Here is a 230,686-nt window from a genome sequence, read left to right on the forward strand (position 1 = left end):
AATAAAAGATCTCCTCCAATAAAAGCCCCGTCTGCTTCTCTATAAAATGACAAATGGCTCTGTGCATGACCTGGTGTTTCCAGCACAAGCCATTCTTCATGTCCAGGTATCATGTCTCCTTCCACTAGTTCTACTTCCAGTTTCCCATCTGAAATCCACTTTAAAGGTTTACGCAGCTCCTTTAACATATAAAAATATTTCTCAGGTACTCCTGACTCAAGGTACATTTCACGGAAAAAAATTTCGTATGCTTCAAAGAAGGCTTCGTCACGTTCAAGCCACGGTTTTAATTTAGGATGCCCAGCTACGGTAGCGTTCGGAAACTTTTCCATAAGGCCCATATGGTCCGGGTGATGGTGTGTAAGTACAATTTGCTGAATATCTTCAGGTTTATAATTCAATCTTTTAAGCTCTTCTTGTAAGGTTACCCAAGCTTGTTCAGTTTTCACTCCAGCATCTATTAATGTAAGTATATCACCCTCTAATAAATATACGTGCACATCTCCTACAGCATAAGGGGTAGGAATCGTTATTTGATAAACCGTATCTCTCAAGGTTTTCATATTAATGCCTCCAATAGTGAATGATCATTCATTTTTATTCTCTTATTGTAGCATGACTCCGTAAAATATCCTATGGCTTACGTTTTATTCCCTATCTCACCCATTCCTTTTTTTCAATTATTCAACATAAATTTATAATCTTTAATTTCAAACAAACTCTTTTCTTTCACAAAAATTCCTCTATTTCGACTTTTTTAAAAATACTTTTAATGGATTGTTCATTTGATTATACTTAAGTGCGCGTTATTTAAATTAAGTGAATTGTATGTAGAAAGGTGATCATGATGGAACATCCAGAGAAAAAAGGGATCGTAATGCGTATACTCGATTGGGTTGAGCGCATTGGGAATAAACTTCCCCACCCTATCACATTATTTGCTGTTTTTGCTGTTTTAGTTGTTTTAGCCTCATGGTTAATTTCCCGTTTAGGTGTTGAAGTGGAAGACCCTGCAACTGGAGATACGGTGCAAGTCGTTAACCTGCTTTCAGGAGATGGTATTCAATATCTTTTCGAGAGTATGGTTGAAAACTTTGTTGGATTTGCTCCCTTAGGAACAGTCCTTGTCACTATGCTCGGTATTGGGGTTGCTGAAAGATCAGGACTCATTAGCGCAATGCTTAGAGGTCTGGTAACTTCCGTGCCCCGTTCATTAATGACAGCAGCTCTTGTTTTCGCTGGAATTATGTCTAGTATGGCGTCTGATGCTGGTTATGTTGTTCTTACTCCATTGGGAGCAGTTTTATTTGCGGGATTAGGACGTCATCCTTTAGCTGGACTTGCGGCCTCCTTCGCTGGTGTATCTGCTGGTTATAGTGCCAACTTATTTTTAACATCGTTAGATCCTTTACTTACAGATCTGACAAAAGTGGCAGCAGAAACAATAGATCCAGCCTATGCAGATGGTATATTATTAACGATGAATTTATATTTTATGATTGCTTCTGTCTTTGTGCTTACGATTGTTGGAACCCTGGTAACTGATAAAATTGTTGAACCCCGTCTTGGGACTTATAAAGGAAAATATCAAGAAGAAGTTGATTATTTGACCTCGACTGAGAAAAAAGGATTGTGGGGCTCTTTAATTGCATTACTCGTTACACTAGCCCTTCTATCCTTGCTAGTTCTTCCAAGTGGTGCCCCACTGCGCGATTCAGATAATTTTATTGAATCTCCATTTTTTCAAACACTTGTTCCAATCTTATTGATCCTATTTTTCGTCCCCGGTCTCGTTTTTGGTAAAATTACGAAATCTATTAAAAATGACAAAGATGTAGCTAATCAATTATCAGATACTATGAATACTATGGGCATGTATATTGTGTTAGCTTTTACTGCAGGACAATTCGTAGCCTACTTTAATCACACAAATTTAGGTAAAGTACTAGCTGTAAGCGGCGCTGAATTTCTAGATTCTATAGGTTTTACTGGAATCGGTCTGATATTGGCATTTATTTTGGTCGCTGGGCTAATTAATCTATTTATTGGTAGTTCCTCAGCGAAATGGGCCATCATGGCACCAGTATTTGTTCCACTAATGATGCAACTTGGCTATTCACCAGAACTAACAACACTTGCTTACAGAATAGCTGATTCAACTACAAATATTATTTCACCACTTATGCCATACTTTGCTATAGTCATTGCATTTGCGCAAAAGTATGACAAAAAGGTCGGTATTGGTACCTTGATTTCTACCATGCTTCCTTACTCAATCGCTTTTTCAATTGTTTGGACAATCATGCTTCTCATTTGGATGCTAACAGGTTTACCTATAGGACCAGATGCAGGATTCTTCTATGAACCAAGTAATTAATATAAAAAAACCGCCATTTGGCGGTTTTTTTATGATTTAAATAAATAATGGATCGTTTCAGTTAACAATTCCGGTAATTTTTCAAAGCTATAGGTTAGCTCTAACCTCTCTGTCCACTGGTGCGGGTCTTTTCCTAATGGCCCGATATTAATAATAGGCATGGTAATGGACTCCATTAAGTTAGATGGCAAATTAAAGCCTTTACCTTGAATTGGCATTTGCTGAACTAACTCCTCAATTGACGAGGCGGTGGAAACTGGTCCGATAAAGCTTAGATCAGACAACCCCGGGAAATACTCTTGGGTTTGAATCATCACTCCAAAGTTTTTTCGAGCATAGTCCATGGCGTATTGTGATGCGCGTTGGATTAACGGGTCGTGATGGGATGAAACTGATGGATAATATGGCGGACTATAGAACAATACAATCATAGGTGTTATATCTTTACATAAGGCTGCAAGATCTTTAACTAGAGTCGTAGAAAAATCACGATCACCTTGGTTCCGCTTTTTAATTAATAAATTTTGCCTTCTTTCAACTTCTGCTTCACCGAACCTGCTCACCGCCTCTTTATAAAGCTGTTCGTAAGTAAAAACATGGATGGTGGGGTCAAAAATTGATTTCTGATCACCTTGCAAGTAAAAAGAAGCCTGTTTATAGTAATGATCAATAACCTTCTTTTTAGCTCGTTCAGCGGCATTCATTAATTTCTCATTAAGTTCATTAATGGACTGTTTCATATAAAGTACATTATACATTGTCACAGCAGCTTGAGGTGTTTGAACGGAATACTCTTCTTTTAAATCCCTTTGCATCAAACTAATGGGAGGTGGTGTTCTATCTCCATCCACTTCTTCAATAAAAGCTTCATTAAGTTCTAACTCTTTAGCTAAATAACTAATCATTAAATTGGCATTCAATCCCCCAAACGGCTCTCCAGCATGTGTCTCTTTTCCATAACACAGAAAACCCGGTAGAGCTTTTCCAATCGACCCTGTGTAAACATAATAAGAAGAATCACCAGGATACTTGCTAAACATCGGTTCCCCGTTGACAGCTGTTTTATAGTGTAAATTTTCTTGCCTTTTTAGTTTATCCAATACAGGAAGAGCTGCAAGCATACCCTCTGAGTTCGCTTCTTCATCCGGTACCGCAATTAGTAGTAGATTACCTTCAAATTCACCGTTCATCGCTTTTTCAAGTATCGATAAGTGTACGGTCAGTCCTGCTTTCATATCCATGGTTCCTCGTCCAAAAAGCCAGTCGCCAGATTCTAAATCCCGTGCTGCTTCAGGTGGCAAGATATGTTTATTTTTATGTAATTCCTCTGTTAATTCTTTCGGATAAAAGGCCAAATTTTCCCACGAACCATAGTCTTGCACAGAGACGACATCAGCGTGTGCGATTAGTACAATCGTTTCTTTTGCTTCATCTTTTTTAACAAGGGCAGAAAGAAATTGGCGACCATCGTCTAAAGGATGTAACTTTAAGTGATCCGGATGATTTTGATAATATTCTTGATCGTTTAAAATATAATATAAATATTCAAAGATAGCGATTTCAGCTTTTGTACCTGTAATACTCGGATAGTCCACTAAGGAACAAAGCAGATCAGTTAATTGTTTTTTTGTTTGCCACTTACCCATTAAACTCACTTCCTTTAATTGACTTTTTGGTAGGAATAATCCACAATCATGCTGGATAAAAACTTGCAAATGAGGTGAATATTTGTGAAAAAAACGCTGATTTATGCTCATAGAGGAGCAAGTAAAATTGCCCCAGAAAACACATTGCCTGCTTACCAATTAGCAAGTGAATCAGGAGCCGATGGGCTTGAGATTGATGTTCAGCTCACAAAAGATCGAGTACCTGTTATTATTCATGACGAAAGTGTCCACCGAACAACAAACGGGACTGGGTTTGTTCAAGACTATACTTTAGAGCAAATGAAAAAACTAGATGCAGGAAGCTGGTTTTCCACTAATTTTTCTGATTGTTCTATATTAACATTGGATGAGTTTTTATGCTGGTTTCAACCCCTCTCAATGGTTTTAAATGTCGAATTAAAAACAAATGTGATTGAATATAAAGACATTGAATTAATCGTATATAATGCTTTAAAGCATCATCAAATGTTAGACCGTACTGTACTATCTAGCTTTAATCTCAATAGCATTACAAAAATTCATGATATTGATCCTAATGTGCAAACAGCATTTTTAACTTCCACAAAACGATACAATTTAGAAAAATTTGCTAAGCATCATGGAGCATCCTCTCTCCACGTAAAGTATCGGTTACTCGATAAAAGATTAGTCAAACAATGTCATAGTATTAGCATGCCCATTCGAGTATATACAGTCAATCGACCTCTCTATATGCAGAAGTGTTTTAAATTAAGGTGTGATGGAATCTTTACAGACGTCCCTCATGAGGCTGTGGAGTATCGTCAGAAATTCCAGAATAGAGGTGATTAACGAATTCATAATTGTTTTGTTAGTTTATTTTTATTCACCAAATTACACTTGAAGTCACTTTCGTTTAAGTATAAATCAACTTACTTATAATGGAAGAATTTATTTGTTTTGCAAACGAAATCATCACGCAAGCTGTTACCTCGATGTCAGTTAAAGTTGAAACGATTAGGAAATATCCAGAACAACTAAAGTTTGGTTCACGGATTGGCTGTTGGCTTAATTATCTCAGGAAATCAGCCGAAGAAACCCTTTAATATTTATTAGCACACGCTTTTCAAATAATACTTATGGATGAATTCGATTATCCATTAGAAGCCCCTAAATAATATATACACGGTTGGTAGCTGTCGAAATAATTCTCGACAGCTTTTTTATTGTATCCCATGAATCATTATTGCTATAAGGACATCTTCACATTGACGGATCATTTAAAATTGACCTTCCAATCGCTTAATAGAATTTAAGTGTATCCAAGTAGCTCAGGTGGTATGATAGTTACAAAGGAGGATACATATATGGAACTGTTTTTTCTCGGTACGGGCTCCGGCGTACCTTCAAAAGACCGCAACGTTTCTTCCCTTGTTCTTCGTCTTCTAGAAGAACGCGGAACTACGTGGATTTTTGATTGCGGTGAAGCAACACAACATCAAATCTTAAATACTAATATACGACCTAGAAGGATTGAAAAAATTTTCATCACTCATTTACATGGAGACCATATATATGGATTACCTGGATTACTGAGCAGCCGGTCCTTCCAAGGTGGCGAAACCGCTGTTACCATTTACGGTCCAATTGGATTGAAATCATATATTGATATAAGTCTTCAAGTAAGCGGGACCAAATTAAAATATCCCTTGCATATTAAGGAAATATTTGAAGAAGGAACTTTGTTTGAAGACGATGCTTGTATTGTTGAGGTCATAAAACTACAGCACGGATTAGAAAGTTATGGCTATCTCATTAAAGAAAAGGATAAACTTGGCGAACTTTTGCCGGAACGATTAAAAGAATTAGGTATCACGCCAGGTCCTATCTATCAACAAATAAAACAACAGGAAGAAACACAATTAAATGACGGACAAGTTATCTTTCGGAAGAACGTTATAGGACCAGCTAAAAAAGGTAGAAAGGTTGCCATTCTCGGTGATACACGCTACATCCCTTCTTTGAAAGAAAAGCTTATAGGTACCGATGTACTTGTACATGAAGCAACTTTTGCAGGTGATGAGGAAGAAATGGCATATGACTATTATCATTCCACTGTCAAACAAGCTGCGACTTTAGCTAAGTATTCAGAAGTTGGGGAACTCATTTTAACCCATTTATCCTCTCGCTATCACGGAGATGCCATTAAGCAATTAGAAGCAGAAGCAAAAGCTATTTTTGAAAATACTACGCTTGCCTTTGATTTTTACCAGCATAAAGTTATGCAAAAATAGGAGGATTTATCCATGAACCAACTCGTAAAATTACAAAAAGAATGGTTCAACGAAGGTCACACAAAAAATTTTCAGTTCCGAAAAGAACAACTCTATAAAATGAAGACAATGCTCGAAACGTTTGAATCCCCTGTTTTAAAGTCATTGAAGTTTGATTTATCAAAGTCTGAATATGAAGCTTACACCTCAGAAATTGCTTTTTTAAAAAGTGAAATCAACATTCAATTAAAAAATCTTAAAAGTTGGATGTCTAAAACGAAAGTTAAGTCACCTCTCACCCATACTGGTTCAAAAAATTATATCTTAAAAGAGCCTTACGGAACCACACTCATTATCGCTCCGTGGAACTATCCTATTCAGCTTGCTTTAGCTCCAATGATTGGCGCAATAGCTAGTGGAAATACTGTCATTATCAAGCCTTCTGAATTAACTCCTACTGTATCATGGGTTATAAAAAGAATGATTGAACAATACTTTCCTACTCACTACATTGCGGTGGTGGAAGGCGATAAAAAAATTACTCAAGAGTTGCTTAATCAACCGCTTGACTACGTATTTTTTACAGGAAGCGTGAATGTAGGGAAAAAAATAATGGAACAAGCCAGCCAGCGCTTGATTCCTGTAACACTTGAACTTGGTGGTAAAAGTCCAGCGATTGTTCACAAAGATGCATCTATTAACTTGGCTGCAAAACGAATTGTATGGGGTAAATTTACAAATGCTGGGCAAACATGCATTGCTCCGGACTATTTATATATACATCATGAAATAAAAGCCGAACTTTTAAAGGCAATCAAAAAATACATTTATAAATTTTATGGAGAAAAATCTTTATTAAACGATAAATATGTAAAAATTATAAACCAGCAACACTTTGATCGGGTTTCAAGTTATTTGGAGGAAGGAAATATTTTAATAGGAGGCCGTGTTGATTCAAGAAACCATCGTATTGAACCCTCCGTTATTGACCAAGTAACTTGGAATGATTCGGTTATGCAAGATGAAATTTTTGGACCTGTACTCCCAATTCTAACGTATGACCAACTGGATGAAGTTATCGATCAAGTGGAGCAAAGACCTAAACCGCTTGCTCTCTATTATTTTGGGGAAAACGAGTTGGACCAGAAAAAGGTAACAGAAAGCCTTTCATTTGGCGGCGGTTGTATTAATGACACACTCTATCATATCCTCAATTCCCATCTCCCTTTTGGAGGAGTTGGGGAAAGCGGAATGGGCAGTTATCATGGGGAAGCAAGTTTTAATACATTCACTCATGAGAAAAGTATTACGAAACAAACGACAAAATTTGATCAAGCCTTTCGTTATCCTGGTTCAGAACTAGGATTAAAAGTCATAAAGAAATTGTTAGGCTAAAACAAAAGCACCCTCTCTTATAGGGAAGTAGTTCCATTTTGGTGAAGAAACATACCAAATAGCATACGAATTCGCAGACCAAATCGCATATGATTTGGTCTCTTTTCCCCCTTTATATATCAATGGTTATAGGATAATAACACTTGAATTATCATACAAAATCGCAACCCAAAAAGCATAATGACCATAGCTACAAAGCAGGATTGTTGAAGACTCAATTCCGAACTGGGCCACCCCGTCCCTGACTCGTATTTACCTTCAGAACTAAACTAAGGTTCTCCTGAAACAATATCAACATAGATCTCTCCTCTTCTGGATCCCAAAACTCGTTGTTATGTTTCTCTGTTCCATCTTCTTGAGTAACTTTATTTAAATATCCGTCAACTTTCCTATTAAATCTTGTTTTGAGTAAAACTTTGTTTCACCTTTATGTTCGTCTATCAGTCATGCTCCCATCACTGAAAAGATTTGCAAATTCTAGGACCGACCAAAACATCTGACACTACTACAATAAATTTTTCAAACAAAAGAGCTCCTCATTAAAGGTTTCATTCAAGGCTAGGTATAATTTTATCCATTAACTATTAGAAAATAGATTTAAACTTCTCTATAATTAATAATAGTATTAAAAGGAGTGTTAAAGTCATGAACCGGGAAGACTTAGAAGAACAAATTATTAAAAAATATCAGCAAGACGAGCAAATGATGGTACTTATTTTTGCCCAGTGGTGTATTAACAATGACTTAGACCCTGTCCAATTATATAAAAAAGCTTACCCTAATCAATCTGAAAATAATTCATTGCAACAAGCTCTAGAGCTAACCGTTTCTAAACAAGAATCTGATAACATTGCAAACAACACATTACTAGAAGTTTTATCATTATTCGGTAACGACGATCTTGCATTTATTGTTAGCGAATATATGAATGAATAATAGTTCAATAAACCGCTTACATCAAGTGTCGTTTAATTCTGTCATTTGACTATCCTAAAAATTCTGATAACATAATTAAAATATAAGGGACGGTCATAATGAACCGTACACAAAAAATTAAAGACTAACAGGATGGTGAAAGTGTGACTTTACAAAAACAACCAAAAAATCATACCACTCCACTCAAACGAGATGTCAACTTACTTGGCAACATGCTTGGAGAGATCCTCGTCCATCATGGCGGGCAAGAACTACTTGATAAAGTTGAAACTATTCGAGAATTAACAAAAGAACTGAGAAAAAGTAGAGAAACAGATACTTATGAACAATTAAAAAATGAAATTCAAAACCTTAAGCAGCCTCTGCGTGCTCAAGTCATTCGGGCCTTCTCCATTTATTTCCACCTTGTAAATATTGCTGAACAAAATCATCGCATTAGACGCCGTCGCGAATATCAAATACGTGAAGATCACGGAGTTCAGCCCTATTCAATTGAAAGTGCTGTAATGAACTTAAAAGAGAACAATATGGATAAAGAAGTTATTCAAAATGTGCTGGATGAATTATCTTTGGAATTGATTATTACTGCCCACCCTACTGAAGCTACAAAACGGACAGTACTTGAAATTCAAAAAAGAATTGCTAATATTCTTATCAAACTCGATCACCAACAATTAACGAAAAGTGAAAGAGAAAATATTGAAGAGAGTTTATTTAACGAAGTAACTGTTCTTTGGCAGACAGACGAGCTTCGTCATCGTAAGCCAACAGTTATGGATGAAGTACGAAATGGTTTATATTATTTTGATCAAACATTATTTGATGTATTACCAGATATTCATCAAGAACTTGAAAATCGATTGGAAGAAGTCTATCCAAACGAAGATTGGACCGTTCCTAACTTCTTACACTTCGGTTCTTGGATTGGTGGCGATCGGGACGGAAACCCAAATGTAACCCCAGAAATCACATGGTCTACACTTAAAAAACAACGTGATTTAGTTTTAAAAAAGTATGACGTGGTACTAGTAGAGTTAATGAAACGTTTTAGCCACTCTACAACACGCGTCAATATCAACGACTCCTTCCAAAAGTCTGTTGAAAAAGAAGAAGCCATGATACCCGAAAGTAAGAGATGGCGAGTAGAAGCAGAGATTTATCGTCGGAAATTTGCAATTATCCTGGAGCGTTTACGTCAAGTCGGTCAATCTGAAAGAGGTTACACTTCAGCGGATGAGCTATTAGCAGATTTAGATCAAATTCAGACTAGTGTTCAGCACCACCACCCTACTAAGCATGAATTAAAAATGTTGAAAAAACTCATTCGTCAAGTTAGGCTTTTCGGATTTCATTTAGCGACGCTTGATATTCGTAATCATAGTGGTGAGCACGAAACAGCAATAAGCGAACTCTTACAAAAAGTTGATATAACTGAAAATTATGCTGACCTACCTGAAGAAGAGAAAGTTCAATTACTTGAAAGTGTATTGAAAGATCCACGTCCAATTTCTCTTTTAAATGAGGACTACTCAGAAGCAACTCAGGAGATGCTTAAAGTATTCCAATTAATCAGGGAAGCTCATCGTGAATTTGGAAAGAGGTCAATTCAAGTTTATTTAATCAGTATGACCGAATCATCTAGTGATCTGCTTGAAGTTCTAGTTCTTGCAAAAGAAGCTGGCATTTACAGGCTACACGCAGATGGAAAGGTAGAAAGTAATCTAGATGTCGCACCTTTACTTGAAACCGTTGACGATTTAAAAGCTGGTCCAGAAATTTTAAGAACTCTATTTAATATGGATGTTTACAAAAAACACTTAGATCATCGTAAAAATCATCAAGAAATTATGCTAGGATATTCAGATGGCAGTAAAGATGGTGGAACATTAACCGCAAACTGGCGCCTATACAAAGCTCAACAAGAGATTCATGAAATGGCTAAAGAATATAACATCGGTCTGAAATTTTTCCATGGGCGCGGAGGCTCGTTAGGTCGAGGTGGCGGTCCGCTCAATCGAAGCATTGCTTCACAGCCAGTAGAAACGTTAGGTGATGGCGTGAAAATCACCGAACAAGGTGAAGTGTTATCCTCACGTTATCTGCTAACTGACATCGCTTATCGTAGTTTAGAACAAGGTGTATCCACCCTACTTGAAGGAGCTGCTCATGTATCTGAAGAAACGGAGCAAGCAAACAGTTGGGAAGAACACTGGGAACAGATTATGGAGGATGTAGCCAATACCTCTCTTAAGAAATACCAATCACTGGTATTCTCTGACAAAGATTTCCTAACGTATTTTAATGAAGTTACACCTCTTCAGGAAATTAGTGAACTTAATATTGGTTCAAGACCTATGAAACGTAAAGATAGTATGAAATTTGAAAACTTGCGGGCTATCCCATGGGTATTTGCATGGACACAAAACCGCCAGCTTATTCCTGCCTGGTATGCATCCGGAACTGGGTTAGCTGATTATGCTGCAGAAAGTGAAGGAAACCTTAAAGACCTGCAAAATATGTATGAAAACTGGCCTTTCTTCCGTTCTACAGTAGATAACTTACAAATGGCCTTAACAAAAGCAGATATTTATACAGCTAAAGAGTACACTGAACTAGCAAATGACAAGGCAATGGGTGAACGCATTTTCCAAAATATTGTTGATGAATACGAGAAGACAAAAGACATTTTACTCAAAATAACTGGTGACAGTGAACTACTCGACCATCAACCAACTATTCAAGAATCTGTCCGACTTCGTAATCCTTACGTCGATCCTTTAAACTTCCTTCAGGTGGAATTAATTAAGGAACTTCGCGCAAATGAGGATGCCAATGATGAATTGCTAACTGAAGTATTACTTACCATCAGTGGAATCGCTGCTGGGCTTCGAAATACGGGTTGACCCAAAAACTCAGGCTTAAAGCCTGAGTTTTTCTGTTAATAAACTGATCTGTGGGATTTTTTAGTCTCTATAATGAATGTGGTGATTATGCTTGATCTATCAGTTGCTCAGGAGAAACTCCATTCTCTCTTTTGACCCCAAAAGTTGCGACACAAAAAGGAAAAGAAGAGGTGTGAATAATACAATTAAAGTATTAAAACGCAACTCTTACGGGATTAAGAGCTATGAACGCTTAAAGAATAAGATTTTATGGCAACAAGAAATGAAGAAATTAGGTTTTGAATCATTTTTGTTTTGGATAGATAAATATTTGAGAAAACCACCTAACAAGTAGCCTGAACACACGTAAAATCCTTACGAGAACAGTGGCCAAAGTGAGACCCCGCAGAACGACAGTTCGAGGATGCTCTCGGGTCACCAAATTTATTCAGATTGCGATGGAATAAGAAATAAACTATGCGAAAGCAGCTAACTCAAAAGGGTGATGGAGATCATTCTCCACCACCACATTTGACAGCGAACCAATTTTTTAATCGTTACATATTTATTTCCGAGAGACTAACACTAGATATGAATATACTTTACAGGAGGAATAAATATATGGATCAACAGTCTCAAGCCAATGGAACTCAAGCTTCTGAAAACATCCCACCTACAATAAGCCATGGCGGTCATGAGGTTTTTGATGCCCATGAAGTGATATCTTCAATGATCGGTTTGCTGGATCAATACCAACTGTATGACTCGCACATTCAAGATCCTGAACTAAAATCAATGATAACCAGTCAATCTATGTTTTTAACCGAATTATATAATATTATGGTTGAGACAGTTCAAACAGGAGAGAAACCTTCACAATCCACTCATGTTTATAAAATGGCTCAAAATAATGATGTTATATACGGTTTGAAACCAAGTCAACCGAGTAAACCAATCCAGTCTGTTAATGATCTTTCCGATCAGCATCTATCTTCTTATATGTTAGGCCAAGTTAAAAGCTTAGCTTCCCTAATGTCAATGTCAGCACTAGAAATAACAAACCCTGTATTACGAAGAGTAATTGCTGATAGTGTTCCTAACTTAATTGAAATGAGCTACGAAGTTTTTCTATATCAAAACAAACATGGTTACTACCAAGTACCTCAGCTCGCACCTCAAGACTTAACACAACTGACTCACAGTTTTGCCCCTGCTTCACAGCAAAGCCTAAACTAGTGAATTTGGGACAGCCACTTGTGCTGTCCCAAATTTTACATAACCCTATTTTCACTTGAAGTAACTTAATGTGTAAAACTACCTTTTCCTTTCTATAGACTGTGTTAAATGTTGTTGTTGATCATTACCCAAGTTGAGAAGCGATGTTTATTCGACAACCGGAACGAACAGTTATCTATCATACATATTAGAACAGAATCATGGTACTAAGGTAAGAAACTTCCTTATTATTAGAATAAATTACGTTAATGTTTAGCCTATCGTTCTAATACATAAAATAGCAGCAGTATAAAACAAAGTTCAACTAACTCTTTTCTCTCTGCTTTTGTGCACACTTGCAGTTTATTACATTCACTGAGATTGTTATGCTCGTTTTGATGAGTTATAAACTTCTCTTTTTCATTGATTTCTATATTTATTCCTTGATCCTTCACCTTTTCGGTCTTCAAGCTATCTGTTTCATGCGCTCCTAAAATTTCGTCTTCTTCTATAAACAGGATCTCTTTACCCGTAAGATCTCCTGTCGTCTTGTATTCCATTTCCGACCAAACGGATGAAATATCATGGACTACCCGATCCCAAGTATAATATTGCTCTGCTAATCCCCTTCCATACCTCCCCATTTCTTCACTAATTTGAGGATTAGAAAGGAGATAGGATAGATGTTTAACAAACTCCTCAGTATCTTCGGGGTTTTCCACTAAAATTCCATTCTTATAGGGTTCAATTACCTCTTTATTTCCTCCACGGTCTGTTGTAATTATCGGTAGAGCAGCAGCCATGGCTTCGTAATGAACACGTGCAAGAGGTTCTTGCCACTGAGAAGTGCAAACGAAGATATCTGAAGCAACAAACCACTCCTGAATTTTATCTGGAGATACAAATCCTGTTTGAATCACTGGGATAGGAAGACGTTCAGCAAGAGCACGAACATAAGCAATATAATCGGTTATAGAATCATTACTAAACCATTTACTTCCCATAATGACTAAAGCAACGTCCTTATGTTTCTCTGCTAACTTAGGAATCGCACGAACAAGTACATCGATCCCTTTATTGGGTGAAAGTCTTCCGGCATACAATATAATTTTCTTTGATTGGAGGTTATACTCCTCTCGCTTTGTATCTCTCATAGTTTTTGCAGCATCAGAGTAAGAAGGAACAAAACGATCCAAATCAACACCTGAATAGATTGTTTTAAGCTTTGGAGCAGCTTCAGGAAACAGGTCTTTTATCGTTTTTGCAATATAGTTGCTGATGGTAATAATTTTATCAAGCTTTTCCACCGCACTAGCGCCTTCTGCATGATCTATTTTTTCCGGCTTAAACATATCATTGTGCATACTCAAAATAATCCTTGAGTCTTGTGCTAGTTCACGAACAGCATTTACTAAACGCGGACGATTAAAAATATGAATCAAGTCGTATTCTTCAGCTGTTGATTTTAAAAATTGAACTACATTTTCGCGGTAAATTTCTAGCAATCCCCCCTCTACTCGAACATAACGCACATTATTAATTATTTCATCTTCTGGGAGTGACTCGTCACTTCTCCCTAATACAGTAATCTGATGATTCTGTGTCAATGCGGGAAGAGCACCGTCAATATACGTTTGAATTGCTCCTCCCCGTATAGCAGGAACAGGTAATTTTTCTGTACAAATGATTAGAACTTTCATTTCGGTAATTAACCTCCTTTCCTGTCTTTTGAGAGTTCTTCTAAAACTGGCCACTTTTGTTTCTCAAGCTCAATAATTAATTGCAAATCTTGTGCTAAAGATTCATTCATAAAAGTTGTTGGGGAGTATACTATGTCTTTCATATTTTTATAAAACAGATTCGGCAGTGATAAATCTATTAACAATAATTCATACTCGTCGTCAGTTATAGGATTGGCCTGGTCATAAGCTTGAATCATTTCCCTTATCCAATTTATATCCCACTGTTCAAGAGAATGCATACGGTCAATGATCAATTTTCTCAAATCACGGATCGTAATATCATAAGAAACACCATCCAAGTCAATGACATACATACCTTCATCCCCCATTTGGGCATTAGACCACCCATAATCCTGGTGAACAAATCCAGCTTCTTGCGTTCCTTTGGAAACAATCTCTTTATAATTTGAATCTCCTAATCTCTTAATAGCCTGCTGTGCTTGTTCCTGAAAATTATCAATATAAGATAAAATCGTTGAGCTTGCTGGCATATCACTGTAAACATTCGCAATATCCCGAAACCAACCTAGTTTCTTTTCTACACGCTCGTAAGTTCTTGGCCACCGATGAAGTCGAGAAATATTTTCAGCTTCGGCTGGAGGGACGTATCCTTTAGACAGCTTGTGAAATTCTCCTAAAGCATAACAAAGCTTTTTGGTGCCTTCTAGATCTTCAGAAACTGGCCTCAATGATTCTATCCACTCTGCAATGAACCAAAGTTTCCCTCCCATTTCCACATAGTTTTTCCCTTGTTTGGTTTTGAAAATTGTTGGAACTCTAGCTTTTTTTTCTTTAACTAAATACTCTTGTGCACCTAGGCTAAATTTGCTATGTGTGGGCCGACGATGTAATAACTTTAAACTGAAAGGACCATCACTCGTATCTATCTTCCAAATAGCCCCACCTTTCTTATCTTTTGTTGCCATAACAGTCATATGATGAACTTGAAAATCGTAGAATTGCACGACTTCTTTTGCCATCTCCACAATATAAACTGGAACATAGAGAGAGTCGACGTCGTTTTCATGAGCCCAAGGTTTTATCGTTTGATCTGTCATTATTTCACCTCCGTATTATAACCATTCTATTCAATTATTGGCCGAAGGTATGGTCTCCTTAATCAACTAATATTAAATAACTCAATTATATTTTAGAGACTACATATTATACGACTCGCTATTATTTTCAGCCATTTCGCCGTTACTGATCCTAAGGATATTAATATAGTAACCATAGAATAACTCGTAAATAAAAGAAGGGAAATTTTTCATGAATATTTTATTCATCGGGATGGGGTATGTCGGAACAACAATGGGAGTTGTGCTAGCTAAATCTGGTCACAACGTTACTGGCTTAGATATTGATCAAGATAAAATAGCAACATTAAATAAGGGTGAATTATATTTTCATGAACCAAACTTGCAAAAAATGCTATTGAACAGCCATCAAAACAAAAACCTATATTTCACCTCTGAACCCAAGGAAGCAATTGAAAATAATGATATTGTCTTTATTACAGTGGGCACACCCTCACTAGAAAACGGAAAAGCAGATTTAACTTATGTGAAAAGTGCGGCTAAAATGATTGGGAAATATATAAATTCACCAAAAACAATTGTAGTAAAGAGCACCGTTCCTATTGGTACTACAGAACAGATCAAGCAATGGATTAACCAAGAGAGCCAATCGCGTTTCGATATAAATATGGTTATGAATCCTGAATTTTTAAGAGAAGGGACTGCGGTGCAGGACGCCCTCCATCCTGACCGTATTGTTATAGGTAGTGAAGATCGTAAGTCGCTAGAGATTTTAGATAGAGTTTATCAAAGCTGGAGTTGTCCTATTTTAAAAACTACTCCGAAAGCAGCAGAAATGATTAAATATGCTTCAAATGCCTTCCTGGCGACAAAAATTTCTTTTATAAATGAGGTTGCAAAACTTTGTGATACGCTCGACATTAATGTTCAAGATGTTTCGAAGGGAATGGGATTAGACAATCGGATTGGTCCTGCTTTCTTACAGGCTGGTTTAGGGTATGGAGGATCATGCTTTCCTAAGGATGTAAAAGAACTATTAAGGACAGCTAATTCGTATCGAGCTTCACTTCATATTTTAAAAGAGGTAGAAATGATTAACCATATACAATACCAGTACTTTTTAGAAAAAGTGAAAAATAATTTTGTTTCTTTGAAAGGAAAAAAAGTAACTATTTTCGGTCTGTCTTTCAAACCCCATACAGACGATACGCGGGACTCTGTCTCTTTTTCTATCATGAATGAATTAGTGAAAGAAAAAGCGGACATCGTCGTACATGATCCCGTAGTTTCTTTATCTACCAATTGGTTAGATAAGGGGATTAAGCAATACTCGGATCCTTATGATGCAGTTAAGTCCACCGACATTATTCTTATTTGCACAAATTGGCCTGTTTATCAAGAATTGGATTGGAGAAGGATTCGTAAAATCGTTAGTGATTGCTATATATTTGATGGCCGAAATATGTTAGAAGCTAGCGAAATGAAAAAACTAAATTTTCACTATGAAGGCATTGGTTATTCTTGATATCTGTAGAGAAAGGAGAAGAATTATGAAAGGTTTAATTTTGACAGCTGGCAAAGGAACTCGATTACGACCGTTATCTTATACGAAGCCGAAGCCACTATTGCCTGTTGCCAACGAATCCGTAATTAGTTACGGAATTGAACAATTATACGATTTAGGAATACGTGAAATTGGATTAGTTATTCAAAAAGGGCAAAAGAAATTATTTAATAAACATCTACAAAATTATGCAAAGAACAATATTCAGTTTCACTATATATATCAACACAAACCTAAAGGGGTTGCCCATGCGGTTAAACAAGCAAAGACATTTATCGGTTCAGATTCTTTTGTTTTATTATTAGGGGATAACTTAATTGAAGAACGTTTCGACTTACTGAAGGATGCATTTAATAAAAAGAAAATACATGGGACTGTCATGGTTAGTGAAGTAACTAATCCTGAAGATTATGGAATAGCCGAAATTAAGAATAATACAATCATTAACGTTGAAGAAAAGCCGGCTAACCCTAAATCTAATTTAGCTATCATTGGAGCTTATCTATTTACTTCAAAAATATTCAAAGCTATCGATTCAATTTCGCCGTCAAAAAGAGGTGAGTATGAAATTACAGATGCAATTCAGTGGATGATTGACCATGGTTATACACTTAATTATGTCCAAACTTTTAAACCGACTTTTGATGTGGGAACGATCGACCGATGGTTAGAAGCAAACCGATGGATCCTCCAAAAAAAACCTCAACACTGGGACAATAACAACCTTCAAGACTCTATTATCATTCCACCTGTAAACATTGGAAGTCAATGTCACATTAAAAATTCAATTATCGGCCCTAATGTATCTATCGAATCAAACACAACTATAGAAAAATGCATAATCAAAAACAGTATTATTTTAAAAGGATCTTGCTTAGAAAATATTCTTTACGAGATTACCGACAGCGTATTTGGAGAGAAAACTAAACTCATCGGAAGAGATCTTAATGATAATACGATTCATGGAGTATTTAGTGATGATTCTTCCTTAATATTCAATAATAATAATAACTCCTCTTCCAAAAACAAGGAGTAAACAATCTTAACGAATGGAGAACGTGAAATGATCTTAATCACAGGAGCTGCAGGTTTTATAGGGGCACATGTAGCTAAACGTTTACTTCAGGAGGGGCATTCAGTTATCGGAATAGACAACTTGAATAATTATTACGATGTTCAGTTAAAAAGAGACCGTTTAACTTGGCTGAAACATAATAATTTCATATTTAAAAAGTCAGATCGACAAAATCAAAGATCAATAAATTCAATTTTTGAAAAACATCAGCCTTCGATAGTTATTGATCTTGCTGCCCAAGCCGGAGTTCGTTATAGTTTAGAAAACCCACACGCTTATATCAATTCAAATATTTCAGGGTTCATTAATATGCTGGAAGCTTGCCGACATTATAAGGTACATCATCTTATTTATGCGTCATCCAGTTCGGTTTATGGGGCAAATACTACTATGCCCTTCTCTGTACATGATAATGTCGATCACCCCGTAAGCATATATGCAGCTACTAAAAAATCAAATGAACTTATGGCCCATACGTATAGTCATCTTTATGGTTTGCCTACAACAGGCCTTCGTTTTTTCACTGTATACGGACCCTGGGGACGCCCGGATATGGCATTATTCTCTTTCACAAAAGCAATTTTAGAAGGAAAACCAATTAAGATATTTAATTACGGGAATATGCAAAGAGACTTCACTTATATTGATGATATCGTTGAAGGAGTTGTTCGACTCATTGATAACAAACCTTCTCCGAATCTAGAATGGAACGGAGCTTCACCTGATCCTGCATCAAGTTATGCTCCTTACAAGATTTACAATTTGGGTAACAGTAAGCCTGTAAAACTATTAGATTTTGTTTCCGCGATTGAAAACAAACTTGGTAAAAAGGCAATAAAAGAGTTTATGCCTTTACAAAATGGTGATATTATTTCCACATATGCAGATGTAAAGGATTTAATGACAGATGTAGGATACAAACCAGATACTTCCATTGAAGAAGGAATTGACAAATTTATTGACTGGTATAAAGACTATTACTGATTACGGCCCTAAGAATGTACCACTTCTGCCATGTTTTTTACCAATGGTTGCCACAAGATTCACCACTCGTTGCCAATACGTTTACCAGTCGGTTAACGTCAAGAGATTTTGAAAGACAAAAAAAGCCTAATACCTCAGTACCTTAGTGAGAAATTAGACTTTGATGTTCAACAAACGCGCCTTAATTGTTGAACATCACTTTCTATTGCATAGTATATTTGAACTGTATAGCACTTAAGTTTGTATTGGACTTGTAATAAATTCGTGTTTCATACTGGATTAACTAACTATTATATTCTAAATATTCTTTTTAATTCCCGTGAAATCTTTACGTTTGCTTTATATCGAATTTGCCTTACACGCTCTTGGGTTACATTAATTTCTTTTGCGATTTCTCTCAGTATCTCTATTTCAGAATCAACTCCATATATCTTATCTAGAACAAGCTTCTCCCTTTTTGAAAGAACATATTGCATAGTCTTGTACACTTTTATAAACCTCATATATTCCTCAGAGTTACAATCCTTAAGTAAATCATAAAATGGAGAACGATTAGAATGGCTATTTTGGGGAGCCTCTTTACCAAATCCTATCATATTCATATAATAAGCAGCATTATTTTTTGTAATCATGGACAAGTCAACCATTTTTATACACACCTTCTTTAAACTAATTTATTGTTTATATTTCGTTAGCTTAGCATAAAAATAAAAATTTATATGTGACAGTGTTAGTGATAATTAAAATAAACTAAACAAAATGAACGGAGAATAAAACAAAACAGACACCATACCCTCAACTCCTGCTCAAAGTTTCTAGCAGTCCGATCTTCCTATTCATTTGGACTGCTTCTTTCAGGTAATCTTAGAAAGGTTATAGAGAGAAATTTTCAAAAAAACTGAATGGATTTATATTAAAATCAGGAAATTTATTATTCAATAATGTGATCTTGTTAAAATAAGTGTTAAACCTTGATAAAACAAAAAATCGGCAGTCCAGTTTATATGCTAATTCGACAAGATTATTATTTATTGTTTAGTGCTCTTAACACGTTAGCTTTTTGCTCCGAGCACTTTTTGAACTTTTTTCTTTTTATATCTTGAGTGCTTCTTTATAACGTTGATAATAAGCTTTCACGTTGTTTAATAGCAGCAACTCAGTATAAAGATAGCTTTTCATATTAAAATCATTAAAGTCAATATTAGTCAATTCTTGGATTTGTTTAATCCGATAATTGAGGGTATTAGGGTGTATAAACAACTGATTAGCTGTTTGTTTTCCTTTCCCATTGTTTGCTAAATAAACTTCGAGTGTGCGAAGTAAGTTCGTTTGTTTTCCCGTATCATTGTGAATTAATCCCAGTAAGTCTTCACTATAATAATCCTCTGATCTATTTTTTTCATAAAGAGTTGCCAAATAACGATAGATTCCAAGTTTAGCGAACTCCCGAGGCATCGACTCCGGTCTAGGAGTAATAAAGTTGGCTGTCTCAATAACTTCTAATGCTTCAAGAAAGCTTTTTCTTAGAGCATATAACATTGTATACTCTTTTCCTACTCCTATTAAAAAGTTATAAAATTTCTCCTCACCTGTTTCACGCTTTACATTTTCAATCAATTCTCTTGCCAGATCTAGTGAGGAAAACTCCTTATTTGGATCACTGGAAAGCATCAATATCATTTGAAATTCAGTTTTTAAATAATGTATTTGCTTTACACTAGGAGAATTTTGAATAACTTTTTCTAAATAATCCAGCATATATTTATGCTTTGGTGTTGTTACTGAAAAAACAACCACAGAAAACCTCTCAGGCAAGACAAGATTAGCTAATGAAGCGTCATGACGAATTTGACTTTCACTACCGTATTCATGATGTAGCATTTTCCATAATAAGTCCTCCCTTCTCCCTTCTTTTGCATTTATCCGAGCATACACGTCATAAATCAGTTTTCCTAAATGTGGTGTAATCTCTTCTAAAAATGTTAATTCTTCTGCTTTTAGGAGTCTATTAGATTCTTGAACCCATATATATCCCATTGTATGTCCAAGATGTTTAGCAGAAATCACAACCCGTTGATGAAAACCCAGTTCTTCAATTGGATGAATGCGAATAGGATCGGGACGTTTTTCAAGTCGTTGTACAATGCCTTCTTTTTTCAAACGTTCAATAATAAAAACAGGACATTTCTTGGATAAAATCGTCTTTTGTTGAGTTTGGTCGAACTCATCAAAAGAGGAACTATAGGAAATTAATTCAAAGTTTTTATTTTCGATTATTACAGGCTTTCTTAACTTCGAACTGATCAGCTCTGTGGCTTTATGAATATCCTCTACTTGAAGGATTAACTCTTTTACTTCCATATAAATCATTACCTTTCCAAGTAGTCTTTTCTTACTATATCATTTGACTAGTTATTCACTATTATAGCGAGTTATCATAGAAAGAAAAAGTAAAAGATTATTAGACCACACATAAACAAACAAAAAAGCTCTCCCAAAATGGGAGAGCTCTTAAAAAACTTATAAGTTTACTAGAATTTTTCGGAGATCGTTTTCGCTTGCATATGCAGAGCAAGATAATCTGGACCTCCAGCTTTAGAATCTGTACCAGACATTTTGAATCCACCAAAAGGCTGATAGCCAACAATGGCTCCTGTACAATTACGGTTGAAATATAGGTTACCTACATGGAAGTCTCTCTTCGCTTGTTCAAGGTGATCGCGGTTATCAGAGATAACAGCTCCTGTTAAACCATATTCTGTGTTATTAGCGATTTCAATGGCCTCATCAAAGTCTTTAGCTTTTGTAAAGCATACAACGGGTCCGAATATTTCCTCTCTTTGCATGCGAGAGTCAGGAGCAAGGTCTGCAAAAACAGTTGGGTCAATAAAATATCCTTTTGAATTATCACCTTTTCCACCAGTAATGAGACGTCCTTCTTCTTTACCAATTTCAATATAACTCATTACTTTATCATAAGCGTTTTGGTCCACGACCGGCCCCATATAAACATTCTCCTCTGAAGCATTACCAACAGTCAATTTTTCAGTGCGTTCTTTCACCATTTCTAGTAACTCATCGTATACATCTTCGTGAACAACAGCACGCGAACCAGAAGAACATTTTTGACCAGAAAAGCCGAATGCAGACACTACTATGGCTTCAGCTGCGGTCTCCAAATTTGCTTTGTTGTCAACCACCACAGTATCTTTACCACCCATTTCAGCAATCACTTGTTTCAAATGCTGCTGTCCAGCTTGAATCTCAGCTGCTTTCTTAAGAATACGAGTACCAATATCACGAGATCCCGTGAAAGAGATTAATGCCGTTTTTGGATGTTCAACTAAATAATCTCCCACTTCTCGGCCGCTTCCTGGCACGAAGTTCAATACTCCTTTAGGAAGCCCAGCTTCTTCAAGTACCTCAACAAATTTAGCCGCAATTACTGGACTGTTACTTGCAGGCTTTAACACGACTGTGCTTCCAGTTACGAGCGGAGCTACAGCAGTTCCTGCCATAATAGCAAATGCCAAGTTCCAAGGCGGAATAACAACAGCAACACCAGTAGCTGTATAAATGTAACGGTTTTGTTCACCCGGACGACTTTCAATTGGTTTACCATCTTTTAACTCAAGCATTTGACGTCCATAATATTCAAGGAAATCAATAGCTTCTGCTGTATCTGCATCAGCTTCTTTCCACGGCTTACCTACTTCATACACTAGATAAGCAGAAAATTCATGCTTACGACGACGAATTATTCCTGCCGCACGGAAGAGTAGCTCAGCACGTGCTCTTTCATCCCATTTTCTCCAATCTTCAAAAGCTGTTGATGCCGCTTGGACTGCCTTCTCTGCCACCTCTTGGTTTGCTTTTGAAACAGTACCTACGACTTGCTTTGTATTGGCAGGGTTTGTCGAAACAATTTCTTGATCTGTGCGAATCCTTTGTCCATCAACTAGCAAATCATGCTTTTGACCCAGTTCTTCTTTCACTGTTTTAAGTGCTTCTTCAAAAGCTAACTTATTTTCCTCGATTGTAAAGTCTGTGAACGGTTCATGTTTATAAGCTGTTACCATAGTTCCATTCTCCTCTCTATTAGTCAAAAGTTATTTCTTAAAGATTCCTTTGATAGCAAAAGCAATATTTGCTGGTCTTTCTGCTAACCGTCTCATAAAATACCCATACCAATCTTCACCATACGGTAAATATACTCGGACAGTATAGCCTTCATTTATGAGTTTCTGCTGAGTTTGATTTCTCATTCCGTACAGCATTTGAAACTCGAATTGATCTTTTGAAATATTGTGCTTTTTCGCCAAGTTTTTTGTAAACTCAATTATAGCGTCGTCATGACTACCAATTGCCGTATAATGACCATTTAAAACATTTTTCTCAATAAGTCGCTTTAAATTCTCATCAACCATAGGTTTATCAACAAAGGCTACTTTTCCTGATTCCTTATAAGCTCCTTTAACAAGTCTTAAATAAGGATCATAAGCATGTAAATCATCAATATCTTCATCAGAACGATAAAGATAGGATTGAATAACCGTCCCTAAGTTACTATACCTGTTTTTCAAAGTTTTATAAATTTCTAGAGTTGTTCCACTTCTTGAGGAATCCTCCATGTCGATTGTTACTGTGATCCCATATTGCTTTGCTTCTTCTAAAATGAGTTCCATATTATCCAATACTACATTTTGGCTAATATCTAATCCTAAGGAAGTTAATTTCAATGATATTTCTGAATTTAATTGATGATGAGCAATGGCTTGAATACTTTCAATACACTCCTGTGTACGCTCCCGTGCTTCTTTTTCAGAATTCACAAATTCCCCTAAATGATCAACGGTAACTTGCAATCCCTCATAGTTCAACTGCTTAATTAACGGAATTGCTTGGGAGAATGTCTCCCCTCCTACAATCTTGTCAGCCCCAAATCTAGAACCAAATCGCTTTGCTAAGCGATCTAACATTCTGTTGTTGGAAAGGTATAAGAAGAAGTTCTTACTAATGACTTCCAAGATCACCACACCCTTTCATCTACATTTATTAAACCATGTGGATTTTAAATTCATAGAATTTTATCTATTAAGAAAATTATAACTATTTTCGCCCGATTATGACAAGGTGATTGGATCACAAACATTACTCCTTCATTTTGTGCGAATAACACAATAGCGATCACTCTAATTCCTAACAAAGAAAAAACCATGGATTTTGGAAACTCCATAGTTAGCATTTTACCTTATTAAAGATGGATTTGTTTTGTGAAATCGTTGACTTTCACATTTCTTCTACCTAATTGATAATCAAACAAGGAAAACAGATAGTTTGATAGCACTTCCTCGTCAAACAAGGAATTTATACAACAATTAAAATTTCTTCATGTTGAACTGTGCATTTAATTGCCCCTGAATCATTTGATCGCGAACAGTTTTTTTCTTATTTTCATTAAGCAGTTCCTTTTTAATTTCGTAAGTTTGTATTCCTTCCTCTCTTTTATTTGCAATTTCCATGAGCAATTCGACATCTGAAAACGAATATTTTCTTGTACCTCGTTCTGTTCGTTCTGGAAAGATTAATCCACGAGATTCATAGTATCGAATCATTCGTGCAGATAGACCTGTTAATTCATTCACAACTCCAATCGTGATGACTTTCTTATCTCTATAAGAAGACATGATTTACTCCTTTTGCCGACCATTTAATTGATATCTTTATAGGAATCCCCTTAGGTATGATGAACTTGTTTCACCATCGCTTTTAGTTCGCTTACTGTTAACGAGCAGCTTTGCCGCTCTTTATCATCTAAAATTCCAGCGTCTATAAGTTGGTTTATATAATGGTGTTTAATCTCTTCAACTGCATTTCGTAACTGATTTGGCTCTGACACTTCCATTAACCAATTATTATCTTCTTCCAACTTAGTTCCTTTGAATGGTTCCATTTATGAAATTCCTCCTCATAATTAAACTCGATGCTAATACCAGGATTTTTACAAAAATGGAAATAACGATAGTGTTTCAAACGTTCCAAGCAATAATAACCAGCAGGGCTAAGTCTAGGTCCCACCTAGGGACTTTAAACAATACTTATTCCTCTCCTTTTTCTTTTGTTAGTATCAGCATAGAGTATTTCAATGACAATGTCAGTTATAATGTCAGAAAACCTAACACAGTTTTTTGATAACTCTGAAAATATGTAAGGAATCATAACATGTCTTACCTTTCAAAATTTTTTACCCGATAGCATACTTTTACTCTTATTGATGATTACGTTCATTTCAATAATGATAAGGAGTGAAGAGGAACGATGAGACTGCTGTGGAATACGGATGAGTTAGAGACACCGCACAGATCGAGAAGGTTTGACCAGTACGTCATTCGTCCGCGGGAAAGCGAATCGCCCCTAAGCCCCTTTATCTGTTTCTAACAACGGAACTATGATTCTATTCTTATGATATTTCTCAACACAAAAAAGCAGTTCAATTCATGTGCGAATTGAACTGCTACTCTTAATAACCCTACTTACAAATTAATGAACAGTGTTTAAACTGAGTCACACTTCTTGATAACCATTTAGAATTCTATTTAACTTTCCTGTTTCAGGATCAATAACTAGCCCGTGGACAGGTAAATCTCTCGGCATAAGTGGATGATTATGAATCACATCCGCACTTTGTTTCACACTGTCTTCTACACAGTCAAAGCCTTTTAGAAACTTTTCAAAGTCAACTCCAGAATACCTTAGGGTTTCTAACTTCTCTTCTGACACACCTCGGTTTTTCACCTTTTCGATAAGGTTTTCAGCTTTTAAGCTAGCCATACCACAGTCATAGTGACCGATCACACAAACTTCCTCTGCTTCTAGTTCATACACAGCTAAAAGAACACTTCTCATAATACTTCCAAACGGGTGAGAAACCACTGCACCAGCGGTTTTTATAATCTTAACGTCACCATTTCCAACATTTAAAGCTTTTGGAAGCAATTCTACTAAACGAGTATCCATGCAAGAAATAATAACTAGCTTTTTATTAGGTAACTTACCTTTTTGGTATTTCACATACTCTTTGTTCTCTACGAACTCTTCATTAAAAGCTAAAATTTCATCTACTACTTTCATACAGCATCCACCTTTACCTATTTATTAAATCTCAATTGTTATTTAGTTTACAGTTTTTATACCTAATTGAAAAGTAGAAAACAAAATATTCTACTTCTGGTTGGCTTCCAATCTCTCTATGCCTTTTAGTGGCAAGCAGATAAACTTAAAATCAGGACTTTATTCGTAGGTTAAATCAATCCTTTTCCTTCGTTTCTGCCTTGCCATAATGGGAATAAAAACATATACCACTTCAAATACAATCAGTACAACAGTCCTACTCCCAGCTTGAGTATGTATACATTAAAGAAGGAGGTGCCCGCTATGAGTAAACTACGTTCAATCCTTTATAAGACAGCTCTTTAAAACATTATTCCTTCAGAACTTAAAAAAACCCTCGAACATCGATTAATGCATTGTCGAAGGTAGATATATTAGTGTTCATATTTGAATAACAACAAATCTTCTACTTCTTATAATCATCCAAGAAATCTTTCTGGAAACTTGTCGTGACATTGTGATCAGTGGAATCTTTCAAGGTTCGAAAAGTGTTTTTTCCATACTTCTCTGTCAATGTCTCTATGACCTTGTATAATTTTTCCTTGCTCGCATACTGTTCATAATTGAAAAGGTCTAGTTGCTGTGTGACCTCAGACTTCTCAGCTAAGTCTTGTGCAGTCACACCTAATAACCTCACGGGAGTTTGATTCCAATGTTTATCGAAAAGCTCGACAGCCATTTGAAATAATTCATCGCTTGTACCAATAAAATCCTGTAATTGCTTACTTCTAGTTACGGTTCTCCTATCATGATAACGAATTGTCAATTGAACGTTTTTTGCTAATACACTTTTGTTTTTCATTCTAGCTTCCACTTTGTTCACTAAACGGCGAAACACTTGGCGAATTTCTAGATCATCCGTTGTGTCTTGAGCCAGCGTAGTTGATGTTCCAATTCTCTTAAATTCGTGAACAGCATCAGGATCAACAACACGATCATCAATTCCATTTGCACGGTTTATAAGTCGCTCTCCGTTTATTCCTAATAAATTTTTTAATTCAAATACGGGGTGGCTAGCTAGATCTCCAATCGTTTTAATATTAATTTTTCGTAATTTCTCAGCTGTCTTCTTGCCTACTCCGTACATTTCTTCTATAGGTAATATCCACAATTGTTGAGGTAAATACCTTTTCCTTAATATTGTTATGCCCATAGGTTTTTTCATATCGGAAGCCATTTTAGCTAAAAATTTATTTGGCGCAATGCCTATGCTACAGGGTAAATCTAATTCTTTCTGAATTCGATTTTGAATCTTTTCGGCAATTTCAGGTGGTGAACCTTGTTCATGGCACCCGGTAATATCCATATATCCTTCATCAATCGAAACAGGTTGAACAACATCAGTTACGTTTGCAAGGATTTTGAACATTTCTTTGGAAGCTGTTCGATAACGTTCAAAAGTTGGCTGCATCACAATTAAATCTGGACACAGTCGCTTTGCTTCCCCAACGAGCATGGTGGTCTTCACACCATACCTTCTAGCTTCATAGCTACTTGTAACGACGATTCCCCTACGTTCTTCAGGGTTTCCGGCAATGGCTAATGGCTTCCCTTTTAGTGAAGGATCAAATGCCATTTCCACAGAAGCGTAAAAACTGTTCATATCCACATGAAAAATGACCCTGCCATTTTTCGGGTACCATTTTGACATGTAATCCTTCCTTTTCGAACGGTTGTTCTTATATTGTAACATAATTTGTCGCGATCAAAATTACAAAAAATATTAAAAACAGTCATGTTTTATCACATGACTGTTTCGAAACTACTGTTCTCCTGCTTCTATGATAATAGCTGATACCAATTCTGCTATCTTTTCTAATTCAGCAACAGGTATTTTCTCATTTGTCGTATGAATTTCTTCATAACCAACAGCTAAGTTTACAGTGGGGATATCAAATCCTGCAATAATGTTAGCATCACTTCCTCCACCACTGGTCAACAGCTCGCTTTCTCGTCCGATTTTATTTGCCGCCGCTCGAGCTACTTCTACAACTTGATCTCCAGCTTCATGTTTAAAACCAGGATACATAATTTCAATCTTCAGCTCAACTTCCCCGCCCATTTCTTCAGCAGTTTCAGTAAACGCTTGTTTCATTTTTTCCACTTGGGCTTCCATTTTTTCAGGAACTAACGAACGAGCTTCAGCTAAAATTTCTACGTGATCGCATACGATATTTGTTTGTTGGCCACCCTCAAAACGACCAATATTTGCTGTTGTTTCTTCATCAATCCGCCCTAGAGGCATTTTTGCTACGGCTTTTGAAGCAAGCGTGATGGCAGAGACTCCTTTTTCAGGTGCTACACCAGCATGAGCTGTTTGGCCTTTCACAACGGCATTGACTTTAGCTTGCGTTGGAGCTGCAATAATAATGTTCCCAACTTTTCCATTACTATCAATTGCATAACCATATTTTGCCTGTAAGTGTTTGCTGTCAAGTGCTTTTGCGCCCACAAGTCCACTTTCTTCACCAACTGTAATGATGAATTGCAAATCACCATGTTCAACATTTTGTTCTTGAAGACTGCGGATCGCTTCCAAAATCGCCGCTAAACCTGCTTTATCATCTGCCCCAAGAATTGTAGAACCGTCTGTTACTATATAGCCGTCTTTCACAGAAGGATTGACCCCAATTCCTGGTACTACGGTATCCATGTGGGAAGTAAAATAAATCGTATCAGCATCACTCTTTGTACCTTTTAAATTACAAATTAAATTCCCTGCTCCATGACCAGTCTTAGACTTTGCATCGTCTTCAATGACTTCAACCCCCAAATCCTTAAATTTCTTTGTTAATACCTTTGCAATCTTTGCTTCATCTTTAGTTTCTGAATCAATTTTAACCAATTCTATAAACTCTTTTAATAAACGTTCTTTGTTAATTCTCACCATCTATAGGTTCCCCCTTCTATGTAACCGTGTCCACTTAGTACGTTAGCGGAACACATTAGGCGTGTCAATTATAGCGGGATATTTCCATGCTTTTTATACGGACGGTCTTCGTGTTTGTTTTTCAACATATCTAAAGCATTAATTAGGGTCAATCGCGTTTCGCGAGGATCGATCACGTCATCAACCATACCTAACCCTGCAGCCACATAAGGATTTGCGAATTTTTCTCGATATTCATTAATTTTTTCTTGCTTTTTTTCTTCAGGATTTTCACTTTCTCGAATATCTTTGGCAAAAATGATATTCGCAGCCCCTTCAGGACCCATAACCGCAATCTCTGCATTCGGCCAAGCATATACAAGGTCTGCCCCTATAGATTTACTGTTTAAAGCAACATAAGCTCCTCCATAAGCTTTTCTCGTAATAACCGTTAGCTTGGGAACAGTTGCTTCAGAATAAGCGTACAAAATCTTAGCTCCATGACGAATAATTCCCCCGTGCTCCTGTTTTATACCAGGGAAGAAGCCCGTAACATCTTCAAACGTAATGATTGGAATATTGAATGAATCACAGAAACGAATAAAACGAGCAGCTTTATCACTTGAATCAATATCAAGTCCCCCAGCCATATATTTAGGCTGATTGCAAACTAAGCCCACCGACTGACCTTTTAAACGGGCGAAACCCACGACGATATTTTTGGCAAAATCTTTATGAATCTCAAAAAAAGAATTAGTATCTACCACTTCGTCAATAATGATTCGTACATCATAAGGACGAATCGGGTCAAACGGAATCTTATCGATTATGTCCGGACAATAGTCATCATCCTCTCCTGCAGCTAATCGTGGAGGTTTCTCCTTACTATTGGGAGGCAAATAGCTGATGAGATCGCGGACTGCGTCGAGAGCCGTCGCCTCATCTTCAGTTTTAATATGGGCATTACCACTTAGTGTATTATGTACATGAGCACCACCTAAGTCTTCAGCAGAAATATTTTCACCAGTCACAGTTTCAATAACTTTAGGTCCAGTAATAAACATTTGTGATGTTTTCTCAACCATAATCACAAAGTCTGTGATAGCTGGGGAGTATACAGCCCCACCAGCACAGGGACCTAGGATCACACTAATTTGTGGAATAACTCCTGAATAGATGGAATTTCGATAAAACACTTGACCGTAGCCATCTAGCGAGGAAACACCTTCTTGTATGCGAGCTCCACCTGAATCATTCAGTCCAATAAAAGGTGTTCCATTTTTAACAGCTAAATCCATGGCTGCTGCAATTTTCTTTGCATGCATTTCTCCAAGGGCTCCGCCAAATACAGTAAAATCTTGAGCAAATAAATAAATTGGACGTCCTTGAATTTTTCCAAACCCTGTGACTACACCTTCTCCTGGTGCGTCTTTTCCATTCATCCCGAAATCATCATGACGGTGTTCGACAAAAGGGTTCAGTTCAATAAAACTATCTTTATCAACTAAATAGTCAATTCGTTCCCTAGCTGTCCATTTACCTTTTTCGTGTTGTTTTTCGATGCGTTCGTCTCCGCCACCTAATTGTACTTGTCTACGTTTATCATAAAGTTCAGAAATTTTATCATAAATATCCATGTTGTTTTCAGTCCTCCTGTTTCGGTTGACATAACTCATACATAACGCCCCCGCCTGCTTTTGGATGTAAGAAAGCAATTTGGCTGTTATGGGCTCCCTCTTTCGGTTCATCATGAATAAGCTTAACGCCTTCTTCTTTATACTGCTGTAATCGCTTGTCGATATTATCAACCTCTAAGGCAATATGATGTATACCTTCACCTTTATTATTAATAAACTTACGAATAGGGGAACGATCATCAGTCGGTTCTAACAGTTCGATTTTTGTCTCGCCAATTGGCAAAAATGCAACACGGACTTGTTCCGACACAACTTCCTCCACTGCTTCAATTTGCAACCCTAATGTATTCTGATAAAAAGGAAGAGCCAATTCTAGGCTTTCCACTGCAATGCCGATATGGGAGATTTTTTTAGGTGGCTGTCTCGTTTCATGATTCATCATTTGCTTGATGAAAAGAGCTATTGAGTCAGTATGTGAGCCGCTTGTAAAAATTTTTGTTACTCCTTTTTCTTCTAAGTAAGTGATATCTTCTGCAGGGATAACCCCTCCAGCAATCACAGGGATATCTGAAGCAGCTTCATTCGCAAGCGCTTCTACCACTTTAGGAAAAAGAGATCTATGCGCTCCTGAAAGAGAAGATAAACCAACTACATCCACATCCTCTTGCACCGCGGCCCTTGCAATTTGTATAGGGGATTGCCGTAATCCTGTATAAATAACCTCCATTCCATGATCACGTAGCGCCTGAGCAATTATTAAAGCACCACGGTCATGTCCATCTAAGCCTGGTTTCGCTATAAGTACACGTATAGGTTTCATGTCATCTTCATCCTCCTACATTCCCGAATATTCACCAAATTCATTTCTTAGTACGTTGGCAATTTCACCAACAGTTGCGTAAGCTTTCACCGCTTCTACAATATATGGCATTACATTTTCATTTGACATGGCTGCTTGTTTCAAACCTTGCAGGCATTTATCTACATTCTTTTGATTACGTGCACTACGGATCTGCTGAGTTCGTTCAATTTGTCCCGCTTCTAATTGTTCATCCACTCTTAATAAATCCGGATTTATCTCTTCTTCAAGTTTATACTCATTTAAACCAACTATTATCTCTTCTTTTGATTCCATACGTTTCTGGGCATCATAAGCAGCCTGATGAATTTCTCGCTGCATATACCCTTCTTCCACAGCTTGCACAGCTCCCCCCATTTTTTCAATTCGATTCAAATAATCATTCACTTGTTCCTCAATTTTATCTGTTAACGCTTCCACATAATACGATCCACCAAGAGGGTCAACTGTATCAGCTACCCCACTCTCCTGAGCAATTATTTGCTGGGTCCTTAGTGCAATGCGGGCAGAATCTTCCGTAGGCAACGCGAGAGCTTCATCTTTAGAATTTGTGTGAAGACTTTGCGTTCCTCCCATCACAGCTGCCAAGGCCTGCATCGTCACTCTCACAATATTATTATCCGGCTGTTGAGCTGTGAGTGTGCTACCGCCTGTTTGAGTATGAAAACGCATTTTCCAACTTCTTTGGTCTTTGGCTTTGAAGTGATCTTTCATAATTTTAGCCCAAATTCTACGGGCTGCACGGTATTTAGCAGCTTCTTCAAAAAATTGATTGTGCGCATTAAAAAAGAAGGCAAGTCTCGGTGCAAACTTATCAACTTCAAGCCCAGCTTCAATTGCTGCTTCTACGTAAGCTACACCATTTGCTATGGTAAAGGCCACTTCTTGCACCGCCGTTGAGCCCGCTTCGCGAATATGATAACCTGATATGCTAATCGTATTGAATTTAGGAAGATTTTTTTGACAATACGCAAAAATATCTGTAATTAGTCGCATCGATGGTTTTGGAGGATAAATATATGTACCTCTTGCAATATATTCTTTTAAGATGTCGTTTTGAATAGTTCCTGTTAGCTGACCAGGCTCCACCCCTTGCTTTTCGCCAACTGCAATATACATAGCAAGCAAAATGGATGCTGGTGCATTGATCGTCATCGATGTGCTTACTTCATGAAGCGGAATTTGGTCAAATAGTAATTCCATATCTTTTAATGAATCAATAGCTACGCCTACTTTTCCAACCTCTCCTTCAGCCATAGGATCATCTGAATCATAGCCAATTTGTGTAGGTAAATCGAAAGCTACAGATAGACCTGTTTGTCCCTGTTTTAATAAGTAGCGAAAACGCTCATTCGTTTCACTAGCTGATCCAAACCCTGCATATTGTCGCATCGTCCAATATCGACTACGATACATTGTAGGCTGGATTCCCCGAGTATAGGGAAACTGGCCAGGATACCCTAGCCCTTCTTCATAAGTTTGTGAATTATGATTAGGAGTATATAAATTTTCAACCTCAATATCAGAGCTAGTATGAAACTTCTCCTTACGTTCAGGAAATTTTTGAACCACTTTCTCTACATCACTTTCCCATTTTTCCTTACGTGATTGATTTTTATATGAATCACTCATACTGTCTCCCCCTAGATAAAACATTCTCCTTTTAGCATACCAGAAATAAAGCGCTTACGTTTCTAAAAATTAATTTAATTCTTAATAATAGTTTAATCCATTTTCCTCCCTTGTCCAAATCATATATTTCATTTAGAATGTGACTAGGAATATATGAAGGAGGTTACAACACCTTGGCTATTCAAAATCAACCAACTAAAAGGAAAAAGTCGAAGCGTGAGAAACGTACGAAGTTCATTGTTTATTTAATGATTATTTCCATGTTTCTATCAACCCTTCTCGCTGGGGCCAGTTTCTTTTTATAAAATATTAATTAGTTTCAGAATAAAGGCGGGCTTCTAAGCTCGCTTTTTTATTTTGTGTCTTCTGGTTCGCTCGCTGAAAGAGATTAGATATCAGATTCCCATCAGATCAACAATACCACCCCTGATCATTTATATCTTAATATTACTGTAAGTTAAGATAGCCTCAAAAAAACCGAACGCTAGTAGCGTTCGGTTTTACATTATTTAAGGTATTTTTCCCACTTAGTTCTTTCCCACTCTTCATAAATCTGTTCATAGTTAGGGGAGTTTTTCGTAATAATTATTTCTGAATCCTCCTCTACTAATGTGTAAAGCTTCTCTACTTCTGAATTACTCATACGAATGCACCCAGCTGAAACTGCTTTCCCGATAGATGAGGGGTTGTTTGTTCCATGAACACCGTAAGTTCGCCCATCGGTCTCTTTGGCATCAAATCCGATCCATCGACTTCCTAATGGGTTCTTAGGGTCTCCTCCTGGGATGTCCTTTTTACGGTAGTAAGGTTCAATAGCCTTTACTTTTACATCAAATAGTCCTTCAGGAGTTAATTCTTCGGATTTTCCTGTAGCTACATCTGCTTTAAAAATTTGTTCACCATGCTTATAAAGCACTAGTTCATGGGATGATTTATCAACAACCATTAACGTGTCTCCCGTTAAAACGGGAGACATAACTAAACTCATTAACAAAATAACAGGACTTAATAGAGGCATATAATTCACCCTTTTTCAAAGTATCCCTCTATACTTGTTTCCTATACATCACTCTTCTTAAAGGATCGTTTAAAGATTAAATATTGCTCTATTTCATTTAATAAATGGAACAAACTTGCTCTAATCTCAAATTCTTCGCGTGTTGTAGGGAGGTCAATCTTTCTGAATTCATCCCGTATCTCTTTTAAGTTTTGCAAGTGAATCACAGCCGTGTTTCCAGGATGGATACTTTCTGATAACTCATCAAAGAAACCCGCTACTTTTCTAGCATGTTTATTTGTGCCGGAAATTCTAGTCACAAGGGGGAGCATTCGTTCTAGTAGCTCGAACTGTTTCGTTCTCATATGAAAATAATGATAATATCGATTATGGGTACGAAGTAGATGATTTTCTACGTCACGAAATGATAAGGATTTGGCTTCTTCCAACAAAGAAGCTGTCTCAGTGACTTCTTTCCCTATCCATCCTTCATTCCCATCTCGCAGGAAACTAGCCAATTCTTTAAGTATAATTGAAAAATTGCCTTCAATTTTATTTTGATACTTTTCTAACGTCCCTTCTAGGCTAGGCATGTAAAGATTAAGTAACAAGGCCGTGCCGATCCCAACAGTGATCAATATTATTTCATTCCAAATGATATTCAAATCAATGGATCCTGACATATATAGATGAAGAATAATAACTGAGCTTGTGACAATACCAGGAGTAATCTTCAACCACACGGTCGTTGGGATGAAAACAAATAACATAAATCCAATAGCTAATGGATTATAGCCAACTAGTTCAAAGAATAAAAAAGAAAAACCAATAGCAATTACACATGCAGAAAATCGATGCCAAGCGGATAAAATCGATCGTTTTCGTGTAATCTGAATACATAAAATAGTTAAAATCCCAGCAGATGCGAAGTTTTCTAACTCTAATAAAGTAGCAATCCATATTGCAAGTGGAGTTCCAACTGCTGTTTTTATTGTACGATAACCAATTTTCAAAAGATAATCACCTCATTTAGACACTTCTTTTCACGTAAAAGAGGACCTTTGTCTATAACAAAGATCCTCTTTCTTTATAATTCCTACAGTTCTTCACAGTATTCTTCAAAACCATGCTGTAATTTCTCTATCACTTCCATCGGTTCAAAACCTTCGATGTCATGACGTTCTACCATAGTTTTAATTTTCCCGTCTTTTAGGAGTGCAAATGACGGAGAGGAAGGTGGATAGCCTTCAAAAAATTCACGGGCACGTTCAGTAGCTTCTCGGTCTTGACCAGCAAAAACAGTAACTAACTGATCAGGTCGTTTATCATAATGAATAGCGTGTGAAGCTGCCGGGCGTGCAATACCACCAGCACAACCACACACTGAATTAATCATCACTAGTGTTGTTCCTTGTTGGTTGAATGCTTCGTCCACTTGCTCAGGACTCGTTAATTCTGTATATCCAGCTTGTCTAATCTCATCTCGTGCCTGAGTAACTACGTCATTCATAATATTAAAATCCATATACATGGCCCCTTTTCTTTAAGTACTATCCACAGTTTACCAAGATTTCATGGTCCTTTCAATTCAGAAAAATAACCTCTAAAAAAACGAAGCTTTAATCTATGCGAAAAACCCCCAGTAAAAAGAGGTTTCCTAGTTAATAAACGGATGTATGTTCTTTAGTCATTTTTTCTAAAATTTCCTTCAGTCGTGCAAGGAAGTTTCCAACAACAAGCCCATCTAACACACGATGATCTAGAGATATACATAGATTCACCATATCACGAGGACCAAACATCCCATCTTGAAATACAGGTTTTTTTACAATGGATTCAACTTGTAGGATCGCTGCTTGAGGATGGTTTATGACTCCCATCGATTGCACTGATCCAAATGATCCTGTGTTATTGACAGTAAAAGTTCCGCCTTCCATGTCTTTAGATGTCAACTTTCCTTGACGTGCTTTGTTCGCTACATCATTTATGTCGCGAGCAATGCCTTTAATGCTTTTTTCATCTGCATTCTTAATAACAGGAACAAAAAGCTCATCATCTTTAGCCACAGCGATATTTAAATTAATCGCTTTCCGTTGGATGATCTTATCTCCTGCCCATGTGCTATTTAGTTGAGGATACTCTTTAAGAGCTTGAGCTACGGCTTTAACAAAAAAGGAAAAATAAGTTAAGTTATATCCTTCTTTTTCTTTAAACTGGTTCTTTAGCGAATTACGTAGTTCTACTAAGTTAGTCACATCAACTTCTACCATCATCCAAGCATGCGGTATTTCAGTTGTTGATTTCACCATATTTTGGGCGATTGCTTTTCTTACTCCAGTAACAGGAATCTCCACATCTCCCTCAGCTGTTTCCACGTTCTGCGAAACTTGAGAGTGACCAGAAGAACTTAGTTGTTCTTGTGCTCGAGCAGGTTTACTTTCAGTAGGCTTTGGTATTTCACCGGATTCAATAATTTTTTCTATATCTTTTCTAGTGATACGTCCACCTTTACCAGAACCTTCTACCTGCGTTAAGTCAATATCGTGTTCTTGAGCCATCGTCATAACTGCTGGAGAAAAACGTTTTTTCTCACTGTCCGAACGTTTAACGGAATTCCTCTCAGAAAAATCAGTAGGAATAGTTTCTTGCTGTGAAGAAGAGGCTTCTTTCTCCACAGTATCAGTTGTTTCTTCCGTTTCTGTTGAACCCTGACCTTCTACTTCGATGTAGCACATTAATTCTCCTACAGCAATTGTATCATCTTCCTGAGCAACAAGTTCTTTGATTGTCCCCGTAAAAGAAGACGGTACTTCTGCATTCACTTTATCAGTCATCACTTCAGCGATGGGGTCATATTTGTTAACAGTATCTCCAGGTTGAATGAGCCAAGAACTAATCGTTCCTTCGGTTACACTCTCCCCAAGCTGAGGCATATTAATTTTCTCTAATCCCACAGGAATTCCTCCTATACATTAAAATTCCGCTAAATCACGCATAGATTTTTCGACTTTATCAGGATTCATCATGAAATATTTCTCCATGGTCGGTGCGTATGGCATAGATGGAATATCCGGTCCAGCTAAGCGTTTAACCGGGGCATCAAGCTCAAATAAGCAGTTTTCACTAATAATCGCAGAGACTTCTGAAATAATTCCACCCTCTTTATTGTCTTCAGTTACAAGTAGAACTTTGCCTGTTTTCGATGCAGCTTCAATTATAGCTTCTTGATCTAGCGGGTAAACCGTTCGAAGATCTAGAATGTGGGCCTCGATGCCTTCCTCTGATAATTTCTCTGCAGCCTGCAAGGCAAAATGGACACATAATCCATAAGTAATAACAGTAATATCGGATCCTTCTCTTTTAACATCTGCTTTCCCAATAGGAAGTGTATAATCTTCGTCTGGTACTTCTCCCTTAATAAGCCGGTATGCTCGTTTATGTTCAAAAAATAAAACAGGATCATTGTCACGTATTGACGCTTTTAACAGCCCTTTCACATCGTAAGGAGTCGAAGGCATAACAATTTTCAAGCCTGGTTGGTTAGCAAAAATCGCTTCTATCGATTGAGAATGATAAAGAGCACCATGCACGCCTCCGCCATAAGGAGCTCGAATCGTCATGGGTACAGACCAGTCATTATTCGATCGATATCGAATTTTAGCTGCTTCAGAAATAATTTGGTTAACCGCTGGCATAATAAAGTCAGCAAATTGCATTTCAGCGACAGGACGCATTCCGTACATGGCAGCCCCGATCCCAACCCCAGCTATTGCGGACTCTGCCAATGGCGTATCTAAAACTCGGTCTTCACCAAATTGTTCATATAGCCCATCTGTAGCCCGGAAAACTCCGCCACGTTTTCCAACATCTTCCCCAAGAACAAATACTTTTTCATCACGTTGCATTTCTTCTTTCATCGCTTCTGTGACCGCTTGTATATAAGATATGATCGCCATTATTCTACTCCCTCCCTACTCTTCATAGACATAGCGCAATGAAGATTCAGCTTCAGCGTACACCGCATCTTCAGCATACTCTGTTGCTTCATTGACTAATTTGTCCAACTCTTCATTTAACTCTTTTTCTTTTTCCTCTGTTAAAATATTCTGTTCTCTCAAATAATTAGCAAAAGTAATAATGGAATCTTTCTTCTTCGCCTCATCAACCTCATCGCGCTCTCTGTAGGAACGATCATCATCATCACTAGAGTGCGGAGTAAGTCGATAGGATATAGCTTCAATTAATGAGGGCCCCTCACCTTTTCGGCCACGCTCAACTGCTTCTTTAACCACTTCATACACAGCTAGAGGATCATTTCCGTCAACCGTATAGCCTGGCATGCCATAACCTATCGCACGATCTGAGACTTTTTCACAGGCCAGTTGTTTAGATGCTGGTACCGATATCGCATATTTATTATTTTCGACCATGAAAACTACAGGCAAATTATGAACACCAGCAAAGTTCGCACCTTCGTGAAAATCTCCTTGGTTGGATGAACCTTCTCCAAAAGTAACAAATGAGACAAGATCCTTTTTCTCCATCTTGCCTGCAAGCGCAATTCCAACAGCGTGTGGAACTTGTGTGGTTACTGGAGAAGAACCCGTTACTATACGGTTTTTCTTTTGCCCAAAGTGTCCTGGCATTTGACGTCCCCCAGAGTTTGGGTCCTCTGCTTTAGCGAAACATGATAGCATTATATCTTTTGCTGTCATTCCAAACGAAAGAACCACTCCCATATCACGATAGTAAGGCAAAGCATAATCCTTATCACGATCGAGTGCATAAGAAGCACCGACTTGGGACGCCTCTTGTCCCTGGCAGGAGATCACAAATGGGATTTTTCCCGCTCGATTTAATAACCACATACGCTCATCAATTTTTCTCGCAAGCAACATTGTACGAAACATGTCTAAAACTTCTCCATCACTTAAGCCTAATGATGAATGGCGGTTTTCAGCCACAGAAATCCCTCCTTTTTTTCCTTACCCATGTATTTGGTTACCATCTACTGCCATTGCTGCTTCACCAATTGCTTCAGCAAGGGTTGGATGTGGATGAATACTTTCAGCAATTTCCCACGGTGTCGCATCTAAAACTTTAGCCAGGCCAGCTTCAGAAATCATATCAGTCACGTGGGGACCTATCATGTGTATTCCTAGTAAATCGTTAGTCTTTTTATCTGCAATTATTTTAACAAAACCATCCGTCTCTCCATACACGAGCGCCTTCCCAATTGCTTGAAAAGGAAATTTACCAACTTTTAAATCATATCCACCTTCTTTAGCTTGCTTCTCAGTCAAACCAATGCTTGCGACTTCCGGATTAGAGTAAATACAACTTGGGACCTGGTCATAATTTATAGAATGAGGATTTTGATTATCCATATGTTCAACGGCGGTAATACCCTCATGTGAAGCTACATGAGCAAGTTGCATTCCACCAATCACATCACCGATAGCATAAATATGAGACTCTTTCGTTTGATAAAATGGATTCGTTTGGATCACACCATTATTCACTTCAATGTCCGTATTCTCAAGTCCGATGTTGCTTACATTAGCAGAGCGCCCTACGGAAACCAACATACAGTCTGCTTCATAGGTAATGGTTTCTCCGTTTACTTCCGCCTTAATGGAAACTTGTCCTTCTTTCTGAAGGGATTCAGCCACAACTTTTGCACTGGCAACAACCTGAATTCCTTTTTTCTTCATCTGTTTGAGCATTTCTTTTGAGGTGTCCTCATCTTCTGTTGGTAAAATGCTTGGTAAATATTCTAACACAGTCACGTTCACTCCAAAATCAGCCAGCATGGAAGCCCACTCAATCCCAATTACTCCCCCACCAACGATAATAATTGACTCAGGAAGCTCTTGCATTTGCAAAGCTTCATCAGAGGTCATTACGTATTTCCCGTCAATTTCTAGACCAGGAAGTGATTTTGGATTTGAACCTGTTGCGATTAATACATTTTTAGGAACAAGCATTGCATTTTCTTGCCCATTATTTAGTTCTACTGAAATAGTACCAGCTGTAGGAGAGAAAATCGAGGGCCCCAATATACGGCCAAACCCTTCGAATACATCAATTTCTCCCTTTTTCATTAAATTTTGTACGCCATTATGTAACGTGTCTACAATAGACTGCTTTCGCTCTTGTACTTTCACAAAATTTAAAGTAGGAATGGATGTATCTACACCAAAATCACTAGCTTCTTTCGTTTGTCGAAAGACTTCCGCACTTCTTAACAGAGCTTTCGAGGGGATGCATCCACGATGTAAGCATGTCCCTCCCATTTCACTTTTTTCAACAATGGCAACTTTCAATCCGAGTTTCGAAGCACGGATTGCGGCTACATATCCACCAGTGCCTCCGCCTAATACGACTAAATCATATTCATCTGCCATAGTTCAAGACTCCTTTCTATTCAGCAAAGTTTGGGTAATGCTTAGGTAACTCTTCTTTATTCAGTACACGTAAAGTTCCTTCATTGAGTGCCTCTAATTCATTCTCTCCAGGATAAACGAGGACGTCTGCAATCCAACTTATACGTTTTGAAATTTCAGCGATAAAGTTCTTCCCATAGGCTAATCCACCTGTTAAAACTATCGCATTCACTTTTCCTTCGAGTACAGCACTCATACTACCAATTTCTTTTGCTATTTGATAGGCCATTGCTTCATAGATTAGCTTAGCTTTTTTATCCCCATGTTCAATCATTCTTTCAACTTCTAGCGCATCATTGGTATCCAAGTAAGCCATAAGTCCGCCCTGCCCAACAAGTTTTTTCATCATTTCTGCGCGGTAATATTGACCGGAAAAGCATAATGAGACTAAATCTCCAGCCGGAACGGTTCCTGCTCTCTCCGGTGAAAATGGTCCATCTCCATGTAAACCATTATTGACGTCTATTACACTACCGCCAGCGTGAGCACCTACCGTAATTCCGCCTCCCATATGAGTGACGATTAAACGTGACTCATTATAGCGTTGGCCTAAATCGTATGCTGCTCGTCTAGCGACCGCTTTTTGATTCAATGCATGAAAAATACTTTTTCGAGGGATTTCCGGTACGCCAGACATTCTTGCCAAGTCCTGAAGTTCATCTACTACTACTGGATCTACAATATATGCACTGATGTTTAATCCCTTAGCAATTTCATTGGCAATTATCCCTCCAAGATTTGATGCATGCTCCCCATTATAACCATTCCTTAAATCTTCTAGCATAGCACCATTAACTTCATACGTCCCTCCTTCGATCGGACGAAGTAACCCTCCCCGACCACAGACAGCACTTAACTTGCTAATGTTTATACCCTCACGGTCCAATTCTTCTAAAATTACATTCTTACGAAAATCATACTGATCAATAATTTGATGGAACTCGCTTAGTTCTTCCACTGAGTGACGAAATGTCTTTTCAAAGACAACTCGATCATTTTCAAAAACACCAATCTTCGTTGAAGTTGAACCTGGATTAATAACTAATATTCGATGTATCTTCAAAATCACTGTCCCCCGATATCCTATCGTCTGCTTAAAATATGATGGCCATTTTGTAAAAATTGACTACGCGATTTACGCATACGTTCGATGCGTTCTTCGGCCATACGATCTGCTGCTTTATATGTGGGAATATTATCCCGACGCGAAATATTAAACACTTCGGTGACATTATCATAAATTGTCTCGACCCGTTTCATCGCACGTTCTTCATTATAACCATTCAGCTCATCAGCAACATTAATAACTCCACCTGCGTTTATCACATAGTCAGGAGTATAAACCACACCTTTTTCATGCAAAATGTCACCGTGCTTCGTTTCTTTTAACTGGTTATTGGCAGCCCCAGCAATGACCTTTGCTTTTAATTGGGGGATTGTTTCATCATTTATGGTTGCACCTAGTGCACAAGGTGCATAAATATCGCAATCAACACTATAAATTTCTTCTGTACCAACAGCTTTTGCACCAAATTCATCGACAGCTTGTTGAACCGCTTCTTCATTAATATCCGTAACGATTAAATGAGCTCCTTCTTCATGTAAATGACGACATAAGGTAAATGCCACATTACCAACACCTTGAACAGCTACCGTTTTTCCTTCTAAAGAATCATCACCAAAACCCTCTTTTGCTGCAGCCTTCATACCACGGTAAACACCGTAAGCTGTAATTGGAGAGGGATCGCCAGAAGAACCAAAGGCAGGCGAAATCCCTGTAACATAATCAGTCTCTTCATGGATCAGGTCCATATCTTGAACCGTTGTTCCAACATCTTCTGCCGTAATATATCGACCGTTTAATCCTTGAATAAATCTACCAAATGCTCGGAACATGGCTTCGTTTTTATCTTCTCGTGGGTTCCCTATAATAACCGTTTTCCCACCACCAAGATTCAATCCTGCCGCAGCATTTTTATAAGTCATCCCCTTGGCTAAACGCAAAGCATCTTCAATAGCTTCTTCTTCAGATCCATAGGTCCACATGCGCGTTCCGCCAAGAGCAGGTCCTAGCGTTGTATCATGAATTGCGATTATTGCTTTTAATCCAGATGCTTCATCGTGACACAACACGAGTTGTTCATAGTCATACGTACTCATATACTTAAAAATCTCCATCAAAATTCCTCCTAGTTTTTACTGTAAGGCTAACGCTAAAGAATATAATTTACTTTCTGCTGAATCAGATCTTGAAGTCAGAATGATAGGCGCTTTGGCGCCACTAACTACAGCCGCCACCTTACCTTCTGCAAAATACATAAATGATTTATAAAGTGTATTTGCTACTTCAATCGTAGGTACCATAAGGATATCCGCAACACCCGCTACTTCTGATTTAATTCCTTTTAACTCTGCCGATTCTTTGCTTACTGCATTATCAAAAGCCAACGGTCCATCTATAATACAATGATTTATTTGTCCTCTTCGGTTCATTTGAGTCAAAGAGGCAGCGTCAATAGTGGCTGGCATTGCCGAATTTACAACTTCAACAGCAGCAATTGGTGCAACCTTTGGATTAACCCATCCGCTTTGTGTTGCAACTTCTACTGCATTTTGAATAATTTGAGCTTTTTCATCGAGGGTTGGCGCAATGTTCATAGCCGAATCAGTTAAAAAAACAAGTCGTTCTTGATTCGGTATTTCAAAAAGGGCTACATGTGATAGTACCCTGCCCGTTCGCAATCCATATTCCTTATTAAGTACTTCTTTCACTAATGATTTTGTGTCAATATGGCCTTTCATCAGGACGTGAGCTTTACCTTCTCGAACTTTCTTCACCGCTTCCTTAGCAGCATAATCATTTGAACAATTAAAAATCTCAACTTCTGATAGATCTAACTCAACATCAGAAGCCATCTGTTTAATAGTAGTTTCATTCCCCGTTAACAGAAACGTTGCTAATTTTAATTCTACAGCCTTTTTTATAGCTCGCAAAACTTCATAATCAGCTGCTTGAGCAACAGCTACTTTCTTTTCCGACCGCCCTAAGCGACAAATAAGTTCATCAAGCGTTTTCATCGGTTAACTCCTTCCATCTATTTCACATTTATAAAAATCATTGCATCCGGTCTTTATCCAGTTGATATTTCTCCAATTTGTAATATAGATTGCGGATGGAAATTCCCAAGGCTTTCGCTGTTCTCGTTTTGTTAAAGTTATGGGAACGAAACGAATCTGCTAGTAAACTTTTTTCATATTCATCAACCGCTTCCTGCAAAGATCCTTCAAACCAAATTTCTTCCCCTTGGAAGTAAGCTGAATGAGATTCTTTTCTTACTAATGAAGGAATATGGTCTTTTAAAATGATTTCTTCATGATAATCCATAAAAATCATTGCACGTCCAATAATATTTTCAAGTTCACGCACGTTACCAGGCCAATCATACTTTTCTAGCTTACGAATGGCGTCATCATCAAGCGTAGTAACATTTCTTCCATAATCTTCATTCAATTTCTGGACGAGATGTTCCGTTAAAGGAATAAGGTCCTCTTTTCTCTCTCGGAGCGGCGGAATATAGATCGGCAAGCGATTCAAACGATAATACAAGTCTTCTCGAAATGTTTTTCTCATAATCGCTTTTTCTAAATTTACATTTGTAGCCGCAATAACTCGAATATCAACAAGGATCGGCTTGGTTCCACCTATTCGAACAAGTTCTTTTTCTTGAAGGACACGTAAGAGTTTAGCTTGCATCGGTAAAGTAAGTTCACCAATTTCATCTAAAAAAATACTTCCATGATTCGCTTCCTCAAAGAATCCTCTTTTCCCTCCTTGTTTTTCCCCATAAAAACCTCCCTCTTCATAACCAAACAATTCATTTTCTAGTTGAGATTCAGCGATCGCTGCACAATTTACTCGAATAAACTTATTATGCCTACGATTACTTTCATTATGGATCGCATGAGCAAATAATTCTTTCCCGGTTCCAGACTCTCCTCTTAAAAGGACCGTGGCCGGAGTTTTGGCTCCAACCTTCGCCTGTTCTAATGCAATCGTTAACTCTTGTGAATCACCCGTAATATCGTCAAAAGTATACTTTGCTTCTAAACTTCGAATAATTTGTCTTGCCCTTTTTAACTCGCTGGTTAAGGATTGAATTTCGGTTACATCATGCAAAACACCGACACTACCTTTGAGTTTACCGTCTACAATAACTGGAGCCACATTAACAAGTACATCTTTTTTTGAAGGTCCTACCTTCATTCGTACTCCGCGTACTGGGCGTCTCGTACTTAAAACTTTCATGTGCATGCTTTCGCCTTCAGAAATATCAACAGTAGCAGGTTGTCCTATAATCTCACTTTGTTCAAGCCCTGTAATTCGTGTATATGCTGGGTTAATCATTAAACCGTTTCCATTTTCATCAACAACAGAAATAGCTTCATCGGATGATTGAATGATTGCCTCAAGCATAGTTTTTACTTCTTTTAGATCGGTGATTTCCTCAGCCAAAGCTACAACTTCAGTAATATCTTTGAATACCGCATAGGCTCCGATCGTCTCTTGGTCAGCTCCTATAAGCGGAATTCTTGTAGTAATTACTTTCTTTCCGTTCTCAATGATAAGTTCTTGATTAATTTCTTTTTTTCTAGTATTTAATAATTGAGGTAATCCGGAAGCTGGAATCACTTCACGTACATGCTTCCCAATTACTGAGGAACGCTGCTTAGCTAAGATCTTTTCTCCACTTTTGTTCAAAAAGGAAACATGCTCATCGTTATTAATTACGATCATGCCATCATGTATACTATCTAATATTAAATTTTGATTATTCGTTTGTTGTTTTAACTCTTTTAGCAATGACTCTTTTTCTTCCAAAAGCTCAGACGTGATGTAAGCAACTGATCCGGGTATTACAACAGTGTTCGCTGGTCGTTCTGTACGAATCTGTTCAAAAACTTCATCAGAGCCTGTAGCCTCTACGACTATATCAATTTGATTATGTATAAATGCCCGCCAATCACTTCCTATAGGAATTCCTAAGGAAGCAGCATTCTTAAAGCCTACCGCATCAGGATCAATGTCAGTTACAGCCACAACTGTTAGTCGTTCAGTTTCATTCAATAGCTGCATCAATGCCGTACCGCCTTTTCCAGCCCCAACAATCAAAACACGTTTCATAGTTATCACACCCTGCAATATTTTGCGTACTTTTATCGTACATTAATATGCACACTTTAGCAATACTCTACTCTATTTTCAGTTTCTTCTCGTTTTGATATACTGATGTAGGAGCGATATTAAAAGGGAGTACAGATCATGAGACTGTTTGCATTACTACTACTTGTAACACCTGGCGTTATTGCTGTTATCGGGATTAAATTGATAAGAGATGCATTATTTAACGTTTTCCACCCTGTTTTTCTACATGTTGCCATCCAAGGATTATTCGGTGTTCTATGCGTAATCGGAGGGATTGCTTTCATAGGAGGGTTTATTTTACATCGTGATCGGAAAAGAAATTTAACAAAAGGAAGATTCCAGAGAAAGTAGAGTGGATTCGCTCTACTTTTTTCAACGAAAATCCTTAAAAAGGAGTGTTGCTCAATGTCAACTAGCCCATTCGAGTTTTACCGAACTCAGTATCCTTTTGATTTATTAACTGATGAAGAATATAAGGACATTTTCGGAAAAGCTATTATAAAAGAGTATAGTGCTAACGAATTTGTCATTCATGAGGATCAAAGTGATGAAACCATAAATATTCACTTTCTCATTTCTGGTCTAGCTAATAATATTATGCATCGTTCAAATGGACGTCAGTTATCCGTCCGCTTTTATTATCCTGGAGATTTAGTGGGTATAATGATTTTATTAACTAGTGGAGAAATGAGGTTTTCTGTTCAAGCTTTAGAACCTGTAAAAACACTTTGCTTTGATCGAGAAGCATTTCTAAAAATTATGTCTAATAATACTAAATTCTCCAAAGTTGTCATGGATGGAATTAGCCATCTAATGAAGAGTTTATATGATGAGGTAAAATACAAAAGTTCTACAACGGACGAGCAAGATGACCGTGAATTATACAAAAAGCGTGCCGGATCCTATATGGAACAACCAACTTTCATCCACCCTCAGGATTCTATAGAAAAAGCAGCTCGAATGTTAGAACAGCAAAAAATAGAAGCGTTACTTGTGAGTGAAGATCGTCAAACGCTTCTAGGAATGATCGGTTATGGTGATCTGTTAAAGGCATATTTCGAAAATAACCATAGAGACCCTGTTTATCAACATATGTCAGAGGAGTCTTACTCCATAAGTGATCAAGAATTTATCTATGATGCACTAAGCTATTTAAAGCACCATCCTACCGAAATTATTCCCGTACATCATAAAGATAAAATTGTTGGCATTTTAAGACAATCATCCTTTTTCACAATTAGAAATTCAGTATATTTTGACCTTACTTATCGAATATCTAATGCGACTCAAGTTAAGGAGATCAAAGAATTATCTCCGGTCTACAATTCGCGATTCCAAAAATTCGTTACAAGTTTAATTGAAGACCAAATGCTTGCTTATGATATTTCTGAGTTAATTACAAACTACAATGACCGTATCCATAAACAAATTGTACAGATTGCCGAAGATGACATGATAGCTAACGGGTATGGAGCACCTCCCATTAATTATTGTTTTCTTGTTATGGGAAGCGAAGGACGAAAAGAGCAAGCTTTCTCAACAGATCAGGATAACGGGATGGTTTTAGCGGATTACGAAAACTCAAAAAACAAACAGCAAATTGATCAATATTTTCAACTGTTCGCTAGTAAAATAAACGATATGCTCGATCAATGCGGATTTCCTTACTGCTCAGGTGGCATTATGGCCAGAGAAGACAAATGGCGTCAGCAAAGCAGCGAATGGCACAGTAGTATAGGCAGATGGATAGAAAATATAGATGCTGAAGAGATTCGTGATTTTACGATATTTATGGACTTCCGTCCTATTTTTGGTGATTTTTCCCTAGCTTACGACTTAAAAAAGTACGTTACTCAGCGCGTTCAGCGTTCCCTTAGTCTTCACCAGCTTCTTATGAAAGACACATTAAGATTTCGGGTTCCGGTTCAACCCTTCGGTCGTATTTCAGGGGTAGGTAAACGAAGAACACTTAATCTCAAAAAATCGGCGATCATGCAAATTGTTAATGCCATCCGCATTTACAGTATGAAGTACGGAATAGAAAACATTAATACTATCAGCCGATTGGATGCACTTGCTGAACAGGAACGCTTTCACCCAAGAGATGCAGAAAATGCTAAGCTTGCTCTTCATAAGCTCATGTTATTTCGTCTTAAAGAAAACCTTCAACAACTACAAAATGGTGACCCTTTAACTAATGAGCTTCGATTAGTTCAACTTAATAAAGTAGAGCGTAGATCACTACGAGATGCACTTAATGTTGCTAAACGTCTGCAACAAGTGTTGGAGCTAAGTTATAATCGAAATCGGGTGATGTAATGCTTCCTATAGATTTGCAAATTTTAAAATATGTCTTTTTTGAGAAGCCCATTTACCACTTTAAGATTCGTCCCTTTTTAACAACCGAGGCCCATCAATCGTTAGAGAGGATGCTAAAAGAACGTGAAGAAAATGATATATCAAACCAAAAACTACTTGAACTTGACTATACAATCTTTGACCTGGAAACAACAGGCTTCATCCCTGAGATTGGGCATGAGATAATTTCAATTGGCGCCACCCGTATACAAGGGTTAAAAGCTTGCCATAGTGAAACATTCCACCGAATCATTGGTCCAATTCGACCCGTAGGAAAGTCTACGCTAAAGTTAACAGGTCTGTCCCACTCTCAACTAAAGGATGCACCACCTTTTATAGAGGGATTTCAGGATTTTCTTAACTTTTGTGAAGGCTCCGTATTAGTAGCACATCCTGCCAAATTTGATATGCGTTTTTTACAGACCATGTTGAAACGATGGAAGTTGCCAACGTTCTCACCACCTGTGATTGACTCACAACAAATGGCTAAATGGTTATTTCCAGAAGTTAAGCACCAGCTAGACCCTCTGCTCAAACGGTTTAACATCGACAAGCGAGAACGACATCATGCTTTAAATGATGCGATTATGACAGCCGAATTGTTTAGTCATCTATTAGAAGAAACAATTTATAAGCAAATAACAACGTTCGGAGAGTTAAAAAGGGAACTCGCTCCATATAACAACCCAAAAAAAGCGAGAAGTCATTAATTGACTCCTCGCTTTTTATTGAGCTATGTTAAAGCACTCCGCTGATATTAAAATCTAAAATTGGAATACCCATACTTATCCTCCAACCAGTTGCCCCGATAACAAAGATAGCATTGATATTTTGATAAGAAAATATAAACTTCATCGGTTAATATTACATTTTAAAAAAATTCATGATATAACGATTGAACCGCTTTTTTAAGTTGACTTGATTTAATACCAAACATCATGGAAACTTCAGAAGAGCCTTGGTTAATCATATCAATATTTACATTTGCATCTCTAAAAGCTGTCGTCGCTTTATTTGCAACTCCGATTGCTTCATTCATTCCTTCCCCGACGAGCATGATCATTGCCATATCTCTTTCAATAGAGATCGTATCAACGTCTAACTCTTTGGTAATACGCTCAATAACAACCTCTTCTTTTTCAGGAGGTAGATGATGATCTCTAACAATTACTGACATATCATCTATACCTGAAGGAGCGTGCTCGAAAGAAATACCCTCTTCCTCAAGAATTTGTAATAATTTGCGCCCAAAACCGATTTCACGGTTCATTAAATATTTACTAACATATAAATTCAAAAATCCAGAATCACTTGCAATACCCGCAACAAGACCTTCACGTTCCGGTAGATCTGCTACGATCATCGTTCCATCCCCACTTGGGTTATTTGTATTTTTTATACAAACAGGAATCCTCTCTTTAAAGGCAGGAATCAAAGCTTCATCATGGAATACTGAGAATCCAGCATATGATAATTCGCGCATTTCCCTGTAAGTTAAAGTTTTTAATTCTTTAGGGTTATCAACGATCATTGGATTTACACAAAATACAGAATCCACATCGGTAAAGTTCTCATATAAATCAACTTTCATACCTGCAGCTACAATTGAACCGGTAATATCCGAGCCGCCTCGTGAGAAAGTAACCAAGTCTCCTTCTAAGGTAAATCCAAAGAATCCAGGAATGACAAGCACTCCATCACGTTTTCTCAATTCATATAAATGATCGAAGCTTTCATCCAGCACTAAGGCTCCCCCAGGCTGATCACTAACAAATATCCCGGCTTCTTTCGGGTTTACATAAGATGATTCTAGTTCCTTCGATTGCAACAAAGCACTTAAGATTAAGGCTGTTCCATCTTCACCGCAAGATTTGATGGCATCCATGCCACGATCAATATCTGTTTTTATAAGCTGACAAGAGTCATCTATTCTTTTTTGGATCTGATCTAAAATGACTTCATCTAACTCTAATTCTTTAATGATTGAGGCAAACCGATTAATAACTTGGTCGTAAATAACCTGATTTTGAACATTTACCTGAATAGACTCTCCAAGAGCGATTAATAAGTCGGTTGTCTTGCTGTCTTTTGAGTGACGCTTTCCTGGTGCTGAAACAACAATAACCTTTCTTTCTGCATCTGATTTGATAATTTCTGTTACTTTTTTTAATTGATTGGCATCGGCTACAGAACTGCCACCGAATTTAACAACTTTCATAAGTACAACTCCCTGTTATAATAAACTAAAATATTTAATAATTAAGAATTGTATCATAAACATGCAAGAAGTTGAAATATAAATAATGAATATCCAATTAATGGTTAATTTGTGTCCTACCTTTATATTTTATAATTTTCTAAAGTTGACTCATCAATTCTAGCCTAAAGTTTTTAATGTGACATAGCCTTCATAAAAAAACCACTTATTTATTGGGTGGTTGATCAGTACGCCCAATAAATAAGTGGTTTTAATTTGTTGGCTTATGACATTGTTATTAATGCTAATGAATATCTAAAAAGTCTATTAAGACGCTTTGTGTTCAAGTCGTAAACGATCGGCAACCATTGCAATAAATTCTGAGTTTGTCGGTTTTGCTTTTGTAGAGGAGATGGTATAACCAAATAACGATGAAATCGCATCAATATTCCCGCGATTCCATGCTACTTCAATTGCATGTCGAATCGCTCGTTCAACTCGCGAAGCTGTAGTATTGAATTTCACGGCAATATCCGGATAAAGGACTTTTGTAATAGAACCTAGTAAGTCAATATCTGTATAAACCATTGTAATCGCTTCTCTTAAGTATAAGTAACCTTTAATGTGGGCTGGAACTCCAACTTCGTGAATGATATGAGTAATACTTGTATCCAAGTCCGGCTTTTTCGATTTCGTATAACTACTCCCCATTGCCCGATTAATCGGATCACCTACGTGTTTGATTTGTCTTATATGATCACTTAGGTGATCCAAATCAAATGGCTTCATAATAAAGTAAGCAGCACCAAATTCAACAGCTTTCTTTGTAACTTCTTCTTGTCCAAATGCTGTTAACATAATAACTTCAGGAGATTTCTCCCTCCCATTTAGCTCTTGCAAGACAGCAAGTCCATCAACATGTGGCATAATAATATCAAGAATAAGTACATCCGGGTTCTTCTCATTTAGCATTTCCAAACAGTCTTTACCATTGTATGCAGTACCCATCACTTCAATATCCTTAGTATCTGAAAAATAATCTTCCAAAAGTCTAACTAGCTCACGGTTATCATCAGCCAAACACACTTGAATTTTATCCATATACCGTTCCTCCTTACAGAATTAATCCTGATCTTCCTACAAACTGTATTCGACATCAGGAAGACTAACCCTCTTTATTATAGCAAATTAATTAATTAAAAATAAGGTAATCTTAAAAATACTTTGATTTACTCTTATCTTCTTTATAATTCGATAAAATTCTACAAGAATGCGTTTTGAGATGTCGAAATACACAAAACAAAAAGTAAAGAGAGCTCTCTTGAAAGAGCTCTCTTTACTTTAACTTGCTTTTTCTTGCTTTTTCTCATATATTTCAACCCCTGCTTCCTCAAGCATCCATTCAATGTGCACACCGTATCCGGAAGTCGGATCATTTACAAATACATGGGTTACAGCTCCAATGATTTTATCACCTTGAATAATCGGACTTCCACTCATTCCTTGTACAATTCCTCCTGTTTTATCTAACAATTCAGGGTCTGTTATTTTTACAATCATTCCTTTAGTTACAGGAGAATCTTTTGGCATATTGCGAATAATTTCAACATCAAAAGACTGCAATTGATCCCCTTCCAACACCGTTAATATCTGGGCTGGGCCTTCTTTTATTTCTTCTGCATAAGCAATGGGTAAGCCATCAGCATACTTTTCATTTTTAATCGGTTTTTCGAGTTCACCGAACACACCAAAAGAACTATTCTTCGTAATGGTTCCCATCCGGTCATCTGTAAGAGAAAATTCAGCTCTTTTTTCTCCTGGTACTCCTTGATTTCCTTTTTCAATAGAAGTTACCCTGGAATTAACAATCGTACCCTCATGTATCTCTATAGGTTTTTTTGTATCCATGTCTGCGATTACATGCCCTAAAGCACCATACTTTTTGGATTTTGGATCATAGAATGTCATAGTTCCAATACCAGCAGCAGAATCACGAACATACAAACCAATTTGAAATTGATTTTCTTTTTCATTTATTTTAGGTTTAATTGATGTTTTAAAAGTTTCGTCTCCTCGTTTAACATCAAAATTCACTTTTTTATTATTTTCACCAGACTTATTCACTATCGTTGATAATTCTTCCATATGGTTGAGTTCTTTCCCGTTTCCTTTGAGAAGAATATCACCTACTTGAATGTCTGCATTCTCTCCCGGTGATGTCTGTTTTTCTTTATTTTCACTAACAAGGTGGTGACCAACGACTAATACACCTTTCGTCTGTAATTCAACACCTACAGATTGTCCTCCTGGGACTAGACGAATGTCCTTCATACGTTTCATATCCGTCTTTTTTACAGGTATACCTGCATATTCATGAAAAATGGAGTTGGAATCCATTTTATCCATAGAAAAGGCCGGTACAGAGTTTTTACCCTCACTTGAATTAACAGGTTGAGATGTACTAACTCGAAGTTCTGTTGGAATAGATATATACTCTTGAAGTGGGTTTAATAAAGGAATAACTAGCATCATCAACAGGAGCAGGGAGCCACAAATATACTTTGCTCTTTCTTTTTTATACAAGGTCTCACACTCCTTTTCACTCCTGAACCAATCAATTGGCTTACTTATAATGTGGGCTTGAATCGACTTTTTTAAACGAGCATAATAACAGAAAATAAAGGATGGATTCCCTTACCTTGAAACATTCTCCATAAAAAAAACGCATGTAGACAACATGCGTTTTTTATTCACTATTTTCGTTTGTGTTTTTCAGCTAATGCTAATAATTCTTTAGAATGCTCTAACGTTGTTTCTGTTAGTTCAGCACCTGTGATCATTCTTGATATTTCATCTGCTTGATCTTCATAAGATAATTCCTTAACCAAAGTGGCTGTACGATCGTTTTTCACTTCTTTTTCTATACGGATATGCGTATCAGCCATAGCAGCTACCTGCGGGAGATGGGAAATGCAAAGGACTTGTGAACCTACGGAGATACCAAAAATCTTCTCAGCAATGGCCTGAGCGACTCTCCCGCTGACACCGGTATCTACTTCATCAAAAATAACACTCGTCACTCCTTGATGCTTAGAAAAAATTCTTTTAAGAGCAAGCATAATACGAGATAACTCTCCACCAGAAGCCGTTTTGTTTATTTCCTTTAAAGGTTCACCTGGATTTGTAGTAATTAAAAACGTGACAAGGTCCATTCCATTCTTGTTTAAAAGAATATGTTGCCCATCTAATTCAGGATCCGTGGCATTTCCTTCTTTAAAAGAAAATCCAACTTTAAAGGATGATTTCTCTAAATACAAATCCTTTAATTCGTCATAAATGGACTTCTCGAGCTGAATTGCGGCTTGTTTTCGAATATCCTGTAAGTGTTTTGCTTCAAGAACTGTATCCTCACCTGTTTCATGGATTTGCTTTTCCAACCGAGATAAATGCGAATCTTTATTTTTTATTTCATCAATTTCTTCTTCGATTTTCGATGCATACTCCATCATTTTTTCAACAGATTGCCCATACTTCTTTTTTAAACGATTGAGTTCATTTAACCGGTATTCAATTTGATCAAGGCGAGCGGGATCAAAATCAAGTTCAGCCATTTGTGAGCTTAGTTGAAAGCTGAGCTCCTCAATTATGTAATATGAATTTGACATTTCTTCTGACAGTTTTGAGGTTTGCTCGTCATAATCGGAAGCTCCCTCAAGTGAAGACATAGCATGACTCAGCCAATCTAACCCTTTCTGCTCACCATATAAAGCATAATAAGCATCGTGAACGCCCTGAAAGAGTTTTTCATAATTCATAAGCTTTTTTCGCTCTTCTGTTAACTCTTCGTCCTCTAAAGGAGATAATTCAGCCTCTTGTAATTCGCGGAGCTGAAATTCAAGCAAATCTAAACGCTGAGCCATTTCCTGCTCATTTTCACTAAGTTCCTTATAACGTTTCTTTAAAGAGGTAAATTGTCGGTATAATTTCGTATACTCTTCGATCGGACCTGTAAGTTCTTTACTTGCATACAAGTCAAGAAATTCTATATGTCGATCTGCATCCATTAAGGATTGTGTTTCATGTTGGCTATGGATGTCAATTAATGAACGACCAAATTCCCTTAAAATAGCTAATGTAACCAATTTCCCATTTACACGACATATACTCTTGCCTTGATTCGTAATCGTCCGTTGGAGAACAACCATACCATCTTCGCCTATATCGACTCCAAACTGTTCTCCCTTGCGATAAACAGGATGACTTGCTTCAATGGTAAATAAGCCTTCAATTTCTGCTTTGTTTGTACCATGTCTTACAAATTCCACTGAGCCACGAGAACCCGATAACAGCTGAATAGCATCAATAATAATCGATTTACCAGCTCCTGTCTCTCCTGTTAACACTGTTAAACCTTCTTTGAAGGTAATCGAAATTTGGTCAATGATCGCAAAGTCTTTTATTGAGAGTTCTGTTAGCATGAAGCTGTCACCTCATTTATAGCATATTTAAAAGTTGGTCACTGATGTATTCTGTTTGTTCCTGACTTCTGCAAATAATGAGGCATGTATCATCCCCACAAATCGTTCCCATAATCTCATCCCATTCCAAGTTATCGATAAGTGCCCCAACTGCATTGGCATTGCCTGGAAGTGTTTTGAGGATAATAAAATGTCCCGCTCGATCAATACTTGTAAAAGCATCCATCATTAAACGCTTTAATTTCTCAAGAGGGTTAAAACGTTGGTCTGCAGGTAAACTATACTTATATCGTCCGTCCATCATAGGTACTTTAACAAGATGCAATTCTTTTATATCTCTTGAAACGGTCGCTTGGGTAACGTTATATCCCATACCTTTTAAACGATCCACTAATTCATCTTGTGTTTCAATATCATCATTGGTAATTAATTCGCGAATTTTAATATGTCGTTGTCCTTTGTTCATGCTCACCCTCCAAATCTTCCTCACACTTGAAGAAAGGAGCTAATTTTAACTAGCTCCTTTGTTTGTCGCTATGTTAATTTTTTATGCTTATCATGCGCTTCTTTAACAATAGTATTTATTTCGACATTTGTATTATCGTTCCCTGCTTGTTCACCAGGATAATGGAGGTGGGCTAGAAATTCTATATTTCCATCTCCGCCAGTAATTGGTGAATAAGTTAATCCATTTATTGAAAATCCATGACTCTTCGCAAATGTTAAAATATTATCGAGGACATGCTTGTGGATTTTGGGATCCTTAACAATACCTTTCTTCCCTACTTGGTCTCTTCCTGCTTCAAATTGCGGTTTGATTAAAGCCACGACATCACTTTCTTTTTTCAATAATGTAGCCAATACAGGTAAGATGATCCGCAAAGAGATAAAAGACACATCAATTGATGCGAATTCCGGCTGGCCATGCTTTAAATCCTCAGGTTTCATATATCTAAAATTTGTCCGTTCCATGACAATAACCTGATCATGGTTTCTTAGCTTCCAGTCTAATTGGTTATAGCCAACATCAACTGCATAACTTAAAGTGACTCCGTTTTGCAAACCACAATCAGTAAACCCACCTGTTGATGAGCCAATATCAATCATAACTTTTTCCTTTAAATCTAGAGAAAATTCATGAAGTGCTTTCTCAAGCTTAAGCCCCCCACGGCTTACATAAGGAATAGCCTTTCCCTTAATAGTTAATTCTATTGATTCATCAACTTTCTGGCCAGGCTTATCCAAACGTGCCTGTTCTTGAAAAACCAATCCTGCCATAATTGTTCGTTTCGCTTTTTCTCTAGTTTCGATTAGTCCTCTTTCAACTAACAGGATGTCTAATCTTATCTTTTTACCCATACCACTAAGCCCTTCGCTGTTTCGTTATTGTCATAGCTTTTACTTGGTTAATCAAATTCTCTTCTGTTAGTCCAATTTCTTCCCAAAGTTTATCAACACTACCGTGTTCAATAAAACGATCAGGTACACCAAGGCGCTTAATCCAAGACGTATAATTATGTTCTTCTTTAAATTCAAGAACACTTGAACCAAACCCACCCTTTAGAACAGCTTCCTCTACCGTAATAATTGGTAATTTTTCCTTCATGATTGTATGAAGCATAGACTCATCCATAGGTTTAATGAATCGAGCATTAACTACCCGTAAGGATGTTCCCTCTTTCCGTAAGCGTTCAGCTGTGCTTAAAGCAAGAGAAATCGTTGTACCGAATGTTAAAATCACAGCATCATTACCTTCTTCTAGTACTTCCCAGCTGCCTATAGGAATAGGTTTTAGTGTCTCTTCCATGGAAGCTCCGGTCCCATTACCACGTGGGTAGCGAAGTGCTATTGGACCATCGTTATAGTGAACAGCTGTATGGACCATATGCTGGCCTTCATTTTCATCTTTAGGCATCATTAATACAATATTCGGCACAGACCGTAAGAAAGCCACATCAAACACGCCCTGATGTGTCTCTCCATCAGCCCCCACTAATCCAGCACGATCTATACCAAACATGACATTTAAATTTTGCCTTGCAACATCATGAATAACTTGGTCATATCCGCGTTGTAAAAATGTTGAATAAATGGCTAAAAATGGTTTCATCCCTTGTGTTGCCAGTCCTGCTGACAAAGTCGTTGCATGTTGTTCGGCGATGCCTACATCAAATAGACGATCAGGGAACTCAGCTTGAAATTTTTCAAGCTTAGATCCAAGTACCATCGCAGGAGTTACAGCTACAATTCTCTTGTCTTTACGAGCTTCTTCTCGCAAAGTTTCACTAATCACTTCACTCCATGCTGGTGGTGCATCTGCTGATTTAATCTTCTCACCAGATTCAATTTTATAAGGTCCAACACCATGCCATTTATCCTTTTGGTCAGATTCTGCCGGTTGATACCCTTTACCTTTCTGTGTGATCATATGGATGATCACTGGACCCTCTGTCTTTTTTGCATAATTAAGATTTTCAAGTAAGTCATTATAATCATGTCCATCAACTGGGCCGTAATACGTAAAACCGAGTTCTTCAAAGAACATCCCTGGAACCACAAAATACTTCATGCTATCTTTTAAGCGTTCAGCTGCTTGCGCCAGTTTCCCACCTACAGCAGGAATTCGTTTCAATAGCCACTCCAGGTCATCCTTCGCTCGGTTGTATTTACCGGCGCTCCTCATTCGACCAAGAGCACCATGAAGTGCACCAACGTTTTTGGCAATCGACATTTCATTATCATTTAAAATAACGGTTATATTCTTTTTCTCATCCCCGATATGATTGAGTGCTTCTAGAGCCATTCCTCCTGTTAAAGCACCATCGCCAATAATAGGTAAAATAGAATGAGTTTCCTCGTTTAAATCACGCGCAATCGCCATCCCCATTGCCGCTGATAAAGATGTTGAACTATGACCAGTTTCCCACACATCATGCTCACTTTCATTACGCTTTGGAAAACCACATAACCCCTGATATGTTCTAAGCGTGTCAAACTTTTCAGCTCTGCCCGTTAGGATTTTATGAATATACGATTGGTGACCTACATCAAATAGAAATCGATCTTTGGGGCTCTCATAAACTTTGTGCAACGCCAACGTTAATTCTACTACGCCTAAATTTGCACCTAAATGACCTCCAGTTGAGGACAAATTTTCAATGAGAAATTTTCGTACATCCATTGATAAGTCTTTTAATTGGTCAATTGATAACTCCTTCAAAAACGAAGGATCTTTAATCTTATATAGATCCATAAATGGACCCCCTTATGTTTATCGTGATTTTCGAGTGGATTTTGTTGAAGGCGAAAGAATATTTATTCTTAAATTCGACTCAATCCACGCGATCACTCGAGCTGCAATAAAGATAATTTTTGTTGAAGAGTGAATGGCTAAAAACTTGCCGACTGCTTTGCCACCAACAGTTAATGCCGCCACAATACTTGTTAGTAACACAGACAGTATAATTTGGACAGTTGAACCATCTGAGTGTCCAAGTACATTTGCAATCTGAATGACAACTATAGCGGAAGCAGTACCACTAACTATACCTGATATGTCCCCTATTACGTCGTTACAAAAACTTGCAAATCGGTCAGCATTTCTAACAATCAAGATTGCTTCCTTAGCTCCGGATATTTTTTCTGCAGCCATTGCATGGAACGGAGGCTCTGATGCCGCCGTCGCTGCTATTCCTAGCATATCAAAAACTACACCAGTAAATACAATCACAAATACTATACATAACCCTACTCCCCAGATCACACCGCTCATGACTGAAGAAGAGATAACTGAAAAAATAGCCGCTAACACAAAAGTGATAACGGCGATACTCACACTAAATTTTAATGATTTTTTTAATTTATTTTCCATAGTAACCTCAATATTAAAATAATATGACTTATGTAAAAAGGAATGGTCGAAAACAAGGTGAAAATTACGGCTTAGGTCTAGTAGGTTTTCCCATTCGAACACCGAGTGTCACCACTCTGGCGGTTCCCCTTTAAGTTCGAATCAGCTTCGTTTCCGAATGCTGGACTAGATTACCACTTAGTCCGTACTATAATTCCTCATTTACGTCCATTTGAGAACAGCCTAGGGGATTTCCCCGACAGCCTTTAACCGTTCCTTAGCCTCTTTTGCAGTTCTGATTTCATATAGCAACCAACTCCACACATCAGTGGCCATCTAACGTTGTGGACGGTCCATGATATAATCCCCTCAAAACCACTCAAGGCAGGCTACGCTACTTATATAGACGGAATCCATATAAAATAGGTTCATACCCCATTTCATAAGGTATCTTGATTAGATTTCCCTTACAAAGATGGGCCTCCGCGGAAGCAGGGTCAACGCCCACATGCCTTTGTGGATCGCCCTGCGACCTTAACTCCCAGCACCGACCCAAGGCTGGGCGCCTCAAGCCGGCACAAGGAACTTCATCGATGTGCCCTTTGGCGGATTTTTAGGCCCGCCTTCAGGAACGGAGGACCGACTAGAATACTGCACCATTCCTTTTGTATACATAATAACATATTCGTCTGACATCCTCAATCATTAAACGCTTGCCTACATATCAACAATCGCGGTTGCTTAAATAGTCGATTAATTCAGACAAAACCGTGTGCTGTATCCCTGTTTTTTCAAGGGATTTTTGTGCCACATCTACATAGTGCTTTTTCTGGTTTATAGCGCCTTCTAAACCTAATAACTGGGGGTATGTACTTTTTTTATTGTCTTCGTCGCTGCCAATCGGTTTACCGATGGCATCTGAATCACCAATCACATCTAGTATGTCGTCTTGTATTTGAAAGATTAATCCAAGAGCTGATGCCATCTCAGTCACCGCTTGCATCGACTCCTCGCTTACTTTTCCTAAATAAGCACCAGATAAAATTGCAAACTTCAATAATTGACCCGTTTTACTATTATGAATGGCCTCAAGCTTCCTAAGAGTAATCCATTCATTTTCACTTAACATATCACGCATTTGACCGTCTACCATCCCACTTGGACCACTAGCTTTTGATAACTCATTTACTAAGAATACCTTTTCCTCGTTAGAAAGGGTATCCGCCTCAGTTATCACTTGGAAACTTAATGTAAGGAGGGCATCCCCAGCCAAGATTGCTGTCGCATCATCAAACTGCTTATGATTTGTTGGTTGCCCTCTTCTTAGATCATCATTATCCATTGCGGGAAGGTCGTCATGAATAAGAGAGTAAGTATGAATCATTTCTAAAGCACAAGCAACCGGAATCCCTTTTTTCGGATCGATTTCAAATGCTTCTAATGTAGCAATAACGAGAATCGGTCGTAAACGTTTTCCGCCTGCGTTAATAGAATATAACATCGATTCACGTAATCTTCCCGGAGTAGTATATGATAAAATATAGTTGTTTAAGTGGTCATTAATTATTCCTTTATATCTCTCTACATATTCGTTTAATGACTCCACTACTCTTCCTCCTGAACATCAAACGGTTCAAATTCTCCATGTTCATTTAAAATTTGCTGCATTTGCTTCTCAACATTCCCTAATTTTTCATTGCAGATTTTAGAAAGCTTCATTCCATCCTGATAGTATTCAATGGCTTTTTCTAAGGGCACTTCACCAGTTTCTAGTTTTTCAACTAGTTGCTCTAACTCCTTCATTGCTTCTTCAAAGGTTAAATCTTTGTTTTCTTCACTCATCTTTCTCCTCCTCAATCTCAGCAATTCGACAGTATAACGAACCATTATGAAGCTTCACCATTATAGGGTCCTCTATTTTTACTTGTTTCACATCTTTCAATACTTTCCCACTATTTGTATAAGGTATAGCATAACCCCTTTTCATCGTGTCCAACGGGTTTAATAATGAAAGTTTCTCGATTTTAAGTCGAAACCGCTCTTGGTGATTAAAAAATTTATGCTCGAACTGAGTTTGAAGCTGTTTAGTGACATCACGTAGATGTTTTTGATTTCTCTCTATTTCTGTTGAAGGATGCGTTTGATCCAGTCGATTTTGTAAAAAACTCAACCGATCTTCTCCTTGTTTCTTTATATCTGCTAACTTTCTGGATAGTTGTTCCATTAAGCGATCTAGATCCTGTTCCTTTTGCTTCATCAATTGCTCAGGATATTTAAACGCATACGACTTCTGCAATCGGTTAAGATGCTTCCCTGATTCGGATTGTTTACTATCCATAGCTCGCTGCAATCTACTTTTTAACGTGAGGATGCTCTCTTTGATTTCAACAAGCGAAGGAACAGCAATTTCTGCTGCTCCAGTTGGAGTGGCTGCCCTTAGGTCGGCGGTGAAATCACTAATCGTTGTATCCGTTTCGTGACCGACAGCAGAAATAATTGGAATTTCAGATTGAGATATTGCCCTTGCTACTAATTCCTCATTAAATCCCCACAAATCTTCTAGGGACCCTCCACCTCTACCAACTATCAAGACATCACAATCCATGTTTTCATTTACATACTGGATCGCTTTTGAAACAGATGCGGCTGTGGATTTTCCTTGTACGAGCACTGGTATAATCGTTACTTTAACTATCGGATATCTGCGATTAATCGTCGTCAGAATATCGCGAACTGCTGCACCTGTTGGGGAGGTAATGATTCCAATATGATTGGGATAACTAGGAATAGGACGCTTTCTGTCTGTAGAAAACAGACCTTCTTTTTCAAGTTTTCCTTTTAACTGCTCAAAAGCTAAGTAAAGAGAACCAATACCATCAGGCTGCATTTCCTGAATGTACAATTGATAACTGCCCATCGGTTCATAAATATTTATCTCCCCACGCACAAGGACGTTCATACCATTTTCTGGTCTGAATTTAAGCAATCGATTGTTCCCTGCAAACATTACAGCTTGTATACGGGAGTGTTCATCTTTTAGTGATAAATACATGTGTCCACGGCTGTGATGTTTGAAATTTGATATTTCACCACGTAACCAAACTTCTTTTAGATGTGGATCGTGTGAAAGTTTCCTTTTTATATATTTTGTTAAAGCTGTAACTGTTAAATAGCGATCATTCACAAGGAAGTCTCCTTACTTTTGGTGAATCCACTTTGCTGCTTTAATGGTATTATGAAGCAACATTGTTATCGTCATTGGGCCTACACCCTTAGGAACTGGCGTAATGTGGGAGGCTTTCTGTGAAGCGGAATCAAAATCCACATCGCCTGTAAGCTTTCCGTCGACTCGATTTACACCTACATCAATTACAACCGTACCTTCAGTTATATCTTCTCCTGATATCATACCAGCCTTACCAGCAGCTACAATTAATATATCAGCTTTCTTCGTGTAATCTTTTAAATCCTTAGTTCTGGAATGACAATACGTAACCGTAGCGTGCTCGTTTAATAATAATTGGCCAACCGGCTTACCTACTAAGTTACTACGCCCTATAATCACGACATGCTTGCCTTCAATCGAAATATTCGCCCGTTTAAGCATAACTACTATTCCGAAAGGGGTGCATGGATAGAATGTCTCCTGCCCAGTCATTAAACGTCCTATGTTAATAGGATGGAAGCCATCCACATCTTTCGAAGGATCAATGGATTCAATTACTTTTTGTTCCATTATTTGTTCTGGCAATGGAAGTTGAACTAGTATTCCGTGAACTGACTCATCTTCATTTAACCTAGTAATTATATCAAGTAGCTTAGTCTGTGAAGTATCCTCTGGTAATTCCATGAGTTCTGAACTCATACCTATGTTTTCCGAAGCACGTTGTTTGCCTCTTACATAAGACAGGGAAGCTGGGTCTTCCCCAACAATAACAACGACAAGTTTCGGATAAATACCAGCTTCACTTAAAGTTGCCACTTCCTCTTTCATTTCTTGTCTTATTTGTTCAGCTAATTGCTTTCCATAAATTACTTCTGCTGCCATGACAATCGTCCCCTTCCTGCCTATACCATCTTAGATAAAACACCGTTTATAAACTTACCTGATTGATCTTCACCGAAAATTTTAGCTAATTCTACCGCTTCATTTATGGCGACTTGAGAAGGTACTTCCTCATTAAATTTTATTTCATAAGCTGCCATACGAAGAAGTGTTTTCTCCACTCTAGCTAGACGAGCAAAAGTCCAATGTTCTAGATTTTCCTCAATCCAATGGTCAATTTCAGATTTATATTCTACTACACCTTCAACCAATTGATTTAAAAAAACATCGTTTCCGCTCTCTTCAACAACATGTTGAATAGCTTCTTCCATATTGATATCGTTCGAATCCATCTGAAAAAGGGCTTGAAATGCTTTTTCTCTTGCCAAACGTCGTTTCATCTATATTCTGCTCCTTTAATGTCATATCCGTTAGAATCATAACATTTTAACCTTAGTAATGCCATTAACCAATAATAAAAGACCAGCTTAGGACACTCCCTACTGGCCTTTACTATTTCATCCTTCTTCTGCTTCAATTTCCTCTTTTGATTCCGTTTGCACACCGACTATATGAACATTAATCTCTTTAATCTCAAGGGCAGTCATGTTTTTTAATGCCTGACGTGTATTATCTTGAATCTTTTGCGCTGTTTCTGGTATTGATATACCATAATCCATAACGACATAGGCATCTATTAAGATCCCGTCTTTATCTAATTCAACTTTAACGCCTTTGCCATGACTTTTCTTCCCTAATCGTTCAACTACACCTGTTGCGAAATTGCCTCGCATAGATGCTACACCAGTTACTTCTGATACAGCAATTCCTGCAATTACTTCAATAACTTCTGGAGCAATCTCAACATTACCTAGCGTTGACCCTTCTGTTACGTTCAACAACTGTCTTTCATCCATTCGACCACTCCTTTTTGATTAATCATCCATTATTTTATAATTTTCAAGGAATTTCGTATTAAAATCGCCATTAACAAATACCTCATGTTCCATTACCCTTTGGTGAAAAGGTATCGTAGTTTTCACACCTTCCACAACAAACTCATCTAAAGCTCTTTTCATCTTCTGTATAGCTTCATTTCGATCGCTTCCATAAGTTATTAATTTTGCGACCATTGAATCATAATATGGAGGGATGCTATACCCAGGATAAGCCGCTGAGTCAACACGTACACCTAGCCCACCAGGTGCAAGATACATATCAATTTTCCCAGCAGAAGGCATGAAATTCTTATAAGGATCTTCAGCATTTATACGACATTCTATCGCCCAGCCCTCAAATTTCACATCATGTTGAGAAAAAGATAATTTTTCATTATTGGCTACGTTTAATTGCTCTTTAACAAGGTCAATGCCCGTCACCATTTCCGTCACGGGATGTTCTACCTGAATTCTGGTATTCATCTCCATAAAATAGAACATTTCCTCGTTTTTATCAAAAATGAACTCTACGGTACCTGCACCAGAATAATCTACAGCTAGCGCAGCTTTTACTGCGGCATCTCCCATCTGTTTACGAATTTCAGGGCTGACTGCAGGTGAAGGTGTTTCTTCTATCAACTTTTGCAACCTGCGTTGAATTGTACAATCACGTTCACCAAGGTGAACAGCATTTCCGTGATTATCAGCTAACACTTGGATCTCAACATGACGGAAATCTTCAATATATTTTTCAATATAAACGCCTGGATTACCAAAAGCTGTCTCCGCTTCTTGTTGTGTAACATTAATCCCTTTAACAAGTTCCTCTTCACTACGAGCCACGCGTATTCCCTTGCCTCCACCACCCGCAGTTGCTTTTATAATCACAGGATAACCGATTTCATTGGCAATACGTTTTCCTTCTTCTGCATCTTGAATAATCCCTGAAGATCCAGGTACAACAGGTACACCAGCTTCTCTCATAGTCTCTCGAGCCACATCTTTCGTTCCCATCTTTTGAATAGCATAGGAAGAAGGCCCAATAAATATGATATTACACTCTTCACACATCTCCGCAAACTCTGCATTTTCAGATAAAAACCCATAACCGGGATGTATGGCATCTGTTTGAGTTAAGGTAGCCAAACTCATAATATTTGTATAGTTTAAGTAACTGTCCTTACTCAAAGTCGGTCCTACACAATAAGCTTCATCGGCAATTTGAACGTGCAAAGCTTCTTTATCTGCTTCTGAGTAAACCGCTACAGTTTCTATCCCCATCTCTTTACATGCACGAATAATCCGAACCGCTATTTCACCTCGGTTCGCAATTAGAACTTTTTTTATCATAACTTCACCCCCGAACTATGACGTTTTAACTCTAAATAACGGTTGTCCATACTCGATGAGTTCCCCGTCTTCGGCGAGGATTTCAACAACCTCACCAGTAGCCTCAGCTTCAATTTCATTAAATAACTTCATAGCTTCTACAATACAGACGATAGAATCTTCCTTTACTTTATCTCCAACTTTTACATAAGCATCTTGATCAGGAGATGGTGACTTGTAAAAAGTACCAACCATCGGTGAAGTTATTTCTTTATCGAATTCTGTTTTAGAGACAGGTTCCTCTTTAGCGTCTTCAACGTTTCCTGCATCTTGTTTTGGTTGAGATGTTTGCTCTTTTACAGCCTCAGCTTTTGGAGTTGAAACTTCTTCAGGTGTTGGGACTTCTGTTACAACTTGCCCCCCACTCTTTTTCATAGAAACCTTTGTTCCGTTTGCTTCATAAGAAAATTCATCAATTTGTGAATGGTCGATTAATTTAATTAATTCTCGTATTTCTTGAACCTTTAGCATGTTGGGCACCCCTTTATGTAAGATACATTAATAAATGGTACTAATCACTCCTTTTAACATTCTACGACATAATACCACTACCCTGCAACTGTCCACCTATAAAAGCTATTGTTCTAATTTAAAAACCTTGATTAGTAATTAACAGGTTCACTTGCGAGGTGAAGATATTGAATCGCAAGCTAAAATCCTATACTAGTATTAAGCCCTTCTGTTGTTCACCCTTCTCTCATGCCGTTGGATTGGCTAGGAATTTGCGAGACTCTCTCGGAAAACAGGATAGAGAGGCCCCATTCAACAATTAAAACGCTTGGATTAAAAACAATCCAAGCGTTTTGTATGCAAATTATACCATTGTTTGATTTGCTACTTACAATAGTTTTTAATGTTTTCTTCCACATTATCGGAACTACTTGTAATATTCAATGTTTTAATGTTAAGTCGTTGGTTGGAATTTAACTTCCACTTGTTTTTGACCAAACTCATCGAACACCATTTGCATAATCTCTCTTGTTTCTGACTTAGTTAGCTCTTCTGCTTTAACAGTGACTTGTATCACATCATCTTCCGCCCTTACTAAGACATCTTCATAAGGAACACTTGCACGAATCGTATTTTCCAAAATTGACTCTTTCGAAGCAGTTTCCTGAAGAGTCTCCATTTCTTCCATGGCATCATTTTTTTCATCAGCTGAATAATCACTCGAAGCTACAATTTCAGATAATTGTTCAGTTTTTTGGTCGCGTTCACTTTGCTTATCTAGACGAATTGATGCAAAAAGTTCTTCAGTGGAAAATCCTGAGGTGACAGTATCTTCTGTGCTAGTTTCCCCATCCACGTCAATATTTTCGCCTTCCCCCCATTCGTTATCCTGGATAAACGCCATCTCTCCATTATCAGGTGAAGTCATATAGTACACACTCAATACAATTAATAAGCTTAGCATTGTCAAAAGCCAAACGGTTTGTTTTTTTACCAAGGTAATACCTCCTTATGATTTAGGTAATACTGACACTCTATGACTAGGCACATCTAATACTCGAGATACGGCTTCCACTACCCACTCTTTTACCGTTATTTGTTCCACACCCTTCGCAGTTACAAAAACCCCACTCACAGATGGTTTGTTGGTTTTCGTTAGAAGAGGCACCTCTTGATCTCCCTGCCGCACAAGTACTAACTGCTGTTCCTTCGAATAGTCCTCAATTTCTCTTTCCCCTCCATTCTTATCCGTTTCTTTGGTTGTTTGTTTTCCAATAATTAAGTTTTTGTCATACACTTTTTCCTCCGTAGCAGCTAGATTGATCATCAATTCAACTTCACTCACTCCTTGTATGTTGTTAAGGAGCGGCGTTAATTGTTCTTCAAACGCAGCCTCAAGATCAACTACAGATAGCACTTCTTCCTCAACCCCCTCGCTTGAGGATTGAGCCTCGCTAGGTTCAGGAGGCGCCACATTTGTTTTAGGAGTTTGAAACCAATTACTCAACATTATGAACATAACCCCAATTAAGCCTACAATGATAAAATATTTGGGTTTGTTCAATTTATGTCCTTCCTTAGATGACAATGGGTTTACGAGCTTGTTCCACCATTTACTCATGGTCTTCCTCCCAGCGAATCTCAATTTGTTCCTTTTCTAACTCTAAGTGTTGGGCGACCAATTCTTGAATACCTTCCTGTTCCCGATTATTTACATTTTCACTTTGGCTCGAATCTGCAGATGAAATGATCACTTCCTCCACTGCCTGCTCTTCCTCATTTGTAGTAACAAATAACACTAGTTTGTCCAACGACTCTAAAGAGTAAGGCTTAGCGACAAATTCTAAGTCAACTTGGTTTATAGTTAGTTGATGACTGGTCTCTAAGGGAGCTTTAAGTTGTTCAACAACAGCACCTTGTACTTGTTGTAATGTATATGCGTCTTGTCCAATAATTATTTCGTTTTTCTTTTCTTCAATTTCTTTAGTTAGTTGATCAGTTTCCATGCTTAAATCCATTTGATTTTCTACAGAATTCAATATGCGATGAGGATCTATCTTTAGAAACTGTAAGAGCGGATCAATAATTACAAGAATAAGAAGAATCGCCAATACTAGGCGCGCATATTTTTTCATTAATCCTGAAGGTAATAAAGCGTCAGCCACCATAGCCAAAAGTAAAAATAGAACGATTTCTGTAATCCATTGTATAAATATTTGCATAGGACCACCCTTACCGAACCATCATTGTAATATTACTAGCAGCTACCATAATAACAATAACTAAAAAGAACATCATCGATACCATTAATAGTGCTGCAAATATATACATCATATGCCGACTTACTATCGCCATCGCTTCGACTACTGGCCCATCTCCGATTGGCTGAAGAAGAGCCGCAGCTAATTTATAAATGATTGCAATGGCAAAAATTTTTAATGCTGGGAACAGAGCAATACCTAAGAGAATCACTACTCCTGCAAGACCTAATGTATTTTTCAGGATAAGTGATGCTCCTAAGATGGTGTCTGTCGCATCTGTAAATAAACGTCCAACTACGGGCACGAAATTCCCCGTAACAAACCGGGCCGTTTTCATCGTAACCCCATCTTGTACTGCCGTCACCGTACCTTGTACAGAAATCACTCCTAGGAAGAGTGTTAAATATACCCCCATGATAGCTAAACCAGTTTTACGAAGTAATTCGGCTAATTGATCTACCTTGAAACTTTCATTCAGAGATCCAACAATGAGTAAAAGAGCGGAAGAAGCGAATAAAGGAATCAAAATGTATTTAACAAGTAGACCGCTCGATTGGACTAAAGCAACGATGATAGGGTGAAAGAAAGAGATCGACATTAGATGACTAAATGAGGCCATAATTCCAAGAAGTAGCGGGAGAAGACCAATCATAAAGCTGCTCATTTGATTAATAGCTCCAAGCGTGTATTCGATGACTTGTCCAAAACTTTCTAAAGCTAGTCCAATTAACACTAAATAGATCACCATATAAGCAATGCGGCTAACTACAGTATTTTCAAAAGACGATTGCATAGCTTGAAGCAAAGTACTAAATAATGTTAAAAATAGTAAACTCCCTAGTAATCGACCATTTGATAACAGCTCGTGAAACAGAAAAGTCATAATTCCCGAAAGCCATCCTGATGGTGTTGTCTCTTGTTCACTCCATTCACTAAAATCACCAAGTGAAACCGAAGGCAAATATTCTCCATATTGATCATGTAACTGTTGATAGTTTTGCTCCAATTCTTCTGTTGAAACGTGCTCCATTAATGATCCAACCTCATCATTAGTTGTAGAAGCAGAACTAACAATTGGGACAAGGAAACTTCCTACTAATAGGCAACAGAAGACAATTATAAGTTTCATCACATACCTCTATCCTTAACCTGTCGCTCCAGGTATAAAATCCAAGATCGTTTCAATTAAGGCTGTAATTATAGGTATGGCTAACATTAAGATAAATAGTTTGCCAGCAAGCTCCACTTTGGAAGCTAATGCATTTAACCCTGCATCTCGAATAAGTTGAGCTCCAAACTCTGTAATATAAGCTATACCTATGATTTTTAAAATGGTTTTAAAATACACAGACTCAACCTGCGCTTGTTGAGCCATATATTGAAGGAGCGAAAAAATATATCGAATATGATCTAACACGGCTAGAAAAATTAATATCACGGTAAAAAGCAGGAGCAAGTAGGCTATTGATGAATGTTGTTCTTTCAATAAAATTATTAAAAAGGTAGCAACCAATCCAAGAGAAACAATTTGTATAATGTCCATAATGGTTATCCTTGGTATAAAAATACAGATTTGATTTGTTGAAATAAATCAGCGAGTCGCTGTAAAACGATGAACAAGACTATAATAAAACCTGTTAGAGTAACAACTTGAGCAATTTCTTCTTTCCCCATTTGTTTCAAAATACTATGAAACATCGCTACAATAATACCGATCCCAGCAATTTGAAATAGGATGGATGCGTCTTGAAACAAAAACGTCCCCTCCCCCTTATCATATAAGTAGTAAAACCACTAGTAGACCACTCAACACTCCAGCGCCTCTAGCTACGCGCTGATGTTTACTAGAAACTTCAATTGCCTCATTAAGTTGCAAATCTAGGTGATGAGAGGTTAATTTAATTTGTTTTTGCTGCTGTGTAAGGTCGTGCTGTCCTAATGTACTTCCAAATTGAATCAATATATCTAAATCGCTTTTATTCATAGCATTCCAAAACCATTGTTTTCTTAATTCTGCTGTCCATAAGGAACTGAAATCAGTACAAGCTGCCTTTTCCTTAACGAGATTAGAAAAGAAGTAGCAAATAGGAGGAGGCAGCACATTCGATAACTTTTCGCATACTTCCCATAGTGACGACTGACTATAGACCATCTCTGCCTCAATCATTTGTAAAGCACTTTTCCATTGTCTAATTTGACTTGGCCGCTTTTTAAATTTTGCAGCGATATCAAACCCGATCCATGTGGTAGCGAGTAGTACTATTAGGGCTCCGAACCACTCCATGGTCTCCCTCCCCATTTAAACGAACCAATTCATTTCCTTGTCCATCCAATATTTCTATAACCGCGTTTGCACGTACTGAAAGTCTTTCAAGAATGATGAAACGATCAAACGCTTCACTTTCTATCAGTTCCTGAACAGCATTACGTTTGGAAATCGTTTCACGGTTTGTCCCATGAACACTACAAATAACTTTCACACCCGTATGAACAGCTTCTTTTACAGCTAGTGCATCATCCAAATCCCCTATTTCATCAACAACCATCACCTCTGGAGACATGGATCGAATCATCATCATCATTCCTACAGCCTTAGGACAAGCATCCATTACATCCGTCCGTTCTCCTACATCTAATTGAGGTATACCTTCGTGACATGCGGCGATCTCAGACCTTTCATCGACAACAGCCACTTTCGATGCAGACGTAAACGTCGTTCCAGATCCAATCCACTTAGCAAAGTTACGTAAAATTGTTGTCTTTCCTGAATGAGGAGGACCAATAATGAGTGTATTCAACCATTCATCCTTCCTATATAAATAGGAAAGGGCTCGTTTTCCACTTTCTATCGTTGAACGAGCAATCCTTATGTTCATAAACGTTATATTCTTCAATGTTTCTATAACATTTTGATGGACATTTGCCTTACCAGCCAATCCAACACGATGACCTCCTTCTATTGTAATAAAACCTTCTTTCATTTCTTCTTTAAACTTATAAACCGAAAATTGACTAACTTGATTAAGTACAAATGATAGATCTAACTGACTTAGTTTTGTGTTCGAAATATAAGTAACGCCCCTCGTATCTAGTATCTCTAAACGTTTGTTTACACGAAGTCGGATTTCCTGAATGATATCCCAATTAATTTTCTGTTTTAGTGTGGGATGGTAAGGTACTGGAAATAGACGAATAATCTCCTCCATTCAACCAAAACTCCTTTAGATGCTTTACCCTATATGTATGTCTTGTCCGTAGAGTTATGACTGTTGCTAATAGAGAAAAAAGAGCAACCCTAGATGTAAGTAGTTCCGATACTGTGGAGAACTCTAAAATAACAAGTGAAATAACAAACAAAAACGCTTGGATTTTTAATGCCCAAGCGTTTTTGTTTATATTTTCTTGTTAAACTAAAGCCCCAGATTGTGTAATAAAAGAATAGCGGTTCCATTGCTTTTCATCGAAGAATCGCGGATGGTAGGCATACTCACCAGGTAAGTTCCTACACTTCAAATAAACACGCTATTACACCCGATTTTTAACAACTTATCTAGCTATTGTCATTATGTTATTTGAATTATCAGTAAAAAATAAGAGACCAAATCATATACGATTTGGTCTGCTAATCAGTATGCTATTTTGCATGTTTCTCCACCGAAACGGAACTACTTACACTAGATGAGGTACTCTTTTTAAAAATAATCTATGCGCGAGAAACGTATTTCCCGTCAGAAGTACTAATTAAAAGTAATTCTCCTTCATTGATGAAAAACGGAACTTGAACATTTAAGCCAGTTTCAAGAGTAGCTGACTTCGTTCCACCACTGGCCGTATCTCCCTTTATACCTGGTTCAGTTTCAGTCACTTTTAATTCTACGTTCTTCGGAAGCTCAACTCCGATGGTTTCAGCCTGGTAGGATTGAATTTGAACTTCCATGTTTTCCTTCAAGTATTTCAGTTGATCAGATATTTGATCTGTAGGTATTTCCACTTGTTCATACGTTTCTGTGTCCATGAACGCGTGCATATCTCCAGAAGTATATAAATATTGCATTTTCCGATTTTCAATATGTGCTTTTTCTACCTTCTCTCCTGCACGGAAAGTCTTTTCTTGAATATTTCCACTACGCAAGTTACGCAGCTTTGAACGCACAAAAGCTGCCCCTTTACCTGGTTTAACATGTTGAAAATCCATCACCTGCCAAATGCTACCTTCTACTTCTATTGTTAGTCCTGTTTTAAAATCATTTACTGAAATCAAAATATTCCCTCCTATTATAACGTTAGTAGTTCTTTCGTTGAATGGCTTAATCTCTCGTTACCACTCGCTGTAATGACAGTGTCATCCTCAATACGACAACCGCCTACCTTTGGAACATAGATACCTGGCTCTACAGTAACAACCATACCAGCTTCTAAAACTAGATCAGATCGAAAGGATAGCCCTGGTCCCTCATGGACATCTAAACCAATACCATGACCCGTCGAGTGTCCGAAATATTTACCGTAACCTTGTTCTTTAATATGATCACGAGTTAAAGCATCTGCCTCTTTCCCTGTTATACCAGCTTTTAAACCTTCCATTCCTATTAGCTGTGCTTGCAACACTGTGTCATAGATTTCTTTTAATTCATCACTAATTTCTCCTACAGCAATTGTTCTTGTGATGTCTGAACAGTAACCTTTATAGAGAGCTCCAAAGTCTAGAGTTACTAATTCACCAGATTGAATTTCTTTATCTGAAGCCACACCATGTGGTAAAGCAGAACGGTAACCTGATGCTACAATAATATCAAAACTAGATGATGTAGCTCCCTGTTTTCTCATGAAAAATTCCAGCTCATTCGAAACATCTATTTCTTTAACTCCAGGCTTTATGTAGCTTAATATATGTTGAAAAGCATCATCAGCTATTTTCGTAGCATCCTTTAATATAGTAAGCTCCTCTTCCGTCTTAATCAAGCGCAGTTTTTCTACAAGTCCTGAAGTAGGCACTAGCTCTGCATTAAAATGTTGGCGATATAAATCGTATTCCCCGTATGTAAGATGGTCTTTTTCAAACCCTATTTGACTTAAGCCTAACTTATTCACCTGTGAGGCTACTTCTTCATGCAACGGTGATTTATGTTCGATGATCTGAAATCCGTCTGCCTGCTCCGCAGCTTGTTCTGTATATCGAAAATCAGTAATAAACAGGGCATCATCCTCTGTAATGAGTAAAGCACCCGAAGACCCTGTAAAATTAGCAATATACCGACGGTTTTTATCACTCATAATAAGTAGTCCATCTAGTTCTTTATCTATAATAGCTTGACGCAAAGTTGATAGTTTCGTCATCTTACGCTCCCCCTTCACTTTCTATCTTTTGGATTAATCCTAAGGTTGCTATTCGATACCCGTCAATTCCAAAACCCACAACTTGCCCCATACATACTGGCGCCAACATGGAATAGTGACGAAACTCCTCCCTTTTGTGTACATTGGAGATGTGAACCTCCACTACAGGTGGAGTGATCGCAGCAATCGCATCTCGAAGGGCAACACTAGTATGAGTATAGGCTGCTGGGTTAAAAATAACCCCTGCAATATTCCCTTCCGCTTGTTGCAGACGATCAATAAGTTCCCCTTCATGATTTGACTGAAAATGCTCTAGTTCATAATTATGGCTTAAGACCACTTCCTGAACCATACTTTCAACATCAGCCAATGTAGCACTGCCATATGTCTCCGGCTCCCTGTTACCTAAATTATTTAAATTAGGTCCATTAAGTAAAAGCAAACGTTTCACAGATTATCAACCACCTTACTGGAATCAAAATGAATAGTCTATTTCATTTTATCATACTATGAGCATATCATCACTTAGCTCGCTGATTGTATTCATGAGACTCGAAGGAAATAGAGTATCCTATAAAAACCCCGTACAAGATAAATAAGCAAAAATTCGTCACCAGTGAATTACTTGATAATTCATTCCAGTGAGGAACTGCTCCAAAAATTGGATTCAATAAAAAAAATAACACACCGAACAAAGCCACCCCAAGTCCAAATCCTGGCCAAATACCATTCCATTGTTTCAAAAGGATATAATAAACTAGTGATACAAAAATCGATAAAAGACCAACGATAAGAACCGCTAGTGCTTCTCCTAAAAAGGAACCAGTCCAACTTGTTTGCCAAAAAGATCTAAAAATGAAGGAAGCAGCGGATACTTCAGAGAAATGAAAATAGTAGGAAATAGCTCCTAGCGCGCTCCATAATATCCCTGCAACAAAGCCCACTGTTAATGATTTTGCAAGTACGCTTTGTGGTGGTTCTTTTTTACTTTGATCCTTAACTTCATCTGCCATTATAATCACCTCAGCTTTATTTTTTCCAAACTTTACACTTTTCATCCACTCAGATCTTTTAAAAAGGTAGTGAAATTTTTATTTTTGCTGTAAAATAAAAGGAAGAGCAAATAGTTGATTAGTAAGTATACTTACACATTCCCGAGTATTATAGAATGGACTTAAAATAATTATGTAGATTCCTTGGCCCTATGAAGGGTTCTTCTAAGGAAGATAAATGAGTGTTGAATAATTCTAGTTAATTAGGAAATAATTAATAAGAACCAATTGTGGAATTCCACCAGATTATATTAAGTTACATCTTTTCTTTTATCTAGACCTTAACCTAGTGAAAAAAAGTTCTAATAAAATGATAAGAGTGGTTAAGAAAGTGGTATACACATAATAGGAAGGTCAACTTTAAAGTGAATTCATTTGAAGGAGGAAACAATCATGTCTAGAAAATGGATAACTCCAATCATCTACACACTAATCACCCTTGCTATTTTCTATGTTGGAGTTCAAATGTTCACGAACACTTCCAGCTTCCTTTCATCTATCATTATGATGATTGGGTTTGCCGCCTTAATCTATGGAGCAATCTACTTTTTCTTTCTTCGGCATCGCACCAGTGCACCTACAAACGGAAAAGAAATGAAGAAGTACAAACAAGCCGTCAAACAATCCAAACAAAAATACAAACCAACAAACACAGTCAAAGCAGTTAAAACAAAAGATTCTACTTCTTCTAAAAATCCATCTCCATTTAATTCGAAGAAAAACAAGCGAAAAAATTCTCCTAACTTACGAGTCATTCAAGGAAATAAAAACAGCAAAAAAGATCGAGCATCCTTTTAAAAGAATGCTCGACCTTTTTTTTATTTTGACCATCTTTTTAGGAACTGAAGAGCTCGCTGCCTTCCTATATCTAACAGAAACTCTTTCTGTTTTTTACTCAAATAAAAATCCGTAGTTTCTACATCTTTTACAGGAATGAAAATAATATCTCTACTCTTCGTTGTTGAGACATATCGAGCATCGTGAGCTTGTTTCATTGTCTGAAATAACGCTTGAAACATCTGGATAGCATTTTTAATGTTCCTTTCCGGTAACTGATCAGGTGGATCACTTAACTGCATTCCTACAATAGGTCTCGTTCGTCTACCATCATCATTTTCGAAAAGCCAAATAGGAAAATTACTTAATACACCACCATCCACAAGTAAGGACTTTCCATTTTTCCCATAAAGTTTAACAGGTCTAAAAAAATAAGGTAAGCTGGCACTTATACGTGCCGCTTTAGCGACAGAAAATGTTCGAGGGTCTATACCATAAGTCTCTTTTAAGTCATCAGGTATAACTACCATTTTCCCTAATGTGAGATCTGAACAAACCACTTTCAAACTACCCTCTGGTAGCTGGGCAAATGTACGAATACCTTTTTTGCTAAGCCATTTGTCCAGTATCTTTTCTAAATGATTACCTTTATACAAACCCATCCGATAATAAAGGAATAACCATTTTGAAAAAGGAAATACTTTGTCACTGACAGGTTCATCTATTAATGTTTCAAAAGATAGTTCATCAAGGATCACCTTTAACTCTTTAGAGGTATATCCAGCAGCGACTAGACATGCAACCATTGCTCCTGCCGAGGTACCAGCTACCCTTTGAAATTGATACTGGTTCTCCTCAAGAACTTCCAAGGCACCAATGAATGCTAATGCCTTTACTCCTCCGCCAGAGAAAACGCCATCAATCTTCACGCACATCCCCCCATGTTATATATATAAGAGAGATTATTACAGATAAGAACTTCCCATAATAAAAAAACGTACATTCGTAATTTGAAAGGGGGGAGATTTATACAGATGCAGCTAAGCATTTTAAGCTATCCGTGAAGAATGGAGGAAATGTATACCGATAATGCCCCAAGCGGTTACGGAGCATTTCCTGTGACCCCTTCTTATTACGTCCTCATTCTCATGGAAGGGGGGATCTCCTATGGGATACGCGGGGTAGGTGAGAACCCGAAGGCGGCCAGCCTGAGGAGGATCAGCACACGCCCACGGAAAGCGCCCACCGCTCCTTTCTCCATACCATTATCTCGGAATCGAGTCTTCAACAATTAGTTGTGCGATTTTAATTGCAATTAGCCTTACAATTTAGCCTGCAACTTCATATAAAAAAGTAGTTCAATTAAGGGCACAAATTGCAATTTTGCACTCCAAAACCGAACTACTTATCATTATGCGATTTGGTCTTTATTTTTGATGTTATTAACGAAACTTACTTATTAATATCTTTACGTCTTTTTATTATTCGTTATTTTGTTCTTCATTTTTTTGTTGAACAACTCTAAGTTCGTTTACACGGCTAGCGTTTTCTTCAAAATATTGGACGAGATCACCGATACGATCAATTGAATTCCAGCTTAGGTGATGTTCGATTCCTTCCACATCTTCATAAATTTTGTCAGCATCTACCCCAATAAGTTCGAGAAATTGTTCAAGCAATTCGTGTCGATATACAAGACGTTTTCCTACTTTCTTCCCTTTTGGTGTTAAAATAAGTCCACGGTACTTTTCATAATTCAAATATTGATCACGATCCAATTTTTGAACCATTTTTGTCACGGAAGATGGGTGTACTTGCAAGTTCTCCGCTATATCAGAGACGCGTGCATAGCCTTTATCTTCTATTAATATGTAGATTTGCTCGATATAGTCTTCCATACTTGGCGTTGGCATGTTAAACCCCCAATATAGCTTATGTTCAGTAGGTCGTTTCATAAAAATGATACACTAGTTTCTCTTTGAAAACAAGGAAGTTTCTCCAAGAGTAAAGGCGCTTGAATAATACAAGCGCCTTCGTTCAATCTTTATAGTCCACACTTTAACTGGGCATTACAATTGGTGCATGTATTACATCCACCTATATCTTCAACCGTACCCTGTCTACAGACTGGGCACGTGTCTCCTACTTCGGATCCAATCGTTACATTTGTTTTATCTAATTCGTGAACTGTGTCCATGAGTACAACATGAGGTTTCTTATCGTCCTCAAATTCTAGCTCAGTTTGTTCTCCATCAAATGCATTTTCTTCTGCTTTTAGAGTGAGTACTTGACTGTCTCGGCTGCCATCAACATAAACGGTTCCACCTTTAGCTCCACCGTTGTAAAGTCTTTGATACACTTTCTCTACTTGTTCTACAGAATAACCTTTCGGCGCGTTAACAGTTTTCGAGATCGAACTATCGACCCATCGCTGGATCACACATTGGGTATCTGCGTGAGCTTCTGGTGACATGGTCATAGCAGTGATAAACCATTCCGGAAGATGATCTGGATCTTGTTCAGGATGCTTGTCCAAGTATTCCTGAACAATATCAGCTTTCACTTCAATGAACTTACCTAATCGTCCACTTCTGTAATAAGAAAAAGAGAAATAAGGTTCTAGACCAGTACTGACCCCTACCATAGTCCCTGTACTACCAGTTGGTGCTACGGTTAGTAAGTGAGAGTTACGGATACCGTTTTTAAGTACCCCTTGCCTCACGTCCTCAGGCATACCTTTCATATATCCAGTATTTACAAAATTTTCTCTCAACTGCATCGTCTCTTCGTCAGTTTGTCCTATAAGGAAAGGAAAACTCCCTTTCTCTTCAGCCAATGCAACTGACTCACGATAGGCAGTAGTGGCAATCACTTCAAAGATTTCATCAACGAGTTGATTCCCTTCATCTGATCCATATTCTGTCTCACAATAGATGAGTAAATCATGCAACCCCATGACTCCTAAACCAACTCGTCGTTCTCCTAAAGCTTGCTTTTTATTTTCTTCAAGAAAATAAGGAGTAGCATCTATCACATTATCTTGCATGCGCACTCCTGTTGCTACAGTATTTCTCAATTTTTCAAAATCCACTTTTTTAGCTTCTTTATCTGCAACTGCTGCCAGGTTAACTGCTGCGAGATTACAAACACTATAAGGTGCTAAAGGCTGCTCACCACATGGGTTCGTTGCTACAACCTTTTGTCCGTAGGCACTTGCATTTGTCTCATCGTTAGCGTTGTCGATAAAGAATATACCAGGTTCAGCTGAGTACGTCGCACAAATACTAATGAGTTTCCACAATTCAGTTGCTTGAACGGTTCGGTAAGTTTTGACAGCGAAACCTTTCGCTTCCCATTCACGAACATCCCCACTAGATTGCCACTCATCATTATAAGTTGCCATTTCCTCTTTTGTGTATGATTCTACATCTGGAAATCTTAAGTTATAATCCTGATCATTTTCTACAGCATCCATAAAGTCTTTTGTAAGACAAACTGAAATGTTAGCCCCCGTAAGAAACTCAGGATTATTTACTGTATACGTTCCGCCTGTGCTCAGCTTCTCTTCAGCTTCCTGTATGCTCTTTTCTGTAAAACCTCCAAGACCCGGCATTGATTTATAATTTACGACACTTTGATATAACTCTTTTTCGATTTCTGATAATGGCTTGAATTTTAATTTTTCTTTCGCCAATTCCTTAATATGTTCATCTTCTGTATTTTCAATAAGGAAGCGCAGAATCCGCGGGTTTTGCATTTTCGAAATGATAAACTCTACAATGTCTGGATGCCAGTCGGCTAACATAATCATTTGTGCACCACGTCTTGACCCACCTTGCTCAACTAAATGAGTCAACTTAGCAATATCGTCTAACCAGGATACAGAGCCTGATGATTTTCCATTCACTCCTCGAGCAAGGGTATTACGAGGTCTTAACGTAGATCCGTTGGTACCTACACCGCCACCACGTGACATAATCTCCATAACCTGTTTTCGGTGGTCTGAGATTCCTTCCCTAGAATCTTGGATATATGGCATTACATAACAGTTAAAATAAGTAACATCTGTATTTGAACCAGCACCATAAAGCACTCTACCTGCAGGGATGAAGTTTAGGTTCGAGAGTTCCTTATAAAATTGATCGAAGCTTTCTTGTTTCTTCTTTTCATCTGCCTCTACTTCAGCTAACCCTGTAGCATTCCTTAATGCGATTTGCTCATAATAAACTTCCAGAGGCTTATCTATGGTGTCTAAATTTCTTGTAATTAATCCAGTTTCGCGTTCTTCTTCACTATCTAGCACGTTAACGAATTCAGGTTCAACCTTTACCACGGCTTTGTGTTTTTGCCAGTCGAGTGATTGAATAAATCCAAATCCTCGTGCTGGAAATTTGGGATCATCTTTGACGGTTAAGACGACAAAGTCTCCTTCTGCTAAGGTGAATTTCTCTGTATCTTTAAATGCATACCTATCTAACATCACTAGGCGTGATACGCCGGTGTGAGTCACATACATGTTTGGTGTTATTTCATGGACTTGATTAAATTTGCGTATATCCTCATTCAACCGTTCCACATTAATTTTTGCATTAGCATCACTGCTCGTGGGTGCCATTTGCATGCAAAATCTCTCCCTTCTTCCATGCTTCCTTGGGGGCATGTCTTAAAACTCCATATTGAATTAATATATAAGTAACATACCACATTCGAGAAAAATTAATCAATATATTGTACTCGATATTTTAAATCCCTCCATATATTGTGTTTTTGAACAACCTTGTAGAACTTTGTCAATTAACGAATCGTCCAAAATATAAAGTGAAACGGAGATATTTAAAGAAATTGAGGTTGTCTGTTAGTTGAACTACTTTTTTTATAACTTGCAAATTTTATCGAAAACATAAAACCCACAATTTCGGAGATTACCACACTATTTGAAATCCGACAATTTTTTATTTCTATCGCCAAGGTAAAAAAACTTTGAAATAAGATAGATTCCCTCATATAATAGATAGGGGAAGAGGGGGTATATAGAATGGAACTTTGGATTTTAATAGGAGCAATTGTCTTCTTAGTCGGCTTTGGTATCTTCCGATTTATGAAGGCTAGAAAAGTATTAACAACACTATCTGAAGATGAATTTAGGCAAGGATATAGAAAAGCTCAACTTATAGATGTACGCGAGCCAAAGGAGTTTGACGGTGGCCATATTCTAGGATCTCGTAATATTCCGCTTTCACAAATGAAAAATCGTTTAGTTGAGATTCGAAAAGACAAGCCTGTTTATCTTTATTGCCAAAGTGGAACGCGCTCCTCGAGAGCTGCACTTATGCTTAATAAAAAAGGATATTCTGACTTAAATCAACTTCAAGGCGGCTTTAAAAAATGGACAGGGAAAATTAAAACGAAGAAGTAAAAAGACGCTGCATTGAAGCAGCGTCTTTTTATTAATCTTCCCTGATATACCGTAAGATCGGTTTTCTGGCGGCAGTCGTTTCATCCATACGACTAACAATCGTTGTATGTGGAGCCTCTTGTACCTTTTCAGGATCAGCCTTAGCTTCATCTGCTATTTGCAACATAGCATCTACGAATGCGTCAAGCGTTTCCTTCGACTCCGTTTCTGTTGGCTCAGCCATAATGGCCTCTTCTACATTAATTGGGAAGTAGATAGTAGGTGGATGGTATCCGAAGTCAAGTAACCGTTTGGCTATATCTAAAGTACGTACCCCCAGCTTTTTCTGACGCTTGCCTGAAAGTATAAACTCATGTTTACAATGACGATCAAATGGAAGTTCATACTCCTTTTGTAACCGACGCATCATATAGTTTGCATTTAGTACGGCATATTCACTAACTTTCTTTAAACCTTCTGCTCCCATCGTACGAATATACGTATAAGCACGAACGTTAATACCAAAGTTTCCGTAATAAGGTTTTACACGCCCGATAGACTTTGGACGGTCGTACTCGAACACAAACATATCTTCTCGCTTCGTTAAAATAGGCTTCGGCAAGTAGGGTTCAAACTCCGCCGTTACTCCAACAGGTCCTGAACCTGGTCCTCCTCCTCCATGTGGACCAGTAAAGGTTTTATGAAGATTTAAGTGAACAACGTCAAAGCCCATATCACCAGGACGAGCATAACCTAAAATTGCATTTAAATTCGCCCCATCATAGTAAAGCTTACCACCCGCTTCGTGAATAATTGATGCCATTTCTTCAATATTTTCCTCAAAAAGTCCTAATGTATTTGGATTTGTCAACATAAGAGCAGCTGTTTGATCATCTACTACACGTTTCAAATCCTCTAAATCAACAAGACCTCTCTCATTCGATTTCACCGTAACAGCTTCAAATCCCGCTACTGTTGCTGAAGCGGGATTAGTACCATGAGCAGAGTCCGGTACGATTACTTTTGTACGATTATAGTCCCCACTTCCTTCGTGATAGGCACGGATCATCATAAGGCCAGTCCATTCCCCATGAGCCCCCGCTGCTGGTTGAAGTGTCACTGTATCCATACCAGTGATTTCAGTAAGTGTTTCTTGTAAATCATACATTAAACTAAGAGCACCCTGAACAGTTTCTGTTGGTTGCAATGGGTGAATATGACTGAATCCTGTTAGACGAGCAACATCCTCATTCATTTTCGGATTGTATTTCATCGTACAAGAACCTAAAGGATAAAAACCCGAATCTACCCCATGATTTCTTGTAGATAATGCTGTATAATGGCGCATTATTTGGAGTTCGCTTACTTCAGGGAGCTCTGCTGGAGTCTTTCTTACAAGGGTTTCTCCTAAAAGCCCATCAACATCTTCCTCAGGTACGTCCAATTCCGGTAAACTGAATCCAGTACGACTCTCTTGGCTATGTTCAAAAATCAATGGAAAGTCTTGATCAGCCACACATATCCCCCACTTCCTTTACGAAATGATCAATTTCATCTTTCGTCCGTATTTCTGTTACAGCAATAAGCATATGTTCCCTAAGGTCCTCAAAGTCTTTGCTTAAATCATATCCTCCGATAACTCCTTTACCAAGAAGTTTCCTATTAACATCACTCACACTTTGGTTAAGTTTGACTACTAGTTCGTTAAAAAAAGCACCTTGAAAAGCAACTTCGAAACCAGCTAATTTTAATTGTTTTTTCATATAATTAGTTTTTTGGATATTCATCCAAGACATTTTCTTAAGACCTTGCTTTCCGAGTGAAGACATGGCTACAGAAGATGCCAATGCATTTAATGCCTGGTTCGAGCAAATATTGGACGTTGCCTTGTCACGGCGTATATGTTGCTCTCTTGCTTGTAAAGTTAAAACAAAACCCCGCCGACCTTCTTCGTCTTTCGTCTGCCCTACTAGTCTTCCAGGTACTTTTCTCATCAATTTTTTAGTTGTTGCAAAATAACCACAATGCGGTCCACCGTATTGTGCTGGAATCCCAAATACTTGAGCATCGCCGACAACAATATCAGCTTCAAATTCTCCCGGAGGAGTTAAATAACCTAGAGCTAATGGATTGCTAGAAGCAATAAGCATAGCCTTTTTCCCCTTATCCACGATTTTTCGCACCTTATCGAGCGGCTCGATTTGCCCAAAGAAATTCGGGTACTGCACAACAACACTTGCTGTATTCTCATCCATCTCTTTTTCTAATTGTTTGAGATCTGTCATTCCATCCATATGATCAATCTCAACTACTTCAAGACCTGGACCTTTAGCATATGAGTAAATAACGGCTAGCGATTCTGGATGAATCGCCTTCGAAACCAGAACTTTCTTTTTCTTCGTATGACCAGCTGATACATTTACCGCTTCAGCAAGTGCAGTACTGCCATCATACATTGAAGAGTTTGCTACATGCATACCGGTTAATTCACAAATCATCGTTTGAAATTCAAAAATTGCTTGCAACTCTCCTTGAGATATTTCCGGTTGGTAAGGTGTGTAAGCGGTGTAAAATTCTGAACGAGAAATTACGTGATCAACGATAGAAGGGATATAGTGATCATAAACCCCCGCACCTAAAAAGCTTGTATGTGATTTTGCATTTACATTTCTGTTAGATAGCTCTGTCAATTCTTTTGTTAATGCATATTCATTTTTGGGTGGCTTAATATTTAAGTCATCTTTAAACCGAACGTTTACAGGAATATCTGCAAATAATTCCTCTGTCGACTGTACCCCAATAGTTGAGAGCATATCTTTTTTGTCCTGTTCCGTCATAGGTAAGTATCGGAATTCCATAAGTTTTCTTCCTCCAATCGATTATCGCTTGTAGAACGGTGTGGCTACAACTTTCGCTTTTAAGGTACGTTTACGAACTTGAACATGTACTTCTGTACCTTTTTCTGTATACTCTGTCTTGATTAGAGCCAGCCCTACATTTTTTCCTAATGTTGGAGACTGTGTACCAGTTGTAATTACTCCAATAACTTCAGATTCGTTTAACACTTCATAACCTGTTCGAGGAATCCCATTATCTATCATTTCAACTCCTACGAGTTTTCGTTTCAAGCCTTCTTCCTTCTGAAGTTGCAAAGCCTTTTTCCCAATAAAATCAGCACCCTTTTTCAACTGAACTGCAAAGCCTAACCCAGCTTCAAGCGGTGAAATATCAGGACTTAACTCTTGCCCATAGAGTGCTAACTTTGCTTCAAAACGCAGCGTATCTCTTGCCCCAAGACCAATCGGCTGTACACCGTAGCTTTCTCCATTAGAAAGTATTGCTTGCCACAATGCGGGTCCTGAATGGCTTGGCAAATAAATTTCAAATCCATCTTCGCCTGTATACCCTGTACGTGAAACGAGCGCTTCATCTTCTACTCCTTTAAAAGCGACACCTTGAGCAAAGCGAAAAAACTTAATTGAAAATAAATCTGTGTCGGTTAACTGTTGTAATATTTTTTCTGCATAGGGTCCTTGTAAAGCCAATTGTACATATTGATCAGAAACATCCGTAACCGTTACCTGTCCTTCTACATGGTTTTGTAACCATGTTACATCCTTATTTCTATTGGCGGCGTTTACGACGAGTAAATACTTGTTCGCTTCTAGCATATACACGATTAAATCATCTATCGTCCCACCATTTTCGTAACACATAATTGTATACTGTGCTTTACCAGGCTCTAATTTTGAAACATCATTTGTTAACATTCTCTGCAAATAAGTTAGGCTCTCTGTTCCCTCAACAAAAATTTCGGCCATATGGGAAACATCGAATAAACCTGCTTTTGTTCTAGTCACCTCATGTTCATCTTTTATACTAGAGAACTGAACAGGTAAGTCCCAACCTCCAAAGTCAATCGTCTTAGCACCAAGTTTCTTGTATTCGGCATATAGCGGTGTTCGTTTCAAGTTCGCCATGCTTTCACTCCTTAGACCCATTAATTTTTTGCATAAAAAAGAGACTCCACCGTAATTATTCGGGAGTCTCTGTCCGTGCACCAGAAAGTTTCGCGTCGTTAGCGAGCAAAATACGCCTTAATTACGCATGCTTCTTGGGTGGTTTACTATGTATTGTAAACACTCTCCAGAGTTGCGTCCTACAGAGGTCTTCTTTGCCTGAGAGATTCACAAAACTGATTGCTTGCTCCTTCGGCGCTACAATAAGTAGGCTCTCCCCCTGCAGTCATTCGCATTAGTATTTTATTAGATTGACCTGGGCATACTAACCTGTAAAGCTTACGACAAACTCTCTTAATTTCAGCTTCATTATACCATAGAGACTATAAACATACAGAATAGATTTTAAAATTTCTAAAAAAGCTTACGACAACGACAAAAACACAAGGAGGAAAAGGCGTTGATCGATGTTCATTTTGACCAACACTTTCTCAAACAATTATCCGATCAATTAGAGGAATCAGATGATCTTTGTTCATGGGAAGAATACAAACTTGCCTGGAAAGGGTTGAAACTGCAATCGATCCCTCAGTTTGACGGGCTGCTTGCACCAAATCAACTCCCCCACATAGAGTTCTTGGATCATCAAGTAAAGGCTTGTGAAAAAGTGGTACACGAAATGAGCGGACGTGCAATCCTAGCCGATGAGGTAGGCCTTGGAAAGACTTTGGAAGCCGGACTCATTTTAAAGGAATATATGATTCGGGGAATGGCTAAAAAAGTACTGATTTTAACACCTGCTTCGCTCGTTAACCAATGGACCCAAGAATTAAGTGAGAAATTCTTCATACAAGCTGCCTCACCTAGAAAAAAACATGCTGATTGGAAACACTGGGATGTTACAGTAACTTCTATAGATATGGCTAAAAGAGATAATCACAAAGAGGACATTTTATCAATATCCTACGATTTAATAATAATTGATGAGGCTCACAAGCTCAAAAACCATCAAACGAAAAATTATCAGTTTGTTAAGCAACTAAAAAAGACGTATTGTCTCCTTTTAACAGCTACACCAATCCAGAATCATTTAAGCGATTTATTTAATTTAGTATCTATATTAAAACCAGGTTACCTAGGGGATTTAACGACATTTAAGCAGAAGTACAAAAACACGCAACTAGAAGAAGAAAACACTCAGCAACATATTCATTCATTACTTAGTAAATTAATGATTCGAAATTTACGTAAAGACACTGGACTCGATTCATCTAAGAGACATGTAAAAAACATTAGTCTCTCTTTTAATAATGAAGAGCAACAAGTGTATGACGAATTAGCGGTATTAAAAGAAAGTTACCCTTCTTTCACCTGGCTGACATTAGCTAAAGAATTATGTTCCACTAGGGAAGCCTGCTACATGTCTCTACAGTCGATGAATAAAAAGCAGCCTTCAGAGCTTTTAACCGGGATTATCGAACGCTTAGGTCAACTTCCCCACCATACAAAAGCGAAGAAAATGGCGGAACTTATTGAAAAAACAGATGAAAAGTTCATTGTGTTTACAGAGTATCGGGCAAGTCAATTTTACCTGCAGTGGTATTTACAGCAACAAGGAATTTCTTCAGTACCTTTTAGCGGAAAATTTAACAAAGGGAAACGCGACTGGATGAAACAGCTTTTCAAAACGAAAGCACAAGTATTAATTGCAACGGAAGCTGGAGCTGAAGGAATAAACTTACAATTCTGTAACAACATGATTAATTACGATCTCCCTTGGAATCCGATGAGGCTTGAGCAACGCATTGGAAGAATACACCGATTCGGCCAACAAAAAGACGTAAATATATATAATTTTTCCATTAAAAATACATTGGAAGATCAAATAATGAAGTTACTATACGATAAAATTCAATTATTTCAAAACGCAGTCGGTGATTTAGATGCGATACTAGAAAAAATACCTGGTGGAAACTTTGAGAGTCACGTTCAAACTATATTACAAGAGTCAGATTCCCAAGGTGAGATAGATATTAAAATGAAAAATTTAGTCAGTTATGTAGAGCACTCTGTAAAAGATAGGAGGGAATCGAGTTGAATGCTAATAAATACTATGAATTCACAAAAGAATTCTTTACGATTAATGGATGTACGATTGAAGAGTTAATACCTAATTATATGACGGTTCATTTAACAAAAGAGATGGATGAATCATTAATGAACCGTCCTTTTTATTGGCATTATATGAAAAAAATGAATCGTGAAGGTGAACCGATGAGCCTATCCTTTAAAGATATTAGCCTTGGAGATCAAGAAGAAGGGGTATTCCTACATGCAGGAACACCTAAACTGCAGCAAATTTATCAGGTAGCATTAGAAAAAGGTTTTATGACTAGGTTGTACGAAGCAGTTGAAAGCAAGGATAATAATAACCTTGCACTGCATCCATGGTTATTTGTAAATATAAAACTCACTTTCAGAGGCAAACAGTCCAAGGATCAAATCCTTTCCATAGGATTGAATTTAATAAATGGAGCTTTAATTCACGATGCCATGGACAAAATAATCGATTATTCATTCAATCCTAAAATCTCAGATTATACATTCCCTATGACACCGGTCATTCGCCTAGAAAGTGGATATAATAGAATTGTCCAACATACCGAAGCCTATATATCAAAATTAGACACCGAGTGGGCTTCACACTCCATTGAACAGTTAAATTATGAAAAGCAACTACTTGAAGGATTTTATAACTCTAATGACATTGAAGAAGAACAATACGAAAAAGAATTAGATCAACTTAATGTCCGTTACAAACCAAGAATAACACTGTCCGTTGCTAATGGTGGTTTGATTTATCTTTCAGTCTCTACGAGTCAACAACTGCTTCAATAAAAGTAAAGCTATCTATTTCTTGGTTTTTTCAACATTTTTAAAGCTACAGGAAGAATTCCAAACCAATAAGATGAAGTTTTCTTTGAAGGTCTAGTTTGTCTTTTTTCTTGTTTCTCTTGTTTCGTCATATGCATATGTTTCATCATTTCCTCTGTAAGAAATTGTGCATATTCACTCTTTTTCATATAAGGTCCCTACTTTCAATTAGTCTATTTATATTATGTCCGTGGGGGCCTTACTTTAGACAATTAAGAATTTCATCTGTGATCGCTTGAGAGTCTTTTCCATCCACTTGAATGACATATTTAGCTAATCCATGATAAATAGGAAGTCGTTCTTCAAAACGCAGTTTATTTTTTTTTATATTATCTGACCAAAGTGGGCGGTCTTCATCGTTGATCAGACGATCATGTATAGTATCGAAAGAAGCATTTAAGAAAAAGACATGGTCGGCACTTTTAAGGAGCTGTTGATTTTCCTCTGCCAAAATGATACCGCCACCAGTTGAAACGACCAGGGATCCTTCTAATGATTTCAATAAATTAGTTTCTGATTGACGAAAGTACTTCTCACCATACTTTTCGAAAATACGAGCAATTGACATGCCTTCTTTCCTTTCGATTTCTTCATCCATTTCTATGTAGTCGAACCCGATTTGTTCACTTAGATGCGTTGCGATTGTTGATTTTCCACTACCCATGTACCCGATTAAAAAAACCATAAAAAAAGCCCCCTGAAAAATTTTCTGAAAAAAAGCAGGATTTTCGCCATTAATGTCGAAATAGTACTAAGCAAAGATATTAAAATGAGGTGATAACTAAACGTGAGTCAAATTGCTAATTATGCAAAAGATCTTCTTGTATCCGCGATTCAACAAACTGCTTCTGATATTCACTTCTCCCCGTATATCGAGAATACAGACATTTATTTTCGAATTCACGGACATCGTATTTTCCATTCTTCTCTACCGAATCCAACTTATCAAAAACTGCTTGCCTATTTCAAGTTTACGTCTGGCATGGATATTGGTGAAGTAACAAAACCGCAGAATGGAGCATTAGAACACCGAAGTCAACATTCCTTATTCAACCTAAGACTTTCAACACTTCCTATAATAGGTAGTGAAAGCCTAGCTATTCGAATTTTATCCCCTGATGAACAACTTCAATTAGAAAGACTCTTTCTCTTCCCGCACCAATTGAAAATCATTCAGCGATGGCTCTCCCACAAGAGCGGAATGATTCTATTTACAGGACCCACTGGCTGCGGAAAAACTACAACTCTCTACTCGCTCTTACAGTCACTAATTAAAGAACACTCTTTCCAGGCCATCACTCTTGAAGATCCAATTGAGAAAAACTTAAACAATATTATACAAGTTCAAGTAAATGAACGTGCAGGCATTACGTATGATACCGGATTAAAAGCCGCTCTTCGTCACGATCCTGATTTATTAATGGTTGGAGAAATTCGCGATAAAGAAACGGCGCATTTTGCCTTTCGGGCTGCACTTAGCGGACATTTAGTCATTAGTACTATTCATGCTAAAGATGCATTCGGCACAATTCAACGATTAAAAGAAATGAATATAAAAACAATAGAATTAGAACAAACACTGATCGCCATCGCTGCTCAACAATTAATTACGTTGGACATCAATGCAAACATGCCTCATCGTGCAGCTATTGTTGAGCTTCTTCATCATACTAATCTTCAACAAGCAATTAAAGGTGTTAATCCACAACAAAACTTCTCATTCCCTACGTTCGCTTCGTTAAGGAGGAAAGCCTATGCACTCGGCTATTCGCAAAATTAACACCCGATTATCTAAACGTAGCACGATTCCCCTTTTAAAACAAATCCGATTCCTTAATCGATTATGTAAATTGTTATACAAAGGCTTCCCCCTTCTTGAAGCACTCAAGATGACAAGCTGGGATGCTGAATTTAAAAACACAACCAATGAAATCACACGGCAATTGAACATTGGAAACCCTCTAGATATAGCTTTTCAGGAGGCACACTTTTCCAAACAAGTTGTATCTTACCTCTATTTCTCTAGAATCCATTACGATCTTCCCGAGATGTTCAAGCAATGCGCGGATCTTCTGGAAATGCAACATGAATACACAAAAAAAATCAAAGAAGCTCTGCGATACCCTCTCCTATTATTTGCATTTGTGACCGTAGCGTTCACTGTCATAAAGCAAACTATTCTACCTAGCTTTCAAACCCTTTTTGATAACGGAGGCACTAAACCGTTTAGTTTAGTGATTTTAAATATAGTCGACATAATGATAACAGGCGTAGGCTTCATAATCATTATTGCTCTACTGTTATTTTTACTATTTCATCTCATGAAAAATAGATTATCTATAGAACAAACACTGTTTCTTTATGAAAAACTCCCTATTGTTAAATCATACAAAATGTTTTCCCTGACTTTTCTCTTTTCCACTCATTTAAGTGCGCTTGTCGCAACTGGACTAACTTTGAAAAACTCATTAGAAGTTATAAGCACACAGCCACGTTATCCCCACCTATCTCATTATGGTCTGATCATTTTAAAACATTTAAATAATGGGCAACAGCTAGGTGCCTCCCTGCAGGACTGTCGTCTATTACGACCAGAACTCACCTCTATATTTCATCATACGAATGACTTACGTACTTTAAGTGAAGAATTGCAAGTCTTATCTGAAATGTTGGTTGACCAGTTTAAAGAGAAATTAACAAAGATTATTCAACTCATTCAACCTATTTTCTTTATCGGTGTCGCTTTGGTTGTCATTTTAATCTATGCGTCGATAATGCTGCCACTTTATCAATGGATGAAACAAATTTAAAGGAGATGTAGTTATGAACGAAAAAGGATTTACTCTTATCGAAATGCTAATTGTCTTGTTAATTATCTCCGTTCTTCTTATTATTACCATCCCAAATCTAACAGAGAATACTAACTCTATTCGTGCGAAAGGATGCGAAGCTTTAGCACTTACAGCAGAAGCTCAAGTAGAAGCTTACTACATTGAACATGATAATTTGCCAACTAGTTTAGAAGTTTTGGTTGATGAAAATTATTTAAAACAAACGAAATGTCCAAATGGTGAAGAGCTTGGATACACAGCTGAAACTGGTAAAGTTGAAATTCCGTAGAGATATTAATTTAAGTGGTTTCACGCTAAGCGAAGTAATCCTCGTTCTTGCACTCTTCACTAGTTTGCTGCTTCTATTTCTCCCTTTTCACAACAATCTTTTTCAGGAAATTGAAGCAAATAACTACATGGAACAATTGGAAAACGATCTCCTATTAGCTCAACAACTCACGATTCAAGATCATCCAAATTACTGGATGATGATACGCCCTCAATCAAACGATTATTACTTATACGATTACCGACAGAAAAAAACACTTTTCACACGGACCTTTCCAAGCAGTTGGAAGATTCAATTACAAACCCTTTCAACTCCTGTGCAATTTAATTCTAGTGGAACACTTCAAAACCCAGGGATAATGAGAATAACCACACCTACAAAAGTGTTTAAGATCACATTTTCTTTCGGAAAAAGCAGGGTGAAGATTGATGAACAATAGAGGCTTTACTCTCGTTGAAGTCATTTGTGCTTTTAGTTTAATCATGATCATAGCAACAGCTATCTTGCCTTTACTCACTCAGGTAAGAATGGAGCAGCATGACCTCTCTATAAAAAGACATGCTATTCTAGCTTTGAATAATCATCTCACGGTTTTAAGTCATGACCTGCCGATCCAATTTCCTTACGAAATTCAGGAAGATAATTACTCCTTTTCTTTTGAGGTTCAAACTCAATATATTGAAGGTTGCGTAAACTGGGAGGATTCCCATAATGAAAAAAATAAGTTCTGCTTGTATGCTTCTTCTTAAATCTAATGGTTTCACTCTTGTGGAAACCATCATCAGCTTAACATTAATTTCAATATTATTAACAATTAGCGTCCCTGTCATCAAACTAATTGAGGGACCATCTTATTCAAATGAATTAAGTGTATTTCAGTTTTTAACGTTTGTAGAGGAAGAAATAAATACCTCTACAAACGTTACGTTAATAAACAATGAATTAATTATTACAGATAACCAAAACAGAGAAATTAAAATTTCAAAATATGGAAACGATGTCCGCAGAAGAGTAAATAATACAGGTCACGAATTACTAATCCATAATATCCAAGAGTTGTCATTTAAACTTGATAAACAGATGCTACATTTATCAGTAGTTATAAAAAATGGAGGGAGCTATCATAAAACAATTTTATATGAATTTCCTTAGAGATGATCAAGGTATTATTTTCCCCTGGGCCATTTCTATTGCAAGTCTTATACTGTTAGTCACATTATTTACAGTACAACAATACAAAAATCAATTGTATTCTACCGAGTCCATCAAACATTATTACCAGCTACAAAATATGTTTAACTATGGTCAGGAGCAGTTCCTCGAGTTGTATCAGGGTTCATCGTTTTCACTCGCTGAGAATAATTATACCTTTCATTTGCCCATAGGGAGTGCTGACGTAACATGCGAAGAAGTAGAAGATCATATGTACAAATGTACATGGCACATCACATTAAAATCAGGAACTAATAAAACCATCCAGAAAATTTATGAACTATATAAAACCGATGCGATCGCATCGGTTTTATAGTTCATAGATTCTTTCTATCATGAAACTTGTTTTTCGTGCTCCATCCGATTGTTTGTGATACTTCTTAATTCTTCAACATTATATCCAACGACCAATTTGTCACTATTGGTTATAAAATGGGGCGTTGCAGTAACTTAGGCTTTTCATTAACAGTCAATTCACCAACATTAATATTAACGCTTTAAATTCTTTACTTCGTTTAGCAAATATTTCATCAATACCGTTTATAGTTAATTATAATTTTTTTCAATTCTGCTACATCGGGTGTCTCCCTGCATAAGGGTAGCTCATTAAACTTTACACCCTTGTTAACCATGATTTTGTTCGACGACACGACGCCAACTTAGATAACTGTAAAATGTTAATGCAATGCATCTATTGTAATTCGCTCCTTTATTTAATTAATATAATTTTCGGCTTTTGTATAATACTTGTATAATTTTTGCTTAATTAAACCGTTTTCTCGAAATTTTTCATCACCATTACTACCTTCCATGTTTATTTCTTGGGTACTCTGGAGAGAGTATAAATGATAACAACATGATTTATTTACAATCAGGTATAGGTCGTTTATAATATGAATGATAGTGTAACGATGAAAGATGAAAAAAGGAGGGGAAGAAGCATGGATCGCATGTTTCGAGTGATGGCGTTTTGGACAGGGATTTTTGCTGTTATGTTTTATGCAGGTGATATGATGGAAGCAGCATTTCTATCTCTAGCCCAAACAGCCTTTTTCCTTGCAGTTGGCTACCTCAAACTGTCTGAGCGTATGTATGTATACATATTTTTCTCATACTTGACAGTATTTATGATTGGATTTACGTACTATTCGTCCTTTATTCTTGTACCGTCTTTCGGTCATTAAAAAAAGACCTGTTATCCACAATCGGATAACAGGTCTTTTTTGCTGTGCTAAAACATAATTTTTTGTTACAAAAAATTATGTTTTTCAAGTAATTTGCTTATTTTATTCCGTTAAAGGCCCAGATTGTAGCAGAACTGTCCATTGCTATGATTATTCCATGATACTGCTCGATGATTGAAGAAACTCCTTCCTCAACTAGGGCAAATATCAACATTATCGTTTAACATAGCCTACCCTTTAAAAAATGGGTTTTCATTTTTTTCTTCTTCTATTGTTGTAGGCATACCATGCCCAGGATAGATCCTCATATCATTTCTCAGGCTAAACAATTGATTTGTTATGCTATCCATTAACTCTTTTCGTTTTCCCCCAGGAAGGTCTGTTCTGCCAATTCCTCTTTGAAATAAGGTATCACCTGCCACAGTAAACCGTTGTTTACGAAATACAAAAGATACACTACCAGGAGAATGACCAGGTGTATGGCGTACTTCAAAGGAAAATGGTCCTAATTCCATCTGACCTGCTTCAAAATACTGGTCAGCAGGGCTTGCTGTTATTTCACCCATTTGGAAATGAGCCGATCCATTCAGGGACGAATCCATTAGCCAATTTTTCTCTGCTTCATGTAAATATACGGGCACATTGTATGCGTTTCTAGCTTCTTCTACTGCACCAATGTGATCAAAATGTGCATGTGTTAAAAGAATAGCTATGACTGTTAATTCTTTTTCCTTGATTTTTTGATCTAGTTCCTCGAAATCGCCACCTGGATCAATAATTAATGCTTGTTTACGCTCTGTAATAACATAAGCATTAGTGCCCATTGGTCCAAGGGGAAGCCTTGAAATTTTCAACATATAATACACTCCTCTATCTTTAACTATAAATTCACTCGACAAATGATTCTTTATACTATAGAATAAATGTGGAATGAAATGAGCTACATATAGTATAACATCCAAATATATCGGGTGATAATAAAGAAAAGGAATAATGGAGGGCTAATAATGGTAACAGCTATTCTTCTTTTACTCGTTACAATCTTTTGTGTCATTGCTGTGTTCCGTGAAATTAAAACTAAAAATTTCTTTGCTGTTCTTTTTGCAGGTGTATCTGCATTAATGTTTGGCTGGTTCTCAATCATGACAATTTACACTAACTTATTTGGTTGAGTTAAAGAAACAGAAAGCAAGTTTCTCTAAGGGTAAGTAGTTCCGTTTTCGGTGGAGAAACATACGAAATAGCATACGAATTAACAGACCAAATCGCATATGATTTGGTCTCTTATTTCCCCCTGATAAATCTCAACCCAAATAAATAATGACAATAACTGTTGTCAACGTGCTAATTTGGTATGCTACAGACCAAGGAATATGGCCATCACACAGATCTTAGCCATTAGATAAGTTGTTAAAAATCGGGGGTGATAGCCAGTTTATATGAAGGGCACCTATTAAGGGACCTTGAAAAAACCTCTATGGAAGTAATCTCAGGCCATAAACGGCAGCTAGGAGCTTACCTAGTCTGTATGCCTATCATTAAGACCATTTCTGAATTTATATTACAGATCAAATTTCATGGCACAAGTAGATCATTTCAATGGCAATATTCACACACCACCCCCAACTTTTATAAAAAGGGTTCCGTTCCACTCTTCATAGTCATGGAGGATGGGAAACCTCGAGACTCCTGCGGGAAAGGATAGACTGGTGGCTCGAGGAGGCTTGACGTTTTCCCCGCGGAAAGCAAGTGGTTCCCCAACCCCCATTCCTTTATTAAACAATCGGGGGTTTTATTTTAACAGAAAATATAAAAAGAAACGCTTGGGCATTAACAATCCAAGCGTTTTTGTTTGTTATTTGTACTGTTATTTATGGTGCTAAACATAGTGAGTTTTAGTATGTTATTTCACTTATTATTTTAGATGTTCTCCACGGCATCGGAACTACTTAATCTAAGGACAACTTCTTTTTTAAAATTACTGGCTGAGAATCTCATCCTCAGATTCTAAAAGCTGATGTTCAGCATTAAAAAATATCGATACATAGCTAAGGTAATAAACATCGCACTTAAGGATACAGAAGAAAATATGCTAAGTGAAATAACAAGTGATATTTAATAGCCATGACCGGTTCTACACCTCCAAAGATCAATCCAGTCATCATTCCTGGAAGGCTGCACTAGCCCGATTGTTTTCAGCTGATCAACGTTAGGTATGAGTGCAGCATTCAACGTCTTTTGGACAATTAATTTAGAAGCCGTGCTAGGTTTCGCGCCCAGTGATAGAGCAGCTAATAGCCGACCATTATTTTCTTTAAACTCGCTTTTCATTCTTTCTAATGCTAATCCCATGGCTACCATGCTATTCCCTATTACCATCCCACTCATCGGAATCACTTCAGATGGTGTAAAATTCACCATATCAAATAAAAGCCACATACCCAACACACTAACTTCAATAGTGATCAGACCAATCAGAATATACCAAAAAACATAAGGCAATTCTTTCCCTTTTTGTCTAGCATGGAATGTAGCAACAGTAGGCATCATGCTAATCATTAACGGAATTCCAATACTTGCCTGCAAATCAAACAAGTATGTTAAAAGATACCCAATAGCAAATAATTGTATAGTACCCCGAAGCGAGGACCAAAGAATATTTTTGCTCAATCCTAACTGATATAAATAAGACAGTGAAAGCGGGGTAATAACGAATACTATTAAAAATAATAAGGACTGATTAGAAATTTCCGGCTCCATTAAATCCACTTCCTTTAGTCTTCAAGAAACTCCTCCAACTCTCGTGTAGTTGGTTTTTCTAACATTTGTGGGATACTTCCATCTTCCATCAGTTTATCTCCCATAATATATAACCCTCTATTGCCTAGCCTGCTCGCTTGTTTTAGATTATGAGTCACCATGATCATAGTCAAACTATGTTGCTCTATTAATTTAAAACTTTCTCTATCTCTTCAGCTGTCCGATAATCTAAGGCACTTGTAGGTTAATCAAGGAGTAGTACTTCAGGGGAATTAGCAAGAGTTCTTGCCAGTGATAATCTTTGTTTTTCACCACCTGACAGTTGGTTCACATTTCTATCAATATAAGAATAAGGAAGCTGAACATAGTTTAATAACTCTTCAGCTTGTTGGTCTTCCCACTCACCAAATAAAGAAGGACCATATTTAATATTGTCCATAACCGTCCCAGGGAAAAGGTTGGGCTCTTGTAGCACGAGGCCTATTCGTTTCCTAAGTTCCACAACTGAATGCTCACTCAGTTTTTTATTTTCAAAATAAATAGTACCTTTAGAGGGACTATTTAGACGATTGAATAAAAAAAGCAATGTGCTTTTACCCGCACCTGAAGGACCAAATAAAATGACCTTCTCTTTCTTTTTAATCGTGAAAGATAAGTCGTCTAATGAACCTTGTGAAACATTCTTGAAATGAAACATTACACTTCCTCTCTTTCGTTAACATATTTCGTTATCTGCATCTTTCACTTATCATAACATCCTTATACATAATCCTTTAGAATAGTAGATAACTGTATATTAAGTAAAAAAGTCATTATGAGAAAAACTCATAATGACAAATAACCTTAATTAAAATCATAGAATCTAAACAAATCTCCGTAAATGATGTCATTAGAATATTGCAATTCTCGATCAACAGTTTCTCTTATTGGAGCACAAGCCTCTTTTTCAGGATCAATCTCCTCGCCAGTTTCACGATCATAACAGATTGAATCTGTGTAAATATAATGATCACTTACAAAACTGCCATCACGCATAGCAATAAATCCTTTCCGATCCTCAGAAAACATATCTGACCCAAAGGTTAAATCGTTCTTATCTTCAATACCAAGTAAATTTAGCAAAGTAGGTTTTACATCGATCTGGCCGACAACTTCTTCATGTTTCTCCGCTTCTTGATACCCTGGGATGTGAATCATAAAGGGAACTCTTTGTAATTGCATATGCTCATACCCATCGATTTCGGTACCCATAAATTCACCCATCGCTTTATTATGGAATTCACTTATTCCGTAATGGTCTCCCATAAGAATAATAATTGAATCATCATATATCCCAGATTTTTTTAATTCTTCAAAAAAGACTTCTAAAGCTTCATCTGTATATCTTGCCGTTTGAAAGGAAGCATTCAAAGTTTGAGAACCAGAGTCATATTGATCAATATTTGCCTTTTCTTCTGGTAACTCAAAAGGGAAGTGATGGGTTAACGTAATAAATTTACTGTAAAAAGGCTGATCTTGTTCTTCTAGGTAAGGCATGGATTGTTTGAAAAATTCTTTATCCTCTAGACCCCAACCAAATGAATTCTCTGGTGTTTCTTCATACGAGTCATCTGCATAAAATTCATCGTAACCAATGTTGTCATACATGACATCTCGATTCCAAAAACTTTTATTGTTTGCGTGGAAAACACTCGTTTCATAGTTATTATTATTTAATATCTCAGGTAGTGAATGGTAATCATTTTGAGCATGAGTAAAATAGACAGAACCACGATCCAGTGGGTAAAGCGAATTTTCAACGATAAACTCTGAGTCTGATGTTTTACCTTGAGCTGTTTGATGGTAAAAGTTTTCAAACCAAATCGTGTCGTCTCTTTCTTTTAAATCGTTTAGAAATGGAGTTGTTTCTGTACCATTAATATCAGAATCGAGTAAATAGTTTTGAAAAGATTCAATACTGACAAAGATGACATTTTTGTCTTCAGCTACTCCGAACATACCTGTAGACTGTTTAGAGCCAGTCTCCTGTTTCATGTACCTCTCAATTTCACTAATTTCACTTTCATCTGCTAAAATTCGCTGAGCCTTTGTTTTTGTTTGCATGGTGGCATCATAAATATGATAGTTGTAAATTCCAATATTTTTGACTAAATACTCACGATCAAATGCTCGAACAAAAAGCATGGGACGCTCAATTTCTGCCAAAACAACGTTTCCTGCTAGTAATAAAAAAGCAACAGCAGTCGCTGCAATTTTTGAATGTTTGTTAAAATTTGTTGCCATTTGAGCCGTTCTTCGGCTTAATATCCAAACTATGAATATATCTACAAGAAGTAATACATCCTCCAAATGAATTAACGTCAGAAGACTAGATGTCAAATCTGCTGCATTGTTTCCCTGAAATAAGACTGGAATGGTAATAAAATCTGTAAAGTTACGATAAAAAATTAAATTTAAATAAATAATTGTCGTACCTACAATAATTGTCCAACGTAAAAATCTCATTTGATTTTTAGGTTTTAACCATACACTAATCGCAAATACTAAATAAGCACTTGCAAGTGGATTAACGAATAAAATAAATTCTTGCATCAGATTTTCCATAGTCAAACCAAACATAAACCGGTAGATAAAGTATGTTTTTAAACCAAAAAGAAAAGATGCAATAACAAATAAGGGCACACGCGATTTGTCTAATTGCATTGTGTTTCCTCCTCCACCCTACATAATACAATTACTGGGATGTTTTCTCATATTTTCTCTATATAATAGATTATCAGTTTCCATTAATATGACGAATAGCTTACCATAAAAGTTTCACAAAAAACAGTCCATTCCATAAATTACATAACTCATTTTTATAGACGATTCTTTTCTATTACTTCCCTACAAGTCATTAAAAAAAAGCCAACTGATTGGCTTTTTTATTGATGATACTGTTTGACTAAAGATGCACCACCTATAACTCCCGCATCGTTTCCTAATTCGGCTAATTCAAAGATACACGCTTCCGCTACCCTAGGTAAGGCATACTTCTGAAAAGCTTCTTTTAATGGATTTAAAAGTTGATCCCCCGCTTGCGATACTCCTCCACCTAAAACAATTTTATTTGGATTAATAGCAACACTTAAGTTAGCTAATGAGAGTCCAAGGATGTCAACTACTTCAGCTAAAACTTCTCGTGAAGCAGTATCACCATCAGCAGCTAGCTCAAATACACTTTTAGCCGTAATTTCTTCTAGCTGTACTAAATTTGAGTCATGACCATCTTCTATTTTTTCGTAAGCTTTTCGCACAATTGCTGTTGCAGAAGTTTCAGTTTCTAAGCAGCCTAACCTTCCACAATTACATGGTTTGCCACCAGAAGTCTTCACAGTCATATGACCTATTTCAGCCGCTGTTCCATTTGCACCATTTAATATCTCACCATTTGCTATAATGCCTCCACCTACTCCAGTACCCAATGTTACAGCTATTAGATTGTCAACAGCACGCCCTGCACCTAACCAATTTTCTCCTAATGCAGCTAAATTGGCATCGTTATCAACCCATACAGGTAAGTTAGTAAGTTCGCTTAACTCAATTCCAAAGTCATAATCTTTCCAACCAATGTTGATAGCTTCATTTATGTATCCTGTACTCGTATCAACAAACCCTGGTGCACCTGCGCCAATGCCTAAGATTGAAGATTTTTGTAGATTTAATTCTGATAGAGTATTATTTATAGCTATGTTAATGTCCTTTGTGATATGTGACCCTTTATTACTAATATCAGTTGGAATTTCCCACTTCTTAATAATTTCTCCCTCTGTTGAAATGACCGCTAATTTTATTGTAGTTCCACCAATATCTGTCCCTATACAGTAGTTATGACTCATATTCTAATTCCCCTTTTTTGTTAATCCCTCAAAGTCGCAATCTCTGTACGCAACAGTAAGATAGCCATTTGATAATCCTCTTCTGTCATACATTGGGCATCGAAAAGATCTTGAATTTCTTGTTCCATTAACTCTAACTCCGCTAGTCGATTACCAATGTATATAAAAGTTCCATATTTTCTCAACAATTGTTGAACATCATAAATAGTTTTCATTATTATCACCTTCTTTATTATACCAATCTTCTTTAAGATTGAAAACGTTTAAAATCCTAATATTCACTAAGCTGCTCTCCCCTCAGGATTCATCCTTCCATTCCTGCTTTTTTCTATGACTCCTACCTGTATTAACCGTGATAAATAAAAATACACACGCTATTTTCACTATGAAATAACGTGTGTATTTTGTTTGCACCTCTGAAGTTACCCGTTCATTTTAACGGTCAGGGTCTTTAGGGTGTAGAAATGCAGGCCGTCGATTTTTTAAAGGCATTGGTGACCGAACGAAAATATCTCGGAATGCTCGAAAAGAAAAAGGCATGAATGGCCAAAAGTAAGGGGTTTTAAAGGTTTGCATGTGTGTCAAATAAAGAATCCAAAAAGTAATTCCAACCATGTATCCTATCACCCCAAAACTTGCCGTGATCACTAATAAAAAAAGACGTGTTATACGGTCAGCTAAGCTTACTTCATAACTTGGTGTTGCAAATGTTCCGATAGCAGCAACTGATAAATAAAGAACGACTTCCATGGAAAACAATCCGACATCAACGGCAACTTGACCAATTAAAATAGCCGCAACCAAACCTAGGGCTGTCGCTAAAGACGATGGAGTATGAATCGCTGCCATACGTAACATGTCTATACCAATTTCAGCAATTAAAAATTGCACTATTAATGGAAAAGAACCATTTTCTTCAGGACCTATAAACGAAAGATCCATAGGCAACAAATCTGGTTGTGTAGAAAATAAGTAGTATAAGGGCAATAAAATAATGGATACAAACACAGCTATAAAACGGACCCATCTTAAATATGCTCCAACTAAAGGTTTCTGTCGGTATTCTTCTGCATGCTGCATGTGATGCCAAAAAGTTGCCGGGGTTATCATTACACTAGGTGACCCATCTATAATAATTAAGATATGGCCTTCATATAAATGGGCAGCAGCCGTATCTGGACGTTCCGTATATCGAATAACAGGATAGGGGTTCCAGTATTGTCCACTAATAAATTCCTCAACCGTTTTTTCAGCCATCGGCAGGGCATCTGTATCGATTTCATTTAGTACTCTTTGCAAGTGTGCTACTCGATCATCATCCGCAATTTCCTTCAAATAACATAAGCAAACGTCTGTCTGCGAACGTCGACCAATTTGTATATATTCCATCCTTAGGGAACGATCTCTTACCCGCCTTCTTGTAAGTGCTGCATTAAAGACAATCGTTTCAACGTACCCGTCTCTAGATCCCCTTACTACTCTCTCTAAATCTGGCTCCTCCGGCCCTCGAACAGGGTAGGTACGCGCATCAATCATTATAACTTTATCGATACCCTCAACGAGAAGAGCTGTAGGACCTGCTAATACAAAGTCTCCTACATTATTCAAATCGTCCTCTGTATCTAATTCAACATAAGACAAGTGTGTTTTTAATAATTTGTTAAGAGGATCAATCTCAAGATCCTGAGGCTCAAGTCGTGATAATAGTTTCATTAAATAATGAAGGATCTCATCTTTAACAAATCCATCTACCATAAATAAGGACATTTTTCGATTGGCATACTCTACATTTAGATGAATCAAATCAAAGCTTTCATCTACACCTAAGTACTCCTTTAGGTATTCAACATTTTGTTGATAATTATTAAAAAGTGGCTGTTCTTTTTTCATGACTTATACCCCCACGTTGCTTATGAGGATTAGGCTTTACTAATCGATTAAAAACATACCTTATAATATTTAGGCATGTCCGATCCTTTTAAATCATAGGTCTATAACATAGAGCGATTAAAGGGGTTGCTAGTATTGAAACAAGTTTGGCTATCAATATGTATCGTTTTCATTTTTATATTAACCACATATTTCTATATTTCTTCTCAAGAAGAAACAGTGATTAAATATTTCCCTGAAGATGAAAGCCAGGGATTTGAATCTGCCAAAACGATTCTCTCCTTTAAAACAGGTGAAGGTGATGATGAATATGAAATCGAATGGGAACTTAATTCAAAAAGCAGCCAAACTACTTATTTGAGACAAGATGTTTCTTTACTTTATGTAAACGGAAGGCTTAAAGGAGTTGTGAATAAGTGGAAAGAAGATGCAAAAGAAATTACTAAGCGATCTGTCATACACGGAGAAGAAACTCAGAAATATAACGCGATTTCATTTCATCACGGAGAAATCCATAAAAATGACGATACCATTAAAAGTATACAGGCTACTTCCAATGATACATTGTATATTATCGACTCCCCCCATTCAAACCGAATCGCTTTTCACAGTCCTCAGTCTAAAGAGGAGGAGGATTGGCAAAATAAATTAGATCATTCCATAACCCAACAATTAGATGCCCAGTGGGACCAATTAATAGAACATTATCAGATACCTGAGGATAAATATGAAAAAGTCCCTCTAACAGAATTAGCTTTATTTAATCAAGACAACCCCTTCCCATATACATCAGCAGCGGACTACAGGAAAATTTCAGGGAATTTATGGGAGGGATTGTATAAAAATTACGTGTTAGGAATTAAGGATTCTCAATCAAAGCATCCGATTCAAAGTTATATACCTCTCTTATTATTTGATAAGAATGGTAAGCATCTATTAGTCCTTTATGAAGATGATACAGGAGAAAAACATCAACTTATTCAACACTATTAAGATTTTTGGTTAACTGTTGAAAGTCTTCATTTTCAGGTTGTAAGCGAGAAGCTTCTTCAGCATAAGTTCTTGCTGAATCTAAGTCACCTTCAGTTTGGTAAATTAATGCAAGATTATAATGAGCTTCCGCCATGTTTGGCTGTAGCTCTAACACTCTCTCTAAATCCTTTTTAGCTAGTGATAACTGGTTGACTTGGGTATAAGCATAAGATCGATTAAATCTAAGTTCTGCTTCATACTGACCAGGTTCATTAATGGCTTCTGTGGTAATCTTAATAACCTCTCTGTACTTTTCTTGTTCATTTAATTCCTGGGAAACGTGTAGTTGGGGTAATGCATAATTCTCATCCTCTCCATTGCCAATACCAAGCAATATCATACAAGAAATTGCCACACCATAAACTAAAGCAGCTACTAATTGTCTGTAATTAAATGAGATTTTAGGCAGATAAACAATCATCGAGGCAATAAAGCCACCAACCAATCCTCCTAAGTGAGCTCCATTATCAATTTGAGGCACAAAAATTCCGAATGCTATATTAAATCCTATAATAAGCAGTAAATTATACCCCATTGTTCGAAAGAACAATCGTTTATGTTTTAAACCAAAGAAAAGTAGAGCCCCAAATAAACCGAAAATAGCTCCGGAAGCTCCAGCAGCAATTTGAGGGTTCACCATAAAACTAGCTAGTCCACCGAAAATCCCTGATAAGAAATAAATACAAATAAATCGCAACGAACCATAAATCCTTTCAACTGCCATTCCTAAATAGAACAAAGCTAACATATTCATTAGTAAATGAATAATTCCGATATGAAGGAACATCGAGGTGATAATCCTCCACCATTCTCCTTCAAGAATTGCAGGATTGAATTTTGCGCCAAACTCAATAAGCGTCAAAACAGAAGTACTATCTCCCTGCCACTCCATAAGCCCAAAGAGAATTAGATTTATAGCTAGGAGGATAAAAGTAAAAATTTCTCGCCCATAGGAAAATACTTGTTGATTCTCCTTTTGTTTCTGTTGTTTTAAGGATAATAACCGTTGTTTTAAGTAATTCACCTGGCTTTCATATTCTATATCTTCCAAATGAAGAGGTATATCAAGTTGGTTTATATTCATCGTAGGAAAAAGCTCCGCTGCTTCCTTCTGCTTTTTTTGATCATCTATGTAATTTACGTGAAGCTTATGAATACTTTTGGAGGTTTTAATGTCAAGATTTCGCAATTCATCCACTGGAGAAAACTCAGATATGTATATACAGTAAAGGTGCATTTTTCCACCTCGAAACAATCGACTATTCTGTTTAATTTGGGTTTGTACATATCTAATATCTTTTACTAATTGATTGCTCCAATTTAATTCGTCATGTATTAGTCTGAGCACATGCCATTTTCCTTTATATTCCCTCTCAAGCCATACTTCACTTTTATCTGTATTCATATAAATAATGTCAAACTTATGATTTGTGACTAAATCATAAGTTAATTTCCACAAATAATACTCTTGTTTAATGTACATCAGATGCTCCCCCTCCATAGAATCATACCATGAGAGCTATAAATAGTTCTAAAAGAAAAAGAAAAAACTACAATAAAGTTAAGCAGTTCCGCTATGGTATCTACCCTAGATACGCCCTCGAAAACTTCACTTCTATTTCGTAGTTAGTTGGTTTATTATGTGTCATCGGGTACGCTAGGGAAATTGTACTCATTCTATGATTCAGAATTTCCCGCTAAGATCATAAGCTTCCTTTCCATATCCCAGTCTCACTTACTGCCGTCCCCTTTGATCGTTTGGACTTTGACTTGTATGGCAAACTCACCCCAGATGGACAGCCCTCTATGAATTTCGTATTCTTCTGCAGAAGTTCGCTTACAACTTTCTTCCAATATCAGGTCGCGTTGGACACCCTGCCTTTGGCTAACGCCTTCACCGCTCGGGACTTGAATCCTAAAAGCTTACGCCCATGGCCAGACAACACCACAAAAGCGCTTGGATTTACATACAGTCCAAGCGCTTTTGAAACGAATGATTTATTGAAAATGTTTGAACCTGTTTTTTATGTTTTCTCCACAGTATTGGAACAACTTACATTTAAGGAGGATAGTTTTTTCTTTATTGAAACAACTTTCCAATGAATTTATTTCTTACATAAGGAATTCGCATAGCGGTTCGAACTCCAAATTTTCGTATAAAAGGAACAGAGGATAGAAATGAAATAATCTTAGACCTATAACTATAACCCAGTACAACGATTGGAATGAGTAATAACAAGATTACTTTTACACTTTTCACATGAATCCCCCTTAAACTAAATATATCTTAAGGATAGGTTTCTCAAATTTTCTTTAGATTATTCAGTCCGTCTTCAGTAATTAGGAGATTTACAGGAATATCAAAAGGCTCAGTAGGAATTTCATCAATGATTTGCTCATTTGATAAAATTGATAAACTTTTTCCTTTGAACTCTTTTAGAAACCGATCATAAAATCCCCCACCATATCCTATCCGATACCCATTTCTATCAAATAGTAAGCCGGGGACGATGACAACATCAATAACTTCTTTATTAACAGGTTTAGTTTTATGTGGTGAAGGTTCTTTCAAACCAAAATATACACTCTCTAACTGATCAAAACCAGTCAAAGAATAAAAAATCATTTGTTTTGTTTTAGGATCACACTTCGGCACTACCACGCTTTTGCTTTGTTCCCAAGCTTTTTTAATAATGGTGTACGTGTCCCATTCCTGATTGAAAGAAACGGTAACTGCAATAACATTCGCATATTTCCAGGCATGGGAAAAAAATAAATGATTATGTAGAGCTTGCTCAATTGAACTTTTCTCTTCATTAGAATAAGAACGTAATACCGATTTCCCTTGCTCTCTGAAAAGTTTTTTATTCATTTAACTCCTCCTTTTTTATATAAAAAAAACAGCAGGAGTTGAACTCCCCGCTGTTTATTTAGTCTCGCGATGTAGCGTATGTTTACCTAGACGTGGGCTATATTTTTTAAGCTCAATACGTTCTGGGTTTGTACGCTTATTTTTTGTAGTAATATAATTGCGGTCACTGGTTTCAGTGCAAGCAAGTGTAATGTTTACACGCATGGTTTATCCCTCCAAATCATGATTCAATTCACTGTCTTTATTCACTTAATCAGACTATACTATCTTACCAAAACTTTTAGTGGCTTTCAAGTATGTATTGATATAATGTTAAAATTCCATAGATATCGCTTTAAAAATATGATATAACTGTACGTGGAAAGGTGGAGTAAATCATATGATACCAACATTAATAACATTAATATCCATAGGAATCGTTCTATTTATCGCTTCATTCTTTATGAATGACCGTTTGAAGGATGTAGAGGATCAAGTAGAACAGTTATCTATACAAGTTATGCAAGACACATATCAGATAAAAAAGAAGCTAAATGTTTTAGAGGAAGAGTTATTATCTGAAGATTTAACAGAAGAAATACTAAAACAACCTAGACCTGCACAATCAAATAAACCCCCATTAGTTAAAACGATACAAAGCATGTATCAAGGAGGTTTTTCCGTTGAGCGTATTGCAAAGGAAACGAATTTAAGCGAACATGACGTTCAATCGATGGTTCGTCAATCTAACGTAAAGGGTGTTAGCCGATGAAGCAGCCCATTCGCTTTTTCTCTTTTGGAATGCTTTTGACAACAGTTATTCTTGGGATTTTTTATTGGCTCCAACCAGTTGAACAAGCCGAAAGTGTTCCATCCTTATCTACAGAAGACATGATCGAAGAATTAGAATCTAATAACTATAACGTCTTAACAGACCAGGAAATGCAGGAACGTTTTGTAACAAAACAAGAGAATGAAGAACTCGAATCAGATAAACAGGAAAGCCAGGATGAGCAGTCACCTGAAGATGATCAAGATAATTCCGAAAAGGATACAAACACTTTTACTATTAGCATTGAAGAAGGAGTTAGTTCAACCGATATTAGTCAAACCCTTGAAAATCAAGGTATTATTGACGATGCAGACACCTTCGATTTATATATGAGAGACCGTAACTTGAGTCAATACGTACAAATTGGGAAATTTGAACTAAACGCAGATATGAATCGTGATGAAATTGCTGATTTAATTACAAATTAACACATTTAAAGAAGCCTACATTATTAGTAGTAGTTCAGTTTTGGAGTACAAAAACGCCCTTTAACTGAACTACTTTTATTATGAATGTATTTGGCGTTTACAGTATGTATGAAATGGCAGTATGTTTTTAGCATAAAAAGCCCTTTACTATACAGGTGAATGAATAATATCCTGTATAGTAAAGGATCTCCATTTCATCTATTTTCATTGTATTTGCGATTACTTTCCCTTCCTCAAATAACGGAACCAGGTTATTACATAATCCCACCCAATTCTAAGGTAAAAAAGGGCAACAGTATGAGGTAGAACTAATACCATTACGATTAATCATTCAAATCATAATTCTTCCCTTTAACCAAATAAAGGACATTTTCCCCGATATTTGTAATATGGTCTGCATAACGCTCGATATATCGTGCCGTATAAGCCATTTGCATAATATGCTGAATTTGTTGAGGGTTAATAGCTGTCCTTTCAAGAAGGTCCCTTACTACCTCCCCATACATTTCATCCATAGCATCATCCATTTCACCGAGTCTCTTTGCCAAAGAGATATCTTCATACTCGAAGGCCTTAATAGATAAGTCCACCATATCCATCGCCATAACAGCCATATCACGAAGTTCAGGTCGAATTTCAATTCCATGGCCTTCGCCTAAGTGAAGGGTTGCCTTTGCAATGTTTTTGGTGTGGTCGGCCATCCTCTCAAGATCTGCGGATATTTTAATTGCAGCAATTAACCGACGTAAATCTGTAGCAACAGGCTGTTGCTTTGCAATCAAAAGGATTGCTTCTTCGTTAATTTGCATTTCTTTTTCATCAATCATTATGTCATCTTCCATAATTTGCTTTGCTTCTGCAATATTACCTTGATATAAAACATTAATGGCGCGATCTAACGCCTCCTTCACATCTAAAGACATTTGGTTGATCTGGTCTTTAATTTTCTTTAATTCTTCTTCAAACTGCATGCGTATAGGCATAAAATTCTCCTTTCTTAATCGATTATCCGAATCTTCCAGTTATATAATCTTCTGTTCGTTTGTCACTTGGATTCTGAAAAAGCTTATTCGTATCGTCATATTCAATGAGCTCCCCATTTAAAAAGAAGGCTGTTCTATCTGAAACACGGGCAGCCTGTTGCATATTGTGTGTAACAATAACAATGCTATATTTTTCTTTTAACTCTTGAACAAGTTCCTCAACTTTTAAAGTTGAAATAGGATCTAAAGCCGAAGTAGGTTCATCCATAAGAATGACATCTGGTTCTACCGCTAATGCTCGGGCAATACAAACACGCTGTTGTTGGCCACCTGATAACCCGTAAGCATTTTGATTAAGACGGTCTTTTACCTCATCCCATATCGCTGCATCTTTTAAGCTTTTTTCTACTATCTGATCTAGAATTGCTTTCTTTTTTATTCCGTGAACTCTTGGTCCATACGCAACGTTATCGTATACGGATTTCGGAAACGGATTCGGCTTTTGAAAAACCATACCTACTTTTGTTCTTAAATACTCCTGACTTATTTTATCTTTATAAATATTTTGGTTATTATATTTTATCGTTCCTGAAGTCTTTACGATGGGAACCATCTCCACCATTCGATTTAAGGCTTTTAGATAAGTGGATTTCCCACATCCCGAAGGTCCAATTATAGCTGTCACTTGATTTTCAGGTATATTCATATTCACTTCATATAAGGCTTGAGTAGACCCGTACCAAAGATTTAAATCGTCGATCTCAAAAACATTTCTCTTAGGTTCAGTGCCAGGTTTTTCTATATTATTTGTAACAGTCGGACGAAAATCTAAGTTTGACTTTGTATTTAGTGTCTTTTCTTTTAATTTACTCATATTCTACTCCTCCTCAATCTAATTAAAGACGTTTTTGAAATTTATTTCTGATCAATACAGCAACCGAATTCATTAATAATAAGACCGCTAATAATACTATAATCCCTGCCCCAGCCACATACTGCCATTCTTCTTGTGGACGAGCTGTCCAGTTGTAAATTTGGATTGGCATTACTGTATATTTTGAAAGTAGTGAATCTGGCAAAGTATAAATAGCTGCAGCTGCACCTACAATAATCAGTGGCGCTGTTTCACCAATAGCTCGAGACAGAGCTAAAATGGTACCAGTTAATATGCCTGGTAAAGCCGCAGGTAATATCACTCGGGCAATAGTTTGCCACTTCGTAGCGCCCATTCCTATAGAAGCTTCTTTTATTTCATTCGGTACTGAGCGTAGTGATTCTTGAGAAGCAACTACTATGATAGGCAGAATAAGCAAAGCCATAGTTAACCCACCAGCTAATAACCTATAACCAATTCCAAAAAAGTAAACAAAAAATGTTAAACCTAAAAGACCAAAAACAATCGAAGGTACACCAGCTAAATTTTGAATGTTTATTCGCACAAACTCCGACCATTTGTTTCTTGGGGCATATTCTTCTAAATATATTGACGTGGCAACACCTATGATGACAGATACGACCGCAACTATAACCATGAGCAAAATTGACCCAATTAGCCCAGCCCATATCCCTGCATCTTCAAATGAAGGGGAGGGAAATCCTGTAATAAAATTCAGATTTAAATACCCCAATCCTTGAGTCAATACGCGGTAAAACAGAAGGCCTAAAACGATGAGTCCTGAAGAAGTTGCAATTAAGAATAAACCCATCATTAATCGGTTAAGCCAAACCCTGACTGTCGCTTTCTTTTGTAAATTTCCTACATTATGATTAAACATTAATACTCCTCCCTAAACTTGCGCGAGATGTATTGGGCTAATAAGTTCATTGCTAGCGTAAGAATAAATAGCGTCATTCCTACGGCATATAAACTGTAATATATAGTTGAACCAAAACTTGTATCACCAGTAGCTGCCTGAACAATAAATGCTGTCATCGTTTGCACAGATTCCATTGGATTCATCGTTAAGCTTGGAGTAGCTCCTGCAGCAATCGTAACAATCATCGTTTCCCCAATTGCTCGTGAAACAGCTAAAACTACGGAAGCAATAATTCCTGATAATGCAGCAGGAAGCACCACTTTAAATACAACTTCCAATTTAGTAGACCCCAGTCCATAAGCACCTTCACGTAAGGAGTTAGGCACAGAATTCATAGCGTCCTCTGATAAAGAAGCAATCATCGGAATAATCATAACTCCTACGACAATCCCCGCACTTAACGCGTTAAATATTCCTAGATCTGGTATAAATGATTGCAATATAGGTGTTACAAAAGTCAACGCAAAAAAACCATACACTACTGTTGGTATTCCAGCTAATACCTCTAATATCGGCTTAATAGTTCTCCTCGTACGACTGCCTGCATACTCACTCAAGAATATGGCCGACATTAATCCAATAGGAACGGCAACCACAGCAGCAACGATGGTAATTAAAAGTGTCCCCCCAATTAATGGTGCCACTCCAAAATGATCTGTCCATGGTGACCAGTTTGTTCCTGTATAAAAATCAATTAAAGAAACCGTTGAGAAAAATCCAATTGATTCTCTTAACAAAGTAAATAGAATTCCAGCTGTCGTAAATACACTTACACTTGCACATAGCAATAAAAATATAGGTATTACTTTTTCTACTAGTCTACCAACACTTTTCTTGCTTTTTCTCTCTTCAATCATTTTTTGGACGTCTAACTTTTTTCCCTCAGCTTGTAAAAGTCTGTCCATCTGTAAACTCCTCTCACCCATAAGGGATGGTGAGGCCTAATGACCCCACCATCCTTTTATTGTTTTAATAAAATTATTCTTTTACCCAATTATTCACGTCTTCGATTTGTTTTTGATATTCTTCATCACTAAGAGCAACGTAACCAACTTCTTCTGCTTTAGCTCCCGCATTTTCAAGCGTAAACTTCACAAAATCAAGTACTTGTGGTTTTTCTTGAAGGGACTCAAGGTTAACGTAAGTGAAAAGCGGACGGGATAGCGGAGCATATGAGCCGTCTTGGATTGTCTCTGGACTTGGTTTAACGGCTCCCTCACCATCGTCAATTGCTAACGCCTTTAATGAGTCTTCGTTTGCCTCATAGTAAGCATAACCGAAGAATCCTATAGCATTAGGGTTATCTTTAATGCCTCGTACTAACGTGTTATCGTCCTCAGAAAGAGTTGTATTTTCTCCTTCTCTCATTGGTTCTTCCTCAAGAATAACTTCATTCCAGTAATCAAATGTACCAGAGTCATGTCCAGGACTAAAAATTTCTATTTCCTCATCTGGCCAATCTGGATTTACATCTGACCATGTTTTCACATCTGATGAATCTAGGAAGATTTCTCTTAGCTGATCTGTTGTTAACTCATCAACAAAGTCATTTTGCTGACTAACAACTACAGAGAGTCCATCATAAGCTAACTCAAGTTCTTTTAATTCGATACCATTTTCTTCAGCAATAGCCTGTTCTTCTTCCTTAATAGGTCGAGAAGCATTACTCAAATCAATTTCTCCAACAGTAGATTTCTTGAATCCACCACCAGAACCAGAGCTATTTAATGCTGGTTCAGTTTCAGGGTTTTCTTGTGCATACTGTGCAGTAAGACCTTCCATAATCGGAAACACTGTAGATGAACCATCAATTGCGATTGGTCCGGATACCGAAGAATCTCCCTCGGCATTAGCATCTTCATTATCTGAAGAACCACATGCAGCAAGCGTACCAAGTACTAGAGTAAACGCGAATAATAGTGCCAAATTCTTAAAGCTTTTCATTTGTTTCTCCCCCTATAATTCTGAATTGATTGTTATTGGCTTTGCCAACTCACATTTTATATATTAAAGGGGAAGTTTTAAGTACATATGAAAACAACGTAAAGGTTTTGTAAACAAGCCTGATTTTATGTATAAATTTCATATAACTTGTGGTTCTCTGTCAAATGTGGTGGAGAATGATCTTCATCACCCTTTTGATTTAGCTACTTTCGCATAGTTTGTTGCTTATGCCACCACAACCTGAATACACTTTGCTTTACGCGGGTGACCCGTGAAGGCTCCTCGAACTTGTATATAGTATTTATTCTTTGCGGGTTTTACCCAAACAACAGTGATCCCGTAAGAATTGCGTTTTAATACTTTAATTGTGTTATTCACATCTCTCCTTTGCCTTTTTGTGTAACAACTTTAGGGTCAAATGAGAGAATAGAGCGCATTTTTTTATATTCTCTGAGCTACTGATAGATCAAGCATGACCACAACTTTCATTATAGAGGCTAACTTTTTCACTTTTGTAGCTATCACCTATTCCATTTAACATAGAAAAAAGAGTGATGCGTTTAGCATCACTCCTCTTCTCCACTCGTTAACTCTTTATTTATGCCTTCTTCTTGACGTTCTTCTTTCAAGCCAAAGTATGCATCCATAATTCGACGAGAAATATCCCCGTTAATACTTGTATTTGAATTAACGCCTGTATAAGGCACCATGACTGAGAAAGCTACCTCTGGATTGTCATAAGGTGCATAACCCACCATTGTTAAATTAAGCGTTAAATAACGTTCCCTTTCTCCATTTTCTTTTTCTATCCATTTATATTCCTGTGCAGTCCCAGTCTTAGCAGCTGGTTGGTAGTCTACCCCACTGAAATAACTACTAGCGGTACCACCGGGTTGTGTAACAGCACGTAGCGCGGCTTGTACTCGGTCTATATCGGCTTGATCCATCGTTAGTCGGTTCATCACTTCGGTGTCATACTTTTTATAAATCGACCCTAATCCCTCTTCTTTTTGGTTAGGATTATGAATTTCTTTAACTAATTTAGGACGCACCCGATTTCCTCCATTAGCTATTGTTGAAATATACTGGTTCATTTGCATGGCGGTGTAACTGCTGTACTGACCAATAGCATAATCTAAAATGTTTCCTTGGTCAGTAAAATCCAAATCTCCATAACCCGATGATTCAAAAGGAAAATCGATTCCTGTTTCTACACCTAAACCAAATTGGTTAAAGTGATAAAAAAATCTTTGTAATGTGTCACTTTGTAAACCTAAACTTTGATTTTCCACGTACTCATATCCGCCCATCCACATAGCGATAAAATACATGTACACGTTGGAGGACACTTGAAGAGCTTGATGGTAATTCACATTTCCAATCCCAGGTCGGTAAGAACTTTTATCAGCTGAACTAGGAAACTTTAAGGTTCTATCATGAACTACTGTACTAGGGGTAATAGCCTCTTCCTCTAATCCCGTCAAAACTGTTGCACCTTTCACGGTCGATCCAGGCATATAAGAGTTATATAAGGCTTGATGAGAAGCATCAGACACTTTATCATCACCTGGCTCCCTATCGCGATTGTACTGTTTTCCAGAAATAGCTAATATTTCTCCGTTGTTTGGGTCTGACATAACCACAACCGCGTTTTCCATATGTTGGTTCGCAGTAGGCTCCTGTTCGATTGCCTTGACCAATTCTTCTTCAACGATTTTATCTACTTTTTGTTGCAATTCAATATCTAAAGATAACATGAGATCTTTACCACGAGATCCTTCACGAACAACTTCAGTATCAATGACCGTATTATTCTTATTAGTGGTATACTGTACTTTTTCTTTCGTACCTCTTAACACATCTTCGTATTGTTCTTCTAAACCACTGGTCCCTACCCTATCATTACGGCTATAATCAAGTGACATATAATATTCCTCTGCATCTCTTGGAATTCCTTGTTCACTTGAGCTTATATTACCCATGTAACTTCTGAAAGTGGCTTCATAAGGGTATTCTCTTTCCCAATCGGAAGTTACATTAACACCTGGAAGCACAGACAGGTGTTCTGCTACTGTTGAATACTCAGCCTGAGAAATATTCTTATTTTTCACAACGTGAGGGGCTAATGTATAGGCCTTGTCAAGCTCTTTTTTTATAGCAATAATCTCTTTTGTATGGTTATCAAAACCTTTAATTTCATCATCTGTGATGCTGTCAAGTTGATGCTGATACACCTCTCCATTATCTAATCCTTCTAGATCCTTTTCAGACAAACGCTCTGCGATTTCTTGTTCATTCTTAAGAAAGTAATACTCTTTAAGATCTCGCTCCGTTAACTTGTCTTCAAAATCCATTTCCATGTATTCAGCCATAGCTCTAGCAACTTGCAGACGATCTTCAGGCTGAACTCCTTTAGGAGGCGTATATGTGATGGAATAGAGTGGTTCATTATTAACCATTACACGTCCATAACGATCATACATTTCTCCTCTAGGGACAGGGATATTAGTTGTTGTATTTTCTGTCCGATCAATCTTCTCCTGCGCCGACTCCCCTGTTAAAATTTGCACAACTCCCAGTTGCAAAATTAACCCAGCAAACAATAGAAACACTACAAAAAATATTATATTTAAACGTAAAGGCAGATGTGACTTTTTCTCTTTATGCTTTTTCTTTCCCATGGGTTCCTCTCCCTTATTACGAAAGTTCCAAACTATAGTATATCATCTTTTAGTGATAAGAAGACAGAGGAATGACCATGAAAAAGCTTCAATTTTATGTTGTTTTTAGTTGGATGTTTTTTATAAAAAAGTAAATAAAAAAGTTTCCTCCTCCTACTAGAAGAAGAATATAGGGAATTCCAGTTTCTGGCGAGATAAAAACTATAGCCAACAAAAACACAAGAATGGAGGCGACACGTCCAGCATTCAAAAAGATTTCTCTTACGACAATATACTCGATTCTCATTTCTCCAGCATTCCAAGCTTTTCCGATTACGTCAAAGGTTAAAGACTGGTAGGGAACGTATAATATTGGAAAAAATATACCTGAAATCGCTGCATAAACAAGCAGTAGAGATAAGCTATCATTGATCAATAATAGAAGTACGGAAACATATAGAGCCAACCCTGCATAGAAAATCGCCTTTTTCCTTCTTCTCGGTTTGACCCATCTAGTTACTAAAAAGAAAAAGAGAAGAGAAAATCCAGAGTAAACAAGGTTAAAAACGCCTAGAGTAAACTCATCACGGGTTATTAAATAAATCCATATAGAAATCGCAAATAAAAATGTCCCTTCACGAAAACCCTGGGAAACGTGAGCTTGCAGGATTCGATTCCAATTTTTATTATATTTTCTTTCTAAAATGATTCTTTTAAATGAGAAATTACCTTTAGCTTTTCTTCTAGACAATCCAAAACTTATAAAAACAGCTAATATAAAAAAACTAAACGATATCGCAAATATGACAGTATACCCTGTAAATTCATTTAATCTCGAAATAACATATCCGGCAAATAACGGACCAGTCATTCCCCCAAAAGACTGAAGAACCCCCAAAAACCCATTAAAAAAATCTCTAGTTTCTGGCTCAGTAATTTCAAATGTCAGCACATTGTAAGCTAACCAGTAGAACCCATAACCAACACCTAATAATGATCCGAGCAATATATTGAATTCTGCCGCTTTTTCTCCAATGATTAAAACAGACAAGAAAAACACTGAAAGCACAATTACTCCTGTACGTAATACAATAACCCGATCAATCTTCTTAGCACACTTCCCAGCCAAAATAAAAGTGATTGGTTGCATGATATATATACTTAAATTATAAAGAGCTATGTCAGTATAACTATTAGACTGTTTCCATAAATAAATGTTTACAAAAGTACTCGACAGAAAAATCCCTAACGAGTATAGCCCACCTATAAGTAGTAAGAATATTAAGTCTTTAGATACATCCTCTTCTTTTAACCACGCCTTTAACATTCTAAGCATAATTGTATATCTCCTTTAACCATCTGTCCTTAGTGTAATCAGAACAATTCGAGATATACAAAAAGAAGGATACAGAACTTAATCTGTATCCTTCTCTACATTAATTAATTATTTAGCAGCTTCATAACGCTTAGAAACTTCATCCCAGTTTACTACGTTCCAGAATGCCTTTGCATAATCAGGACGACGGTTTTGGTAATTCAAATAGTAAGCATGTTCCCAAACGTCCAGACCAAGGATTGGAGTTTTCCCTTCCATAATTGGAGAGTCTTGGTTAAGTGTATTAATAACTTCAAGTTGACCATTGTTAACAACTAGCCAAGCCCAACCTGAACCGAAACGTCCAAGAGCTGTTGCTTCAAATTTTTCTTTAAACTTGTCAAATCCACCAAATGTGTCTTCGATCTTAGAAGCTACTTCGCCTGTTGGCTCGCCTCCGCCATTAGGAGAAAGAATTGTCCAGAATAGGGTGTGGTTCGCATGTCCACCACCATTATTACGTACAGCTGTACGAATATCTTCTGGTACAGCTTCTAAATTGTTAGCAAGAAGATCTTCAACTGATTTGTCTTGTAAATCAGCATGTCCTTCAAGAGCGTTATTTAACTTAGTAACATAGGTGTTGTGGTGTTTCGTATGGTGGATGTTCATGGTTTCCTTATCAATAGTAGGTTCCAATGCATCGTAAGCATAAGGTAGTTCTGGTAGTTCAAATTTAGCCATGTTTAACTCCTCCTTTAATAATATGTACATTGTTAGGATTTTTATTATTACCCTATAACTGTACATTACCAAACCATTTTTTTTCTTGCAAATTATATGCATAGTAGGATGAAAAATATTCAGTTCATTTTTGCCATCCGATATTATGCATTCCCTGCATACATAAATTCAAACATAAAAAAAACAAGCATTACTTTGCTTGTTAGAAAATGGTGGCTCGGGACGGAATCGAACCGCCGACACACGGATTTTCAGTCCGTTGCTCTACCGACTGAGCTACCGAGCCATAATTAATTTAATTTTATAAGTTATTTCTTTTTCATGATCTTCCTTCAAAAGATTTTCTGTAATGTCATTTGGACGTTCCATTTCATTCTAAATATGTAATGGAGGAGGAGGGGGGATTTGAACCCCCGCGGGCGGTGAAGCCCCTGTCGGTTTTCAAGACCGATCCCTTCAGCCGAACTTGGGTACTCCTCCGAAATACAAATGGTGGACCCTGCAGGACTCGAACCTGCGACCGATCGGTTATGAGCCGATAGCTCTAACCAGCTGAGCTAAGGGTCCAACATGGGGCGGCTGATGGGGATCGAACCCACGAAATGCCGGAACCACAATCCGGTGCGTTAACCACTTCGCCACAACCGCCATAATTGGAAAGTATTAAATTGTATTATGTAGTTTCATTTTGTTCAAAAAATACTAATTCCGATTATAGAATTTGCATCTGATGAAACTCATTTAATACTTAGTAGTAGCGGCGGAGGGGATCGAACCCCCGACCTCACGGGTATGAACCGTACGCTCTAGCCAGCTGAGCTACACCGCCAAAGTAATAATTAATCGTCGTTTTTCAATGAAGCGACGCAAATAAATATATCATGGTTTGCGAAAACTGTCAACGTTTTTTTATATCGCTTTTTCGACAACAAGATTAATATAGCATGACCTGATTATAGTTTCAATAGTTTTTTATATTTTTCTTAAGAAAAATATGAGTCGCCGTCAATTAATGACAGCGACTCAAGTTACTAAAGACTTTCTTTTTCGCCTAGAACTTCTTCTGCAATATTTACAGCATGGTCTCCAATACGTTCTAAGTTACTAATCATATCCACAAACACAATTCCGGCTTGACCTGTACAAACTCCCTCATTCATACGAATAATGTGTTTTTTACGGTACGTTCTTTCCATACGATCTAATTCATTCTCTTTTTGAACTACGGAAAGAGCTTCTTCACGATCCATGAACTCTAAAGATTTCGTCGCTTGTTTCACTGTCATAAGCGTTAAATCAAACATTTCATTCAGATCATCAATCGCCTGTTCTGTCAGCATAACTTTATTTGAGTTTTTGTAATCAATTAATTCAATAATATTTTCAAAGTGGTCTCCAATTCGCTCGATATCACGTACAGAATCCATCAAGGCTGTATGCTTATGACTATCTTCATCCGATAGTTGAGCTTGAGAAAGATCCACTAAATAGTCAGTGATTTTTCTATCTAAATTATTCAAGGCTTCTTCTATTTGCATCGCTAACTCTGAGTGTTTTGGCTGCTTATTATTTAAATATAAACTTGTTTCTTCTAATCCTTTATAAGCATACTCACCCATACGAATTACTTCTACTTTCGCTTGATCTAATGCCAAGGATGGGGATTGTTCTATAAAAATCGGATCTAAATGCTGTGGCTTATATTCAATTTCCGAATCTTCCCCTGGTACCATCCGCATTACAATCCAAGCTAGTAAAGCTATAAATGGAAATTGAACAATTGTATTTACAATGTTGAAAGAACCATGGGCAAAAGCAATCGTCATCTCTGGATTAAGGTCTAAAGTGACTCGTAACCAGTCCACGAAAGCATTAAATGGCACTAAGAATATTAAGAATACAGCTGCACCGAGTACGTTAAATATAACATGAGCAGCTGCAGCACGTTTAGCACCAACACTTGCCCCAATAGCAGCCAGAACTGCTGTAATAGTAGTACCAATATTATCACCAAAGAGGACAGGTAAAGAAGCCTGTAGATCTACTAAACCTTCACCATATAACTGCTGAAGTATACCTATTGTTGCACTAGAACTTTGAACAATAACTGTAAATAATGTTCCTATAACAACTCCGAGAACAGGATTATCACTCATACTAACGGTCAAGTCCTGAAATGCTTCTAAACTACGAAGCGGTTTCATTCCTCCACCCATAACGTCTAATCCATAGAAAAGAGCACCTAATCCAAAGAACAATTGTCCAAAATTATTTACTTTTTTCTTCTTGAAGAAGAATAACATAAATGCACCAACAGCAAGTATTGGCAATCCATAAGCCCCAATATCAATTCCTATTATAAATGCAGTAACAGTTGTACCTATGTTAGCACCCATTATAACGCCAATAGCTTGTCTAAATGTCATGAATCCAGCGTTAACTAAACCGACTGTTAGCACCGTAGTAGTTGAACTACTTTGTACTAATACTGTAACAAATATACCTGCTAAGACACCCATGAATGGATTACTAGTAAACTTATCTAAAATTTCTCTTAAACGATCGCCCGCTGTACGTTGGAGGCCATCTGCCAAATATTTTAGACCAAAAAGGAAAATACCTAGACCACCAATGAATTCAAATATCATCTGTTGAACATCGATTTCCAAAGTTTCTACACCCTTTCCTCATCCAATTTTTTAATTTCTCTATATAACACCTATCCCATTATTGACGATCATAAAATGCTTTGTAAAGAAGAATTAAAAATCTTAACATTAAATTTACATTCGAGTTAATTTGACTCTATGTTTCTTTATTCCTCTTGCTAATTTAACCAATTGTCGATTAATATAGAGTCGATGATTGTAAAGGAGTTACGTAATTATGAGCAAAACACAACAATTAATAAAAAGCTTTTATCACATGAAAATGCTCTCAGCCTTTCGCGTTCAACCTATGGGAAAAGCTATTAGCTATTTATTTTTCTTAAGTTTAGTTGTACTAATACCTGTACTCATTAGTTCTATTTTCACGTATTTAATTTCAAACAAACAATCAACGATAGTTGACGGAGTATCCAGCGGTGTTTTTCTGGTGATTTTTTTGCCGTTTATATATTTTATCATTGCGCTTATTTTGTTTATCTACGTCTCCTTACTTGCTAGTATGGCTTTAGGTTACGCTCGTATTCGAACAATTAAAGCAGACTATAAGCAATTATGGAATATTTCTGCGTTTTCCATTACTGCCCCAACCTTGGTCCTTGTATTAGTGGAATCTTTCTTCTTTTCCGGTTCTTGGCTATTTTATTTATACATCTTTTCATCCTTTGTTTATCTAGGATTACCTCTGAAGTATTTACCAAAAAAGATATAATAAACAGCGAGGGTTTCCATGAAGGAAACCCTCGCTGTTTATTATATCTTTTTCACTAAAATTCTTGTGCCATCAACAGCAGTTACTTTAACCGCATCACCTTTGTGGATCCATTGTCCATTTGATATAGCACTATATTCCTCATCATCAATTTGAATGGTTCCCACTGGTCTCATATCGGTTAGTGCTTTTCCGTTACGTTGAACAAGATCAGAATAAGTCTCCTTCATAGAATTGTATCCCATTTCTGAAGATAATTGGTCATTTAAAGCTATTTTTGTCCACATCTCACGTCGTTTAAATACCTTTAAGAACATAAATGAAGCAGCACCACCAATTAATACACCAATAACGCTATATAAACCGGTAACCCAATCAGGTGCACTAAACCCAACAGCTATGATCATTGCTGTTGCTCCGATTGTTGCTAATGTACCATCATTTACAATCTTGCCATCAATAATAATTAACGTAAGTCCTAATAAATAAACAAACATCATAATAGCAAACATGTCAGGTGTTAAAAATGAATAAAAGTAAATCGTAATAAAGCTAAAACCTAAAAGACCTAAAAGACCGCGCATGTTAACAAGGAGCTCACCAATGAGAAACATCGTACCAAATAATGTAATAAGCAGGACTATCCAATCGTAAGATAATAAATCCATATTCCCTCACCCTTTCCTCTTTATTTATTACGTATGAAGAACTAATATGTTTCAAACAAATTGTAAAGTTTCCTTTCCCACTATCCTCATGATATAATTTTTCAAGCTAACCGTACAATCTTAGCTTTATCAAACAAACTTCAATAAAGAATCGGTTAGTTTTAATTTACTATACTTCTCTTTTACACTCTAACCCTTTATAATAAAGGGTGGTATTTATAAGAAGCTTTTTTCAGATATAAAGGAGCGATTTATTAATGACAATAACTCACAGAAAAGATACTCGACCTGTTAAAGTCGGTGATTTAACTATAGGTGGGGCTGATCAAGTTGTGATTCAGTCAATGACGACAACAAAAACCCACGATGTTGAGGCTACTGTAGCTGAAATCCTTCGATTAGAAGAGGCAGGTTGTCAAGTTGTTCGTGTAGCTTGTCCAGATGATCGGGCAGCAGATGCTATTCCAGAAATTAAAAAGCGGATTAACATTCCTCTAGTTGTTGATATTCATTTTGATTATAAAAAGGCTTTAAAAGCAATTGAAGGCGGAGCCGATAAAATCCGAATCAACCCAGGGAATATTGGTAAGCGTGAAAAAGTAGAGGCTGTTGTCGAAGCAGCTAAAGCGAAAGGGATTCCCATTCGTATTGGTGTTAACGCTGGTTCACTAGAGCGACATATTATTGAAAAATATGGCTATCCCACGGCTGATGGAATGGTAGAAAGTGCACTTCATCACATCAAGATTTTAGAGGATCTTGATTTCCACAATATTATTGTTTCATTAAAAGCATCGGATGTTAAATTAGCCATCGAAGCATACGAAAAAGCTGCAGAAGCTATTTCGTACCCTCTACACTTAGGTATTACTGAAGCAGGCACTTTATTTGCCGGAACTGTAAAAAGTGCTGCTGGATTAGGTGCGATTCTAAGTAAAGGTATTGGAAATACACTTCGTGTTAGTTTAAGTGCCGACCCTGTAGAAGAAGTTAAAGTTGCTAAAGAATTACTAAAATCATATGGTCTTGCATCTAATGCAGCTACACTGATTTCTTGTCCAACATGTGGCCGAATAGAAATTGATTTAATTTCTATTGCTAATGAAGTTGAAGAGTATATTCAATCCATTAAAGCCCCAATTAAAGTGGCTGTGCTTGGATGTGCTGTGAATGGTCCAGGCGAAGCAAGAGAAGCGGACATTGGAATTGCAGGGGCTCGAGGTGAAGGTCTCCTCTTCCGTCATGGAGAAATCATCCGTAAAGTTCCTGAGGATATTATGGTCGATGAACTTAAAAAAGAAGTAGATAAATTGGCAGAAGAACATTATGAGAAAGAACGAAAAGAAAAAGAAGAACAAAACGCATAATAAAAAGGTGGACCTAAGTGGTCCACCTTTTTATTTAAATCATTTGGGTTACTGGTGCTAAAAATACCGAGAATAGGATGGAAACAACACTAATAATTATCGCCATGTTTCCTAAGGTATCAGCTCCACGTCTCTTACCAATAATCCCTAATACTATCCCTACAATACCAAGTAAGAATGGTGCGAAGAAAAACGAAAGAATCGCAGCGCTTAAAGCCACCCACGCCATCCCCACTTTTACTTCTCCATCCATTTTTGTCTCTGATTCTTCAGAACGTATAGGCTCATTCATTGGCATTGTTGCTTCTTGTGCAAACTCTTCATCATAACTCTCACCGTATCCTGGCTGATTAGCTACTCTTTCTACTTCAGTAGAATGTTTCACTTCTCCATCTTGCTCTGGGTTTACCTCTTCTCGATCTCTTACAGATTTATTTGATTCATCCATATAAATCCCTCACTTTCTGTTTTGAGATCAATTTTAGTATGTGGAAAACCGTACTTTTTTAGTGAGGTATTTAATGGGAAGTATTCTAAAAACAAAGCAAAGTGCCTGATACATAAGACGCAGAAAAACTTTACAAAAGGTTAATTCGCAGTTGCAAGAGCTTCATAGGCATTCTTTTTGGACTGAATTTCCTTTGCATACCAACTTTTAGCATCACCATTTTCATCAATATAATTTTCTAACCCTTTGATACCACGATGATATGCGGTTAATGCTTTATTCCAGTCATTGTATTTCTTATATAGATAATCCAAATAAACAACAGATAATTGCATAGAATAATACGGATCAAATAATAACTTTTCTTTATACGGTATTTGTGCCATTTCTGCAACCCAAGGCGCTGTATTTTTCATAAACTGTCCCATTCCGTAAGCACGTCCATACTCGGTTTTTGGACCTACAAGATTCGGATCAAATGTATCTCCTGTCTCCACCTTTAATAATTCATACACTAAGACAGGATCCAATTCATATTTTTCTGACTGTTTCACTAAAAATATGGCCCATGATTTTTTAAACTCTCCATTACTGTCTTCATATAAAATATTCGCTTTTTCTTCAATATTAGACCAGTTTTCAAAATCATTACTCTTCGAATCAGTGGAACGAGAAGATACATATTCATAATCTGATTGAAGTTTTTCAATTTTATCGGATAACTGTTTATTTTTTTTTGTTAATAAACGGTTATCCTTCTCTTTATTAAAATGAACGATTAAAACAGAACCTGTAATTAAAATAATAGTTAAACTTAGTTGAATAAACATCATTACTGCTTTCAATTTTCTCTCACTCCTTCAATTACAATCATCATTGCACGTAAAGTACTTAAATCACATATCTAACCCCACCTCAATTCACAAGAATTATCTCCGAACGATTTTATCGCCCTTTACATAAGGTGTATTGAATAGAAAAAAAGGAGCTTAGATATATGATCAATATTGCCCAACAGTACATTACCCATAAAATGAAACATCTAACCGTTGATGAGCTAATTTCTTATAGTCAACAGTATAATATCCCCCTCACTAATGAAGAAGCAATGAAGGTGATTAGCGAACTAAGGAAAAATAAGGAGAATCCCTTCGATCCCCATGGCAGAAAAAAAATGCTTCGCAAGCTTGCAGCTATCACATCCGATCAAACAGCCCACTCAGTTGACTTGTTAATCCATAAATTTGCTAAACAATATGGTGTGGAGGAATGGTTACATTAAAAAGGAGAGTGCTTATATAAGCACTCTCCCGCTTTAGTGTTGTAGGATCTTTTCCTTTAACTCTTTATCAAATTGTCCCTCTTTAAGCATGTCGATTTCAAATTGATATGGAGGTTTTTTATTTTTCTTATCTTCCCCCACATAAGGCGTTTCAAGGATCTTTGGAGTGTCCTTAAATACTTCATGGTGGACTACTTGATGGAGTGCTTCAAATCCTATATGTCCGAATCCTATATTTTCGTGTCGGTCTTTTCCTGCACCTTGAATATTCTTACTATCATTGACATGTACCACTTTGATACGATCTAACCCTATAATTTGATCAAATTCTTCAAGAACCCCATCAAAATCCTCTACCACATTATAACCAGCATCATGAATATGGCAGGTGTCTAAGCAAACTGATAACTTCTCATTCAGCGTAACACCTTCAATGATTTTCGCTAATTCCTCAAAACTCCTGCCACACTCTGAACCTTTACCAGCCATAGTTTCAAGTGCAATTTGCACATTTTGGTCTTTGTGTAGTGCTTCATTTAGTCCTTCAATAATTTTATCAATTCCTTTATCAGCCCCTTGTCCAACATGAGAACCAGGGTGTAGGACGATTTGTTTTGATCCAATCGCCTCTGTACGCTCAATCTCACTTCTAAGAAAATCCACACCAAGCTGAAAAGTTTCAGGCTTCGTCGTGTTTCCAATATTGATGATATAGGGTGCATGTACGATAATATCATCAATACCATTTGCTTCCATATGATCCGTACCTGCTTCTATATTTAACTCCTCAATCGGTCGTCTTCTCGTATTTTGTGGTGCTCCTGTATAGACCATAAATGTTGATGCACCATAAGCAGCAGCTTCCTCACTTGCTCCAAGTAACATCTTTTTCCCCTTCATAGACACGTGCGAACCAATTTTAACCATGATCGGAAATCCCCTTTAACGCTTGTTACGAAAACTATTTCGCATAAGTTTTTTATAATTTTTATCTGCTTCTTGTTTCATTTTTTTCTTATAACCTGGCTTGACTTTCTTTGGTTTTTTTACCATATGTTTGGCTTTCTTTTCTAGATCTGATTCGTCTCGCGTACGAGTTCTTCTTTCTTTATAAGATTTAGCCTCTATCCACTCACCTTTTTTCACTTCATAAAAAGTAAATGACAATCCCCGTTTTTCGAGTTTTTCAATAAGTGGTAAATCTTCTTCAGTATATAAATTAATTGCCGTTCCTTCTAAACCTGCTCGAGCTGTTCGACCAACTCGATGAATATAAAATTCTTCTTCCTTAGGCATCCTCGCGTTAATTACATGGCTGACACCTTGTATATCAATTCCCCTTGATGCTAAATCAGTAGCGACAATATATTGATAGCGCAGACCTTGAAGCTCTTTTAGCATTCGTTTTCGTTCACGAGGACTAAGCCCACCATGGATGATACCTGTTTCTAAACCTCTATCTAATAGTTCATTAGCCAACTCATCCGCTTGTTCTTTTCCGTTTGCAAAAATTATAGCTAAATACGGCTGGATACTTTTAGAAATCTCTATGATTATGTCAGCAGGGTTTTTGTGCCTTAGTGCCACAAGTCGATGCTCCATTGATTCAGGTGATGGTTGGTTATCCTGTGTTTGGATATGAGTAGGATTTGATAAATATTTCTTGAGAAATGGCTGCAGTCTTTCTGGTATTGTTGCAGAGAAAACTAACATTTGTAAATCCTCATTCATTCGTAGGAGGATCTGGTCAACATCCTCAATAAAACCTAAGTCAAGCATTAAATCAGCTTCATCTAGAACAAACGATTTGGCCGAATGTAAATCAAGCGCTTCCTCCCTCACCATATCCAAGATACGACCTGGCGTTCCGACAACAATCTGTGGAGGATTTGAAGAAAGCTTGCCTGACATTTTTTTCTTGTCTGTTCCTCCAATGACTAAGCTTGAGCGCCAAGTCCCTTCTTTTCCAGCAAACTGGATGGCTTTCTTTACTTCCTCATAAATTTGCATAGCAAGCTCGCGTGTAGGTGCTGTGACAACAAACTGAACGTTTCTAGAGTCTTCATCAATTTGATTAAAAAGAGGGAGTAAATAAGCATGAGTTTTACCGGATCCCGTATGGGACTGTCCGATTATACTTTCTCCCCTTAATGCAGCAGGAATGACTTCTCGCTGAATAGGTGTTGGTTCGTTAAACCCTAATCCTTCTATCATTTGACCGATAATTGGACGGATGGCATATTCTTTAAATGTATGGTTACTCATAAACGTACTCCTTTAATGTATAATGTTCCTATTCTATTATAGTTCACCATGAATAGAATTGCACGATCTGAAGAGATTCTTTGTCATCTAAGTCATTACCCTTTATAATAGGTAATGAACGAAAGAGTCATCATTGTTAGTTTAGTTCGAAGAGGAGGATTTATGAAATGGAAGTCATAAAAATCGCCCCTCGCGGTTATTGCTATGGTGTGGTGGATGCTATGGTTATTGCTCAAAATGCGGCAAAAGATCCTAACTTACCACGTCCGATATATATTTTAGGAATGATTGTTCACAATACTCATGTTACAGATGCATTTGAGAGTGAAGGAATTATAACCGTTGATGGAAAAAATCGTTTAGATCTACTTGAAGGTATCCATGATGGAACTGTTATTTTCACGGCCCACGGAGTATCTCCAGAAGTTAAAGAACGAGCCAAGAGAAAAGGTTTAACTACTCTTGACGCTACTTGCCCTGATGTTACTAATACTCACAATCTGATCCGTGATCGCGTTTCAGAAGGTTATGAAATCGTCTACGTTGGTAAAAAAGGTCACCCTGAACCAGAAGGAGCAATGGGCGTTGCACCTGGTAAAGTTCACCTTGTTCAAACAGAGGAAGACGTAGAGGAACTTGAACTTGATCATGATAAGCTTATGATTACCAATCAAACGACTATGAGCCAATGGGACGTATATGACGTCATGGAAAGAGTAAAAGAAAAATACCCTCACGTGGAAAAACATCAAGAAATTTGTATGGCGACCCAGGTAAGACAAGAAGCTGTTTCTGAACAGGCTAAAGATGCCGACTTAACATTAGTAGTTGGGGATCCAATAAGTAATAACTCTAACCGACTCGCCCAAGTTTCTATTGAAATAGCAGGCACACAGGCCTATAGAATAGCAGATGTTACAGATATAGATCTTGATTGGTTAGATGGTGTTTCAAAAGTTGCCGTAACTGCTGGAGCTTCTACCCCTACTCCAATTACAAAAGAAGTCATTAACTTCATTGAACAGTACGACCCTGAAAATGAAGAAAGTTTGATTCTAGAATCAAAAGTAGAACAGAAGAAAATTTTACCAAAAGTAAGAGCAAAAAAGAAATAAAATTAGCGTAAAGGCCATTCGTTTCACATCGAATGGCCTTTATTTCATTTGAATCGATACGGCTCTGTATTAGATGCAGAAATTATAAATTTCACATCTGAAGCAAAGGACTCCTCTAATAAATTCTTTATTGCAGGACAGACCACCTTTTCTACATGATGCCCTGGATCAATTATAGCCAAACCATTCTCCATCGCTTCCTGAGCTAAGTGAAAAGTTGTATCTCCTGTAATATAAACATCTGCCTCTTTGCTGAGAGCATCACTCATATACTTCTCTCCACTTCCCCCAAGTAGCGCAACGCTTTGTACATATTTCTGATCGTCACCAACATAGCGAAGCTGAGGTACCGCAAATTTTTCTTTGACTAATTCACACAATTCACCTAGGCGAATTTGATTCTTTAGTCTTCCAATTCTTCCTATACCCATTGATTCTCCTTCGTTTAATAGAGGATATAAATCATATGCTGCTTCTTCATAAGGATGAGCCTCTGTCATTGCATTTAAAACTTTAGAAAGTTTTTCTTTAGGCAGGATCGTTTCGATTCGCTTTTCTTCTACTTTTTCAAGATTACCCTCATTTCCAATAAACGGATTCGTACCTTCCTGAGGCTTAAAGGTCCCTTCTCCTTCTACTTGATAGGTACAATGACTATAATCACCTATATGACCCGCTCCTGCCTCACTTATAGCATTCCTAACAAGATCAGAGTGACTATTTGGAACGTACAACGCAAGTTTGATGAAATTTTCTTTTTCTGTTTCTACTAATGGCGCTGTTTCCTCTATCCCAAGAAGCTCAGTCATCACATCATTTACTCCCCCTCGTGCAACATCTAGATTAGTGTGAGCTGCATATACAGAAATATTGTGTTGGATTAACTTTTGGATGGTACGGCCTTTAGCTGTATCCATATCAATTTGGCTTAGTTTCACAAATAATAAAGGATGGTGGGCAATGATTAAGTCAACATCTTGGCTAATAGCCTCGTCAACCACGTTCTCTAGAACATCTAGGCTTATCATCACCCTTTTTACTGACTGATTATAAGAACCTACTTGCAATCCTACATTATCCCAATCAAAGGCATAATGTGTAGGTGCGATTCTTTCTAATTGGTTTACTAAATCCGCTACTTTCACATCTTTACCCATTAGTTTAATACCTCCTCTATCCATCGAATCTCTCTTTCAAATGCTTTGATTTTTTCTCTATCAGGGTTAGTCGACTGCTGCATTTGTTTAATTATATTTAGTTTTTTATTTTTTGCATCTGTCCATTTCAACTGGAACGCAATACTTTTTTCTTTAAGTAAGTGAGGACCAAGCCACAATTGCTTTTCTAAACTGTTTTCATCATAATTTTCTCTACCATTCCCTTTATCCGCAACTAAAATTTCATAATAATGCCCATTCTCTTCTAGAATGGCTTCCTCTACCAAGTTATAGTCATTTGACATAAACCATTTTCGGATCGCCCGAGCCTCAATATTCGGCTGCACTACAATTCTGGATACACTTGTTAATGACATTTTGCCTTCTTCTAATATATTTGCAATTAAAGGACCACCCATTCCAGCAATAACAACTTGGGCTATTCGATCATCGATTACTTCTAATCCATTACCAAGCTTTACTTCGATTTGTTCTTCTAGCTCGTTCACACAAACTTCTTTCTTAGCACTAAGGTAAGGACCCTCATTTAATTCTCCCGCAATAGCAAAAGACTCAGGATTATCGTGGCACACATAACAAGGCAAATAGGCGTGATCTGACCCTATATCAGCAAAACTAATCGGCTTTTGTAAATAACGTGCTACCGTTTTTAAACGCTTCGATAGTTGTTGACCATTCATGCTTTTCTTTCCTCTCATAAAAAGAAAAGCTTTCTGAAAGTTGCCAGAAAGCTTTCCCTAAATTTATTGATGTTCTTCAGCTAACCACTTTGCTAAAGTTGCAGCATCATCACCGGTGTAGAGTCCTGCCGGCATTGCACCGCCGCCTTTACCATTTTCGATGATATCTTGAATTCCTGCAGCATCATATTTTGATCCAACTTCTTGAAGACTAGGACCGTTTTGCCCTTCTAGGTCTCCACCATGGCAACTTGAACATTGTTGCTGATACATTTCTTCAGGACCTGCTGCTGTTTCCTCAGTTTCTTCTCCGTCTTCTGCATTTTCAATTGCTTGTCTTTCATTAATTCCTACTGATGACACAACAATCATCACTAGAATTCCCAATACAGCAATAATTGCAAAAGGAATCACAGGGTTTCTTCTCATTAGTTGCATCCTCCTTATGTATCCCTTAAAGTTTGATAAATGTCTAACAGACTATATATATTTTACTTGAAAATCTCTTTATAGGAAAGGGAAATCATGAAAACTTACAAAACTATTGTAATCCCGAGAATGACAAGTACTAATAAACTTAAGGCTTGAAGATATCTGTACTGTTTCAACCGACCTAATAAAAACCAAAATATACAATGAGCACCTACTAACACATATACAATAAAATTAGTTGCACCCCAATAACCAGCCACATGAACAGTGAGTAGTAATAATAGAAACAAAAGAATCAGGATTGAAAAGTGAATATATAATTTAATATAGCAAAATACGTATCGATAGGCTATGAAAGCGATGCCAACAAATAACGACAAAAGACCTGTTTGCAATATTATACCCAGTTCAGTAAAATAAATGACAAGAAATGAAAATGGTACCAACATTAGGATAACACTTACATAACCGTATACTAGAGGGTTATTATTTGACTCAATCCGATTAGTCGATGCCTCTTCTGTGATCTCTTCACCTTCTGTATAGAGTGCCAAAAGAAAGTTACAATATTCAGCCGGTAACAATTTATTTTGCTTCCAGTAGTAAATCTCTTTCACTATTATTTCTGTCCGATGGTCCAATGGGCAATCACCTCGAAACAATTGATAAAAATTTAGGGACCTAGTTGGCCCCTAAATTTTACAAAGGTTAAATGTTACTCCATAAAGTCTTTTAATCGTTTGCTTCGACTAGGATGTCTAAGTTTCCTTAATGCTTTTGCTTCGATTTGTCGAATACGTTCACGCGTTACACCAAAAACTTTTCCTACTTCTTCAAGTGTGCGCGTGCGTCCATCATCTAGACCAAAACGCAGTCTCAAAACATTTTCTTCACGATCAGTTAACGTATCTAAGACATCTTCAAGTTGCTCTTTGAGTAATTCATAGGCCGCATGATCGGAAGGAGAAGTAGCTTCTTGATCTTCAATAAAATCACCAAGGTGGGAGTCATCCTCTTCACCAATCGGTGTTTCTAAGGATACAGGCTCTTGAGCAATTTTAAGAATTTCACGAACTTTGTCTGGTGTTAATTCCATATCTTGTGCAATTTCTTCAGGAGTAGGTTCCCGTCCTAAGTCTTGAAGTAATTGTCTTTGTACCCGAATCAGTTTATTGATTGTTTCTACCATATGCACAGGAATTCGTATTGTACGTGCCTGGTCAGCAATCGCACGAGTGATAGCTTGCCTAATCCACCATGTAGCATACGTACTAAATTTATACCCTTTGCGATAGTCAAACTTCTCTACTGCTTTAATAAGTCCCATGTTTCCTTCTTGAATTAAGTCTAAGAATAACATGCCACGGCCAACATACCTTTTAGCAATACTTACAACTAGTCGTAAGTTTGCTTCAGCTAAATCACGCTTTGCTTCCTCTTCGCCTTCTTCAATTCTTTTAGCTAAGCTGATTTCATCTTTAGCGGCAAGTAGATTAACCCGACCAATCTCTTTTAGGTACATACGAACGGGATCGTTAATTTTCACTCCAGGCGGCACACTTAGATCATTTAAGTTAAACTCTTCTTCTTTATTTAATTGTTGCATACTAGGATCTTGATCAGAATCACCAATCACCTCTACACCTTGTTCATTTAGGTGCTCATAGTATTCATCCATTTGATCTGAGTCTAACTCAAAGCTAGAGAGCTTATCAGCTACCTCTTCATAAGCAAGAATCCCTCGCTTCTTACCCATTTCAAGTAACTGTTCTTTTGCTTGCTCTAACGTTAATTCACTTTCATTTTCTTTAGAACGTGATGGCTGTTTTTGCTTGTCCGCCATGAGTCCCCCTCCTTCCAACTATCCATACCAAGTTAATGAGTGTTTTTCAACTCTTTTTTTCGTCTCAAAATTTCCATTGCAATCTCTGCAGCTTTAATTGGATCATCATGCTGTTCTGCTCTTTTTTGTTCTGCTTCTAAGCTTTTTATATCCGTTCGATCCATGCTCTCTATTCGAATTCGATGAATATAGTCTGCTAACTCCTGATCAGTAATCTCTTCTTCTGCGCTAGGTGACATTGTTAATTGTATGACCAAGTTTTTTAATGATTGATCTTCGATGCGTTCAACAAACTGACTAACATCAGGTTGGTGACCATCTTCATAATATGCATATAAGTGCGTTACAATTACTTGATGCTCAGAAATATTAAAAGCGCCACCTAATTCCTCTTGCACTTTATCAGCAATAACTTGATTTTTCAACATAATTGCAATTAACTTTCTTTCCGCATTGTGAAAGGCCGGTAACAGTTTTTGATGTACTGAATGAGACTCAAAGGAACGATTTTGTCTACTGTTATTTTTAGTACCTTGCCCATCTTTTGACGTAACGCGTTTTCTTAAATTTTCAACTTCATCTTTCAGTGTTTCAACTGATATTTGAAAATTAGTAGCTAACTCATTTAAATAGTGTTCTCTTTCAATGGCACGATCTAACTGTGCTACCTCCTGTAATACCTTTTCGATATAAGCAATGCGATCTCCTTCTAATTGCAGATTATAATTTCTGCGAAGGTAATTTATTATAAATGATGTATAAGGATCACTTGCTTCTATAATTTCTTTTTTGAAGCGATCTCCACCAAATTTTTTAATATAATCGTCTGGATCCATACCTTCTGGTAAGCGCGCCACATTTGTTTGGCATCCTGTTCGCTTTAGGATTTTAGCTGCTTTAACTGCCGCGTTTGTCCCTGCTTCATCTCCGTCGTAACAAATAATCACTTGATCAGCATAACGTTTAATTAATTGTGCTTGAACTTCTGAAACGGATGTACCCATTGTGGCCACACCATTTTCAACACCAGCTTGTTCGGCTGAAAAAACATCAGCATAACCTTCAAATAAAAGTAATGTCTTCGTTTTTCGAATAGCTGATCGAGCTAAATAAAAGTTGAACAGCAACTTACCTTTTTGAAAAAGATCTGTTTCAGGGCTATTCAAATATTTGGGTTCCTGCTCACCTAACGATCTACCAGCGAAAGCTACAGTTTTACCAAGATGATTTCGAAGCGGAAATATAATTCTCCCTCGAAATCGATCAAAATATTCTCCTTGATTGTTAACATTTAATAAGCCTGCTTTTACCATGGTTTGTGGATGAAAACCTTTCTTTTCTAAGAAAGTAACAACAAACTCTTGGGATGTTGGAGAGAAGCCTAGTTGATGTTTATAAATTGTTTCTTCTGTGAAGCCACGATCAAGGAGATACTGTAAAGCTTGCTTTCCTTCCTTTGAATGACGCAATAAATGGTTGTATAGCTTAGTCAACCATTCGTGCGCTTCTAAAATACTTTGAGATTCGGGATCTTGTTGTTTAGTAGGTTCTTCGTTAAACTGTTCAGGTAAGGAGTGCCCTGTTCTTTCAGCTGTTTTATGAACAGCTTGAAGGAAATTGTACCCTTCAATTTCCATTAGAAATGTGTAAACATTCCCACCTTTTCCACAACCAAAACAGTGAAAAATCTGTTTATCACTAGAGACTGAAAAAGAAGGAGTATTTTCCCCATGAAAGGGACACAAACCAAAATAATTCCGACCTTGGCGCTTTAATTTAACATATTCACCAACCACATCTGCTATATCCACTGATTTTCTAATCTCATCTACCGTTTCTTCTGGAATGTGTCCAGCCATTTTTATCACCATACCAGTAAATAAAATTTGTTACATTCCCTTTAATTCTTCATGATTTTCTAGTAAGTCAATCAAAGCGCCCGAAAAATTCTTGCGATCTTGACTGGTAAACGCTTTGGGAATTTTCCACTTTCGTTTCCGTTTCATAGTTTGTTGTCGGAGATGCTTCTGATTCATGATATCAGCAGCTTCCCCTTCTTTTATCAGTTTACCTCTTGGGGTAACAACGTAAACCCGTTGTGATGTTAGTAATATAGCCAAAGAATAATCTTGTGTAATTACAATATCTCCAGGTTTCACCTAATTTAAAATAAAAAGATCACTGATTGTGAACTATTATCAAAAAAAATCTAATTTTCCCCATTCAATTCAGGTTTAAAATGATTAACTATGGCAACAAACTTAGGGTCTATATTGAAATTGAAACAAACCAGCAGTGATTCACTTTGAACAGGACAACTATCGGCATTTACCCATATACTTGTATTTATTTTGGTATATTTCAGTATTTCTACAATAATCGTTAGATTCCTGCTCATTTCTTAATGTTTTATTTTTCTGAAAAGTAAATCCCTAAGTATAACAATATGATTATTTTTACACAAATAACAATTATAATACATTGGTTCACAAAAATCTATACTTTTTTTAGTTATTTCCCAAGAAAAGTCGCGCTTTAATTTTGAAAAGCGCGACTTCCCTTATTTAGCTAGGATTTTCCCTCATTTTATTTACTATTACATTAGCAGTTTCCTCAACAGCTTTATGGGACACATCAATGACCTGACATCCAATTCGTTCTACGACTGCATTGAAATGTTCAATTTCTTGTTCAATTCGATCAATATTTGCATAGCTTGCCTCTTCACCTAAACCAAGAGATTTAAGGCGTTCCTTACGTATATCATTCAGCTTCTCAGGACTAATTTTCAAACCAATACATTTACTAGGAGCTACTTTAAATAATTCCTCTGGTGGATCTACTTCTGGAACTATGGGCACATTAGCTACTTTTAACCGCTTGTGGGCTAAGTACTGTGAAAGAGGTGTCTTTGACGTTCTGGATACTCCAATGAGTACAATATCAGCTTTTGTAATTCCTCTTGAATCTCTTCCATCATCATATTTAACTGCAAATTCTATAGCTTCGACTCTCTTAAAATAATCTTCATCCAATTTATGCACTAATCCTGGTTCTAATCGAGGATCGGTTTTGAGGTACCTCTGCATTGCTTCCATCATCGGTCCCATAATATCAATACACTCAAGATTATATTCTTCTGCTCTCTTTAATAAGTATTCTCTGAATTCAGGTATAACAAGGGTGAAACCAATCATTGCATTGTACTCTCTCGCTTGAGCGATTGTTTCGTTTATCGTTCCCCTATCTTCAACATAAGGAATTCTTTGAATTTCAAAAGGTCCATCATCAAATTGACTTAGTGCGGCTTTTACAACAAGTTCCGCTGTTTCGCCTACCGAATCAGAAAGTATATAGATTAAAGGTTTACTCACGGCTTTTCCCCTCTCCTTCTTGAAAGGAACGAATCAGAGATGTTGATCGGTTGCTAACTCAACTAATGCTTTAGTAACGCTGGTTTTTGTTAACCTACCAACAACCTCCAATCCTTTCTCAACTTTTTTTACAACTGGAAGACCATCGATTTGCTTTTCTATCAGTTTTTGTGCTGCATCCAATAAAAGATCATCTTTTTCGCAAATGGAAATATTCGGCATTCTTGTCATAATAATATGAACAGGAACGGAAGTTAAGTCTTGATTCCCAATACTTGCACGAAGCAAATCTTTCCGAGATAGAACTCCAACAAGTAACGCTTTTTCACTTATGACAAAAAGCGTTCCTACATCTTCAAGAAACATTGTACAAATAGCGTCGTAAGCTGAAACATCCTCTTCAACAACTACAGGCAATGCCTGATATTCATAAACTTTGAATTTCTTTAGTTTCTCAGTTAATAGTTCAGACCCCGTTTTTCCTGTATAAAAATATCCCACGCGTGGGCGAGCATCCAAAAATCCAGCCATTGTTAATATAGCCAAGTCTGGCCTCAAGGTAGCCCTAGTTAAACTTAGTTGTTCAGCTATATTTTCCCCTGTTATCGGTCCGTTATCTTTAACAATCTGGATGATATGTTCTTGTCTGTTGGACAGTTCCATTCTTTCACCACCTAATCACCAACTGTGACATACTATTTAACTATTATATCTCATTTATTTTATTAGGTAAAAGAACGGTGCTTAATATTGTTGTTTCCATTGAATAGCATTCAAGTCTGCAAAATCTAATATATCACTAGCGATTTGTGTTAATAGTCCTAAGCGATTGGAACGAACATCATGGTCCTCCGTCATAACCATCGTTTGATCAAAGAAGAAATGAATAGGCTCTGCTAATTGAGATAACAGTTGTAAGGCCACTTCAGGCTTCCCTGATTGTAATAAGGTTTGATATTCCTCATGAATATCTTGATAAACCTGATAAAGATTACTTTCACTTTCATTTTCAAATAAAGAGGGGATAACATGAGTACTTTCAGACTTTTTCGCTAAATTCAACACACGCCCTAATGCTTCATAAACTGTTTTAAATTGTGGATCATTTCGTTTATTTGTTAATAAGTTTGCTTTTATTAAGGTAACAGGAAACGCTTGAATTCCATTAGCTAATACCGCTTCAATAACATCTGGATCTATCCCTTTATCCTTTAATAAATAAGAAGCACGAGTATTAAAAAACTCATGAACATCTTGAGTTATAGATTTTTTTTCGATCGTTGGTAAGTTAAGTTCAAAGTAATAATCAATAACATAATCCACTAATTCTTCTACATTTAAAGACCAGTGGTATTCTTTTAGTATTTGTAATATACCTAGAGACTGCCTTCTTAGACCATAAGGATCTTGGGAGCCGGTTGGTTTATTACCTATAGCAATTGAGCCAACAATAGTATCAAGTTTATCTGCAATACTCACTATGGAACCAATCACTGACTTCGGAAGTTCTCCATGGGCCTGTCGAGGCATATAGTGTTCGTTAATAGCTACCGCAACTTCTTCTTTTTCCCCAAAAATTCTTGCATACTTTTCTCCCATGATCCCTTGGAGTTCTGTAAATTCATCCACCATATGAGTGACTAAGTCAAACTTACTTAACTCTGCTGTTCTAAGCGCCATAATCTGTTCCTGATTGCTTATTTCAAGCTGTTCAGTGATATATTGTGTTAAAGACTTAATTCTTTCTACTTTATCAGCTAACGTACCCAGTTCCACTTGGTATACCATACGTTGAAGTTTTTTTAATTTTTGATCAAGAGAACCGTTTTGATCTTCTTTATAAAAAAATTGTGCATCTGATAGACGAGCTTTTAAAACTTTTTCATTCCCTCGTGAAACGGTCTCTAAGTACTGATCATTTCCGTTACGAACGGCTACAAAATAAGGAAGCAGTTCACCATCCTTTGTACGAACCGGAAAATACCTTTGGTGCTCTTTCATAGATGTTATTAAAGCCTCTTCAGGGACCTCAAGAAACTCTTCACTAAACGTTCCACTAAACACCGTAGGGTATTCTACTAAATGAGTGACTTCATTTAATAACTCACTGTCTTTTAGAATAACCCATCCCTTTAAATCCTCTAAATGGTTTAGTTGTTTTTCAATCATTGACTTACGTTCGTCTTTATTAGCTATAACATATTCACTATTCATAATCTGTTCATAATTTGCCGCACGATCAACAGTTGTTTCTGAACCTAGAAAACGATGGCCATACGTCACATTATTTGTTTGAACATTTTCGATTTCAAATGGAATAACTTCGTTGTCGTATAACGCCACAATCCATCGAATAGGACGAACAAATCGGAGGTTATAGCTACCCCACCGCATATTTTTAGGAAAATTTAAACTTAATAGTACATGTTTGTAATCCCTTAATAATTCACTTGTTTCTTTTCCCTTTATAAACTTTCTAACGTGTACATATTCAACACCTTTGACTTCTTTAAAATAAATATCTTCAACATTTTGTCCTTGCCCTTTAGAAAAGCCAACCGCAGCTTTAGACCATTCACCTTCTTCATTAAGCGCAATTTTCTTTGCAGGTCCTTTTGCTTCTTCTTCAATATCCGGTTGCTTATCTTTCACACCAAAAATTTGTAGAGCCAAACGTCGCGGAGTAGCATACCCTCTAACAGCCTCATAAGGAATACGCTGCTCATCAAGCCACTTTTCTGTATTTGTTTTTAATTGTTCCAACCCGTCATCAATAAATCTAGCAGGTATTTCTTCTAGTCCAAGTTCAAATAAAACTGTTTTACTCATGAGATGACTCCCCTTCCTTAAGCATTGGAAATCCTAACCTTTCTCTTTCCTCAACATAAGCTTTCGCAATGGAGCGAGCAAGGTTTCTTACTCTGGCAATATATCCGGTTCGTTCTGTTACAGAAATCACACCTTTTGCGTCCAATAAATTAAACGTGTGTGAACATTTAAGTACATAATCATAAGCTGGAAAAACAAGACTCTTCTCCATAATTCTTTTTGCTTCATTTTCATAAGTTGTAAATAAATCAAATAGCATATCATCATTCGACTCTTCAAAAGTGTATACTGAATGTTCATACTCTGGTTGTGAGAATATGTCTCCTACCGTAACACCATTGGTCCATTCTAGTTCAAACACATCTTCTTTATCTTGGATATAAGAAGCTAAACGTTCTAAACCGTAAGTAATTTCAGCAGACACAGGACGTGCTTCTAGGCCACCAATTTGCTGGAAATAGGTGAACTGAGTAATTTCCATTCCGTCTAACCAAACTTCCCATCCTAACCCTGCAGCTCCAAGGGTAGGGTTCTCCCAATTATCTTCCACAAATCGAATGTCATGTTTAGCGGGATCAATACCTAAAGCTTTTAAAGAATCCAAATATAACTCCTGAATGTTATTTGGAGAAGGTTTCATAATTACTTGGAATTGATGATGCTGATACAATCGATTAGGGTTTTGACCATAGCGTCCATCTGATGGTCTCCTTGAAGGCTCTACGTAAGCCACATTCCACGGTTCAGGTCCAAGACTTCTTAATAAAGTCATTGGAGACATAGTCCCCGCACCTTTTTCAACGTCATAGGCTTGCATAAGTAAGCAACCTTCGTTGGACCAATGGTTCTGCAAAGTTAATATCATTTCTTGAATGTTCATAAATACCTACCTCCTAGTTAATAAAGCATAAAGAAACCCCGTCTCTATGCCTATAAGACATAGGGACGGGGTTTCCGCGGTTCCACCCTATTTGCTTTCATGATTGAAAGCCACTTTAAACGGATATTGCTCCAGACTGCCTTCATCGCTATATGCCGCTCGAATCCCACCATCACGAGCTCTCTATTAACATATGGAACGATTACTACTTCCCTTCAACACAATCATTATTGGTAAATAAATCTTACTGAATCATTACTCGTTTGTCAATTATTATCCTTAAACAAATCGATCTGTTTAAGAAACTTCTTCGATTTCAAGAAATAGCCCCCATAGCGATCATAATACTCATCCATGAGAAGACGTAATTTATTTTTATTTTCCTCTTTCATAGAAATTTGTCCCAACCTTTTCACATCCATATGTAAAAATAAACGCAATAATTTTGATAAAGGCTCAGTTAAGCCGTAGGAATGTGGGTCTATATGCTTGCAACGAAAACATAAATACCCTCCCTCTGCAACAGAGAAGGCAAATGGTCCCGTTTCGTTTCCACAATTCGTACATGCATCTACTTTAGGAGCGAATCCGGCTTTGCGGTACAATTTCAATTCATACATCATTACTAGTATTTCACAGTCTTTACCTTCATCCATCCAAACCAATGTCTGAAGTAATTGTTCATAAATAAAAGGATCAGGATGTTTTTCATCAATGAGTTTGTCTGATAGTTCAGCTAAATAAGAAGCATATGCTGTCTTGATAATGTCTTCTCTAATCGAGCGAAGAGAGCTGAGCATTTCCCCTTGACTCATCGATCCTAACCCTGATCCAATATGAATCAAAAATTGTCCATGGATAAATGGTTGCGTAATGGAGGACATACGGCTTTTTGGTTTTTTTGCCCCTCTGACCATAACGCCAATTTTCCCTTTTTCTCTAGTTAGTAATGTCACGATCTTATGCGTTTCGCCGTAATCTCTTGTACGGATGACAATGCCTTCTACTTTTTCTAACACAAAGCAATTCACCTGCTCTTGTAATTACGTGGTTGAATCTTCTTGTTCTGTAGCAGATAAAGCGTTATCCTCTTTCGTGTCTCCGTTGTCTTCTAATTCCTTCATTAACAAATAGGTATCTATGTTTCCTGTCTGTCTAAACACATGCCAAGATAGGTCTAGCACAAGAAACACCGCCTTTCTTAGAATCATAAAAGAAATGTAATGATATCCTTAGGTTGCTTCACCTGCTCAAAACGATTAGTTTTAATATTTACCAATCTTAATATTCTTCTTTATTATAGCCAAAATCACTTAGTTGGTTTTGTTTATTTCTCCAATCTTTCTGAACTTTTACCCAAAGTTCTAAATACACTTTGCTGCCCAGTAAGGTTTCTATATCTTTTCTAGCTCGTTGCCCTACTTCTTTGAGCATGCTACCTTGTTTACCGATAATAATCCCTTTCTGAGAGTTCCTTTCAACAATAATAACCGCTTGTATAAACACAGCATTTGAATCTTCCCTTGGCTTTATCGTTTCAATGACAACCGCAATAGAATGAGGGATTTCTTCACGGGTTAAATGTAAAACTTTTTCCCTAATTAGTTCACTTACTATAAATCGCTCTGGATGATCAGTAATTTGATCGTCTGGATAAAATTGCGGACCTTCAGGTAAATGATTTTTCAATACACCCAGTAAATGATTTACATTATTTCCTTCTAAAGCAGAGATAGGAACAATTTCTTCAAAATCTAACATTGTCCTATACTGATCAATTAACTGCAGTAGTTGATCAGGATGCACCTTGTCAATTTTATTCACAATTAGAAATACAGGCTGATTGATGCGCTCCAAACGGTCAATGATAAATTGATCTCCACGTCCATAGCCTTCTTCCGCATTGATCATAAACATAATTGCATCCACTTCATTTAAAGTATTTTCGGCTACTTTAACCATATAATCCCCAAGCTTATGCTTAGGTTTGTGGATTCCAGGAGTATCAATAAAGATCATTTGTACATCTTTTTCTGTTAGGACACCCTGTATTTTGTTCCTTGTTGTTTGTGGTTTATCACTCATAATCGCTATTTTTTCACCAATCACACGGTTCATAAATGTTGATTTTCCTACATTCGGTCGACCAACAATAGCTATGAATCCGGATTTAAATGTTTCTTCCATAATACTTTCCTCCATTAAACATTTTGTACCTTTAAAAAAGAGCAATCAATTTTGGCAAAAAAATCAGGCAACCAATGATGATTGAACTAACAGCAGCTAAAAGAACAGCACCTGCAGCAATATCCTTAATATCTCCTACTATCGAATGCCACTCAGGACTTAAATAATCCATGATCCGCTCAATACTTGAGTTGATCATTTCAAGAGAAATCACTAAGGCCATAATTGTAAAAAGCACAGCCCATTCTACCAAAGAAACGCGGAGAAAAAACCCTAAAATAATTACAATTATGCTCATTGAAAAGTGAGTCTTAAAATTCTTCTCCGTTTGAAAAACATGTTTAACCCCTTGAACGGCGTACTTCAGCCCCATCCATTTCTTATGGTTACGATCTTTGTAATCCGTATTCATGTAAAATTTCCTCTTGGCGAGAAAACATTTTCTTCTCATCCTCTTTGTTTGAATGATCATACCCAAGTAAATGAAGAAAACCATGTAAGGCTAAGAAGCCAAATTCCCTTTCCAATGAATGATCATATTCCTTAGCCTGGGCATTCGCCATATCAACTGAAATTATGATATCTCCTAATAATACAGGCAAATCCTCATTAAGAACTTCAACTTCGCCTTCACCTAATTCTTGCATAGCAAAGGAGATAACGTCAGTCGCCTGATCCTTTTGACGATAATTTCGGTTTAATTCTTGAATTTCTTTATTATCAACAAATGATATAGAAAGCTCAGCTTCAGCTGGAACTTCCTCTTTTGTTGCTGCAAATTGGATGATACGTTCTACTAGATCAACAAACGCTTCGTCAACAGAATTTGTCTCATCATGAAAATCGACGTGAATCATTTATTTTGCCTCCTTCACGGAATTGTTTTGGTTTTGGTTTGGATATTGTATTCTAGAATGAAATATACCTTGTAAGGTTTCACAAATCGCATGTTCTAGTTTGTTCAATTCATTAAACGTTAAACTACAATCATCTAATTGACCATCTAACATTCGATCTTCAATAATGGAATGGACGATACCTTTGATCTTTTCATGAGTCGGATGATCCAAAGATCTAACAGCTGCTTCAATGGAGTCACAAATACAGACAATCGCAGCCTCTTTCGTTTGTGGTTTGGGACCTGGATACCGAAAGAAGCCTTCATCTACATCCTTACCCTTTTCTTTTGCTTGATAAAAGAAATATTTTAATAAAGTTGTTCCATGGTGCTGCTTAGCGATATCTATTATCTCTTTAGGCAACTTCTCCTTTTCCAAAACTTCCGCTCCATCATAGGGATGGTTAATTATTATCTTAGCACTTTGTTCAGGCTTTAGAAAATCGTGAGGGTTTTTTATTCCCATTTGATTTTCTATAAAATAGTGAGGTTGAACGGTTTTTCCTAAGTCGTGGTAATAAGCCGCAACCCGTGCTAGTAAACCTCTAGCACCAATAGCTTCACAAGCCGATTCACTTAAGTTGGCCACCATTACGCTGTGATGGTAAGTACCAGGCGCTTCCGTCAGTATCTTCCTCAGCAATTTATGATTGGGATTTGATAATGCTATCAGTTTACTGTCTGATAATATGTCAAATAATGTTTCTATTAGTGGAAGTAAGCCAAAGGTCAGAATAACGGATAATAAAGCGCTAATCAACCCGTAACCGGCATATTCAAACCAATCTAACCAGCTATACTTTTCAAATGAAAGGAATACTATAAAGCTTAGGGTCATACAATTTACTAAAGCAATTCCTATTCCAGTTTTAGCGATGAATGGACGATCGCTCGTATTCCACAGAAAAAACAGACCTGCCAATTGAGAAAACAACACATAAATTCCTGCGTGGGCATTTAATGACCCAGCTACCCCACCATTGAATAAAAACATTGCCATTAGCGCAAAAATAATACTCATAAGAATGGCAAAACGTTCGTTACACAATAGTTTAATTAACATAGCTCCCATCGCTACAGGCATAATGTAATAAAGCGATTCATTCGTTAGTGAATACAGACTAATTCCCTTCATTAGACACATAATTAGCACGGAAATAAGCACAACAACGGACACATGACGGTTCGTATGATTTTCCTCAAGTACCATCTTTTGAAAATGATAAAACAAGACTGCTGACAACAGAAGAGAAAATAAGGCCAATCCTAAATATGGCATGACATTTCTTTCATCATTCAATAACCCTACGAGTTCAAGCTCATCATAAATATCACTTGTGATGGTTAATCCTTCTGAAACGATGACTTCACCTGCTTGGATCATATCAGGTTGGACAAGTTCTGCGGCATTATTACGGGCGCTATCTGTGGCTTCCGCATCAAACAATGCATTTTCAACTAAAGCAAATTTACCTAGTTCTGTCGTCTCTTCCTTTAAGCGTTCTGCTATAGATGAGTAACGAACTTTTAATTGAAAGGTCTGCTCAGCATCCTCTAGATCCGTTGTACGGATGCCTTCCTTAAAGTAAGATTCCAGAGAGTTAAGTAATAATCCCTTGGTCTGTTCTAATTCTTCGTCCGATACATTAATAAATGGATGGAATATTTCTATAGGTAAGTTGTCTGTTATGGATTCTGATAACAACGAGTCAAGCTGGTTTAACTTTTCATCTGTAGAAAGACTGTTAGATTCTGACCGGCTTACCTCCTCTACAGCCTCAAACACTTCTTGTACATATCCCATTCTTTCTTCTGAAATCGAAGTTGATATTTGATATCGATCTTCCACAGACTGAGTAGCTTCTCTTACTCTTTGTTCTGTTTTTTTCTCATTTTCTATCGTTATTGGTGAACGGATTGTTTCATTAGCTACACTAAATTTTTCTAAATTATAAGTTTCAGTATGTACATTTGTAAAACTTAACAAGAAAAATAAACACGCAAGAAAAAAAGATGCGATTCCAATATTAACCCACTTATTATAAGGTATTACAAATCGTTTTTTTAGGTCTTGAAACACGCAATCACCCCTGCATTACATATTATTCCATGTAAAGATAGTAATAAAGGCCCTTATTACGGGCCTTATCATGAATTTTTTTCGTAGGCATCAATGATACGTTGTACCAGGGGATGTCGTACAACATCAGTCTGGTCAAGGTGAATAAATGAAGAACCTTTAACATTATTTAATTTTTGTTCAGCTGCTTTTAATCCAGAAGTCATTCCTTTAGGAAGGTCAACTTGCGTAACGTCCCCAGTAATGATCATTTTTGATCCAAAACCTAATCGAGTCAAAAACATTTTCATTTGTTCAGGGGTAGTATTTTGCGCTTCATCCAAAATGGCAAAAGCGTCATCAAGAGTTCGCCCTCTCATATAAGCTAGGGGAGCTATCTCAATTGTTCCTCGGTCAATTAACCTTGTTGTATGCTCTGCTCCAAAAACATCATGTAGTGAATCGTATAGAGGTCTTAGATATGGATCGACCTTCTCCTTTAGATCTCCAGGTAAGAAACCAAGACTTTCACCAGCTTCTACAGCTGGACGTGTTAATATTATACGCTTAACCTCACCGTTTTTTAGTGCGTTTACAGCCATAACGACAGCGAGATATGTTTTCCCTGTACCTGCTGGACCAATTCCGAAGACCAGATCATGATTTTTAATTGCGGCTACATAGTTTCTTTGTCCTAATGTTTTTACTCGAACAGATTTACCTTTTGCATTTTTCGTAATTTCATCTTCAAATAAAGCTTCAAATTGATTTATTTTACCCTTTTTTGCAAGTTCGACTGCGTAAACTACATCACGCTCCGTTATAGATAAACCCTTTCTAATAATTGCTAATATGGATAACAAAACATCTTCAACCAATTGAACATGTTCCGCCTCACCAGAAACATTTACTTGTTCACCTCGAGAAATGATAGTGACCTTTAGCTGTTCCTCAATTCGCTTCAAATGACGATCTTCTGTACCAAATAATGAAAGAGCCTCTGTTGGATTATTTAATTGTATGTCGATTGTCTTTAGGTTTCCTTGCATACTCAATCTCCTTGGGAAACATACTTAGTTTCTGCTATATTTTCTTGAATTTTAAATAATAGGATTAATTTTACTTTACCATTCTCCTCACGCTGGTGCAAAATTTTTCCCTCTATAATTTTTGCACCTTCTTCTAACTGAAGTAGAAGTGAATTTTGTGCTGTTTCAGTTGCTACTTTAATCGAGTCTTTCTTAGATAATGAATCTCCCAGAATATCTTTTGAAAAGAATGTGTTTTTTTGCATACTTATGGGAGTTTCCCATCCAAACAGATGAAAGGATTGGTCATAGGATTCCACTCGCTCTTCCTTTTCATTCTTTCTCCAAAAGCCCCATACCGGAATTTTAAATTTGTGTAGCAAAAGCGAGTAAGAGGATGAAGAGTTTCCATCTGTTAATACTTGATTAGACTGAGTTTCAGCATCAATCTCTACTCGGTACCACGTTTCAGCTATTACTTCTCCGACAGACTCAATGTACTCTCCACTGTCCTCTTTTAATTCACCAGTAGCAAGGAGTTCACCTTTCTTTACTACATCATTAACTTCAACTAAGGGACGTCCCTTTGAGATAAACATTTTAGTCACCAGTCCCTTTTTCGTCGCAACAATATCAGAAGGCTGAGCTTCTTCTTCTTCATCATAATTAGTCTGCATAACTCCGTAAAGCTGATAACTTGTCCCTTGTTTCTTAACACCTACCCAAAGTAAGTCTGGTATATCTTCCAGTAATAGCCGTTGTACTTCTCTAGGTTGTTTCATTGAAAAAGTCATCGAGCCTGGCTGTATACCATAGGATATTAATCGACTCTCCACGCGGGCCTCAAGTTCTTTATCTAAACCATCGATTTTAATCGACCATAACGTATTTGCCAATAAAAAAACCGCGAGTAAACTGCAAAAAAATGCTATCCATACAGCCGTCTTCTTTTTCATTCTATTAAAAGCAAAGGGAAAGCCTTTTGTTGTCAAAATTTTTATTTTGCACTTGTGACTTTTCCTCAGTTTTCTAAATGTAGGCCAATCTTGTAACCGAAGGGACATGTGAACGTATTGCTCGTCAAAATATTTGACATTGAATAAGTAACAACCTTCCTTCACACAGTTTTGCATAAATGATTCGATATTTGGTCCAGTTACTCTCACTGTAATGAATCCATTTACCATAGTTATTTGATTTTTCGCCATTACACCCCCCCTCCCTTTTCATCATTTATGAAGTCAATGGAAAGTAGCTGTCCCTCCAGTAGCAATTCTTGTTTTAACATCATTTTAATTCGTAAGTCTTTACCTTTTATAGACAACTGTCCACTTCGGTATTGAACCCGAACTTCTACATCTGAAAAGTGTAATAAACCTGTACAATTTTCTATGTATGCGTGGATTGATCCTATTGTTGTTACTCTTGGAAGGTCGAGCATCACATCGGCTGGTAGGTCAAAATATTGGCTCACCCAATTACGCAATTGATTTTGCCATTTTGTCATGTGGCTCCCCCCTTACCTTATACATACGAAAAACGCACGAATTGTATCACTACAATTCGTGCGTTTCTTTTATCTTTTTCTAGGATGGGAGCTATGAGGCTTGTATGCACGCGGTTGCCCTAGGATTTCGGACATAATAATACCATCAGCTAATCTGCTCCTACTCCACTTATTTGAGTAAACTATTGAAGAATTTTTTTTATTGGATCCTTCTTGAACGAACACTTCCAATTCATTAGGATCAGAATCCGTATTCTCATCAAATGTGAGGGATTTTTGATCTCGATTGGCTTGATAATCTTGTAAATCATCCAAACGCTTCTGTTTTTGTTCATAATAGTCGTCAACGCGATTATTAGTTTTACTAGCAACCTCTCCACCTCTAGCTAACTCTTTTTCAGGTACCTGAGGTCTCTGATTTCTTTGACCAGAAGGAGTAGCTGTTGGCTTCGGTTGATTAGGACGGTTTTGTTTTTCCGTTTCCTTTTTATTCATACTTGAAAACCAGCTAATCAGTCCACCGATAATCGCAGCTACAATCAAGAAGTTACTGAATATTAATTCCAATAGATCATTCATAAGAATTCTCCTTTACATCGGTAGGAAAATTACTGCTCGTCATTATCTTTATCAGACATATCACCTAATGTTTGTCTCATGTCTGTGTCGGCGTTAATATTTTGATAATTCATATAGTCCATAACACCCATCTTACCTGAACGAAGAGCTTCAGCAAGTGCTTGTGGTACTTCAGCTTCAGCTTCAACAACTTTAGCTTGCATCTCTTGGACGCGAGCTCGCATTTCTTGCTCTTGTGCAATAGCCATTGCACGACGTTCCTCAGCTTTCGCTTGAGCAATACTTTTATCCGCTTCTGCTTGGTCCGTTTGCAGAATCGCACCAATGTTTTTACCAATATCAATATCAGCAATATCAATTGAGAGGATTTCAAACGCAGTACCTGCATCTAACCCCTTACCTAATACGTTTTGAGAGATCATATCTGGATTCTCAAGTACTTTATTGTGATTTTTACTAGAACCAATCGTAGATACAATCCCTTCCCCTACACGGGCAATCACTGTATCTTCACCAGCACCACCAACGAGTCGGTCAATGTTGGCACGAACGGTTATTCGAGCTTTTGCTTTAACTTCAATACCATCCATCGCTACACCTGCAATAAATGGGGTTTCAATCACTTTAGGATTAACACTCATCTGCACAGCTTCTAAAACGTCACGACCAGCTAAATCAATAGCAGCCGCTCTTTCGAATGGTAACTCAATGTTCGCACGCTGAGCAGCGATGAGGGCATTCACAACTCGGTCCACGTTACCACCGGCCAAATAGTGACTCTCGAGCTGATTCGTGTCTACATTCACACCGGCTTTGTGCGCCTTAATTAACGGGTTAATAACCCGTGAAGGTATTACCCTCCTCAGTCGCATCCCGATAAGCGTAAGAATGCTTATTTTTACTCCTGCAGCCAATGCGCTAATCCATAGCATGACTGGAATAAACGTAAATAGTACAGCTAATACAATAATGATGATACCAATGATAATAATCGGCATTAGTTCTTGGATTGTCATCTTTTATTCCTCCTTTAAATTTTCTTGCGCACGTACCACGATTCTTGAACCTTCTGTTTTAATAATTTTCACACGTTGATTCACCCCGATAAAGCTTCCTTCCGACACAACATCTAGTCTTTCATCATCAAAAACAGCCGTACCCGAGGGTCGTAATGGTGTTAGAGACTCTCCCTCAAGTCCAATTAATTCTAATCGAGTGACTGAAGATACATAGCCTTTCTCTGAAGAGGTTGAATCATTTAGAATCACCTTTTTAAAAAATCCTCTATTTATCCCTATCGTTTTAAATAATATGACAGAAACAACAATGGTAACAATCAGAGCAATTCCTATACTCATTGCCATTTGCCCCATATCCGCCGAGGAAAGCATTAGTGATGTTACAATAGCAACGATTCCAACAATCCCCAGAAATCCGCTAGTTACAAAAAATTCAGTGACAATTAATCCAACACCTAAAACAAGCAAAATAATTGCTTCATACCCTGCTAATCCAGCCACTATGTGTCCATAGAAGAACAGAACTAAGGATGTTAAGCCCATAATTCCAGGAATACCAAAACCAGGGGAATACAACTCGACGACAAGACCTAAACTTGCCACTGATAATAGAATGGGGATGACGACAGGATCTGTTAAGAACCGAGCAAAGTTTTCTGCTGGTGTTGGGTTAGTTTCAACAATCTTTGCCTCGGATAGACCAATTTCACTTAGTAATTCCACTCGGTCTTGGACAATACCTTCTGAATATCCAACTTCTAAAGCTTCAGATGGACTTAGAGTTAGAAATTGCCCTTCCGCAGCTCCATAATCGGGTAAGTCTATGCTGCTGTCTGCCATCGCACGAGCATAAATAGGATTGCGATCATTAGAGTCTGCTGCAGCAACCATCGAGGAAATCCACGCTGACTGCGCTTTCTTATCAGCAGCAGTACCATCAGAATTAATAACTCCAGACGATCCAATAGTAGCCTGTTGCTTCATGTAAATTTGATCAGCGTTTAGCGCTATATATGAACCAGCTGAATATGCTTGACTTGTAATGTAAGCAGTATTTGGAATGTCGAGATCTTGCAGCAGTTCCCCAATATCTCCAGCAGCATCCACTCTTCCACCAGGAGTGTCAATTTCAAATATGATATGGTCAGATCCACTTTCAATGGCTTCGCTCGTTGTACGTTCAAGGAAAGCGGTCAGCCCTCTTTCTACTGTACTTTCAACAGGAATAACATATACTTGATCTCCTTCACCCTCAGCACTTGCTGTCGTTAGTAATTGAGACAGAGATAATCCAGCTGCTAGCAAAACAATCATGCTAAGTATGGAAAGCCGAAAGAATTTCATTAATCATCCACCCCCCTCATTCTATCTTATCCGTCGAATACTATCTATACGTTTTCATTATAAATTAAGTTTCATAAAAATCAAAAAGGTCTCTCTTTTTAAAAAAAGAGAGACCTTTAACAATTATGACAATTGTTTAAGTACGAACTGATTCACCTTAGACCCGTCTGCTTTGCCTTTCACTTTAGGCATTACAACACTCATGACTTTACCCATATCGGCTTTAGATGATGCTCCTACTTCTTTGATGGTGTTCTGAACAACCTGCTCAAGTTCTTGTTCAGATAGCTGTTGAGGCATATATACTTGTAAAATCTCAATTTCTTGATTAAGTTCTTCTACAAGATCTTCGCGTCCAGCTTCTTTAAACTCGTGGAGGGAATCTTTTCTTTGTTTTACCTCTCGAGATAAAACAGTAAGTTCTTCTTCTTCAGATAGTTCATCTTTTCCCAGTTTGATAGCTTCATTCTGCAAAGAAGCTTTGACCATTCGAATAACAGAAAGAGTTTTCTTCTCTCTTGCTTTCATCGCTGTCTTCATATCCTGGTTCAGACGTTCTGTAATAGTCATCTACTTACACCCTCTTTAAACTCACTTACTTGCGCTTTCTAGCGGCCTCAGACTTTTTCTTGCGGCGTACGCTAGGCTTATCGTAGTATTCACGCTTACGATATTCAGATAATGCACCGCTTTTCGATACATCGCGCTTGAAGCGACGAAGAGCATCTTCAAGAGACTCGTTTTTACGAACGCGAGTTGTTTTTGACATGCTATTTCCCTCCCTCCGAAGCAAAAAGACTGTTTCTTTAATGTATGAGAACCCCCCATACCTTCGATAATTATATTATACTGAGGAGGTATGGTCAACTTTTTTTGCCATATTGTTTTTATATTGAAGATTATTAATACATCATCAGTAAGATATTAATAGTCCGAAGTGCCTTGTTCCCCATTAATAATAGCTATTCCAGCACTTGCTCCAATGCGGGTTGCTCCAGCTTCAATGATTGCTTTTGCTCCCTTATAATCTCTTATACCACCAGAAGCCTTCACTCCAAGATCCGGTCCAACAACTTTACGCATTAAACTAATGTCTTCAACGGTTGCTCCTCCACCAGAAAATCCAGTTGATGTTTTAACAAAATCAGCACCACCTAATTTTGTAAGTTCTGAAGCTGTTGTTTTTTCTTCCTCAGAAAGTAAAGAAGTTTCAATGATTACTTTAACTAAAGCTTTACTTTTAGCTTCGTTTACAACTGACTCAATATCCTTTTTAACAAAATCAGTATTTCCAGACTTTAATTCTCCCACATTAATTACCATGTCCACTTCTGTCGCGCCATTCTCTATCGCTTGACGAGTTTCAAAAACTTTAGTTTCAGTTGTAGTTGCACCTAAAGGAAAACCTATCACTGTACAAACTTTAACATCTGTACCTTCAAGCAATTCTTTGCAATAGCTTACCCAGTAGGGATTCACACAAACTGACATGAAATTATACTCTCGAGCTTCTTTACAAATTTCTTCAATTTTTGCTTTCGTAGTGTCTGGTTTTAATTGTGTATGATCAATCAGTTTCGCCAAATTTTGTTCCATAGGATATCTTCCTTTCAATTGGTTGTTCGTACATCTATTGTATCATAGCATGGGCTATTTCAAAATGCGAGGTTGTTCACCTATGGCTCTTGCTAAGCTGAAGTTTCTTATTTTTCCCGCATTTCACTGGCTGATTAACACATAACTGATCGGTTATTACTTTTCTTCAAATTCATAGGAAATTGCGGATAAAAAATAAAGCGGAGCTGTTTCCATACGTAAAATTCGAGGACCTAAACGAACCGGCTTAAATTCATACGATTGGAAGTTTTCTGCCTCTTTTTCTGAAAACCCACCTTCTGGACCAAAGGCTATCACAGCGGATTGCCCATCTTTAATGGTCGATAATTCAACATTAAGAGGCTGACCTCTACCGTAACGAGCCTCGTTTTCAAAAGCCATTAATTTTCTATCAAATGATTTTAAGTTGTTAATTTCACTTAAAGTCAATGGAGGATGAATGGTTGGTATTTTTACTCTTTCGGATTGTTCGCTAGCTTCCTTAGCGATTTTTCTTAAACGTTGCAGTTTTTTGTCAACTTTTTTATGATCCCATTTTGCAACAGAACGATCTGCTTGATAAGGAATGAAGGCACACGCACCTAGTTCTGTACCTTTTTGTACCACTTGTTCTAATTTATCACCTTTTCCGATGCTTTGAACAATGGTCACATCAATAGGTAATTCAACTTTTTCTTCAACCCATTGAATAACTTCACACTTAATGCGATCAGAAGATTCCCAAACTTTAATACAACAAATAGCCGCACCTAGATTAGGATGTACAGCTATTAACGTGTCTCCTTCTTTCATGCGCATGACGTTTGTCATATGGTGAACGTCATCACCTATAATATAAACATTAGCCTGATCCCAATTAGAATCACTTACAAAATAGCGTTGCACTCTATATCACACCTTATTTTTTAGCGATTACGGAAACCCAGTCTTCCATTGTATTTGTTTCTACAATTTCAAATCCTGCCTGCTTTAGTCGATCAAGTACGAGCTCTTTTTTACCAGAAATAATACCTGAAGTTATAAAGTATCCGTCTTTATTTAGAAGCTTATAGGCATCATCAACAAATTGGACAATAATTTCAGCTAATATATTAGAAACGATTAAGTCTGGCTTTATTTCTATGTCGTTTAATAAATTGTTCTTTTTCGATGTAATTTGATTTTCAACTTGATTGAGCTCAGCATTAATTATCGTACTTTTCACAGCAACATCATCTAGATCAAAAGCATGTACGTGTTCAGCCCCTAGAAGTACAGCAGCCACACTTAAAATTCCTGATCCAGAACCAACATCAAATACGAGATCATCCTTTTCTAAATATTGTTCTAATGCTTGCATACTTAACACTGTTGTCGGATGAGTGCCTGTCCCAAATGCCATACCAGGATCCATTTCGATAATAAGTTCATCGCTAGAGACTACTTTATAGTCTTCCCATGTGGGGATAATTGTAATTCGCTCTGAAATTTTGACTGGTTTATAGTATTTTTTCCATGCTGTAGCCCAATCTTCTTCCTGAATTTCACTTAGAGAAACATTATTATTACCGATGTCGATATTATAAAGTTCTAAGTTAGTTACGGATTGTTTTATCGACTCAACGGCTTCTCCTAAAAAGCTATTCATTTGTAAGTAAGCTTTGACGTAGACACCTTCTTCAGGGTAATCTTTTGGGTTTAATTCATAAATTTCTCCCAGTCCTGTTTCTTCTTTAATCATATCTCTAGGATCCTCAATAACCACTCCGCTTGCGCCCGCTTCATGCAAAATATTTGAAACTGGTTCAACCGCTTCATTAGTTGTGTGAATGCATATTTCCGACCACTTCATAATAGGACCAACTCACTTTTTTAAAATGGATTATTAATAAATTAAGAGAGTGTCTAGATCTTAGACACCGGGAACCCCCGAAAAATCTATACCTCTAGACACTCTACCTTGGTATCATTCACCTTTAAATGCACGCTTCATTCTTTCAAAGAAAGTTCCATGTTGTTCTTCTGTTGCTTCGTTTCCGCTAATATCATTAAAGTCACGGATAAGTTCCTTTTGTCGATCTGTAAGGTTCTTCGGTGTAATTACACGAGTTTTCACGTGTTGATCACCTTGTCCACGACCATGTACGTTAGGGGCTCCTTTATCTTTCATTCGGAACGTATTTCCTGTTTGGGTGCCCGCTGGAATCTTAAGTTTCACCTTTCCGTGCACCGTTGGGACTTCAATTTCATCACCTAAAGCAGCTTGTGCGAAAGTTAATGGCATCTCACAGAAAATATGGTCACCTTCACGTTGATAAAATTCGTGTTGATGAACTTGAATCACAACAAATAAATCTCCCGCTGGTCCGCCATTTACACCAGCTTCTCCCTTTCCAGGTACACGAATCTGATGGCCTTCATCTATACCTGCAGGGATATCAATGTGAATCTGATTACGTTTAGTCACACTACCGTCGCCACCACATGTATTACATTTATCCTTAACCGTTTGTCCACTTCCTTGACAATGGTGGCAGACACGACGATTGACTACGCGACCAAATGGTGTGTTTTGTTCCTGATTAATCTGTCCACTTCCTTGACAATGTGAACAGGTTTCAGGAGAGGTACCTGGTTTAGCACCTGAACCATCACACGTATCACATGATTCCTCTGTAGGAATTTCAACATCGGTGCTTTTACCAAAAATCGCTTCCTCAAATTGCAATGTCATGGAATATTGAAGATCTGCGCCTTTTCTAGGAGCATTTGGATCTCTTCTGCGGCCACCACCGCCAAAGAACATATCAAATATATCTCCAAAACCACCGAAGTCTTCCGCTCCGCCGCCAAATCCACCAAAGCCTTGACCTTGAGGACCTGCATGACCAAACTGATCATATTGAGCACGCTTTTGTTGATCACTTAATGTCTCATAAGCTTCTTTTGCTTCTTTAAACTTTTCGGAAGCATTATCCTCTTCACTTACATCTGGATGATATTTCCGTGCTAATTTACGGTAAGCCTTTTTAATTTCTTCTTTGGAAGCATCTTTAGATACATCCAACACGTCATAATAATCTTGTTTACTCACTTGTTGATCACTCTCCCGGACACTATTGCATAAAGTTAATATTAACACTCACTATCATAGTCAGGCAAATGATTTAAGAAAAATACAATCGCCTGAAATCAATAATGAGAGCATATATTCTTAGCTGACTTTTCCTCTACCTGAAAAAAGTCAAAGTCAAGAAGATCCTGACTTTGACTTTTTCATTTCAACCTTTACTTTTTGTTTTCGTCTTCATTTACCTCTTCGTAATCAGCATCTACAACTTCTTCTTCTTCTTCGTTTCCTTGCTCACCTTGAGCAGCTTCTGCTTGTTGTTGAGCTTGCTCATAAAGTTTCACAGAAAGGTTTTGAACTTGTTCTTCTAGAGCCTCTTTCTTCTCTTTAATGACATCAAGGTCTTCGCCTTCTAGAGCTGTTTGTAGTTCCTCTTTAGCTGATTCAGCCGTTTGTTTCTCTTCTTCAGATACTTTATCTTCTAGATCTTTAATCGTTTTGTCTGTTGTGAAAATAAGTTGATCCGCTTCATTGCGTAGTTCAATTGCTTCACGTTTCTTCTTATCTTCTTCAGCATTTTCCTCAGCTTGACGAACCATATCTTCTACTTCCTCATCAGATAGGCCTGAAGAAGACTTAATGGTAATGGATTGCTCTTTATTCGTACCCATATCTTTCGCACGAACATTTACAATTCCGTTAGCATCAATATCAAAGCTTACTTCAATTTGTGGTACACCACGAGGAGCAGGCGGAAGATCCGTCAATTGGAAACGACCAAGTGTTTTGTTATCTTGAGCCATCTCGCGCTCCCCTTGTAGAACGTGAATATCTACAGCTGTTTGGTTATCAGCAGCAGTTGAGAATACTTGGGAGTGGCTAGTAGGAATCGTTGTATTACGTTCGATAAGCTTAGTTGTTACACTACCCATTGTTTCAATACCTAGAGAAAGTGGAGTTACGTCTAGAAGAACAACATCCTTCACATCCCCTTGTAGTACGCCACCTTGAATAGATGCACCTAACGCTACAACTTCATCAGGGTTAACGCCTTTAGAAGGTTCTTTGCCTACTTCCTTCTTAATGGCTTCCTGTACTGCTGGAATACGAGTAGATCCACCGACTAGTAGTACTTTGTCAATGTCTTTAGAACTCATCTCAGCGTCTTTCATTGCTTGACGAGTAGGCTTCATAGAACGTTCAATTAAATCAGAAGCTAATTCTTCAAACTTAGCACGAGTTAGATTCATTTCTAAGTGTAGCGGTCCAGCTTCTCCTGCTGTAATAAATGGAAGAGAAATCTGTGTTTGTGCTACACCAGAAAGATCTTTTTTCGCTTTTTCAGCAGCATCTTTCAAACGTTGTTTCGCCATTTTATCTTGTGAAAGATCAATGCCATTCTCTTTCTTGAATTCTGCTACCATATGATTGATGACTACTTCATCAAAGTCATCACCACCAAGGCGGTTATCACCAGCTGTGGAAACTACTTCGAAAGTACCTTCACCAATATCTAGAATTGATACATCAAATGTACCGCCACCAAGGTCATAAACTAAGATTGTTTGATCTTGATCTTCTTTATCAATACCGTAAGCAAGTGCAGCAGCTGTCGGCTCATTAATGATACGCTCTACTTCAAGTCCTGCAATTTTACCAGCATCTTTTGTAGCTTGACGCTCTGCATCGTTAAAGTAGGCTGGAACTGTAATTACAGCTTTTTCTACTGTTTCACCTAAATAGTCTTCAGCATAGCCTTTAATATATTGCAAGATGATTGCAGATACTTCTTGAGGTGTATACTCATTTCCTTCAACATCTACTTTGTGATCTGTACCCATGTATCGTTTGATAGAAAGAAGCGTGTTCGGGTTAGTAATTGCCTGACGCTTTGCTACTTCCCCTACTTGGCGCTCTCCATTTTTAAATGCAACAGCTGATGGAGTTGTACGGTTACCCTCTGGGTTAGGGATAACTTTTGCTTCTCCACCCTCCATTACTGCAACACAAGAGTTTGTTGTACCTAAGTCAATTCCAATAATCTTACTCATAATCTATATCCTCCTCTACAAAATTCACATTAATTATTATTGATTTACTTTAACCATAGCCGGGCGAACCACTCGGTCATTCAAGCGATATCCCTTTTGCATCTGTTCCACAACTATGTTTGAGCCATAATTCTCATCTTCCACCTGCATAACTGCTTGGTGAATATTGGGATCGAATTCTTCTCCCTGAGCAGAAATTTCTTCTACTCCTTCTTTTTCAAGTGCAGCCTGAATTTGGTCATAGACCATTATCATTCCACTTGCAAAGTTTTGAGCAGAATCCCCATCAACTTCCACCTGTAAAGCTCTTTCGAAGTTGTCAATTACAGGAATTAGCTCTTCAACTAAAGATTGTGATTTATACTTCCTGTCTGCCTCTTTTTCTTTTTGAGTTCGTCGACGGAAGTTATCATAATCGGCCTGGAGTCTAAGAAGTCGATTTTGAACCTCTTCTTTTTCTTCGCGAAGTTGCTCAAGTTCACTTTTCACTTCGCTATCTTCAGCCGGATAATCTTCTACAGTTGCTTCATCATTGATTGGGTCATCAATAATTTCTTGTTCATTTGCTTGTTCTTGTTTATTTTCAGCCATAACATCCACCTCCTTAATTCCGTTTACCGTTAATGACTATAACACGAATATATCTCCTACAAAAAGCAAAACACAACAATAAGGGATGGAAATGGTGAAACTCTATCTATAGCAATTTCCTACCCAAATTTAATACCAACCACGGAACGTATTTGTCATTTGCTTAGATAAAACGTCAAGTAAAGAGATCACCCGATTATATTCCATTCTAGTCGGGCCAAGTAAGGCAATTGTTCCTACCTGCTCATTTCCTAACGTGTACCTGGCTGTAATTAAACTACAATTTTGCATTGCATCAAATGGGTTTTCTTGACCGATACGAACTAGTACATCTTGCTCTCCAGAACGCAGCAGATCTGCCATTTGGGTTTCCTGTTCAATAATGGAATATAAAGAACGAACTTTTTCCAAGTCTTTAAACTCTGGTTGCATTAAGATATTTGTCTTTCCACCAATGTACAGTTTTGACTGATGATCATCCAACAAAGCTGCTTGTAAATAAGAGAACGCATGCTCGTGTTCATCCGTGTGAATCTTCACTAACTCGTAAATTTCTGATTGTAGCTTTTCATAAAGCTTCACGAGAGGGACCCCATATAATCGATCATTTAAAATATTAACCATTTTTTCAAGTTGAGAATTTCCCATTTCTACAGGGATATTAAAAGCCCTGTGTTCAACATGCCCCGTATCAGTTACGAGAATAGCTATTGCAGAATGCTCATTTAAAGGAACAATTTGCAATTGCTTTAATTTCGTCTCAAAAACTTCAGGACCAAGAATGATAGATGTGTAATTTGTTAACTCTGATAAGATACCAGCTGATTTTTGCACTACACGTTCAAACTCCATCATCTTATCTTCAAAGGCATGCCTTATCGTCCTCAACTCTTGATTGGATAAACTTAGAGGCGATAATAAATGATCGACGTAAAAACGATACCCTTTTTCAGAAGGCACACGTCCTGATGAAGAATGAGTTTTTTCCAAGAAACCCATTTCTTCTAAATCAGCCATTTCGTTTCTTATTGTGGCTGAGCTGTGAGTGATTTCCTCTTTTTTAGATATTGACCGAGAACCAACCGGTTGCGCAGTCAGGATAAAATCATCAATAATGACTTGCAGAATTAATAATTGTCTATCCGTTAGCATCGTTAATCACCTCTGTTAGCACTCGAATTAAGTGAGTGCTAAATCTAATAATAAATTATCAAAAGGCTTGGGTGATGTCAATGGATATACATTGTTTTTTAAGAATCTAATAAAAATTCCTGAAAAACCTCATTGCCTAGCAATTTTCCACGCTCTGACAAACGAAGCATTCCATTTGATTCCACAAGAAGTTCGCGTCCTTTTAGAAAAGGAATAGCTTGATGGAAAACATCTGTAACGGGGCGGTTGAATTTTCTCTCAAATCGCTCCATTGAAACTCCATTTACTTTTCTAAGTCCGAGAAACATTTCTTCTTCCATCTGTTCTTTAAGCCCTACGGGTTCTTCATGAAGTACAGGCCGTCCATTTGCCATCGCCTGTTTAACATAAGCAGGAAGGGGACGAATATTGATCGTTCGAACACCTGGCATATACCCGTGAGCACCCGCCCCAATTCCGAAATAATATTCATTATTCCAGTATGTCAAATTGTGCTGACTCTCATAACCAGGCTTTGCAAAATTACTAATTTCATATTGCTTCACGCCATGGTTTGCAAGTTTTGTTTGGAGAAGTTCATACATTTCAGCTTCGTCATCCTCAGGTGCCTTAGCAAGCTGTCCTTTTTTATAACGTTGATAGAAAACGGTCTTAGGTTCAATTTGCAAAGAGTAAGACGAATAATGAGGAAGGTCAAATTGTAATGCCTCATCTATTGTTTTTTCAAAACCAGCAACTGTTTGTCCTGGGAGAGCATACATCAAGTCAATACTCACGTTTGTTAAACCCTCTTGTATTAACCGATCCACATTAGTATACACATCTTTTATACGATGCACTCTGCCAATCCTTTCGAGCATTTCATCATCAAAAACTTGTACACCAAGGGAAATTCGGTTTACTCCATATGCCTTTAATAGTTTTACTTTTTCTAAATCAAGATCTCCTGGATTGGCTTCGAATGTATACTCGTTACAATTGTCTAAATCAAAGTGGTCTTCAATCATTTGTAATAGTTTCTCCAATTGTTTTGCGGTTATAACCGTTGGAGTTCCTCCCCCAACAAAAATCGTGTGGACCTTTGCCTTCTCTCCGGGAATATACGTATGGATTTCTTTTTCCAGTGCTTCTAAGTATTCATCAGCCAATCGTTCGTTATAAAAGAATTTCGTGAAATCACAATAATGACAAATTTGCTGACAGAATGGAATATGAATATAAGCGGACGGGATGTTCATCTTGCACAACCTTTCATAAGGAAAACCGCAAGAGGGATGCTCCTGCGGTTTTTTGCCTCTAACGTATTAATCATCATCTATTTCTAATACAGACATAAACGCTTCTTGCGGTACTTCTACAGATCCTACCATTTTCATGCGCTTTTTACCTTCTTTTTGTTTTTCCAATAATTTACGTTTACGTGAGATATCTCCCCCGTAACATTTAGACAAGACATTCTTACGCATTGCTTTAATGGTTGTACGAGCAACAATTTTTGTGCCAATCGCAGCTTGGATTGGGACTTCAAATTGCTGTCTAGGAATTAACTTCCTCAATTTATCAGCAATAACCTTTCCTCTTTCATAAGCAAAATCTCGGTGAACGATAAAGGATAGAGCATCAATTGTATCGCCGTTAAGAAGAATGTCCATCTTCACTAAATTAGATGCGCGATAACCAATTAACTCATAATCGAACGAAGCATAGCCTTTCGTTTGAGATTTAAGTGAATCGAAAAAGTCATATACAATTTCTGATAACGGTATATCATAAACAATATTCACCCGATTATCATTTAAATATTGCATATCGATGAAATTACCTCGTTTACGCTGGCAAATTTCCATAACGGGCCCTACATATTCATTCGGCACCATAATCGTTGCTTTCACGAAAGGTTCCTGGACTTCTTCTAGTTGTTGATTATCAGGCATCATTGATGGATTATCGACATTAATCTCACGACCATCCGTTAACTTAACACTATAAATAACACTCGGGGCTGTCGTAATAAGATCTATTTTATATTCACGTTCAATGCGTTCCTGAATTATTTCCATGTGGAGCATACCAAGGAATCCGCAACGGAATCCAAATCCAAGAGCTTGCGAACTTTCCGCTTCAAATTGTAAGGAAGAATCATTCAATTCCAAGCGCTCTAGAGCATCACGTAAATCATTGTAATTGCTTGCGTCAACAGGATAAAGTCCACAGAATACCATCGGATTCATTTTCTTATATCCGGGTAGTGGTGTCTCTGCTTGATTGTTCGCTAGGGTAATCGTATCACCCACACGTGAATCTCCGATGTTTTTGATAGATGCCGTTAAATACCCAACATCTCCTACGTTTAATTCTTTCAATGGGGTTGGAGTGGGTCTGAAAACTCCCACTTCATTGACTTCAAATTCCTTCCCGGTCTGCATCATTTTTATTTTATCACCTATTTTAACAGAGCCCTCGCGGACACAAGTATAGGCAACAACTCCTCGGTAAGAATCATACAAGGAATCGAATATTAAAGCTTTCAAAGGATCATTAGCTTCTCCTTCAGGTGCAGGGATATCCGAAACAATTCTCTCTAAGATCTCATCGATTCCTACGCCTTCTTTCGCGGAAGCAAGAATAGCATCTGATGCATCGATGCCGATAACATCTTCAATTTCTTGTTTAATTCTTTCTGTATCTGCTCCCGGTAAGTCAATTTTGTTAATAACAGGTATGATTTCTAAATCGTTCTCTAGTGCTAAATAAACATTGGCAAGCGTTTGAGCTTCAATACCTTGAACAGCGTCTACTACAAGAATAGCCCCTTCACAAGCAGCAAGACTACGGGACACTTCATATGTAAAATCGACATGTCCAGGCGTATCAATTAAATGAAACGTATAATCTTGCTTATCATTTGCTTTATAGTTAAGCTGGACAGCATTCAATTTAATAGTAATCCCACGTTCACGTTCTAAATCCATCGCATCTAAAAATTGTTCTTTCATCTGTCTCTTAGTTAACGCATTCGTTTTTTCCAGGATTCGGTCGGCTAGCGTCGATTTCCCATGATCAATATGGGCAATAATCGAAAAGTTACGTACCCTTTCCTGTCTTGATCGTGTTGTCATTTAATCACTCCTACTATTTCGGCACAACTATCTAGCATGATTATAGCAATTGGAGAGCAACGATTCAAACTTAACATTACTCAACTATCATCTATTTACCGCTCATAAAACTATAGAGGAGAAATAAAATGAAGTTGAATCCATGACTCACGCCTTCCCCTAGGCTATACGCTGCTTCTGCGATCATCGGAGGTTTCTGCTCAATATTTTCAGGCGAGCAGGCGTTATTTAGCTCCACTTTTGGTTCGCTTTCAGTAGCTGGAGGTGAATCTTGATTTATCCCATATAGGGAACCTGAAACAAATAAAAGCAAACTAACCATCAAAATGATTAAACTTTTCATTGCCCCCCCCCCTATTCCTCAGAAGAAACTTCTTCAGCCTGCCAGTAATAGTCACTAAATACTTCAGCAATGACATCCGCCGTCAAATAAACTTCATCCAAATGATTGTGTACGCCTCCAAATTCTATTAAGAGAGCATTCCCTAATAAATCTTGGTTATATTTACCGTCAACTCCAGTTCCTTGTTTCGTGAGAACTCCTCTGCTCAATCCAGGATACTTTTCTTCCAACATTTTGTGAAGATCTGTAGCAATCTTTAAATTCTTCTCATAATCAGGGTGTTTTGCCCCTACTACAAAGATAGTTCGCGCATACGTTTTACCATCGATTTCTTTCGTCGTAATATCGCGCGGAACATTATCACGGTGCAGATCAAAAATATATTTAATACGGTCGTTTGAAGCCATTGCTTCCTGAACGACACCTCTGGAAACATCGTAGTAATCTAGTTCTTTTTCCAAAGCAGAAGTAGTGATGTCTGTATGATCAACATTGGCACCTATTCCATGTTTCCTAAGAGCTTCTCCTAAACGATCTCCTACCTTTGTTATATTAACTTCATCATGATACGCATCTTTAGTCCCTTCAGGTAAATGTGGGAAATAGGATTCCCTATTATGAGTATGATAAATAAACACTGAATCCTCAGTAATATCTCGCCCTTCTCTTTCTTGAGGAGGTGATGGTGTGTCTTCCGTATCCACAGCATCTCGATCTTCTAAAACCACATCTAGAGGAGGCTGTGACTCAAAAGGCAAGTTAGTATAATTGGTTCCTTCACCAGCAATTACAATTTCACTGTTATAAGCAGACAATCCCGGAATCTCTCTTCCAAGTAAAGTTCTTAAGTCATGAGGTTTAACGCTTGTAAGTAATTGGAAGGATACCGCGGATAATCCTGGGAGTTTTAATCCATCTGGATGAGCATTGGCAAATAATCGATTTTCCATTTCAAATAGATAAAGAAAAGAACTTCCTTCAATCTGGGTAGTAAAATTTTGAATCGTAGAAGAATAAAGTTTATATGTAGATTTCGCACCGGTCAGTAAACCAATGCCAATAAATAATATCAAAAGAACTGCAACAGCTCCTGCAATCCAAACCGACCACTTCTTAAATATATTTGGATGTTTTTTTCCGAATTTACGAATAGATCCCATCGTTCTATTCCCCCTATCATGGACTCTAGTAAATCCTATGTGAGGGGGAATAACGATAGAACGACGATATCCTAATTATATTAAATTCTCGTATATGAGGATGCTTCTCCATCTTCAATCGCTTCATGAAGAGCACTATTAACTCCTGAAGAGATCACGTGAGCCATATCACGTACAAAAGAGTCTACTTCCTTAGGTGTAACCATTAAGTTATGGCCAAGCGGCGTGAGCACTTCCTTAATAAGCTGTTTCTTTTCATTGACACCTAATTGCCCTAGCATACCAAGAACAGCTTTTCTTTCTTCTTCCCCTGGCATATCCTCATCTGTTAATGTTTTTCTTTCAAATGGGTTCATAGATGGAGACAGTACTCCTGAAGGTCTATCTTTCTCCTCCCATTCTCTACCAAAGTGTTTCAGGATATAATCAATGCTATCACTCGTTATAGTCACAGCATCAACAACGGTGGGAACTCCTATTGATATCACCGGAATGTCGTATGTTTCTTTACTTATTTCTTTCCTTTTATTCCCTACTCCGGAACCAGGGTGTATCCCTGTATCTGATAATTGTATCGTAGCATTAATTCTATTGATAGATCGTGAAGCCAACGCATCTACAGCAATGACAAAGTCTGGATTCGTTTCATGAATAATGCCGTGTATCATATCACTCGTCTCTATCCCTGTCACGCCCATAACGCCCGGTGATACTGCTGAAACAGATCGATATCCTTCAGAAACTGTTTCAGGTTGTAATTTGAAAAGATGGCTTGTAACGACAACCTCATTCATTACGAGAGGTCCAATGGCATCAGGTGTAACATTATTATTACCGAGACCAACGATTAAACAACGATCTGAGTCTTTGATACCACATTCCTTCATAAGTTTTTTTAATTGATGAGAAAGACAAGTAGATAATCTCACTTGCAGTTCTGTGTCTTGCTTACGAATGGCTTGGGACTCTAGTGTGACATAATGGCCAGCTTTCTTCCCAATGCGGGCAGCACCTGCTTCGTCCACCTTCACATAGGTTAGGGTTATATCATCTATTTTTTCTTCATTGACAGTAACCCCATCATCCGACTTATTAGCCTTTTCATCAGGATGGACATTCATTTCCTGGGCTTCCAAAGCTAAGTCCGTCCGCACTGAAAATTCTTCTATATTTGACATAATTTCAGACCTCCTTAACGCTAACTTTTCCTTTGAATAGTAATACTATGCAAAAGAAGATAGAGAAACCTATTGAAAACGAAGTTATGCTTTGGTAAAATGTCTCTTGTTCGACATGAACGAGTTTGATGTTTTTACCTAGGAGGTGAAACCATGCCTAATATTAAATCAGCCAAAAAACGCGTACGTGTTAATGATGATGCTCGCAGTCTTAACGCAGCATTCAAATCCGACATGCGTACTGCAGTTAAACGTGTAGATAAGCTAGTGGCTAATAAAGAAGCGGATCAGGCGAAAGAAGCACTTGCAACAGCTGTTAAGAAAATTGACAAAGCTGTTCAACGTGGTGCCCTTCACAAGAATAACGGGAACCGCAAAAAAGCTCGTCTATCCCAAAAAGTTAACACGCTTTAATCGTTTAAAGTTTTTTATGACCAACACACACGATCCTTTTTTAAGGATCGTTTTTTTATGAAAAATTTCTCACCGCAAAAAAACCCTTCAGAGCATTCATTCTAAAGGATTTTTAATAATTTTATGTTTTAATAGCCTTAAACTTTTTAATATGAATCAGTCGATATAATAACATTTCAAAAGCAATGACTTTATCCATCTGACCTTGCTTCATTACATAATCAGTTTCTGCTAATTCTTGGATAATGCTGTTCAATTCTTCATCCGTAAAAGCTTTCTCTCTTTTTAATGCCATTTTAATAACAAACGGGTGGGCCTTAATATATTCACGCATCTGGTTTTGTGCATAACCTTTTTGTTTCAGTGCCTTCACTTGGCTAATCACACGAAATTGTGATGCTAGTAGGGCAATCAATGTAATAGGCTCTTCATTTGCTTTTATAAGATCTTTAAATAGCAAAATAGCCCTCCCTAAGTCCTTCTCCATGACAGCATCCACCATTTTCAATCCAGATGCTTCAGAGCTATGTGATAATAGGTCCTCTGCAAGTTCTCTTGTCACTTCTCCATTTTCCCCTACATTTAAAGCAAGTTTTTCGATTTCTTTTCTCAGCGTCATTAAATTTGTGCCAATTTCCTGAGTAAATAATTCATGAATGGATTGGGGGATTGTAATATGTAAATCTTTCGCAATGGACTGAATCCATTTATCAATATCCCACTCTCTGATCGGTTGGCACACTGTAACTTTTGCTTGTTTCTTTAACTGCTTAAACACTTTCTTACGTTCGTCCACCTTTTCATAAGGCGCAATGATAATTAATTCACTATATTCTACTGGATTATTCAAATATTCTATGAGAACGTCTACGTCATGTTCAAAAGGCAATGTATCAGGTTTAGCTTTTAAAAATACAGGATTATAAACTATGATAACTTTTTTTTCGCCAAGAAAAGGAAATGTCTCTGCATCTATCACCGCTTCCTCAATCGGTGTTTCCTCAAGGTCGTATTGGGAAATATTAAATTCCCGATCCTCTGGAGTAAGGCTTTTCTCAATAATTTTTTGTTTTTGTTCTTGTATTAAATAACTTTCTGTCCCGTATAATAAGTGTATCTGTTCAGCCACAGTATGACTCCTTTTTCCCCTTTTTTAAAAATTGCGGTGGTGCCTCCATAAGAGGGTGAATTCATGATAACTATTTTATTGTTGATTATCACATCTGTCAAAATTCCACCACCGCAAAAATCTATATAAACGTTACTCCCATAGCCCCGGATGCTATGCAAGTAAACGATGTTGTTCCCCTCATGATTATAGTGTGACCGATTAGGGTAGAAATATCTGTGACAAGTCTTTCTAGTTAAGGCAATCTAATGATAAGGAGCAGAAATTTAGATCTTCTATAAAGAATGTGGATTTTTATTGAAATATCACTTATAATTAAGTTGATATAGGAGGGGTAACAATGAATGAATTTAAAAAGGATATTCAGTCTAAGACAAATGACGTAATCGACTCTGGTTTAGGGTTTGTTTTTTCATTTGTTTTCTTCTTTGTCATCTTCGGGATAGGCGTACTATTCTCTGTTATTGGACAATAATCCATTGAATCTAAAGGCTGCTAATAAAGCAGTCTTTTTTTATTCTCCTTCAGCATCATACGGAATATGTGTGGAAAACGTTCCATTTTCCTTATTATATTTAAAGCTTACCGCACCATGTAAGTCTGTTCTAAAGATGAAAACATCCTGCGATTCCAATAATTCAGTTACTTCATCATGAGGATGGCCGTATCTGTTGTCTTGTCCTGCAGATATCAAAGCAACAGTTGGATCGAGCATTTCTAACCATTTCTTTGATGTTGAAGTATTACTACCGTGATGTCCAACCTTTAATACCTCACTTTTTAAATGAGGATATTTTTTTAATAAGTCGCTCTCCACTTCTTTTTAAATATCCCCTGTAAACAACCAGGACATCCCTCCAAACTGCGAATAAACAACCAATGAATTGTCGTTAGGACTTGAATAATCTTCTTCTGGATGAATGATGTGAAACTCTGTATTTGCAACCATGATTGTTTCTCCACTTCTTATTACTTCTTCTAAACCTAATTCCTGTTCGTAAAATGAGCTCACATACAACTTTCCGACCGAAAATGAGGACAATAACGGTTCAATACTACCACTATGATCTTGATCTTTATGTGAAATAATTAAAGCATCAAGATGGCTAATTCCTTTCGACTTTAAAAAAGGTTCTATTATTTGTTCGGCTACTCTGCTGGAATTTTCCGAAAAAATAGGTGAACCTGCAGCATCAATCATAAGAACCCCTCTACGGTATGGCAATTCAATGACAAAAGCATCTCCCTGTCCAACATCGAGCATAGTAACAGTGCCCTGATCTGAAAAATACGGTTGCAAACAATACACCATTAGTAAGCCAATCATTAATACAGCATAAGAAAATGCGCGCCTTAATTTAAAGACACTCCAATTTTTCATAAAAAGTGTAAATATTACAAGATATACACAAATCCACTCTATCGAGATCTTGCCAACCACCCACTGAAGATTCAATTCAGCACTGTTGCTAATTAATACATCCAACAATTTGTTATGAACAGTGATAAAGATAGAAGAAATAGCTGTAGCAAAGGCAGGTAACACAAAGCATAACAGGACTATTAGGAACAAAAGAGGAATGACGATAAACGAAAAGTAGGGGATGAGGATTAAATTCGCTATAAGAGAGAGCGGATTATACTGATAAAAGTGATAAAGCTGTATAGGAAGAATGGAAAGTTGACTAACTAGACTTATTGTTGCTGATATTACCCATGGATTTTTATTTTGTAAGATTGGGGCAGATAAAATTAAACTAAATGAAACTAGAAAGGAAAACTGAAAGCCGAGGTTGAATAAGTACATTGGAGAAAGAATAAGTAAAAATAACGCGACCAACGAAATAACATCAGTAATATTAATGCGGAGTTTACTCTGCACCATTAGAATGATTAAACAAGCCATTAAACCAGCACGTAACACAGAAGGTTCTGCGCCTGCGATAAAACAATAACAAGGAATAATTATTAACAAGAACCATCTCGCTTGTTCAATCGTTGTTAAACTTGATCGATACAAAAGAAAGAAGATTCCACCGATAAATAACCCTACATGCAAACCGGAAATGGCTAATATGTGTGAAAGACTAAAGTCTCTAAACCATTTCATAATTTCTTCAGGCAACAAACTGGAATCTCCGAAGACGAGAGCCGTTGCCCAAGAATATGGTTCATCGCCCAACGTTTTATCAACTGATGCCATTATATTTGCTCTTAATTGGTATATAGAGTCAAATACGGAAGCACCTTGGCAAGATAATTGATCTGGCGAGGTAATCAGTACTTCATGATAAATATTCTGTTGTTCTAAATATTGCCGATAATCAAATTGCCCCGGGTTTCTAGCACCCTCTGGCCGACTAACTTTTCCTTTAATCTCACAAAATGCTCCATACTTAAGTTGGGTACGAAGTTCGCTGGCTAATGGATCAATAGGCTCATCCTTATAATATTGAATAATGGCTTTATTTTTGGAGTTTTCTCGAGAAAGTGTGGTACGTAAATATGCAGTAGTTTCTGTTATTGGGGCAGATATTTTTCCTGTGAGGAGCTCTGTTTGACTGGGGTAAGAAGGTGGAGGGTGTTGAGGACTAAAAAGAATAAAACCGAAGGCAAAGAAGGAGCCTAAGACTCCTTTCCATTTCCAAGAATTGAAAGAGAATTTCGCCCAGAATAAAAATATACATAGGAATATTAAACTTAGCATACCTTCTATTACATTCGTTAGTCCTCCAAAAATTAATGCAAAAACGATTAAATGGCAATTACCTCTCACGTGTTATTAAATGAGGATGTGTGAAATAAATCCTCCGCTCGTTCCTTTAACATAGTTATCTCTTGTTGATTAACCTCACTTCTTTCCAATTTCTGAATAAGTTCATTAATAAATTGTTCTTTCTTTTGATCACCTTTTGTTATCTCTCTAAGATATCCAACTTTCACCATCTTCACTTTCGCATCCTCCAAAAGTTGAATAGAGTAAGGGTGATTCTTATAATCCTCGCTATAATATACAGCCTTTATGCCTGCTTGAATGATAGCTTTTGTACAATGAACGCAAGGAAAATGTGTGACATAAATTTCTGAGCCTTCTGTAGCAACCCCGAATTTTGCACACTGTAATAATGCATTCATTTCAGCGTGTATCGTCCGTACACAATGTCCATCAATAACGTAACAGCCCTCATCAATACAATGCACTCCGCCAGAGACACTACCGTTATATCCCCCAGCAATCATTCTTTTATCACGAATAATAACCGCACCTACTGCTAATCGTTCACAAGTACTTCGAGTTTTTAATAAATAGCTTTGAGCCATGAAGTAATGGTCCCAAGAAATCCGATCCATAACCGTAAACCCCTCTCATTGATTTTTAATTAAGTTTACTCTTACAAAAAATGATCGTCAAACACAATTAAGGAACTTGAATATCATCCTCTATTTGCTTTAACGTTTTTTCTCCTATACCTGAAATCTCCAATAGGTCATCTATTTGTCTAAATAACCCATTTTCCTCGCGATATTGTACAATTGCATCAGCCTTAGATGGACCAATTCCCTGAAGAGATTGAATTTCTTCAGATGTGGCTTGATTAATTCTTATACCAGCCGAAGAGTTAGAAGAGCTTGTACTATTAATATCGCCTCTACTTTCTTCTGTGGAAGTTACAAGTATAACCATTTCATCCTGAATTTTTTGAGCAAAGTTGACACTTGTTTGCTCTGCATTCTCTGTCATTCCTCCTGCTTGAATAATGGCATCATTGACTCGTGTTCCTGGTTTCATTTCATATATACCCGGTTCATTCACTTCTCCTTTCACGTCTACTATTATCGTAGACGGCAATGTGGTACTTTCTTCATCTAATGCTACCGCCTGTGCTTCGATGTGGGGAATAGAGGAGTCGTTTTTTGTTTGGATTGTATCATCCCGATTAGATTTAGACTGCCAGATCAATACGACAAAAGCCAAAATGATCAATACCCAACTATACCTTTTTAAAAGATGCAAAATGACCATTTCTCCTTTCATATTTTGTTTTAAAGTGAATAAAGTAGTTAGGTAAACGAAAAGGAGGAGATTCTATGCGTTATGGAATTATAGGGACAGGTAATATGGGAAGCATGCTCACTCATGCATTCATTTCTAGTGGTGCGATCAATGCAAGTGAATTAATGATTTATAATCGTACAAAGGAAAAGGCGGAGCTTTTACAAGAGGAATTTAATGAACTTCTAGTGGCTGAATCTGTTCAAGACATTGAGACCAACTGTGATATTATATTAATTTGTGTAAAACCTCATCATTATGAGCACATTCTTAAGCACCTTTCTCCCTCCCCAACGCAATGTGTTGTTTCCATTACAAGTCCTGTTTCGGTGAAGGATCTTGAAAAGGTTCTAAGCTGCCAAATCGTAAGAATTGTACCTTCGATTACGAATCGAGCTCATGCAGGTGTAAGCTTATTTACAATTGGAGATAGAGTAAGTGACGAATATCAGAACGAATTGCTCTCCACCTTTTCTCAATTCTCAAAACCAGTAGAAGTAGAAGAGCAGTACATTCGAGTCGCTTCTGACATCGTGTCTTGTGGTCCTGCTTTTGTAGGTTTTCTATTAGAAAATATGATTGAGGCCGCTCATACAATTGGTGGGATTCCGAAAAAACAAGCTACGGAGTTAATGGAAGAAATGATTATCGGGCTTGGAGCACTACTAGAGCAAAACGTATATAGTCTGCCAGAGCTAATTAAGAAGGTAACGGTTAAGGGAGGAGTAACAGGCGAGGGCCTCGTAGCTCTAGAGGAAAATATTGATGATACATTTAACGTCATGTTCCAATCGACTCATTATAAACATTATCGTGATAAACTTTCGATTATCTTATAACACAGTATTCGACACAAATGCATTTTATCCTGCAAAAAAATAGAGGATGACAAAATATTTTGTCATCCTCTATACCTTTCTACAAACGAAAAAAATACGGTTCCCTTCGTATGATTCATCACACGAGAAATCGCTACTAATTCTTTCGATGACAAAGCCCGTCTGCTTCAACAACTTTTTTAAAACGTCTATAGGATAGCCTTTTTGATAATGTGTCTCATCAAATCGGTCATACAAGTTTCCCTTTTGCAAAAAAAATGTTAAATCATGAGTAATAGAGAATTCCGTTTCATTTGGATCACAAAACCAAATGTAAGATAGTTCATCATAAACTTCTGCAAAAGTTTGACCATACAAATTTTCAAGAATATGATCTACAGAATGAACATCAAACATAAATAATCCCTGATCATTTAAAGCTGTATTTACATGAGAAAAAACCGAAGTAAGTTGAGACTCGTCTGTAATATAATTAATTACGTCACAATAGCTAATAACACAATCAAAACCATACAGGCCCTCTAGTTGAGCAATATCCTGCCGGAGCCAGCGAACCTGATCTGAACGTTCTTTTGATGAAGCAACAGAAAGCATTTCAGCTGACAAATCAACACCTGTCAGCTGAAAGTCTGCACTTAGACGTGTTGTTATTTCCCCAGTTCCACAACCCAGGTCCAGCATTTGCTGAGTCCTGGGTCCATATTTCTCAATCATATGCTTTGTCCATGCAACCCACTGGTCGTAAGGGGCATCTTTCATTAATTCATCGTAGACTTCAGCCATTTGCTGATAACTCATCCTTCGATTCCTTCTAATGATACTGTAGAGGCGTCGCCCCATAGGCGTTCCAAATTATAATAGTGTCGCTCATCTTTATGGAATATATGACAAACAACCCCATTCAAATCAACAAGAATCCAGCGAGCTTTATCAAAACCCTCCATTCGTTTAACTTCAATTTCATTTTCTTCCGCTTTGTCTTTTACTTCTCTGGCTATAGCTTGTACTTGCCGTTCATTAGTTCCTTCACAAATTAAAAAATAATCGGCCACTAAAGACACATCTGCCATATCTAATACGACAATATCATTGGCCCGCTTTTCATCACACGCTTTTGCAGCAATAGTTACTAATTCTTTACTCTCCAATACTATACCTCCCATAGTTATATTACAAAACAGTGTCTATATTAATTGATTATATGCATGAAATGTATCAGGATAAACTGATCTTTGATTATTCGTAAGAAATTGGATTGTATTTATTAATGCTTGTAAGCACGCTTCGTCCAAATTCTCTTTTGCTAGTTCACGAACTTCTTCAACACCAGAAAAATTTCTTCCTGGTTCAATATAATCAGCTAGAAATACAATCTTGTCTAATGTACTCATATTCTTCTTACCGCTAGTATGACATGCAATAGCAGACTGAATACTACGATCCTTTAATTCGAGCTCACTCTCAAGCATAATAGCTCCCACAGGGCCATGCCATAACTCATGGTGATAATCCAGAAGGTCTTTCGATAATCTTTGGTCACGAAGTATCCATTGTTTAAGATCTTCTTTAGGCTTATGCTTTGCAAAATCATGTAAAATAGCAGCGATTTCGACTTTATGGACATCTCCACCAAATCTTTCAGCTAGCTCAAGTGCAGTATCGGTTACTCTTACCGTATGTTCATAACGTGATTGTTTTAAGTGAGGGCGCACAAAATCTAATAATTCATTCCGACTTAGGCTCATACAAAGATTTCTCCTTTACATACTCAAAAACTGACTCTGGTACAAGATATCGGATCGATTGGTCATGACTTAAACGGTCCCTAATGATAGATGAAGATATATCCACCCTTGGTATTTCAACCATTTGAACATCTTCATTTAAATCTTTCCCCGTAATTTCCTTTCTGCCTACTCCGACAAACTGGACAAGTTGTCTTAGCTCATCTATACGATGCCATTGGGGGAGATATTGAACCATATCTCCCCCAATAATAAAGCAGAATTTATGTTCGGGGTATGCACCTTTAAGGTGTTTTATCGTATCAATGGTGTAAGACTTTCCTTCTCGTTCTATTTCAATTGCAGAAACGTGGAAGTGAGGATTCCCTTTAATCGCTTCCTTAACCATTTGTAGGCGGTCTTCAGACGATACAGTAGCTTCTTGCTTATGGGGTGGAAGGTGTGATGGAATAAACCATATTTCATCTAACTTCAATGCTTCATATACGTGTTCCGCAATGATCATATGGCCTTGATGCAAGGGGTCGAATGTCCCTCCCAATATTCCAATTCGTTTCATTAGCCTTCTCCTTTTATGATAAGCGAATTTGTTTATTGTTATCAGATTCTTTATATAAAATTATAGTATTTCCGATGACTTGCACAATGTGGGCGCCTGTTTTTTCTACTATTTCTTCAGCAACTACTTGATTCTCTTCAAAATTATTTTGTAACACACTAATTTTAATGAGTTCTCTTTTTTCTAATGCTTCAGATATTTGTGTAGTCATATTACTATTCACCCCTGCTTTACCCACCTGAAATATTGATTGAATCTGATGTGAGAGCTTACGTAAATGTTTTTTTTCTTTACTAGTTAACATTCTATTCTCCTTTCAGTTTCCCCTCAAATGCTGTCATTATATTGGAGGCGTCCGGTTCTGAGTTTGTCCATATTTCAAAAGCATATATGGCTTGATGCAGTAACATTTCATGGCCAAAGTGAAGATTAGCACCAAGTGAATCCGCTTTTTCCAAGAAAGCCGTATACATTGGACGATAGACGATATCACTAAATAAAGCTCCGGCCTTTATATGTTTAAAATCAATAATAGATTGATCTTTTTCTGGAGACATTCCTACAGAAGATGTTTGAACTACCACATCATATTGTCCAATATTCTGCTCTGCCTCTTCAATTGTAAGAGGAGTAGAAAATGAGCCACCATCTAACTCCTTAATAATTTGTTCAGCTTTTTGAACGGTACGATTTGAGATATCCACTTGGTTTACACCTTTTTGCAATAAGGTATAGTATATTCCACGAGCTGCTCCTCCACTACCTAGAATCAATACTTTACCAGCATTTTTCAACACATTAGGGTATCGATTAATTAGAGAAGTGAGGTAACCAATTCCATCAGTATTATATCCAACCCATTTTCCATTTTCTACTTTAACTGTATTTACTGCCCCTAAAAATTCAGCTGCTTCATCTATTTCGTCCAAATAATTAAGGATACGCTCTTTATAAGGAACAGTTACGTTAAAACCATCTAAGTCATATTCTTTAAGTTTCTTTATTCTTATATCAAATTGATCAGGTTCAATTTCAAATAGCTGATAATCTCCCTTTAATCCTTGTTCTTCTAACAAACGATTATGGATCCAGGGTGATAGAGAATGAGCAATTGGATAACCAATTAAACCAAGCTTGAACATTATAAGCCTCCTAAATTAACGATTGTCGTAATGATACTTTAACACCTTCAGGAACATGAGCTGTAACCGTAACATTACCTTCAGGAACGGTGGCCCATCCTAAACCTGAAAAAACTATATCTGTCTTCCCCTCATGTAGTTTAAATGTGTGGGCTTTCAAGGGTGGCAAGTCTTTTAGTGTTTCAGAATCTGGAGGTGTTAGAAGCTCACCAATATGATTTCGATAAAGTTCATCGGCATTCTCTAATTTCGTACGGTGAATATCAAGTTCGTTTGATAAATAACAAACAAATGAAGACCTCTCTCCAGACACAAAATCTAAACGTGCTAATCCACCAAAGTATAAAGTTTGCCCTTGATTAATTTGATAAGCCTTTGGTTTTACTTCTTTTCTTGGAGTAATCACTTTTAAATCATGATCTGATACATAGTGAGACATCTGATGGCGATGAATAACTCCAGGAGTATCATACAATGAAGTCTTTTCATCAAGGGGGATGTCTATAAAACCTAACGTAGTTCCAGGAAAGTACGAAGTTGTTATCGCATCTTTCACACCTGAGGTTTTTTGAATTAAAGCATTAATGAAAGTGGATTTTCCAACATTTGTTGTTCCTACGACATACACGTCTCTTCCTTGACGATAGTTTTCAATAGCACGAGAAAGCTCGTCCATTCCCTCACCTTTTTGAGCGGAAATAAGGAATACATCCTCCACCTTTAATCCTTGTTCCTTCATAGAGGATTTTAGCCACTGTTTCACTTTATTTGGGTTTACTGATTTAGGAAGTACGTCCATCTTGTTCCCAACTAATATTACAGGATTTTGACCTGTTAATCGTTTCATTCCAGGAATAAAACTACCGTTAAAATCAAAAATGTCAACTAATTGAACAATTAAACCACTACTGTCACTAATCTGATTAAGCATTTCCAAGAAATCATCATCCTGATAAGGTACATCCTGTACCTCATTATAATGCTTCAGACGAAAACATCGTTTACATATGATATCCTCTCTTTCCAAAGCAGACTTCGGAGCATACCCTGGTTGATCGGGGTTAGCAGTTTGAATCGACACCCCACACCCCTGACATTTTATATCTGTCATCGATTATTTTCCTCCTCCCATTCAATCTTTCCCTTACGTTTCATCCAGTTTAATATTCTACGCTCGATCTTTCTGTTGAACTTAGTCACAAACCCGTCAGTCTCAACTATAGGAACCACTAAAATAGTGTGTAATCCAGCTAGATTACCCCCTAAGACATCAGTCATAATTTGGTCGCCTACTACAACTAACTCTTCTTTTCTTACATTCATTGCTTTTTGAGCTTTTTTAAAAGCATTAGAAAGCGGTTTTCTTGCACTATGAATAAAAGTCGTATCAAGTGGCTCTGAAAATAATTTCACACGATTTTCATTATTATTCGAAGCTATTATGACTTGTATCCCATTCTCATCCATTAATTGAAACCATTCAATTATTTCTTCTGTTGCGTCAGGAGCGTCCCAAGCAACTAGTGTATTATCTAAATCAGTGATAATACCTTTGATTCCTTTATCTTTCAACACAAGGGGATTAATATCGTGTACACTGCCAACATGTTCATTAGGTAAAAAATTTCTTAGCATTATACTCACCATCCTTCACGACAAAATCTCCTTACCTATCATATACAAAAATAGGCTTCGTTTCAAAATAATCCTGATTTTCCTTCAAATAGAACTATAATCGTTCGACAATTCACGACACATCAAGCCTGTGGATAACTTTATACACATTTTCCACACAAAACCCGTCCGCTTACTACAACATTTCCACACCCTCTATATCACACTTATCTACAATAGTCTGTTGATAAAGGGGTTATTGTAGCCGGTAACCTCTCATGGTATGGTGAAATAGTACAAAAACTTCCAAGCTTCATATCAAACAGGAGGTGGCTGCCATTCGGCAGAAAGAGATGAAACAATTATCTGATACCCTGTTACTACAATCTTACCACAAAGCCGTTCAACTCAATCTTTCTAGAGAGTTCATAAAACAAATTGAAAGTGAAATCATCCAAAGAAAACTCTATCATCTACTAGATCGGACGAACTTCCGAGTAGGATAATTCCAATAATAGGGAATGAACCCAGCCTACACACGTCAATTTTATCGATTGGCGTTTTTTTATGATTTTTTTTAAAAAAAGTAACGACGCTTCTCTTCTTATTTATATATTTATAAAAAGATTAGACAATATAAATGAATATAGTACTATTCAGTTGAATATTAGTTAGGTTTTTGATTACAATTGATTGAAAGAACATTTTTATTTATTGAACTTAGGCCGAGGGAGGAACAACCAGATGCTACTGGCGGTATTATTGCCTTTTATTATTGCAATCTTTATTCCAATGATAAGCAAGTGGAAAAACAAGTTTCACACAGGTTTCTTTGTTACTGCGGTACCTGTTGTGATCTTTATTTATTTTGTACAATTTTTAGGAACAGACTTTGAACCTGTTGCACGAGAATACTCATGGGTTCCATCTTTAGATATGAACATCTTATTTTATCTAGATGGCTTAAGCTTACTATTTGTATTATTAATAAGTGGAATAGGATCCCTAGTTGCTTTCTATTCGATCTATTATTTACATAAATCGGAGCAACTGGGACATTTTTATGTTTACTTTTTATTATTTATGGGATCAATGCTAGGTGTAGTGCTTTCAGATAATGTATTCGTATTATATACGTTTTGGGAGTTTACTTCACTTTCATCTTTCTTGCTCATTGGTTTTTGGAACCATCGTGAAGGATCACGTTACGGTGCCTTAAAATCAATGTTGATCACCGTTTTTGGTGGACTTAGTTTACTTGGCGGTTTAGTTTTCATGAGTGTAATAACAAGTACGGCAAGTATTCAGGAAATGATAGGACAACAGGAACTTATCTTAAACCATGAATTCTTTCCACTTATTCTAGGATTCATACTTCTTGGTGCATTTACCAAGTCTGCACAGTTTCCATTCCACATTTGGTTGCCAGATGCGATGGAGGCGCCAACACCAGTTAGTGCCTACTTGCACTCGGCTACAATGGTAAAGGCGGGGATTTTTCTTGTAGCTCGTTTCCTTCCTATGCTATCTGTTTCTGACTGGTTTTTCATTATTGTTTCAAGTGTCGGAATTGCCACATTGTGTTGGGGATCTTATATGGCCGTGAGACAAACCGACTTAAAAGCCATTCTTGCTTTTTCAACTATAAGTCAGCTGGGTATGATTATGGCCATGCTCGGATTTGGTACAGAGATAGCTATCTTTGCTGCAGTATTTCACATACTGAACCATGCAACGTTTAAAGGAAGCTTATTCATGGTTGCTGGAATTATTGATCACGAAACAGGCTCTCGGGATATTCGACGGCTAGGTGGACTAATGACCTTTTTACCAATTACAGCGACACTCGCTTTAATTGCGTCATTTTCTATGGCTGGAGTTCCCCTACCTTTCTTAAACGGATTCTATAGTAAAGAACTATTTTTCGAATCAGCTATTCACTTAGACTTATCAGTTTCAGGCATAACTGAAACCTTACAAACGCTATTTCCTTATTTGGCTGTGTTAGGTAGTATCTTTACATTTGTCTACTCCATGTACTTCTTTTTCGGTACATTTCGAGGAAAAGCAGACATTGACGAACTACCTAAGAAACCTCATGAAGCCCCTATTGGTATGTTAGTATCTCCAATAGTGCTTGTACTTGGTGTTGTTATCATTGGTTTATTCCCTGATTTAATAAACCAACCATTCATAGAGCACGCAGCTTCTGCAGTCGGTGGAATCGATATACAACATAGCATTTATTATTGGCATGGAATTAGTCCTGCCTTTATTATGTCAATTGCTGTTCTAGCGTTTGGAACCATTTTATATATTTCGAGATCTAAATGGGAATCTGTATATAAAGCGGTGCCTGGCGTGCTTAGCTTAAACAAATTTTACGATGGGTTAGTTGACCGTGCTGAAAAATATTCAACTACCATTACGAATAGCTATATGAATGGCTCACTAGGTCGCTATGTTCGTTTAATTCTATTAGCTATCCTGTTAGTTACATTTAGTGTGATGAGCCTCACAAGCGGTTTTACTATCGATTCAAGTAACCTCGCTAAGGTAACCATCCAGGAAATCCTTATAGCTGTTGTTATGGTGATTGCAGCTGTTGCAACAATCTTAACGAATAACCGAATTGCAGCCATTTTAATTTTAGGAGTTGTTGGTTATGGACTCGCCATGTTATTTGTGCATTACCGTGCTCCTGACTTAGCGCTCACTCAATTCATAGTCGAGACAGTAACTGTAGCCCTATTTCTTCTCGTCTTCTACCATTTACCTAAATTAGAGAAAAATGATCAATCGGTTACAACAAAGATAATGAATCTATCTATTTCAATCGCGTTTGGACTAATGATGACTATGGTAGCAATTTCTTCTCACAGCAGTAAGATGTTTGACTCAATGTCTAGCTATTTTGTAGAAAATTCATATAAGCTAGGCGGGGGCGACAATATTGTTAACGTTATTTTAGTTGACTTTCGTGGGTTAGATACTTTATTTGAAATCACCGTTCTCGGAATCGCAGCGATGGCGATCTTCGCATTAATTCGTCTTCGTGGAAAGAAAAAGGGGGAGTAAACAATGGAATTTATTATGGCCATCCTTGCCGGAATATTGTTCACAACCGGTGTCTACAACCTCCTCCAAAAGCAACTGCTTCGTATTGTAATAGGTACAGCGTTAATCTCTCATGGGGCTCACTTATTCATCTTAACAATGGGTGAGCTTAAAAGAGGCGCACCACCTATTTTAACGGATGGAATCGATCAATATGCGGATCCGCTTCCTCAAGCATTGATCTTAACATCGATTGTTATAAGCTTTGGAGTAACAAGTCTCCTACTTGTGTTAGCTTATCGAGCCGCAAAAATAAATGGTACTGACAATATGGAGCAATTAAGGGGTAACGACTATGAGTAATTTATTAGCTTTAACTATTATATGGCCGCTCATTGCGGGGATTTTGGCGGCCTTTTTAAATAATAAAAAAAGACTTGTACGACCTATTTCTCAACTTTTTATGGTGATCAACTTAGTGTTAGTTAGTGTTGTTCTCTACCTAGTATATAACAATGGTACAATAGTTTTGGAAACAGGAAGTTATGAAGCACCCTTTGGAATCGTTCTTGTAGGTGATTTACTAGCAATAACACTTGTAATGACAACAAACATTGTAGCTACAACATGCATTTTCTATGCTCCTAAGTCATTGAGTGAACAGCAGGAATCATTTTATTTTTACAGTTTTTTCTTCATGTTAATCTCAGGGGTTAGTGGGGCATTTCTCACAGGAGACATTTTTAACCTTTTTGTGTTTTTCGAAGTATTGTTAATGGCATCGTATGGATTAATTGTTTTAGGTAACGGTAAAGCTCAACTGCGAGAATCATTAAAATATGTACTTATTAATTTATTCTCCTCTATGCTATTTGTAACGACTATTGCATTTCTTTACTCCGTTGTAGGTTCTGTAAACATGGCACAAGTTTCACAACGTGTACAAGAAGTTGAGCAACAAGGTGTTTTAACAACCATTGCTATTCTGTTTTTCTTTGTATTTGCAACAAAAGCTGCTGTTTTCCCTTTATACTACTGGCTTCCACGACCGTACATTGTCCCAAATCCAGTAGTATCTGCACTTTTTGGAGCTTTGCTAACAAAAGTAGGTATATACTCTATTTTACGTATATTTACTCTTATCTTTGTAGGAGAAGTAGACATAACACATACCATATTCATATATTTAGCCGCCTTTACTATGATTTTTGGTGTGATTGGGGCTTTATCAACACACAACATAAAATTAATCGTAGCCTATAACATTATTCCAGCTGTTGGATTTATGATTATGGGGATTGGTATTTTCACAGAAACATCTCTTAGCGGAACAATTTATTATTTAATTAATGATATGGTGATTAAAGGTGCTCTGTTCCTCCTAGTTGGTGTGATTGCTTATGTAGCAGGAACTTCAGATTTGAGGAAAATGAATGGACTAATTCACCACTATCCTGCATTAGGTTGGATATTATTCGTTTCCACTTTAGTTCTAGCCGGAATCCCACCTTTTAGTGGATTTATTGGTAAACTTCTACTTATTCAGGGAGGATTGGCTAATGAAGAAATCATGGTTGTGATTGCTTCACTCATTTCTAGTCTGCTAATCTTATTCTCAATGATTAGAATTTTCATTCGTGGCTTCTGGGGAGAGAAAACAGACGCCCCTCCACATCCTGAAAGAAAAATTAATGCACGTCGTATGACATGGCCCATTGTCGTTCTTTTATCGATTACTATTGTTCTTGGAGTAGGAGCCGAATTCTTTTATCCATCTATTGAACAAATGGGAGAATATCTAATGGATCCGCAAAATTATATTGATTCTGTGATAAAGGAGTAGACAGTTAATGCCCTATCAAATCGTTCTTAATATTATCATAGCTGTCATGTGGATGTTTCTAAGCGAGACGTATAACTTTACAACCTTTGTTGTTGGCTACCTTATAGGTATCCTCATGTTATTCATGCTTCAGCGCTTCATCCCTGACACCTTTTACATGAAGAGAGTCTTCAGTGTCATTAAACTGATTCTTCTCTTTGTACGTGAATTATTACTGTCAAATATTGAAATTGTAAAGCTTGCTTACAAACCTAAATTTAATATTCAACCTGGGATTTTTATCCTTCCGATTGAATTAAAAAGTAACTGGGAGATTACACTCCTTGCTAACCTAATTTCATTAACACCTGGAACGTTATCCCTAGATGTTAGTGAAGACTATTCTAAGATTTATATTCACGCTATGGATATTCCTGACGTAGAAGAATCGATCAATGACATAAAAGATATCTTTGAGAAAACCATCATGGAGGTGACACGCTAATGGAACAAGCATTAAATGTAACGGAGATGCTTATTGAAGCTTCAGCAACTATCGCCATAGTTGGTGTATCAATTTCTGTTATGATCCTGCTTTATCGAGCCATTGTAGGGCCAACAAACCCAGACCGGGCCGTTGCCCTAGATATAATTGGTGTGAACGTTATGGCTTTAGCGGGTGTCATCGCCGTGCTACTCGTTTCAACACAATTTAATGATGTTATACTCTTAATTGGTATTTTGTTATTTATAGGTACCATTGCCATGGCGAAATTCTTAGAAAAGGGTGTTATTATTGAGCGGGACATGGATTAATCTCATTTTTGATTTGCTCATATGTATATCTTTACTACTTGGCACTTTTTTTCTTATTTCTGGTTCACTAGGTGTTCTTAGATTTCCTGATGTTTATACCCGACTGCACGCTGCCACAAAAAGCTCTACTTTGGGTGTCTCTGGTATATTAATTGGTGCTTTTCTCTTTTTGTATGTTGAGCATGATATTATTAGCGGCAAGCTCTTACTAGGTATTCTGTTCATTTTATTAACAGCACCTGTATCAGGACACATGATTGGAAGAGCTGCTTATCGAAGTGGTGTTCCTTTGTGGGACCAGAGCATACAAGATGAATATAAAGAAGTGTTTGATCAATCAAAAAATACGAACAAGTAAGCAACCAGAAACTCTGGTTGCTTTATTTGTGGAGTACAGGCACGGTCAAGCTTCGACATACATACACTTATGGTAGGCAGATGCCTAATCCATGAGGAGGTGTGTTCGTTTGAGCAGTTTAATCGCTTCCATCCTTTATTTATTTAAAGAAGCTTTATTTTTCGTTTCTTATGTAAAAAATCAAGCCTTTCCCAACCCATTGTCAAAGGAGGAAGAAGCTAAGCAACTCCAATTAATGAAAGAAGGAAGCAAAGAAGCAAGAGATAAACTGATTGAACATAACTTAAGACTAGTTGCTCATATCGTAAAAAAATTCGAGAATACAAAAGAAGACTTTGAGGATTTAATATCCATTGGTACGATTGGTCTTATTAAAGGAATTGAAAGTTATTCTACAGGCAAAGGAACAAAACTTGCCACCTATGCCGCTCGTTGTATAGAAAACGAAATCCTTATGCACTTAAGATCCACGAAAAAACTGAATAAAGATATTTCTTTACAAGACCCCATTGGCCATGACAAAGAAGGAAATGAATTGAATCTACTCGATATTTTGCAAGCAGATGTTGCTGACATTGTGGAAGAAATTCAGCTTCATATGGAGATTGAACAAATTAAGCAATATATTTCTGTATTAGATGACAGAGAAAAAGAAGTCATCGTTTACCGTTATGGTCTAAATGATGAAGATGAGAAAACTCAGCGCGAAATAGCTAAGGAGCTTGGCATATCAAGAAGCTACGTTTCTCGTATAGAAAAACGTGCGCTTATGAAGATTTTTCATGAATTTTATAAACAAAGCAAATATGGAAATTCTTCTTAGAGTATGTACGACCCGATAGATACGTGAAGTAAGCAAACTACGGTTCTTAGTGAGTGGAAGATTGCTTATGTTACGGTGTCTATTGGGCCTTTTAAGCTGGACTTATATCAGTATGCTTAACCAAAACTAATCTATAATTTTCTAGAAACAAAAAACCACTGTCTAAGAGACTACTGAAGAGAAAGTTTCAGTCAATCTTGATAACAGTGGTTTTATATTTTATTCTTCTCTTAATTTTTTCTGCCATTGATTAAGCTTTCTCACAAAGTAAAAAGCCGTTGATAATAATAATATAATTAGCACGAATAAATAATAGTATGCGGTCGAATGGTACTCATAAATACTGATTAAAATGCCAACATATAAATATGCACTTAATATAATTAGAGTCATTGTAAACCGTCTATAATCAGCTAATTTTCCTTCTAATTTCTTATTAGAGTCCATTTTGCCACCTCCTATCCTATGCCTGAATGATTGTAACATAGGTTAGAGGTAATAGCAGATGGTAATTCCTAGTAATCTATTGACTGAAGCATTGTTATAATCATAGTGGCTGCATTATTAGCAGCTTTAGGAAGAAACTGGTCAAAAGAAATAGAAGATTCTTTTCCTGCAATATCTGAGAGAGCTCGTATAACTACAAAGGGTGTCTCATACTTATAACAAACCTGCGCTACTGCAGCAGCTTCCATCTCTGCTGCAATCATTTCTGGAAACTTACCTCTAACAAAATTCACGCGTGACTCTTCTTGCATAAATGAATCTCCCGTAGCAATGATTCCCTTTTTTCCCTTTACATCCGTTTGTTTGACGGCCTGCATGGCTTTGTCTACAAGTTGTGTACTTGCCTTATACATCGCTGGGAGTCCAGGAACCTGACCATAATCATACTCAAAAGCTGTAACATCAACGTCATGATGTGTAACAAAAGATGAGATCACAACATCTCCGACTTCTAAATCAGTTGCAAAACCGCCAGCAGATCCTGTATTAATAACTTGGCTTATGGAAAACCGTTCATGCAGGATGGTTGTTGCTATTGCTGCATTCACTTTTCCGATTCCAGATTTTAACAAAACAACGGAATGTCCGGATAATTCTCCCTCTATAAAAGTGCTTTCAGCTACATGGTGGACTTCCCTAATTTTCATATTGTTTTTGAGTAATTCGATTTCTTCATCCATTGCTCCAATTATTCCTATGGCCATCCGTGATACTCCTTTCTTAAGTTACCTATTAATTGTAGGGGTTACTATTTAATTCTTTCACTTGGATGGGACGATATCCTTCACCATCTACCCATTCTATTAAGACACGGTAAACCTGATCCTGGGATTGATTCGTAATAGTAGCATTCACTTGGCCACTTCCGGCATTTTCTACCCGCCAATCGATCATGTTCTCTGTACTTACTCCTGTTGCTTTGCTTGCTGCTTTTAATATTTCCTGCCAATCTTGAGAACCTTGTTGGAATGTTGTTCTATGCTCTCCCGAAATATTCTGTTCTGTTCCTACTGGTTTCCAGTCTTGTGTAATTACACGATCCACATTCTCTTCAGAACCTTCTTCTACCTTTCGACTTTCATCTCCCTCGCTTGACTCATCTTCTGAACTTTCATTTTCGTCGGAAAGCTTGTCATCGGCTTCTTCTTCATTGGGATTAACTTCTAGATCTCCAGTTGATTGATCTCCCTCTGAACTTCCACCATCATTTCCACTATTTTCTTCGTTAGTGGTTGACTCTGAAGCTGACTCATTTGGTCGATCAGAATCTATATTTCCTGTAAAAATAAATAGACATATATAAATAACAAACAGCAATGCTCCTGCAGTAGCTAGTACGGTCATTAGTTTTTTGGATTTTCTTCTTTTCTCAAACCGACCGCTTCGTGAGTTTGATTTTTGATTTTCCCCCACTATAATACCCCCTCTGTGCGCCTCATTATACAATAGTTCATTCGAATCTTAAATCACAGATAAGTCCGTAAGATTAAAATAAATGAGAGAAAAAGACAGGGTTGCCCCTGTCTTTCATCTTTTTATAAAGTTACGCTAACTATTTTTACATTAATTTCTCCACCAGGAGTAGCGACTGTTACCTTGTCTCCTATTTCATGACCTATTAAACTTTGAGCCATTGGAGAGTCATTGGAAATCTTTCCTTCAAATGGATCAGCTTCAGCACTACCAACTATGGTATACGTTTCTTCATCGCCTTCAGGGAGCTCCTGAAACGTAACCGATTTACCCATAGATACACGGTCAGGGTTATCATTATCACTTTCGATAATAACAGCATTTCGAATCATATTTTCAACTGATTGAATTCTTGATTCTACAAATGCTTGGTCATCCTTAGCTGCATCATACTCTGAGTTCTCGGATAAATCACCAAAGTCTCTGGCTACTTTAATACGTTCTACAACTTCTTTTCGTCGTTCATTTTTTAGGTATTCTAGTTCTTCTTCAAGCTTTATTTTACCTTCTTCTGTCATGTAAAAACTTTTCCCTTGGGCCATCCAAATACACTCCTTATATCCGACAATAGTAAAACGATATACCCTGTTTTCATAGTATAACACTATCTTTTAATTCTACTTTATAAACATAATGTTTACAGGGTTAGACTTTCCAGTACTACTATCAAAAACTATGCCAGATTTTTTTCAACTTTTCAACTATTTTATTCGCTCATCTTCTGTCCTTTTTGATGAAGGACCGTTTGAATCTTCGTCGCCATTAAATCAATAGCTACATGATTTTGGCCACCTTCTGGGATAATGATGTCTGAGTAACGCTTCGTTGGTTCAACAAATTGCAAATGCATCGGACGAACGACGTTAATATATTGATCAATCACAGAGTCTAATGTTCTTCCTCGCTCGTTAATATCTCTCATCATACGACGAATAATTCGCACATCGGCATCAGTATCGACAAACACTTTAATGTCCATTAAGTCACGTAACTTTTCATCCTCTAATACAAGAATCCCTTCAACTATAATAACTTCTTTAGGTTCCACATGTATAGTTTCATCTGAACGTGTATGAATTTTATAATCGTAAACAGGCTTTTCAATTGATTTTTCAGCGATTAGTTCTTCTAAGTGTTCTATCAACAAATCGTTATCAAACGCTAATGGATGATCATAATTTGTTTTTAATCTCTCTTCTAGGGGCAAATGACTTTGATCTTTATAATAATAGTCTTGTTCTATCATTAAAATTGTCTTATCAGTAAATCTTTGGATAATGGATCTCGTTACACTTGTTTTTCCTGATCCCGTACCTCCAGCTACTCCAATTACAACAGGTTTGTCACTCATGCCTTGGTTCTCCTCTCTATCGTCACCCTTAGTTATTCATTATTTCTTCACTGTAATTGCTACCCCATCACCAATAGGTACAATTGTGGTATGATACTTCTCATGGTTATTTAACGATTGGTTAAATCTTCTTATTTTTGATGCGATTTTTTCAAAACGCTCGGATCCCTGAGAAGAATTTGCGACATAACCTTTAAATAAGACATTATCCGAAACAATCATCCCTTGATCTGTTATTAAAGGCGAATATACATTAAAAAAATCTTCGTACTTCCCTTTCGCTGCATCGATAAATAAGAGATCAAAAGGACCCCTTTTAGCCACTTCTTCTTTCAATTCAAGTGCATCCCCATGAATTACTTGAATGCTATCTTCCATATTAAAAGACTTTATATTTTTTCTTGCTTCTTCTAAACGATTAACGTCTCTTTCAATGGTTATAATCTCACCAGTCGGCATTGCTTCAAGCATTCTTAAAGCAGAATACCCGATAGCCGTTCCAATTTCAAGAATTTTCTTAGGCTGGTGAATACGTATTAACTGCAAAAGAAAATCCATACCTAAAGGCTCCATTATCGGAATATTATGTTCCTGTGCATACTTTTCTAATTGCCTCACTTGATCTGAGGCGGGAGATAGTAAAGTATGTAAGTATTTTTCTTGGTTCATGAATGCTGTCCCCTTTCCTTATAGAACAACGCATTTACAACCCTATTATTTTAACATATTAAAAAGAAGGAATGCGAGGTTTATCACGCATTCCTTACAAAATTTATTCTTCCTCTTCCTCTGATAATTTATCCTTCTGCTCATCTGAGGAAATATGTTTTGCTTTCAGCTGGTTGTGCTCCTCTAAAGTTTCAGAGTAAAAAATATCCCCTTCACTGTTCGCTAAGAAATAAAGATTTTCCGAATCAATAGGATTTAAGGTTGCGAGAAGTGAATTGGTGTTAAAGCTAGAAATAGGCCCTACAGGTAAGCCCTTAATATGGTACGTATTATATGGAGATTCGACTTCTAAGTCTTCATATAATACGCGGTCTTTGTGCTCACCTAACGCATAAAGTACCGTTGGATCAGTTTGCAGCATCATATCATCTTCCAAACGATTGTAAAAGACTCCAGCTATTTTTTTACGGCTTTCTTCATTTGGTGCTTCATTCTCAACGAGAGAGGCCATTGTAATGAGTTCATGAACCGTTCGTTCCTTTTGATCAATCTCTTTACTATAACCAAGTACAACTTCCTCTGTACGAGATACCATTTTGTCTATAATTTCTTCTATTGAAGGATTCTCAACAAAATAATCGTAAGTTGTTGCAAATAAATAGCCTTCTAATGGGTAGCGAATACCCTCTTCTAATATCTTTTCACTCAGTAAATTCGGGTGATCTTTAATTAATTCTTGTACATATTCTTCATTGTTCACTTTCTCTAAAAATTCTTCCTCTGTAAAATCAAATTCTTCTGAGTAAATTCCGGCGATTTCTTCAACATTCTGACCTTCAGGAATAGTTACTCTAACAGCCGGTTCTTTTATTAATTTACCCGATTTTAGGGATGTGATAATTTCATTTAAAGTCATTGACGAGGTGAACTGATAATCCCCCGCTTGAAAGCCAGTTTCATTTTTAAATTTTGTATATAACCTAAAAATCAAATCATTTTTTATGATACTATTTTCTTCTAAAATGCTAGCTATCTGAGATGTAGATGATCCAATTGGAATTTCTACATTTACTTCTGAGTCATCATCAGGATTAACAGGTTTTAGTGAAGATTTTATATATAAATAACCTGAAATCAAACTAACCATTAGCACAGCCGCTACAGTAGCTAAAATGATCACAACTATTTTTCGAACCTTACTTGCCTCTTCTTTACGATTCATTAAACGTTCTTTATAACTTTTCTTGAAATTCGAGTCAGACACCTATGTTCCTCCTTCCACCCGGTTCATTATACTACAAAATATGCACTCTTTTCTACGAATTTAGACAGATTCTATAATAGAAAAACATAATATCCTTTATTTTGAGAAATGAGTAGCTGTTCAGTATTATTTAATATAAAGCCTTTGTTACCCGTTAATGCTGAAAAGGTGCCCGAGTCGATGACGAAATTTCTTCAACCACCGAGCAGGATTGTGGATAAAGAGTTGTAAAAATAATGGTTCCGTTAATAAAGACAGAGGAATGGGTCCATTGTTAAACAGATACATAAATGCTTGTGACATCTCTGTCTTCCATCGTTCAAATATTTTTCTAACGCGTTTAAATTTCCTTTGCCTTTTTGTGTCGCAACTCTAGGGTATCAAAAGAGAGAATAGAGTGCATTTTATATTCTGCTGACCTGGAGCTGCTGATAGATTAAGCATGACCACCACATTCATTATAGAGCCGAATTGTATCTAAAAAACTCACTAAATCAACCAAAAAAAGCAGTCCAATTAGTATATACTAATTGGACTGCTAGAAACTTTGTTATTTAATCTTTTATACTTTTAAAAGAAACCCGTTATTATAAAGACCTTAAACCTTTCACTATTTATTAAGTTAAGTCTTCATCAGTTAAAGTATTTAACATTTCTTCAACCATTTCCCACTCTTCATCAGACTCAATTTGATATAGAGCAAGGTCATCCTCTTCATTTCCTTTTTCTTCATATCTAAAAGCAAATACTTCCACTTCATCGCCTTCTTTTTGTTCAGCTGGAACAACCGCGATATAAGATTGTTCATTTTGCTCTACATCAAAAGTAAATAGTACCTCAAATAAGTGTTCCTCTCCGTTTTCATCCGGGATGATAATTCGTTCTTCTTTTTCTAAAGCCATCATTTTGCCTCCTATTGTTTTGAATCCAAATAACTTTGTAAAATAATTACAGCTGCCATTTTATCAATTACTTTTTTACGCTTCTGCCGACTAACATCAGCTTCGAGCAAAACTCTTTCAGCAGCCATCGTCGTTAAACGTTCATCCCATAGTTGAACAACTATTTTGAACTCTTTTTCCAACCATTTTCCAAACCTCTGACTAGCCTCACCTCTATGTCCAATCGTTCCGTTCATATTTTTAGGTAAGCCAACGATGGCCTCGCTAATATCATTTTCATTAATCACTTTTCTCAATGGCTCTCTAGCTGTTGTGTAATTATCTTCATCCCACTTTAACGTAGTAAGCCCTTGTGCTGTCCAGCCGAAAGCATCTGATACCGCAATGCCTATCGTTTTTTCACCTACATCTAGACCTAGTTTTTTCATCAATCGTCCTCTTTATTCTTCTCTAAATAAAATTTAACCATTTCTTCAATCAACTCATCCCGTTCCATTTTTCTTATTAAGTTTCGAGCATCTTTGTGACGAGGAATATAAGCCGGATCCCCAGAAAGCAAGTATCCAACAATTTGGTTTATCGGATTGTAGCCTTTTTCTTGTAAAGAATTATGAACGGATATTAGTAATGATTTTACATCCTCATCAAATGGCTCTTCTGAAAAATTAAAGCGCATTGTTTTATCCATTGAACTCATCTTTTTCACCTCGCACATGTTAGTCTTTCTTTCATTATATACTTATTTTTAGCTTTGTAAAAATTAGACGGTTTGTTTCGCGTATTCTTTAACATAATCAAGTGCTTCAGATATTTTAGAGGAGTCTTTTCCGCCGGCTTGAGCCATGTCAGGTCGACCTCCTCCTCCTCCTCCACAAATGGTAGCTGCTTCCTTGATCAAATGTCCGGCATGATAGCCTTGATCGATTAAATCTTTAGATACTCCGGCAATAAGTTGAACTTTATTCCCATTAGTTGTGGCTAGAAGAAGAATAGCAGAATCAAGTTTTTGTTTTAAATCGTCCATCATTGTTCTAAGGGCATCCATATCTTTAACATCGACATGTTTTGCTAAAACTTTAATTCCATTTACTTCTTCTACTTCATCCAAAATAGAGGAAGCTTCTAAATTTGATAGCTTTGTTGATAATGAATCATTCTCGCGTTGAAGGCTTTTTATTTCATGATGAAGAGCTTGCACCCGCTCCGGCACTTGTTCTGGTCTTGTTTTCAATAATTGACCTGCTTCTTTTAATATGGCCTCTTTCTCATTCATAAATTCATAAGCGCCTTTAGCGGTGACAGCTTCAATTCTTCGGGTTCCGGCACCAATACCTGTTTCACTTACAAGCTTAAACAATCCGATTTCAGCAGTATTGTTAACGTGACAACCTCCACATAACTCAAGGCTATAATCCCCTACTTCAACCACACGAACTTCAGTACCATACTTTTCCCCGAACAAAGCCATTGCGCCTTTTTCTTTCGCTTCTTCTAACGAATTGTATTCAATTTTCACTGCGATAGATTCCCATATTTTTTCATTTACCTGTTTCTCAATTTGTTCTATTTCTTTTTCATTTACAGATCCAAAATGAGAAAAGTCAAATCGTAATCGGTCTGATGTAACCTGTGAGCCTGCTTGATTAACATGATCACCCAACACATCTTTCAGAGCCTGATGTAACAAGTGTGTCGCCGTATGGTTCTTCACGATGTACGAACGATTACTACGATAGACTTCGGTATCAAATGTATCTCCCTTTTTAAAGAAGCCTTGCTTAACGATGGCTTCGTGCATATGTTGACCATTTGGTGCTTTTTGAACATTAGATACTTCAATAACCGCTTGATCATTTTCAACTATACCTTTGTCAGCCATTTGACCGCCGCTTTCTGCATAAAAAGGTGTATAGTCTAAGAAGAAATATATGACATCTCCTTCTTCCGCTTCTTCAGCAAATTCATTGCCTTTTATTAATTCAATGACTTTTCCTTTTCCAGTCAAACGATCGTATCCAATAAATTCACTAGCCACCTGAACGTCGCCTAACACTCCGTTTTGAATTTGCATACTGTCGGTTTTTTGACGAGCGTTTCTAGCCCGCTCCCTCTGTTTTTGCATTTCATTTTTAAATCCTTCTTCATCAATTGTGAAACCAGCATCAGCAACATATTCTTCCGTTAATTCCTTTGGAAAGCCAAACGTATCATATAAACGGAATACTTCCGTACCAGGGAATACGTTGCTACCTTTTGCTGTTTCCTCTGTCATTATAGTAGACAACATAGCCAATCCATCATTTAAAGTTTCATGAAAACGTTCTTCCTCAGTTTTTATCACCTTTTGAATGAATTCTTGTTTCTTACTAATATCCGGATAGAAATCATTCATGATTTCTGCTACTTCAGGCACAAGCTTGTACATAAAGGGTTCATCAATTCCGAGCTGTTTAGCAAATCGAACGGCCCGACGAAGTAATCTTCTTAACACATAACCTCTTCCCTCATTAGAGGGCAGCGCGCCATCACTGACAGCAAAACTAACAGTTCGCATATGATCGGCAATCACCTTAAATGCAGAGTCTTGGTCCTTATTATCTTGATAGTTACGACCTGATAGAGTCTCTGTTGCCTTTATGATAGGCAAAAGCAAATCGGTTTCATAATTTGTCGGAGTATCTTGGATGACACAGACCATTCGTTCTAATCCCATGCCCGTATCAATATTTTTCTTTGGAAGTGGTGTATACGTATCATCAGGATTGTGGTTAAATTGTGAAAAAACAAGGTTCCATATTTCAAGGTAACGTTCGTTTTCTCCACCCGGATAAAGTTCAGGGTCAGACGAATCATTTCCATATGCTTCTCCACGATCGTAGAATATTTCCGTATTAGGTCCACTCGGTCCCTCACCAATATCCCAGAAGTTTTCTTCTAAGCGAATAATTCTTTCTTCCTCTACACCAATTTTATCTCTCCATAGTGCATAGGCTTCATCATCTTCGGGATGAACAGTTACCGACAATCTCTTAGGATCAAATCCGATCCAATCTGGACTTGTTAGGAATTCCCATCCCATGGCAATTGCTTCTTCCTTAAAATAGTCGCCAATTGAAAAATTCCCTAACATTTCGAAGAATGTGTGGTGACGTGCGGTAAATCCAACGTTTTCAATATCGTTCGTACGTATAGATTTTTGGACATTCACAATTTTAGGGTTTTCTGGGATGACACGACCATCAAAATATTTCTTTAATGTAGCTACACCACTATTAATCCAGAGCAGTGTTGGATCCTCATGGGGAACTAGTGAAGCGCTCGGTTCGACACTATGTCCTTTGTCTTTAAAAAAATCTAAAAACATTTGTCTAATGTCTGCTGATGTTAACTTTTTCATAATAGAACCTCCTCAAATTCTCTTTCGCTATATGAACAGAAAAATCCCGTCCCTGCACATTGGCAGGGACGGGATTTCGAATCCGCGGTACCACCCTGATTATAGACTTAGTAATTAAGCCTATCACCTCAAACGTTCGTAACGGTACGTGAAACCGACGGCGATTAAGCCGCACTCAGGAATAGCTTTCAACAAAAGCCTGCTTAGCACCTCTTCCAGCCTTAGGAGATGCCTCTCTAACAAAGGGCATGCTTGTTTACTTTTTTCCTTCTTAGTATTCTACGTTCATATAGTATAGATAGCGTCATTATAGATAATTTGTCTTTATCTGTCAACGCTTAGCCGTACATGATAAATTTCTTCAATAATTACCTTAATACATGTTAACACAGGAACAGCTAAGACCATACCTGTAATACCCGCGAGTTCTCCACCAGCCAATAGCGCAAAAATAATTAATAGCGGGTGGATGTGAATGCTTTTACCCATAATATAAGGGGATAACAAATTTCCCTCAATCACTTGAATTACTACAATCACTGCTCCTGTTATTATCAGAGTTTTAACAGAAATCGTTAAAGCAACGATCAATGCTGGAATTGCTCCAAATAACGGTCCAAAGTAGGGAATTATATTGGTAATACCTGCAACCAAGCCTAACACGAGAGGATAGGGTAAATCTGCGATCCAAAAACCTAAAGTAGCTAAAACCCCCACAAATAGACTAATTAATAATTGTCCCCTTATATAACCACCAAGAGAATGGCTTAGCTTTCTTGTTAAATGAACGCCTTCTCTCCTCCACTTTTCAGGAAATAACCGGAGCAAGGCATTCATGATGGAATGATAGTCTTTTAAAAAGTAAAAGGTCATAACGGGAATGACAGCAATTAACACAATAATATTAAATAGCCCACTCATTCCGGATATGACAGCCATGAGACGAGCGTTAACCCAGGATTCCAATCTTGAAAAGCTATCTTCTAACCGCTCATGAATTCCATCTGGAAACCTCTCAGTCTGTGCATACATTTCCTTAGTCCACTGCTGATAAGCTTCCAATAGGTGAGGTAACTGTTCATTCAGCAATTTAATTTGTTGCACTAAATGAGGATAACCTTTATAGACTCCATAGCCAGTTAGTGAAAAGAATGCCAAGAAGATAAGTAAGATAGCCAAAATTCGCTTTAATCCTATATCTTCTAAGTATTTAACTAATGGGTGCAATAGCATAGCCACAATGATCGCTATTATAAATGGTAGAAATATTCTACCTATCAATAGAACCACGTGATCATAATAAGGGAATAACCAGGCTAAAAACAGTAATAATAGAAGAATAATAAAAAAAATGGATAATCGAATTATCCATTTGATTAAACTGTTATTTTTCATGAGCCTGATTGATAAAAGAGGTCATTCAACGAACTTAAACTACCATCCTCTTCTATTTGATGGACGTTGATTTTTCCTTTTTCGACAGAGAGTTCCAAGCAACAAGTCCAGCAATAATATTGGTCATTACCAATTCGTCCAAGAATTTTGCCATCACAGTTCGGGCATTTCATAGGGAGCAAACTCCTTTTTTCTGCTAGCTTGCCCCTAGGTTTGACAATTTATACCTTTACATAAAATCATAAGGTGATAGTTCTTCTTCATCAACTTTAGGATAACTACTATCTTGAAGTTTTTCAGTTAATCGTGTGTATCTTAAATTAATATCAGTGCTTCTTACACCATCAATAAAAGCTTGATGGTCCCCACAAATAATTAACGAATCTTTTGATCTTGTAATAGCCGTATATAAAAGGTTCTTTCTAAGCATTCTTCGGTACCCACGTACAATTGGAAGAACTACGATTGAAAACTCACTACCTTGAGATTTATGGATGGATGTACAATATGCATGCATGATATTATTCAAATCTTTTTTAGGATAAATAACTTCTTTACCATCATATTCCACAACAACCTGTTCGACTTGGTCGACATTTTCATCTGCTTGAAAAATAGCCACAATTTCGCCAATATCTCCATTGTAGACTCCATCCTCCGGCTGGTTTACTAACTGAATCACTTTATCTCCTTTGCGGAAGGTAACTTCCTTAAAGTTTAAATCCCTTTTCTGTTTATTTTTAGGATTAACGATTTTCTGAATCTCTAAATTTAATTGATGAATGCCCACATCAGTTCTATACATAGGGGCTAACACCTGTATCTCACGAAGATCGATCCCTTTATCAAGTGCTTTTTTCACAATACTTGTTATCAGATCTTTTATCTGATATTCACTAGCTGGTATAAAATTAAAGTCATCGTCCTTACTTAAAGATTGCTCATTACACTCGTCATTCTTTATTTCATGTGCCAATTGAATGATCTTCGAACCTTCTTTCTGACGATATACTTCAGTCAATTGAACGGAAGAAATATATTTAGATCGAAGTAAATCCGACAGCACTTGCCCTGGTCCTACTGAAGGAAGTTGATCTTCATCCCCTACAATCAATACTTGCATATCGGCAGGAATTGCTCTAAATAATTGATTAGCTAACCAAATATCTACCATTGAAAATTCATCTATAATTAAAACGTTTCCTTCTAACTGGTTATTTTGATTTTTTTCAAAACTGTCATGTCCATCCCAACCTAGTAAACGGTGTATCGTACTAGCAGGTAAACCTGTGGATTCTGTCATTCGTTTAGCAGCCCTCCCCGTAGGTGCAGCCATTACAAATGGAAAAGAATCGCCTTGACTATAATCTTCTGGATCAATAGAAACATCATTTAACTGGGCGTAGGCTTGTATGATCCCATTAATTACGGTAGTCTTCCCAGTGCCTGGGCCTCCGGTTAAAATCATTGCTTTAGAATGAAGAGCCTTATCCAAGGCTTTGAACTGTTCTTCCCCGTAGCTCATTGCCTCTTTTTCTTCAATCTCTCCAATAATCTTCATGAGGTCTGCCTGTGTATATTCTGTTTCTAGTTCTTCTTCCGTAATTCGCTCCAATTGATGACAAAATCCATTTTCCGCATGATAAAGTGAGGGTAAATACACACGTTCCTCTTCTATAAATACATATCGGTCTTCAGCTAATTGAATCACTTGTTGCGATAGTTGATCGAATGTAATTGCTTTATTGCCTCCACTATTTAATAAGGACTCTACTTGAGATAAACAATTCTCTGTTGGGAGGTATACATGTCCTGCTGATAAACTTTGCTGCATAATATACAAACAGGCCGCTCTAATTCTTGTTGGATGATCATCAGGTAAGTCCTGCATCTTAGCTATTTCATCTGCCCGATGAAAACCAAAACCCTCCACTTGAAAAACTAATTGATATGGATCCTCTTCAATCATTGTCAAGGTTTGATCTTTAAAAGCTTGATAAACTTTTTGGGAAAGCTTTAAACCAAATCCATACTGATTTAAATGAATCATAATATGCTCAAATCCCTGATGTTCTTTCAATGCTTCATATAGTTGTATTCTCTTTTCTTTTGCTAACTTAGGGACCCTATCAAGTACATCTGGATCTTGTAATATTTTTGAAATTGCTTGCTCTCCTAGTTCCTCAACTATCCGTTCTGCCGTTTTTTTACCAATTCCATGAAATAATTCACTTGATAAGTAAACAACTAAGCCATCTTTCGTCTCAGGCATAACACGCTGATAGAAATTCACTTGATATTGACGACCGAACTTTTTATGGTCTTGAAATTCTCCTCGGAAAACATACGTTTCGCCTTCTTCTAAAGGTGGAAAGTGACCTTTGATTACTAAGCTTTTTTCAATAAAGTCTTCATTTGTATCGGTAACTGAAATGGAAGCAATCGAAAAATACTCGGATTCTTTATGGAAAATCATCCGATTTAACTCACCCTTTATAAAAGGACCTTCATCTTCATTTGTTTGAGAAAAATGTGTATGTTCTTCCATGATCATGTTTCCCCTTTAGATTATTCTTCGTTTAATGCTTGTTCAATTTGTGTTTTTGCATGTGAAGCAAGAGTATGCTCTTCATTTGATTGGAGAGCCCTATTAAAATGCTCGAGTGCTAGTGCGGCGTCCTCTTTATGCAAAGCAACAACACCCAAATTGTAGTGAGCATCACTATGATTTGCTTCTAATTGTAGCACATTTTTCATTGTTACTTCTGCTTCATCAATTTGACCATTTTGTGCTAGACAAAGTCCGTACTGGAATTGGATATCCACATCATCCGGATTAAGCTCCACCGCTCTCAACATATAAGGCAGGGCCAATTTCATATATTCCTGGTGAACAAAAGTCATGCCTAACATAAAGTAAGCATCGGCTTCATCTAGTCCAGTTTCAATAGCTTGTAAGAATTGAGTTTGTGCTTTTGTATACTTTTCTTGTTCATAATAAATATTTCCTAATCCGTAATGGGCCGTAGCTGCTTGTTCATCCAACTCAATTGCACGATTATAAAAACGTTCTGCACGTTCCATTTCATTTAAGTGGACGAGTAAATTGCCAAAATTAATATAACCAATCGGATCCTTTGGGTTTTCTTCGATAACCTCAGTAAAGAGTTTGGTTGCTTCTTCAAAGTTTTGATGTTGCATGTATTCAATTGCTCGGTTCAGTTTGTCCATTATCTTTTTCCTCCTACCTAAAAATAACCATGCCCATCAGCACGTGGACATGGCTTTTATTTTTCACGAAGATTTATCCTACGTAAGTTAACGCTTTGTTCTCTTTGATGATCTGGTCAATCGTAGCACCACCAAGACAAACTTCACCATCATAAAAAACAACGGCTTGTCCTGGTGTTACAGCACGCTCGCGCTCATGGAACTCTACTGAACACGTTCCATCTTCTTTGGGTATAACAGTGACAGGACTGTCATCTTGACGATAGCGAAACTTGGCTGTACATTGAAATGGAAATTCAGGTGCCTTGCCACTCGTCCAGTTAGCTTCGGTGGCGATAAGCCCATCCGAATACAAAGCCTCATGATGGTAACCTTGGCCAACGTATAAAATATTATCTGTCACATTTTTCCCTACAACAAACCAAGGTTCTCCAGCGCCACCAATACCAAGGCCCTGACGTTGTCCTAGTGTATAGTACATAAGGCCATCGTGTTGGCCTTTAACCTCTCCGTCCAATCTTTGCATCTGACCAGGTTGGGCCGGAATATATTCACTAAGAAATTCCTTGAAATTCCGCTCTCCTATAAAACAAATGCCGGTAGAATCTTTCTTTTTAGCAGTGGCTAAGTCTTGTTCCTCTGCTATTTTACGTACTTCTTTTTTATCTATATGACCAAGTGGAAACATAACTTTAGATAATACATCTTGAGAAAGCTGGTTCAAGAAATACGTTTGATCTTTATTTGAATCTACACCTCTTAGCATTTCGTACATTCCATTCACTTCACGAACTTGAGCATAATGACCTGTTGCTAAATAGTCAGCACCTAAGGCTAAAGCGTGATCTAAAAATGCTTTGAATTTAATCTCTTTGTTACACATCACATCGGGATTCGGGGTACGTCCTGCTTTATATTCATCCAAGAAGTATGTGAACACTTTATCCCAATATTGCTTTTCAAAATTGACGGCGAAGTATGGAATATCTAATTGATTGCATACTCGTATGACATCCTCATAATCTTCAGTAGCTGTGCAAACACCACTATCATCAGTATCATCCCAATTTTTCATGAAAATCCCTACAACATCATACCCTTGCTGTTTAAGCAATAGAGCTGATACAGAAGAGTCGACTCCTCCACTCATCCCTACAACGACGCGTGTGTCTTTCCGTTCTTTCACTGTAATTCACCTTCCTAACTCAGCCTTTTTAATATTTGACTGATTCTGTTTGCCGCTTCTGCTACATTTTCTTCAGTATTAGCTAGCCCAAAACTAAATCGTATTGAATTAGTAGTACGTGCTTCTCCATCTCCAAACATTGCTGATAGGACATGAGAAGGCTCTATGGAACCAGCTGTGCATGCACTGCCACTTGATGCAGCCACTCCAGCCAAGTCAAAGTTTGTTAATAACGTCTCCACGTTCATGTTCGGAAAACTTAAATTAACAATGGTCGGAACGCTATGATCCATTGACCCATTGATGTCAAAATCTATTGACTCTTTAGTAAGTTCATTTATAAATACTTGTTTGAGATGTTTGTATTTTTCGTTACTTTCGCTTCGGTTCTCTTTGACTAACTGAATAGCTTTCTCAAAGCCAACAATTGCAGGGACATTTTCTGTGCCTGCCCGACGCTTTCTTTCTTGTTCTCCACCAAATTGCTGGGAATCAAGAACTGTTCCTTCTCTTATATAAAGCAAGCCTGTGCCTTTTGGGCCGTTAATTTTATGACTGGATACCGACATTAGATCAATTGGTAATTGCTTTGTATCTATATTAAACAACCCATAAGCTTGTACAATGTCTGAGTGAAAATAGGCTTGATGTTCTTGAATAACTTCGCTTAATTCTTCAATTGGCTGAATAATTCCCGTCTCGTTATTCACCATCATAACAGTAACTAAAATAGTATCATCTCTTATAATCTGCCTAAGATCCTTCGCTTTCACACGTCCATCTTCATATACAGGTAAATAACTTACCTCAAAACCTTGAGTTTTCAGGTAATCTACCGCATGTAATGTAGCATGATGCTCAATAGGTGTGGTAATAATATGCTTCCCTTTTTGTCGATTAGCCATCGCGGAGCCAATAATCGCTAAATTATCTGATTCTGTACCTCCACTAGTAAACACAATTTCTTTTTCATTTGCATGGATGCTTTGAGCAGCTGTATGACGAGCTTCATCCAAAATCTTTCGAGCTTTTCGTCCAAATTGGTGAACGCTGGAAGGATTTCCGAACACGTCTTGATAAACAGGCATCATAGCTTCCGTCACTTGTCGGTGAACAGGTGTTGTAGCTGCATGGTCTAAGTAAATAGATTCCATCCTCTACACCTCCATTTGTTAAATATAAAACATATAGGCATCCTGAGTTTGATCATCTACATGATCTTTGAGATCTTCTAAGGTGGTGGTATCTAAAACATCTTTAACAGCGTCCCTGACTCGTTTCCAAAGCGCCTGCTTCGCTGGTTCTTCATCTTCAATACCTTCGACTGGTGTAATTGGTCCCTCTAAAACTCGGATAACATCTCCTGCGGTTATTTCATGAGGAACCTTTGTAAGCATATATCCTCCATAAGCTCCACGGACACTTTTCACTAAGCTAGCGTTTCTTAATGGGGCAATGAGTTGCTCTAAATAATGCTCTGATAAATCATTGTCTCTAGCGATTTGCTTTAGCGAAATCGGGCCTTCTCCATATTTCCTAGCCAATTCAATCATGATGGTTAGCCCGTAGCGACCCTTTGTAGATATTTTCATAATCTTCACCTTTCCTCACTAAGAAATTCAATAATTGTTTAGAAAGCGGGAGAGAGTAGCCGACAAATGCACCAAGAAATAGTGCAATAAATACTGTACCTACGCCTACAGGTCCCCCTAATAACCATCCTAAAAGTGCAACTGCTATTTCAATTCCATTTCGTACTGTGGAAACTTTCATCTGTAATGTATCTGTTAGAATGAGCATTAAACTATCACGCGGACCAGCTCCAATATTAGGAGCAACATAGAGACCGATACCTAAAGCGATAATCATCGTTCCTAAAATAAAAATTACTATCTTAGATACTAACCATTCAGGTTCAGGCAATATCCAATTAAAGAAATCAATAAATACTCCAATTAATACCATGTTCAAAACTGTACCGATTTGCGGCATCTTTTTTAAAACAATTGAGCTGATCATAACAATCAGTAATCCAGCAATTATTGACCATGTACCAACCGTAAGTCCAAACTGTTTGTACAAACCATAATGAAGTACATCCCATGGACCTATTCCAAAATCTTTTACCTGCATGGTTAAAGAAATGCCGAGTCCTAGTAGGATTAATCCTACAATAAAAAAAGACCAACGGAGCCCAGAGTAAGGACCATAATACCAATTCATTTTCATTGCTGATCTCTCCTTGATTCATTATACCAAACGCTATTATAGCATGAATGACAAGTCCCTTGCATTTTAATAGAATTGAGCATAACCTTAAAATTATTACTATCGTAAAGGAGAACTTTCGCCAATGAGTGTACAACCCTTAGCCTACCGTATGAGACCCTCTACAATTAACGACATTATCGGACAAAAACATTTAGTTAACGAAGGTAAAACATTAAATCGAATGGTTGCGGCTGAAAGACTTGCCTCCATGATCCTTTTTGGACCACCAGGTACAGGCAAAACTTCCATGGCTTCTGCCCTGGCCAAAAGTCTTAACCTACCTTTTAAAATGCTAAATGCTGTAATAGATAAAAAGAAAGATATGGAAATTGTTGTCGAAGAAGCCAAAATGCACGGCCAAATGGTTCTAATATTGGATGAGGTCCATCGTCTTGATAAAGCCAAGCAAGATTTTTTATTACCACATTTAGAGAGTAACCGACTCACTCTTATTGGATGCACAACCAGTAATCCCTACCATTCCATCAACCCTGCTATTCGAAGTCGGTGTCACTTGTTTGAACTTTATCGTTTGGATGACGAAGATATAAAAGAAGCAATTAACCGCGCGATTACCAATAAAGAAGAAGGATTAGCTCATCTATCAGTAGAAATTACGGACGAGGCCTTACAACATTTCGCTGGTAGCGCTAACGGTGATATGCGCGCAGCACTTAATGGTTTAGAATTGGCAGCTTTCTCAACTCCAGAAAATAAAGAAGGATTTGTTTATATAGATCTATCCATAGCTGAAGACTGTATGCAAAAAAAGAGTTTTTCTCACGACAAAGATGGAGACGCCCATTACGATGTGCTTTCTGCCTTTCAGAAATCAATTCGGGGGAGTGACGTAAATGGGGCTTTACATTATCTAGCTCGGTTAATCGAAGCTGGAGACTTAGATAGCATTAGTCGACGTTTAGTGGTGATTGCCTATGAAGATATTGGACTCGCTAATCCACAGGCAGGTCCGAGGGCATTAGCCGCAGTCGAAGCGGCTGAACGCCTAGGCTTTCCTGAAGCCAGGATCCCTTTGGCTACATCTGTAACAGAACTAGCCTTATCTCCTAAATCCAACAGTTCTTACAAAGCTCTGGACGCTGCATTGTCAGATATAAGAAATGGAAAGAGTGGTGACGTCCCTGTTCATTTAAAAGATTCTCACTACAAAGGGGCAACTAATTTAGGGCGTGGTATCGACTATAAATATCCGCACAACTATCCAAATGCTTGGGTAGATCAACAATATCTACCTGACATATTAAAAAAGAAATCATATTATGAACCTAAATCTACCGGTAAGTTCGAACAGGCTCTTAAACAAGTTTATGATAAAATAAACCAACAAAAATCTTAATCAAGTATATTCCTTGTTTACTTTGGTAACACTAGTAGCAAATCTGACAAACTATTGTTCTAATAGTTCAACAGGAGGGTTATTATGCCAAAGGTAAGACAAGATGCTTGGTCTCATGAAGATGATTTACTACTAGCAGAAACTGTACTCCGCCACATTAGAGAAGGTGGCACTCAATTAAAAGCCTTTGATGAAGTAGGTGATGTGCTAAATCGCACGTCCGCAGCTTGTGGATTTCGTTGGAATGCAGAGATTAGACAAAAATATGAACAAGCCGTGGATCTAGCTAAGAAACAACGTAAAGAGAAGAAGCGAAATGAAGCGACATTTAATCAACCAGTAATGGTTACCCAAGAAGATGAAGAAACTTTCATTCCATCGGCTAACGAAACAAATACAGTTGAAAATCTTGAGTCTACTACTATAAATTTACCTGAAGTCATTGCTTATTTGACAACTTTACAAAAAGAAAATCATAGTCAAACGTCCTTGAATCATCAGATTGAACAACTCGAAGGAGAAAAGAATGATTTACTGAAAGCTAATCAGCACCTTCATTCTCAACTTAATTCACTAAAAGAAGATTATCAAGCTTTTATAACCATTATGGATCGCGCTAGAAAAATGACAATGTTTGATGATCAAGATTATTTGAACAAAACGATCTCCCAAATGGATAAAAGTGTAAATTTAGAACATTTAGCTAAATAAAAAAAGCGAGCATACAATGCTCGCTTTTTTCTAATAAAAAACCAATCCCAATTGTGCCGTTGGATCATGAGTTTTGAACCCGCTCCAGGCAGGTGGGTGCCTTGCTTCACACTTCTTGAGTCCTTTTCATGTAAATAAAAGGCTTGCATTCCATGTAAAGACGACAGGCTCCCGTCTCAATATTGTTCGGTCAAAACGTACATTCGAACAACGTACACATCAGGATTGATTTATTTATATTGTAATCAAATAATAGCACAAAATTTTAATCTTATCAAGCATTGAAATAAATAAGAATTATCCGGCTTCAGTCCTGTTTTTGATTCTTCAATTGAAGATGCAACTCATCCAATTGAACAGCACTAACAGTTCCAGGGGCCTCTGTTAACGGATCTTGTGCCGATGCAGTCTTTGGAAACAAGATAGTATCGCGAAGGTTGGTTCGACCAGCTAGCAGCATTATGAAGCGATCAAACCCTAAAGCAATACCACCATGTGGAGGAGTTCCATACTCTAAAGCCTCTAACAAGAATCCAAACTGCTCGTCGGCTTCTTCTTTAGTAAATCCTAACACTTCAAACATACGATCCTGCATCTCTTTTTTATATATACGCAACGACCCGCCACCTAATTCATATCCATTTAAGACAATGTCATATGCTTCTGCTTTAGCAGCTTCTGGATCATTAGACAATTGGTTCATATCTCCCTCCGCGGGCATTGTGAAAGGATGGTGTGCAGCAAAGTACCTTCCCTGATCCTCGTCATATTCAAAGAGTGGCCAATCTGTAATCCATAAGAAATTAAATTTAGTTTCATCGATTAATCCAAGTGACTTACCTAGTTTCAATCGAAGAGCACCTAAACTATCATAAACGACAGATTTCTTATCCGCGACAAACAATAACAAGTCTTCTTCTTCGGCACTCATCGCTTGAGTTAACTGTTTTGTTTCTTCTTCAGAGAAAAATTTCGCAATAGGTCCGTTAAATTCTCCGTCTTTTACTTTTAACCAAGCCAGGCCCTTAGCCCCGTAAACTTTGACGTCCTCTGTTAACTGATCAATGTCTTTTCTGGAAAAGGAATTTGCCCCACCTTTCACATTCAGACCACTTACTTTACCACCTGAAGCCACCGCATCGCTAAATACTTTAAAACCACAATCTTTAACAATCTCAGAAAGAGTTGTAAGCTCTAAACTAAAACGAGTATCTGGTTTATCAGAACCAAAACGCTCCATAGCTTCTTGGTAAGGCATTTGTTTAAACGGTGTAACAACCTCAACACCTTTAACTTCTTTCATAACTTTTGCCATCATTCTTTCAGTCATAGCCATAATATCTTCCTTTGACATAAAAGAAGTCTCAATATCTACTTGTGTAAATTCCGGTTGTCGATCGGCTCGGAGATCTTCATCTCTGAAGCAACGAGCAATTTGATAATACTTCTCAAACCCGGACATCATTAACATTTGCTTAAATAATTGTGGAGATTGAGGAAGGGCATAAAACTCTCCTTCATGAACACGGCTTGGTACCAAATAGTCTCGCGCTCCCTCCGGCGTACTTTTCGTCAGCATAGGAGTTTCCATCTCCAAGTAACCTTCATCATTTAAGAAATTACGAATGGATTGAGTTGCATCATGACGAAGTTTGAATGTTTCTTGCATTTCTTTTCGTCTTAAGTCTAGATATCGGTATTTCAACCGAATGTCTTCAGACACTTCGGAATGATCCTCAATCATAAATGGAGGTGTTTTGGATTTATTTAATACGTTAACCTGTGTAGCAAGAACTTCTATTTCTCCAGTAGGTATATTTGGATTAACTGTATTCTTATCACGAAGCACGACATTCCCTTCTACTTCAATGACATATTCACTTCGCACGTTCTCAGCAATTTGTAAAGCTTCCTCTGAATCTTCTGGGCTAAATACAACTTGCACTAGTCCAGAACGATCTCTTAAATCAATAAAAATTAATCCACCAAGGTCGCGACGTTTTTGTACCCATCCTTTTAAAGATACACTAGCATTTTCATCCGTTGTTTTTAGTGAAGCACAATATATTCGTTCCATTATTGTTTCCCTCCTGCCAATCTCTCTTGCAAATAGTTAATTACTTCTTCCAGTGGTAATTCTTTTTGGTCCCCAGTTGTCATATCTTTTATAGATACTGCATTGTTTTCCATTTCCCTATCACCTAAAACAACTACATATTTAGCATTCATTCGATCAGCTGATTTAAACTGACCTTTGGGTTTTCGCTGCAGATAATCTTTTTCTACCTGTACACCTGCCTTACGAAGCTGATATGTCAACCGAACAGATTCATCTTCAGCTTTATCTCCTAGAGCAACAACGTAACAATCAAGGGCAGATTCTAGAGGAAGTTCAACTCCTTCTGCCTCTAAAGCCATTAATAAGCGTTCAATACTCATAGCAAAACCAATACCTGAAGTTTCAGGACCACCAACATCCTCGACCAGACCGTTATAACGTCCTCCACCACTTAGTGTAGTAATGGCCCCAAAACCTTCTGCCTTACTCATAATTTCAAATGCTGTGTGATTGTAATAATCAAGACCACGAACCAAATTAGCATCAATCACATAATCGATCCCCATTCTATCTAAATGTCCTTTTACCTTTTCAAAGTAAGATTGTGATTTTTCATTTAGATAGTCTAAAATGGCTGGCGCTGTTTCCATAGACGGATGATCTTTATCTTTTTTACAATCCAACACTCTCAGTGGATTTTGATCCAAGCGCACTTGACAATCTGAGCATAACTCCTCCCGATGAGGACTAAAGTGTTTTACTAGTGCATTTTTGTGGGCTTCTCTACTTTCCTGATCACCCAAACTATTCAAAACGAGTGATAACGACCGAAGTCCTAGCTCTTGGTAGGAATTGATAGCAAGAGCCATGACCTCAGCATCAACCGCAGGATCATTGCTTCCTAGTGCCTCAATACCAAATTGTACGAACTGTCTCAACCTTCCTTGCTGTGGTCGTTCATAACGAAACATAGGTCCAATATAAAAAAGTTTTGTTGGTTGATTAGGTAGACCAAAGAGTTTGTTTTGAACAAAAGAACGAACGGTAGAGGCCGTTCCTTCTGGACGAAGGGTAACACTTCGCCCTCCTCTATCTTCAAATGTATACATTTCTTTTTGAACAATATCAGTACTATCCCCTACTCCTCGCTGAAACAGTTCTGTATGTTCAAAAATTGGTGTCCGAATTTCTTTATAATTATAACGTCGACAAATTTCAGTTAACTGTTGTTCTACATACTGCCATTTCTCTGATGTACCTGGTAATATATCTTGAGTCCCTCTAGGTGCTCTCATAGTCTTTTCCTCCTTAAAAAAATCCTTAAATAATAATTGACAAAAAAACTCCCGTCCCTTTCTAAATTTAATTAGAAAGGGACGGGAGTTTTTCCCGCGTTGCCACCCTAGTTGAGGACTTTGCCTCCGCTCATGAACAGTTAACGCCTGTCAATACGTTCACACTTACTTCGAATGTTTCAGCATGACACCTCAGAAATGTCTTTCATTTGATCTTCGTAAAGAAATGCTTCCAACCAAACGGCATTTCCTCTCTGTTTACAAAACAACCAAATTACTTTTTCCCTCAATGGTTTTAATCGAATCATTTAGAATATAGATACTATCATAATTCTTCATCTATGTTTGTGTCAAGTTAATAAGATAGAATTACTCTTTAACTTTAAGAACTTTTTGCTGATATTAGAAGGTTTTGATAAAATTATGTCGAATTAATATTAAAGTAATAACGAATGGAGGTGTATACATTCCTATGAAAGGATGGTTGTCATTATTATTTATTTTAGCCGGCTTAATTTGGATCATTCCAGCTACCGCTCATGCCGATTCAGCATCTGTGCAGGTCGATAATTTACATGTGAGGGCCGGGCCTAGCCTCTCTGATTCTATTGTGGGCAAAGTCCATAATAATGAAACATACCCAGTTATTGACCAAAAGGGCGACTGGGTGAAAATTAAATGGAATAATAAAACAGGCTGGGTAGCCAATTGGCTAGTCAAAATTAAGCAAAAAGAGTCACTCGTATCAAAAGTTGATTACCTACGTATACGTTCAAAAGCAGGGTTGAACGGAACTGTACAGGGTTACCTCATGAAAAGTGAGAAAGTGACCAAGGTGGACCAGAAAGGTGATTGGGTAAAAATAGAGCGCCCTAAAGCTTCTGGATGGGTACACAAAGATTACTTGAGTACATATGTCACAGAGGACCCCAAAAAAGATAGTAACGATACATCAGACTCTCAAAAATCACTAGGAAAAGTAAAAGTCGCCACACTTATTTTAAATGTTAGAAGTAAAGCTACAACAAACAGTTCGATACTTAAACAATTGAGACAAGGTAGTAGCTTTGAATACCTAGAGAAGAAGCAAGGTTGGTATAAGATTAAGTTAAATAGTAGTAAAACGGGATGGGTTGCAGGCTGGCTTGTTTCCAAAGAAAATTCATCTGTTTCAAAACCTAGTTCTCAGTCAGAAATTGTACTTCAGTACAATGCTACGAATTTGAGAAGCGGCCCCTCTACTAATCATAAAGTTTTAGGTCGTGCGAATAAAGGCGACCAATTTAATGTAATTAGTAAGAAAGGGGAATGGTATGAGATTTCCTACAATAGTAAAACAGCCTATGTAGCGGGGTGGATTGTTGAAGAAGGAAAAAGTTCAAAACACACTCCAACACCCGTCTCTTCTGGAAGCTTTAAAGGAAAAACGATCGTTGTCGACGCTGGTCATGGAGGGTTCGATCCTGGTGCTATTGGACGTAGCGGAACATATGAGAAAACTCTCACTCTGCAAACTGCTCAAAAACTAAAATCCACACTAGAAAAAAATGGTGCTAATGTTGTCATGACCCGATCAAACGATTCATATCTATCTCTTTCTGCTAGAACGTCTCTTTCTAATTCTTCTAAGGGTGACGTTTTTATTAGTCTGCACTACAACAGTTCTCCCCCATCTATTAAGGCATCAGGGATGAACACATATTTTCATAGTTCTAATACAAGGAGTCTTGCTTCGAACATTCAGTCGGCAGCTACACAAGCAACAGGCCAACGTGATAGAGGAATTAAAAAAGGAAATTTTCATGTCATTAGAAACAATAATAAACCATCTGTTTTAATCGAATTAGGTTTTATATCTAATTTGAATGAAGAAAAAATTGTTAAAGAAGCTAGTTACCAAAAAAAGGTTAGCCACGGCATTACAAACGGATTAGTACAATATTTTAAATAAAAAACAAGCAAGGGACTTCAAAAGTCCTTTGCTTGTTTTATTCTTTACTATCTAATATTAGAGTTACAGGTCCATCATTCGTTAGTTGGACGTCCATCATTTCACCAAACACGCCTGTTTCCACTTGAACGCCTTCTTTTATAACTAAATTATTAAAACAATCATATAATTGATTAGCTAACTCAGGTTTAGCAGCTTTCATAAAATTAGGTCTTCTTCCTTTTCGGCTATCGCCATACAGCGTAAATTGTGAAACCGAAAGCATTTTCCCTTGAACATCAATTAATGAGTTGTTCATTTTACCCTGGTCATCTTCAAACACTCTCAAGTGGGGAATCTTTCTCGCCATATAACGAGCATCTTCTTCTGTATCATCATGAGTTACACCTAGTAGAATGACAAGACCATGATCTATTTGACCTACCATGTTCCCTTTCACACTAACAGAAGCTTGTCCGCTACGTTGAATAACTGCTCTCATTTTTATTCCCCCGTTTATTGCATAACTCTCCGCACTGTATAAACATCGTGAATTTGCTTGATGCGTTCAACGATTTTACGTAAATGATCTGTATTTTGAATTAAAATTGTAATATTAATCGTAGCCATTTTATTTCGATCAGATTTACCAGAGACTGCCGTAATATTTGTTTTTGTTTCATTTACGGACTGTAACACTTCATTTAATAAGCCCCGACGATCATAACCCCATATTTCTAAATCAACATGATACTGTTTGGTATCACTTGGACCTTTTTCCCAATATACTGGTAATAAACGAGTTTGCGCCTCTTCCGTTTGGACATTGGGACAGTCTGTACGGTGAACAGAAACGCCACGTCCTTTTGTAATATAGCCAATAATGTTATCACCTGGAACAGGATTGCAACACTTCGAAAGTCGGACAAGTAGGTTATCTACTCCTTCAACTCTTACACCTGAATCTTTCTTTCCTTTAGATGAAGATGTCTTGATCTCAGTTGTTGTAACGTCTGCTAACGTTTGTTCTAAGTCTTGTTCTTTTTCAATTTTCTTTCGAAGCTTATCCGTTAATCTTGTTGCGATTTGTGAAGCTGTAATTCCTTGATAACCTATTGCTGCAAACATATCGTCTTCATTCGTAAAATTAAACTTCTCTGATACTCTATTTAGATTATCAGTTGTAAAGACTTCCTTAGGCTGTAAACCTATATTGCGAATTTCACGTTCCACTAACTCGCGACCTTTTACAATGTTCTCTTCTTTTAATTGCTTCTTAAAAAATTGCTTTATTTTATTTTTTGCTTGAGAGGTTTGCGCAAGTTTGATCCAATCTTTCGAAGGACCATAGGAATGCTTTGAAGTCATCATTTCTACAATGTCACCTGTATTTAGCTTATAGTCAAGAGGTTCCATCTTCCCATTAACTTTTGCACCTATCGTTTGATTACCTACTTCTGTATGAATACGATAAGCAAAATCAATTGGAACAGACCCTGAAGGAAGCTCAACAACTTCGCCCTTCGGTGTAAATACATATACCATATCCGAAAATAAGTCTACTTTTAAAGACTCCATAAACTCTTCGGCATCATGAGTGTCGCTTTGTGAATCTAAAATCTCCCTAAACCATGTAAGCTTTTCTTCAAAAGAATGGTTTGGTGACTCTTGATTACCTTCCTTATAAGCCCAATGTGCTGCTATTCCGTACTCAGCAATTTCGTGCATTTCGTGTGTTCGGATTTGCACTTCCAAAGGATCTCCCTTTGGACCGATAACCGTAGTATGCAAGGACTGATAAAGGTTGGGCTTGGGCATAGCGATATAATCTTTGAAACGACCCGGCATAGGCTTCCAACACGTATGAATAATGCCTAGTACCGCATAACAATCTTTAATACTATCGACTAAAATTCTCACAGCCAATAAATCATAAATTTCATTAAATTGTTTGTTTTGTAATACCATTTTACGATAAATACTATATAAATGTTTCGGGCGTCCGTTTAAATCAGCTTCAATATTTACATCTTCCAATTGGTTCGTGATTTCATTCATAACATCATCAATATAGTACTCTCGTTCGTTACGCTTTTGCTTCATTAAATGGACAATACGATAATACTGTTGAGGATTTAAATACCTTAAAGCTGTATCTTCTAACTCCCACTTAATCGTGGAAATTCCAAGCCGATGAGCAAGAGGAGCAAAAATTTCCAATGTTTCATTTGAAATTCTACGTTGTTTTTCTGAAGGCAAATGTTTAAGAGTTCTCATATTGTGTAAACGATCAGAAAGTTTAATTAAAATTACACGCATATCCTTTGCCATTGCAACGAACATTTTTCGGTGATTCTCTGCTTGTTGTGCTTCTTTTGATTTATATTTTATTTTCCCTAATTTGGTCACGCCATCGACCAGCATGGAAACTTCTTCACCAAATTCTTTATGAATATCTTTTAATGTATAATCCGTATCTTCAACGACATCATGAAGAAAACCGCCAGCTATCGTTTCGGGGTCCATTTCCAAATTGACAAGAATACCAGCAACTTGAATGGGATGGATAATATAAGGCTCCCCAGACTTACGGTATTGTTCACTATGAGCCAAATTGGCGAACTCAGAAGCCCTGCGTATAAACCCAAGATCTTCATCGTTCATATATTGACCAGCTAGTTCAATAACTTCTTCGGCCGTTAAAATTTTATCTTTTGCCATTCAATCACCCTGATTTCTCTAAGCTTCCGATATTTTAATGGTTTACTTTCTATTATCAAAAAAAGTCGTTCAAAAGTAAAGGAAAAGCGTCTATTAGATTTAAACAAAGAGCGCCCTATGACAGGACACTCTTCAATCTTAATATTCCATTAGCGTTTTCACGTCATATCCTACTAGTTTGTCACGGCCATCTAAGTATGTCAGTTCAATAAAGAATGCACAACCAGCCACAACTCCGCCTAATTGCTCAACAAGGTTAATAGTTGCTTCAATAGTTCCCCCTGTTGCAAGCAAATCATCTACGATTAATACACGTTGACCTGGCTTTATGGCATCCTTATGAATTGTTAGAACATCTTTACCATATTCAAGTCCATAATCAACATTGATTGTTTCCCTAGGAAGCTTTCCTTCTTTTCTTACCGGAGCGAATCCAATTTCTAGAGCGTAAGAAACCGGACAGCCTACGATAAACCCTCTAGCTTCTGGTCCTACAATAATATCGATTTCTTTATCCTTGGAATAATCAACAATTTCATCAACAGCTGACTTAAAAGCTTTACCGTTATCCATCAACGGTGTGATATCTTTAAATTGCACTCCTTTTTTAGGCCAATCATTTACAATAGCAATGTGCTCTTTATAATCCATTTAATACTTCCTCCTTGACGGTCTCTCTCTGCTCATCGAGCCACCCTTTTAACTCCTTATAAGAAGAATAATAAAGGGTTTGTTCTACATATAACTGCTCTCTTCTCTCTTGGTAGAGTAATGATTCAGTTAATTCTTTTTGGGATGGTGATGATTCGATCGTAATTAAACCATCTTCCATTTTAACAAAACCAAGTTCAAAAAACACCTGGGAAATAAAATCAATCATAGATACATTCCAGCCCTTACGCTCGGCTAGTTTCTCCCGATCTTTTACTAAATGAAATGATTTACGCCTAATTAGCATACCATAAAACCATTTAAAATGATCTCTAGTTGGTAATGATGTGAAATACGCACTATTTTCCACTTGGTAGCATGCATAAATGTTGTTAGGGACAAGCTTTTGAATGACCTCAGACAGCTGTGATAACTGCTTTGGCATATCTAACAGGACGATTCTTTGTACATCTTTTGGATTTAGACTGTCCAGTTCTGACACAGGAATAATTGGAATATCATGAGGAGATCGATTCTCTCCGTTAAAGCTAATAGCGATTGTTTGTTCCCCGTGAGGAAAATCCAATTTTTTCTCAAGGTGCTTTGACCCTCTCAGGTCGAATAGTTGCCACTTTTGGACTTGCATATCCTTAATCATGATTTGAACGCTTTTTCTACCATTCCATTCATTGATACTCAATTCACCCACAACATCAAGCTCTGATGATGGAGCAATTTGATGATACAAATCCCCCATGCCAAAAGCAATCCCGTCTAGTTTACTTTTATCTCTATTAAAAAGCATCTTCAAGTGGTTTTGTTGACTTCCAATCAGTCGAACCTCTTTAGGAGTCTCTTTTATGTGGAAAAGCGGCTTAGGGTTCCCCATACCAAATGGACGCAATTTATTAATCTCATCGATTTGTTGCAGTGAAATATCTTCTATATTGACAGACATTTCTATGTCAAGTATCTGCTGGTAATCATCGTCTGTTAGTTTTTGCTGAGCCAGTAAACATAAACTTGAACGTAAATGATCAATTCCTTCTACATCTAATGTCATTCCAGCTGCTTGAGAATGACCCCCAAAATGAAGAAAGTGATCTCTAATTTCCATACAGTTTGAAAATAAGTCAAAAGCCACGATACTTCTTGCTGAGCCTTTAGCCTGCTCCTTTTCTGGATCAATAGCAAGGACTATAGCTGGTCGGTCAAATTGGCGAACAAGTTTAGAAGCAACAATACCTAGAACACCTGGATTCCATCCTTCCTTAGCTACGACTATTACCTCTCCTAAAGGTTGTTCTCCGCTCAACAGAATCTCTTCAGCTTCTTTAGCAATTTGAGATACTATTTTTTGACGTTCCTGGTTCACTTGATTAATAAAGCCAGCTAACTGTGTAGCATCTTCAGGGTCCTGAGTTAAAAACAAGTCTACTGCAGGGGATGCATCCTGAAGGCGTCCAACAGCATTCACTCTAGGTCCGATGCTAAACCCGACCATTTCCTCATCAATGGCACCTTCAATACTACATATTTCCTTTAATGCATTTAATCCTATCCTCTTAGATTGGGACAATGCCTTTAATCCTAAATGAACAAGCGCTCGATTTTCATTGGTTAAAGGGACAAGGTCTGCAATAGTTCCTAACGCGACCATATCTAATAAATGTTCGGGCAATCGATTTAATAAAGCTTGTGCAAATTTAAATGCTACCCCCACTCCAGCTAATTCATTGAAAGGGTAATCCGGGGAAGTCTTTGGATGAATAATGACATAGGCGTCTGGTAATTCGTTTTGTACTTCATGGTGATCCGTAATTATTAAGTCAATACCTACTTCTTTGGCAACTTCAGCTTCGTGTACAGCCGCAATACCATTATCTACTGTTATGATCAAGCTGTATCCCGAAGCAGCAGCTTCCCTAAAGGCTGCCTCGTTAGGTCCATACCCTTCCGTGAACCTGTTTGGGATGTAGAATTCACAAGTTGCACCAGCTTCTCTTAAAGCTTCAATCATCACAGTCGTGGAACTAACTCCATCTGCATCATAATCTCCATACACCAGAATCTTTTCATTTTGTTCGATAGCCAACTTCACCCGGGAAGTTGCTAGTGCCATTCCTTCCATTAAAAAAGGATCATGTAAATGATTGTGAGATGGGTTTAAAAAATTTTCCACATCTTCAGGATTCTTTATATTCCGCTTCTCCAACAATTGTCCAGTTAACTGGGAAACTCCTTTCACCAAAGGAGCTTCTTGATCATGCTCATTCTGTTTATATGTAAAGTTCCATTTTGTTTTACTTGGTAACATACGCTCACCCCTGACTTACTCATTATACAAGAGGCTGTCAGGGGTGGCAAATTCGTTTATTTAATTTCACTTCTCTTCTTCATCTTCAGATGTTGAACCACTACTCTTTATAGCTTCTTCATTTTTCTTTTCTTCCGTTTGTTTATTTGGGGATGATCCATTATTTATTTTATGATGGAGTCCCCTATTCTCCCGCTTCAGTTGATAGTAACGTACAGCACCAACAGAAGCAGTAATAAGTCCCCCCATCAAAACTGAAACAATGATTACTAAAATTAGCGGGGCTTCTCCTGTTCCAAACAGATAATTAACTTGGACATCCCCTACATTAATTACTGCAAACACAGCAACTAATAAAGCAAATATAAGTGCAAGTATAATATAAGATTGTCCTTTCATAAAACTAACCTCCTAACTTATTTCCACAGTCATTTTATTTATACCCTTTTGATACTTTTCATAATCTAAAAAGGCTGTTTTTTATTAAGTAGTTCCGTTTTGGTGGAGCGACACGAAATAACATATAATTAGCAGACCAAATTGAATAATGATTAGGTCTCAAGTAATTCACCTAAATATCAACAATTCCGTCATCGGTATACGGAAAAGGAGAGGTAACAGGTAGGACACAGAAAACGATCAGAACCTTTCATATAACTTTGTTTATACCTCAGATTCAGAGTGGAAAGCGAGTTGTTTCTCTGCCATACCGAACTCCAAAAAACAAACGGACCATCTGTTTATTCAAACAACTGGGTGTTTCAGTTTAACAAGACCATCTGATAAAAAACAAAAACGCTTGGGTTATCTCAAGCGTTTTTGTGTGCTGTTTTATTGTTAATTGTCCTGCTATTTTAGTGGTATTTCAATGTTTTGTTACATTTTCTCCACAGTATCGGAACTACTATAACCACTCTTTTTATTATACTTGTGGTCCACCTGTATTATTCTTTTTAGAAAAATCTATAGGGTTATTCTTAATATTCTTACCACGCCATACTAGCCATAGTTGGGCAGCAATAAATAAAGAAGAGTAGGTTCCTGCAATTAATCCAATAACAAGTGCGAAAGCAAAGTTTGTAATCGATGATGCTCCGAAAACAAACAGCATAGCAGCCGCAAACACAACTGTAATAACTGTATTTAAGCTTCGTGCCATTGTTTGTAGCAGACTATCATTAACTACTTTGGCAAGCTCTTTAAATGACTTAACATTCTTATGAAATTTAAGATTTTCACGGATGCGGTCAAACGTAACGATTGTATCATTGACCGAATAACCAACGATCGTAAGAATAGCAGCAATGATTGTAATATCAAATTCCAATCTTGTAATACTAAACAGGGCAATGATAAAGAATGCATCGTGTAATAAGGCTAAAATAGCCGTAAGAGCAAAATAGAATTCAAATCTAAAAGTCACATAGATAATAATTCCAATTGACGCATATAACACAGCTAATGCTGCATTTTTAGCAAGCTCTTGAGCTACTACCGGAGAAACGGTGCTTACATTTGGGTTACTTCCGTATTCATTTGAGAAATAATCCTGAATTTCAGCAATTTTATTTTTTGAAAGTTCAGATTCAAATCTAGCAACAGCAATTTCATTATTATCTCCAGATAAAACGATTTGTTTTGGGGCCACATTCAATTCATTTTCAAAAGCTTTCTCTACTTCATCGGTAGAAATACTTTCTTCAGATAAGACCTCCACACGAGAACCATTTGTAAAGTCTATACCCAAATTTAACTTGAAGACGCCTAATATGATGGCTCCAACAGTTAATAAAATGAGTGATAGGGCAAAGAACCTTTTACGATACTTAATGAAATCGAATTTTCGATTCAGAAATTTAGGTTCAACAACTTCTCCTTCTTCTAAGGAATGTATTTGGTCTTTTTTGACACCAAACCAACCAGGACGCTTATTCAAGAATCGACTCTTCACCCACCAGCCTAGGAGAAGTCGAGTACCATAAACTGCTGTGATGAAACTAACAAGAATACTGACTATTAACATTGTCGCAAACCCTTTAACAGAGCTTGTCCCAAAGATGAATAAGACTGTTGCAGCAATCAAAGTAGTAATGTTTGCATCTAATATTGTCGCAAGGGACCGTCTATTACCTGATTTAAAGGCTGATAAAACGGATTTCCCTGACTTCAATTCTTCTTTTATTCTTTCGTAAGTAATAATATTCGCATCAACAGCCATACCGACACCGAGGATCAAAGCAGCAATACCCGGTAGTGTAAGCACACCTTGCAGAAGTTCAAACACAACTAAAATCAAGAAGATATAAGCTGACAATGTAACGACAGAAATAATTCCAGGGAAGCGATAGTAAACCATCATGTATATGAAAATTAAAGCTATACCAATCATTCCCGCATAGATGGTCTTATTCATCGCTTGTTCGCCAAACTGCGCTCCTACTGAAGTAGAATAAGTTTCCTCTAAGTTTACTGGCAAGGAACCTGCATTCAGAACATCAGCAAGTTGTTGAGCAGATTCTACAGTAAAGTCACCGGAAATTTGTACAGAGTTACTCCGAATCGGCCCATCACTGAATCCTGGGGCTGATATGTATTTCGGGTCCTCCTTACCATATTCTTCAGCAAAAGAAGTATCCTCATTATAATCTAACCAAATCACCATTAAATCATCAGGGTATGGTGTGCTAAGGTCTTCCTCTTTGCTATCAATTTCTTCTGATACATCATAAAATTTAGACGCACTTTTTACGTCAAGAGACACAACAGGCGTATTATTTTGGTCATAAGATTGTTGAGCACTTCCCTCAACTAAATCAGAACCATTCATATACTCATTACCCTCAACGTCCCTAAAAGATAACTCAGCAGTTGTAGACAACAGGTCTCTTGCTTGCTGTTGATCCTCTACACCAGCTAATTGAACTCGTATACGTTCTTCTTCGATTGAGATGTTAGTCTCACTAATTCCTAACGCGTTCACACGTTCATTCAGTGATTGAACTGTCGCCTCTAATACTTGCTCATTAAGCTCTTGGTCCTCATTTAAAGGTTCAACATTATAGAGGATCTCAAATCCACCTTGTAAATCTAATCCTAAGTTAATATCTTTCGTAACACCTGTTAAATTTGTGCCAATCGTAGCTGCTATTAATATAACGGCTAGAAAAAAGGCAACTATACGCCCTCTTTTCACCATAACAATATTTACCTCCTTTTAACCTCTATCGACCCTTCAGGCTATGTAGAAAAGAAAAATATACTTCTTCCCTCAATTATTCCCCTATCAATTCTACTATTAATTTCATATTTAACAATACAAAAGTTTTATTGTTTTTGTGACGAACTATTTTCTAATGCTTCAATAGATGCCATCAAGTCATCGTTTCGATAAGCCTCTACAGTAATATAGCTTACAAATAAATTATTACTCAAGTGGAAAATATCTTGTACTATCTCATAGAGCCTTTTCGGTGGATCATTTTTCCATACTTTCTTATGTAGACATTGCCACACATCTTCAGTCGTGGCTTTATTATACCCTAATAATTTGAACTCTTCCTTTTTACTATTAAGAACAAGTTCTACAGTCTTTCTCCATTGGCTGACTGGTTTTCTATCTTCCATTGCTAGCACTCCTTTATTTTTTATAACTAGGAATAGCTAAATCCTTTTGTCATGCCTTGTCCACTTCAACGCATATACTTCATTGTATCTGAATTTTATTTCTTTGAGAAGGCGGATTCCTACAATGGCAAAACAAACCTTTTTACGTGGAGCTCTTATCTTAGTTATTGCAGGACTAATCACACGCTTGTTAGGTTTTATTAACCGCATTGTAGTAGCTCGAGTAATGGGTGAGGAAGGTGTAGGACTATATATGATGGCTCTTCCCACTCTAATTCTAGCTACGACAATAACTCAATTCGGCCTCCCCATAGCAATTTCAAAACGCGTTTCTGAAGCCGAGGCAATCGGTGACGAAAAACAAATTAAGAGAATTCTTATTATTTCTCTTTTAATTACAGGATGCCTAAGCATAGTTTTCACTATCGGTCTATTTTTATCAGCGCCAATTGTTGCTCACTATTTCTTAACTGATGAGCGAGCTTTAGTTCCATTATTGGCTGTAACACCCATTATTCCTATTGTTGCCATTTCCGCTGTTATCCGAGGTTATTTTCAAGGACGACAAAATATGAAACCCCAGGCCATCTCTCAAGTGATCGAACAAGTAGTCCGTATCATTATCGTCGCTTTCCTAACCAAACTTTTTTATCCATACGGTGTTCAATATGCAGCCGCAGGAGCCATGATTGCTGTCATAATTGGTGAATTAGCCTCACTAGCTTACATGATACGCCTATTCTCCATTCATAAGTCATTTGAATTACGAAAAACGTGGAAATCCCATATACAAGGTGGGAAAAAGACGCTTCAAGAACTCATGACTATTGCCTTACCTACATCAGGTAGTCGTCTCATTGGTTCTCTAACCTATTTTTTCGAGCCCATACTAGTTGCTCAAAGCTTAGCTATTGCTGGTTTGACAGTAGTAGAAACTACAAAACAGTATGGAGGGTTAACTGGATATATCCTCCCTCTATTATTTTTACCTACTTTTCTGACCCATGCTTTGGCGGTTTCACTTGTTCCTTCTATAAGTGAATCAGCTGCAAACCATCACTACAACACGATTCACTATCGTATTTTACAATCCATTCGTTTATCTCTTGCCTCAGGCGGTCTCATAACTGTAATTTACTTCATTTTCCCGGCCGCAACCCTTGCAATTGTATATGGCACAAAACAAGGAGGATTTTTACTACAATTTATGGCACCTTTTTTTTTATTGCTTTATATTCAAACTCCACTTCAAGCAAGCCTACAAGCTTTAGACTTAGCCAAGTCAGCCATGTGGAATACCTTAACAGGTGCAATCATTAAGTTCATTGTTTTAGTATTTTTGAGCTCACGAGCCGATTTTGGCATTAATGGAGTTGCTATTGCGATGGTCACAGGTGTTGTTGTAGTAACTTTACTACATCTATCAGTTCTCGTTCGTGAAATCAAATTTAAATTTCCTTATATCATGACGCTTAAGTTTGTTATTATTCTTTTTGTCACAGGATGGCTAGGGTTATTGATCCGTGAACAGGCGTACTTTCCATCTAACTCCATTATGGAAATTTTACTGACAGGCTGTTTACTGTCGGTCATTTACATTACATTACTATTTAAGTTTAAATTATTATCTAAGGAAGAATGGACTAAAATAATCACAAAATAATAGCGGAGCATTTAGCTAAGTAGTTCAGTTTTGGAGTACAAAACACAACTTGTACCCTTAACTGAACTACTTTTTCATGTGAATTTGCTACCGAAATACGAACAATACATTTCTTGATCGAACACAGCTGGTAAAGTTTTATTTCACAGTTGCAAAATCAGGTTGGAATTTACTGCAGACTAAGAGAAACCAAAATGACAATAAAATGGAGCATTGAATTGTTCTGCAATTCTATGCTCCATTTACATATATTTCTTAATATTTGATCACCAGAACTGAACTACAAGCTACTTTTATTCATTTACTCTCACCCTTATTATAAAAATGGAAGTAAATATCTAAGAAAAACGTAGACCGTACTGACGACTAGGGATAATAACAGAATAGGTATTCCATATAAAGCAAATTTAATAAAAGGTATCGGTTCCCTGTAGCTAGCTGCTAATCCTGCTACAACTACATTTGCAGAAGCGCCAATCAGCGTACCATTCCCCCCAAGACACGCACCTAAGGCGAGTGACCACCAAATAGGATCAACGTCCATCATCCCATAACCCTGCAATTCTTGAACAACAGGGATCATTGCTGCAACAAACGGAATATTATCAACAATTCCAGATAATATTCCAGAACTCCACAACATTAACATTGCTGTAAAAGGAAGATCACCATCTGAAACCCAAACCATGCCTCTTGCTAATTCATCAATGAGACCAACCGTTTGAAGGCCGCCAACTAACATGAAAAGCCCCATAAAGAAAAATAAAGTTACCCACTCAACCTCTTGAAATACTTGTTCCACATCCAAGTACTTATCAGTTAAAAATAGTAGAAGTAAAGCCCCACTTACAGCAATCGTCGTAATGTCCATGTGAATAAACGGGTGTAACATAAAACCAGCAATTGTTAAAAACAAAACAGATAAAGAACGAAACAAGAGTTGATCTTTTTTTAGATGTTTGTTTGCATCCTCTTTCATAAACTTAGTAGCGAGTTCCTCATTATAATATAATTTATTTTTAAAAAGGAGCAATAGAATTGTCATTACTAATATAAATACTATTAAAACTACAGGCCCCATATTATTTAAAAAGGATAAAAAACTAAAGTGTTCAACGGCCTGTCCAATCATAATGTTAGGAGGGTCTCCTATTAATGTGGCAGCACCTCCAATATTAGAAGAAAAGATAGTAGTAATTAAGTATGGAAATGCTGGCAATTGTAATTGTTTTACTAACGACAGTAAGACAGGAACAAATAAAAGAACAGTCGTAACATTGTCAAGTAATGCAGAACCAATTGCTGTAAAACATCCTGTTACAATAAGCAGTGGAACAGGTCTGCCTTTAACTAGCTGTGCTAGTCGTATAGCTACATAAGTGAATATACCAGTCTTCTTTGTAATGGAAACCAAAACCATCATTGAAAAAAGGAGAGCAATGGTATCCCAGTCGATAAATCCAAATGCTTCTTCCCATTCGTAAACATTACATATTAATAGAAGCACACCACCAGTTAAGGCAACGACAGCTCGATTCCATTTTTCAATCATAAGCAAACAATAACTAATGACAAAAATAATAATGGTTAGCAAAGTGGTCATAGATCTTCCCCTTTTTAACGCTCTTTCTTTATGTCTATTCAAAAGTTACACAAATATCTACTTCTATCTTAATTGTATGGTCGCATATAGTAATGAAGACAAGCTAAATAAGGGGGCGGATAGTGTGAAAAACTTTTTACAAGGAGTACTCGGTTATGGGGTCGGTTCCATATTTATTCTTATGATCCTTTTCTCGGCTGTTTTAGCCGGCTTGCTTCGTTTTACCACTATTGATACAGACACTTTAAATCAAGTTTCACTCGTTGCCGGATTAAGTATTTTAGCTATTGGGGGACTGTTAGCAGCAAATAAAGGGGAACAAAAGGGGTGGTTGACAGGGATGCTTACTGGCCTTGTATTTATTGTAATTATGATACTTTTTCAAATTATTTTCGAAAATCGCTGGGTTTCTATTGCTCAATTAAGTTACTTCGGTGGATTATTATTAGCTGCTTCCTTGGGGGGAATGATTGGGGTGAACATGCCAAAGAGAAAAGTGTGATCTTATATGTCCTTCAAAAAACAAAAAATCCCGTTAAAAACGGGATTTTTGTAATACAGTTAAGTATTTGGAAATTCTAACTTCTTCTATCATTAGTCCTCATTTAACTTCTCTCGTACAGATGAACGATCAAACTTCATCTGTATACCGTCTTGAACAGTAACGATTAAAGTCCCCTCATCCAATGAAAAAATAGTTCCATGAAGGCCTCCAATAGTTATAATTCTATCTCCTTTTTGCAATTCCGTCTGCATTTGTTGTACTTTCTTTTGTTTCTTTTGCTGTGGACGGATTAACAAGAAATAGAAAATGACGAACATTAGAATAATCGGTAATAAGCCTACTAACGTTTCCATTTATATTCCCCCTTTCTAAAAGTTCTTTGCGTTTGGTTTATTGAAACCATATTGCTCAAAGAATTCTTCTCTAAAGTCACCGAGTCGATCTTCTCTAATGGCTTCACGCACTTGCGACATTAATTTTAACAGAAAATAAAGATTATGATAAGTAGTAAGTCTAAACCCGAAAGTTTCACTCGACTTCACTAGATGGCGAATGTAAGCACGCGAGTAATTTCGACACGTATAGCAATCACATTCTTCATCAATTGGACGAAAATCTCGAGCAAATTTTGCGTTTCTAACAACTAAACGGCCTTGTGAAGTCATACAAGTTCCATTCCTAGCAATTCTAGTCGGCAATACGCAATCAAACATATCAATACCACGTATGGAACCATCAATCAGTGAATCCGGTGACCCTACTCCCATTAAATACCGCGGTTTTCCATCAGGAAGAAGTGGAGTTGTAAAATCGAGAACCCGATTCATTACATCTTTCGGTTCCCCAACAGACAATCCACCAATAGCATACCCCGGAAAATCAAGAGAGGTCAAATCTTGAGCACTTTGACGCCTCAAATCTTCATATTCTCCACCTTGTATAATTCCAAACAGCCCTTGTTGATCAGGTTTCTTGTGACCTTCTAAACAACGTTCCGCCCAGCGGCTAGTTCTTTCTACAGACTTCTTCATATAATGATGTTCAGCAGGATAAGGAGGGCATTCATCAAAGGCCATCATTATATCCGCACCAAGAGAATTTTGAATGTGCATTGCTTTTTCTGGAGAAAGGAATAGCTTCTCACCACTAATATGGTTTCTGAAATGAACCCCCTCTTCCTCGATCTGACGCAAATCACTTAAGCTAAAGACTTGAAAACCACCAGAATCGGTAAGGATAGATCCATCCCAATTCATAAACTTATGAAGGCCACCTGCTTCTTCTACAATATCCTCTCCAGGTCGCAACCAAAGGTGATATGTATTAGACAAAATAATCTGTGCTCCCATCCGTTCCAATTCCTCGGGACTCATTGTCTTAACAGTGGCCAAGGTTCCGACAGGCATAAACATCGGGGTTTCAAATGAACCATGGGGTGTATGAACCTTTCCCAATCTCGCCCCTGTTTGTTTACACGTTTTTATTAATTCATAAGTAATTGCCATTATTTCGTTCCTTTCTCACATACCATCATTAAAAAATAAACATAGCATCGCCAAAACTAAAAAAACGATACCGTTCTTCGACTGCTTTTTGATAAGCTTCTAATACAAAATCACGGCCGGCAAAGGCACTGACTAACATTATTAACGTAGACTTAGGCAGATGAAAGTTTGTAATTAAACCATCGATGGCTTGTAATTGATATGGAGGATAAATAAATATATCCGTCCATCCACTAGAAGCTTGAAAATTCCCATAGTCTCGAACAATTGTTTCTAACGTACGAGTGGAAGTTGTCCCTACAGAAATAATTCGACCATTATTTTCTTTAATCTGGTTTAACTTCTGTGCCGATGACTCACTGAGCTGGTAAAATTCAGCGTGCATTTCATGTTCTTCTATGGTTTCCACGCTAACGGGACGAAAAGTTCCAAGACCTACGTGCAAAGTTAAATAGACAACTTCAACACCAGCTGCCTGAATCTCGTCCAATAGCTCATTAGTAAAATGTAATCCCGCTGTCGGAGCAGCCGCGGAACCTTCTTCCTTCGCATATACTGTCTGATAACGTTCTCGATCAGAGAGCTGTTCTTTTATATAAGGAGGCAAAGGCATCTCTCCAAGAGACTCTAACACTTCAAGAAAAATTCCTTCATAAGTAAAACGCACTCTTCGTCCACCATGAGCTTGTTCTTCTGTACATTCAGCAACAAGTTGTCCTTCACCAAAGACAATTCTTGTGCCTACTTTAACTTTTTTAGCAGGTTTAACAAGAACTTCCCATTGATCGTTATCATGTTGGTGAAGCAACAAGACCTCCACTTTTCCACCCGTATCCTCCTTTGCACCATATAATCGGGCCGGAAGTACTCGTGTATCATTTAAAACAAGACAATCCCCTTGCTTCAAATAATGTGTTATGTCTGAAAAATTACAATGATCCATTTTTTCAGTGGCACGGTTAAGAACCATGAGTCTCGATGATGCTCGATCTATTAATGGAACTTGAGCAATCAAATCTTCTGGCAAATCAAAATCATATGTCTTAATGTTCATGTGAAACTCCTATTCTAAATTAACGAATTTTACTAATTAAATAAAAAATTAAGGTTAAAACCACACTTGCAATAATTGAAGTCATAATTGGAAAGTATACCGTAACTGGACCCTTCTTAAAACTGAAGTCACCTGGTAGTTTGCCAAATAAACTCCAAACTAATCCAATAACAATAAAGACGACCCCTATTACAATAAAGACTTTACCCATGCCCGTCAAGAGCCTGGCACCTCCCGTTGAAAGTGTTCATAAGCCTTATCTGTTAACATTCTGCCTCTAGGGGTGCGTTGAATAAAGCCCATTTGAAGAAGAAAAGGCTCATATACATCTTCAATCGTTTGTGACTCTTCACCAATTGTCGCAGCAATTGTATCAAGTCCGACGGGTCCCCCTTTAAAGTTATCCATAATAGCAAAAAGCAGCTTATGATCAATATGATCAAGACCTTCCCCATCCACTTGAAGCATCTTTAGGGCAGTTTGTGTCGTCTGTTCTGAGATAATTGTATCTCCCTGTACTTGAGCGATATCTCTTACACGCTTAAGCAACCGATTAGCAATTCTTGGTGTACCCCTTGATCTTCGGGCTATCTCAACAGCCGCTTCTTTTTTTATACCCACGTGGAAAATTTCTGCCGTTCGCTCCACTATGGAGCATAGAGCATCTGCATCATAATAATCAAGACGGCAGTGGACTCCAAACCGATCGCGTAACGGAGCAGACAGCAGCCCAGCTCTTGTTGTTGCACCTACTAATGTGAAAGGGGGCAAATCAAGACGAACAGAACGCGCACTAGGTCCTGCTCCAACAACAATATCTAAACAAAAATCTTCCATAGCCGGATACAAGATTTCCTCTACGGAACGTGGTAATCTGTGGATTTCATCAATAAATAGCACGTCTCCGGCTTCGAGGGAAGACAATATAGCCGCTAAATCACCAGCTCGCTCAATCGCAGGTCCTGAAGTCGTCCGAAACTGAACACCCATTTCATTGGCAATTATAGAGGCTAGCGTTGTTTTTCCTAACCCGGGAGGGCCAAATAGTAAAGAATGATCTAAAGGTTCTTCACGCATTCTTGCTGCTTCAATAAAAATACGTAAATTCTCCTTAGTTTTATCTTGACCAATGTATTGCCGAAGTGTTTCGGGACGTAAACTAAGCTCTATATCCTGCTCTGCATCTTGAACCTCACCTGATATCATTCGATCTTCCATCCTTTTTCCTCCTTTCCTTTAGGACTTCATGAGAAGCTGTAATCCCTGTCTAACATAGTCATCAACATTTGAATTCTGAGCTTTAGCCAATTCTGGTTGTATCATCTTGAGTTCTTTATCAGAGTAGCCTAATGCTTTTAATGCCTCTAATGCCTCATCCAATCGAATTCTTCTTTCTTTTGCTGTAAGATCTTCTTCATAAAAAATAGTCTGTTCATTGTCTTCATCAGGGAGCCAGAGAACTAATTTCCCTTTTAGGTCTAGGATCATTTGTCTAGCCGTTTTTTTACCAACACCAGGAAATTGTGTAAGGTATTTTTCGTCTTCTTGTTCGATAGCTGATACAAACTCAGGAACACTTACACTACCTAAGATGGCTAAGGCTCCTTTAGGGCCGATCCCTGAGACATTTAAAAGTTTAGCAAACAAAAGCTTATCTTCTTTCTTTTTAAAGCCAAAGAGCAGTTGCTGATCTTCTCGTATATAGTGATAGGTGTGTACCTTTATCTCTTTATGTAATTCATCTTGAAAGTTAAAAGGGCTGGCACAGAGGATTTCATAGCCAATCCCTTGAGTTTCTATTGCTATTGCTTCCTCATCTATGGTCGTTAATTCTCCTTTGACATATGCGATCATGGTGAATATTCCCCTCTACTACAAATTCTTGTTTAGACCTCATTATATCACACAAGCACATGTTCGTATAAGTAAGAATCAATAGAATAAACTGCTCTTTACACCTAAGAGTAGCGAATCATACAAACCAGTAGACAGGGCAGGAACAGAATGATGGTTCCGTTGTTAGAAACAGAGAAAGGGCTCAAGAGAATGATTTGCTCCCCCCTTACCCACATTGAGATGAACGGCACCGTTTGAATAAAGTAGGCTCCGAAATCTTAGTACTATGGATGAAACTTTCGTGAGTATGACAGTTGAAACTCGGGCTGCCGAGGCCTCGTAGGGAGTAACGAACGAGGAAACTTTTATCATTCACAAATTTGAAACCGTGGAACTTAAGATTTTAAAGGCACACAAAAACGCTTGCATTTAAATCCAAGCGTTTTTGTGCGCAAATTACCCAGTAGTTTTATTTGCTTTTTATAATGTTATTGAACCTTATTTTAACGTTTTCTCCACGATAACTGTTCTCTGACTTCACACATTGGTCTTGTCATTTATTTATATTTTCTCCAGTTTCTTTTGAAAGACGATCTCTCCTATTTTTTGGTCCTCAACAACCCAGCCATCGTATTCCGCCCAAAAATCTTCCATTGCCCAAATCTTCTCCACCGATTCCTCCCTTTCAACAAGCCTATCTTCGTCATATGTTTTTAAAATGACTTTTAATTCCAAAGGGTCCTCGAGTGCAAAAGCCGGAACTTTTTTTTCATCCATCGGTAAAGAAGAACTTGCGAAACTATGATGGGTTGCTTGTTTTCCTTCTTCGTCTACTATGATAGGTTGCATCATGAAACTCACTAGGAAAAACGTAGTCACCAACACTGTATACACTTTATTTCCTCCTTATAAAAAAGCTGTTGTTTCTATTATGCTCAGAAACAACAACTTTTATAAGGTAAACCATTTAAGAGAGTTTCTCGACTACCTCATCATCCGCATCTAGATTGTGATAAACTTCCTGGACATCATCATTATCTTCCAATGTATCAATTAAATTCAACATCTTCTCGACTCCGTCTTCATCAAGCGGAGTATAAGTCGTGGGGAACATAGTTACATCTGCTGAGTTAAAAACATAACCACTCTTCTCAAGCCCTGCTTTCACATTTGTAAAATCTTCAGGTGTGGTGAATACTTCAAATTGTTCTTTACTTGCTTCTAGTTCTTCACCACCTGCTTCAATCACTTCAAGCATTAGCTCTTCCTCATCTACTTCCACTTCTTTACGATCAATCACTAAATAACCTTTACGATTAAACATAAAAGCTACACAACCGTTTTCCCCAAGGTTTCCACCGTTTTTACTAAAAGCATGGCGTACTTCTGCTGCTGTTCGATTCTTATTATCAGTTAACACAGTAACCATTATTGCTACACCGCCAGGACCATAACCTTCATAGGTGAATTCTTCATAGCTCACCCCATCCAGATCGCCGGTAGCCTTTTTTATAGCACGGTCAATGTTCTCGTTGGGCATGTTGTCTGACTTAGCTTTATCAACAGCTAAGCGAAGATTCGAGTTCATTTCTTGATCTGCTCCACCTTCTTTAGCTGCAATGAAAATATCACGAGCATGCTTCATAAATATTTTGCCTTTTTTCGCATCTTGTGCACCTTTTCGGCGCTTTATATTATTCCACTTTGAATGGCCTGCCATAGGTATCTCCTCCCCTGGAGCAATACTTTTCCCTATAAATATATCATAAAAACCATTCATTAGTAACTTTCGTTTATTCCTGGTTCTGATTAAAGAATTGCTGAATTCGTTTTTGCAAATCCTTTGGTGCTTCCGCAGCTTTAATCCTTGCATTATCGTCCTTTTTTTGATCCCATACATTTATATTCGTATAGACGACAATAGGTAGCTCCGTTACAGTCGCGGCTTTTTCCATAACTTTTTCTTCTATATCTTTATCTCTTCGATCATAAGGATTGATCATTACAGCAACATAGGCTTTTTCTCCATTAGTGAATGCTTGGGTTAACGTAATTTCTTTTAGCTCATTCACTTTTTGAGTAATCAACATCGATTCTTCGTTATTGAAATCATTATCGTGCGAACGGTTGGTTTCTGAATATTTAGTTTCCTTGTTTTCTTCTTGCGTTGATCGTTTAAAATATTGGTCTTCACCTGTGGGGATTTCTTTACTTTGTACCGATCCATCATCTTCTGTATACTCAATCGGTTGATATAATTCTTCACTTTGAGATTCCTCGGTTTTTTCAGGGACATCACCAGAACATGCCATTAAAATAATTCCACAACCTGTTAACATACATATACACTTCCACATAAAAACATTCTCCTTTTCCATTACTATGGACAAAGGAGAATGTTTTAATCTGCTAATATAAGGTAACTTTACTCTGGCGGGCCTGGAGCTATTTTTCTCTTATGAGCGGTACGATTGTGCATAGCTTCGATAATTCTTTTATCTTCCTCAGGAATGGCTTCACCTTTTAAATAGAGGTCGATCATCTCGTAGCTTGTGCCCATTTCATTTTCATCCGTCTGCCCTTCCCATAAACCAGCACTCGGCTGTTTATGAATAATCTCATCTGGAACACCAAGGTACTTAGCCATCTCTCCAACTTCACCTTTCGTCAGATTGACTAAAGGAACTAGATCGACACCACCATCACCAAATTTTGTAAAATAACCCGTATGCCACTCTGCAGCATTATCTGTTCCAACCACTAGGTATCGGTGATTAGTTGCTAATGTATAAAGAGTGCTCATTCTTAATCTTGCACGCAAATTGGCATCCGCTATTTTCTCTTGATCTGCATTGAAAATATCCTCGGTTTTTAATTGTTCCAAAATTGTTCCAAACATAACATTATGAGTTTCCGTAAGATCGATCGCTATAGATTGAATCCCACTAGAATCAATTACTTTTTTAGCGTGTTCTTGATCACTGCCGTCACTTTTACAAGGCATTATAACTCCTAGAGATTTTTCTGGATAGGCACGTTTAATAAGGTGTGATACAACAGCCGAATCTATACCACCACTTACACCAACAAGAAGACCATCAACATTTGCTCTTTCCCCTTGCTCTCTTAGCCAAGTGACAATTTTCTCCACTTTTTGCTCCACTAGTTTGTTCATCCTTTCACACTCAAGATACTACTCATCTTAGCATGAATTCAACATATCGGACAAACTGTTTCCTCCGCTCCCATGCTTTCTCGAATTTTTCTATATGAGTCAGCAATGCTTCTTCGCCTCTTCTAGACTTGTTGTAACCATACAACCATTCCCTAATAAGGTCAGCTGGAACAAGCGAGCCTCTCAACCAAATTTCTGGGTAGCTTACATGCTTGAATAATTGGAAAAAATTTATACGGTCGTTCTCTAAATATGGTAGAAACCGATGAGCTAACTGAATTTCATCATATAGCTTAGGGCCTCTGTGTAACAAATCAAAATCAATCATACTCACGGATCCCACAGAATCTATAATAAAGTTGTGATGGGCCACATCTCCGTGCAACCATTGCTCACTATTCCATGAATTTTCTTCGATTTGACCCCACGGATAACTAGCAAAAACATCAAGCAAGCGATCCATCATTGTAAAGACTTCTTCATATAACTCTTTTTTATAGTATGAGTGAAATACATGTTTAGTATCACTAAATTGTTCTAATCGACGATACCACTTTAAATAAAGAGGATCTCTCGGAATCGATAGTGTATTAATTCCTTTCGTATTACGATGAAATTGCTTTAAACAATTATAAGTTTTTTTACGATCCATTTCATTACCAAAGTCCGCATGACGTCCATCCTTCCAAGTAAACAGACCCCATTCACACCCTAATTTACTGATACTCATTTCACCCGTAGGAAATGGCAAAGGACGAGCAGCAATACTTTCTGCATTTTTCCATTCTTCAAAAAAACTAATTTGCTGCTTTAAAACATTGGGACGACGATACCCTTTTAATAGTACAGGATGGTGATCAATCAACACTTTATAAACCTTAGGCTTAATTTCAGTAGACATGGTGATATTTATTTGTTTACGTGACTTCAGCCAATGAAAAAGGCGATCCGTATAAGAATCGCCTTCTTTAAAACTACGAGTCATCCTCATCATCATCCTGCCATGGTTCAGTAGGACCCCACTGACCTAAAGGGTTTTGGGGTGGCTGAGGATAATAACCATGACTACCAGGGTTTCCATTCATCATTGAAGGAGGATTCCATCCATTCATATGAGGGTTATGCATTTGATTCGGTTGATTCCCCTCATAACTCATCATATTTTCTTCATACATTGGTTGTTTCGCACCCCCGCCACATCCACACCCGCCGTCTTGAGAATCATTCTTCATATAGGGAAGGGCGGCATTATTATTTCCTATTCCTCCCATACCGTAATGTTGTGGCATTTGGTGTTGAGGCTCTTGATGATATGGCATTTGATGAGGATGGTGTTGCATTCCCATCGGCATAGCATAAGGCGGATACCAACAATGATCCCAATGGTAAAAGGCTTGTGGCAACAGAGGCACTGGCGGACAGTAAGGAAACTCCTGCGCATAATGCTCTTGGTTCATTGGTTGTTGCATTGGTTGATTCATTGGTTGTTGCATTGGTTTCTGCATCGGTTGCTGCATCGGTTGCTGCATCGGTTGTTTAATGGGTTTTTGCATCGGTTTCTTCATGGGTTTGTGTTGATATTCCTCAACCTCAGAAGACTCTAGTGGTTGCATTTCTTGTTCAGGTGGTGGCATTTGTGGCAGATGAAAGGATGTATAATAATTTTTATTATGTTGGTCCATTGGCATTTGGATCGGCATATTCATTTGGATAGGCATCATTGGCTTTTCCATCATCGGCATAGGCTGATTAGGCATGGGTTGATTGGGCATGGGTTGATTGGGCATGGGTTGATTGGGCATAGGCTGGTTGGGCTTAGACTGCGGAATTTTTTCGTCTTCTTTAATCTTAGGAATAGGTTTCTGTTTAGGCATTTCCTTTTTTGGTGCTTCCTTTTTGGGAGCTTCCATTTTAGGAGCTTCTTTCTTTGGCGCCTCTTTCTTCACTGATTTTTTCCCTTGTGGAACTTTAATTTTCATACCTGGCATAATCATATCAGGATTCGATAACTGTGTGTTTACCGCTTTTAACTCTTCGAAATTCACCCCATATTTTTTAGATATCTTCCACAACGTATCGCCTTTTTGTACAATGTGAATTTTCACAGTTGCAACTCCTTTCCTATGATCTATAAAGTTATAAGAGCATAATCGTTTCCTAACACTTTATGCATAGACAAGGAAAAGGATGATGGAATTGCCTAATCTTTTTGGGCAAGAACTTCCATACATAAAACTAAGGCAAATAAAAAAAAGAGAGGTGAAGAGCTATAAACGCTACTTCACCTCTCAGTTAATAAATTATTGACAAACGGGAGACGGAATATCAACTTGATAACTCGGATACGTACCGAGTAGTTTCATTTTGCAACCAAGAGCTTCTAACTCAGCTTTCACTCCTGGAAATAACACTTCATCATAAGGTTGATCTACGTCAATTAAAAAGAAATAATTGCCTAAACCAGTCTTCATTGGTCGCGATTCGATTTTTGATAAATTCATCTTTCTCCATGCAAAAGCTGCTAACACCTGATGAAGAGCACCTACAAAGTCTTTCGGTAATGTCACCATAACAGTCGTTTTTTGTGTGGCCACTGGATGGTCTTTTACGTTTAATTTCTGAGGAGTTTTCTGCACAACAGCGAAACGTGTATGGTTATTATCGTAGTCGTGGATATTGGATGTTAAAATTTTCAATCCGTTTTCCTCTGCCGCTAAATGATTACCAATTGCAGCCACTGCAACTCCCTCAGAAGCAACAATTTCAGCTGCCTTACCTGTAGAAGCCGTATATTCCAATTCAGCGTTAGGATAATTTTTATACAAGTATTGATGACACTGAGCAATGGCGTGACTATGGGAATAAATATGAGTGAATTCTTCGCCATTGTAATCAGGGTGAACGAGCAAATGTTGACGAATAGGAACAGTCAATTCTGCAATTATCGATTGATTTACTTGGTGAATTAAATAGTCAATCGTTAAGTGAACTGAACCTTCTATAGCATTCTCAAGTGGAACGACTCCCGTATCAATGTCCCCACGCTCAACCGCATCTAAACATGCAGGAATACTATCAAAGCCAACAAATGATCCTTGATCAAATAATGCATCTACCGCCATTTTTGTAAAAGTACCCTTAGGTCCTAAATATCCAATTCGTTGCATTTTGTTTAACTCCTTTTCCCTAAGCCCCAGAACTAAGAATCTCTACACGATCGACAAAGTCCAACTTATGAAGCCGTTGTAATAATTGTTCTATTGAATATACCATACCTGTCGTATTTAACGACAAAGTGACATTCGCTTTCCCTTGCAAAGGAATGGTTTGGTGAATCGTTAATACATTACACCCTGACTCCGCTACAGCGATTAGTAAATTCGACAGAGTACCTGTTCGATCCTCTAAATGAAAAAACACTGTAATCATTTGTTCCTTTACCATCGCTTGGAAAGGGAAAACTGCATCTCTATATTTGTAAAAAGCACTCCTGGATAACCCAACCTCTTGAACTGCGTCAAAGATGGACACGGTTTTCCCTCTTTCGATGAGTGCTTTCGCATCTATCGTCTTTTTCATTGCTTCTGGTAAAATGTCACTACGGACTAAATAAAACTTCTCATTATAATCCGTCATTATTTAGCCACCTCGTTAATCCACAAATTCAAATTCATAATCGAGCAACCTTATCGTATCTCCATTTTTGGCTCCGCGCTTTCTAAGTTCTTCATCGACTCCCATACCACGCATTTGTCTGGCGAAACGATTGATCGATTGATCTCTAGAGAAGTCTGTTTTCAGAAAAACAGATTCAATTTTCTCCCCGTAAAGGACATAAGCTCCATCATCTGCGCGCGTAACCTTAAATGGTACTTCTTCTTTTTCAAATTTATAAACAACACGCTCTTCTACTTCTTCCAATTCCTCGGCTTCATGTTTTGGAATCTCATCTAATTTGTCAGCCACGGCATATAAAAGTTCATCTAATCCTGTTCTAGTTACCGTAGATATTGAAAAAATGGTAACGTCTTCTCCCACTTTTTCTTTAAAAGCA

Annotated in this window: 235 protein-coding genes, 5 tRNA genes, 1 other RNA gene, 2 riboswitches and 2 other annotated features (2 of these 245 running past the window's edge); of the genes, 51 read left to right on the plus strand and 190 right to left on the minus strand. The window is 37.4% G+C overall.

Annotation, left to right across the window (positions count from 1 at the left end; all coding sequences use genetic code 11):
* A protein-coding gene (locus ACFQIC_RS01430) for an MBL fold metallo-hydrolase (protein WP_204706563.1) crosses the window boundary here: on the minus strand, positions 1-563 show its 5' portion. Its footprint begins 400 nt before the window's first position; 563 of the gene's 963 nt are visible here — the first part of the coding sequence; it begins with the start codon at positions 561-563; its stop codon lies beyond the left edge, outside the window.
* Positions 564-847: 284 nt separating this feature from the next.
* Between ACFQIC_RS01430 and ACFQIC_RS01435 the strand changes: the two genes are divergently transcribed.
* On the plus strand, positions 848-2,377 hold the full coding sequence (locus tag ACFQIC_RS01435; RefSeq protein ID WP_204707551.1) for an AbgT family transporter: 1,530 nt from the start codon (positions 848-850) through the stop codon (positions 2,375-2,377).
* 29 nt (positions 2,378-2,406) lie between these two features.
* Here ACFQIC_RS01435 and ACFQIC_RS01440 read toward each other — a convergent pair whose 3' ends face one another.
* A complete protein-coding gene (locus ACFQIC_RS01440) occupies positions 2,407-4,023 on the minus strand; it encodes a M20/M25/M40 family metallo-hydrolase (protein WP_204706565.1) in 1,617 nt (538 codons plus the stop codon).
* An 84-nt stretch (positions 4,024-4,107) separates the two neighbouring features.
* On the opposite strand from ACFQIC_RS01440, the gene ACFQIC_RS01445 reads away from it, so the two are divergent.
* The 7 genes from ACFQIC_RS01445 (at position 4,108) to ACFQIC_RS01475 (ending at position 12,724) form a co-directional block, all read left to right on the plus strand.
* Positions 4,108-4,854, plus strand: a complete 747-nt coding sequence (locus ACFQIC_RS01445) for a glycerophosphodiester phosphodiesterase (RefSeq protein ID WP_204706567.1) — start codon at positions 4,108-4,110, stop codon at positions 4,852-4,854.
* 89 nt (positions 4,855-4,943) lie between these two features.
* Positions 4,944-5,108: a hypothetical protein gene (locus ACFQIC_RS01450; protein ID WP_390216900.1), complete on the plus strand. Its 165-nt coding sequence runs from the start codon at positions 4,944-4,946 to the stop codon at positions 5,106-5,108.
* Between the two features lie 261 nt (positions 5,109-5,369).
* The gene (gene rnz, locus ACFQIC_RS01455) at positions 5,370-6,296 is read left to right on the plus strand and encodes a ribonuclease Z (protein ID WP_204706570.1); all 927 of its coding nucleotides are present in this window, start codon (positions 5,370-5,372) and stop codon (positions 6,294-6,296) included.
* 12 nt (positions 6,297-6,308) lie between these two features.
* The gene (locus ACFQIC_RS01460) at positions 6,309-7,670 is read left to right on the plus strand and encodes an aldehyde dehydrogenase (RefSeq protein WP_204706572.1); all 1,362 of its coding nucleotides are present in this window, start codon (positions 6,309-6,311) and stop codon (positions 7,668-7,670) included.
* Positions 7,671-8,315: 645 nt separating this feature from the next.
* Positions 8,316-8,606, plus strand: a complete 291-nt coding sequence (locus ACFQIC_RS01465; RefSeq protein ID WP_204706574.1) for a hypothetical protein — start codon at positions 8,316-8,318, stop codon at positions 8,604-8,606.
* 212 nt (positions 8,607-8,818) lie between these two features.
* Entirely contained in the window at positions 8,819-11,509 is a 2,691-nt protein-coding gene (gene ppc, locus ACFQIC_RS01470; protein ID WP_390216929.1) for a phosphoenolpyruvate carboxylase, read from the plus strand.
* 600 nt (positions 11,510-12,109) lie between these two features.
* Positions 12,110-12,724, plus strand: a complete 615-nt coding sequence (locus tag ACFQIC_RS01475; RefSeq protein ID WP_204706578.1) for a spore coat protein — start codon at positions 12,110-12,112, stop codon at positions 12,722-12,724.
* Positions 12,725-12,981: 257 nt separating this feature from the next.
* On the opposite strand, the gene ACFQIC_RS01480 is transcribed toward ACFQIC_RS01475, so the two are convergent.
* Entirely contained in the window at positions 12,982-14,403 is a 1,422-nt protein-coding gene (locus tag ACFQIC_RS01480) for a glycosyltransferase family 4 protein (protein WP_204706580.1), read from the minus strand.
* Positions 14,404-14,411: 8 nt separating this feature from the next.
* On the minus strand, positions 14,412-15,503 hold the full coding sequence (locus ACFQIC_RS01485) for a CotS family spore coat protein (RefSeq protein ID WP_204706582.1): 1,092 nt from the start codon (positions 15,501-15,503) through the stop codon (positions 14,412-14,414).
* A 211-nt stretch (positions 15,504-15,714) separates the two neighbouring features.
* Between ACFQIC_RS01485 and ACFQIC_RS01490 the strand changes: the two genes are divergently transcribed.
* Genes ACFQIC_RS01490 through ACFQIC_RS01500 form a run of 3 tightly spaced genes read left to right on the plus strand, consistent with a single transcriptional unit; the run spans position 15,715 to position 19,105 of the window.
* Positions 15,715-17,007 (plus strand): UDP-glucose dehydrogenase family protein, encoded by a 1,293-nt coding sequence (locus ACFQIC_RS01490; RefSeq protein WP_204706584.1) that lies wholly within the window; start codon positions 15,715-15,717, stop codon positions 17,005-17,007.
* 25 nt (positions 17,008-17,032) lie between these two features.
* Positions 17,033-18,082: a sugar phosphate nucleotidyltransferase gene (locus ACFQIC_RS01495; RefSeq protein ID WP_204706586.1), complete on the plus strand. Its 1,050-nt coding sequence runs from the start codon at positions 17,033-17,035 to the stop codon at positions 18,080-18,082.
* Positions 18,083-18,109: 27 nt separating this feature from the next.
* Complete coding sequence (locus ACFQIC_RS01500; RefSeq protein WP_204706588.1) at positions 18,110-19,105, plus strand: NAD-dependent epimerase; 996 nt, start codon at positions 18,110-18,112, stop codon at positions 19,103-19,105.
* A 290-nt stretch (positions 19,106-19,395) separates the two neighbouring features.
* Here ACFQIC_RS01500 and ACFQIC_RS01505 read toward each other — a convergent pair whose 3' ends face one another.
* The 12 genes from ACFQIC_RS01505 to ACFQIC_RS01560 all read right to left on the minus strand — a co-directional run bounded on the left by ACFQIC_RS01505 (position 19,396) and on the right by ACFQIC_RS01560 (position 33,272).
* Complete coding sequence (locus ACFQIC_RS01505; RefSeq protein WP_390216901.1) at positions 19,396-19,737, minus strand: sigma factor-like helix-turn-helix DNA-binding protein; 342 nt, start codon at positions 19,735-19,737, stop codon at positions 19,396-19,398.
* A 460-nt stretch (positions 19,738-20,197) separates the two neighbouring features.
* Entirely contained in the window at positions 20,198-21,466 is a 1,269-nt protein-coding gene (locus ACFQIC_RS01510) for a PucR family transcriptional regulator (protein WP_204706592.1), read from the minus strand.
* 170 nt (positions 21,467-21,636) lie between these two features.
* Positions 21,637-23,184, minus strand: coding sequence for an L-glutamate gamma-semialdehyde dehydrogenase (pruA, locus tag ACFQIC_RS01515; RefSeq protein WP_204706594.1), 1,548 nt, complete (start codon positions 23,182-23,184; stop codon positions 21,637-21,639).
* 30 nt (positions 23,185-23,214) lie between these two features.
* A complete protein-coding gene (locus ACFQIC_RS01520) occupies positions 23,215-24,084 on the minus strand; it encodes a proline dehydrogenase family protein (RefSeq protein ID WP_390216902.1) in 870 nt (289 codons plus the stop codon).
* 399 nt (positions 24,085-24,483) lie between these two features.
* Entirely contained in the window at positions 24,484-24,792 is a 309-nt protein-coding gene (locus ACFQIC_RS01525; protein WP_204706598.1) for a MerR family transcriptional regulator, read from the minus strand.
* Positions 24,793-24,842: 50 nt separating this feature from the next.
* The gene (locus ACFQIC_RS01530) at positions 24,843-25,058 is read right to left on the minus strand and encodes a hypothetical protein (protein ID WP_204706600.1); all 216 of its coding nucleotides are present in this window, start codon (positions 25,056-25,058) and stop codon (positions 24,843-24,845) included.
* Positions 25,059-25,669: 611 nt separating this feature from the next.
* Positions 25,670-26,236 carry a beta-class carbonic anhydrase gene (locus ACFQIC_RS01535; protein ID WP_204706602.1) on the minus strand — a complete coding sequence of 189 codons (567 nt, stop codon included), beginning with the start codon at positions 26,234-26,236 and terminating at the stop codon, positions 25,670-25,672.
* A 445-nt stretch (positions 26,237-26,681) separates the two neighbouring features.
* Positions 26,682-27,926, minus strand: coding sequence for a DNA polymerase IV (locus ACFQIC_RS01540; RefSeq protein ID WP_204706604.1), 1,245 nt, complete (start codon positions 27,924-27,926; stop codon positions 26,682-26,684).
* A gap of 111 nt (positions 27,927-28,037) precedes the next feature.
* On the minus strand, positions 28,038-29,165 hold the full coding sequence (locus ACFQIC_RS01545; protein ID WP_204706607.1) for a M20/M25/M40 family metallo-hydrolase: 1,128 nt from the start codon (positions 29,163-29,165) through the stop codon (positions 28,038-28,040).
* 68 nt (positions 29,166-29,233) lie between these two features.
* The gene (locus tag ACFQIC_RS01550) at positions 29,234-30,781 is read right to left on the minus strand and encodes an acyl-CoA carboxylase subunit beta (RefSeq protein ID WP_204706609.1); all 1,548 of its coding nucleotides are present in this window, start codon (positions 30,779-30,781) and stop codon (positions 29,234-29,236) included.
* A 7-nt stretch (positions 30,782-30,788) separates the two neighbouring features.
* Positions 30,789-31,601 carry a methylmalonyl-CoA epimerase gene (gene mce / locus ACFQIC_RS01555; RefSeq protein WP_204706612.1) on the minus strand — a complete coding sequence of 271 codons (813 nt, stop codon included), beginning with the start codon at positions 31,599-31,601 and terminating at the stop codon, positions 30,789-30,791.
* Positions 31,602-31,616: 15 nt separating this feature from the next.
* Entirely contained in the window at positions 31,617-33,272 is a 1,656-nt protein-coding gene (locus ACFQIC_RS01560; RefSeq protein WP_204706614.1) for an acyl-CoA mutase large subunit family protein, read from the minus strand.
* 173 nt (positions 33,273-33,445) lie between these two features.
* Here ACFQIC_RS01560 and prli42 point away from each other — a divergent pair, with 173 nt between their 5' ends.
* Positions 33,446-33,577 carry a stressosome-associated protein Prli42 gene (prli42, locus tag ACFQIC_RS01565; protein WP_204706616.1) on the plus strand — a complete coding sequence of 44 codons (132 nt, stop codon included), beginning with the start codon at positions 33,446-33,448 and terminating at the stop codon, positions 33,575-33,577.
* Positions 33,578-33,777: 200 nt separating this feature from the next.
* Here prli42 and ACFQIC_RS01570 read toward each other — a convergent pair whose 3' ends face one another.
* From ACFQIC_RS01570 to ACFQIC_RS01620, 11 genes are all read right to left on the minus strand, one after another.
* Entirely contained in the window at positions 33,778-34,290 is a 513-nt protein-coding gene (locus ACFQIC_RS01570) for a L,D-transpeptidase (RefSeq protein ID WP_204706618.1), read from the minus strand.
* A 41-nt stretch (positions 34,291-34,331) separates the two neighbouring features.
* Complete coding sequence (locus ACFQIC_RS01575) at positions 34,332-35,282, minus strand: aromatic acid exporter family protein (RefSeq protein WP_204706620.1); 951 nt, start codon at positions 35,280-35,282, stop codon at positions 34,332-34,334.
* Between the two features lie 83 nt (positions 35,283-35,365).
* Positions 35,366-35,800, minus strand: coding sequence for a BrxA/BrxB family bacilliredoxin (locus ACFQIC_RS01580; protein ID WP_204706622.1), 435 nt, complete (start codon positions 35,798-35,800; stop codon positions 35,366-35,368).
* A 130-nt stretch (positions 35,801-35,930) separates the two neighbouring features.
* Complete coding sequence (locus tag ACFQIC_RS01585) at positions 35,931-37,223, minus strand: dihydrolipoamide acetyltransferase family protein (protein ID WP_204706625.1); 1,293 nt, start codon at positions 37,221-37,223, stop codon at positions 35,931-35,933.
* An 18-nt stretch (positions 37,224-37,241) separates the two neighbouring features.
* The gene (locus ACFQIC_RS01590; protein WP_204706627.1) at positions 37,242-38,225 is read right to left on the minus strand and encodes an alpha-ketoacid dehydrogenase subunit beta; all 984 of its coding nucleotides are present in this window, start codon (positions 38,223-38,225) and stop codon (positions 37,242-37,244) included.
* A 15-nt stretch (positions 38,226-38,240) separates the two neighbouring features.
* Positions 38,241-39,179, minus strand: coding sequence for a thiamine pyrophosphate-dependent dehydrogenase E1 component subunit alpha (locus tag ACFQIC_RS01595; protein WP_204707553.1), 939 nt, complete (start codon positions 39,177-39,179; stop codon positions 38,241-38,243).
* A 75-nt stretch (positions 39,180-39,254) separates the two neighbouring features.
* Positions 39,255-40,676, minus strand: coding sequence for a dihydrolipoyl dehydrogenase (gene lpdA, locus ACFQIC_RS01600; protein WP_204706629.1), 1,422 nt, complete (start codon positions 40,674-40,676; stop codon positions 39,255-39,257).
* A gap of 16 nt (positions 40,677-40,692) precedes the next feature.
* Positions 40,693-41,778, minus strand: coding sequence for a butyrate kinase (gene buk / locus ACFQIC_RS01605; RefSeq protein ID WP_390216903.1), 1,086 nt, complete (start codon positions 41,776-41,778; stop codon positions 40,693-40,695).
* Positions 41,779-41,798: 20 nt separating this feature from the next.
* The gene (gene bcd, locus ACFQIC_RS01610; RefSeq protein WP_204706634.1) at positions 41,799-42,893 is read right to left on the minus strand and encodes a branched-chain amino acid dehydrogenase; all 1,095 of its coding nucleotides are present in this window, start codon (positions 42,891-42,893) and stop codon (positions 41,799-41,801) included.
* A gap of 18 nt (positions 42,894-42,911) precedes the next feature.
* Entirely contained in the window at positions 42,912-43,793 is an 882-nt protein-coding gene (gene yqiS / locus ACFQIC_RS01615; RefSeq protein ID WP_204706636.1) for a phosphate butyryltransferase, read from the minus strand.
* Positions 43,794-43,830: 37 nt separating this feature from the next.
* Positions 43,831-45,897 (minus strand): sigma 54-interacting transcriptional regulator, encoded by a 2,067-nt coding sequence (locus tag ACFQIC_RS01620; RefSeq protein WP_204706638.1) that lies wholly within the window; start codon positions 45,895-45,897, stop codon positions 43,831-43,833.
* Positions 45,898-46,035: 138 nt separating this feature from the next.
* Between ACFQIC_RS01620 and ACFQIC_RS01625 the strand changes: the two genes are divergently transcribed.
* From ACFQIC_RS01625 to ACFQIC_RS01635, 3 genes are read left to right on the plus strand one after another with little or no spacing between them, the layout of a single operon-like run.
* Complete coding sequence (locus tag ACFQIC_RS01625; RefSeq protein ID WP_204706640.1) at positions 46,036-46,269, plus strand: DUF2627 domain-containing protein; 234 nt, start codon at positions 46,036-46,038, stop codon at positions 46,267-46,269.
* A 54-nt stretch (positions 46,270-46,323) separates the two neighbouring features.
* Positions 46,324-48,237, plus strand: a complete 1,914-nt coding sequence (locus ACFQIC_RS01630) for a DUF294 nucleotidyltransferase-like domain-containing protein (protein ID WP_204706642.1) — start codon at positions 46,324-46,326, stop codon at positions 48,235-48,237.
* Entirely contained in the window at positions 48,237-48,986 is a 750-nt protein-coding gene (locus ACFQIC_RS01635) for a 3'-5' exonuclease (RefSeq protein ID WP_204706644.1), read from the plus strand. Before ACFQIC_RS01630 ends, ACFQIC_RS01635 begins: the two co-directional genes overlap by 1 nt.
* A 161-nt stretch (positions 48,987-49,147) precedes the next feature.
* Here ACFQIC_RS01635 and ACFQIC_RS01640 read toward each other — a convergent pair whose 3' ends face one another.
* The 29 genes from ACFQIC_RS01640 to ACFQIC_RS01780 all read right to left on the minus strand — a co-directional run bounded on the left by ACFQIC_RS01640 (position 49,148) and on the right by ACFQIC_RS01780 (position 74,234).
* On the minus strand, positions 49,148-50,494 hold the full coding sequence (locus tag ACFQIC_RS01640; RefSeq protein WP_204706646.1) for an aspartate kinase: 1,347 nt from the start codon (positions 50,492-50,494) through the stop codon (positions 49,148-49,150).
* Positions 50,495-50,800: 306 nt separating this feature from the next.
* Entirely contained in the window at positions 50,801-51,574 is a 774-nt protein-coding gene (gene spo0A / locus ACFQIC_RS01645; protein WP_204706648.1) for a sporulation transcription factor Spo0A, read from the minus strand.
* 240 nt (positions 51,575-51,814) lie between these two features.
* Positions 51,815-53,056: a SpoIVB peptidase gene (gene spoIVB / locus ACFQIC_RS01650; protein WP_390216904.1), complete on the minus strand. Its 1,242-nt coding sequence runs from the start codon at positions 53,054-53,056 to the stop codon at positions 51,815-51,817.
* Positions 53,057-53,226: 170 nt separating this feature from the next.
* Positions 53,227-54,951 carry a DNA repair protein RecN gene (gene recN, locus ACFQIC_RS01655; protein WP_204706650.1) on the minus strand — a complete coding sequence of 575 codons (1,725 nt, stop codon included), beginning with the start codon at positions 54,949-54,951 and terminating at the stop codon, positions 53,227-53,229.
* A 16-nt stretch (positions 54,952-54,967) separates the two neighbouring features.
* The gene (ahrC, locus tag ACFQIC_RS01660) at positions 54,968-55,417 is read right to left on the minus strand and encodes a transcriptional regulator AhrC/ArgR (RefSeq protein ID WP_204706652.1); all 450 of its coding nucleotides are present in this window, start codon (positions 55,415-55,417) and stop codon (positions 54,968-54,970) included.
* Between the two features lie 68 nt (positions 55,418-55,485).
* Complete coding sequence (locus tag ACFQIC_RS01665; RefSeq protein WP_204706654.1) at positions 55,486-56,310, minus strand: TlyA family RNA methyltransferase; 825 nt, start codon at positions 56,308-56,310, stop codon at positions 55,486-55,488.
* 4 nt (positions 56,311-56,314) lie between these two features.
* Complete coding sequence (dxs, locus tag ACFQIC_RS01670; RefSeq protein WP_204706656.1) at positions 56,315-58,204, minus strand: 1-deoxy-D-xylulose-5-phosphate synthase; 1,890 nt, start codon at positions 58,202-58,204, stop codon at positions 56,315-56,317.
* A gap of 18 nt (positions 58,205-58,222) precedes the next feature.
* Complete coding sequence (locus tag ACFQIC_RS01675) at positions 58,223-58,822, minus strand: hypothetical protein (protein ID WP_204707557.1); 600 nt, start codon at positions 58,820-58,822, stop codon at positions 58,223-58,225.
* A gap of 546 nt (positions 58,823-59,368) precedes the next feature.
* The gene (locus tag ACFQIC_RS01680; RefSeq protein ID WP_390216905.1) at positions 59,369-59,497 is read right to left on the minus strand and encodes a hypothetical protein; all 129 of its coding nucleotides are present in this window, start codon (positions 59,495-59,497) and stop codon (positions 59,369-59,371) included.
* A 28-nt stretch (positions 59,498-59,525) separates the two neighbouring features.
* Positions 59,526-60,407, minus strand: coding sequence for a polyprenyl synthetase family protein (locus ACFQIC_RS01685; protein ID WP_204706658.1), 882 nt, complete (start codon positions 60,405-60,407; stop codon positions 59,526-59,528).
* Complete coding sequence (locus ACFQIC_RS01690; RefSeq protein WP_204706660.1) at positions 60,407-60,643, minus strand: exodeoxyribonuclease VII small subunit; 237 nt, start codon at positions 60,641-60,643, stop codon at positions 60,407-60,409. The genes ACFQIC_RS01685 and ACFQIC_RS01690 overlap by 1 nt, the downstream gene beginning before the upstream one ends.
* Complete coding sequence (gene xseA / locus ACFQIC_RS01695; RefSeq protein ID WP_204706662.1) at positions 60,636-61,985, minus strand: exodeoxyribonuclease VII large subunit; 1,350 nt, start codon at positions 61,983-61,985, stop codon at positions 60,636-60,638. Before xseA ends, ACFQIC_RS01690 begins: the two co-directional genes overlap by 8 nt.
* A 12-nt stretch (positions 61,986-61,997) precedes the next feature.
* Positions 61,998-62,849: a bifunctional methylenetetrahydrofolate dehydrogenase/methenyltetrahydrofolate cyclohydrolase FolD gene (gene folD / locus ACFQIC_RS01700; RefSeq protein WP_204706664.1), complete on the minus strand. Its 852-nt coding sequence runs from the start codon at positions 62,847-62,849 to the stop codon at positions 61,998-62,000.
* Positions 62,850-62,869: 20 nt separating this feature from the next.
* A complete protein-coding gene (gene nusB / locus ACFQIC_RS01705) occupies positions 62,870-63,247 on the minus strand; it encodes a transcription antitermination factor NusB (RefSeq protein ID WP_204706666.1) in 378 nt (125 codons plus the stop codon).
* Between the two features lie 117 nt (positions 63,248-63,364).
* Positions 63,365-63,763, minus strand: coding sequence for an Asp23/Gls24 family envelope stress response protein (locus tag ACFQIC_RS01710; protein ID WP_204706668.1), 399 nt, complete (start codon positions 63,761-63,763; stop codon positions 63,365-63,367).
* An 18-nt stretch (positions 63,764-63,781) separates the two neighbouring features.
* Complete coding sequence (gene accC, locus ACFQIC_RS01715) at positions 63,782-65,134, minus strand: acetyl-CoA carboxylase biotin carboxylase subunit (protein WP_204706670.1); 1,353 nt, start codon at positions 65,132-65,134, stop codon at positions 63,782-63,784.
* A gap of 15 nt (positions 65,135-65,149) precedes the next feature.
* Positions 65,150-65,644, minus strand: coding sequence for an acetyl-CoA carboxylase biotin carboxyl carrier protein (gene accB / locus ACFQIC_RS01720; RefSeq protein WP_204706673.1), 495 nt, complete (start codon positions 65,642-65,644; stop codon positions 65,150-65,152).
* Between the two features lie 433 nt (positions 65,645-66,077).
* Entirely contained in the window at positions 66,078-66,620 is a 543-nt protein-coding gene (locus ACFQIC_RS01725; RefSeq protein WP_204706675.1) for a SpoIIIAH-like family protein, read from the minus strand.
* Between the two features lie 12 nt (positions 66,621-66,632).
* Positions 66,633-67,244: a stage III sporulation protein AG gene (gene spoIIIAG, locus ACFQIC_RS01730; protein ID WP_204706677.1), complete on the minus strand. Its 612-nt coding sequence runs from the start codon at positions 67,242-67,244 to the stop codon at positions 66,633-66,635.
* Positions 67,237-67,845, minus strand: coding sequence for a stage III sporulation protein AF (gene spoIIIAF, locus ACFQIC_RS01735; RefSeq protein WP_204706679.1), 609 nt, complete (start codon positions 67,843-67,845; stop codon positions 67,237-67,239). Before spoIIIAF ends, spoIIIAG begins: the two co-directional genes overlap by 8 nt.
* Before the next feature lie 10 nt (positions 67,846-67,855).
* Positions 67,856-69,013, minus strand: a complete 1,158-nt coding sequence (spoIIIAE, locus tag ACFQIC_RS01740) for a stage III sporulation protein AE (protein WP_204707559.1) — start codon at positions 69,011-69,013, stop codon at positions 67,856-67,858.
* 15 nt (positions 69,014-69,028) lie between these two features.
* Positions 69,029-69,427: a stage III sporulation protein AD gene (gene spoIIIAD / locus ACFQIC_RS01745; RefSeq protein WP_204706681.1), complete on the minus strand. Its 399-nt coding sequence runs from the start codon at positions 69,425-69,427 to the stop codon at positions 69,029-69,031.
* Positions 69,428-69,432: 5 nt separating this feature from the next.
* A complete protein-coding gene (gene spoIIIAC / locus ACFQIC_RS01750; protein ID WP_204706683.1) occupies positions 69,433-69,639 on the minus strand; it encodes a stage III sporulation protein AC in 207 nt (68 codons plus the stop codon).
* 19 nt (positions 69,640-69,658) lie between these two features.
* Complete coding sequence (gene spoIIIAB / locus ACFQIC_RS01755) at positions 69,659-70,168, minus strand: stage III sporulation protein SpoIIIAB (RefSeq protein WP_204706685.1); 510 nt, start codon at positions 70,166-70,168, stop codon at positions 69,659-69,661.
* Positions 70,113-71,090 carry a stage III sporulation protein AA gene (gene spoIIIAA / locus ACFQIC_RS01760; RefSeq protein WP_204706687.1) on the minus strand — a complete coding sequence of 326 codons (978 nt, stop codon included), beginning with the start codon at positions 71,088-71,090 and terminating at the stop codon, positions 70,113-70,115. The genes spoIIIAB and spoIIIAA overlap by 56 nt, the downstream gene beginning before the upstream one ends.
* 497 nt (positions 71,091-71,587) lie before the next feature.
* Positions 71,588-72,145 (minus strand): elongation factor P, encoded by a 558-nt coding sequence (gene efp / locus ACFQIC_RS01765; protein WP_204706690.1) that lies wholly within the window; start codon positions 72,143-72,145, stop codon positions 71,588-71,590.
* Between the two features lie 14 nt (positions 72,146-72,159).
* A complete protein-coding gene (locus ACFQIC_RS01770; protein WP_204706692.1) occupies positions 72,160-73,221 on the minus strand; it encodes a M24 family metallopeptidase in 1,062 nt (353 codons plus the stop codon).
* Position 73,222: 1 nt separating this feature from the next.
* The gene (gene aroQ / locus ACFQIC_RS01775; RefSeq protein ID WP_204706694.1) at positions 73,223-73,672 is read right to left on the minus strand and encodes a type II 3-dehydroquinate dehydratase; all 450 of its coding nucleotides are present in this window, start codon (positions 73,670-73,672) and stop codon (positions 73,223-73,225) included.
* A gap of 70 nt (positions 73,673-73,742) precedes the next feature.
* Positions 73,743-74,234, minus strand: a complete 492-nt coding sequence (locus ACFQIC_RS01780; protein WP_204706696.1) for a YqhR family membrane protein — start codon at positions 74,232-74,234, stop codon at positions 73,743-73,745.
* A gap of 432 nt (positions 74,235-74,666) precedes the next feature.
* Here ACFQIC_RS01780 and ACFQIC_RS01785 point away from each other — a divergent pair, with 432 nt between their 5' ends.
* On the plus strand, positions 74,667-75,071 hold the full coding sequence (locus ACFQIC_RS01785; protein ID WP_204706698.1) for an SA1362 family protein: 405 nt from the start codon (positions 74,667-74,669) through the stop codon (positions 75,069-75,071).
* A 20-nt stretch (positions 75,072-75,091) separates the two neighbouring features.
* Here the strand turns inward: ACFQIC_RS01785 and ACFQIC_RS01790 are convergent, their stop codons facing one another.
* The 3 genes from ACFQIC_RS01790 to ACFQIC_RS01800 all read right to left on the minus strand — a co-directional run bounded on the left by ACFQIC_RS01790 (position 75,092) and on the right by ACFQIC_RS01800 (position 79,665).
* Positions 75,092-75,979: a patatin-like phospholipase family protein gene (locus ACFQIC_RS01790; RefSeq protein WP_204706701.1), complete on the minus strand. Its 888-nt coding sequence runs from the start codon at positions 75,977-75,979 to the stop codon at positions 75,092-75,094.
* A 552-nt stretch (positions 75,980-76,531) separates the two neighbouring features.
* Positions 76,532-76,963, minus strand: a complete 432-nt coding sequence (mntR, locus tag ACFQIC_RS01795; RefSeq protein ID WP_204706703.1) for a transcriptional regulator MntR — start codon at positions 76,961-76,963, stop codon at positions 76,532-76,534.
* A 131-nt stretch (positions 76,964-77,094) separates the two neighbouring features.
* Positions 77,095-79,665 carry a vitamin B12-dependent ribonucleotide reductase gene (locus tag ACFQIC_RS01800; RefSeq protein ID WP_204707561.1) on the minus strand — a complete coding sequence of 857 codons (2,571 nt, stop codon included), beginning with the start codon at positions 79,663-79,665 and terminating at the stop codon, positions 77,095-77,097.
* 420 nt (positions 79,666-80,085) lie between these two features.
* Here ACFQIC_RS01800 and ACFQIC_RS01805 point away from each other — a divergent pair, with 420 nt between their 5' ends.
* Positions 80,086-80,466 carry a rhodanese-like domain-containing protein gene (locus ACFQIC_RS01805; RefSeq protein WP_204706705.1) on the plus strand — a complete coding sequence of 127 codons (381 nt, stop codon included), beginning with the start codon at positions 80,086-80,088 and terminating at the stop codon, positions 80,464-80,466.
* A gap of 31 nt (positions 80,467-80,497) precedes the next feature.
* On the opposite strand, the gene gcvPB is transcribed toward ACFQIC_RS01805, so the two are convergent.
* From gcvPB to gcvT, 3 genes are read right to left on the minus strand one after another with little or no spacing between them, the layout of a single operon-like run.
* Positions 80,498-81,961, minus strand: a complete 1,464-nt coding sequence (gene gcvPB, locus ACFQIC_RS01810) for an aminomethyl-transferring glycine dehydrogenase subunit GcvPB (protein WP_204706708.1) — start codon at positions 81,959-81,961, stop codon at positions 80,498-80,500.
* Positions 81,954-83,303: an aminomethyl-transferring glycine dehydrogenase subunit GcvPA gene (gcvPA, locus tag ACFQIC_RS01815; protein WP_204706710.1), complete on the minus strand. Its 1,350-nt coding sequence runs from the start codon at positions 83,301-83,303 to the stop codon at positions 81,954-81,956. The genes gcvPB and gcvPA overlap by 8 nt, the downstream gene beginning before the upstream one ends.
* A 21-nt stretch (positions 83,304-83,324) precedes the next feature.
* Positions 83,325-84,425, minus strand: coding sequence for a glycine cleavage system aminomethyltransferase GcvT (gene gcvT, locus ACFQIC_RS01820; RefSeq protein WP_204706712.1), 1,101 nt, complete (start codon positions 84,423-84,425; stop codon positions 83,325-83,327).
* 67 nt (positions 84,426-84,492) lie between these two features.
* Positions 84,493-84,597, minus strand: a riboswitch (glycine riboswitch).
* Positions 84,598-84,600: 3 nt separating this feature from the next.
* A riboswitch (glycine riboswitch) is annotated at positions 84,601-84,694 on the minus strand.
* 170 nt (positions 84,695-84,864) lie between these two features.
* On the opposite strand from gcvT, the gene ACFQIC_RS01825 reads away from it, so the two are divergent.
* Both ACFQIC_RS01825 and ACFQIC_RS01830 read left to right on the plus strand, forming a co-directional pair.
* Complete coding sequence (locus tag ACFQIC_RS01825) at positions 84,865-86,502, plus strand: DEAD/DEAH box helicase (RefSeq protein ID WP_204706714.1); 1,638 nt, start codon at positions 84,865-84,867, stop codon at positions 86,500-86,502.
* Positions 86,499-87,302, plus strand: coding sequence for a YqhG family protein (locus ACFQIC_RS01830; protein ID WP_204706716.1), 804 nt, complete (start codon positions 86,499-86,501; stop codon positions 87,300-87,302). The genes ACFQIC_RS01825 and ACFQIC_RS01830 overlap by 4 nt, the downstream gene beginning before the upstream one ends.
* A gap of 8 nt (positions 87,303-87,310) precedes the next feature.
* Here ACFQIC_RS01830 and ACFQIC_RS01835 read toward each other — a convergent pair whose 3' ends face one another.
* Positions 87,311-87,487, minus strand: a complete 177-nt coding sequence (locus ACFQIC_RS01835; RefSeq protein ID WP_204706718.1) for a YqzE family protein — start codon at positions 87,485-87,487, stop codon at positions 87,311-87,313.
* 50 nt (positions 87,488-87,537) lie between these two features.
* Positions 87,538-88,023, minus strand: coding sequence for a shikimate kinase (locus tag ACFQIC_RS01840; RefSeq protein ID WP_204706720.1), 486 nt, complete (start codon positions 88,021-88,023; stop codon positions 87,538-87,540).
* Between the two features lie 102 nt (positions 88,024-88,125).
* Here ACFQIC_RS01840 and comGA point away from each other — a divergent pair, with 102 nt between their 5' ends.
* From comGA to ACFQIC_RS01880, 8 genes are all read left to right on the plus strand, one after another.
* On the plus strand, positions 88,126-89,118 hold the full coding sequence (comGA, locus tag ACFQIC_RS01845; protein WP_204706722.1) for a competence type IV pilus ATPase ComGA: 993 nt from the start codon (positions 88,126-88,128) through the stop codon (positions 89,116-89,118).
* Positions 89,093-90,148 carry a type II secretion system F family protein gene (locus ACFQIC_RS01850; protein WP_204706724.1) on the plus strand — a complete coding sequence of 352 codons (1,056 nt, stop codon included), beginning with the start codon at positions 89,093-89,095 and terminating at the stop codon, positions 90,146-90,148. The genes comGA and ACFQIC_RS01850 overlap by 26 nt, the downstream gene beginning before the upstream one ends.
* 13 nt (positions 90,149-90,161) lie before the next feature.
* A complete protein-coding gene (gene comGC, locus ACFQIC_RS01855; protein WP_204706726.1) occupies positions 90,162-90,458 on the plus strand; it encodes a competence type IV pilus major pilin ComGC in 297 nt (98 codons plus the stop codon).
* Positions 90,445-90,897 (plus strand): competence type IV pilus minor pilin ComGD, encoded by a 453-nt coding sequence (gene comGD, locus ACFQIC_RS01860; protein WP_390216906.1) that lies wholly within the window; start codon positions 90,445-90,447, stop codon positions 90,895-90,897. The genes comGC and comGD overlap by 14 nt, the downstream gene beginning before the upstream one ends.
* A complete protein-coding gene (locus ACFQIC_RS01865; RefSeq protein WP_204706730.1) occupies positions 90,887-91,207 on the plus strand; it encodes a type II secretion system protein in 321 nt (106 codons plus the stop codon). The genes comGD and ACFQIC_RS01865 overlap by 11 nt, the downstream gene beginning before the upstream one ends.
* Complete coding sequence (comGF, locus tag ACFQIC_RS01870) at positions 91,170-91,610, plus strand: competence type IV pilus minor pilin ComGF (RefSeq protein WP_204706732.1); 441 nt, start codon at positions 91,170-91,172, stop codon at positions 91,608-91,610. The genes ACFQIC_RS01865 and comGF overlap by 38 nt, the downstream gene beginning before the upstream one ends.
* The gene (locus ACFQIC_RS01875; RefSeq protein WP_390216907.1) at positions 91,597-91,986 is read left to right on the plus strand and encodes a hypothetical protein; all 390 of its coding nucleotides are present in this window, start codon (positions 91,597-91,599) and stop codon (positions 91,984-91,986) included. Before comGF ends, ACFQIC_RS01875 begins: the two co-directional genes overlap by 14 nt.
* A 625-nt stretch (positions 91,987-92,611) precedes the next feature.
* Positions 92,612-92,854 carry a DUF2626 domain-containing protein gene (locus ACFQIC_RS01880; protein WP_204706734.1) on the plus strand — a complete coding sequence of 81 codons (243 nt, stop codon included), beginning with the start codon at positions 92,612-92,614 and terminating at the stop codon, positions 92,852-92,854.
* 230 nt (positions 92,855-93,084) lie between these two features.
* Here the strand turns inward: ACFQIC_RS01880 and ACFQIC_RS01885 are convergent, their stop codons facing one another.
* Positions 93,085-93,711, minus strand: a complete 627-nt coding sequence (locus ACFQIC_RS01885; RefSeq protein WP_204706736.1) for an MBL fold metallo-hydrolase — start codon at positions 93,709-93,711, stop codon at positions 93,085-93,087.
* 150 nt (positions 93,712-93,861) lie between these two features.
* Here ACFQIC_RS01885 and ACFQIC_RS01890 point away from each other — a divergent pair, with 150 nt between their 5' ends.
* Complete coding sequence (locus ACFQIC_RS01890; protein WP_204706738.1) at positions 93,862-94,026, plus strand: DUF2759 family protein; 165 nt, start codon at positions 93,862-93,864, stop codon at positions 94,024-94,026.
* An 897-nt stretch (positions 94,027-94,923) separates the two neighbouring features.
* Here ACFQIC_RS01890 and ACFQIC_RS01895 read toward each other — a convergent pair.
* From ACFQIC_RS01895 to ACFQIC_RS01925, 7 genes are all read right to left on the minus strand, one after another.
* A complete protein-coding gene (locus ACFQIC_RS01895) occupies positions 94,924-95,007 on the minus strand; it encodes a hypothetical protein (RefSeq protein ID WP_390216930.1) in 84 nt (27 codons plus the stop codon).
* Positions 94,970-95,614: an ABC transporter permease gene (locus ACFQIC_RS01900; RefSeq protein WP_390216908.1), complete on the minus strand. Its 645-nt coding sequence runs from the start codon at positions 95,612-95,614 to the stop codon at positions 94,970-94,972. Before ACFQIC_RS01900 ends, ACFQIC_RS01895 begins: the two co-directional genes overlap by 38 nt.
* 244 nt (positions 95,615-95,858) lie before the next feature.
* Positions 95,859-96,311 (minus strand): ABC transporter ATP-binding protein, encoded by a 453-nt coding sequence (locus tag ACFQIC_RS01905; protein WP_390216909.1) that lies wholly within the window; start codon positions 96,309-96,311, stop codon positions 95,859-95,861.
* Between the two features lie 146 nt (positions 96,312-96,457).
* Positions 96,458-98,317: an LTA synthase family protein gene (locus ACFQIC_RS01910; RefSeq protein WP_204706740.1), complete on the minus strand. Its 1,860-nt coding sequence runs from the start codon at positions 98,315-98,317 to the stop codon at positions 96,458-96,460.
* A gap of 221 nt (positions 98,318-98,538) precedes the next feature.
* Complete coding sequence (locus ACFQIC_RS01915; RefSeq protein WP_204706742.1) at positions 98,539-99,492, minus strand: ROK family glucokinase; 954 nt, start codon at positions 99,490-99,492, stop codon at positions 98,539-98,541.
* Between the two features lie 20 nt (positions 99,493-99,512).
* Complete coding sequence (locus tag ACFQIC_RS01920) at positions 99,513-99,707, minus strand: YqgQ family protein (protein WP_204706744.1); 195 nt, start codon at positions 99,705-99,707, stop codon at positions 99,513-99,515.
* A gap of 220 nt (positions 99,708-99,927) precedes the next feature.
* Entirely contained in the window at positions 99,928-101,382 is a 1,455-nt protein-coding gene (locus ACFQIC_RS01925) for a spore germination protein (RefSeq protein WP_204706746.1), read from the minus strand.
* A gap of 135 nt (positions 101,383-101,517) precedes the next feature.
* Here ACFQIC_RS01925 and ACFQIC_RS01930 point away from each other — a divergent pair, with 135 nt between their 5' ends.
* Positions 101,518-102,375, plus strand: a complete 858-nt coding sequence (locus ACFQIC_RS01930; RefSeq protein ID WP_204706748.1) for a hypothetical protein — start codon at positions 101,518-101,520, stop codon at positions 102,373-102,375.
* Here ACFQIC_RS01930 and ACFQIC_RS01935 read toward each other — a convergent pair.
* The 4 genes from ACFQIC_RS01935 to rpmG all read right to left on the minus strand — a co-directional run bounded on the left by ACFQIC_RS01935 (position 102,359) and on the right by rpmG (position 105,490).
* Positions 102,359-103,897 (minus strand): rhomboid family intramembrane serine protease, encoded by a 1,539-nt coding sequence (locus ACFQIC_RS01935; RefSeq protein WP_204706750.1) that lies wholly within the window; start codon positions 103,895-103,897, stop codon positions 102,359-102,361. The two genes, ACFQIC_RS01930 and ACFQIC_RS01935, sit on opposite strands and share 17 nt — an antisense overlap.
* A gap of 597 nt (positions 103,898-104,494) precedes the next feature.
* Positions 104,495-104,674 carry a hypothetical protein gene (locus tag ACFQIC_RS01940; RefSeq protein WP_204706752.1) on the minus strand — a complete coding sequence of 60 codons (180 nt, stop codon included), beginning with the start codon at positions 104,672-104,674 and terminating at the stop codon, positions 104,495-104,497.
* A 42-nt stretch (positions 104,675-104,716) separates the two neighbouring features.
* Positions 104,717-105,286: a 5-formyltetrahydrofolate cyclo-ligase gene (locus ACFQIC_RS01945; RefSeq protein WP_204706754.1), complete on the minus strand. Its 570-nt coding sequence runs from the start codon at positions 105,284-105,286 to the stop codon at positions 104,717-104,719.
* A gap of 54 nt (positions 105,287-105,340) precedes the next feature.
* A complete protein-coding gene (gene rpmG, locus ACFQIC_RS01950; protein ID WP_204706756.1) occupies positions 105,341-105,490 on the minus strand; it encodes a 50S ribosomal protein L33 in 150 nt (49 codons plus the stop codon).
* A 175-nt stretch (positions 105,491-105,665) separates the two neighbouring features.
* Here rpmG and ACFQIC_RS01955 point away from each other — a divergent pair, with 175 nt between their 5' ends.
* Together ACFQIC_RS01955 and ACFQIC_RS01960 are read left to right on the plus strand one after the other, a co-directional pair.
* A complete protein-coding gene (locus ACFQIC_RS01955) occupies positions 105,666-106,037 on the plus strand; it encodes a hypothetical protein (RefSeq protein WP_204706758.1) in 372 nt (123 codons plus the stop codon).
* Positions 106,034-106,525 (plus strand): endolytic transglycosylase MltG, encoded by a 492-nt coding sequence (locus ACFQIC_RS01960; RefSeq protein ID WP_204706760.1) that lies wholly within the window; start codon positions 106,034-106,036, stop codon positions 106,523-106,525. Before ACFQIC_RS01955 ends, ACFQIC_RS01960 begins: the two co-directional genes overlap by 4 nt.
* A 323-nt stretch (positions 106,526-106,848) precedes the next feature.
* Here the strand turns inward: ACFQIC_RS01960 and phoU are convergent, their stop codons facing one another.
* The 14 genes from phoU to ACFQIC_RS02030 all read right to left on the minus strand — a co-directional run bounded on the left by phoU (position 106,849) and on the right by ACFQIC_RS02030 (position 118,657).
* Complete coding sequence (gene phoU / locus ACFQIC_RS01965) at positions 106,849-107,508, minus strand: phosphate signaling complex protein PhoU (protein ID WP_204706762.1); 660 nt, start codon at positions 107,506-107,508, stop codon at positions 106,849-106,851.
* A 22-nt stretch (positions 107,509-107,530) separates the two neighbouring features.
* Complete coding sequence (gene pstB / locus ACFQIC_RS01970) at positions 107,531-108,382, minus strand: phosphate ABC transporter ATP-binding protein PstB (protein ID WP_204706764.1); 852 nt, start codon at positions 108,380-108,382, stop codon at positions 107,531-107,533.
* 22 nt (positions 108,383-108,404) lie between these two features.
* Positions 108,405-109,283, minus strand: a complete 879-nt coding sequence (pstA, locus tag ACFQIC_RS01975) for a phosphate ABC transporter permease PstA (RefSeq protein ID WP_204706766.1) — start codon at positions 109,281-109,283, stop codon at positions 108,405-108,407.
* Positions 109,283-110,230, minus strand: a complete 948-nt coding sequence (gene pstC, locus ACFQIC_RS01980) for a phosphate ABC transporter permease subunit PstC (RefSeq protein WP_204706768.1) — start codon at positions 110,228-110,230, stop codon at positions 109,283-109,285. The genes pstA and pstC overlap by 1 nt, the downstream gene beginning before the upstream one ends.
* A 73-nt stretch (positions 110,231-110,303) precedes the next feature.
* Complete coding sequence (locus ACFQIC_RS01985; RefSeq protein ID WP_204706770.1) at positions 110,304-111,269, minus strand: PstS family phosphate ABC transporter substrate-binding protein; 966 nt, start codon at positions 111,267-111,269, stop codon at positions 110,304-110,306.
* Positions 111,270-111,835: 566 nt separating this feature from the next.
* Positions 111,836-113,950, minus strand: coding sequence for a peptidoglycan D,D-transpeptidase FtsI family protein (locus ACFQIC_RS01990; protein ID WP_204706772.1), 2,115 nt, complete (start codon positions 113,948-113,950; stop codon positions 111,836-111,838).
* Positions 113,951-114,044: 94 nt separating this feature from the next.
* Positions 114,045-115,265 (minus strand): MFS transporter, encoded by a 1,221-nt coding sequence (locus ACFQIC_RS01995; RefSeq protein ID WP_204706775.1) that lies wholly within the window; start codon positions 115,263-115,265, stop codon positions 114,045-114,047.
* 108 nt (positions 115,266-115,373) lie between these two features.
* Positions 115,374-115,988 carry a superoxide dismutase gene (locus ACFQIC_RS02000; RefSeq protein WP_204706777.1) on the minus strand — a complete coding sequence of 205 codons (615 nt, stop codon included), beginning with the start codon at positions 115,986-115,988 and terminating at the stop codon, positions 115,374-115,376.
* 210 nt (positions 115,989-116,198) lie between these two features.
* Positions 116,199-116,274: transfer RNA gene (locus ACFQIC_RS02005), tRNA-Phe, on the minus strand.
* 101 nt (positions 116,275-116,375) lie between these two features.
* Positions 116,376-116,468: transfer RNA gene (locus ACFQIC_RS02010), tRNA-Ser, on the minus strand.
* Between the two features lie 10 nt (positions 116,469-116,478).
* Positions 116,479-116,555, minus strand: a tRNA-Ile gene (locus tag ACFQIC_RS02015).
* A 4-nt stretch (positions 116,556-116,559) separates the two neighbouring features.
* Positions 116,560-116,636, minus strand: a tRNA-His gene (locus ACFQIC_RS02020).
* A gap of 107 nt (positions 116,637-116,743) precedes the next feature.
* A tRNA-Met gene (locus tag ACFQIC_RS02025) sits at positions 116,744-116,817 on the minus strand.
* Positions 116,818-117,019: 202 nt separating this feature from the next.
* Positions 117,020-118,657 carry a Na/Pi cotransporter family protein gene (locus ACFQIC_RS02030; protein ID WP_204706779.1) on the minus strand — a complete coding sequence of 546 codons (1,638 nt, stop codon included), beginning with the start codon at positions 118,655-118,657 and terminating at the stop codon, positions 117,020-117,022.
* A 217-nt stretch (positions 118,658-118,874) separates the two neighbouring features.
* Between ACFQIC_RS02030 and ACFQIC_RS02035 the strand changes: the two genes are divergently transcribed.
* Entirely contained in the window at positions 118,875-119,366 is a 492-nt protein-coding gene (locus ACFQIC_RS02035; protein ID WP_204706781.1) for a DUF1189 family protein, read from the plus strand.
* Positions 119,367-119,407: 41 nt separating this feature from the next.
* Here the strand turns inward: ACFQIC_RS02035 and ACFQIC_RS02040 are convergent, their stop codons facing one another.
* Complete coding sequence (locus ACFQIC_RS02040) at positions 119,408-120,034, minus strand: NfeD family protein (protein WP_204706783.1); 627 nt, start codon at positions 120,032-120,034, stop codon at positions 119,408-119,410.
* 257 nt (positions 120,035-120,291) lie between these two features.
* Here ACFQIC_RS02040 and ispG point away from each other — a divergent pair, with 257 nt between their 5' ends.
* Positions 120,292-121,401, plus strand: a complete 1,110-nt coding sequence (gene ispG, locus ACFQIC_RS02045) for a flavodoxin-dependent (E)-4-hydroxy-3-methylbut-2-enyl-diphosphate synthase (RefSeq protein WP_390216910.1) — start codon at positions 120,292-120,294, stop codon at positions 121,399-121,401.
* A gap of 34 nt (positions 121,402-121,435) precedes the next feature.
* Here ispG and ACFQIC_RS02050 read toward each other — a convergent pair whose 3' ends face one another.
* On the minus strand, positions 121,436-121,849 hold the full coding sequence (locus tag ACFQIC_RS02050) for a DUF4190 domain-containing protein (RefSeq protein WP_204706785.1): 414 nt from the start codon (positions 121,847-121,849) through the stop codon (positions 121,436-121,438).
* A 140-nt stretch (positions 121,850-121,989) separates the two neighbouring features.
* The gene (locus ACFQIC_RS02055; RefSeq protein WP_390216911.1) at positions 121,990-122,694 is read right to left on the minus strand and encodes a lytic transglycosylase domain-containing protein; all 705 of its coding nucleotides are present in this window, start codon (positions 122,692-122,694) and stop codon (positions 121,990-121,992) included.
* A gap of 152 nt (positions 122,695-122,846) precedes the next feature.
* Between ACFQIC_RS02055 and ACFQIC_RS02060 the strand changes: the two genes are divergently transcribed.
* Positions 122,847-123,131, plus strand: a complete 285-nt coding sequence (locus tag ACFQIC_RS02060) for a DUF2624 domain-containing protein (RefSeq protein WP_204706787.1) — start codon at positions 122,847-122,849, stop codon at positions 123,129-123,131.
* A gap of 33 nt (positions 123,132-123,164) precedes the next feature.
* Here the strand turns inward: ACFQIC_RS02060 and ACFQIC_RS02065 are convergent, their stop codons facing one another.
* Together ACFQIC_RS02065 and ACFQIC_RS02070 are read right to left on the minus strand one after the other, a co-directional pair.
* A complete protein-coding gene (locus ACFQIC_RS02065; protein WP_204706789.1) occupies positions 123,165-124,058 on the minus strand; it encodes a deoxyribonuclease IV in 894 nt (297 codons plus the stop codon).
* Between the two features lie 15 nt (positions 124,059-124,073).
* Entirely contained in the window at positions 124,074-125,396 is a 1,323-nt protein-coding gene (locus ACFQIC_RS02070) for a DEAD/DEAH box helicase (protein ID WP_204706791.1), read from the minus strand.
* 167 nt (positions 125,397-125,563) lie between these two features.
* Between ACFQIC_RS02070 and ACFQIC_RS02075 the strand changes: the two genes are divergently transcribed.
* Positions 125,564-126,511: a 4-hydroxy-3-methylbut-2-enyl diphosphate reductase gene (locus ACFQIC_RS02075; RefSeq protein ID WP_204706793.1), complete on the plus strand. Its 948-nt coding sequence runs from the start codon at positions 125,564-125,566 to the stop codon at positions 126,509-126,511.
* A 44-nt stretch (positions 126,512-126,555) separates the two neighbouring features.
* Here the strand turns inward: ACFQIC_RS02075 and ACFQIC_RS02080 are convergent, their stop codons facing one another.
* The 37 genes from ACFQIC_RS02080 to gpr form a co-directional block, all read right to left on the minus strand.
* Positions 126,556-127,668, minus strand: a complete 1,113-nt coding sequence (locus ACFQIC_RS02080) for a Nif3-like dinuclear metal center hexameric protein (protein ID WP_204706795.1) — start codon at positions 127,666-127,668, stop codon at positions 126,556-126,558.
* Positions 127,668-128,387 carry a tRNA (adenine(22)-N(1))-methyltransferase gene (locus ACFQIC_RS02085; RefSeq protein WP_390216912.1) on the minus strand — a complete coding sequence of 240 codons (720 nt, stop codon included), beginning with the start codon at positions 128,385-128,387 and terminating at the stop codon, positions 127,668-127,670. Before ACFQIC_RS02085 ends, ACFQIC_RS02080 begins: the two co-directional genes overlap by 1 nt.
* A gap of 45 nt (positions 128,388-128,432) precedes the next feature.
* The gene (gene cccA, locus ACFQIC_RS02090) at positions 128,433-128,798 is read right to left on the minus strand and encodes a cytochrome c550 (protein WP_204706799.1); all 366 of its coding nucleotides are present in this window, start codon (positions 128,796-128,798) and stop codon (positions 128,433-128,435) included.
* A 104-nt stretch (positions 128,799-128,902) separates the two neighbouring features.
* Positions 128,903-129,442, minus strand: coding sequence for a hypothetical protein (locus ACFQIC_RS02095; RefSeq protein ID WP_204706802.1), 540 nt, complete (start codon positions 129,440-129,442; stop codon positions 128,903-128,905).
* A 74-nt stretch (positions 129,443-129,516) separates the two neighbouring features.
* The gene (rpoD, locus tag ACFQIC_RS02100; RefSeq protein ID WP_204706804.1) at positions 129,517-130,644 is read right to left on the minus strand and encodes an RNA polymerase sigma factor RpoD; all 1,128 of its coding nucleotides are present in this window, start codon (positions 130,642-130,644) and stop codon (positions 129,517-129,519) included.
* Between the two features lie 32 nt (positions 130,645-130,676).
* On the minus strand, positions 130,677-132,503 hold the full coding sequence (gene dnaG, locus ACFQIC_RS02105) for a DNA primase (protein ID WP_204706806.1): 1,827 nt from the start codon (positions 132,501-132,503) through the stop codon (positions 130,677-130,679).
* A gap of 30 nt (positions 132,504-132,533) precedes the next feature.
* The gene (locus ACFQIC_RS02110; protein WP_390216913.1) at positions 132,534-132,803 is read right to left on the minus strand and encodes a DUF188 domain-containing protein; all 270 of its coding nucleotides are present in this window, start codon (positions 132,801-132,803) and stop codon (positions 132,534-132,536) included.
* A gap of 405 nt (positions 132,804-133,208) precedes the next feature.
* Entirely contained in the window at positions 133,209-134,018 is an 810-nt protein-coding gene (locus ACFQIC_RS02115) for a pyruvate, water dikinase regulatory protein (RefSeq protein WP_204706808.1), read from the minus strand.
* Between the two features lie 33 nt (positions 134,019-134,051).
* Positions 134,052-134,681 carry a helix-turn-helix transcriptional regulator gene (locus tag ACFQIC_RS02120; protein ID WP_204706810.1) on the minus strand — a complete coding sequence of 210 codons (630 nt, stop codon included), beginning with the start codon at positions 134,679-134,681 and terminating at the stop codon, positions 134,052-134,054.
* Between the two features lie 81 nt (positions 134,682-134,762).
* Positions 134,763-136,847: a glycine--tRNA ligase subunit beta gene (gene glyS / locus ACFQIC_RS02125; RefSeq protein WP_204706812.1), complete on the minus strand. Its 2,085-nt coding sequence runs from the start codon at positions 136,845-136,847 to the stop codon at positions 134,763-134,765.
* The gene (glyQ, locus tag ACFQIC_RS02130; RefSeq protein ID WP_204706814.1) at positions 136,840-137,727 is read right to left on the minus strand and encodes a glycine--tRNA ligase subunit alpha; all 888 of its coding nucleotides are present in this window, start codon (positions 137,725-137,727) and stop codon (positions 136,840-136,842) included. Before glyQ ends, glyS begins: the two co-directional genes overlap by 8 nt.
* Before the next feature lie 266 nt (positions 137,728-137,993).
* Positions 137,994-138,746 carry a DNA repair protein RecO gene (recO, locus tag ACFQIC_RS02135; RefSeq protein ID WP_204706816.1) on the minus strand — a complete coding sequence of 251 codons (753 nt, stop codon included), beginning with the start codon at positions 138,744-138,746 and terminating at the stop codon, positions 137,994-137,996.
* A gap of 24 nt (positions 138,747-138,770) precedes the next feature.
* Complete coding sequence (locus ACFQIC_RS02140) at positions 138,771-138,938, minus strand: YqzL family protein (protein WP_390216914.1); 168 nt, start codon at positions 138,936-138,938, stop codon at positions 138,771-138,773.
* 70 nt (positions 138,939-139,008) lie between these two features.
* Positions 139,009-139,914 (minus strand): GTPase Era, encoded by a 906-nt coding sequence (gene era, locus ACFQIC_RS02145; protein WP_204706820.1) that lies wholly within the window; start codon positions 139,912-139,914, stop codon positions 139,009-139,011.
* A 31-nt stretch (positions 139,915-139,945) separates the two neighbouring features.
* Entirely contained in the window at positions 139,946-140,326 is a 381-nt protein-coding gene (locus ACFQIC_RS02150; protein ID WP_204706822.1) for a diacylglycerol kinase, read from the minus strand.
* Entirely contained in the window at positions 140,301-140,768 is a 468-nt protein-coding gene (ybeY, locus tag ACFQIC_RS02155; protein ID WP_204707568.1) for an rRNA maturation RNase YbeY, read from the minus strand. Before ybeY ends, ACFQIC_RS02150 begins: the two co-directional genes overlap by 26 nt.
* 3 nt (positions 140,769-140,771) lie before the next feature.
* Entirely contained in the window at positions 140,772-142,892 is a 2,121-nt protein-coding gene (locus ACFQIC_RS02160; RefSeq protein ID WP_204706824.1) for an HD family phosphohydrolase, read from the minus strand.
* A gap of 68 nt (positions 142,893-142,960) precedes the next feature.
* Positions 142,961-143,920 (minus strand): PhoH family protein, encoded by a 960-nt coding sequence (locus tag ACFQIC_RS02165; RefSeq protein WP_204706826.1) that lies wholly within the window; start codon positions 143,918-143,920, stop codon positions 142,961-142,963.
* A gap of 2 nt (positions 143,921-143,922) precedes the next feature.
* Positions 143,923-145,107: a sporulation protein YqfD gene (gene yqfD, locus ACFQIC_RS02170; protein WP_204706828.1), complete on the minus strand. Its 1,185-nt coding sequence runs from the start codon at positions 145,105-145,107 to the stop codon at positions 143,923-143,925.
* On the minus strand, positions 145,107-145,406 hold the full coding sequence (gene yqfC / locus ACFQIC_RS02175) for a sporulation protein YqfC (protein WP_204706830.1): 300 nt from the start codon (positions 145,404-145,406) through the stop codon (positions 145,107-145,109). Before yqfC ends, yqfD begins: the two co-directional genes overlap by 1 nt.
* Before the next feature lie 69 nt (positions 145,407-145,475).
* A complete protein-coding gene (locus tag ACFQIC_RS02180; RefSeq protein WP_204706832.1) occupies positions 145,476-145,985 on the minus strand; it encodes a hypothetical protein in 510 nt (169 codons plus the stop codon).
* Positions 145,986-146,014: 29 nt separating this feature from the next.
* Positions 146,015-147,001 carry a flotillin-like protein FloA gene (floA, locus tag ACFQIC_RS02185; RefSeq protein WP_204706834.1) on the minus strand — a complete coding sequence of 329 codons (987 nt, stop codon included), beginning with the start codon at positions 146,999-147,001 and terminating at the stop codon, positions 146,015-146,017.
* Positions 147,002-147,004: 3 nt separating this feature from the next.
* Positions 147,005-148,348 carry an NfeD family protein gene (locus tag ACFQIC_RS02190; protein ID WP_204706836.1) on the minus strand — a complete coding sequence of 448 codons (1,344 nt, stop codon included), beginning with the start codon at positions 148,346-148,348 and terminating at the stop codon, positions 147,005-147,007.
* Positions 148,349-148,471: 123 nt separating this feature from the next.
* Entirely contained in the window at positions 148,472-148,918 is a 447-nt protein-coding gene (locus ACFQIC_RS02195; protein WP_204706838.1) for a GatB/YqeY domain-containing protein, read from the minus strand.
* Between the two features lie 25 nt (positions 148,919-148,943).
* On the minus strand, positions 148,944-149,117 hold the full coding sequence (gene rpsU / locus ACFQIC_RS02200) for a 30S ribosomal protein S21 (RefSeq protein ID WP_079530318.1): 174 nt from the start codon (positions 149,115-149,117) through the stop codon (positions 148,944-148,946).
* A gap of 155 nt (positions 149,118-149,272) precedes the next feature.
* Positions 149,273-149,944, minus strand: a complete 672-nt coding sequence (deoC, locus tag ACFQIC_RS02205; protein WP_204706841.1) for a deoxyribose-phosphate aldolase — start codon at positions 149,942-149,944, stop codon at positions 149,273-149,275.
* A gap of 156 nt (positions 149,945-150,100) precedes the next feature.
* Complete coding sequence (locus tag ACFQIC_RS02210; protein WP_204706843.1) at positions 150,101-150,850, minus strand: 16S rRNA (uracil(1498)-N(3))-methyltransferase; 750 nt, start codon at positions 150,848-150,850, stop codon at positions 150,101-150,103.
* 13 nt (positions 150,851-150,863) lie between these two features.
* A complete protein-coding gene (gene prmA, locus ACFQIC_RS02215) occupies positions 150,864-151,796 on the minus strand; it encodes a 50S ribosomal protein L11 methyltransferase (RefSeq protein WP_204706845.1) in 933 nt (310 codons plus the stop codon).
* 114 nt (positions 151,797-151,910) lie between these two features.
* Positions 151,911-153,038 carry a molecular chaperone DnaJ gene (gene dnaJ / locus ACFQIC_RS02220; protein WP_204706847.1) on the minus strand — a complete coding sequence of 376 codons (1,128 nt, stop codon included), beginning with the start codon at positions 153,036-153,038 and terminating at the stop codon, positions 151,911-151,913.
* A gap of 194 nt (positions 153,039-153,232) precedes the next feature.
* Positions 153,233-155,065, minus strand: a complete 1,833-nt coding sequence (gene dnaK, locus ACFQIC_RS02225; protein ID WP_204706849.1) for a molecular chaperone DnaK — start codon at positions 155,063-155,065, stop codon at positions 153,233-153,235.
* Between the two features lie 36 nt (positions 155,066-155,101).
* Entirely contained in the window at positions 155,102-155,656 is a 555-nt protein-coding gene (gene grpE, locus ACFQIC_RS02230; protein ID WP_204706851.1) for a nucleotide exchange factor GrpE, read from the minus strand.
* A gap of 129 nt (positions 155,657-155,785) precedes the next feature.
* Positions 155,786-156,808: a heat-inducible transcriptional repressor HrcA gene (gene hrcA, locus ACFQIC_RS02235; RefSeq protein WP_204706853.1), complete on the minus strand. Its 1,023-nt coding sequence runs from the start codon at positions 156,806-156,808 to the stop codon at positions 155,786-155,788.
* 98 nt (positions 156,809-156,906) lie between these two features.
* Positions 156,907-158,046: a radical SAM family heme chaperone HemW gene (gene hemW / locus ACFQIC_RS02240; protein ID WP_204706856.1), complete on the minus strand. Its 1,140-nt coding sequence runs from the start codon at positions 158,044-158,046 to the stop codon at positions 156,907-156,909.
* A 66-nt stretch (positions 158,047-158,112) separates the two neighbouring features.
* On the minus strand, positions 158,113-159,927 hold the full coding sequence (gene lepA, locus ACFQIC_RS02245) for a translation elongation factor 4 (protein WP_204706858.1): 1,815 nt from the start codon (positions 159,925-159,927) through the stop codon (positions 158,113-158,115).
* Between the two features lie 91 nt (positions 159,928-160,018).
* The gene (locus tag ACFQIC_RS02250) at positions 160,019-160,270 is read right to left on the minus strand and encodes a hypothetical protein (RefSeq protein ID WP_204706860.1); all 252 of its coding nucleotides are present in this window, start codon (positions 160,268-160,270) and stop codon (positions 160,019-160,021) included.
* 11 nt (positions 160,271-160,281) lie between these two features.
* On the minus strand, positions 160,282-161,430 hold the full coding sequence (spoIIP, locus tag ACFQIC_RS02255; RefSeq protein WP_204706862.1) for a stage II sporulation protein P: 1,149 nt from the start codon (positions 161,428-161,430) through the stop codon (positions 160,282-160,284).
* An 80-nt stretch (positions 161,431-161,510) separates the two neighbouring features.
* Positions 161,511-162,599 (minus strand): GPR endopeptidase, encoded by a 1,089-nt coding sequence (gene gpr, locus ACFQIC_RS02260; RefSeq protein ID WP_465260865.1) that lies wholly within the window; start codon positions 162,597-162,599, stop codon positions 161,511-161,513.
* A 162-nt stretch (positions 162,600-162,761) separates the two neighbouring features.
* Here gpr and rpsT point away from each other — a divergent pair, with 162 nt between their 5' ends.
* Positions 162,762-163,022: a 30S ribosomal protein S20 gene (gene rpsT, locus ACFQIC_RS02265; RefSeq protein ID WP_204706865.1), complete on the plus strand. Its 261-nt coding sequence runs from the start codon at positions 162,762-162,764 to the stop codon at positions 163,020-163,022.
* Positions 163,023-163,143: 121 nt separating this feature from the next.
* Here the strand turns inward: rpsT and holA are convergent, their stop codons facing one another.
* Entirely contained in the window at positions 163,144-164,151 is a 1,008-nt protein-coding gene (gene holA, locus ACFQIC_RS02270; RefSeq protein ID WP_204706867.1) for a DNA polymerase III subunit delta, read from the minus strand.
* 340 nt (positions 164,152-164,491) lie between these two features.
* On the opposite strand from holA, the gene ACFQIC_RS02275 reads away from it, so the two are divergent.
* Entirely contained in the window at positions 164,492-164,626 is a 135-nt protein-coding gene (locus ACFQIC_RS02275) for a YqzM family protein (protein WP_204706869.1), read from the plus strand.
* Positions 164,627-164,665: 39 nt separating this feature from the next.
* Here the strand turns inward: ACFQIC_RS02275 and ACFQIC_RS02280 are convergent, their stop codons facing one another.
* The 4 genes from ACFQIC_RS02280 to ACFQIC_RS02295 all read right to left on the minus strand — a co-directional run bounded on the left by ACFQIC_RS02280 (position 164,666) and on the right by ACFQIC_RS02295 (position 168,166).
* Positions 164,666-164,968 carry a ComEC/Rec2 family competence protein gene (locus ACFQIC_RS02280; protein WP_204706871.1) on the minus strand — a complete coding sequence of 101 codons (303 nt, stop codon included), beginning with the start codon at positions 164,966-164,968 and terminating at the stop codon, positions 164,666-164,668.
* A gap of 6 nt (positions 164,969-164,974) precedes the next feature.
* Complete coding sequence (locus tag ACFQIC_RS02285) at positions 164,975-166,927, minus strand: DNA internalization-related competence protein ComEC/Rec2 (RefSeq protein ID WP_390216915.1); 1,953 nt, start codon at positions 166,925-166,927, stop codon at positions 164,975-164,977.
* Positions 166,924-167,502 carry a ComE operon protein 2 gene (locus ACFQIC_RS02290; RefSeq protein ID WP_204706875.1) on the minus strand — a complete coding sequence of 193 codons (579 nt, stop codon included), beginning with the start codon at positions 167,500-167,502 and terminating at the stop codon, positions 166,924-166,926. Before ACFQIC_RS02290 ends, ACFQIC_RS02285 begins: the two co-directional genes overlap by 4 nt.
* A gap of 67 nt (positions 167,503-167,569) precedes the next feature.
* Positions 167,570-168,166, minus strand: a complete 597-nt coding sequence (locus tag ACFQIC_RS02295; RefSeq protein WP_204706877.1) for a helix-hairpin-helix domain-containing protein — start codon at positions 168,164-168,166, stop codon at positions 167,570-167,572.
* A gap of 74 nt (positions 168,167-168,240) precedes the next feature.
* Between ACFQIC_RS02295 and comER the strand changes: the two genes are divergently transcribed.
* On the plus strand, positions 168,241-169,044 hold the full coding sequence (comER, locus tag ACFQIC_RS02300; RefSeq protein WP_204706879.1) for a late competence protein ComER: 804 nt from the start codon (positions 168,241-168,243) through the stop codon (positions 169,042-169,044).
* A gap of 69 nt (positions 169,045-169,113) precedes the next feature.
* Here the strand turns inward: comER and ACFQIC_RS02305 are convergent, their stop codons facing one another.
* The 8 genes from ACFQIC_RS02305 to ACFQIC_RS02340 are packed head-to-tail and all read right to left on the minus strand — an operon-like array spanning position 169,114 to position 174,125.
* Entirely contained in the window at positions 169,114-169,842 is a 729-nt protein-coding gene (locus ACFQIC_RS02305) for a class I SAM-dependent DNA methyltransferase (RefSeq protein ID WP_204706881.1), read from the minus strand.
* Positions 169,839-170,192: a ribosome silencing factor gene (gene rsfS, locus ACFQIC_RS02310; RefSeq protein ID WP_204706883.1), complete on the minus strand. Its 354-nt coding sequence runs from the start codon at positions 170,190-170,192 to the stop codon at positions 169,839-169,841. Before rsfS ends, ACFQIC_RS02305 begins: the two co-directional genes overlap by 4 nt.
* Positions 170,193-170,228: 36 nt before the next feature.
* Positions 170,229-170,789, minus strand: a complete 561-nt coding sequence (gene yqeK, locus ACFQIC_RS02315) for a bis(5'-nucleosyl)-tetraphosphatase (symmetrical) YqeK (protein WP_204706885.1) — start codon at positions 170,787-170,789, stop codon at positions 170,229-170,231.
* A complete protein-coding gene (locus tag ACFQIC_RS02320) occupies positions 170,770-171,348 on the minus strand; it encodes a nicotinate-nucleotide adenylyltransferase (RefSeq protein ID WP_204706887.1) in 579 nt (192 codons plus the stop codon). The genes yqeK and ACFQIC_RS02320 overlap by 20 nt, the downstream gene beginning before the upstream one ends.
* A gap of 13 nt (positions 171,349-171,361) precedes the next feature.
* Entirely contained in the window at positions 171,362-171,652 is a 291-nt protein-coding gene (gene yhbY, locus ACFQIC_RS02325) for a ribosome assembly RNA-binding protein YhbY (protein ID WP_204706889.1), read from the minus strand.
* Between the two features lies 1 nt (position 171,653).
* Complete coding sequence (aroE, locus tag ACFQIC_RS02330) at positions 171,654-172,490, minus strand: shikimate dehydrogenase (protein WP_390216916.1); 837 nt, start codon at positions 172,488-172,490, stop codon at positions 171,654-171,656.
* Between the two features lie 10 nt (positions 172,491-172,500).
* A complete protein-coding gene (yqeH, locus tag ACFQIC_RS02335) occupies positions 172,501-173,601 on the minus strand; it encodes a ribosome biogenesis GTPase YqeH (RefSeq protein ID WP_204706891.1) in 1,101 nt (366 codons plus the stop codon).
* Positions 173,598-174,125, minus strand: a complete 528-nt coding sequence (locus ACFQIC_RS02340) for a YqeG family HAD IIIA-type phosphatase (protein WP_204706893.1) — start codon at positions 174,123-174,125, stop codon at positions 173,598-173,600. Before ACFQIC_RS02340 ends, yqeH begins: the two co-directional genes overlap by 4 nt.
* A gap of 332 nt (positions 174,126-174,457) precedes the next feature.
* Between ACFQIC_RS02340 and sda the strand changes: the two genes are divergently transcribed.
* The 8 genes from sda (at position 174,458) to sigK (ending at position 180,980) form a co-directional block, all read left to right on the plus strand.
* The gene (gene sda, locus ACFQIC_RS02345; protein ID WP_204706895.1) at positions 174,458-174,610 is read left to right on the plus strand and encodes a sporulation histidine kinase inhibitor Sda; all 153 of its coding nucleotides are present in this window, start codon (positions 174,458-174,460) and stop codon (positions 174,608-174,610) included.
* A gap of 238 nt (positions 174,611-174,848) precedes the next feature.
* Positions 174,849-177,182 carry a Na+/H+ antiporter subunit A gene (locus ACFQIC_RS02350; protein WP_204706897.1) on the plus strand — a complete coding sequence of 778 codons (2,334 nt, stop codon included), beginning with the start codon at positions 174,849-174,851 and terminating at the stop codon, positions 177,180-177,182.
* 3 nt (positions 177,183-177,185) lie between these two features.
* Positions 177,186-177,524 carry a Na(+)/H(+) antiporter subunit C gene (locus ACFQIC_RS02355; RefSeq protein ID WP_204706899.1) on the plus strand — a complete coding sequence of 113 codons (339 nt, stop codon included), beginning with the start codon at positions 177,186-177,188 and terminating at the stop codon, positions 177,522-177,524.
* Positions 177,517-179,004 carry a Na+/H+ antiporter subunit D gene (locus tag ACFQIC_RS02360; RefSeq protein ID WP_204706901.1) on the plus strand — a complete coding sequence of 496 codons (1,488 nt, stop codon included), beginning with the start codon at positions 177,517-177,519 and terminating at the stop codon, positions 179,002-179,004. The genes ACFQIC_RS02355 and ACFQIC_RS02360 overlap by 8 nt, the downstream gene beginning before the upstream one ends.
* A gap of 7 nt (positions 179,005-179,011) precedes the next feature.
* Positions 179,012-179,488, plus strand: coding sequence for a Na+/H+ antiporter subunit E (locus ACFQIC_RS02365; protein ID WP_204706903.1), 477 nt, complete (start codon positions 179,012-179,014; stop codon positions 179,486-179,488).
* Entirely contained in the window at positions 179,488-179,799 is a 312-nt protein-coding gene (locus ACFQIC_RS02370) for a monovalent cation/H+ antiporter complex subunit F (RefSeq protein WP_204706905.1), read from the plus strand. Before ACFQIC_RS02365 ends, ACFQIC_RS02370 begins: the two co-directional genes overlap by 1 nt.
* Positions 179,780-180,157, plus strand: coding sequence for a monovalent cation/H(+) antiporter subunit G (gene mnhG, locus ACFQIC_RS02375; protein ID WP_204706907.1), 378 nt, complete (start codon positions 179,780-179,782; stop codon positions 180,155-180,157). The genes ACFQIC_RS02370 and mnhG overlap by 20 nt, the downstream gene beginning before the upstream one ends.
* Before the next feature lie 91 nt (positions 180,158-180,248).
* Positions 180,249-180,980 carry an RNA polymerase sporulation sigma factor SigK gene (gene sigK, locus ACFQIC_RS02380; RefSeq protein ID WP_390216917.1) on the plus strand — a complete coding sequence of 244 codons (732 nt, stop codon included), beginning with the start codon at positions 180,249-180,251 and terminating at the stop codon, positions 180,978-180,980.
* 219 nt (positions 180,981-181,199) lie between these two features.
* Here sigK and ACFQIC_RS02385 read toward each other — a convergent pair whose 3' ends face one another.
* The 19 genes from ACFQIC_RS02385 to ACFQIC_RS02475 form a co-directional block, all read right to left on the minus strand.
* A complete protein-coding gene (locus ACFQIC_RS02385) occupies positions 181,200-181,427 on the minus strand; it encodes a YrhC family protein (protein ID WP_204706911.1) in 228 nt (75 codons plus the stop codon).
* Positions 181,428-181,495: 68 nt separating this feature from the next.
* Positions 181,496-182,191: a 5'-methylthioadenosine/S-adenosylhomocysteine nucleosidase gene (mtnN, locus tag ACFQIC_RS02390; protein ID WP_204706913.1), complete on the minus strand. Its 696-nt coding sequence runs from the start codon at positions 182,189-182,191 to the stop codon at positions 181,496-181,498.
* A 28-nt stretch (positions 182,192-182,219) separates the two neighbouring features.
* Positions 182,220-182,900 (minus strand): YrrS family protein, encoded by a 681-nt coding sequence (locus ACFQIC_RS02395; protein WP_204706915.1) that lies wholly within the window; start codon positions 182,898-182,900, stop codon positions 182,220-182,222.
* A gap of 122 nt (positions 182,901-183,022) precedes the next feature.
* Entirely contained in the window at positions 183,023-183,502 is a 480-nt protein-coding gene (gene greA / locus ACFQIC_RS02400; RefSeq protein ID WP_204706917.1) for a transcription elongation factor GreA, read from the minus strand.
* Between the two features lie 164 nt (positions 183,503-183,666).
* A complete protein-coding gene (udk, locus tag ACFQIC_RS02405) occupies positions 183,667-184,311 on the minus strand; it encodes a uridine kinase (RefSeq protein WP_204706919.1) in 645 nt (214 codons plus the stop codon).
* A gap of 39 nt (positions 184,312-184,350) precedes the next feature.
* Entirely contained in the window at positions 184,351-184,980 is a 630-nt protein-coding gene (locus tag ACFQIC_RS02410; protein ID WP_204706921.1) for an O-methyltransferase, read from the minus strand.
* A 103-nt stretch (positions 184,981-185,083) separates the two neighbouring features.
* Positions 185,084-186,244, minus strand: a complete 1,161-nt coding sequence (mltG, locus tag ACFQIC_RS02415) for an endolytic transglycosylase MltG (RefSeq protein WP_390216918.1) — start codon at positions 186,242-186,244, stop codon at positions 185,084-185,086.
* A gap of 617 nt (positions 186,245-186,861) precedes the next feature.
* Complete coding sequence (locus tag ACFQIC_RS02420) at positions 186,862-187,146, minus strand: DUF1292 domain-containing protein (RefSeq protein WP_204706923.1); 285 nt, start codon at positions 187,144-187,146, stop codon at positions 186,862-186,864.
* A gap of 11 nt (positions 187,147-187,157) precedes the next feature.
* Positions 187,158-187,574, minus strand: a complete 417-nt coding sequence (ruvX, locus tag ACFQIC_RS02425; RefSeq protein ID WP_204706925.1) for a Holliday junction resolvase RuvX — start codon at positions 187,572-187,574, stop codon at positions 187,158-187,160.
* A complete protein-coding gene (locus ACFQIC_RS02430) occupies positions 187,574-187,843 on the minus strand; it encodes an IreB family regulatory phosphoprotein (RefSeq protein WP_204706927.1) in 270 nt (89 codons plus the stop codon). Before ACFQIC_RS02430 ends, ruvX begins: the two co-directional genes overlap by 1 nt.
* A gap of 63 nt (positions 187,844-187,906) precedes the next feature.
* Positions 187,907-190,543 (minus strand): alanine--tRNA ligase, encoded by a 2,637-nt coding sequence (alaS, locus tag ACFQIC_RS02435; protein ID WP_204706929.1) that lies wholly within the window; start codon positions 190,541-190,543, stop codon positions 187,907-187,909.
* 61 nt (positions 190,544-190,604) lie between these two features.
* Positions 190,605-190,825 (minus strand) — a binding site (T-box leader).
* A gap of 42 nt (positions 190,826-190,867) precedes the next feature.
* Positions 190,868-191,938, minus strand: a complete 1,071-nt coding sequence (locus ACFQIC_RS02440) for an AI-2E family transporter (RefSeq protein WP_204706931.1) — start codon at positions 191,936-191,938, stop codon at positions 190,868-190,870.
* Positions 191,935-192,111 carry a hypothetical protein gene (locus ACFQIC_RS02445; protein WP_204706933.1) on the minus strand — a complete coding sequence of 59 codons (177 nt, stop codon included), beginning with the start codon at positions 192,109-192,111 and terminating at the stop codon, positions 191,935-191,937. Before ACFQIC_RS02445 ends, ACFQIC_RS02440 begins: the two co-directional genes overlap by 4 nt.
* A 56-nt stretch (positions 192,112-192,167) precedes the next feature.
* Positions 192,168-194,486 (minus strand): SF1B family DNA helicase RecD2, encoded by a 2,319-nt coding sequence (recD2, locus tag ACFQIC_RS02450; RefSeq protein WP_204706935.1) that lies wholly within the window; start codon positions 194,484-194,486, stop codon positions 192,168-192,170.
* Between the two features lie 20 nt (positions 194,487-194,506).
* Positions 194,507-195,169 (minus strand): tetratricopeptide repeat protein, encoded by a 663-nt coding sequence (locus ACFQIC_RS02455; protein ID WP_204706937.1) that lies wholly within the window; start codon positions 195,167-195,169, stop codon positions 194,507-194,509.
* 73 nt (positions 195,170-195,242) lie between these two features.
* Entirely contained in the window at positions 195,243-196,355 is a 1,113-nt protein-coding gene (mnmA, locus tag ACFQIC_RS02460; RefSeq protein WP_204706939.1) for a tRNA 2-thiouridine(34) synthase MnmA, read from the minus strand.
* A gap of 14 nt (positions 196,356-196,369) precedes the next feature.
* The gene (locus ACFQIC_RS02465) at positions 196,370-197,509 is read right to left on the minus strand and encodes a cysteine desulfurase family protein (protein ID WP_204706941.1); all 1,140 of its coding nucleotides are present in this window, start codon (positions 197,507-197,509) and stop codon (positions 196,370-196,372) included.
* Positions 197,510-197,527: 18 nt separating this feature from the next.
* Complete coding sequence (cymR, locus tag ACFQIC_RS02470; protein ID WP_204706943.1) at positions 197,528-197,947, minus strand: cysteine metabolism transcriptional regulator CymR; 420 nt, start codon at positions 197,945-197,947, stop codon at positions 197,528-197,530.
* On the minus strand, positions 197,901-198,584 hold the full coding sequence (locus ACFQIC_RS02475; protein ID WP_390216919.1) for a YczE/YyaS/YitT family protein: 684 nt from the start codon (positions 198,582-198,584) through the stop codon (positions 197,901-197,903). The genes cymR and ACFQIC_RS02475 overlap by 47 nt, the downstream gene beginning before the upstream one ends.
* A 124-nt stretch (positions 198,585-198,708) precedes the next feature.
* Here ACFQIC_RS02475 and ACFQIC_RS02480 point away from each other — a divergent pair, with 124 nt between their 5' ends.
* Complete coding sequence (locus ACFQIC_RS02480; protein ID WP_204706945.1) at positions 198,709-199,983, plus strand: replication-associated recombination protein A; 1,275 nt, start codon at positions 198,709-198,711, stop codon at positions 199,981-199,983.
* A gap of 84 nt (positions 199,984-200,067) precedes the next feature.
* Positions 200,068-200,694: an RsfA family transcriptional regulator gene (locus ACFQIC_RS02485; protein WP_204706947.1), complete on the plus strand. Its 627-nt coding sequence runs from the start codon at positions 200,068-200,070 to the stop codon at positions 200,692-200,694.
* 40 nt (positions 200,695-200,734) lie between these two features.
* On the opposite strand, the gene ssrS is transcribed toward ACFQIC_RS02485, so the two are convergent.
* The 3 genes from ssrS to hisS all read right to left on the minus strand — a co-directional run bounded on the left by ssrS (position 200,735) and on the right by hisS (position 204,048).
* A non-coding RNA gene (gene ssrS / locus ACFQIC_RS02490) (6S RNA) lies at positions 200,735-200,923 on the minus strand.
* A gap of 78 nt (positions 200,924-201,001) precedes the next feature.
* On the minus strand, positions 201,002-202,771 hold the full coding sequence (gene aspS, locus ACFQIC_RS02495; RefSeq protein WP_204706949.1) for an aspartate--tRNA ligase: 1,770 nt from the start codon (positions 202,769-202,771) through the stop codon (positions 201,002-201,004).
* Positions 202,771-204,048: a histidine--tRNA ligase gene (hisS, locus tag ACFQIC_RS02500; protein WP_204706951.1), complete on the minus strand. Its 1,278-nt coding sequence runs from the start codon at positions 204,046-204,048 to the stop codon at positions 202,771-202,773. The genes aspS and hisS overlap by 1 nt, the downstream gene beginning before the upstream one ends.
* A gap of 74 nt (positions 204,049-204,122) precedes the next feature.
* Positions 204,123-204,347, minus strand: a binding site (T-box leader).
* A gap of 173 nt (positions 204,348-204,520) precedes the next feature.
* On the opposite strand from hisS, the gene ACFQIC_RS02505 reads away from it, so the two are divergent.
* Complete coding sequence (locus ACFQIC_RS02505) at positions 204,521-205,999, plus strand: SH3 domain-containing protein (RefSeq protein WP_204706953.1); 1,479 nt, start codon at positions 204,521-204,523, stop codon at positions 205,997-205,999.
* Between the two features lie 37 nt (positions 206,000-206,036).
* On the opposite strand, the gene dtd is transcribed toward ACFQIC_RS02505, so the two are convergent.
* From dtd to ACFQIC_RS02540, 7 genes are all read right to left on the minus strand, one after another.
* Complete coding sequence (dtd, locus tag ACFQIC_RS02510) at positions 206,037-206,480, minus strand: D-aminoacyl-tRNA deacylase (RefSeq protein WP_204706955.1); 444 nt, start codon at positions 206,478-206,480, stop codon at positions 206,037-206,039.
* A 14-nt stretch (positions 206,481-206,494) separates the two neighbouring features.
* Positions 206,495-208,699: a RelA/SpoT family protein gene (locus tag ACFQIC_RS02515; RefSeq protein ID WP_204706957.1), complete on the minus strand. Its 2,205-nt coding sequence runs from the start codon at positions 208,697-208,699 to the stop codon at positions 206,495-206,497.
* Positions 208,700-208,837: 138 nt separating this feature from the next.
* On the minus strand, positions 208,838-209,350 hold the full coding sequence (locus tag ACFQIC_RS02520; protein WP_204706959.1) for an adenine phosphoribosyltransferase: 513 nt from the start codon (positions 209,348-209,350) through the stop codon (positions 208,838-208,840).
* Positions 209,340-211,667, minus strand: a complete 2,328-nt coding sequence (gene recJ / locus ACFQIC_RS02525) for a single-stranded-DNA-specific exonuclease RecJ (protein ID WP_204706961.1) — start codon at positions 211,665-211,667, stop codon at positions 209,340-209,342. The genes ACFQIC_RS02520 and recJ overlap by 11 nt, the downstream gene beginning before the upstream one ends.
* A gap of 66 nt (positions 211,668-211,733) precedes the next feature.
* Positions 211,734-212,066, minus strand: a complete 333-nt coding sequence (locus tag ACFQIC_RS02530) for a LapA family protein (protein ID WP_204706963.1) — start codon at positions 212,064-212,066, stop codon at positions 211,734-211,736.
* A gap of 523 nt (positions 212,067-212,589) precedes the next feature.
* The gene (gene secDF, locus ACFQIC_RS02535; protein WP_204706965.1) at positions 212,590-214,863 is read right to left on the minus strand and encodes a protein translocase subunit SecDF; all 2,274 of its coding nucleotides are present in this window, start codon (positions 214,861-214,863) and stop codon (positions 212,590-212,592) included.
* Between the two features lie 128 nt (positions 214,864-214,991).
* Positions 214,992-215,291 carry a post-transcriptional regulator gene (locus tag ACFQIC_RS02540; RefSeq protein WP_204706967.1) on the minus strand — a complete coding sequence of 100 codons (300 nt, stop codon included), beginning with the start codon at positions 215,289-215,291 and terminating at the stop codon, positions 214,992-214,994.
* Between the two features lie 124 nt (positions 215,292-215,415).
* Here ACFQIC_RS02540 and spoVB point away from each other — a divergent pair, with 124 nt between their 5' ends.
* Complete coding sequence (spoVB, locus tag ACFQIC_RS02545; protein WP_204706969.1) at positions 215,416-216,954, plus strand: stage V sporulation protein B; 1,539 nt, start codon at positions 215,416-215,418, stop codon at positions 216,952-216,954.
* 316 nt (positions 216,955-217,270) lie between these two features.
* On the opposite strand, the gene ACFQIC_RS02550 is transcribed toward spoVB, so the two are convergent.
* Entirely contained in the window at positions 217,271-218,557 is a 1,287-nt protein-coding gene (locus tag ACFQIC_RS02550; protein WP_204706971.1) for an ArsB/NhaD family transporter, read from the minus strand.
* Between the two features lie 124 nt (positions 218,558-218,681).
* Here ACFQIC_RS02550 and ACFQIC_RS02555 point away from each other — a divergent pair, with 124 nt between their 5' ends.
* Positions 218,682-219,059: a TIGR04086 family membrane protein gene (locus ACFQIC_RS02555; protein WP_204706973.1), complete on the plus strand. Its 378-nt coding sequence runs from the start codon at positions 218,682-218,684 to the stop codon at positions 219,057-219,059.
* Positions 219,060-219,151: 92 nt separating this feature from the next.
* Here ACFQIC_RS02555 and yajC read toward each other — a convergent pair whose 3' ends face one another.
* From yajC to obgE, 15 genes are all read right to left on the minus strand, one after another.
* Entirely contained in the window at positions 219,152-219,415 is a 264-nt protein-coding gene (yajC, locus tag ACFQIC_RS02560) for a preprotein translocase subunit YajC (protein WP_204706975.1), read from the minus strand.
* Positions 219,416-219,430: 15 nt separating this feature from the next.
* The gene (tgt, locus tag ACFQIC_RS02565; protein WP_204706977.1) at positions 219,431-220,567 is read right to left on the minus strand and encodes a tRNA guanosine(34) transglycosylase Tgt; all 1,137 of its coding nucleotides are present in this window, start codon (positions 220,565-220,567) and stop codon (positions 219,431-219,433) included.
* Between the two features lie 28 nt (positions 220,568-220,595).
* Positions 220,596-221,621 (minus strand): tRNA preQ1(34) S-adenosylmethionine ribosyltransferase-isomerase QueA, encoded by a 1,026-nt coding sequence (queA, locus tag ACFQIC_RS02570; protein ID WP_204706979.1) that lies wholly within the window; start codon positions 221,619-221,621, stop codon positions 220,596-220,598.
* Between the two features lie 19 nt (positions 221,622-221,640).
* Positions 221,641-221,832, minus strand: a complete 192-nt coding sequence (locus tag ACFQIC_RS02575; RefSeq protein WP_204707576.1) for a DUF2905 domain-containing protein — start codon at positions 221,830-221,832, stop codon at positions 221,641-221,643.
* A 5-nt stretch (positions 221,833-221,837) separates the two neighbouring features.
* On the minus strand, positions 221,838-222,839 hold the full coding sequence (ruvB, locus tag ACFQIC_RS02580) for a Holliday junction branch migration DNA helicase RuvB (protein WP_204706982.1): 1,002 nt from the start codon (positions 222,837-222,839) through the stop codon (positions 221,838-221,840).
* Positions 222,840-222,857: 18 nt separating this feature from the next.
* Positions 222,858-223,475 (minus strand): Holliday junction branch migration protein RuvA, encoded by a 618-nt coding sequence (ruvA, locus tag ACFQIC_RS02585; RefSeq protein WP_204706984.1) that lies wholly within the window; start codon positions 223,473-223,475, stop codon positions 222,858-222,860.
* A 543-nt stretch (positions 223,476-224,018) separates the two neighbouring features.
* Positions 224,019-224,351, minus strand: coding sequence for a BofC N-terminal domain-containing protein (locus tag ACFQIC_RS02590; RefSeq protein WP_204706986.1), 333 nt, complete (start codon positions 224,349-224,351; stop codon positions 224,019-224,021).
* Between the two features lie 73 nt (positions 224,352-224,424).
* Positions 224,425-225,177, minus strand: coding sequence for a YebC/PmpR family DNA-binding transcriptional regulator (locus ACFQIC_RS02595; protein WP_204706988.1), 753 nt, complete (start codon positions 225,175-225,177; stop codon positions 224,425-224,427).
* Positions 225,178-225,250: 73 nt separating this feature from the next.
* Positions 225,251-225,814: a YhcN/YlaJ family sporulation lipoprotein gene (locus ACFQIC_RS02600; RefSeq protein ID WP_204706990.1), complete on the minus strand. Its 564-nt coding sequence runs from the start codon at positions 225,812-225,814 to the stop codon at positions 225,251-225,253.
* A gap of 68 nt (positions 225,815-225,882) precedes the next feature.
* Positions 225,883-226,620 (minus strand): NAD(+) synthase, encoded by a 738-nt coding sequence (gene nadE / locus ACFQIC_RS02605; RefSeq protein ID WP_204706992.1) that lies wholly within the window; start codon positions 226,618-226,620, stop codon positions 225,883-225,885.
* A 34-nt stretch (positions 226,621-226,654) separates the two neighbouring features.
* Positions 226,655-227,617 carry a phosphotransferase gene (locus tag ACFQIC_RS02610; RefSeq protein WP_204706994.1) on the minus strand — a complete coding sequence of 321 codons (963 nt, stop codon included), beginning with the start codon at positions 227,615-227,617 and terminating at the stop codon, positions 226,655-226,657.
* The gene (safA, locus tag ACFQIC_RS02615; RefSeq protein ID WP_204706996.1) at positions 227,607-228,737 is read right to left on the minus strand and encodes a SafA/ExsA family spore coat assembly protein; all 1,131 of its coding nucleotides are present in this window, start codon (positions 228,735-228,737) and stop codon (positions 227,607-227,609) included. Before safA ends, ACFQIC_RS02610 begins: the two co-directional genes overlap by 11 nt.
* A gap of 195 nt (positions 228,738-228,932) precedes the next feature.
* The gene (gene pheA, locus ACFQIC_RS02620) at positions 228,933-229,799 is read right to left on the minus strand and encodes a prephenate dehydratase (RefSeq protein ID WP_204706998.1); all 867 of its coding nucleotides are present in this window, start codon (positions 229,797-229,799) and stop codon (positions 228,933-228,935) included.
* 19 nt (positions 229,800-229,818) lie between these two features.
* Entirely contained in the window at positions 229,819-230,268 is a 450-nt protein-coding gene (locus tag ACFQIC_RS02625; RefSeq protein WP_204707000.1) for an ACT domain-containing protein, read from the minus strand.
* A gap of 15 nt (positions 230,269-230,283) precedes the next feature.
* A protein-coding gene (gene obgE / locus ACFQIC_RS02630; RefSeq protein WP_204707002.1) for a GTPase ObgE crosses the window boundary here: on the minus strand, positions 230,284-230,686 show its end. 881 nt of this gene lie beyond the right edge of the window; 403 of the gene's 1,284 nt are visible here — the last part of the coding sequence; its start codon lies beyond the right edge, outside the window; its stop codon occupies positions 230,284-230,286.

Origin of the sequence: Halobacillus seohaensis (genome assembly GCF_042663045.1) — a bacterium.
GTDB classification, from domain to species: Bacteria; Bacillota; Bacilli; order Bacillales; family Halobacillaceae; genus Halobacillus_A; species Halobacillus_A seohaensis.

Excerpts from the sequence above, each read along its gene's own strand:
- ACFQIC_RS01435 (WP_204707551.1), top strand. The coding sequence starts at position 848 with ATGGAACATCCAGAGAAAAAAGGGATCGTAATGCGTATACTCGATTGG.
- ACFQIC_RS01440 (WP_204706565.1), bottom strand. The coding sequence starts at position 4,023 with ATGGGTAAGTGGCAAACAAAAAAACAATTAACTGATCTGCTTTGTTCC.
- ACFQIC_RS01450 (WP_390216900.1), top strand. The coding sequence starts at position 4,944 with ATGGAAGAATTTATTTGTTTTGCAAACGAAATCATCACGCAAGCTGTT.
- rnz (WP_204706570.1), top strand. The coding sequence starts at position 5,370 with ATGGAACTGTTTTTTCTCGGTACGGGCTCCGGCGTACCTTCAAAAGAC.
- ACFQIC_RS01460 (WP_204706572.1), top strand. The coding sequence starts at position 6,309 with ATGAACCAACTCGTAAAATTACAAAAAGAATGGTTCAACGAAGGTCAC.
- ACFQIC_RS01465 (WP_204706574.1), top strand. The coding sequence starts at position 8,316 with ATGAACCGGGAAGACTTAGAAGAACAAATTATTAAAAAATATCAGCAA.
- ppc (WP_390216929.1), top strand. The coding sequence starts at position 8,819 with ATGCTTGGAGAGATCCTCGTCCATCATGGCGGGCAAGAACTACTTGAT.
- ACFQIC_RS01475 (WP_204706578.1), top strand. The coding sequence starts at position 12,110 with ATGGATCAACAGTCTCAAGCCAATGGAACTCAAGCTTCTGAAAACATC.
- ACFQIC_RS01480 (WP_204706580.1), bottom strand. The coding sequence starts at position 14,403 with ATGAAAGTTCTAATCATTTGTACAGAAAAATTACCTGTTCCTGCTATA.
- ACFQIC_RS01485 (WP_204706582.1), bottom strand. The coding sequence starts at position 15,503 with ATGACAGATCAAACGATAAAACCTTGGGCTCATGAAAACGACGTCGAC.
- ACFQIC_RS01490 (WP_204706584.1), top strand. The coding sequence starts at position 15,715 with ATGAATATTTTATTCATCGGGATGGGGTATGTCGGAACAACAATGGGA.
- ACFQIC_RS01495 (WP_204706586.1), top strand. The coding sequence starts at position 17,033 with ATGAAAGGTTTAATTTTGACAGCTGGCAAAGGAACTCGATTACGACCG.
- ACFQIC_RS01500 (WP_204706588.1), top strand. The coding sequence starts at position 18,110 with ATGATCTTAATCACAGGAGCTGCAGGTTTTATAGGGGCACATGTAGCT.
- ACFQIC_RS01505 (WP_390216901.1), bottom strand. The coding sequence starts at position 19,737 with ATGATTACAAAAAATAATGCTGCTTATTATATGAATATGATAGGATTT.
- ACFQIC_RS01510 (WP_204706592.1), bottom strand. The coding sequence starts at position 21,466 with ATGGAAGTAAAAGAGTTAATCCTTCAAGTAGAGGATATTCATAAAGCC.
- pruA (WP_204706594.1), bottom strand. The coding sequence starts at position 23,184 with ATGGTAACAGCTTATAAACATGAACCGTTCACAGACTTTACAATCGAG.
- ACFQIC_RS01520 (WP_390216902.1), bottom strand. The coding sequence starts at position 24,084 with ATGTTAGATCGCTTAGCAAAGCGATTTGGTTCTAGATTTGGGGCTGAC.
- ACFQIC_RS01525 (WP_204706598.1), bottom strand. The coding sequence starts at position 24,792 with ATGTCTTCTTATAGAGATAAGAAAGTCATCACGATTGGAGTTGTGAAT.
- ACFQIC_RS01530 (WP_204706600.1), bottom strand. The coding sequence starts at position 25,058 with ATGGAACCATTCAAAGGAACTAAGTTGGAAGAAGATAATAATTGGTTA.
- ACFQIC_RS01535 (WP_204706602.1), bottom strand. The coding sequence starts at position 26,236 with ATGAAAGTAGTAGATGAAATTTTAGCTTTTAATGAAGAGTTCGTAGAG.
- ACFQIC_RS01540 (WP_204706604.1), bottom strand. The coding sequence starts at position 27,926 with ATGTCAAAATGGTACCCGAAAAATGGCAGGGTCATTTTTCATGTGGAT.
- ACFQIC_RS01545 (WP_204706607.1), bottom strand. The coding sequence starts at position 29,165 with ATGGTGAGAATTAACAAAGAACGTTTATTAAAAGAGTTTATAGAATTG.
- ACFQIC_RS01550 (WP_204706609.1), bottom strand. The coding sequence starts at position 30,781 with ATGGATATTTATGATAAAATTTCTGAACTTTATGATAAACGTAGACAA.
- mce (WP_204706612.1), bottom strand. The coding sequence starts at position 31,601 with ATGAAACCTATACGTGTACTTATAGCGAAACCAGGCTTAGATGGACAT.
- ACFQIC_RS01560 (WP_204706614.1), bottom strand. The coding sequence starts at position 33,272 with ATGAGTGATTCATATAAAAATCAATCACGTAAGGAAAAATGGGAAAGT.
- ACFQIC_RS01570 (WP_204706618.1), bottom strand. The coding sequence starts at position 34,290 with ATGCCTCTATTAAGTCCTGTTATTTTGTTAATGAGTTTAGTTATGTCT.
- ACFQIC_RS01580 (WP_204706622.1), bottom strand. The coding sequence starts at position 35,800 with ATGTATATGGATTTTAATATTATGAATGACGTAGTTACTCAGGCACGA.
- ACFQIC_RS01590 (WP_204706627.1), bottom strand. The coding sequence starts at position 38,225 with ATGGCGATCATATCTTATATACAAGCGGTCACAGAAGCGATGAAAGAA.
- ACFQIC_RS01595 (WP_204707553.1), bottom strand. The coding sequence starts at position 39,179 with ATGTTTCGTACAATGTTGCTTGCGAGAAAAATTGATGAGCGTATGTGG.
- lpdA (WP_204706629.1), bottom strand. The coding sequence starts at position 40,676 with ATGGCAGATGAATATGATTTAGTCGTATTAGGCGGAGGCACTGGTGGA.
- bcd (WP_204706634.1), bottom strand. The coding sequence starts at position 42,893 with ATGGAGATTTTTAAGTATATGAGTACGTATGACTATGAACAACTCGTG.
- yqiS (WP_204706636.1), bottom strand. The coding sequence starts at position 43,793 with ATGAAAACGCTTGATGAACTTATTTGTCGCTTAGGGCGGTCGGAAAAG.
- ACFQIC_RS01620 (WP_204706638.1), bottom strand. The coding sequence starts at position 45,897 with ATGAAACGTGTTTTGATTGTTGGGGCTGGAAAAGGCGGTACGGCATTG.
- ACFQIC_RS01625 (WP_204706640.1), top strand. The coding sequence starts at position 46,036 with ATGAGACTGTTTGCATTACTACTACTTGTAACACCTGGCGTTATTGCT.
- ACFQIC_RS01630 (WP_204706642.1), top strand. The coding sequence starts at position 46,324 with ATGTCAACTAGCCCATTCGAGTTTTACCGAACTCAGTATCCTTTTGAT.
- ACFQIC_RS01635 (WP_204706644.1), top strand. The coding sequence starts at position 48,237 with ATGCTTCCTATAGATTTGCAAATTTTAAAATATGTCTTTTTTGAGAAG.
- ACFQIC_RS01640 (WP_204706646.1), bottom strand. The coding sequence starts at position 50,494 with ATGAAAGTTGTTAAATTCGGTGGCAGTTCTGTAGCCGATGCCAATCAA.
- spo0A (WP_204706648.1), bottom strand. The coding sequence starts at position 51,574 with ATGGATAAAATTCAAGTGTGTTTGGCTGATGATAACCGTGAGCTAGTT.
- recN (WP_204706650.1), bottom strand. The coding sequence starts at position 54,951 with ATGCTAACAGAACTCTCAATAAAAGACTTTGCGATCATTGACCAAATT.
- ahrC (WP_204706652.1), bottom strand. The coding sequence starts at position 55,417 with ATGAACAAAGGACAACGACATATTAAAATTCGCGAATTAATTACCAAT.
- ACFQIC_RS01665 (WP_204706654.1), bottom strand. The coding sequence starts at position 56,310 with ATGGGTAAAAAGATAAGATTAGACATCCTGTTAGTTGAAAGAGGACTA.
- dxs (WP_204706656.1), bottom strand. The coding sequence starts at position 58,204 with ATGGATCTATATAAGATTAAAGATCCTTCGTTTTTGAAGGAGTTATCA.
- ACFQIC_RS01675 (WP_204707557.1), bottom strand. The coding sequence starts at position 58,822 with ATGGAAAATAAATTAAAAAAATCATTAAAATTTAGTGTGAGTATCGCC.
- ACFQIC_RS01680 (WP_390216905.1), bottom strand. The coding sequence starts at position 59,497 with ATGTCAGACGAATATGTTATTATGTATACAAAAGGAATGGTGCAGTAT.
- ACFQIC_RS01690 (WP_204706660.1), bottom strand. The coding sequence starts at position 60,643 with ATGAGTGAAGAAAACAAAGATTTAACCTTTGAAGAAGCAATGAAGGAG.
- folD (WP_204706664.1), bottom strand. The coding sequence starts at position 62,849 with ATGGCAGCAGAAGTAATTTATGGAAAGCAATTAGCTGAACAAATAAGA.
- nusB (WP_204706666.1), bottom strand. The coding sequence starts at position 63,247 with ATGAAACGACGTTTGGCAAGAGAAAAAGCATTTCAAGCCCTTTTTCAG.
- ACFQIC_RS01710 (WP_204706668.1), bottom strand. The coding sequence starts at position 63,763 with ATGGATGAAAGACAGTTGTTGAACGTAACAGAAGGGTCAACGCTAGGT.
- accC (WP_204706670.1), bottom strand. The coding sequence starts at position 65,134 with ATGATAAAAAAAGTTCTAATTGCGAACCGAGGTGAAATAGCGGTTCGG.
- accB (WP_204706673.1), bottom strand. The coding sequence starts at position 65,644 with ATGCTAAAGGTTCAAGAAATACGAGAATTAATTAAATTAATCGACCAT.
- spoIIIAG (WP_204706677.1), bottom strand. The coding sequence starts at position 67,244 with ATGAGTAAATGGTGGAACAAGCTCGTAAACCCATTGTCATCTAAGGAA.
- spoIIIAF (WP_204706679.1), bottom strand. The coding sequence starts at position 67,845 with ATGCAAATATTTATACAATGGATTACAGAAATCGTTCTATTTTTACTT.
- spoIIIAE (WP_204707559.1), bottom strand. The coding sequence starts at position 69,013 with ATGAAACTTATAATTGTCTTCTGTTGCCTATTAGTAGGAAGTTTCCTT.
- spoIIIAD (WP_204706681.1), bottom strand. The coding sequence starts at position 69,427 with ATGGACATTATACAAATTGTTTCTCTTGGATTGGTTGCTACCTTTTTA.
- spoIIIAB (WP_204706685.1), bottom strand. The coding sequence starts at position 70,168 with ATGGAGTGGTTCGGAGCCCTAATAGTACTACTCGCTACCACATGGATC.
- spoIIIAA (WP_204706687.1), bottom strand. The coding sequence starts at position 71,090 with ATGGAGGAGATTATTCGTCTATTTCCAGTACCTTACCATCCCACACTA.
- ACFQIC_RS01770 (WP_204706692.1), bottom strand. The coding sequence starts at position 73,221 with ATGACGAAACTATCAACTTTGCGTCAAGCTATTATAGATAAAGAACTA.
- ACFQIC_RS01780 (WP_204706696.1), bottom strand. The coding sequence starts at position 74,234 with ATGGCAGATGAAGTTAAGGATCAAAGTAAAAAAGAACCACCACAAAGC.
- ACFQIC_RS01785 (WP_204706698.1), top strand. The coding sequence starts at position 74,667 with ATGTCTAGAAAATGGATAACTCCAATCATCTACACACTAATCACCCTT.
- mntR (WP_204706703.1), bottom strand. The coding sequence starts at position 76,963 with ATGCCAACGCCAAGTATGGAAGACTATATCGAGCAAATCTACATATTA.
- ACFQIC_RS01800 (WP_204707561.1), bottom strand. The coding sequence starts at position 79,665 with ATGGCACCCACGAGCAGTGATGCTAATGCAAAAATTAATGTGGAACGG.
- ACFQIC_RS01805 (WP_204706705.1), top strand. The coding sequence starts at position 80,086 with ATGGAACTTTGGATTTTAATAGGAGCAATTGTCTTCTTAGTCGGCTTT.
- gcvPA (WP_204706710.1), bottom strand. The coding sequence starts at position 83,303 with ATGGAATTCCGATACTTACCTATGACGGAACAGGACAAAAAAGATATG.
- gcvT (WP_204706712.1), bottom strand. The coding sequence starts at position 84,425 with ATGGCGAACTTGAAACGAACACCGCTATATGCCGAATACAAGAAACTT.
- ACFQIC_RS01835 (WP_204706718.1), bottom strand. The coding sequence starts at position 87,487 with ATGAAAAAGAGTGAATATGCACAATTTCTTACAGAGGAAATGATGAAA.
- ACFQIC_RS01840 (WP_204706720.1), bottom strand. The coding sequence starts at position 88,023 with ATGGTTTTTTTAATCGGGTACATGGGTAGTGGAAAATCAACAATCGCA.
- ACFQIC_RS01850 (WP_204706724.1), top strand. The coding sequence starts at position 89,093 with ATGCACTCGGCTATTCGCAAAATTAACACCCGATTATCTAAACGTAGC.
- comGC (WP_204706726.1), top strand. The coding sequence starts at position 90,162 with ATGAACGAAAAAGGATTTACTCTTATCGAAATGCTAATTGTCTTGTTA.
- ACFQIC_RS01865 (WP_204706730.1), top strand. The coding sequence starts at position 90,887 with ATGAACAATAGAGGCTTTACTCTCGTTGAAGTCATTTGTGCTTTTAGT.
- comGF (WP_204706732.1), top strand. The coding sequence starts at position 91,170 with ATGAAAAAAATAAGTTCTGCTTGTATGCTTCTTCTTAAATCTAATGGT.
- ACFQIC_RS01875 (WP_390216907.1), top strand. The coding sequence starts at position 91,597 with ATGAATTTCCTTAGAGATGATCAAGGTATTATTTTCCCCTGGGCCATT.
- ACFQIC_RS01880 (WP_204706734.1), top strand. The coding sequence starts at position 92,612 with ATGGATCGCATGTTTCGAGTGATGGCGTTTTGGACAGGGATTTTTGCT.
- ACFQIC_RS01885 (WP_204706736.1), bottom strand. The coding sequence starts at position 93,711 with ATGTTGAAAATTTCAAGGCTTCCCCTTGGACCAATGGGCACTAATGCT.
- ACFQIC_RS01890 (WP_204706738.1), top strand. The coding sequence starts at position 93,862 with ATGGTAACAGCTATTCTTCTTTTACTCGTTACAATCTTTTGTGTCATT.
- ACFQIC_RS01900 (WP_390216908.1), bottom strand. The coding sequence starts at position 95,614 with ATGGAGCCGGAAATTTCTAATCAGTCCTTATTATTTTTAATAGTATTC.
- ACFQIC_RS01905 (WP_390216909.1), bottom strand. The coding sequence starts at position 96,311 with ATGTTTCATTTCAAGAATGTTTCACAAGGTTCATTAGACGACTTATCT.
- ACFQIC_RS01910 (WP_204706740.1), bottom strand. The coding sequence starts at position 98,317 with ATGCAATTAGACAAATCGCGTGTGCCCTTATTTGTTATTGCATCTTTT.
- ACFQIC_RS01915 (WP_204706742.1), bottom strand. The coding sequence starts at position 99,492 with ATGAGTCATAACTACTGTATAGGGACAGATATTGGTGGAACTACAATA.
- ACFQIC_RS01920 (WP_204706744.1), bottom strand. The coding sequence starts at position 99,707 with ATGAAAACTATTTATGATGTTCAACAATTGTTGAGAAAATATGGAACT.
- ACFQIC_RS01925 (WP_204706746.1), bottom strand. The coding sequence starts at position 101,382 with ATGAAAAAAGAACAGCCACTTTTTAATAATTATCAACAAAATGTTGAA.
- ACFQIC_RS01935 (WP_204706750.1), bottom strand. The coding sequence starts at position 103,897 with ATGTACATTAAACAAGAGTATTATTTGTGGAAATTAACTTATGATTTA.
- ACFQIC_RS01945 (WP_204706754.1), bottom strand. The coding sequence starts at position 105,286 with ATGAATAAAAAACTTTTCAGAGAGCAAGGGAAATCGGTATTACGTTCT.
- rpmG (WP_204706756.1), bottom strand. The coding sequence starts at position 105,490 with ATGCGTGTAAACATTACACTTGCTTGCACTGAAACCAGTGACCGCAAT.
- ACFQIC_RS01955 (WP_204706758.1), top strand. The coding sequence starts at position 105,666 with ATGATACCAACATTAATAACATTAATATCCATAGGAATCGTTCTATTT.
- ACFQIC_RS01960 (WP_204706760.1), top strand. The coding sequence starts at position 106,034 with ATGAAGCAGCCCATTCGCTTTTTCTCTTTTGGAATGCTTTTGACAACA.
- phoU (WP_204706762.1), bottom strand. The coding sequence starts at position 107,508 with ATGCCTATACGCATGCAGTTTGAAGAAGAATTAAAGAAAATTAAAGAC.
- pstB (WP_204706764.1), bottom strand. The coding sequence starts at position 108,382 with ATGAGTAAATTAAAAGAAAAGACACTAAATACAAAGTCAAACTTAGAT.
- pstA (WP_204706766.1), bottom strand. The coding sequence starts at position 109,283 with ATGTTTAATCATAATGTAGGAAATTTACAAAAGAAAGCGACAGTCAGG.
- pstC (WP_204706768.1), bottom strand. The coding sequence starts at position 110,230 with ATGGACAGACTTTTACAAGCTGAGGGAAAAAAGTTAGACGTCCAAAAA.
- ACFQIC_RS01985 (WP_204706770.1), bottom strand. The coding sequence starts at position 111,269 with ATGAAAAGCTTTAAGAATTTGGCACTATTATTCGCGTTTACTCTAGTA.
- ACFQIC_RS01990 (WP_204706772.1), bottom strand. The coding sequence starts at position 113,950 with ATGGGAAAGAAAAAGCATAAAGAGAAAAAGTCACATCTGCCTTTACGT.
- ACFQIC_RS01995 (WP_204706775.1), bottom strand. The coding sequence starts at position 115,265 with ATGCTTAGAATGTTAAAGGCGTGGTTAAAAGAAGAGGATGTATCTAAA.
- ACFQIC_RS02000 (WP_204706777.1), bottom strand. The coding sequence starts at position 115,988 with ATGGCTAAATTTGAACTACCAGAACTACCTTATGCTTACGATGCATTG.
- ACFQIC_RS02035 (WP_204706781.1), top strand. The coding sequence starts at position 118,875 with ATGAGCAAAACACAACAATTAATAAAAAGCTTTTATCACATGAAAATG.
- ACFQIC_RS02040 (WP_204706783.1), bottom strand. The coding sequence starts at position 120,034 with ATGGATTTATTATCTTACGATTGGATAGTCCTGCTTATTACATTATTT.
- ispG (WP_390216910.1), top strand. The coding sequence starts at position 120,292 with ATGACAATAACTCACAGAAAAGATACTCGACCTGTTAAAGTCGGTGAT.
- ACFQIC_RS02050 (WP_204706785.1), bottom strand. The coding sequence starts at position 121,849 with ATGGATGAATCAAATAAATCTGTAAGAGATCGAGAAGAGGTAAACCCA.
- ACFQIC_RS02060 (WP_204706787.1), top strand. The coding sequence starts at position 122,847 with ATGATCAATATTGCCCAACAGTACATTACCCATAAAATGAAACATCTA.
- ACFQIC_RS02065 (WP_204706789.1), bottom strand. The coding sequence starts at position 124,058 with ATGGTTAAAATTGGTTCGCACGTGTCTATGAAGGGGAAAAAGATGTTA.
- ACFQIC_RS02070 (WP_204706791.1), bottom strand. The coding sequence starts at position 125,396 with ATGAGTAACCATACATTTAAAGAATATGCCATCCGTCCAATTATCGGT.
- ACFQIC_RS02075 (WP_204706793.1), top strand. The coding sequence starts at position 125,564 with ATGGAAGTCATAAAAATCGCCCCTCGCGGTTATTGCTATGGTGTGGTG.
- ACFQIC_RS02080 (WP_204706795.1), bottom strand. The coding sequence starts at position 127,668 with ATGGGTAAAGATGTGAAAGTAGCGGATTTAGTAAACCAATTAGAAAGA.
- ACFQIC_RS02085 (WP_390216912.1), bottom strand. The coding sequence starts at position 128,387 with ATGAGAGGAAAGAAAAGCATGAATGGTCAACAACTATCGAAGCGTTTA.
- cccA (WP_204706799.1), bottom strand. The coding sequence starts at position 128,798 with ATGAGAAGAAACCCTGTGATTCCTTTTGCAATTATTGCTGTATTGGGA.
- rpoD (WP_204706804.1), bottom strand. The coding sequence starts at position 130,644 with ATGGCGGACAAGCAAAAACAGCCATCACGTTCTAAAGAAAATGAAAGT.
- dnaG (WP_204706806.1), bottom strand. The coding sequence starts at position 132,503 with ATGGCTGGACACATTCCAGAAGAAACGGTAGATGAGATTAGAAAATCA.
- ACFQIC_RS02120 (WP_204706810.1), bottom strand. The coding sequence starts at position 134,681 with ATGGAACTGTCCAACAGACAAGAACATATCATCCAGATTGTTAAAGAT.
- glyS (WP_204706812.1), bottom strand. The coding sequence starts at position 136,847 with ATGAGTAAAACAGTTTTATTTGAACTTGGACTAGAAGAAATACCTGCT.
- glyQ (WP_204706814.1), bottom strand. The coding sequence starts at position 137,727 with ATGAACATTCAAGAAATGATATTAACTTTGCAGAACCATTGGTCCAAC.
- ACFQIC_RS02140 (WP_390216914.1), bottom strand. The coding sequence starts at position 138,938 with ATGATTCTAAGAAAGGCGGTGTTTCTTGTGCTAGACCTATCTTGGCAT.
- era (WP_204706820.1), bottom strand. The coding sequence starts at position 139,914 with ATGGAAGAAACATTTAAATCCGGATTCATAGCTATTGTTGGTCGACCG.
- ACFQIC_RS02150 (WP_204706822.1), bottom strand. The coding sequence starts at position 140,326 with ATGAATACGGATTACAAAGATCGTAACCATAAGAAATGGATGGGGCTG.
- ACFQIC_RS02165 (WP_204706826.1), bottom strand. The coding sequence starts at position 143,920 with ATGCAAGGAAACCTAAAGACAATCGACATACAATTAAATAATCCAACA.
- yqfD (WP_204706828.1), bottom strand. The coding sequence starts at position 145,107 with ATGGCGAAAAATCAAATAACTATGGTAAATGGATTCATTACAGTGAGA.
- yqfC (WP_204706830.1), bottom strand. The coding sequence starts at position 145,406 with ATGACAAAATGGCAAAATCAATTGCGTAATTGGGTGAGCCAATATTTT.
- ACFQIC_RS02180 (WP_204706832.1), bottom strand. The coding sequence starts at position 145,985 with ATGAATGATCTATTGGAATTAATATTCAGTAACTTCTTGATTGTAGCT.
- floA (WP_204706834.1), bottom strand. The coding sequence starts at position 147,001 with ATGACAATCCAAGAACTAATGCCGATTATTATCATTGGTATCATCATT.
- ACFQIC_RS02190 (WP_204706836.1), bottom strand. The coding sequence starts at position 148,348 with ATGAAATTCTTTCGGCTTTCCATACTTAGCATGATTGTTTTGCTAGCA.
- ACFQIC_RS02195 (WP_204706838.1), bottom strand. The coding sequence starts at position 148,918 with ATGACTATTACAGAACGTCTGAACCAGGATATGAAGACAGCGATGAAA.
- rpsU (WP_079530318.1), bottom strand. The coding sequence starts at position 149,117 with ATGTCAAAAACAACTCGCGTTCGTAAAAACGAGTCTCTTGAAGATGCT.
- deoC (WP_204706841.1), bottom strand. The coding sequence starts at position 149,944 with ATGGAACAAAATTTGGCGAAACTGATTGATCATACACAATTAAAACCA.
- prmA (WP_204706845.1), bottom strand. The coding sequence starts at position 151,796 with ATGAAGTGGTCGGAAATATGCATTCACACAACTAATGAAGCGGTTGAA.
- dnaK (WP_204706849.1), bottom strand. The coding sequence starts at position 155,065 with ATGAGTAAGATTATTGGAATTGACTTAGGTACAACAAACTCTTGTGTT.
- grpE (WP_204706851.1), bottom strand. The coding sequence starts at position 155,656 with ATGGCTGAAAATAAACAAGAACAAGCAAATGAACAAGAAATTATTGAT.
- hrcA (WP_204706853.1), bottom strand. The coding sequence starts at position 156,808 with ATGCTAACGGATAGACAATTATTAATTCTGCAAGTCATTATTGATGAT.
- hemW (WP_204706856.1), bottom strand. The coding sequence starts at position 158,046 with ATGAACATCCCGTCCGCTTATATTCATATTCCATTCTGTCAGCAAATT.
- lepA (WP_204706858.1), bottom strand. The coding sequence starts at position 159,927 with ATGACAACACGATCAAGACAGGAAAGGGTACGTAACTTTTCGATTATT.
- ACFQIC_RS02250 (WP_204706860.1), bottom strand. The coding sequence starts at position 160,270 with ATGAAAAGTTTAATCATTTTGATGGTTAGTTTGCTTTTATTTGTTTCA.
- spoIIP (WP_204706862.1), bottom strand. The coding sequence starts at position 161,430 with ATGGGATCTATTCGTAAATTCGGAAAAAAACATCCAAATATATTTAAG.
- rpsT (WP_204706865.1), top strand. The coding sequence starts at position 162,762 with ATGCCTAATATTAAATCAGCCAAAAAACGCGTACGTGTTAATGATGAT.
- ACFQIC_RS02275 (WP_204706869.1), top strand. The coding sequence starts at position 164,492 with ATGAATGAATTTAAAAAGGATATTCAGTCTAAGACAAATGACGTAATC.
- ACFQIC_RS02290 (WP_204706875.1), bottom strand. The coding sequence starts at position 167,502 with ATGGATCGGATTTCTTGGGACCATTACTTCATGGCTCAAAGCTATTTA.
- comER (WP_204706879.1), top strand. The coding sequence starts at position 168,241 with ATGCGTTATGGAATTATAGGGACAGGTAATATGGGAAGCATGCTCACT.
- ACFQIC_RS02305 (WP_204706881.1), bottom strand. The coding sequence starts at position 169,842 with ATGAGTTATCAGCAAATGGCTGAAGTCTACGATGAATTAATGAAAGAT.
- yqeK (WP_204706885.1), bottom strand. The coding sequence starts at position 170,789 with ATGAGCCTAAGTCGGAATGAATTATTAGATTTTGTGCGCCCTCACTTA.
- ACFQIC_RS02320 (WP_204706887.1), bottom strand. The coding sequence starts at position 171,348 with ATGAAACGAATTGGAATATTGGGAGGGACATTCGACCCCTTGCATCAA.
- yhbY (WP_204706889.1), bottom strand. The coding sequence starts at position 171,652 with ATGTTAACTAGTAAAGAAAAAAAACATTTACGTAAGCTCTCACATCAG.
- aroE (WP_390216916.1), bottom strand. The coding sequence starts at position 172,490 with ATGTTCAAGCTTGGTTTAATTGGTTATCCAATTGCTCATTCTCTATCA.
- yqeH (WP_204706891.1), bottom strand. The coding sequence starts at position 173,601 with ATGACAGATATAAAATGTCAGGGGTGTGGGGTGTCGATTCAAACTGCT.
- ACFQIC_RS02340 (WP_204706893.1), bottom strand. The coding sequence starts at position 174,125 with ATGCTAAGAAATTTTTTACCTAATGAACATGTTGGCAGTGTACACGAT.
- sda (WP_204706895.1), top strand. The coding sequence starts at position 174,458 with ATGAAACAATTATCTGATACCCTGTTACTACAATCTTACCACAAAGCC.
- ACFQIC_RS02350 (WP_204706897.1), top strand. The coding sequence starts at position 174,849 with ATGCTACTGGCGGTATTATTGCCTTTTATTATTGCAATCTTTATTCCA.
- ACFQIC_RS02355 (WP_204706899.1), top strand. The coding sequence starts at position 177,186 with ATGGAATTTATTATGGCCATCCTTGCCGGAATATTGTTCACAACCGGT.
- ACFQIC_RS02360 (WP_204706901.1), top strand. The coding sequence starts at position 177,517 with ATGAGTAATTTATTAGCTTTAACTATTATATGGCCGCTCATTGCGGGG.
- ACFQIC_RS02365 (WP_204706903.1), top strand. The coding sequence starts at position 179,012 with ATGCCCTATCAAATCGTTCTTAATATTATCATAGCTGTCATGTGGATG.
- ACFQIC_RS02370 (WP_204706905.1), top strand. The coding sequence starts at position 179,488 with ATGGAACAAGCATTAAATGTAACGGAGATGCTTATTGAAGCTTCAGCA.
- sigK (WP_390216917.1), top strand. The coding sequence starts at position 180,249 with ATGAGGAGGTGTGTTCGTTTGAGCAGTTTAATCGCTTCCATCCTTTAT.
- ACFQIC_RS02385 (WP_204706911.1), bottom strand. The coding sequence starts at position 181,427 with ATGGACTCTAATAAGAAATTAGAAGGAAAATTAGCTGATTATAGACGG.
- mtnN (WP_204706913.1), bottom strand. The coding sequence starts at position 182,191 with ATGGCCATAGGAATAATTGGAGCAATGGATGAAGAAATCGAATTACTC.
- greA (WP_204706917.1), bottom strand. The coding sequence starts at position 183,502 with ATGGCCCAAGGGAAAAGTTTTTACATGACAGAAGAAGGTAAAATAAAG.
- udk (WP_204706919.1), bottom strand. The coding sequence starts at position 184,311 with ATGAGTGACAAACCTGTTGTAATTGGAGTAGCTGGAGGTACGGGATCA.
- ACFQIC_RS02410 (WP_204706921.1), bottom strand. The coding sequence starts at position 184,980 with ATGAACCAAGAAAAATACTTACATACTTTACTATCTCCCGCCTCAGAT.
- ACFQIC_RS02420 (WP_204706923.1), bottom strand. The coding sequence starts at position 187,146 with ATGGCTTTAGAAAAAGAAGAACGAATTATCATCCCGGATGAAAACGGA.
- ruvX (WP_204706925.1), bottom strand. The coding sequence starts at position 187,574 with ATGAAAAAACTAGGTCTAGATGTAGGTGAAAAAACGATAGGCATTGCG.
- ACFQIC_RS02430 (WP_204706927.1), bottom strand. The coding sequence starts at position 187,843 with ATGAGTTCAATGGATAAAACAATGCGCTTTAATTTTTCAGAAGAGCCA.
- alaS (WP_204706929.1), bottom strand. The coding sequence starts at position 190,543 with ATGAAAAAGTTAACATCAGCAGACATTAGACAAATGTTTTTAGATTTT.
- ACFQIC_RS02440 (WP_204706931.1), bottom strand. The coding sequence starts at position 191,938 with ATGAAAAATAACAGTTTAATCAAATGGATAATTCGATTATCCATTTTT.
- ACFQIC_RS02445 (WP_204706933.1), bottom strand. The coding sequence starts at position 192,111 with ATGAAATGCCCGAACTGTGATGGCAAAATTCTTGGACGAATTGGTAAT.
- recD2 (WP_204706935.1), bottom strand. The coding sequence starts at position 194,486 with ATGGAAGAACATACACATTTTTCTCAAACAAATGAAGATGAAGGTCCT.
- ACFQIC_RS02455 (WP_204706937.1), bottom strand. The coding sequence starts at position 195,169 with ATGGACAAACTGAACCGAGCAATTGAATACATGCAACATCAAAACTTT.
- ACFQIC_RS02465 (WP_204706941.1), bottom strand. The coding sequence starts at position 197,509 with ATGGAATCTATTTACTTAGACCATGCAGCTACAACACCTGTTCACCGA.
- cymR (WP_204706943.1), bottom strand. The coding sequence starts at position 197,947 with ATGAAAATATCTACAAAGGGTCGCTACGGGCTAACCATCATGATTGAA.
- ACFQIC_RS02475 (WP_390216919.1), bottom strand. The coding sequence starts at position 198,584 with ATGAAAATGAATTGGTATTATGGTCCTTACTCTGGGCTCCGTTGGTCT.
- ACFQIC_RS02480 (WP_204706945.1), top strand. The coding sequence starts at position 198,709 with ATGAGTGTACAACCCTTAGCCTACCGTATGAGACCCTCTACAATTAAC.
- ACFQIC_RS02485 (WP_204706947.1), top strand. The coding sequence starts at position 200,068 with ATGCCAAAGGTAAGACAAGATGCTTGGTCTCATGAAGATGATTTACTA.
- aspS (WP_204706949.1), bottom strand. The coding sequence starts at position 202,771 with ATGGAACGAATATATTGTGCTTCACTAAAAACAACGGATGAAAATGCT.
- hisS (WP_204706951.1), bottom strand. The coding sequence starts at position 204,048 with ATGAGAGCACCTAGAGGGACTCAAGATATATTACCAGGTACATCAGAG.
- ACFQIC_RS02505 (WP_204706953.1), top strand. The coding sequence starts at position 204,521 with ATGAAAGGATGGTTGTCATTATTATTTATTTTAGCCGGCTTAATTTGG.
- dtd (WP_204706955.1), bottom strand. The coding sequence starts at position 206,480 with ATGAGAGCAGTTATTCAACGTAGCGGACAAGCTTCTGTTAGTGTGAAA.
- ACFQIC_RS02515 (WP_204706957.1), bottom strand. The coding sequence starts at position 208,699 with ATGGCAAAAGATAAAATTTTAACGGCCGAAGAAGTTATTGAACTAGCT.
- ACFQIC_RS02520 (WP_204706959.1), bottom strand. The coding sequence starts at position 209,350 with ATGGATTATAAAGAGCACATTGCTATTGTAAATGATTGGCCTAAAAAA.
- recJ (WP_204706961.1), bottom strand. The coding sequence starts at position 211,667 with ATGTTACCAAGTAAAACAAAATGGAACTTTACATATAAACAGAATGAG.
- ACFQIC_RS02530 (WP_204706963.1), bottom strand. The coding sequence starts at position 212,066 with ATGAAAGGACAATCTTATATTATACTTGCACTTATATTTGCTTTATTA.
- secDF (WP_204706965.1), bottom strand. The coding sequence starts at position 214,863 with ATGGTGAAAAGAGGGCGTATAGTTGCCTTTTTTCTAGCCGTTATATTA.
- ACFQIC_RS02540 (WP_204706967.1), bottom strand. The coding sequence starts at position 215,291 with ATGGAAGATAGAAAACCAGTCAGCCAATGGAGAAAGACTGTAGAACTT.
- spoVB (WP_204706969.1), top strand. The coding sequence starts at position 215,416 with ATGGCAAAACAAACCTTTTTACGTGGAGCTCTTATCTTAGTTATTGCA.
- ACFQIC_RS02550 (WP_204706971.1), bottom strand. The coding sequence starts at position 218,557 with ATGACCACTTTGCTAACCATTATTATTTTTGTCATTAGTTATTGTTTG.
- yajC (WP_204706975.1), bottom strand. The coding sequence starts at position 219,415 with ATGGAAACGTTAGTAGGCTTATTACCGATTATTCTAATGTTCGTCATT.
- tgt (WP_204706977.1), bottom strand. The coding sequence starts at position 220,567 with ATGGCAATTACTTATGAATTAATAAAAACGTGTAAACAAACAGGGGCG.
- queA (WP_204706979.1), bottom strand. The coding sequence starts at position 221,621 with ATGAACATTAAGACATATGATTTTGATTTGCCAGAAGATTTGATTGCT.
- ACFQIC_RS02575 (WP_204707576.1), bottom strand. The coding sequence starts at position 221,832 with ATGGGTAAAGTCTTTATTGTAATAGGGGTCGTCTTTATTGTTATTGGA.
- ruvB (WP_204706982.1), bottom strand. The coding sequence starts at position 222,839 with ATGGAAGATCGAATGATATCAGGTGAGGTTCAAGATGCAGAGCAGGAT.
- ruvA (WP_204706984.1), bottom strand. The coding sequence starts at position 223,475 with ATGATCGCATATGTCAAAGGAGAATTAACGACCATAGATGAGGAAGCA.
- ACFQIC_RS02595 (WP_204706988.1), bottom strand. The coding sequence starts at position 225,177 with ATGGCAGGCCATTCAAAGTGGAATAATATAAAGCGCCGAAAAGGTGCA.
- ACFQIC_RS02600 (WP_204706990.1), bottom strand. The coding sequence starts at position 225,814 with ATGTGGAAGTGTATATGTATGTTAACAGGTTGTGGAATTATTTTAATG.
- ACFQIC_RS02610 (WP_204706994.1), bottom strand. The coding sequence starts at position 227,617 with ATGACTCGTAGTTTTAAAGAAGGCGATTCTTATACGGATCGCCTTTTT.
- pheA (WP_204706998.1), bottom strand. The coding sequence starts at position 229,799 with ATGCAACGAATTGGATATTTAGGACCTAAGGGTACTTTTACAAAAATG.
- ACFQIC_RS02625 (WP_204707000.1), bottom strand. The coding sequence starts at position 230,268 with ATGACGGATTATAATGAGAAGTTTTATTTAGTCCGTAGTGACATTTTA.